At 55.8% G+C, this 228,564-nt stretch carries 221 protein-coding genes, 11 tRNA genes, 4 pseudogenes, 1 riboswitch and 1 other annotated feature (1 of these 238 only partly in view); of the genes and pseudogenes, 128 read left to right on the top strand and 108 right to left on the bottom strand.

Features of this window, described 5'->3' with window-relative positions; genetic code table 11:
* Together OK409_RS09720 and OK409_RS09715 are read right to left on the bottom strand one after the other, a co-directional pair.
* Positions 1-37, bottom strand: partial view of a multidrug efflux RND transporter permease subunit AcrB gene (locus tag OK409_RS09720; protein ID WP_010255902.1) — the 5' portion only. 3,119 nt of this gene lie to the left of the window's left edge; 37 of the gene's 3,156 nt are visible here — the first part of the coding sequence; the start codon lies at positions 35-37; its stop codon lies off the left edge, out of view.
* A gap of 16 nt (positions 38-53) precedes the next feature.
* Entirely contained in the window at positions 54-1,247 is a 1,194-nt protein-coding gene (locus OK409_RS09715) for an efflux RND transporter periplasmic adaptor subunit (RefSeq protein ID WP_010255904.1), read from the bottom strand.
* 142 nt (positions 1,248-1,389) lie between these two features.
* On the opposite strand from OK409_RS09715, the gene acrR reads away from it, so the two are divergent.
* Positions 1,390-2,028, top strand: a complete 639-nt coding sequence (acrR, locus tag OK409_RS09710; RefSeq protein ID WP_010255906.1) for a multidrug efflux transporter transcriptional repressor AcrR — start codon at positions 1,390-1,392, stop codon at positions 2,026-2,028.
* Here acrR and rsmS read toward each other — a convergent pair.
* Genes rsmS through priC form a run of 3 tightly spaced genes read right to left on the bottom strand, consistent with a single transcriptional unit; the run spans position 2,025 to position 3,010 of the window.
* Positions 2,025-2,177, bottom strand: a complete 153-nt coding sequence (gene rsmS / locus OK409_RS09705) for a pleiotropic regulatory protein RsmS (protein ID WP_010255907.1) — start codon at positions 2,175-2,177, stop codon at positions 2,025-2,027. The genes acrR and rsmS overlap by 4 nt on opposite strands.
* 8 nt (positions 2,178-2,185) lie before the next feature.
* A complete protein-coding gene (locus OK409_RS09700; RefSeq protein ID WP_033779646.1) occupies positions 2,186-2,431 on the bottom strand; it encodes a membrane protein in 246 nt (81 codons plus the stop codon).
* Between the two features lie 57 nt (positions 2,432-2,488).
* Positions 2,489-3,010: a primosomal replication protein PriC gene (gene priC / locus OK409_RS09695; protein WP_010671220.1), complete on the bottom strand. Its 522-nt coding sequence runs from the start codon at positions 3,008-3,010 to the stop codon at positions 2,489-2,491.
* A 57-nt stretch (positions 3,011-3,067) separates the two neighbouring features.
* On the opposite strand from priC, the gene OK409_RS09690 reads away from it, so the two are divergent.
* The 6 genes from OK409_RS09690 to htpG all read left to right on the top strand — a co-directional run bounded on the left by OK409_RS09690 (position 3,068) and on the right by htpG (position 9,373).
* On the top strand, positions 3,068-3,457 hold the full coding sequence (locus OK409_RS09690; protein ID WP_010255914.1) for a DUF454 family protein: 390 nt from the start codon (positions 3,068-3,070) through the stop codon (positions 3,455-3,457).
* 144 nt (positions 3,458-3,601) lie between these two features.
* Positions 3,602-4,153: an adenine phosphoribosyltransferase gene (gene apt, locus OK409_RS09685; RefSeq protein WP_010671221.1), complete on the top strand. Its 552-nt coding sequence runs from the start codon at positions 3,602-3,604 to the stop codon at positions 4,151-4,153.
* A gap of 158 nt (positions 4,154-4,311) precedes the next feature.
* Positions 4,312-6,408 carry a DNA polymerase III subunit gamma/tau gene (gene dnaX / locus OK409_RS09680; protein WP_264367011.1) on the top strand — a complete coding sequence of 699 codons (2,097 nt, stop codon included), beginning with the start codon at positions 4,312-4,314 and terminating at the stop codon, positions 6,406-6,408.
* Positions 5,750-5,811 (top strand) — a sequence feature (DnaX frameshifting element). Its footprint overlaps the gene before it by 62 nt.
* Before the next feature lie 55 nt (positions 6,409-6,463).
* Positions 6,464-6,796 carry a YbaB/EbfC family nucleoid-associated protein gene (locus OK409_RS09675; RefSeq protein ID WP_003850423.1) on the top strand — a complete coding sequence of 111 codons (333 nt, stop codon included), beginning with the start codon at positions 6,464-6,466 and terminating at the stop codon, positions 6,794-6,796.
* The gene (gene recR, locus OK409_RS09670) at positions 6,796-7,401 is read left to right on the top strand and encodes a recombination mediator RecR (protein WP_003850420.1); all 606 of its coding nucleotides are present in this window, start codon (positions 6,796-6,798) and stop codon (positions 7,399-7,401) included. The genes OK409_RS09675 and recR overlap by 1 nt, the downstream gene beginning before the upstream one ends.
* A 97-nt stretch (positions 7,402-7,498) precedes the next feature.
* The gene (gene htpG / locus OK409_RS09665; RefSeq protein ID WP_029519428.1) at positions 7,499-9,373 is read left to right on the top strand and encodes a molecular chaperone HtpG; all 1,875 of its coding nucleotides are present in this window, start codon (positions 7,499-7,501) and stop codon (positions 9,371-9,373) included.
* A gap of 82 nt (positions 9,374-9,455) precedes the next feature.
* Here htpG and OK409_RS09660 read toward each other — a convergent pair whose 3' ends face one another.
* Complete coding sequence (locus OK409_RS09660; protein ID WP_264367010.1) at positions 9,456-10,325, bottom strand: LysR substrate-binding domain-containing protein; 870 nt, start codon at positions 10,323-10,325, stop codon at positions 9,456-9,458.
* Positions 10,326-10,511: 186 nt separating this feature from the next.
* On the opposite strand from OK409_RS09660, the gene OK409_RS09655 reads away from it, so the two are divergent.
* The 4 genes from OK409_RS09655 to OK409_RS09640 all read left to right on the top strand — a co-directional run bounded on the left by OK409_RS09655 (position 10,512) and on the right by OK409_RS09640 (position 14,579).
* On the top strand, positions 10,512-11,372 hold the full coding sequence (locus tag OK409_RS09655) for a DUF6024 family protein (RefSeq protein ID WP_010255933.1): 861 nt from the start codon (positions 10,512-10,514) through the stop codon (positions 11,370-11,372).
* Between the two features lie 129 nt (positions 11,373-11,501).
* Positions 11,502-12,146, top strand: a complete 645-nt coding sequence (adk, locus tag OK409_RS09650; RefSeq protein ID WP_010671225.1) for an adenylate kinase — start codon at positions 11,502-11,504, stop codon at positions 12,144-12,146.
* Positions 12,147-12,259: 113 nt separating this feature from the next.
* Entirely contained in the window at positions 12,260-13,219 is a 960-nt protein-coding gene (gene hemH, locus OK409_RS09645) for a ferrochelatase (RefSeq protein WP_022626102.1), read from the top strand.
* A gap of 58 nt (positions 13,220-13,277) precedes the next feature.
* Complete coding sequence (locus OK409_RS09640) at positions 13,278-14,579, top strand: inosine/guanosine kinase (RefSeq protein WP_122459119.1); 1,302 nt, start codon at positions 13,278-13,280, stop codon at positions 14,577-14,579.
* A 305-nt stretch (positions 14,580-14,884) separates the two neighbouring features.
* On the opposite strand, the gene ybaL is transcribed toward OK409_RS09640, so the two are convergent.
* A complete protein-coding gene (gene ybaL / locus OK409_RS09635; protein ID WP_010259074.1) occupies positions 14,885-16,579 on the bottom strand; it encodes a YbaL family putative K(+) efflux transporter in 1,695 nt (564 codons plus the stop codon).
* A 530-nt stretch (positions 16,580-17,109) separates the two neighbouring features.
* Here ybaL and ushA point away from each other — a divergent pair.
* On the top strand, positions 17,110-18,876 hold the full coding sequence (gene ushA, locus OK409_RS09630) for a bifunctional UDP-sugar hydrolase/5'-nucleotidase UshA (protein WP_307380726.1): 1,767 nt from the start codon (positions 17,110-17,112) through the stop codon (positions 18,874-18,876).
* A 34-nt stretch (positions 18,877-18,910) separates the two neighbouring features.
* Here the strand turns inward: ushA and OK409_RS09625 are convergent, their stop codons facing one another.
* Entirely contained in the window at positions 18,911-19,342 is a 432-nt protein-coding gene (locus OK409_RS09625) for a multidrug/biocide efflux PACE transporter (RefSeq protein ID WP_022626100.1), read from the bottom strand.
* Between the two features lie 89 nt (positions 19,343-19,431).
* On the opposite strand from OK409_RS09625, the gene OK409_RS09620 reads away from it, so the two are divergent.
* The gene (locus OK409_RS09620; protein ID WP_182504465.1) at positions 19,432-20,301 is read left to right on the top strand and encodes a LysR family transcriptional regulator; all 870 of its coding nucleotides are present in this window, start codon (positions 19,432-19,434) and stop codon (positions 20,299-20,301) included.
* On the opposite strand, the gene ybaK is transcribed toward OK409_RS09620, so the two are convergent.
* The 3 genes from ybaK to copA all read right to left on the bottom strand — a co-directional run bounded on the left by ybaK (position 20,298) and on the right by copA (position 24,340).
* Entirely contained in the window at positions 20,298-20,777 is a 480-nt protein-coding gene (ybaK, locus tag OK409_RS09615) for a Cys-tRNA(Pro)/Cys-tRNA(Cys) deacylase YbaK (protein ID WP_010259070.1), read from the bottom strand. The two genes, OK409_RS09620 and ybaK, sit on opposite strands and share 4 nt — an antisense overlap.
* Positions 20,778-20,951: 174 nt before the next feature.
* Positions 20,952-21,755, bottom strand: a complete 804-nt coding sequence (locus tag OK409_RS09610) for a TraB/GumN family protein (RefSeq protein WP_010259069.1) — start codon at positions 21,753-21,755, stop codon at positions 20,952-20,954.
* A 71-nt stretch (positions 21,756-21,826) separates the two neighbouring features.
* Positions 21,827-24,340, bottom strand: a complete 2,514-nt coding sequence (gene copA / locus OK409_RS09605; RefSeq protein ID WP_264367009.1) for a copper-exporting P-type ATPase CopA — start codon at positions 24,338-24,340, stop codon at positions 21,827-21,829.
* 97 nt (positions 24,341-24,437) lie between these two features.
* On the opposite strand from copA, the gene cueR reads away from it, so the two are divergent.
* Complete coding sequence (cueR, locus tag OK409_RS09600) at positions 24,438-24,842, top strand: Cu(I)-responsive transcriptional regulator (protein WP_010259067.1); 405 nt, start codon at positions 24,438-24,440, stop codon at positions 24,840-24,842.
* On the opposite strand, the gene OK409_RS09595 is transcribed toward cueR, so the two are convergent.
* The 4 genes from OK409_RS09595 to OK409_RS09580 form a co-directional block, all read right to left on the bottom strand.
* Positions 24,830-25,276 (bottom strand): NfeD family protein, encoded by a 447-nt coding sequence (locus OK409_RS09595; RefSeq protein WP_010671234.1) that lies wholly within the window; start codon positions 25,274-25,276, stop codon positions 24,830-24,832. The genes cueR and OK409_RS09595 overlap by 13 nt on opposite strands.
* Complete coding sequence (locus OK409_RS09590; protein ID WP_010259065.1) at positions 25,276-26,190, bottom strand: SPFH domain-containing protein; 915 nt, start codon at positions 26,188-26,190, stop codon at positions 25,276-25,278. Before OK409_RS09590 ends, OK409_RS09595 begins: the two co-directional genes overlap by 1 nt.
* A 58-nt stretch (positions 26,191-26,248) precedes the next feature.
* A complete protein-coding gene (locus tag OK409_RS09585) occupies positions 26,249-27,106 on the bottom strand; it encodes a thioredoxin family protein (RefSeq protein WP_022626096.1) in 858 nt (285 codons plus the stop codon).
* Positions 27,107-27,185: 79 nt separating this feature from the next.
* The gene (locus OK409_RS09580) at positions 27,186-27,959 is read right to left on the bottom strand and encodes an SDR family oxidoreductase (protein ID WP_179257114.1); all 774 of its coding nucleotides are present in this window, start codon (positions 27,957-27,959) and stop codon (positions 27,186-27,188) included.
* 359 nt (positions 27,960-28,318) lie between these two features.
* Between OK409_RS09580 and OK409_RS09575 the strand changes: the two genes are divergently transcribed.
* Both OK409_RS09575 and OK409_RS09570 read left to right on the top strand, forming a co-directional pair.
* Positions 28,319-28,963 (top strand): hypothetical protein, encoded by a 645-nt coding sequence (locus tag OK409_RS09575; RefSeq protein WP_033779638.1) that lies wholly within the window; start codon positions 28,319-28,321, stop codon positions 28,961-28,963.
* A complete protein-coding gene (locus tag OK409_RS09570) occupies positions 28,926-29,111 on the top strand; it encodes a hypothetical protein (RefSeq protein ID WP_135980156.1) in 186 nt (61 codons plus the stop codon). The genes OK409_RS09575 and OK409_RS09570 overlap by 38 nt, the downstream gene beginning before the upstream one ends.
* A 339-nt stretch (positions 29,112-29,450) precedes the next feature.
* Here OK409_RS09570 and tesA read toward each other — a convergent pair whose 3' ends face one another.
* On the bottom strand, positions 29,451-30,077 hold the full coding sequence (tesA, locus tag OK409_RS09565) for a multifunctional acyl-CoA thioesterase I/protease I/lysophospholipase L1 (protein WP_264367008.1): 627 nt from the start codon (positions 30,075-30,077) through the stop codon (positions 29,451-29,453).
* On the opposite strand from tesA, the gene ybbA reads away from it, so the two are divergent.
* Both ybbA and ybbP read left to right on the top strand, forming a co-directional pair.
* Positions 30,045-30,731 (top strand): putative ABC transporter ATP-binding protein YbbA, encoded by a 687-nt coding sequence (ybbA, locus tag OK409_RS09560; RefSeq protein ID WP_010259059.1) that lies wholly within the window; start codon positions 30,045-30,047, stop codon positions 30,729-30,731. The genes tesA and ybbA overlap by 33 nt on opposite strands.
* Positions 30,728-33,145, top strand: a complete 2,418-nt coding sequence (gene ybbP, locus OK409_RS09555) for a putative ABC transporter permease subunit YbbP (protein WP_167429853.1) — start codon at positions 30,728-30,730, stop codon at positions 33,143-33,145. The genes ybbA and ybbP overlap by 4 nt, the downstream gene beginning before the upstream one ends.
* A gap of 172 nt (positions 33,146-33,317) precedes the next feature.
* Here ybbP and purK read toward each other — a convergent pair whose 3' ends face one another.
* The 4 genes from purK to ppiB form a co-directional block, all read right to left on the bottom strand.
* Positions 33,318-34,382: a 5-(carboxyamino)imidazole ribonucleotide synthase gene (gene purK / locus OK409_RS09550; RefSeq protein WP_163640636.1), complete on the bottom strand. Its 1,065-nt coding sequence runs from the start codon at positions 34,380-34,382 to the stop codon at positions 33,318-33,320.
* On the bottom strand, positions 34,379-34,885 hold the full coding sequence (gene purE, locus OK409_RS09545; RefSeq protein WP_033779634.1) for a 5-(carboxyamino)imidazole ribonucleotide mutase: 507 nt from the start codon (positions 34,883-34,885) through the stop codon (positions 34,379-34,381). The genes purK and purE overlap by 4 nt, the downstream gene beginning before the upstream one ends.
* A 131-nt stretch (positions 34,886-35,016) precedes the next feature.
* Entirely contained in the window at positions 35,017-35,733 is a 717-nt protein-coding gene (lpxH, locus tag OK409_RS09540) for a UDP-2,3-diacylglucosamine diphosphatase (protein ID WP_264367007.1), read from the bottom strand.
* Positions 35,733-36,227 carry a peptidylprolyl isomerase B gene (ppiB, locus tag OK409_RS09535; RefSeq protein WP_010259052.1) on the bottom strand — a complete coding sequence of 165 codons (495 nt, stop codon included), beginning with the start codon at positions 36,225-36,227 and terminating at the stop codon, positions 35,733-35,735. Before ppiB ends, lpxH begins: the two co-directional genes overlap by 1 nt.
* Positions 36,228-36,439: 212 nt before the next feature.
* Between ppiB and cysS the strand changes: the two genes are divergently transcribed.
* Positions 36,440-37,825 (top strand): cysteine--tRNA ligase, encoded by a 1,386-nt coding sequence (cysS, locus tag OK409_RS09530; protein WP_010259051.1) that lies wholly within the window; start codon positions 36,440-36,442, stop codon positions 37,823-37,825.
* Positions 37,826-37,858: 33 nt separating this feature from the next.
* Complete coding sequence (locus OK409_RS09525; RefSeq protein ID WP_010671239.1) at positions 37,859-38,965, top strand: AAA family ATPase; 1,107 nt, start codon at positions 37,859-37,861, stop codon at positions 38,963-38,965.
* 27 nt (positions 38,966-38,992) lie between these two features.
* Here the strand turns inward: OK409_RS09525 and ybcJ are convergent, their stop codons facing one another.
* Together ybcJ and folD are read right to left on the bottom strand one after the other, a co-directional pair.
* Positions 38,993-39,205, bottom strand: coding sequence for a ribosome-associated protein YbcJ (ybcJ, locus tag OK409_RS09520; protein ID WP_003849455.1), 213 nt, complete (start codon positions 39,203-39,205; stop codon positions 38,993-38,995).
* A complete protein-coding gene (gene folD, locus OK409_RS09515) occupies positions 39,206-40,072 on the bottom strand; it encodes a bifunctional methylenetetrahydrofolate dehydrogenase/methenyltetrahydrofolate cyclohydrolase FolD (protein WP_010259049.1) in 867 nt (288 codons plus the stop codon).
* Between the two features lie 173 nt (positions 40,073-40,245).
* Here folD and OK409_RS09510 point away from each other — a divergent pair, with 173 nt between their 5' ends.
* The 3 genes and pseudogenes from OK409_RS09510 to OK409_RS09500 form a co-directional block, all read left to right on the top strand.
* Complete coding sequence (locus tag OK409_RS09510) at positions 40,246-40,749, top strand: DUF1198 family protein (protein ID WP_045140697.1); 504 nt, start codon at positions 40,246-40,248, stop codon at positions 40,747-40,749.
* A 94-nt stretch (positions 40,750-40,843) separates the two neighbouring features.
* Positions 40,844-40,920 (top strand) — tRNA-Arg (locus OK409_RS09505).
* A gap of 163 nt (positions 40,921-41,083) precedes the next feature.
* Positions 41,084-41,236, top strand: a pseudogene (locus OK409_RS09500) (Arm DNA-binding domain-containing protein); the annotation flags it as partial.
* An 11-nt stretch (positions 41,237-41,247) separates the two neighbouring features.
* Here the strand turns inward: OK409_RS09500 and OK409_RS09495 are convergent.
* A pseudogene (locus OK409_RS09495) lies at positions 41,248-41,424 on the bottom strand (integrase); the annotation flags it as partial.
* A gap of 110 nt (positions 41,425-41,534) precedes the next feature.
* On the opposite strand from OK409_RS09495, the gene OK409_RS09490 reads away from it, so the two are divergent.
* On the top strand, positions 41,535-41,657 hold the full coding sequence (locus OK409_RS09490; protein WP_259393618.1) for a hypothetical protein: 123 nt from the start codon (positions 41,535-41,537) through the stop codon (positions 41,655-41,657).
* Positions 41,658-42,009: 352 nt separating this feature from the next.
* Here the strand turns inward: OK409_RS09490 and OK409_RS09485 are convergent, their stop codons facing one another.
* The 5 genes and pseudogenes from OK409_RS09485 to OK409_RS09470 form a co-directional block, all read right to left on the bottom strand.
* Positions 42,010-42,456, bottom strand: coding sequence for a DUF943 family protein (locus OK409_RS09485; protein WP_191924553.1), 447 nt, complete (start codon positions 42,454-42,456; stop codon positions 42,010-42,012).
* A complete protein-coding gene (locus OK409_RS09480; protein WP_182504474.1) occupies positions 42,449-43,252 on the bottom strand; it encodes a DUF3289 family protein in 804 nt (267 codons plus the stop codon). Before OK409_RS09480 ends, OK409_RS09485 begins: the two co-directional genes overlap by 8 nt.
* 199 nt (positions 43,253-43,451) lie before the next feature.
* Positions 43,452-43,601, bottom strand: a pseudogene (locus tag OK409_RS22525) (LexA family protein); the annotation flags it as partial.
* A complete protein-coding gene (locus tag OK409_RS09475) occupies positions 43,576-43,788 on the bottom strand; it encodes a hypothetical protein (protein ID WP_033779622.1) in 213 nt (70 codons plus the stop codon). The gene OK409_RS09475 and the pseudogene OK409_RS22525, both read right to left, overlap by 26 nt.
* 129 nt (positions 43,789-43,917) lie before the next feature.
* The gene (locus OK409_RS09470) at positions 43,918-44,145 is read right to left on the bottom strand and encodes a DUF333 domain-containing protein (protein ID WP_022626078.1); all 228 of its coding nucleotides are present in this window, start codon (positions 44,143-44,145) and stop codon (positions 43,918-43,920) included.
* Positions 44,146-44,642: 497 nt separating this feature from the next.
* On the opposite strand from OK409_RS09470, the gene OK409_RS09465 reads away from it, so the two are divergent.
* Positions 44,643-44,966, top strand: a complete 324-nt coding sequence (locus OK409_RS09465) for a hypothetical protein (RefSeq protein WP_050442314.1) — start codon at positions 44,643-44,645, stop codon at positions 44,964-44,966.
* Here OK409_RS09465 and OK409_RS09460 read toward each other — a convergent pair.
* Positions 44,963-45,781: a DUF4225 domain-containing protein gene (locus tag OK409_RS09460; protein ID WP_264367006.1), complete on the bottom strand. Its 819-nt coding sequence runs from the start codon at positions 45,779-45,781 to the stop codon at positions 44,963-44,965. The genes OK409_RS09465 and OK409_RS09460 overlap by 4 nt on opposite strands.
* A 566-nt stretch (positions 45,782-46,347) precedes the next feature.
* Between OK409_RS09460 and OK409_RS09455 the strand changes: the two genes are divergently transcribed.
* Positions 46,348-46,671, top strand: a complete 324-nt coding sequence (locus tag OK409_RS09455) for a hypothetical protein (protein WP_264367005.1) — start codon at positions 46,348-46,350, stop codon at positions 46,669-46,671.
* 312 nt (positions 46,672-46,983) lie between these two features.
* Here the strand turns inward: OK409_RS09455 and OK409_RS09450 are convergent, their stop codons facing one another.
* Both OK409_RS09450 and OK409_RS09445 read right to left on the bottom strand, forming a co-directional pair.
* Complete coding sequence (locus OK409_RS09450) at positions 46,984-47,316, bottom strand: SymE family type I addiction module toxin (protein ID WP_010671248.1); 333 nt, start codon at positions 47,314-47,316, stop codon at positions 46,984-46,986.
* Positions 47,317-47,618: 302 nt separating this feature from the next.
* Positions 47,619-48,518: a LysR substrate-binding domain-containing protein gene (locus OK409_RS09445; protein WP_022626075.1), complete on the bottom strand. Its 900-nt coding sequence runs from the start codon at positions 48,516-48,518 to the stop codon at positions 47,619-47,621.
* 141 nt (positions 48,519-48,659) lie between these two features.
* On the opposite strand from OK409_RS09445, the gene OK409_RS09440 reads away from it, so the two are divergent.
* From OK409_RS09440 to OK409_RS09425, 4 genes are all read left to right on the top strand, one after another.
* Complete coding sequence (locus OK409_RS09440; protein ID WP_264367004.1) at positions 48,660-48,983, top strand: superoxide dismutase; 324 nt, start codon at positions 48,660-48,662, stop codon at positions 48,981-48,983.
* A 219-nt stretch (positions 48,984-49,202) separates the two neighbouring features.
* The gene (locus OK409_RS09435) at positions 49,203-49,766 is read left to right on the top strand and encodes an NAD(P)H-dependent oxidoreductase (RefSeq protein ID WP_010259033.1); all 564 of its coding nucleotides are present in this window, start codon (positions 49,203-49,205) and stop codon (positions 49,764-49,766) included.
* A gap of 80 nt (positions 49,767-49,846) precedes the next feature.
* Positions 49,847-50,563: a putative quinol monooxygenase gene (locus OK409_RS09430; protein WP_264367003.1), complete on the top strand. Its 717-nt coding sequence runs from the start codon at positions 49,847-49,849 to the stop codon at positions 50,561-50,563.
* A 25-nt stretch (positions 50,564-50,588) separates the two neighbouring features.
* Positions 50,589-51,392 carry a carboxymuconolactone decarboxylase family protein gene (locus OK409_RS09425; RefSeq protein WP_264367002.1) on the top strand — a complete coding sequence of 268 codons (804 nt, stop codon included), beginning with the start codon at positions 50,589-50,591 and terminating at the stop codon, positions 51,390-51,392.
* A 347-nt stretch (positions 51,393-51,739) separates the two neighbouring features.
* On the opposite strand, the gene OK409_RS09420 is transcribed toward OK409_RS09425, so the two are convergent.
* Positions 51,740-51,976: a DUF2171 domain-containing protein gene (locus tag OK409_RS09420; protein WP_003854080.1), complete on the bottom strand. Its 237-nt coding sequence runs from the start codon at positions 51,974-51,976 to the stop codon at positions 51,740-51,742.
* Positions 51,977-52,331: 355 nt separating this feature from the next.
* On the opposite strand from OK409_RS09420, the gene OK409_RS09415 reads away from it, so the two are divergent.
* The 6 genes from OK409_RS09415 (at position 52,332) to OK409_RS09390 (ending at position 56,719) form a co-directional block, all read left to right on the top strand.
* On the top strand, positions 52,332-52,928 hold the full coding sequence (locus tag OK409_RS09415; protein WP_264367001.1) for a DUF1349 domain-containing protein: 597 nt from the start codon (positions 52,332-52,334) through the stop codon (positions 52,926-52,928).
* 104 nt (positions 52,929-53,032) lie between these two features.
* Positions 53,033-54,052, top strand: a complete 1,020-nt coding sequence (locus OK409_RS09410; protein ID WP_010259026.1) for a DUF481 domain-containing protein — start codon at positions 53,033-53,035, stop codon at positions 54,050-54,052.
* Positions 54,053-54,155: 103 nt separating this feature from the next.
* Positions 54,156-55,121, top strand: coding sequence for a magnesium and cobalt transport protein CorA (locus OK409_RS09405; RefSeq protein ID WP_010259025.1), 966 nt, complete (start codon positions 54,156-54,158; stop codon positions 55,119-55,121).
* 131 nt (positions 55,122-55,252) lie between these two features.
* Positions 55,253-55,762: a hypothetical protein gene (locus OK409_RS09400; RefSeq protein WP_223565618.1), complete on the top strand. Its 510-nt coding sequence runs from the start codon at positions 55,253-55,255 to the stop codon at positions 55,760-55,762.
* Between the two features lie 12 nt (positions 55,763-55,774).
* A complete protein-coding gene (locus OK409_RS09395; RefSeq protein ID WP_010671255.1) occupies positions 55,775-56,230 on the top strand; it encodes a DUF421 domain-containing protein in 456 nt (151 codons plus the stop codon).
* Positions 56,231-56,485: 255 nt separating this feature from the next.
* Positions 56,486-56,719, top strand: coding sequence for a hypothetical protein (locus tag OK409_RS09390; RefSeq protein WP_033779612.1), 234 nt, complete (start codon positions 56,486-56,488; stop codon positions 56,717-56,719).
* A gap of 37 nt (positions 56,720-56,756) precedes the next feature.
* Here OK409_RS09390 and OK409_RS09385 read toward each other — a convergent pair whose 3' ends face one another.
* Positions 56,757-57,653: a lipid kinase gene (locus OK409_RS09385; protein WP_154209643.1), complete on the bottom strand. Its 897-nt coding sequence runs from the start codon at positions 57,651-57,653 to the stop codon at positions 56,757-56,759.
* Between the two features lie 171 nt (positions 57,654-57,824).
* Here OK409_RS09385 and OK409_RS09380 point away from each other — a divergent pair, with 171 nt between their 5' ends.
* The 3 genes from OK409_RS09380 (at position 57,825) to OK409_RS09370 (ending at position 58,991) form a co-directional block, all read left to right on the top strand.
* Complete coding sequence (locus tag OK409_RS09380) at positions 57,825-58,097, top strand: cupin domain-containing protein (RefSeq protein ID WP_010259018.1); 273 nt, start codon at positions 57,825-57,827, stop codon at positions 58,095-58,097.
* A 12-nt stretch (positions 58,098-58,109) separates the two neighbouring features.
* Positions 58,110-58,535: a DUF4186 domain-containing protein gene (locus OK409_RS09375; RefSeq protein WP_060679626.1), complete on the top strand. Its 426-nt coding sequence runs from the start codon at positions 58,110-58,112 to the stop codon at positions 58,533-58,535.
* 138 nt (positions 58,536-58,673) lie between these two features.
* Positions 58,674-58,991, top strand: a complete 318-nt coding sequence (locus OK409_RS09370) for a hypothetical protein (RefSeq protein WP_010259015.1) — start codon at positions 58,674-58,676, stop codon at positions 58,989-58,991.
* A gap of 344 nt (positions 58,992-59,335) precedes the next feature.
* On the opposite strand, the gene OK409_RS09365 is transcribed toward OK409_RS09370, so the two are convergent.
* On the bottom strand, positions 59,336-60,559 hold the full coding sequence (locus OK409_RS09365) for an AI-2E family transporter (RefSeq protein ID WP_033756854.1): 1,224 nt from the start codon (positions 60,557-60,559) through the stop codon (positions 59,336-59,338).
* Positions 60,560-60,910: 351 nt separating this feature from the next.
* Between OK409_RS09365 and OK409_RS09360 the strand changes: the two genes are divergently transcribed.
* The gene (locus OK409_RS09360) at positions 60,911-61,240 is read left to right on the top strand and encodes a hypothetical protein (protein ID WP_045140688.1); all 330 of its coding nucleotides are present in this window, start codon (positions 60,911-60,913) and stop codon (positions 61,238-61,240) included.
* A 13-nt stretch (positions 61,241-61,253) separates the two neighbouring features.
* On the opposite strand, the pseudogene OK409_RS09350 reads toward OK409_RS09360, so the two are convergent.
* Positions 61,254-65,017 (bottom strand): annotated as a pseudogene (locus tag OK409_RS09350) (NAD(P)-binding protein).
* A gap of 600 nt (positions 65,018-65,617) precedes the next feature.
* Here OK409_RS09350 and OK409_RS09345 point away from each other — a divergent pair.
* Both OK409_RS09345 and OK409_RS09340 read left to right on the top strand, forming a co-directional pair.
* Positions 65,618-66,310 (top strand): DUF421 domain-containing protein, encoded by a 693-nt coding sequence (locus tag OK409_RS09345; protein WP_052271545.1) that lies wholly within the window; start codon positions 65,618-65,620, stop codon positions 66,308-66,310.
* A 139-nt stretch (positions 66,311-66,449) separates the two neighbouring features.
* The gene (locus tag OK409_RS09340) at positions 66,450-66,656 is read left to right on the top strand and encodes a hypothetical protein (protein WP_010259007.1); all 207 of its coding nucleotides are present in this window, start codon (positions 66,450-66,452) and stop codon (positions 66,654-66,656) included.
* A 65-nt stretch (positions 66,657-66,721) separates the two neighbouring features.
* On the opposite strand, the gene OK409_RS09335 is transcribed toward OK409_RS09340, so the two are convergent.
* Both OK409_RS09335 and OK409_RS09330 read right to left on the bottom strand, forming a co-directional pair.
* On the bottom strand, positions 66,722-67,915 hold the full coding sequence (locus OK409_RS09335) for a zinc-dependent alcohol dehydrogenase (protein WP_010259005.1): 1,194 nt from the start codon (positions 67,913-67,915) through the stop codon (positions 66,722-66,724).
* A gap of 150 nt (positions 67,916-68,065) precedes the next feature.
* Positions 68,066-68,656, bottom strand: coding sequence for a hypothetical protein (locus OK409_RS09330; RefSeq protein ID WP_111533514.1), 591 nt, complete (start codon positions 68,654-68,656; stop codon positions 68,066-68,068).
* 364 nt (positions 68,657-69,020) lie between these two features.
* On the opposite strand from OK409_RS09330, the gene OK409_RS09325 reads away from it, so the two are divergent.
* The 4 genes from OK409_RS09325 (at position 69,021) to OK409_RS09310 (ending at position 73,328) form a co-directional block, all read left to right on the top strand.
* Positions 69,021-70,307 (top strand): HAAAP family serine/threonine permease, encoded by a 1,287-nt coding sequence (locus OK409_RS09325; RefSeq protein WP_010671264.1) that lies wholly within the window; start codon positions 69,021-69,023, stop codon positions 70,305-70,307.
* A 241-nt stretch (positions 70,308-70,548) separates the two neighbouring features.
* Entirely contained in the window at positions 70,549-71,646 is a 1,098-nt protein-coding gene (locus OK409_RS09320; protein ID WP_033779600.1) for an ABC transporter substrate-binding protein, read from the top strand.
* Between the two features lie 278 nt (positions 71,647-71,924).
* Positions 71,925-72,389: an RcnB family protein gene (locus tag OK409_RS09315; protein ID WP_010671265.1), complete on the top strand. Its 465-nt coding sequence runs from the start codon at positions 71,925-71,927 to the stop codon at positions 72,387-72,389.
* A 102-nt stretch (positions 72,390-72,491) separates the two neighbouring features.
* Positions 72,492-73,328: a Cof-type HAD-IIB family hydrolase gene (locus OK409_RS09310; protein ID WP_111533516.1), complete on the top strand. Its 837-nt coding sequence runs from the start codon at positions 72,492-72,494 to the stop codon at positions 73,326-73,328.
* A gap of 166 nt (positions 73,329-73,494) precedes the next feature.
* On the opposite strand, the gene OK409_RS09305 is transcribed toward OK409_RS09310, so the two are convergent.
* A complete protein-coding gene (locus OK409_RS09305) occupies positions 73,495-74,643 on the bottom strand; it encodes an iron-containing alcohol dehydrogenase (protein WP_187512301.1) in 1,149 nt (382 codons plus the stop codon).
* Between the two features lie 291 nt (positions 74,644-74,934).
* On the opposite strand from OK409_RS09305, the gene gntT reads away from it, so the two are divergent.
* The gene (gntT, locus tag OK409_RS09300; RefSeq protein WP_010258995.1) at positions 74,935-76,251 is read left to right on the top strand and encodes a gluconate transporter; all 1,317 of its coding nucleotides are present in this window, start codon (positions 74,935-74,937) and stop codon (positions 76,249-76,251) included.
* 198 nt (positions 76,252-76,449) lie between these two features.
* Here the strand turns inward: gntT and OK409_RS09295 are convergent, their stop codons facing one another.
* On the bottom strand, positions 76,450-76,695 hold the full coding sequence (locus tag OK409_RS09295; protein ID WP_010258994.1) for a hypothetical protein: 246 nt from the start codon (positions 76,693-76,695) through the stop codon (positions 76,450-76,452).
* 1,297 nt (positions 76,696-77,992) lie between these two features.
* Here OK409_RS09295 and cspE point away from each other — a divergent pair.
* Together cspE and OK409_RS09285 are read left to right on the top strand one after the other, a co-directional pair.
* Entirely contained in the window at positions 77,993-78,202 is a 210-nt protein-coding gene (cspE, locus tag OK409_RS09290) for a transcription antiterminator/RNA stability regulator CspE (protein WP_006118399.1), read from the top strand.
* A 226-nt stretch (positions 78,203-78,428) separates the two neighbouring features.
* A complete protein-coding gene (locus OK409_RS09285) occupies positions 78,429-78,860 on the top strand; it encodes a GNAT family N-acetyltransferase (protein WP_010258992.1) in 432 nt (143 codons plus the stop codon).
* On the opposite strand, the gene OK409_RS09280 is transcribed toward OK409_RS09285, so the two are convergent.
* Entirely contained in the window at positions 78,838-80,193 is a 1,356-nt protein-coding gene (locus tag OK409_RS09280; protein ID WP_033756872.1) for a PLP-dependent aminotransferase family protein, read from the bottom strand. The two genes, OK409_RS09285 and OK409_RS09280, sit on opposite strands and share 23 nt — an antisense overlap.
* 120 nt (positions 80,194-80,313) lie before the next feature.
* On the opposite strand from OK409_RS09280, the gene OK409_RS09275 reads away from it, so the two are divergent.
* The 6 genes from OK409_RS09275 to tatE all read left to right on the top strand — a co-directional run bounded on the left by OK409_RS09275 (position 80,314) and on the right by tatE (position 84,984).
* The gene (locus OK409_RS09275) at positions 80,314-81,282 is read left to right on the top strand and encodes an ABC transporter substrate-binding protein (protein ID WP_033756873.1); all 969 of its coding nucleotides are present in this window, start codon (positions 80,314-80,316) and stop codon (positions 81,280-81,282) included.
* Entirely contained in the window at positions 81,282-82,070 is a 789-nt protein-coding gene (locus tag OK409_RS09270) for a deaminated glutathione amidase (RefSeq protein WP_187512307.1), read from the top strand. Before OK409_RS09275 ends, OK409_RS09270 begins: the two co-directional genes overlap by 1 nt.
* A 22-nt stretch (positions 82,071-82,092) precedes the next feature.
* On the top strand, positions 82,093-82,980 hold the full coding sequence (locus OK409_RS09265) for an ABC transporter substrate-binding protein (RefSeq protein ID WP_264366998.1): 888 nt from the start codon (positions 82,093-82,095) through the stop codon (positions 82,978-82,980).
* A complete protein-coding gene (locus tag OK409_RS09260) occupies positions 82,977-83,921 on the top strand; it encodes an amino acid ABC transporter permease (protein ID WP_159227176.1) in 945 nt (314 codons plus the stop codon). Before OK409_RS09265 ends, OK409_RS09260 begins: the two co-directional genes overlap by 4 nt.
* Positions 83,918-84,688, top strand: coding sequence for an amino acid ABC transporter ATP-binding protein (locus OK409_RS09255; protein ID WP_010258981.1), 771 nt, complete (start codon positions 83,918-83,920; stop codon positions 84,686-84,688). The genes OK409_RS09260 and OK409_RS09255 overlap by 4 nt, the downstream gene beginning before the upstream one ends.
* Positions 84,689-84,780: 92 nt before the next feature.
* A complete protein-coding gene (gene tatE, locus OK409_RS09250; RefSeq protein WP_010671272.1) occupies positions 84,781-84,984 on the top strand; it encodes a twin-arginine translocase subunit TatE in 204 nt (67 codons plus the stop codon).
* Between the two features lie 112 nt (positions 84,985-85,096).
* Here the strand turns inward: tatE and lipA are convergent, their stop codons facing one another.
* From lipA to leuS, 13 genes are all read right to left on the bottom strand, one after another.
* Positions 85,097-86,062: a lipoyl synthase gene (gene lipA, locus OK409_RS09245; RefSeq protein ID WP_010258979.1), complete on the bottom strand. Its 966-nt coding sequence runs from the start codon at positions 86,060-86,062 to the stop codon at positions 85,097-85,099.
* 169 nt (positions 86,063-86,231) lie between these two features.
* Positions 86,232-86,891, bottom strand: a complete 660-nt coding sequence (lipB, locus tag OK409_RS09240; protein ID WP_029519432.1) for a lipoyl(octanoyl) transferase LipB — start codon at positions 86,889-86,891, stop codon at positions 86,232-86,234.
* 80 nt (positions 86,892-86,971) lie between these two features.
* Positions 86,972-87,235, bottom strand: a complete 264-nt coding sequence (ybeD, locus tag OK409_RS09235) for a DUF493 family protein YbeD (protein WP_003854030.1) — start codon at positions 87,233-87,235, stop codon at positions 86,972-86,974.
* A 100-nt stretch (positions 87,236-87,335) separates the two neighbouring features.
* Positions 87,336-88,547 carry a D-alanyl-D-alanine carboxypeptidase DacA gene (gene dacA / locus OK409_RS09230; RefSeq protein WP_010258977.1) on the bottom strand — a complete coding sequence of 404 codons (1,212 nt, stop codon included), beginning with the start codon at positions 88,545-88,547 and terminating at the stop codon, positions 87,336-87,338.
* Between the two features lie 131 nt (positions 88,548-88,678).
* Positions 88,679-89,776: an endolytic peptidoglycan transglycosylase RlpA gene (gene rlpA / locus OK409_RS09225; protein WP_010671273.1), complete on the bottom strand. Its 1,098-nt coding sequence runs from the start codon at positions 89,774-89,776 to the stop codon at positions 88,679-88,681.
* Positions 89,777-89,786: 10 nt separating this feature from the next.
* Positions 89,787-90,899 carry a peptidoglycan glycosyltransferase MrdB gene (gene mrdB / locus OK409_RS09220; RefSeq protein WP_010258973.1) on the bottom strand — a complete coding sequence of 371 codons (1,113 nt, stop codon included), beginning with the start codon at positions 90,897-90,899 and terminating at the stop codon, positions 89,787-89,789.
* A gap of 8 nt (positions 90,900-90,907) precedes the next feature.
* Positions 90,908-92,812, bottom strand: coding sequence for a peptidoglycan DD-transpeptidase MrdA (mrdA, locus tag OK409_RS09215; protein ID WP_010258971.1), 1,905 nt, complete (start codon positions 92,810-92,812; stop codon positions 90,908-90,910).
* A gap of 34 nt (positions 92,813-92,846) precedes the next feature.
* Complete coding sequence (gene rlmH / locus OK409_RS09210) at positions 92,847-93,317, bottom strand: 23S rRNA (pseudouridine(1915)-N(3))-methyltransferase RlmH (protein WP_010258969.1); 471 nt, start codon at positions 93,315-93,317, stop codon at positions 92,847-92,849.
* 3 nt (positions 93,318-93,320) lie between these two features.
* Complete coding sequence (gene rsfS / locus OK409_RS09205; RefSeq protein WP_010258968.1) at positions 93,321-93,638, bottom strand: ribosome silencing factor; 318 nt, start codon at positions 93,636-93,638, stop codon at positions 93,321-93,323.
* Between the two features lie 92 nt (positions 93,639-93,730).
* Entirely contained in the window at positions 93,731-94,375 is a 645-nt protein-coding gene (nadD, locus tag OK409_RS09200; protein ID WP_264366997.1) for a nicotinate-nucleotide adenylyltransferase, read from the bottom strand.
* Complete coding sequence (holA, locus tag OK409_RS09195) at positions 94,368-95,399, bottom strand: DNA polymerase III subunit delta (protein WP_010258966.1); 1,032 nt, start codon at positions 95,397-95,399, stop codon at positions 94,368-94,370. Before holA ends, nadD begins: the two co-directional genes overlap by 8 nt.
* On the bottom strand, positions 95,396-95,995 hold the full coding sequence (gene lptE / locus OK409_RS09190) for an LPS assembly lipoprotein LptE (protein ID WP_010258965.1): 600 nt from the start codon (positions 95,993-95,995) through the stop codon (positions 95,396-95,398). The genes holA and lptE overlap by 4 nt, the downstream gene beginning before the upstream one ends.
* Positions 95,996-96,009: 14 nt before the next feature.
* On the bottom strand, positions 96,010-98,592 hold the full coding sequence (leuS, locus tag OK409_RS09185; RefSeq protein WP_010258964.1) for a leucine--tRNA ligase: 2,583 nt from the start codon (positions 98,590-98,592) through the stop codon (positions 96,010-96,012).
* Positions 98,593-98,814: 222 nt separating this feature from the next.
* On the opposite strand from leuS, the gene OK409_RS09180 reads away from it, so the two are divergent.
* The gene (locus tag OK409_RS09180; RefSeq protein ID WP_010258963.1) at positions 98,815-99,297 is read left to right on the top strand and encodes a zinc ribbon-containing protein; all 483 of its coding nucleotides are present in this window, start codon (positions 98,815-98,817) and stop codon (positions 99,295-99,297) included.
* 58 nt (positions 99,298-99,355) lie between these two features.
* Here OK409_RS09180 and OK409_RS09175 read toward each other — a convergent pair whose 3' ends face one another.
* From OK409_RS09175 to miaB, 9 genes are all read right to left on the bottom strand, one after another.
* Positions 99,356-100,081 (bottom strand): amino acid ABC transporter ATP-binding protein, encoded by a 726-nt coding sequence (locus OK409_RS09175; protein ID WP_010258962.1) that lies wholly within the window; start codon positions 100,079-100,081, stop codon positions 99,356-99,358.
* Positions 100,082-100,759: a glutamate/aspartate ABC transporter permease GltK gene (gene gltK / locus OK409_RS09170; protein WP_010258961.1), complete on the bottom strand. Its 678-nt coding sequence runs from the start codon at positions 100,757-100,759 to the stop codon at positions 100,082-100,084.
* Complete coding sequence (locus OK409_RS09165) at positions 100,759-101,499, bottom strand: amino acid ABC transporter permease (RefSeq protein WP_010258960.1); 741 nt, start codon at positions 101,497-101,499, stop codon at positions 100,759-100,761. The genes gltK and OK409_RS09165 overlap by 1 nt, the downstream gene beginning before the upstream one ends.
* Before the next feature lie 280 nt (positions 101,500-101,779).
* Complete coding sequence (locus OK409_RS09160) at positions 101,780-102,676, bottom strand: amino acid ABC transporter substrate-binding protein (protein ID WP_010258958.1); 897 nt, start codon at positions 102,674-102,676, stop codon at positions 101,780-101,782.
* 440 nt (positions 102,677-103,116) lie between these two features.
* Positions 103,117-104,640, bottom strand: a complete 1,524-nt coding sequence (gene lnt, locus OK409_RS09155) for an apolipoprotein N-acyltransferase (protein WP_010258955.1) — start codon at positions 104,638-104,640, stop codon at positions 103,117-103,119.
* A 4-nt stretch (positions 104,641-104,644) separates the two neighbouring features.
* Positions 104,645-105,526 (bottom strand): CNNM family magnesium/cobalt transport protein CorC, encoded by an 882-nt coding sequence (gene corC / locus OK409_RS09150; RefSeq protein WP_008925004.1) that lies wholly within the window; start codon positions 105,524-105,526, stop codon positions 104,645-104,647.
* A gap of 82 nt (positions 105,527-105,608) precedes the next feature.
* Positions 105,609-106,082, bottom strand: coding sequence for an rRNA maturation RNase YbeY (ybeY, locus tag OK409_RS09145; protein WP_022626053.1), 474 nt, complete (start codon positions 106,080-106,082; stop codon positions 105,609-105,611).
* Positions 106,079-107,140, bottom strand: coding sequence for a PhoH family protein (locus OK409_RS09140; RefSeq protein WP_010258952.1), 1,062 nt, complete (start codon positions 107,138-107,140; stop codon positions 106,079-106,081). Before OK409_RS09140 ends, ybeY begins: the two co-directional genes overlap by 4 nt.
* 209 nt (positions 107,141-107,349) lie before the next feature.
* A complete protein-coding gene (gene miaB / locus OK409_RS09135; RefSeq protein WP_010258951.1) occupies positions 107,350-108,774 on the bottom strand; it encodes a tRNA (N6-isopentenyl adenosine(37)-C2)-methylthiotransferase MiaB in 1,425 nt (474 codons plus the stop codon).
* A 172-nt stretch (positions 108,775-108,946) separates the two neighbouring features.
* Here miaB and ubiF point away from each other — a divergent pair, with 172 nt between their 5' ends.
* A complete protein-coding gene (gene ubiF / locus OK409_RS09130) occupies positions 108,947-110,119 on the top strand; it encodes a 3-demethoxyubiquinol 3-hydroxylase (RefSeq protein ID WP_022626049.1) in 1,173 nt (390 codons plus the stop codon).
* A gap of 99 nt (positions 110,120-110,218) precedes the next feature.
* On the opposite strand, the gene OK409_RS09125 is transcribed toward ubiF, so the two are convergent.
* The 12 genes from OK409_RS09125 to nagB all read right to left on the bottom strand — a co-directional run bounded on the left by OK409_RS09125 (position 110,219) and on the right by nagB (position 117,252).
* Positions 110,219-110,293: transfer RNA gene (locus OK409_RS09125), tRNA-Gln, on the bottom strand.
* A 30-nt stretch (positions 110,294-110,323) separates the two neighbouring features.
* Positions 110,324-110,398: transfer RNA gene (locus OK409_RS09120), tRNA-Gln, on the bottom strand.
* Positions 110,399-110,404: 6 nt separating this feature from the next.
* Positions 110,405-110,481, bottom strand: a tRNA-Met gene (locus tag OK409_RS09115).
* Positions 110,482-110,503: 22 nt separating this feature from the next.
* A tRNA-Gln gene (locus OK409_RS09110) sits at positions 110,504-110,578 on the bottom strand.
* A 34-nt stretch (positions 110,579-110,612) separates the two neighbouring features.
* Positions 110,613-110,687, bottom strand: a tRNA-Gln gene (locus tag OK409_RS09105).
* A 22-nt stretch (positions 110,688-110,709) separates the two neighbouring features.
* A tRNA-Leu gene (locus OK409_RS09100) sits at positions 110,710-110,794 on the bottom strand.
* Positions 110,795-110,803: 9 nt separating this feature from the next.
* Positions 110,804-110,880: transfer RNA gene (locus OK409_RS09095), tRNA-Met, on the bottom strand.
* 218 nt (positions 110,881-111,098) lie between these two features.
* Positions 111,099-112,766: an asparagine synthase B gene (asnB, locus tag OK409_RS09090; RefSeq protein WP_264366996.1), complete on the bottom strand. Its 1,668-nt coding sequence runs from the start codon at positions 112,764-112,766 to the stop codon at positions 111,099-111,101.
* A 307-nt stretch (positions 112,767-113,073) separates the two neighbouring features.
* Positions 113,074-113,826 (bottom strand): HAD-IIA family hydrolase, encoded by a 753-nt coding sequence (locus tag OK409_RS09085; RefSeq protein WP_010260664.1) that lies wholly within the window; start codon positions 113,824-113,826, stop codon positions 113,074-113,076.
* A gap of 186 nt (positions 113,827-114,012) precedes the next feature.
* Positions 114,013-115,233 carry a DNA-binding transcriptional regulator NagC gene (gene nagC / locus OK409_RS09080; RefSeq protein WP_022626048.1) on the bottom strand — a complete coding sequence of 407 codons (1,221 nt, stop codon included), beginning with the start codon at positions 115,231-115,233 and terminating at the stop codon, positions 114,013-114,015.
* A 7-nt stretch (positions 115,234-115,240) separates the two neighbouring features.
* Entirely contained in the window at positions 115,241-116,389 is a 1,149-nt protein-coding gene (gene nagA / locus OK409_RS09075) for an N-acetylglucosamine-6-phosphate deacetylase (RefSeq protein ID WP_264366995.1), read from the bottom strand.
* Positions 116,390-116,451: 62 nt separating this feature from the next.
* A complete protein-coding gene (gene nagB, locus OK409_RS09070; protein ID WP_010260676.1) occupies positions 116,452-117,252 on the bottom strand; it encodes a glucosamine-6-phosphate deaminase in 801 nt (266 codons plus the stop codon).
* Between the two features lie 328 nt (positions 117,253-117,580).
* Between nagB and nagE the strand changes: the two genes are divergently transcribed.
* The 3 genes from nagE (at position 117,581) to OK409_RS09055 (ending at position 122,059) form a co-directional block, all read left to right on the top strand.
* Complete coding sequence (nagE, locus tag OK409_RS09065) at positions 117,581-119,608, top strand: N-acetylglucosamine-specific PTS transporter subunit IIBC (protein WP_158149487.1); 2,028 nt, start codon at positions 117,581-117,583, stop codon at positions 119,606-119,608.
* A gap of 152 nt (positions 119,609-119,760) precedes the next feature.
* Positions 119,761-121,428: a glutamine--tRNA ligase gene (gene glnS / locus OK409_RS09060; RefSeq protein ID WP_010671287.1), complete on the top strand. Its 1,668-nt coding sequence runs from the start codon at positions 119,761-119,763 to the stop codon at positions 121,426-121,428.
* A gap of 235 nt (positions 121,429-121,663) precedes the next feature.
* Complete coding sequence (locus OK409_RS09055; RefSeq protein ID WP_010260686.1) at positions 121,664-122,059, top strand: hypothetical protein; 396 nt, start codon at positions 121,664-121,666, stop codon at positions 122,057-122,059.
* A 71-nt stretch (positions 122,060-122,130) separates the two neighbouring features.
* On the opposite strand, the gene fur is transcribed toward OK409_RS09055, so the two are convergent.
* The 4 genes from fur to ybfF form a co-directional block, all read right to left on the bottom strand.
* Positions 122,131-122,574 carry a ferric iron uptake transcriptional regulator gene (gene fur / locus OK409_RS09050; RefSeq protein ID WP_009091454.1) on the bottom strand — a complete coding sequence of 148 codons (444 nt, stop codon included), beginning with the start codon at positions 122,572-122,574 and terminating at the stop codon, positions 122,131-122,133.
* A 348-nt stretch (positions 122,575-122,922) separates the two neighbouring features.
* Positions 122,923-123,453: a flavodoxin FldA gene (gene fldA / locus OK409_RS09045; protein WP_010260687.1), complete on the bottom strand. Its 531-nt coding sequence runs from the start codon at positions 123,451-123,453 to the stop codon at positions 122,923-122,925.
* A 132-nt stretch (positions 123,454-123,585) separates the two neighbouring features.
* The gene (gene ybfE, locus OK409_RS09040) at positions 123,586-123,861 is read right to left on the bottom strand and encodes a LexA regulated protein (RefSeq protein WP_010260688.1); all 276 of its coding nucleotides are present in this window, start codon (positions 123,859-123,861) and stop codon (positions 123,586-123,588) included.
* A gap of 168 nt (positions 123,862-124,029) precedes the next feature.
* Positions 124,030-124,794 (bottom strand): esterase, encoded by a 765-nt coding sequence (gene ybfF, locus OK409_RS09035; RefSeq protein WP_010260689.1) that lies wholly within the window; start codon positions 124,792-124,794, stop codon positions 124,030-124,032.
* Positions 124,795-125,044: 250 nt separating this feature from the next.
* Between ybfF and seqA the strand changes: the two genes are divergently transcribed.
* Both seqA and pgm read left to right on the top strand, forming a co-directional pair.
* Positions 125,045-125,593 (top strand): replication initiation negative regulator SeqA, encoded by a 549-nt coding sequence (gene seqA, locus OK409_RS09030; RefSeq protein ID WP_010260690.1) that lies wholly within the window; start codon positions 125,045-125,047, stop codon positions 125,591-125,593.
* A gap of 26 nt (positions 125,594-125,619) precedes the next feature.
* A complete protein-coding gene (gene pgm / locus OK409_RS09025) occupies positions 125,620-127,260 on the top strand; it encodes a phosphoglucomutase (alpha-D-glucose-1,6-bisphosphate-dependent) (RefSeq protein ID WP_010260692.1) in 1,641 nt (546 codons plus the stop codon).
* Positions 127,261-127,534: 274 nt separating this feature from the next.
* Here pgm and kdpE read toward each other — a convergent pair whose 3' ends face one another.
* Positions 127,535-128,209, bottom strand: coding sequence for a two-component system response regulator KdpE (gene kdpE, locus OK409_RS09020; protein ID WP_010260694.1), 675 nt, complete (start codon positions 128,207-128,209; stop codon positions 127,535-127,537).
* A 257-nt stretch (positions 128,210-128,466) separates the two neighbouring features.
* On the opposite strand from kdpE, the gene OK409_RS09015 reads away from it, so the two are divergent.
* From OK409_RS09015 to nei, 11 genes are all read left to right on the top strand, one after another.
* The gene (locus OK409_RS09015) at positions 128,467-128,667 is read left to right on the top strand and encodes a DUF2517 family protein (protein ID WP_064689947.1); all 201 of its coding nucleotides are present in this window, start codon (positions 128,467-128,469) and stop codon (positions 128,665-128,667) included.
* 154 nt (positions 128,668-128,821) lie between these two features.
* A complete protein-coding gene (locus OK409_RS09010; protein WP_010260698.1) occupies positions 128,822-129,778 on the top strand; it encodes a YbgA family protein in 957 nt (318 codons plus the stop codon).
* Positions 129,779-129,790: 12 nt separating this feature from the next.
* The gene (gene phrB, locus OK409_RS09005; RefSeq protein WP_179257615.1) at positions 129,791-131,215 is read left to right on the top strand and encodes a deoxyribodipyrimidine photo-lyase; all 1,425 of its coding nucleotides are present in this window, start codon (positions 129,791-129,793) and stop codon (positions 131,213-131,215) included.
* An 18-nt stretch (positions 131,216-131,233) separates the two neighbouring features.
* Positions 131,234-131,977, top strand: coding sequence for a type 2 GTP cyclohydrolase I (locus tag OK409_RS09000; RefSeq protein ID WP_010260703.1), 744 nt, complete (start codon positions 131,234-131,236; stop codon positions 131,975-131,977).
* A gap of 159 nt (positions 131,978-132,136) precedes the next feature.
* On the top strand, positions 132,137-132,793 hold the full coding sequence (pxpB, locus tag OK409_RS08995) for a 5-oxoprolinase subunit PxpB (RefSeq protein WP_124889782.1): 657 nt from the start codon (positions 132,137-132,139) through the stop codon (positions 132,791-132,793).
* Positions 132,787-133,716, top strand: coding sequence for a 5-oxoprolinase subunit PxpC (gene pxpC / locus OK409_RS08990; protein WP_264366994.1), 930 nt, complete (start codon positions 132,787-132,789; stop codon positions 133,714-133,716). Before pxpB ends, pxpC begins: the two co-directional genes overlap by 7 nt.
* Positions 133,706-134,443, top strand: coding sequence for a 5-oxoprolinase subunit PxpA (gene pxpA, locus OK409_RS08985; protein ID WP_122889095.1), 738 nt, complete (start codon positions 133,706-133,708; stop codon positions 134,441-134,443). The genes pxpC and pxpA overlap by 11 nt, the downstream gene beginning before the upstream one ends.
* Positions 134,444-134,496: 53 nt before the next feature.
* Positions 134,497-135,225, top strand: a complete 729-nt coding sequence (locus OK409_RS08980) for a DUF969 domain-containing protein (protein ID WP_010671295.1) — start codon at positions 134,497-134,499, stop codon at positions 135,223-135,225.
* On the top strand, positions 135,225-136,241 hold the full coding sequence (locus OK409_RS08975) for a DUF979 domain-containing protein (RefSeq protein WP_031592206.1): 1,017 nt from the start codon (positions 135,225-135,227) through the stop codon (positions 136,239-136,241). The genes OK409_RS08980 and OK409_RS08975 overlap by 1 nt, the downstream gene beginning before the upstream one ends.
* 6 nt (positions 136,242-136,247) lie before the next feature.
* Positions 136,248-136,895, top strand: coding sequence for a pyroglutamyl-peptidase I (pcp, locus tag OK409_RS08970; protein WP_010671296.1), 648 nt, complete (start codon positions 136,248-136,250; stop codon positions 136,893-136,895).
* Between the two features lie 11 nt (positions 136,896-136,906).
* Entirely contained in the window at positions 136,907-137,695 is a 789-nt protein-coding gene (gene nei, locus OK409_RS08965) for an endonuclease VIII (RefSeq protein ID WP_010671297.1), read from the top strand.
* A 286-nt stretch (positions 137,696-137,981) separates the two neighbouring features.
* Here nei and OK409_RS08960 read toward each other — a convergent pair whose 3' ends face one another.
* Positions 137,982-139,265 carry a citrate synthase gene (locus tag OK409_RS08960; protein WP_010260725.1) on the bottom strand — a complete coding sequence of 428 codons (1,284 nt, stop codon included), beginning with the start codon at positions 139,263-139,265 and terminating at the stop codon, positions 137,982-137,984.
* 633 nt (positions 139,266-139,898) lie between these two features.
* Here OK409_RS08960 and sdhC point away from each other — a divergent pair.
* The 22 genes from sdhC to OK409_RS08850 all read left to right on the top strand — a co-directional run bounded on the left by sdhC (position 139,899) and on the right by OK409_RS08850 (position 159,537).
* The gene (gene sdhC, locus OK409_RS08955) at positions 139,899-140,288 is read left to right on the top strand and encodes a succinate dehydrogenase cytochrome b556 subunit (RefSeq protein ID WP_029519433.1); all 390 of its coding nucleotides are present in this window, start codon (positions 139,899-139,901) and stop codon (positions 140,286-140,288) included.
* Positions 140,282-140,629, top strand: a complete 348-nt coding sequence (gene sdhD / locus OK409_RS08950) for a succinate dehydrogenase membrane anchor subunit (protein ID WP_009091417.1) — start codon at positions 140,282-140,284, stop codon at positions 140,627-140,629. Before sdhC ends, sdhD begins: the two co-directional genes overlap by 7 nt.
* Positions 140,630-142,396, top strand: a complete 1,767-nt coding sequence (sdhA, locus tag OK409_RS08945; RefSeq protein WP_022626042.1) for a succinate dehydrogenase flavoprotein subunit — start codon at positions 140,630-140,632, stop codon at positions 142,394-142,396.
* Between the two features lie 14 nt (positions 142,397-142,410).
* A complete protein-coding gene (locus OK409_RS08940) occupies positions 142,411-143,127 on the top strand; it encodes a succinate dehydrogenase iron-sulfur subunit (RefSeq protein WP_010260736.1) in 717 nt (238 codons plus the stop codon).
* 200 nt (positions 143,128-143,327) lie between these two features.
* A complete protein-coding gene (gene sucA, locus OK409_RS08935; protein ID WP_010260738.1) occupies positions 143,328-146,135 on the top strand; it encodes a 2-oxoglutarate dehydrogenase E1 component in 2,808 nt (935 codons plus the stop codon).
* A gap of 15 nt (positions 146,136-146,150) precedes the next feature.
* Positions 146,151-147,374: a 2-oxoglutarate dehydrogenase complex dihydrolipoyllysine-residue succinyltransferase gene (gene odhB, locus OK409_RS08930; RefSeq protein ID WP_010260740.1), complete on the top strand. Its 1,224-nt coding sequence runs from the start codon at positions 146,151-146,153 to the stop codon at positions 147,372-147,374.
* A gap of 70 nt (positions 147,375-147,444) precedes the next feature.
* Positions 147,445-148,611 carry an ADP-forming succinate--CoA ligase subunit beta gene (gene sucC / locus OK409_RS08925; protein WP_003853151.1) on the top strand — a complete coding sequence of 389 codons (1,167 nt, stop codon included), beginning with the start codon at positions 147,445-147,447 and terminating at the stop codon, positions 148,609-148,611.
* On the top strand, positions 148,611-149,486 hold the full coding sequence (gene sucD / locus OK409_RS08920; RefSeq protein WP_010260744.1) for a succinate--CoA ligase subunit alpha: 876 nt from the start codon (positions 148,611-148,613) through the stop codon (positions 149,484-149,486). The genes sucC and sucD overlap by 1 nt, the downstream gene beginning before the upstream one ends.
* Before the next feature lie 574 nt (positions 149,487-150,060).
* Positions 150,061-151,632 carry a cytochrome ubiquinol oxidase subunit I gene (cydA, locus tag OK409_RS08915; RefSeq protein ID WP_192072507.1) on the top strand — a complete coding sequence of 524 codons (1,572 nt, stop codon included), beginning with the start codon at positions 150,061-150,063 and terminating at the stop codon, positions 151,630-151,632.
* 11 nt (positions 151,633-151,643) lie between these two features.
* Entirely contained in the window at positions 151,644-152,783 is a 1,140-nt protein-coding gene (gene cydB, locus OK409_RS08910; protein ID WP_010671299.1) for a cytochrome d ubiquinol oxidase subunit II, read from the top strand.
* 15 nt (positions 152,784-152,798) lie between these two features.
* Positions 152,799-152,903: a cytochrome bd-I oxidase subunit CydX gene (cydX, locus tag OK409_RS08905; RefSeq protein WP_010260755.1), complete on the top strand. Its 105-nt coding sequence runs from the start codon at positions 152,799-152,801 to the stop codon at positions 152,901-152,903.
* Positions 152,903-153,196: a cyd operon protein YbgE gene (gene ybgE / locus OK409_RS08900; protein WP_264366993.1), complete on the top strand. Its 294-nt coding sequence runs from the start codon at positions 152,903-152,905 to the stop codon at positions 153,194-153,196. Before cydX ends, ybgE begins: the two co-directional genes overlap by 1 nt.
* A 178-nt stretch (positions 153,197-153,374) precedes the next feature.
* Positions 153,375-153,779: a tol-pal system-associated acyl-CoA thioesterase gene (gene ybgC / locus OK409_RS08895; protein WP_010260759.1), complete on the top strand. Its 405-nt coding sequence runs from the start codon at positions 153,375-153,377 to the stop codon at positions 153,777-153,779.
* On the top strand, positions 153,776-154,462 hold the full coding sequence (gene tolQ, locus OK409_RS08890; RefSeq protein ID WP_010260762.1) for a Tol-Pal system protein TolQ: 687 nt from the start codon (positions 153,776-153,778) through the stop codon (positions 154,460-154,462). The genes ybgC and tolQ overlap by 4 nt, the downstream gene beginning before the upstream one ends.
* A gap of 13 nt (positions 154,463-154,475) precedes the next feature.
* A complete protein-coding gene (tolR, locus tag OK409_RS08885) occupies positions 154,476-154,904 on the top strand; it encodes a colicin uptake protein TolR (RefSeq protein ID WP_010260764.1) in 429 nt (142 codons plus the stop codon).
* 27 nt (positions 154,905-154,931) lie between these two features.
* Entirely contained in the window at positions 154,932-156,233 is a 1,302-nt protein-coding gene (tolA, locus tag OK409_RS08880; RefSeq protein ID WP_163792456.1) for a cell envelope integrity protein TolA, read from the top strand.
* A gap of 115 nt (positions 156,234-156,348) precedes the next feature.
* Positions 156,349-157,644, top strand: a complete 1,296-nt coding sequence (tolB, locus tag OK409_RS08875; protein ID WP_010260769.1) for a Tol-Pal system beta propeller repeat protein TolB — start codon at positions 156,349-156,351, stop codon at positions 157,642-157,644.
* A 50-nt stretch (positions 157,645-157,694) separates the two neighbouring features.
* Positions 157,695-158,225: a peptidoglycan-associated lipoprotein Pal gene (pal, locus tag OK409_RS08870; protein WP_010260771.1), complete on the top strand. Its 531-nt coding sequence runs from the start codon at positions 157,695-157,697 to the stop codon at positions 158,223-158,225.
* A 9-nt stretch (positions 158,226-158,234) separates the two neighbouring features.
* Positions 158,235-159,029 carry a cell division protein CpoB gene (gene cpoB / locus OK409_RS08865; protein ID WP_010260773.1) on the top strand — a complete coding sequence of 265 codons (795 nt, stop codon included), beginning with the start codon at positions 158,235-158,237 and terminating at the stop codon, positions 159,027-159,029.
* Positions 159,030-159,193: 164 nt separating this feature from the next.
* Positions 159,194-159,269, top strand: a tRNA-Lys gene (locus OK409_RS08860).
* A 70-nt stretch (positions 159,270-159,339) separates the two neighbouring features.
* Positions 159,340-159,415 (top strand) — tRNA-Lys (locus tag OK409_RS08855).
* A gap of 46 nt (positions 159,416-159,461) precedes the next feature.
* A tRNA-Lys gene (locus OK409_RS08850) sits at positions 159,462-159,537 on the top strand.
* Between the two features lie 350 nt (positions 159,538-159,887).
* On the opposite strand, the gene OK409_RS08845 is transcribed toward OK409_RS08850, so the two are convergent.
* On the bottom strand, positions 159,888-161,363 hold the full coding sequence (locus OK409_RS08845) for an AlkA N-terminal domain-containing protein (RefSeq protein WP_264366992.1): 1,476 nt from the start codon (positions 161,361-161,363) through the stop codon (positions 159,888-159,890).
* 158 nt (positions 161,364-161,521) lie between these two features.
* On the opposite strand from OK409_RS08845, the gene OK409_RS08840 reads away from it, so the two are divergent.
* From OK409_RS08840 to pnuC, 3 genes are all read left to right on the top strand, one after another.
* Positions 161,522-162,064, top strand: a complete 543-nt coding sequence (locus OK409_RS08840) for a methylated-DNA--[protein]-cysteine S-methyltransferase (protein ID WP_010260149.1) — start codon at positions 161,522-161,524, stop codon at positions 162,062-162,064.
* Positions 162,065-162,190: 126 nt separating this feature from the next.
* A complete protein-coding gene (gene nadA / locus OK409_RS08835) occupies positions 162,191-163,252 on the top strand; it encodes a quinolinate synthase NadA (RefSeq protein WP_045140626.1) in 1,062 nt (353 codons plus the stop codon).
* Positions 163,253-163,276: 24 nt separating this feature from the next.
* Positions 163,277-163,999, top strand: a complete 723-nt coding sequence (gene pnuC / locus OK409_RS08830; RefSeq protein ID WP_010260155.1) for a nicotinamide riboside transporter PnuC — start codon at positions 163,277-163,279, stop codon at positions 163,997-163,999.
* On the opposite strand, the gene zitB is transcribed toward pnuC, so the two are convergent.
* The 4 genes from zitB to OK409_RS08810 form a co-directional block, all read right to left on the bottom strand.
* Entirely contained in the window at positions 163,993-164,976 is a 984-nt protein-coding gene (gene zitB / locus OK409_RS08825) for a CDF family zinc transporter ZitB (protein ID WP_264366991.1), read from the bottom strand. The two genes, pnuC and zitB, sit on opposite strands and share 7 nt — an antisense overlap.
* Positions 164,954-167,998, bottom strand: coding sequence for an ATP-binding protein (locus tag OK409_RS08820; protein ID WP_264367039.1), 3,045 nt, complete (start codon positions 167,996-167,998; stop codon positions 164,954-164,956). The genes zitB and OK409_RS08820 overlap by 23 nt, the downstream gene beginning before the upstream one ends.
* A gap of 14 nt (positions 167,999-168,012) precedes the next feature.
* Positions 168,013-168,594 (bottom strand): response regulator transcription factor, encoded by a 582-nt coding sequence (locus OK409_RS08815; protein ID WP_033756983.1) that lies wholly within the window; start codon positions 168,592-168,594, stop codon positions 168,013-168,015.
* Positions 168,595-168,692: 98 nt separating this feature from the next.
* Positions 168,693-169,061, bottom strand: coding sequence for a YbgS-like family protein (locus OK409_RS08810; RefSeq protein ID WP_022626030.1), 369 nt, complete (start codon positions 169,059-169,061; stop codon positions 168,693-168,695).
* A 287-nt stretch (positions 169,062-169,348) separates the two neighbouring features.
* On the opposite strand from OK409_RS08810, the gene aroG reads away from it, so the two are divergent.
* Positions 169,349-170,401, top strand: coding sequence for a 3-deoxy-7-phosphoheptulonate synthase AroG (gene aroG / locus OK409_RS08805; protein WP_010669658.1), 1,053 nt, complete (start codon positions 169,349-169,351; stop codon positions 170,399-170,401).
* Positions 170,402-170,603: 202 nt separating this feature from the next.
* Here the strand turns inward: aroG and gpmA are convergent, their stop codons facing one another.
* The 6 genes from gpmA to modE all read right to left on the bottom strand — a co-directional run bounded on the left by gpmA (position 170,604) and on the right by modE (position 177,289).
* Positions 170,604-171,356 (bottom strand): 2,3-diphosphoglycerate-dependent phosphoglycerate mutase, encoded by a 753-nt coding sequence (gpmA, locus tag OK409_RS08800; protein ID WP_003851893.1) that lies wholly within the window; start codon positions 171,354-171,356, stop codon positions 170,604-170,606.
* A 151-nt stretch (positions 171,357-171,507) separates the two neighbouring features.
* The gene (gene galM / locus OK409_RS08795; protein WP_050680600.1) at positions 171,508-172,542 is read right to left on the bottom strand and encodes a galactose-1-epimerase; all 1,035 of its coding nucleotides are present in this window, start codon (positions 172,540-172,542) and stop codon (positions 171,508-171,510) included.
* Positions 172,536-173,684: a galactokinase gene (galK, locus tag OK409_RS08790; protein WP_010669660.1), complete on the bottom strand. Its 1,149-nt coding sequence runs from the start codon at positions 173,682-173,684 to the stop codon at positions 172,536-172,538. Before galK ends, galM begins: the two co-directional genes overlap by 7 nt.
* On the bottom strand, positions 173,681-174,727 hold the full coding sequence (gene galT, locus OK409_RS08785) for a galactose-1-phosphate uridylyltransferase (RefSeq protein ID WP_022626027.1): 1,047 nt from the start codon (positions 174,725-174,727) through the stop codon (positions 173,681-173,683). The genes galK and galT overlap by 4 nt, the downstream gene beginning before the upstream one ends.
* 237 nt (positions 174,728-174,964) lie before the next feature.
* The gene (gene modF / locus OK409_RS08780) at positions 174,965-176,437 is read right to left on the bottom strand and encodes a molybdate ABC transporter ATP-binding protein ModF (protein ID WP_264366990.1); all 1,473 of its coding nucleotides are present in this window, start codon (positions 176,435-176,437) and stop codon (positions 174,965-174,967) included.
* Positions 176,438-176,506: 69 nt separating this feature from the next.
* Positions 176,507-177,289 carry a molybdenum-dependent transcriptional regulator gene (gene modE / locus OK409_RS08775; RefSeq protein WP_022626025.1) on the bottom strand — a complete coding sequence of 261 codons (783 nt, stop codon included), beginning with the start codon at positions 177,287-177,289 and terminating at the stop codon, positions 176,507-176,509.
* Between the two features lie 136 nt (positions 177,290-177,425).
* On the opposite strand from modE, the gene OK409_RS08770 reads away from it, so the two are divergent.
* The 4 genes from OK409_RS08770 (at position 177,426) to modC (ending at position 180,243) form a co-directional block, all read left to right on the top strand.
* Entirely contained in the window at positions 177,426-177,581 is a 156-nt protein-coding gene (locus OK409_RS08770; protein WP_010260183.1) for an AcrZ family multidrug efflux pump-associated protein, read from the top strand.
* Positions 177,582-177,725: 144 nt separating this feature from the next.
* Positions 177,726-178,499, top strand: coding sequence for a molybdate ABC transporter substrate-binding protein (modA, locus tag OK409_RS08765; RefSeq protein WP_031293050.1), 774 nt, complete (start codon positions 177,726-177,728; stop codon positions 178,497-178,499).
* Entirely contained in the window at positions 178,496-179,185 is a 690-nt protein-coding gene (modB, locus tag OK409_RS08760; RefSeq protein ID WP_010669664.1) for a molybdate ABC transporter permease subunit, read from the top strand. The genes modA and modB overlap by 4 nt, the downstream gene beginning before the upstream one ends.
* A complete protein-coding gene (gene modC, locus OK409_RS08755) occupies positions 179,185-180,243 on the top strand; it encodes a molybdenum ABC transporter ATP-binding protein ModC (RefSeq protein ID WP_264366989.1) in 1,059 nt (352 codons plus the stop codon). Before modB ends, modC begins: the two co-directional genes overlap by 1 nt.
* Here the strand turns inward: modC and OK409_RS08750 are convergent, their stop codons facing one another.
* Positions 180,244-181,062, bottom strand: coding sequence for a pyridoxal phosphatase (locus OK409_RS08750; protein ID WP_264366988.1), 819 nt, complete (start codon positions 181,060-181,062; stop codon positions 180,244-180,246).
* Between the two features lie 155 nt (positions 181,063-181,217).
* Here OK409_RS08750 and pgl point away from each other — a divergent pair, with 155 nt between their 5' ends.
* The gene (gene pgl, locus OK409_RS08745) at positions 181,218-182,219 is read left to right on the top strand and encodes a 6-phosphogluconolactonase (RefSeq protein WP_010260201.1); all 1,002 of its coding nucleotides are present in this window, start codon (positions 181,218-181,220) and stop codon (positions 182,217-182,219) included.
* Positions 182,220-182,264: 45 nt separating this feature from the next.
* Here the strand turns inward: pgl and OK409_RS08740 are convergent, their stop codons facing one another.
* Complete coding sequence (locus OK409_RS08740) at positions 182,265-182,741, bottom strand: kinase inhibitor (RefSeq protein ID WP_264366987.1); 477 nt, start codon at positions 182,739-182,741, stop codon at positions 182,265-182,267.
* A 75-nt stretch (positions 182,742-182,816) separates the two neighbouring features.
* Complete coding sequence (gene bioA / locus OK409_RS08735; RefSeq protein WP_264366986.1) at positions 182,817-184,121, bottom strand: adenosylmethionine--8-amino-7-oxononanoate transaminase; 1,305 nt, start codon at positions 184,119-184,121, stop codon at positions 182,817-182,819.
* An 85-nt stretch (positions 184,122-184,206) separates the two neighbouring features.
* Here bioA and bioB point away from each other — a divergent pair, with 85 nt between their 5' ends.
* Genes bioB through bioD form a run of 4 tightly spaced genes read left to right on the top strand, consistent with a single transcriptional unit; the run spans position 184,207 to position 187,796 of the window.
* Positions 184,207-185,238, top strand: coding sequence for a biotin synthase BioB (gene bioB / locus OK409_RS08730; RefSeq protein WP_022626019.1), 1,032 nt, complete (start codon positions 184,207-184,209; stop codon positions 185,236-185,238).
* Positions 185,238-186,389, top strand: a complete 1,152-nt coding sequence (gene bioF / locus OK409_RS08725; protein WP_264366985.1) for an 8-amino-7-oxononanoate synthase — start codon at positions 185,238-185,240, stop codon at positions 186,387-186,389. Before bioB ends, bioF begins: the two co-directional genes overlap by 1 nt.
* Positions 186,373-187,128, top strand: a complete 756-nt coding sequence (gene bioC, locus OK409_RS08720; protein ID WP_264366984.1) for a malonyl-ACP O-methyltransferase BioC — start codon at positions 186,373-186,375, stop codon at positions 187,126-187,128. Before bioF ends, bioC begins: the two co-directional genes overlap by 17 nt.
* Complete coding sequence (gene bioD / locus OK409_RS08715) at positions 187,125-187,796, top strand: dethiobiotin synthase (RefSeq protein ID WP_062758126.1); 672 nt, start codon at positions 187,125-187,127, stop codon at positions 187,794-187,796. The genes bioC and bioD overlap by 4 nt, the downstream gene beginning before the upstream one ends.
* Positions 187,797-187,942: 146 nt before the next feature.
* Here bioD and OK409_RS08710 read toward each other — a convergent pair whose 3' ends face one another.
* Positions 187,943-188,665 (bottom strand): ABC transporter ATP-binding protein, encoded by a 723-nt coding sequence (locus tag OK409_RS08710; protein ID WP_010260222.1) that lies wholly within the window; start codon positions 188,663-188,665, stop codon positions 187,943-187,945.
* Between the two features lie 893 nt (positions 188,666-189,558).
* Here OK409_RS08710 and uvrB point away from each other — a divergent pair.
* The gene (gene uvrB, locus OK409_RS08705) at positions 189,559-191,580 is read left to right on the top strand and encodes an excinuclease ABC subunit UvrB (protein ID WP_010260230.1); all 2,022 of its coding nucleotides are present in this window, start codon (positions 189,559-189,561) and stop codon (positions 191,578-191,580) included.
* Here uvrB and OK409_RS08700 read toward each other — a convergent pair.
* Positions 191,564-192,487: a gluconeogenesis factor YvcK family protein gene (locus OK409_RS08700; protein ID WP_010669674.1), complete on the bottom strand. Its 924-nt coding sequence runs from the start codon at positions 192,485-192,487 to the stop codon at positions 191,564-191,566. The two genes, uvrB and OK409_RS08700, sit on opposite strands and share 17 nt — an antisense overlap.
* 204 nt (positions 192,488-192,691) lie before the next feature.
* Positions 192,692-192,825: riboswitch (molybdenum cofactor riboswitch) on the top strand.
* Here OK409_RS08700 and moaA point away from each other — a divergent pair.
* The 5 genes from moaA to moaE all read left to right on the top strand — a co-directional run bounded on the left by moaA (position 192,815) and on the right by moaE (position 195,511).
* Positions 192,815-193,801 carry a GTP 3',8-cyclase MoaA gene (gene moaA, locus OK409_RS08695; protein WP_022626014.1) on the top strand — a complete coding sequence of 329 codons (987 nt, stop codon included), beginning with the start codon at positions 192,815-192,817 and terminating at the stop codon, positions 193,799-193,801. Its footprint overlaps the riboswitch before it by 11 nt.
* A 14-nt stretch (positions 193,802-193,815) precedes the next feature.
* On the top strand, positions 193,816-194,331 hold the full coding sequence (gene moaB, locus OK409_RS08690; RefSeq protein ID WP_022626013.1) for a molybdenum cofactor biosynthesis protein B: 516 nt from the start codon (positions 193,816-193,818) through the stop codon (positions 194,329-194,331).
* A gap of 2 nt (positions 194,332-194,333) precedes the next feature.
* Positions 194,334-194,819: a cyclic pyranopterin monophosphate synthase MoaC gene (moaC, locus tag OK409_RS08685; RefSeq protein WP_039391212.1), complete on the top strand. Its 486-nt coding sequence runs from the start codon at positions 194,334-194,336 to the stop codon at positions 194,817-194,819.
* Positions 194,812-195,057: a molybdopterin synthase sulfur carrier subunit gene (moaD, locus tag OK409_RS08680; RefSeq protein WP_143789251.1), complete on the top strand. Its 246-nt coding sequence runs from the start codon at positions 194,812-194,814 to the stop codon at positions 195,055-195,057. The genes moaC and moaD overlap by 8 nt, the downstream gene beginning before the upstream one ends.
* A 1-nt stretch (position 195,058) precedes the next feature.
* Positions 195,059-195,511: a molybdopterin synthase catalytic subunit MoaE gene (gene moaE, locus OK409_RS08675; RefSeq protein WP_115758774.1), complete on the top strand. Its 453-nt coding sequence runs from the start codon at positions 195,059-195,061 to the stop codon at positions 195,509-195,511.
* 105 nt (positions 195,512-195,616) lie between these two features.
* Here moaE and OK409_RS08670 read toward each other — a convergent pair whose 3' ends face one another.
* Positions 195,617-196,402 (bottom strand): OBAP family protein, encoded by a 786-nt coding sequence (locus OK409_RS08670; protein ID WP_159227194.1) that lies wholly within the window; start codon positions 196,400-196,402, stop codon positions 195,617-195,619.
* Between the two features lie 106 nt (positions 196,403-196,508).
* Here OK409_RS08670 and OK409_RS08665 point away from each other — a divergent pair, with 106 nt between their 5' ends.
* Positions 196,509-197,603 (top strand): DUF1615 domain-containing protein, encoded by a 1,095-nt coding sequence (locus tag OK409_RS08665; protein WP_010669679.1) that lies wholly within the window; start codon positions 196,509-196,511, stop codon positions 197,601-197,603.
* Between the two features lie 246 nt (positions 197,604-197,849).
* Positions 197,850-198,557 (top strand): Bax inhibitor-1 family protein, encoded by a 708-nt coding sequence (locus tag OK409_RS08660; protein ID WP_010260256.1) that lies wholly within the window; start codon positions 197,850-197,852, stop codon positions 198,555-198,557.
* Positions 198,558-198,607: 50 nt separating this feature from the next.
* On the opposite strand, the gene OK409_RS08655 is transcribed toward OK409_RS08660, so the two are convergent.
* From OK409_RS08655 to OK409_RS08645, 3 genes are read right to left on the bottom strand one after another with little or no spacing between them, the layout of a single operon-like run.
* Positions 198,608-199,573 carry a lysylphosphatidylglycerol synthase domain-containing protein gene (locus OK409_RS08655; protein WP_264366983.1) on the bottom strand — a complete coding sequence of 322 codons (966 nt, stop codon included), beginning with the start codon at positions 199,571-199,573 and terminating at the stop codon, positions 198,608-198,610.
* Positions 199,573-200,817, bottom strand: a complete 1,245-nt coding sequence (clsB, locus tag OK409_RS08650) for a cardiolipin synthase ClsB (protein WP_010260263.1) — start codon at positions 200,815-200,817, stop codon at positions 199,573-199,575. Before clsB ends, OK409_RS08655 begins: the two co-directional genes overlap by 1 nt.
* Positions 200,814-201,575, bottom strand: coding sequence for an endonuclease/exonuclease/phosphatase family protein (locus tag OK409_RS08645; protein WP_031594395.1), 762 nt, complete (start codon positions 201,573-201,575; stop codon positions 200,814-200,816). The genes clsB and OK409_RS08645 overlap by 4 nt, the downstream gene beginning before the upstream one ends.
* A gap of 179 nt (positions 201,576-201,754) precedes the next feature.
* On the opposite strand from OK409_RS08645, the gene OK409_RS08640 reads away from it, so the two are divergent.
* The 4 genes from OK409_RS08640 (at position 201,755) to OK409_RS08625 (ending at position 205,955) form a co-directional block, all read left to right on the top strand.
* Positions 201,755-202,147 (top strand): YbhQ family protein, encoded by a 393-nt coding sequence (locus tag OK409_RS08640; protein WP_031594396.1) that lies wholly within the window; start codon positions 201,755-201,757, stop codon positions 202,145-202,147.
* A 217-nt stretch (positions 202,148-202,364) separates the two neighbouring features.
* A complete protein-coding gene (gene rhlE / locus OK409_RS08635) occupies positions 202,365-203,744 on the top strand; it encodes an ATP-dependent RNA helicase RhlE (protein WP_264366982.1) in 1,380 nt (459 codons plus the stop codon).
* A gap of 2 nt (positions 203,745-203,746) precedes the next feature.
* Positions 203,747-204,697: a tRNA dihydrouridine(16) synthase DusC gene (gene dusC, locus OK409_RS08630; protein ID WP_264366981.1), complete on the top strand. Its 951-nt coding sequence runs from the start codon at positions 203,747-203,749 to the stop codon at positions 204,695-204,697.
* Between the two features lie 70 nt (positions 204,698-204,767).
* Positions 204,768-205,955, top strand: coding sequence for an MFS transporter (locus OK409_RS08625; protein WP_031594398.1), 1,188 nt, complete (start codon positions 204,768-204,770; stop codon positions 205,953-205,955).
* 21 nt (positions 205,956-205,976) lie between these two features.
* On the opposite strand, the gene OK409_RS08620 is transcribed toward OK409_RS08625, so the two are convergent.
* From OK409_RS08620 to OK409_RS08605, 4 genes are all read right to left on the bottom strand, one after another.
* A complete protein-coding gene (locus OK409_RS08620) occupies positions 205,977-207,578 on the bottom strand; it encodes an inorganic phosphate transporter (protein ID WP_060679790.1) in 1,602 nt (533 codons plus the stop codon).
* 187 nt (positions 207,579-207,765) lie between these two features.
* Entirely contained in the window at positions 207,766-208,887 is a 1,122-nt protein-coding gene (locus tag OK409_RS08615; protein WP_060679792.1) for a L,D-transpeptidase family protein, read from the bottom strand.
* Positions 208,888-209,101: 214 nt separating this feature from the next.
* Entirely contained in the window at positions 209,102-210,916 is a 1,815-nt protein-coding gene (locus tag OK409_RS08610) for a glycoside hydrolase family 15 protein (RefSeq protein ID WP_264366980.1), read from the bottom strand.
* A 231-nt stretch (positions 210,917-211,147) separates the two neighbouring features.
* Complete coding sequence (locus OK409_RS08605) at positions 211,148-211,729, bottom strand: DedA family protein (RefSeq protein ID WP_010260294.1); 582 nt, start codon at positions 211,727-211,729, stop codon at positions 211,148-211,150.
* A 205-nt stretch (positions 211,730-211,934) separates the two neighbouring features.
* On the opposite strand from OK409_RS08605, the gene OK409_RS08600 reads away from it, so the two are divergent.
* The 3 genes from OK409_RS08600 (at position 211,935) to OK409_RS08590 (ending at position 216,322) form a co-directional block, all read left to right on the top strand.
* Positions 211,935-212,522 (top strand): Yip1 family protein, encoded by a 588-nt coding sequence (locus OK409_RS08600; RefSeq protein WP_010260296.1) that lies wholly within the window; start codon positions 211,935-211,937, stop codon positions 212,520-212,522.
* A gap of 178 nt (positions 212,523-212,700) precedes the next feature.
* Positions 212,701-213,648, top strand: coding sequence for a D-alanyl-D-alanine endopeptidase (gene pbpG, locus OK409_RS08595; protein ID WP_010669685.1), 948 nt, complete (start codon positions 212,701-212,703; stop codon positions 213,646-213,648).
* 226 nt (positions 213,649-213,874) lie between these two features.
* Positions 213,875-216,322, top strand: coding sequence for a DUF3772 domain-containing protein (locus tag OK409_RS08590; RefSeq protein WP_050680587.1), 2,448 nt, complete (start codon positions 213,875-213,877; stop codon positions 216,320-216,322).
* A gap of 325 nt (positions 216,323-216,647) precedes the next feature.
* Here the strand turns inward: OK409_RS08590 and OK409_RS08585 are convergent, their stop codons facing one another.
* The 3 genes from OK409_RS08585 to dld all read right to left on the bottom strand — a co-directional run bounded on the left by OK409_RS08585 (position 216,648) and on the right by dld (position 222,739).
* Positions 216,648-219,299 carry a beta-N-acetylhexosaminidase gene (locus OK409_RS08585; protein WP_264366979.1) on the bottom strand — a complete coding sequence of 884 codons (2,652 nt, stop codon included), beginning with the start codon at positions 219,297-219,299 and terminating at the stop codon, positions 216,648-216,650.
* A gap of 48 nt (positions 219,300-219,347) precedes the next feature.
* Positions 219,348-220,745, bottom strand: a complete 1,398-nt coding sequence (gene chiP / locus OK409_RS08580) for a chitoporin ChiP (protein ID WP_264366978.1) — start codon at positions 220,743-220,745, stop codon at positions 219,348-219,350.
* Between the two features lie 290 nt (positions 220,746-221,035).
* Complete coding sequence (gene dld / locus OK409_RS08575; protein WP_031591699.1) at positions 221,036-222,739, bottom strand: D-lactate dehydrogenase; 1,704 nt, start codon at positions 222,737-222,739, stop codon at positions 221,036-221,038.
* Between the two features lie 155 nt (positions 222,740-222,894).
* On the opposite strand from dld, the gene bglX reads away from it, so the two are divergent.
* From bglX to OK409_RS08555, 4 genes are all read left to right on the top strand, one after another.
* Positions 222,895-225,192 (top strand): beta-glucosidase BglX, encoded by a 2,298-nt coding sequence (gene bglX, locus OK409_RS08570; protein ID WP_033779533.1) that lies wholly within the window; start codon positions 222,895-222,897, stop codon positions 225,190-225,192.
* Between the two features lie 96 nt (positions 225,193-225,288).
* Entirely contained in the window at positions 225,289-226,161 is an 873-nt protein-coding gene (locus OK409_RS08565; RefSeq protein WP_264366977.1) for an oxygenase MpaB family protein, read from the top strand.
* 298 nt (positions 226,162-226,459) lie between these two features.
* Positions 226,460-227,020: a hypothetical protein gene (locus OK409_RS08560; protein ID WP_010669696.1), complete on the top strand. Its 561-nt coding sequence runs from the start codon at positions 226,460-226,462 to the stop codon at positions 227,018-227,020.
* 39 nt (positions 227,021-227,059) lie between these two features.
* Positions 227,060-227,350 carry a hypothetical protein gene (locus OK409_RS08555; RefSeq protein ID WP_223564350.1) on the top strand — a complete coding sequence of 97 codons (291 nt, stop codon included), beginning with the start codon at positions 227,060-227,062 and terminating at the stop codon, positions 227,348-227,350.
* A 164-nt stretch (positions 227,351-227,514) separates the two neighbouring features.
* On the opposite strand, the gene OK409_RS08550 is transcribed toward OK409_RS08555, so the two are convergent.
* Positions 227,515-228,111, bottom strand: coding sequence for a glutathione S-transferase family protein (locus OK409_RS08550; RefSeq protein WP_179257075.1), 597 nt, complete (start codon positions 228,109-228,111; stop codon positions 227,515-227,517).
* Between the two features lie 162 nt (positions 228,112-228,273).
* Between OK409_RS08550 and OK409_RS08545 the strand changes: the two genes are divergently transcribed.
* Complete coding sequence (locus OK409_RS08545; RefSeq protein WP_157351741.1) at positions 228,274-228,483, top strand: DUF6434 domain-containing protein; 210 nt, start codon at positions 228,274-228,276, stop codon at positions 228,481-228,483.
* Positions 228,484-228,564: the final 81 nt, after the last annotated feature.

Raw genomic sequence — 228,564 nt, 5'->3', positions numbered from 1 at the left:
ACGCAAAGATGGGCCGATCGATAAAGAACTTAGCCATGAATCAACGGCTCCTGTTATGACGATGACTTGTCAGACTGCGGCTTTGAATCGGGTGCCGCTTTCGCATCGTCTGAGACTTCTTGTGGGGTAACCTGTGCGCCCGGCTTGGCTCGCTGCAGACCCGTGCTGATCACACGTTCACCCGCTTTAACACCGTCGGTGACTAACCACTTATCGCCAATCGCCTGAGAGGTGGTGACCTGACGAGCTTCCACTTTGTTATCTGCACCTACCACCATGACCGTTGCCTGACCCGTTGGGGTGCGGGCTACCGCCTGTTGCGGAACCAGCAACGCATTAGGATTGGTACCTTCATCCAGACGAGCGCGAACAAACATGCCCGGTAACAGCGCATGGTTCGGGTTCGGGACAATGGCGCGCAGGGTGATAGAACCCGTGGTTTCATCAACGGTAACGTCAGAGAACTCCAGCGTACCTGTCTGTGGATAGCTGTTGCCGTTCTGCATCAGCAGGGTCACGTTGGCTTTGCCATCGTTCTGCTTCAGCTGACCCGACTCCAGTTCTGAACGTAAGCGCATGAAATCTTCGCTCGACTGGGTGACGTCGACATACATCGGGTCAAGTTGCTGCACAGTGGCCAGAGCGGTGGTTTGCGCGTTTTGTACCAGCGCACCTTCCGTTACTGACGATTTGCCGATGCGGCCACTGATAGGCGAGGTGACTTTGGTATAAGCCAGGTTAATGCGGGCCGTTTCTACATTGGCTTTTGCTACCTGAACCGCAGCATCGTTTTGCGCGGCCGTGGCAACGGCGGTGTCGTAATCCTGCTGACTGATATATTTGGTGCCGAGTAAAGGCTTATAACGTTTGACGGTCAGCTGAGCGATGCGAGCATTGGCCTGCGCCTGAGTTAAATCACCTTTGGCGCTGTCATAGGCGGCCTGATAGGTAGCAGGATCGATCTGATAAAGAGACTGACCCGCTTTGACATCGCTGCCTTCAACAAAGTTACGCTTCAGAATGATACCGGAAACCTGCGGACGGACTTCGGCGACACGATATGCCGAGGTGCGGCCAGGTAATTCAGTCGAGATTTTCAGGGGTTCAGTTTTCAGTGTTACAACCCCCACTGCTGGCGGTTGCTGGGCGGCTTGTTCGGATTTATTGTTGTCACATCCTGTTAACAAAAAGCTGCCTGATAGCATCAGGACGGCCGCCAGAGGCGATAATCCTCTGATTTTATTCATAAATAAACCTCTAGTGTCCGATATCAATTGGTCAATGGATCACAAACTGAAAAACCCATTGCTGTGTCAAGTCGCAGGTCATGCTATGGTACATACATTCGCAAATGTATGTAAACTTACCTGTTTGTAAAAAAAGCCCCTTATGGCACGAAAAACCAAAGCGCAAGCACTTGAAACGCGACATCAAATTCTTGATGCCGCCATTGTTCTGTTTTCGCAGCAGGGCGTTTCAGCCACTTCTCTGGCGGATATTGCAACCGCTGCCAGCGTCACGCGAGGGGCCATCTACTGGCACTTCAAAAATAAAGCCGATGTATTACATGAAATATGGCTTCGTTGTGATGCTGGTCTGGACGATGTGGAACTTGAGTATCAGACAAAATACCCTGGCGATCCACTCTCTGTGTTGCGAGCGATGCTGGTCTATATCTTTGACGCGACAGCAAAGGATCCGCAGCGCCGCGCCTTGATGGAGATCATTTTCCACAAATGTGAATTTGTGGGCGAAATGTCGGCGCTGAAGAATATGCAGCAGAGCTTACTGCTGGAGTGCTACGACAAAATTGAAGATGTCCTGCGCCAGTGTATCGAAGCCGGACAACTTCCTGGCAGTCTCAGCACGCGTCAGGCCGCTCTTATCCTGCGCGGTTACGTCAACGGTATGATGGAAAGCTGGCTGTTTGCGCCGGACAGTTTTGATTTAGCCGGAGACGCGCCGACGCTGGTCAATGCCTTTATCGATATGCTGCGCCTCAGTCCGACGCTGACTGCCCACCACTAAGCCGATGGGCGATCACGCTTGTTTTCGAAATCGCGCTGCACCATGGCCAGCGCTGAGAGCACGGTTTCTACCGGCAGTTGATGCTCTTCCAGTAGCTGAATCAGATCAACTGCCAGTTTGACGTCGTCAGGGGCATTTTCCAGTGACATCTCTTCTCCTAAATACGTAGTCGGGCCGCGACCAGCAGCATCACTAATGCACCGAGAATCGCCATGCCCAGTGCGCCAATATGCAGCGTTGCCAGGGTGCCCAGTTCAAAATAGGTGGCGATATAGCCGCCAATCAGTGCCCCGATCATCGACAGCGTCAGGGTAGCAACCAGGCCGCCCGGTGGTCCCGGCCTCAGCAGACGCTTCAGCAACCCCAGCAGTAAACCGCTTAACAGCCACACAAGTAAAGCCATGGTTCTTCTCCGCGCCGAATCACACCCAGTATAGGAGCGCTTTTGTCACGCTGCGCTTTATTCGCTGCCGCGCAACGAAGAGGCCCATTCGACAGAGCGAATCGCCTGCCGACAGCGTGCCAGTCGCTGCTCTAACGTTTCCAGATCCTGTTTCAGCTGATGCTGTACCGCCAGCGTTTCGGCCAGCGCCAGGCGCTGCTCACGCTGATCGATCATTGCCAGTAAACGCCGTTCAAATTCACGGTACTCCTGATATTTTGCGGCGCGTGGGTTCCTGATGGGCTGTTCGCGTCGGGTACGCAGCTGTTGCGTACTCGCCTCACGTTGCAGGGCGGCAATCTGATCGACCAGGCGTTCAGCCAGCCACGCACTGCGGGCCAGATCGTGGCTGCTGTCGCACAGCCGGGCAAAATTCTGTTCCACTTCCAGCAGGTAATCAGCCAGCCGCGTGCCTTTGGTGCGAAACAGCTGAGTATCAAAACGTGGCAGACGGCAAACCCCATCTGAATGGCAGGCAAGCTCCTGCCGCAAGGCGATAAGGAGCTGTTGCAGGCGCTGTTGTATGGCGATCGCACTCATCGCGTGACGCTCAATTGTGCTAACGTACGCTGATGAGGAAAGAGTTGGGCGGCATTCATGCAACGCATTCTGTTATTAACCCTCGGCTGGCTGGCGATTGTGCTGGGGACGCTGGGCATTGTATTACCTTTATTACCTACCACGCCATTCATGCTGCTGGCGGCCTGGTGTTTTGCCCGTTCATCGCCGCGTTTTCATCACTGGCTGCTGTGGAAATCGCCATTTGGCCGCTATCTGCGTCACTGGCAGCAGCATCGCGCGATGCCGCCAGGGGCTAAAGTACGCGCTATCTGCCTGATCGTCGCCACCTTTAGTCTCTCACTCTTCCTGGTGCATCAGCTCTGGGTACGCATCATGCTGCTGATCATGCTGGCGGCGCTGCTGCTGTTTATGTGGCGTATTCCGGTGGTGGCAGAAGCAGCGGACGCACCGCCGCCGCCGCGATAAAGTTGCATTTAGCCGGTCATTTGCTTAGATTTGGGCGTCTTCGTGCGTGGCTTCCCTTTGTGAATTGACTTCCGCTGAGCCTGTTATCAGGTATTAGCGCTTTTGAAGCTGCGCGAAACAGAATTTTTTACCAGGCGTATCATTATGACCGACACTGCGCAGCAGCTTGAATTCATTAAAAACAGCATTAAAAGCATTCCCGATTATCCTAAGCCAGGCATCCTGTTCCGCGATGTCACCAGCCTGCTGGAAGATCCCAAAGCCTATGCCGCGTCGATTGCGCTGCTGGTTGAGCGTTACCGTAATAAAGGCATCACTAAGGTGGTGGGGACGGAAGCGCGCGGTTTCCTGTTTGGTGCACCGGTGGCGTTAGGCCTCGGCGTCGGTTTTGTTCCGGTGCGTAAGCCCGGCAAACTGCCCCGTGAAGTCTACAGCGAATCCTATGAGCTGGAGTACGGCACCGATAAGCTGGAATTGCACAAAGATGCCATCCAGCCAGGCGATCTGGTGCTGGTGGTTGACGACCTGCTGGCGACCGGCGGGACGATTGAAGCGACTGTTAAACTGATTCGTCGTGCAGGCGGTGAAGTTAAAGACGCGGCCTTCATTATTAACCTGTTCGATCTGACCGGAGAAACGCGTCTTAATGCCATGGGCGTTGAGAGCTACAGCCTGGTTAAATTCCCCGGCCACTAAGCCACTCTTTCGGCCTTGCCATCCGGCGAGGCCGTCACGCCTTCGGCGTCAAGATAACGAGTGCCAGCCAAAAGCGTAGCTGATAGACTACTGCAATCTTATACAGGGGTTGCAGAGCGTCTGCGCTCATCTTTCCATCCAACTTCGTCGAACTCCACATGAGCTATCAGGTACTTGCGCGAAAATGGCGTCCCCAGGCTTTTGCTGATGTTGTCGGTCAGGAACATGTTCTGACGGCGCTGGCGAATGGATTGTCTCTGGGACGCATCCATCATGCTTATCTCTTCTCCGGCACCCGCGGAGTAGGGAAAACCACTATTGCGCGTCTGCTGGCCAAAGGCCTTAACTGCGAAACCGGTATCACTGCCACCCCCTGTGGTCAGTGTGATAACTGCCGTGAAATTGAGCAGGGCCGCTTTGTCGATCTGATTGAGATTGACGCCGCATCGCGTACCAAAGTTGAAGATACCCGCGATCTGCTCGACAACGTGCAGTACGCCCCGGCGCGTGGCCGCTTCAAAGTCTATCTGATCGATGAAGTGCATATGCTGTCGCGTCACAGCTTCAATGCGCTGTTAAAGACGCTGGAAGAGCCCCCTTCACACGTTAAATTCCTGCTGGCAACCACCGATCCGCAGAAACTGCCGGTGACCATTCTCTCACGCTGCCTGCAGTTCCACCTCAAAGCGCTGGATGTGGATCAAATCCGTCAGCAGCTTGAGCATGTTCTGAAGCAGGAACAGATTGAGAGTGAAACCCGGGCGCTGCAGCTGCTGGCGCGGGCTGCCGATGGCAGTATGCGCGATGCGCTGAGCCTTACCGACCAGGCCATTGCCATGGGGCAGGGCGCGGTGACCAGCAGTACGGTCAGCGTCATGCTCGGCACGCTGGACGATGAACAGCCGCTGGGGCTACTGGAAGCACTGGTCGACGGTGACGGTCAGCAGGTGATGAGCCTGTTAAGCCAGGCCGCGTCACGGGGTGTGGAATGGGAAGCGCTGCTGGTAGAAATGCTGCGCCTGCTGCACCAGATTGCGATGGTGCAACTGCTGCCGACCTCGCTTAATGACGATGATGAGAGTAACGCCCTTCGCTTGCGTGAACTGGCGCGGGTGGTGCCGCCCGCCGATCTGCAACTCTATTATCAGACCCTGTTGATGGGCCGCAAGGATCTGCCGATTGCGCCCGATCGTCGCATGGGTGTGGAGATGACGCTGCTGCGTGCACTGGCGTTTCATCCTAAAGCTGCCGTAGCTGAACCCATTGCGCGTCCCGCATTAACTCAGCAGACGGCGCCTGTCGCCCCTGCGCAGACGTCACCGGCAGCATCCGGGCCATCGCCGTTAGCACGGCAACCGGCAGCACAGCCAGCCTCACCGTCACCTGCCGCTGCGCGGGCGTCGCACACCGCGTCGCCCGTCGCGCAGCAGACTCAACAGCAGATGCCGGAGCAGACGCAGCAGCAGGTTGCCGCTCAGCCGCAGATGGCCGCGCCCGCTGCTGCACCGCAGCATTCGCCGTCGCCAGATGCCACACCTGACACCGCACTCTCCAGTTCCACCAGTCAGCTCCTGCAGGCGCGCACTCAGTTGTTGCGTCAGGGAGCGAACAAGCCAAAAAAGCGTGAGCCGGCAGCGCCAGGTGCGCGGCCGGCCAACTCCGCGCTGGAGCGGCTGGCCTCGGTCACCGAGCGCAGTCAGCAGCGTATCCGCGATCGCGAGCCTGCCGCCCCGGTAAAAGAGGAAGCGTACCGCTGGAAAGCGGTTAATCAGCCGGTGGAAGTGGCGGAGCCGGTGGCGACGCCAAAGGCCTTGCGTTCTGCGCTGGAGCATGAGAAAACCCCTGAGCTGGCGGCGCGTCTGGCCGAAGAAGCGCAGCAGCGCGATCCCTGGGCCGCAGAGATTGCGATCCTGCCGCTGCCGAAACTGGTGCAGCAGCTGGCGTTAAATGCCTGGAAAGAGACCACCGAAAGTGGGGTCTGCCTGCATTTGCGTAGCAGCCAGCGTCACCTTAATTCACCGTCGGCGCAGCAGGTATTAAGCGATGCGCTGAGTCAGCATGCCGGGCAGAGAGTTGAACTCTCGGTAGTTGAAGACGATAATTCATCGGTGTTGACGCCACTTGAATGGCGTCAGGCCATTTACGAAGAGAAACTGGCGCAGGCGCGTCAGTCCATCACCTGTGATACCCACATCCAGACGCTGCAGCGCTTTTTTGATGCCGATCTGGATGAGGAGAGTATCCGACCTGTTTGAACACGCTGCTGCTATCTTAACGATAGCGTTGTAGCCTCAGCTGAGAGAGAAAACTATGTTTGGTGGTAAAGGCGGATTGGGCAACCTGATGAAACAGGCCCAGCAGATGCAGGACAAAATGGCCAAGGTTCAGGAAGAGATTGCCGCGATTGAAGTGACCGGTGAGTCTGGTGCTGGCCTGGTAAAAGTCACCATTAACGGCGCGCACAACTGCCGTCGCGTGGAAGTCGATCCCAGCCTGCTGGAAGATGACAAAGATATGCTGGAAGATCTGATTGCAGCCGCGTTCAACGATGCGGCACGTCGCATTGATGAAACCCAGAAAGAGAAGATGGCTTCTGTCTCTTCAGGCATGCAGCTGCCACCAGGCTTTAAGATGCCGTTCTGATGCAAACCAGTCCACTGCTTGAATCTTTGATGGAGTCGCTGCGCTGTCTGCCCGGCGTTGGGCCGAAGTCGGCACAGCGCATGGCGTTCCAGCTGCTGCAGCGCGATCGCAGCGGTGGCATGCGGCTGGCGCAGGCGCTGACCCGGGCGATGTCGGAGATCGGACACTGCGCCGATTGCCGGACATTCACCGAGCAGGAAATTTGCACCATCTGCGCCAATCCACGGCGTCAGCAGAATGGTCAAATCTGCGTGGTGGAAAGCCCGGCGGATATTCACGCCATTGAGCAAACCGGCCAGTTTGGCGGTCGCTACTTTGTGCTGATGGGCCATCTCTCGCCGCTCGACGGCATCGGTCCGGCTGATATTGGCCTGGATCGTCTGGAGCAGCGACTGGAGAGTGAAACCCTGCAGGAAGTGATCCTCGCCACCAACCCGACGGTGGAAGGCGAGGCGACCGCGAACTACATCGCAGAACTCTGTGGTCAGTATGGCGTCGACGCCAGCCGTATCGCGCACGGCGTGCCGGTGGGCGGTGAGCTGGAGATGGTTGATGGCACCACGCTGTCCCATTCACTGGCGGGCCGCCAGAAGTTTAAATTTTAATCACTTGCCGGTGTTGTGACAGACACCGGCTTGAAAATCTCCCTGTCACCCCCACATCAACCTCAACGTTTGTTCAACCTGTTTTGTTGAGGTAGCAATGACCATGAAAGGACAAGAGACCCGTGGCTTTCAGTCGGAAGTAAAACAACTTCTGCACCTGATGATCCATTCTCTCTATTCAAACAAAGAAATTTTCCTGCGTGAGCTGATCTCCAACGCCTCGGATGCGGCAGACAAACTGCGCTTCCGTGCCCTGTCAGATTCCAGCCTGTATGAAGGTGATGGCGAGCTGCACGTTCGTCTCTCTGTTGATAAGGACAACCGTACCATTACGCTCAGCGACAACGGTATCGGTATGCGTCGCGATGAGGTCATTGAGAACCTCGGGACTATCGCCAAATCAGGCACCAAATCCTTCCTTGAATCCCTGGGCTCCGATCAGGCGAAAGATAGCCAGCTGATTGGTCAGTTCGGTGTCGGTTTCTATTCTGCATTCATCGTGGCGGATAAAGTCACTGTGCGTACCCGTGCCGCGGGCGCGTCAGCCGAAGAAGGCGTGTTCTGGGAATCCGCAGGCGAGGGCGAATATACCCTGGCTGAGATTGAGAAAGCCGATCGCGGTACCGAGATCACCCTGCATCTGCGCGAAGGCGAGGATGAGTTCCTGGATGCATGGCGCGTGCGCAACATCATCAGCAAATATTCCGATCACATCGCGCTGCCGGTTGAGATCGAAAGCAAAGATGAAGAAGGCGAAGGGACACACTGGGAGAAGATTAACAAAGCCCAGGCGCTGTGGACCCGCAACAAATCTGAGATCAGCGACGAAGAGTACAACGAGTTCTACAAGCATATCGCCCACGATTACAGCGATCCGGTCGCCTGGAGCCACAATCGGGTGGAAGGTAAGCAGGAATATACCAGCCTGCTCTACATTCCGGCGCGTGCGCCATTCGATATGTGGAACCGCGATCAGAAACATGGCCTGAAACTCTACGTACAGCGCGTCTTTATCATGGATGACGCTGAGCAGTTTATGCCGAACTATCTGCGCTTTGTGCGTGGCCTGATTGACTCCAACGATCTGCCGCTGAACGTCTCCCGTGAGATCCTGCAGGATAGCCGCGTGACCCAGAGTCTGCGCGCCGCGCTGACGAAGCGGACCCTGCAGATGCTGGAAAAACTGGCAAAAGATGACAACGAGAAATATCAGACCTTCTGGAATGAGTTTGGTCTGGTGCTGAAAGAGGGCCCGGCGGAAGATCACGCTAACCAGGAGACGATCGCTAAGCTGCTGCGTTTCGCCACCACTCAGAGCGAAGGTTCGGCACAGACCATTTCGCTGGAAGATTACGTCAGCCGCATGGTGGAAGGTCAGGAGAAGATTTACTACATCACCGCTGACAGCTATGCCGCCGCGAAGAGCAGCCCGCATCTGGAACTGTTCCGCAAAAAAGGCATTGAGGTGCTGCTGCTCTCCGATCGCATCGACGAATGGATGATGAGCTACCTCACTGAGTTCGATGGTAAAACCTTCCAGTCAGTCAGCAAAGCTGATGAATCGCTGAGCAAGCTGGCGGATGAAGAGACCGAAGAGCAGAAAGAGGCGGAAAAAGCGCTGGAGCCTTTTGTTGAGCGGGTGAAAACTCTGCTGGGCGAACGCGTGAAAGAGGTGCGTCTGACGCATCGCCTGACCGATACTCCGGCGATTGTCACCACCGACGCCAACGAGATGACCACGCAGATGGCGAAGCTGTTTGCCGCGGCCGGACAGGAAGTGCCGGAAGTGAAGTACCTGTTCGAAATCAACCCGGATCATCCGCTGGTGAAACGTGTTGCGGATACGCAGGATGAAGCACGCTTCGGTGAGTGGATTGAGCTGCTGCTGGATCAGGCCTTGCTGGCCGAGCGCGGTACGCTGGACGATCCTAACCAGTTTATCCGCCGCATGAACCAGTTGCTGACCGCATAACGGCAACAGGCTGGTGGTTTTTACCGGCCTCAGACGGCTGATAAAGCCACAGCATCAAGCCGGTGACCCTCACCGGCTTTTTTTATGGTTTTGCGGCATCCTGCAGCCAGTCGCGAAACAGGCTGATCTCCGTATCGTGCCGACGGCTCTGTTTTGTCATCATCCATGTGGCCCGCTCGACGCGTACAAAGCCAAGCGGCGCAAGCAGCGTGCCATCCTCCAGCTCTTTGCGTACCAGCAAACGCGGTGCCATCAGGACGCCAAGACCACTTCGTGCAGCCTGAATCCCCAGTGTCAGACTCTCAAAATGCTTTCCGCCGTTAAAGTGGCCGCTGACCCCTGCTTTGTCCGCCCACTCTGACCAGGCGTGCAGCCGGGTATCCGCATGCAGCAGGGGCATCGCGGCCAGATCCTCGCCGACCCGCAGTTGCGAAGCAAAGTGAGGTGCGCAGAGCGGTCCAATCTCATCCTCGCTGACCAGCGTGGCGTCTATGTCAGATTCAGGTGGCTCGCCGTGACTGAGGATCAGCACATCCACATGTTCGCTGCGCAGTTGCGAGATCTGCGTCAGCGGCTGGAAGTGAACTTCAATCTCCGGATAGCGTTGATAAAAGCTGGCGATACGGGGGATCAGCCATTGCGACAAAAAGCTGGGGGCGCAGGAGACCCGAATCTGCTGAAGCAGCCCGGTACGAATGCTTTCGCAGCTGCTGCGCAACTCACTGAACGCCTGCTGACAGCTCAGCAGCAGACGTTCACCGTGTGAGGTCAGTTTCACGCGGCCATGGCTGCGGACAAAAAGTGGTTTGCCCATCCAGCTCTCCAGCTGGCGAATCTGATGGCTGATGGCGCTGTGCGTAACATGCAGATGTTCAGCCGCCACGCTAAAACTGCTGTGTAAGGCTGCCTGGTGAAAATAGTGCAGCGCTCTCAGTGGCGGCAGTCCGTTCATCCTCTTCCCCTGTGCAAAAATCTAACAGGGATTGTCAATTTATATCATTTTAAAGTCCAGCCGCATTGACCTACTCTGTAGGGCAAATTCTGGCGGGTTGACTCAGCCTTATATCTGTGATTTTTCAGGGTATTCCGCCTCGCTTAACCAGCGTTCACGCCGCACACTCCCCGAAGCGAGACAACCATGGCACACCGCTCTTTATCCTCTGAAACTTCAGCAGAGGCGCGCCATCGGTTACGCCTGGCGCTCTCACGTTTTTACCGGCTGGAGCAGTTCGATCTCTTCTTCGCGCCCTCGCTGCATGTGGCGCAGGTCCTTCTTTCTCAGCTCTTTCTGCGGCAGGAGCAGGCGCGCAATCAGCACCGTTACGCCTCGCACTTTCCGGTAACCGAACTCAACATCCTGCCAGCAGTTCCGCTGATCGCAGGCAGCATCATGCTGGTACCGCATGTCGAATTGCCCAATGGCCGCGTGCGTCCGCTGCGGGATTGCCAGAACCAGGGCGTGACGGAGGCGAGCGAGAGTTTTGCCAGCGTGCTGCATCAGAAACTGATCGACGAAGCCCATCTGTTTGTCACCCGACTGGATCGCCACGCCGAGATCTGCAGCGATCTGGTGCTGGTGGCGTTGCGGACACATGACTTCAGTACGCTGGTGCGCAGCGAACTGCGGCTTTTCGAACAGGGGCTGACCCTGACCGCCACGCATGAGGCACTGCGCCGCTTCGACGATCCGCACTGGCGGCCTTACAATGCCGCCACCGTCGATGCGCTCTCCCTGTCAGACCCGCTGCCGCTGAACTCCTGCCATCAGCCCGGTTTGCCGTTTGCCAGCTTTAATGTCCCGGCCTCCGTGATCACATCGCTTTCAGATGCGGAAGATGTGGTGAAATGGCCGCAGCAGGCGCGGCTGCTGCTGAATGCTAACGTGCGCGGCAGCGGCAAAAAAAGCGTGAATATGACCCATCATCTGAGCCGACGACTGCAATTCCTGCTCGGCTCAGGCGGTAAATCTGAAAAAGCGTCCGGCAGGCCAGGCGGGTAGGGGGCAGGGCCAAAAAGCGACTCAGGTCGCCCTGCGCGATCCGCGCCCTTCCTTGTGATGAGCGGGTCATAATGGTATGTTCTTTCGCTTCTAAGATAGATCAATGCGATTCGCAAGGGGATTTACGCAATGCGTATTATTCTGCTCGGAGCTCCGGGCGCAGGTAAGGGGACTCAGGCCCAATTCATCATGGAGAAGTATGGCATTCCGCAAATCTCCACCGGCGACATGTTGCGTGCAGCAGTAAAAGCAGGCAGCGAGCTGGGCAACCAGGCGAAAGCCATCATGGATGCTGGCAAACTGGTGACCGATGAGCTGGTGATTGCGCTGGTCAAAGAGCGTATCACCCAGGAAGACTGCAAAAACGGTTTCCTGCTGGACGGTTTCCCGCGCACCATTCCTCAGGCAGATGCAATGAAAGAGGCCGGGATCACCGTTGATCACGTGCTGGAGTTCGCCGTACCGGATGAACTGATCGTTGAGCGTATCGTGGGCCGTCGCGTTCACACGCCATCAGGCCGCGTTTATCACGTCACTTTTAATCCACCGAAAGTGGAAGGCAAAGATGATGTGACCGGCGAAGAGCTGACCATGCGTAAAGACGATCAGGAAGAGACCGTGCGTAAGCGCCTGGTGGAATATCATCAGATGACCGCGCCGCTGATTGCTTACTACAGCAAAGAAGCGGAAGCGGGCAACACTGCCTATCATAAAATCGACGGCACCCGTAAGGTGACCGAAGTGAGTGCCGAGCTGGCTAAGATCCTGGGCTAAGTTCACAGGGGCCGGTATTACTGGCCCCTTTTGCAGTAATCGCTTTTACCTCCCACTAATTCCGCTACAATTTCCCCGTTTTCACGCATCCCCGTTGTTATCAAGGAACTCAAATGAGGCAAGATAAGGCCGGCGTGTTATTGGTTAATTTAGGTACGCCAGACGCGCCCACCACACCTGCAGTTAAACGCTATCTGAAACAGTTTTTAAGCGATCCGCGCGTGGTCGATGCGCCGCGCTGGCTCTGGTGGCCGGTTCTCAATGCCGTTATTCTGCCGTTTCGCTCGCCGCGCGTCTCTAAGCTCTACTCATCGGTCTGGATGGAAGGCGGTTCACCGCTGCTGGTTTACAGCATGCGTCAGCGCGATGCGCTGGCGGCACGGGTCGATATGCCCGTCGAGGTGGGCATGAGCTACGGTAATCCCAGCCTGAAAAGCGCGGTTGATAAGCTAATGGCGCAGGGCGTGACCCGCCTGATTGTGCTGCCGCTCTATCCGCAATTCTCCTGCTCCACCGTGGCGGCAGTGTGGGATGGCCTGACCGCGGTATTCAAAGATTACCGCTCGCTGCCTGATGTGCAGTTTATCCGCGACTACGCCGAACATCCGGCCTATATCGCCGCGCTGAAAGCGACGGTGGAGCGATCCTTTGAGCGGCACGGTCAGCCCGATCTGCTGGTGTTATCCTTCCACGGCATTCCGCAGCGTTTTGCTAACGAAGGCGATGACTACCCGCAGCGCTGTGCGGATACCACGGCGGCCCTGGTCAAAGCGCTGGGCCTGCGTGACGATCAGTATATGATGACCTTCCAGTCGCGTTTTGGTCGTGAGCCGTGGCTGATGCCCTACACCGACAAAACCATGGAAAGCCTGCCCGCTAAAGGGATCAAACATGTTCAGGTGATGAGCCCGGGCTTCTCGTCAGACTGCCTGGAGACGCTGGAAGAGATCAGTGGTGAAAACTGCGAAATCTTCATGCATGCCGGGGGTGAGAAGTTTGAGTATATCCCTGCGCTGAACGCCGATGAGGCGCATATCGACATGATGGTGCAACTGGTCGACGCACGCCGTTAAAGCGCAGGCGGAGAGTGTGATATCATTCTCTGCCTGTTTTTCCAGACGGCACCTCCCGATGAAATTTCCCGGCAAACGCAAATCCAAACACTACTTTCCTGTCAGCGCACGCGATCCCCTGTTACAGCCCGCCCAGCACGACGTTGATGCAGGCAGCTGGGTGGTGGGTATCGACCAGACGCTGGTGGATATCGAAGCCAAAGTCGATGACGCTTTTCTCGCACGTTATGGCCTGAGTGCCGGGCACTCGCTGGTTATCGATAATGCCGCCGCGGAAGCGTTGTACAACGAGCTGATGCAGGAAGCGCTGATCACCCACCAGTTTGCTGGTGGCACCATCGGTAACACGCTGCATAATTTCTCGGTGCTGGCCGATGACCGCTCCGTGCTGCTGGGCGTCATGTGCAATAACATCCAGATTGGCGGCTACGCCTATCGCTATCTCTGTAACACCTCAAGCCGGGTCGATCTTAACTATCTGCAGGGCGTGGATGGCGCCATTGGACGCTGCTTTACGCTGATTGGCGAACATGGCGAGCGAACCTTTGCTATCAGCCCCGGCCAGATGAACCAGCTGCATCCGGATAACGTACCGGAAGAGGTGATCGCCGGAGCCTCTGCGCTGGTACTGACCTCCTATCTGGTGCGCTGTGCCGAAGGTGAACCGATGCCACAGGCAACGTTACGGGCGATTGAGTATGCCAAACGCCACAACGTGCCGGTGGTGCTGACGCTGGGCACCAAACATGTGATTGGCGACAACCCTCAGTTCTGGCGCGATTTCCTGCGCGAGCATGTCAGCATCGTGGCGATGAATGAAGAGGAAGCGCTGGCGCTGACCGGCGAAAGCGATCCGCTGCTCGCCGCCAATATGGCGCTGGACTGGGTCGATCTGGTGCTGTGTACTGCTGGCCCGATTGGGCTCTATATGGCGGGTTACACCGAAGAAGAGTTCAAACGCAAAACCAACCATCCGCTGCTGCCTGGCGCGATTGCTGAATTCAACCAGTATGAGTTCAGCCGGGTGATGCGGCAGCAGGATTGCCAGCAGCCGCTGCGCATTTTCTCGCACATCGCGCCTTATATGGGCGGACCGGAAAAGATCATGAACACCAACGGCGCCGGAGATGGTGCGCTGGCGGCGTTACTGCATGACATCACCGCCAACAACTATCACAGCCTGAATGTGCCGAACTCCAGCAAACATGCGCGTCCTTATCTGACCTACTCATCGCTGGCGCAGGTATGTAAATATGCTAACCGCGTCAGCTACCAGGTGCTGAATCAGCATTCGCCGCGTCTGACCCGCGGTCTGCCGGAGCGGGAAGACAGTCTGGAAGAGTCTTACTGGGATCGGTAAAGCTGGCAGCTGCCGCGCATAAAAAAGCCCTTCTGAACAGAAGGGCCTTAGATGACTGACAACGTCTGGCTCGGTTAGCGATGAGATCGAGCCTGCTAAGGGAATACGGTCAGATCGGAAAGTCGCTTAAGCCATCCCGGGCCAACGCATTGCGTTGTTCAAAAACGCTCCCGGCGTTTTTGTCCCGGTCGGTGGGACGCTTTCCTCTTCTGCCCGTGTTCCCTGCGTGTTGAGTTTATTCGTTGCGGTAAAGCTCACCCTGATTTTGATAGATCAGTAGCCTGCCAGGTTTTGCTTAACACGAATCAGCGCACAACATCGCAGGGCTGTAAATCTTCGCCCTGGGTCATCTCATCCTGCAGGATTTGCAGCATACTGCTGGCAATCTCACGTTCACCCATCACCACACGGGTGGCACCCCGTTCCATGATGTACTCGACTTCATCGTCATAGTGGGCGCGGGCGATAATCTCAATATTCTGATGTTTTTCACGCGCGGCGGTGACCACTTCACCCGCTTCATAGCCATTCGGAATAGTCAGTAACAGCCAGCGGGCGCAGTCGAGTCGGGCCAGTTCCATGGTGTCAGCGCGGGCAGCATTACCCAGCACCGCCTTGATGCCGCGCTCGCGCAGCGCTTCAACACGCGCGCGGGAGTTTTCAACCACCACCAGCGGAACATTGGCCTCAAGAAGCTTCTGACCAATCAGACTGCCCACCCGGCCGTAACCTACAATTACCGCGTGATTGCAGAAATCCACCGGGATCTGCTTCTCTTCTTCAATCGCCTCTTCCAGCGTCTGCTCTTCCATCGTCTCCGTTTTCGCCAGGAAACGCTCCAGCAGGGTAAACAGGATCGGATTAAGCATAATCGACAGGATGGCGGCGGCCAGCACCAGGTTGCGGCCCTCGTCAGTCAGCAGCCCCAGCGAGATACCCAGACCGGCCAGAATAAAGGCGAATTCACCAATCTGCGCCAGACTGACCGAAATGGTCAACGCCGTACGACGTGAATGGCCGAGCAGCGACACCAGCAGCCAGGCGGCGACCGATTTACCCACCACAATAATCACCAGCGCGCCCAGCACTGCCAGCGGCTGCGTCACCAGAATCGACGGGTCAAACAGCATGCCGACCGAGACAAAGAACAGCACGGCAAAGGCATCACGCAGCGGCAGCGTATCGCGCGCGGCGCGGTGGCTCAGTTCCGACTCGTTCAGCACCATACCGGCAAAGAAAGCGCCCAGCGCAAACGAAACATCAAAGAATTCAACAGCACCAAAGGCGATGCCCAGCGCCAGCGCTAATACCGCCAGAGTAAACAGCTCACGCGAGCCGGTGGCGGCGCTGCGGGCGAGGATCCAGGGGACGGCACGCCGTCCCACCACCATCATCAGCACCATAAAGGCGGCGACTTTGCCGATGGTCCACAGCAGGTCCCAGGCCAGCAGTCCGGCGCTGGCATTGCCCTGTTCCATCATGCCGGCAATCGCAGGCAGCAGCACCAGTGTCAGCACCATCACCAGATCTTCAACAATCAGCCAGCCAATCGCAATCTGCCCGCGCTGGCTATCGATCAGTTGCCGCTCTTCAAGCGCGCGCAGTAACACCACGGTACTGGCGGTAGAGAGGCAGAGACCAAACACCAGGCCGGTCATCCACGACCATCCCAGCGTCCACGACAAGCCCATTCCCAGTAACGTCGCGACCGCGATCTGTGCGATGGCACCGGGAATGGCTATCGACTTTACCGACATGAGATCTTTCATTGAGAAGTGCAGGCCGACACCAAACATCAGCAGAATCACGCCGAGTTCTGCCAGTTCAGGGGCCAGATTGGTATCGGCAACAAAGCCGGGGGTAAAAGGGCCAGCCAGCACGCCAGCCATCAGGTAGCCAACCAGGGGCGAAATACGCAGGCGGTTCGCCAGCATCCCAAGGAGAAATGCCAGAACCAGTGCTCCGACAATGGTAGTGATCAACGGTGTGGTGTGATGCATGCCTGTCTCCTTGTATACAAATGTATCCGCTTGTAACAAATGAGTTTAAAACAAAATCTATTCTTTCGCTGAGCAATTTGCGGGAATACCCTAAAAAAGCAGGAAAAAAAGTCAAATGCACAATCGAAAGGGTGTTTTTGTTCATTATCTATAATATTGGCTGATTTGACGGTTTAAAGCGGTCCGGGTAAATAAAAATTAGCATCCCTAAATGCCGTGGGTATGACACAAATAAGGGTTAAATGCGCGCACAGACAGGGTAAAGCCCGTCAGCGGCACTTTTGCAGGGGTAAACAACTGGTTAACATCAGGCCTGGCTACCCGTTCTGGCTTATCCGGAACAAACCAGTCTGACGCTGGCGCGGCCTTGCGGCTATTGTCATGCTCAGCAAAAGCGGTCCGGAGATAAAAAGAGCGGCATACAGAGACAGGCGAATGTGCGTTGGCCTTGAGTTCGCCGGGGGAATGTGCGACACAGTGGGGCAAACCGGCAGAAAATCGGGCCAGACGGCAAATTAAGGAGAATCACAGTGTTGTTATCTAAATGGACAGGGGCGGGCGTGGCACTACTGGTGGCCCTGATGCCGCTGTTTTCACAGGCCGCCCAGGCCGATCGCACCTATCGTTTCAGCCTGCTGCACACCAACGATGAGCATGGTCATTTCTGGTTTACTGAGCAGGGTGAATATGGTCTGGCGGCGCAGAAAACCTTAATGGATACGATGCGCTACGATGTGCAGTCCAGAGGCGGCGGCGCATTGATTCTCTCTGCCGGTGATGTGAACACGGGCGTACCGGAGTCCGATGAGCTGGACGCTGAACCCGATTTTCGCGCGATGAACCTGATTGGCTATGATGCCATGGCGCTGGGCAACCATGAGTTCGACAAGCCCATCGCGGTCCTGCGCAAGCAGGAGAAGTGGGCGCGATTCCCGCTGCTCGCCGCCAACGTTTATCAGAAAAGTACCGGTCAGCGCCTGTTTAAGCCCTGGGCGGTATTCAATCGCCTCGGGCTGAAAATTGCGGTGGTCGGGCTGATCACCCCGGATACGGCGAAACTGGCCAATCCGGCGGGCCTGACGGATACCGAGTTCCGCGATCCGATTGCGGAGGCGGAGAAGGCGGTGGCCGAACTGCGCGCCACAGAGAAGCCGGACGTGATTGTCGCGCTGACCCACCTTGGTCACTATGACGACGGTAAGCATGGCAGCAATGGCATTGATGACGTCACCCTGGCGCGCAGCCTGCCTGCCGGCACCATCGATCTGATTGTGGGTGGTCATTCGCATGATGCGGTCTGCATGGAAAAAGAGAACGTCAGCGTTAAAAATTATCAGCCGGGCCAGCCCTGCAAACCCGATCAGCAGAACGGGATCTGGATTATGCAGGCGGATAAATGGGGCAAATATGTCGGACGTGGTGACTTCACCTTCCGTAATGGGCAGGTGACGCTGGAGGCTTATCAGCTGGTGCCGGTCAACCTTAAACATCAGATAAAGAACGCGGATGGCAGCGAAACCTGGCTCACCTGGCAGGAAGAGATCCCGAAAAACACCGCCATGATGAAACTGCTGATGCCATTCCAGAAACGGGCTGAGGCGAAGTTAACCGTGAATGTCGGTAGCGCCGACGGCAGCTTCAGCGGTGAAAAAGAGCAGGTTCGCTTTGAGCAGACGAATCTCGGCCAGCTGATTCTGCGCGCCCAGATGGCGCACACCAAAGCCGATTTTGCGGTGATGAGCGGCGGTGGTATTCGCACCTCGCTGAAATCGGGCAAGCTGAGCTGGCGTGACCTGCTGCAGGTCCAGCCGTTTGGCAATCAGGTGGTCTCGGTCAGCCTGACCGGGGCGGAGATCAAAAAATATCTGGATGTGGTCGCTAATATTCAGCCTGACTCAGGCGGCTACGCCCAGTTTGCCGGCATCAGCCTGACCGCAGACGGTAAACATGTCAGCGACGTCAGCATTAACGGTAAACCGCTGCAGGATGCACAGCATTATCGCATGGCAACCAACAGCTTCAATGCGGCTGGCGGCGACGGCTATCCGCGTCTGGATAATCATGCGGGTTATCTCAACAGCGGGGCTGTCGATGCGCAGGTGTTGCGTGACTGGATCAAGACGCACTCGCCGGTCAAAGCCAGCGACTATCAGCCGAAAGGGCAGATTGTGCATCTGACCGATGAGCAGATCCGGGCGCGGGATGAGGCTGCGGAAAAAGCGCGGAAGCGTAACTATCCCAAAATGATCCTGGCGTGGATCTGGCCGTGGGGGAATGAAACAGCCGCCACGCATTGAACTGACCGGGAGGCGCTTGCGCCTCCCGTTTTTTTTACGCCCGGCAGGGGTGACGTCTGATCCAGCGCTCGCGCAGTTTGTCCCACACCCAGTTGTAGGCCATGGTGTAGGGCAGGAAGAAGAGGAAAAAGGCCACTTCGACCAGGAAAGCCTGACCCAGAGAGATATCCAGCATCCAGGCGGCAATGGGCAGACCAATCAGGATAAATCCGCCTTCAAATCCCAGCGCATGTAATACACGCACGCCCGGGCCGCGTTTCTGGCCTGGCGCATAGAGGCGATCAAATCCGCTGTTGTAAATCATGTTCCATAGCATCGCGACCGTAGAGAGCATAATCGCCAGCGATCCCATCTGAAACAGCGGTTTATTCATTGCCCATGCTGCCAGCGGCGATACGGTCAGAATCGCCAGTGTTTCAAAGCAGACAGCATGAAGAATACGTTCTTTAAGTGAGCGGGTACGCATTGTGAGTTCTCCTTCAATAATGCGGCGCATTTTCACACGTCAGAATGCTAAGATAAAATGAACACCTATCGAAAAAAGCGATGGTTCAGATGCGTTACTCCCCGGAATCCCTTGAGGCTTTTATGCAGACTGTGGCGAGCGGTTCTTTCTCTGCCGCTGCGCGCGCGCTGGGTAAAAGTCAGTCCACCATCAGCGCGGCGGTAGCCAGTCTTGAAGACGACCTTGGCTTTGCGCTGTTTGAACGGGCAGGGCGTCAGCCGGTTCTCACCGAGCAGGGACGCCGCGTTATTCCTCAGGTTCAGCAGATCCTGGCGGCCAGCGAGCGGCTGGATGCGCTGGCGATACGTCTGTCGCAGGGCGTTGAACCCCGGCTCAGTTTTGCCATGTCAGACTTCTGGCAAACCGATCATCACGAGCATCTGCTCAGGCAATTTGATGCCCGTTATCCGGAGATTGAACTGGAGGTCATGATTGCCGAGGATGGTGATGTGCTGGATCTGCTGCAGGCCGGGCGGGTACATCTGGGCGTGGTGCGGGCACAGCCCAATCTGCCAGTGGATATCGCCGTGGCGCGACTGCAGGTTGAAGCACAGATGGCGGTCTTTTTACATCGCGATCATCCGCTGGCTCAGCTTAAGGCCCTGAGCGAAAGCGAGCTGGAAGGGGTTCGTCACCTGCGATTAAATACCTGGGTTGAGGCATCTGAACCCGCGCCAATGGGGCGCATCTGGTCGGCACCGACCTATCTGTTGCTGCTGGAGATGGCGGAGCAGGGATTTGGCTGGACGATTCTGCCGCGCTGGCTGGTGAAACAGTTTGGTCATGGCGTTCTGAAAGAGTTGTCGATGCCGGGCTGGCCGCAGCATATCGCCATTGAGGTGGTCTGGTCACGCCGAACGCCACCCGGTCCGGCGGGTCGCTGGATGATCGATCAGCTCTGCGCCCAGCCACGGGTTTAGTCGTGGCGGGCGATATCCGCAAACGGGGCGTCCAGCAGTCGTGAAAGATCCCGGGGAGCCAGTTCGATATCCAGTCCACGCTTGCCGCCTGAGATAAACATGGCGTCAAACGCGCTGGCTGAGTGGTCGATCACCGTAGGCAGCCGTTTTTTCTGGCCCAGCGGACTGATGCCGCCCACCAGATAGCCCGTGACCCTCTGCGCCAGCTGTGGGTCGGCCATATCCGCTTTCTTCGCGCCCAGCGCTTTTGCCACTTTCTTGAGATCCAGTTGCGTAGATACCGGCGTAATCGCCACTGCCAGCTGTTTCGCCTCGCCATTCAGCGCCACCAGCAGCGTCTTATAGACCTGGCGCGCATCCAGATTGAGTTTACGTACCGCTTCGTCACCAAAATGGGTTTCGCTGCTGTCATGCTCATAGGGATGCAGGGTGAAGCTGACTTTTTGTTTTTCCAGCAATTTTACGGCGGGCGTCATACAGGTTCCTTACTAAGAAAAATCTTATTACGCAGAATCGTGGAAAAAGGTGGCGAAACTTTGTTCTTTGAGTGAAAATTAGCCGCGCGCCAGCAATCTGATTGCTGAGCGATAACCAAAATCATAAACAAATTCCTCTTTGACGGGCCGATAATATTATCGGCTCTCTTTTTTTCAGGGCTTCTTCAGCATCTCAGGCAGGTTATCTTCGCCGTAGAGATGCAGAGCACCGACCGCTACCACATAGTTTCCTGCTGATAATCCCTGAAGCCGGTCACACCACTGCGCATTTCGCTGACCGATCAACGTATCATTCAGCGCCTGGCTGAAGGTGGCGGGCAGGGTGATTTCCGGCTGGCGTGGCGGCGTATCGAGCCACCAGCTCACCATCATCTGCAGCAGGCGCGCATTGGTGTGCCAGTGCAGCAGCGTATCCTGCAACAACGCCATGCCGTCATCCGGCAGCGCAGTCAGCAGGGCGATCTGCGCCTCTGCGCCTTCCAGTTCAATCACCGGTTTGTTCAGACCTTTCGCGGCCTGCAACAGCTGATAATCGATGCCGTAGTCAGGTCGCAATCCCAGCCTTTGTGCCTGCTGCGCCTGTAACATCAGCGCCACCTGCCAGGCGGGCAGATTATCAAACAGGCTCAGATTGAGGCTCATCTCCTGACAGAGTGCGGTGAGCGTTTGCATCGCGTGGCTATCCAGCCGGGTGGAAAGCGCGGGACGATCGCCGTGGTGATCAAAGGGTGAACCACCCTGCGTAATATCCGCTTCCACAATCAGTGCATCCGCCTGCTGCAACTGACGCAGCAGACGGGCGGGCAACGGCTGCATGTCGCGCGTTCCCATATGGATGCTGCCGACCAGATGCAGCTGACGATCGCCAAGCCGGACATCCATCGCAGGCCAGCGGTAACTGGCGGGAAAAAGTTGGCTGATAAAGCCGCGCAGTGAGCGCCAGATGTTGCCTGTCATTCCCGGTCCTTTGCGATTCAAAACCCCATGCTAGCGACTTCAGCGCGCGAAAAACAGCGCTGAAACGGCGATTACTCGCGCGGTGGCCGGTAACGCAGCAGGCGGTTAGCATTGCTGACCACGGTAATGGAGGAGAGCGCCATCGCTGCACCCGCCACAATCGGGCTGAGCAGGGTACCGGTCAGCGGATAGAGCACACCCGCCGCCACCGGAATGCCGATGCTGTTATAGATAAATGCCCCAAACAGATTCTGCCGGATATTGCGCAGCGTCGCGGAAGAGAGCGCTAACGCGTCCGCCACGCTGTTCAGGTCGGCACGCATCAACGTGATGCCCGCGGTTTCCACCGCCACATCGCTGCCGCCACCCATGGCAATGCCCACATCGGCCTGCGCCAGTGCGGGCGCGTCATTGATGCCATCGCCTACCATCGCGACGCGACGACCCTGCTGCTGTAAGTGTTCAATTGCAGCCGCTTTGCCTTCCGGCATCACGCCCGCAATCACTTCATCAATACCGACCTCGGCAGCAATGGCGCGCGCGGTATTTTCATGATCGCCGGTCAGCATAATCAGGCGATAACCCTGCTGATGCAGTCGCTTCAGAGCTGCGCCGCTTTCCGGTCGAAGCTGATCGCGCAGCGCGATAAGCCCGGTTAGCTGGCCCTGCTCAGCCAGTAACACCGGCGTTGCACCCTGTTGCGTCAGCCGCGCAATCTCTGCTTCCGCCGCCTGGTAATCGACGCCGTTATCCTGCATCAGCGCGGCATTACCCAGCAGCAGCGTTCTGCCATCCAGACTACCGCTGACCCCTTTGCCGCGTATTGTACGAAATTGCGCTAACAGAGGCGGCTGGGTCAGTTTCGCTTCGGCGACAATCGCTTTTGCCAGCGGATGGCCCGAGGCGAACTCCAGCGCAGCCGCGGTCGCTAACACTGATTCACGGGTGGCATCCCCCCAGACCTGCACGTCACTGACCTGCGGCCTGCCGGCAGTGAGTGTGCCGGTTTTATCAAACACCAGCGTGTCGATTTGGCTGGCGCGCTGCAAGGCATCGGCGTCGCGCACCAGCACCCCCAGCTCGGCGGCGCGGCCAACACCGGCAATAATCGACATCGGCGTCGCCAGGCCCAGCGCACAAGGACAGGCGATAATCAGCACGGTTGTCGCGATCACCAGCATGTAGGCAATTTGTGGCTGCGGTCCGAACAGATACCACACTGCGCCGCTGAGCAGTGCGATCAACACCACCACCGGGACAAAAACGGCGGAGATGCGATCCGCCAGACGGCCCACATCCGGTTTACTGCTCTGCGCCTGACGCACCAGCCGGATAATGCGCGACAGGGTGGTGTGATTACCCGTCGCCCGGGCGATAAATTCTACCGAGCCATCCTGCACCAGGGTGCCGGCAAAGATGGCTGCGCCCGGGGTCTTGCTTTGCGGCACCGCTTCGCCGGTCAGCATCGCTTCATCAAACCAGGCTTCACCGGTAGCTATTTCGCCATCAACCGGCACCCGATCGCCGGTGACCAGGCGCAGCGTCATGCCGGGCTGCACTTCGCTGACCGGAATCAGCCTGTCGCCCTGTTGATCAACCTGCCGCGCCTGGGCTGGCGTCAGATCCAGCAATCTTTCCAGCGCTTTAGAAGATCGCTGACGCGCCCGCTGCTCCAGGGCATGCCCCAGATTGATCAGGCCCAGGATCATGACGCTGGCTTCGAAATAGAGATGGCGCGCCTGTGGCGGGAAAAAGTCGGGCCACAACACCACGCTAAAGGAGTAAATCCAGGCGGCGCCTGTGCCGAGTGCCACCAGCGTATCCATGGTGGCGCTGCCATTGCGTAAACTGCGCCAGGCACTGCGATAAAAATGGCTGCCGGTGACGATCATGATCAGCAGAGTCACGATGCCCAGCGTCAGCCAGACGCCGTGGTTGTGATCGGTGAGCATCATGTTGTCGCCCACCATGCCCCAGATCATCAGCGGCAGGCCAAACGCCAGGGCGACAGCAGCCTGCCAGCTGAAACGCCGCATCGCGCTGCGGGCGCTGAGCTGCTGCTTCTCACGTCGCTCCTGCTCGTCATCCACTACCTGCGCGCCATAACCCGCGGCATCGACGGCCGCTACCAGCTGCTGCGGATCAGCGTCGCCCAGCACCAGCGCACTGCGTTCGCCGAGATTGACGCGCGCCTGGCTGACGCCTGCGACCTGCTGCAGTGCTTTTTCCACCCGGCTCACGCAACTGGCGCAGGTCATGCCCTCAATCAGCAGCATATGGGTGGGGAGGGTTGTTTCTGCCGGACGGGAAGCAGTCTCCGTTGTCAGCGCCTCCGGCGGCGGCTCTGATGCTGTCAACGGTTCAGACTTTGGGGAAGCGTCCGCGGTTTTCAGCGTCGCGTGATAACCCGCCTGCTCCACGGTGGCGATCAGCGCGGCCGCATCTGCGTGACCGGAAACCTGCGCTTCCTGTTGGGTCACGTTGGCCTGGTCAACATCATCACGTTGTTCCAGTGCCTCTTTGACACGTTTGACACAGTGGCCGCAGGACAAGCCGTCCAGTGCCAGAGAAATAGTGTGTGACATAATCAACTCCTTCTGTAATCCCATTTGACCGATTGGTCATTTTCGATTCATGCTTAAGCATAAACCTTCCATCAAGGGGAAGGTCAAGGGGACGAAAATGAACATCAGCGATGTGGCAAAAAAGACCGGACTGACCAGCAAGGCGATACGTTTTTACGAAGAGAAGGGAGTGGTGACACCGCCGTTGCGCAGTGAAAATGGCTACCGCAGCTACAACGGACACCATCTTGAGGAGCTGAACCTGTTACGTCAGGCGCGACAGGTTGGCTTCACGCTGGATGAGTGTCGTGAGCTGGTGGCACTGTTTAACAATCCGTCGCGCCACAGTGCCGATGTAAAAGCCCGTACCCTGCAGAAAGCGGATGAAATTGCGGCGCATATTGAAGAGCTACACGTCATGCGCGCTCGCCTGCTGGCGCTGGCAGAGGCCTGTCCCGGCGATGACGGCGCCGAATGTCCGATTATCAACAATCTGGCTGGATGCTGCGGTCAGCGTGGCTGAATACGCAGCGTAATCCCCTCAATGCCGGTTACGACCACTGCTGTGCCCGCAGGCAGATCCTGCTCCGCCTCGACCCGCCAGCTGCTGTCCCCGATCCGCACATGGCCGGTGCGGTTATGCAGCGCGGTATCCAGCGTCAGCTGCAACCCGATCATCTGACTGCCGCGCTGGTTCAGGGCATTGGGTTTCTGACGCGCTTCACGGTGGCGCATCCAGCGATACCATAAAAAGACGCAGATCAGCGTCAGCACGGCAAACAGAGAGCCCTGCGCCGTCCAGCTTACCGGCACAAACCACTCAATGAGGCCGACGATGACCGCCGCCAGCCCGCTCCAGAGCAGGTAACCGCTGGTGCCCAGCATCTCAGCCGCCAGCAGTAACCCACCCAGCGTCAGCCAGAACCAGTGCGGATGCGCGATAATATCGACCAGCATCAGCGTTTCGACTCAGTGCGTGATTCCTTCAGCAGTTCACCGATGCCCGCAATCGAACCCAGCAGACTGCTCGCCTCCAGCGGCATCATCACCACTTTGCTGTTATTAGCTTCACCGATTTTTTGCAGCGCATCGGTATATTTCTGTGCCACAAAGTAGTTAATGGCCTGAATATCACCTGATGCGATCGCTTCCGAGACCATCTTAGTGGCGTTAGCTTCCGCTTCCGCCTGACGTTCGCGCGCTTCTGCCTGCAGGAACGCCGAGGTCCGTTCACCTTCTGCTTTGAGGATTTGCGACTGCTTATCCCCTTCAGCGCGCAGGATCGCCGCCTGTCGCACCCCTTCGGCGGTCAGAATATCGGCGCGTTTAGTTCGCTCCGCTTTCATCTGCGCATTCATCGCGCCAATCAGCTCCTGCGGCGGACGCACATCGCGGATCTCGATGCGGGTGATCTTGACACCCCACGGATTGGTCGCTTCATCCACGATATGCAGCAGGCGGGTGTTGATGCTGTCGCGCTGTGACAGCATTTCGTCCAGCTCCATGCTGCCAAGCACGGTACGCATATTGGTCATGGTGAGGTTAAGAATCGCCTGCTCAAGATTGCTGACTTCATACGCGGCACGCGCCGGGTCAACGACCTGAATAAAGCAGACTGCATCGATGGTGACGTTGGCATTGTCTTTGGAGATGATCTCCTGCGAGGGAATATCGAGTACCTGTTCCATCATGTTGATCTTACGACCGACACGATCCATGAACGGCACCACCAGGCTTAATCCTGGCTGCAGGGTGCGGGTATAACGGCCAAAGCGCTCAACCGTCCATTGAAAACCTTGTGGCACGATCTTGACGGTGGCCCAGACCGCCACCAGCGCCAGAATAATCAGGGCAGGAATTACAGTTATCATACAACCTCCGCGTTGTCAGATTAACGGGCCGAGTCGCTTCGGCCCGGGGTGCTGCCGCTTAGTAGAGCAGGGAATAGAGCTGACGGCGATAACGCGCGGCAAGTGCATCGCCGGTACCCAGCGCCGCCAGAATCTCCTGCAGCATTTTACGCGCCTGGCCATCAGCGGCATTAAGATCGGATTTCAGGAAGCTGAACAGCAGTTCCAGCGCTTCTTCATTACGACCCACCTGATGCAGCTGTAACGAGAGTTTAGCAGCCAGCCCGGCGTTAGTCGGGTCAGCCTCCAGCTGGGATTGCAGCTGCTGAATCTCCGGCGTATCCGCTGCCTGTTTCAGCAGATCGATCTGCGCCATCAGGCTCTGATAGCGGGTATCCTGATCCTGCAATGGCACCACTTTCAGCACCGCTTCCGCTTCATCGCTGCGGTTCAGGGTAATCAGTACGTCAGCCAGCAGGAAACCGATCTCGCTGGACTGATTGCTCAGCTGCCACGCATCTTTTAACAACGGCAGCGCCTCCAGCGGTTTACCTTCCTGCATCAGCGCCATCGCCTGCTGCGCTTTCAGCTCTTCTTCGCGCGGCAGGACTTTTTCCAGCAGGGCGCGGATCGCTTCTTCCGGCTGCGGTCCCTGGAAGCCATCAACCGGCTGACCATCCTGGAACAGATAGACGGTCGGGATTGAACGCAGACCAAACTGCGACGCCACCCTTTGCTCTTTGTCGCAATCCAGTTTTGCGAGAATAAACTGACCCGCGTACTCCTGCGCCAGGCGCTCCAGCACGGGCGTCAGCTCCTGACAGTGCTGGCTGCGCTCAGACCAGAAGTAGAACAGCACCGGCAGCTGCATCGACTGCTCAAGGGTCTGCTGCAGGTTAGATTCGTTGATGTCGATGATAGAAGCTTGTGGTGACATGGATAAGTCTCTTTGCAAAAAGTGTTCTAAGAATATGGGGCCAACTGGCCCGGCTTCAAGCGCTATTGCGCATGGCTGCTTAATGGCTGCGCAAAATGCGATCCAGCATCCAGCCGGGCAGTAACCGTTTCAGCAGGCTCATTATGTGTGCGACAAGTGTCACCGGATAGCGTAAACGCGGATGTTTACTCTCGAGTGCATGACGAAGTTTAGGCAGAATGGCTTCTGGTGGCAGAGTAAAACGTGCCGCGATGCCGGGGTTACGCACCGGGTTATGCTGTTCGCCCTGCGTCACATTGTCGGTAAAACGGGTCTGAATCGGACCCGGTTCAATCAGGCTGACCCGGATGCCGCGGCTGCGCACTTCAAGCCGCAGCGCATCGCTCCAGGCTTCCAGCGCATATTTACTGGCGGCATAGGCACCCCGGCCTGGCGTGGAGATCAGCCCCAGCACCGAGCTGGTATTAATAATGCGGCCATCGCCGCTGGCCTGCAACGCGGGCAACAGACGCAGTGTCAGCTGATGAACGCCGAAAAAGTTGCTGGAAAACTGCTGTTCCAGCTGCTGGCGGGAGAGGGTGTGCAGCGGGCCGTAGAGACCAAATCCGGCGTTGTTAAACAGCGCCGTCAGACGGTTATCGCAGAGCGCGAGCACTGTGTCGGCGGCCTGATCCACACTTTGCGGATCGTCGAGATCCAGTTGCAGCCCGGTAAAGCCCAGTGTTTCCATGCGGGCGACATCCTCTGCTTTACGGCAGGCGGCGATCACCCGGTAGCCCCGCGCCAGTAAATCGTGAGCGGCAACCAGGCCAATACCGCTGGAACAACCTGTAATCAGAATGTTTTTTTGCACAAATTCATCCCCTTCGAATCTCATGTTTTTTTAATAAGCTGTTATTTCTTCTGCATGTATACCTGATTGCAATGAGTCAGCATTTCACGTTTCTCTTTTATCTTCCTCCTGATTTACCAGGAGTCTGCCGTGAAAAATGAGTGATTACGATAACATCTTAATAATGATCAGACCCAGACCGGGCATAAAGTCTCTGCCATTTTGATGTTACTGGTTTTGCTTACATCATCTGGCGAAATGACAGATCTGGCGTGGCACAGGAGGAAATTCTGGCTGGCGGGTAAACTCAAGAAATCGTCTGGAAGCACTCATGAACTTTAGTTATTATTCGTACAGATTCAGGACCGCAGGGATGATATATGGACATTAAACAGGCTGCACTGGGAATTCTCGATGGGATATCTTCCATACCAAATACAGCTTACATGGGTATGGTCAGAAGTTGGGAGGGGAGCGGACTCGCAGGGCAGAGTGCTAAACAAAGAAATCAGGCTGAGACGGAGCGTTTTTTCTATATGCTCAAAAGCTTGGGTAATGCTGAGTCACCTTTACGCAGACTAATTACTCTTGTTTTCACCTGGTTTTATCAAAAGCTTGATGATGAAGGAAAGGAGGCTGTTAACAATAAATTGGGGTACGGCGCTGGAAGCATTGCAGGACGAACAGCCGGGCAAATTACATTGGCACAGACAACAGCAAGTATGATGTTGCGTCGGTTGGCTATTGACGAGGCATACAGGCATTTCATCCGATTCAGTGCTTCAGCCTCTCTAAACGTGGTGATGTTACAGGGGATAATTGAAGAGTCAGCAAGAGCGTCAAGAAGGATGAAAAACAAATATCCGGCTACGCACGCCAGGGTATCAAAAGAGAATTTAGATATGGTTTATTTCCTCGTTGAACGACAATTAGAGCCTTACCTTGTGTTCATCGAAGGACATCCTATTAATTGTAAAGGAATACAAGATGAAATTTGTAAAATCGTTAATGTCCCACGCAATTGAAGGAACCATTACCTTTTTGTCTGTGATTTTTGCTATGGGTTCTTTTTTCTGGTTTGAAAGCACATGGCTGAAACTTACCGGGTGTATCGGAGCATTAATAGTTGGCTATGTGATTTCATACGGAGCGGCGAAAATCAGAGGTGGCTGAACCTGAATTGCTGCTGTGATTTTGCAGCTATTAATAATTTTGCAGCTACTAATAATTGAGTTGAGTAGTTCTGGCTCAATGTTTTATTTAATGGTGAGATCGTTTTGTACTAACCTGCCACCAGAACGCCACAGACGCCCGCTGCGCCACACAAAAGCGCGGTCATCACACTTGATAACCCTATATAGATCATCCTCACAGCGCGGCAAATGTAAAGCCGCTGTCACCACTTTGCCGCCAATAACAAAAAAACCGATATTAAATTATTGATTTAAATAATTTATTATATGCGGCAAAGTGCTTTTTCATTTCTTTACCCTTTTTGCGCATCCAGGCGCGCTACGGCTGCTTAACTAAGGGGGCCAGGTCTTTTGCCATTAACTTGGCGATAAAAGGCTGGGCATCAGGATTAGGATGAATGCCATCCTGCTGCATCCACTCGGGTTTCAGATAAACCTGTTCCATGAAAAAGGGCACCAGAGGAATGTTATGCTGATGCGCTAATCCGGGATAGATGCCGCTGAACGCTTCGGTGTAGCGGCGGCCATAGTTGGCAGGCAGACGAATCTGCATCAGCAGCGGCTTCGCATTGGCGGCTTTAACATCGTCGATAACTTTACTCAGATTCTGCGCGATAGCGTCGGGCGGGAAACCGCGCAAACCATCGTTACCGCCCAATTCGATTAACACCCATTGCGGCTGATGCTGTTTTAATAGTGCGGGCAGGCGCGCCAACCCCTGTGCAGCCGTATCACCGCTGATACTGGCGTTGATCACTTTAGGTTTTTGCTGCCACTGCTTATCAAGCAGGCTGGGCCAGGCCGCGGTGGCAGACATGCGATAGCCCGCACTCAGGCTGTCGCCCAGCACCATCAGCGTATCTGCAGCAGCAAGACGCGACACCAGCAGAAGAATCAATAACAGGAAGGGATAATGCCAGCGGAAAACATTGTTGAAGTTCATCATCTTACTAAGTCCGTCGGTCAGGGAGAGCATCAGTTAACCATCCTTACCGGAGTTGAGTTGGTTGTCAAACCAGCTGAGACCATTGCGCTGATTGGCGAATCCGGTTCCGGCAAGTCAACCCTGCTCGGAATTCTGGCCGGGCTGGACGATGGCAGCAGCGGCGAAGTCCATCTGCTGGGGCAGCCACTGCACCAGATGAACGAAGAGCAGCGTGCGGCCCTGCGTGCCCGGCAGGTCGGCTTTGTATTCCAGTCGTTTATGCTGGTGCCAACCCTGAATGCCCAGGAGAATGTGCAGCTGCCTTCGCTGCTGCGCGGCGACAGCGACCGTCAGAGCCGTGAACAGGCGAGAGAGCTTCTGACGCTGCTCGGACTGGGTGAACGTCTGCATCATCTGCCCGCCCAGCTTTCAGGCGGCGAGCAGCAGCGCGTGGCGCTGGCCCGCGCCTTCAGTGGCCGTCCTGGTCTGCTGTTTGCCGATGAACCGACCGGCAATCTCGATCGTAAAACCGGTGACCGCATTGCCGATCTGCTGTTTTCCCTTAACCGCGACTTCGCCACCACGCTGATTCTGGTGACGCATGACGAGCAACTGGCGGCGCGCTGCGATCGTCGCCTGCGGCTGCGCGACGGTAAATTGTGGGAGGAGCAATGATCTGGCGCTGGTTCTGGCGCGAGTGGCGTTCGCCCTCGCTGCTGATTGTCTGGCTTGCGCTGACGCTGGCGGTGGCCTGCGTGCTGGCGCTGGGGTCGATCAGCGATCGCATGGAAAAAGGGCTGAATCAGCAGAGCCGTGATTTTATGGCCGGTGACCGTACGCTGCGCAGCAGTGATGCAGCGCCAGAAGCCTGGCTTGCAAAAGCAGCTGAAAGCGGTCTGACGGTGAGCCGTCAGCTGACCTTTATGACCATGACCTTTGCCGATCAGTCACCGCAGCTTGCCTCAGTAAAAGCGGTGGACGATCGCTACCCGATGTTTGGCACGCTGCAGACGCAGCCACCGGGGCTGAGGCCGCAGGCGGGAACTGCGCTGGCAGCACCGCGCCTGATGGCGCTGCTGAACCTGAAAGTGGGCGACACGCTGGAAGTGGGTGACACCCAGCTGCGTATCAGCGGCGAGGTGATCCAGGAGCCGGATGGTGGCTTTAACCCGTTTGAGATGGCGCCGCGTCTGCTGATCAATCTGGCGGATGCCGCCAAAACCGGTGCGATTCAGCCAGGCAGCCGCATCACCTGGCGCTATAAGTTTTCCGGTAATCCCGATCAGCTGGCCAGCTATGACCGCTGGATTGAACCACAGCTGAAAGCGGACCAGCGCTGGATCAGCGTGGAGAACTCGGAAGATGCACTGGGCCGTTCGATGCAGCGGGCACAGCAGTTCCTGCTGCTCTCGGCCTTGCTGACGCTGATGCTGGCGATTGCGGCCGTGGCGGTCGCCATGAGCCACTATTGCCGCAGCCGCTACGATCTGGTGGCGGTGCTGAAAACCCTGGGTGCGACGCACGGCGCGTTGCAGCGGCTGATCATCGGTCAGTGGCTGGCGGTTCTGCTGCTGGCGGCGATTGCCGGTGGTCTGGTGGGGCAGGGCGTTGAAGCGATCCTGATGGCGATGCTGAAACCCGTGCTGCCTGCCAGCTTACCGGCGGCGAGCGTCTGGCCGTGGATCTGGGCGGTGGGATCGCTGTTTGTGATTTCGCTGCTGGTGGGTCTGCGTCCCTATCGTCTGCTGCTGGCGACGCAGCCGCTGCGGGTGTTGCGGCGCGATGCGGTGGCGAACCTCTGGCCGCTGAAGATCTATATTCCGGTGATGATTGCTGTCGTGGTGACGCTGTTAGCGCTGCTGGTTGGCGGCAGTAAAATGCTCTGGGCGCTGCTGGCGGGCGTGGTGGTGCTGGCGGGATTGCTGGCACTACTCGGCTGGGGAACCCTGCTGCTGCTGCGTCGGCTGGTAGTGCGCAACCTGGCGTTACGACTGGCGATCAACCGGCTGCTGCGCCAGCCCGGCATGACGCTGAGCCAGCTTGCGGCCTTTTCGCTGTCGTTCATGCTGCTGGCGCTGCTGCTGGTAATGCGTGGCGATCTGCTGGATCGCTGGCAGCAGCAGTTACCGGCGGATAGCCCGAACTTCTTCCTGCTGAACATGACGGCAGATCAGGTACCGCAGGTGCGTGATTTCCTGCAGTCGCATCAGATCACGCCCGGGACCTTTTACCCGATTGCGCGGGTGCGGCTCAGTGAACTCAACGGCAAACCGGCCGATCCGAAGCTGGATAATGCCCTGAACCGTGAGCTCAACCTGACGGAACTGGCCGATCGTCCGGATCATAATCCGCTGGTGGCAGGCAACTGGCCACCTAAAGCGGGTGAAGTGTCGATGGAAGTGGAGCTGGCCGATCGGCTGGGGCTGAAGCTCGGCGATACCCTGACGTTCGATGGCGATACGCAGACCTTCAGCGCGCGCATTACCAGTTTGCGTAAAGTGGACTGGGAAAGCCTGAAGCCAAACTTCTTCTTTATCTTCCCGCCGGGCGCGCTCGACAGCCAGCCGCAGACCTGGCTCACCAGCTTCCGCATGGAGGCGAATCCTGTTCTGCTGGCGCAGCTTAACCGTGCTTTTCCGGCGCTGAGTCTGCTGGATATCGGCAGCATTATGCGGCAGATCGGCCAGGTGCTGGCGCAGGTCAGCCAGGCGCTGGAGATCATGGTGGTGCTGGTAACCGCCTGCGGCGTGTTGCTGCTGCTGGCGCAGATTCAGGTCGGTATGCGCCAGCGGCGTCAGGAGCTGGTGGTCTATCGCACGCTGGGTGCCGGTAAACGCCTGCTGCGCACGACGCTGTGGTGTGAGTTTGCATTGCTCGGCGTGGTCTCCGGCGTGGCGGCGGCGATGGGGGCAGAAGCGGCACTGTGGGGATTACAGACTAAGATTTTCGACTTCCCGTGGCAGCCTGACTGGACCCTGTGGCTGGCGCTGCCGTTGTGTGGCGCGCTGCTGTTATCGCTCTGCGGTGGCTGGCTGGGGATCCGATTACTGAAAGGGAAGGCGTTGTTCAGGAAGTTTGATGCGGCGTAAGGCAGGGCTGGAATAAGGCGGCACCAGGCCGCCTTTGACCTTGATCCCGATCGCACCCGTTACCGGCGTCTGAATCTGTCTAACCGGTGTCGACCCTGGCTCACCGGCGTATACGTCCATCACATTAACCTTCTGAGCCGCCTGATAAAGGCATTATCAGGCGGTGCGGGGATTACAGTTTTTCAACCGCCCAGGCGATGCCGCTGGCGTACGCTTCCGGTAGCTGCGTCACCAGCGCATTAAGGGCAGCCCTGAGCCGCTCTGTATCACTGTCGGTCAGGTTCAGATGGCCCACTTTACGACCCGGACGCACTTCTTTGTCATACCAGTGCAGATGCACCAGCGGCTGCTGCAGCCAGCTCAGATTCACGTCGGTGCCAATCAGATTGACCATCGCCGACGGCGCAAACACCACCGGCTGTGGTAATGCCAGACCAAGAATGGCGCGCAGATGCAGCTCAAACTGGCTGATCGACGCACCGTTCTGCGTCCAGTGCCCACTGTTATGGACGCGCGGCGCCAGCTCATTGATCAGCAATCCGTCTGGCGTAACGAAACACTCCATCGCCATTACGCCGACGTAGTTCAGTTCCTGCATGATCGCGCTCAGCATCGCTTCGGCCTGCTGCTGCTGTGTCTGATCCGCCTGCGGCAGCGCAACGCTGGTGCGCAGAATGCCATCCTGATGCAGGTTATGCGTCAGCGGATAGAACACCACCTGGCCATCGTGACCGCGCGCCCCCACCAGTGAGACTTCACCGGAAAAGTTGATGCCCTGCTCAACGATGCATTCGCCGTAGCACGCCTCCGGCAGGGTGTGAGTCTCATCGGCACGCAGACGCCACTGACCCCGGCCGTCGTAACCGCCGGTGCGGCTTTTCACAATCGCTAATTCGCCCAGCGAGTCGAACACCGCTGGCCATTCGCTTTTGTCCGCCAGCAACTGCCACGGCGCGGTGGCCAGTCCCAGCTGATCCAGCAGCTGTTTCTGCGTCAGACGATCCGCCAGACGCGGAAAGATATCGCGGTTAACAAAGGCCGGATGGCTGGCCAGCTCACGCGTCAGCGCCGTCTCCGGCCAGCGTTCGATTTCGGCGGTGATCACGCTGTCGGCGATAGGGAGCGCGGTGGGATCGGCGTCTAAGCCTACCGGATACACCGCGATGCCCAGGGGTTCACCCGCCTGACGCAGCATACGACCTAACTGGCCGTTGCCCAGTACGCAAACCGGCTTCATGCATCCACCCGCGGATCGGGATGGTTCAGCACCTCATCGGTCTGGCTCTGACGCCAGGTGGTCAGGCGTAACGCCAGCGCACTGTCATGCAGCGCCAGAATCTGCGCCGCCAGCAGCGCGGCATTGGCTGCGCCTGCCTTGCCAATCGCCAGCGTACCGACCGGAATACCGCGCGGCATCTGCACAATCGAATAGAGGCTATCGACGCCGCTCAGTGCTGCGCTCTGCACCGGCACACCCAGCACCGGCACCAGCGTTTTTGCCGCCAGCATACCCGGCAGATGTGCCGCGCCACCTGCGCCAGCAATAATCACCTGAAGACCCTTGTCGGCTGCCGTTTCGGCGAAGCTGAACAGTTTATCCGGGGTGCGGTGCGCAGAGACCACTTCAACATCAAAAGGGACGTCCAGGCTGGAGAGGATTTCAGCGGCGAACTGCATGGTGGCCCAGTCACTTCTGGAACCCATAACAATGGCGATGCGGGCCGGGGCGTTGGATGGCATGCGGTCAACTCCTGTGAATGAACAAACAGACCTGGCCGAGCGGACAGGTTTTGAAGGGCACCGAGAATAGCATGAGAAGCACGCAAGGAAAACGGTTGCGTCGGGCTTAAGGTCGTGGATTTAACCGCAGATTAAAAGTCGAAATGGATAAGCTGAATGCCACTGGCGTCGAGCTGGATCATGGAACCCCGGCTGTGCCAGGCACCCAGCACCGCGCGTTGCGCCGTTTCACCCTGCGGGCTCAGCGTATGAATCGCCGGGCGATGAGTGTGACCGTGGATTAACAGCGGCACCTGCTGGCGCAGCATAGTGGCGACGACCGCTTCCTGATTCACATCCATGATGGTCTGGGATTTATGCTGGTTGGCCTGTTTACTGTCGGCGCGCATCCGGGCGGCAATACGTTTACGTATCCATAACGGCAACGCGAGAAACAGCCGCTGGATCCAGGGATTATGCACTTTGGCCCGAAAACGCAGGTAACCCGCATCGTCGGTACAGAGCGTATCGCCGTGCATGATCAGCAACCGATGGCCGTAGAGCGTCAGCACCTGCTCTTCCGGCAGCAGCGTCATGCCGCAGGCCTGCGCGAAGCGTCGGCCAATCAGGAAGTCGCGATTGCCATGGATAAAGTAAACCGGAACCGGAAGGGCGCGCAGGGCGCGGGCAACCTGCTGATGCAGTGGATTGGGATCGTCGTCGCCAATCCAGGCTTCAAACAGATCGCCGAGAATATAGAGCGCGTCGCAGTGGGGCGCTTCGCGCTGTAAAAAATGCAGAAAACCGGCGGTAATCGCCGGTTCTTCCTGACACAGATGGAGATCTGCGATAAACAGCGTGCGCGACATTACTCGCTGACGGTCACTTTCTGGATAACGACGTCGTCTTTTGGCACATCCTGGTGCATGCCGCTGCGGCCGGTAGAGACCGCTTTGATCTTCTCGACCACATCCATACCTTCAACCACTTCAGCGAATACGCAGTAGCCCCAGCCCTGAACGCTTTCGTCACGGAAGTTCAGGAAGTCGTTGTCAGCTACGTTGATGAAAAACTGTGCGGTCGCAGAGTGCGGCGCAGAGGTACGTGCCATTGCCAGCGTACCTTTGGTGTTTTTCAGGCCATTACTGGCTTCGTTCTGAATTTCGGCTTTAGTTTCTTTCTGCTTCATGCCCGGCTCGAAGCCGCCGCCCTGAATCATAAAGCCGTTGATTACGCGGTGAAAAATGGTGTTGTCGTAAAAACCTTCACGGCAGTAATCCAGGAAGTTCTGTACGGTTGCCGGCGCTTTATCATCGAAAGTTTTGATTACGATATCGCCATGGTTCGTCTGGAAAGTTACCATTTTTGTCGTCCTGTAAAGGTTGTCATCAGTTGCTGAGGTCGCTCTGTCGATGGGCGTCCCCCTTTTTGTCGACCGTTCTTATATCATAATTTCCAATGACGCGTCAGCAGCGCGGCGCAGTTGGCTTGCTTTGCGTCGCGCGAGCGATAAAAATACGGCACAATGTCTGGATACTTAAAAGTGCCAACCACACGCGAAAACGGAACCGTTCAATGCTTAAGATTTATAACACCCTGAGTCGACAGAAAGAGGAATTCAAACCCATTCATGCCGGTAAAATCGGGATGTATGTTTGCGGCATCACGGTGTATGACCTCTGTCACATTGGTCATGGGCGGACGTTCGTGGCGTTTGACGTGGTGGCGCGCTACCTGCGTTACCTCGGTTATCAGCTTAATTATGTACGTAACATCACCGACATTGATGACAAAATCATCAGGCGCGCCAACGAAAACGGCGAGAGCATCGAAACCCTGACTAACCGCATGATTGGCGAGATGCACAACGACTTCGCCGCGCTGGGGATTCTGCCGCCCGATGAGGAGCCGCGCGCTACCCGTCACATCGCTGAGATTATCGAGCTGGTGGAAACACTTATCGCTCGCGGTCACGCTTATGTGGCGGACAATGGCGACGTGATGTTTGATGTCCTCAGCGACACCGATTACGGCGCGCTGTCGCGTCAGGATCTGGAGCAGTTGCAGGCGGGCGCGCGTGTTGAAGTCGCCGACGTGAAACGCAACCCGATGGACTTCGTGCTGTGGAAAATGTCCAAAGCGGATGAGCCAGCCTGGTCATCGCCGTGGGGCAACGGTCGTCCTGGCTGGCACATTGAGTGCTCGGCAATGAACTGCAAACAGCTGGGCACCCATTTCGATATCCACGGCGGCGGCTCCGATCTGATGTTCCCGCACCATGAAAACGAAATCGCTCAGTCGAGCTGCGCCCATGACGGTCCTTACGTCAACTACTGGATGCACTCCGGCATGGTGATGGTTGACCGCGAGAAGATGTCCAAATCGCTCGGTAACTTCTTCACCGTGCGTGACGTGCTGCAACATTATGATGCGGAGACGGTGCGTTACTTCCTGATGTCCGGTCACTATCGCAGCCAGCTTAACTACGGCGAAGATAACCTGAATCAGGCGCGTGCGGCGCTGGAGCGTCTCTATACGGCACTGCGTCACACCGACAGCAGCGTGCCTGCCCACGGCGGCGAAGCGTTCGAAGCGCGGTTCCGCAGCGCGATGGATGATGATTTCAACACTCCGGAAGCCTATTCGGTGCTGTTCGACATGGCGCGAGAAGTGAACCGCCTGAAAAGTGAAGATGGCGCTTCAGCGCACGGGCTGGCGTCAAAGCTGCGCGAGATGGCCAACGTGCTGGGCATTCTGCAGCAGGACCCTGAGTTGTTCCTGCAAAGCGGCGCGCAGGTCAATGACGAAGAGGTTGCCGAGATTGAGCACTGGGTTAAAGCCCGTGCCGATGCGCGCGCCGCCAAAGCCTGGGCGGAAGCGGACATCGCGCGCGACAAGCTTAACGCGCTGGGTGTCATCGTCGAGGATGGGCCGCAGGGCTCCAGCTGGCGTCGAAAATAAACCGGAGAGGGCGAGCAATCGCCCTTTTTTATTATGGCGATTGAACAGATTCAGATCCGCGGCTTCCGCTCGATACGTAACCTGACGCTGTCGCTGCAGCAGCTGAATGTGGTGAGCGGTCCTAACGGCTGCGGTAAATCCAACCTCTACAAAGCGGTGCGGCTGCTGCATGAGGCTGCCAGCGGTCGCCTGGCACTGGCGCTGGCTGAAGAAGGCGGTATTCAGAAAGCGATGTGGGCGGGCGGCTTACGCCGGGGCGATCGCCGACACGATCCAAAGCGCCTGGAGCTGGCCGTGGTGATGGATGACATGGATTACCAGCTGGAGATTGGCTTTCCCGAGCCGCTGGTGACCAGCCTGTTTAATCTCGATCCGCTGGTGAAGCAGGAGCGACTCTGGCTGAGCGGTCAGCAGCGCCGTCCTTCCGCCTGTATTATGCAGCGCGAAAATCAGACTGCCTTTCTGCACAACGTTGAGGGCGAGCGCGTCGCCTATCCGGCGGTGCTGCATCCCGAAGAGTCGCTGTTTGGTCAGCTTGGCGAACCCCATCGCTATCCGGAGCTTTCGCAGCTGCGCGAACGTCTGCAGCAGTGGCGCTTTTACCATGAGTTTGCGGTCTGGCCTGGCTCACCGATACGGGCACCGCAGATTGGCGTGCGTGCGCCGGTGCTGAGCCATGATGGCAGTAATCTGGCGGCGGCCTGGGCGACCATTGTGGAGCGCGGTCATTCCGAACTCCTGTCTGAGGTGATGGAACAGGCGTTTCCCGACAGCCAGTTTGATGTCGATGTGCAGAATGGCCGTTTCCAGATGCTGATGTCGCGCCAGGGCATTCTGCGTCCGCTGGAGAGCGCGGAGTTTTCTGATGGCACGCTGCGGTTTCTCTGTCTGGTTGTCGCACTGCTCAGCCCGCGTCCGCCTGCCTTTATGGCACTGAATGAGCCGGAAAACAGCCTGCATGAAGATCTGTTGCCTGCGCTGGCGCGCTTAATCGCCGAAGCCAGCGAGTTCAGTCAGCTCTGGATCACCAGCCATTCACCCCGGCTCGCGACGTTGATAGCGCAGCATACGGCGGTGAATCATATTGCACTGGAACAGCGGGAAGGGGAGACGTGCGTGAAGGGGGATGAGCGGGTGTAACAGCGTCCCCGCAGGGACGCCCGTAAATCACTCAACCACAGTAATGCGGAAACCCGCGAATTCTACGGTCTGACCGGCTACGATTTTGCAGCGCTTGCGGGTTTCTACCGCACCGTTGACCTTCACTTCACCCTCGGCAATCACGACTTTCGCCTGTGCGCCGCTCTGAACCCAGCCTTCCAGTTTCAGCAGGTCACACAGATCGACGTGCGGGAATTTACCCAGTGAAAAACTTGTCATTTATACTACCTCTTTATCATGAAACTCTTCGCACGCCTGCAGCGTGTTTTGAATCAGTGTTGCTACTGTCATCGGACCCACACCGCCCGGCACCGGGGTGATGTAGGAGGCGCGCTCGGATGCACTGTCAAAATCAACATCGCCCACCACTTTGCCGCTCTCCAGCCGGTTAATGCCCACATCGATGACGATGGCGCCCGGTTTGATCCAGTCACCCGGAATAAACCCTGGCTTACCCACTGCAACGACCAGCAGATCGGCATGCTCAACGTGATGGCGCAGATCTTTGGTAAAGCGATGAGTGACGGTCGTGGTGCAGCCCGCCAGCAGCAGTTCCATGCTCATCGGACGACCAACAATGTTGGATGCGCCAACCACCACGGCATTCAGGCCGTAGGTGTCAATGTTGTAGCGCTCCAGCAGCGTCACGATACCGCGTGGCGTGCAGGGACGCAGGGTTGGCGCACGCTGACAGAGGCGACCGACGTTATAAGGGTGGAATCCATCGACATCTTTATCAGGCGTGATGCGCTCCAGCACTTTGACATTATCAATGCCGGCTGGCAGTGGCAGCTGCACCAGAATGCCATCGATTTCGTCGTCCTGATTGAGCGCATCAATCAGATCCAGCAGCTCAGCTTCGCGGGTCGTGGCAGGCAGATCGTAGGAGCGGGAGTGGAAACCGACTTCTTCACAGGCGCGGCGTTTGCTGGCCACGTAGATCTGCGATGCCGGGTTTTCACCCACCAGAACCACTGCCAGACCCGGCGCGCGTTTTCCGGCGGCCAGACGCTGCTTCACTTTTTCCGCAACCTCAACGCGCACCTGCTGCGCAATCGTTTTACCGTCAATAATTTTTGCTGCCATCAGAGAGGAAATCCACTGTGTTGTGTTGAATCGGGGAAGGGGGGTATTTTGTCAGAAGCGCGGCGCGCTGTCAGTTACAGTTTCAGCCGCGTATGTGCTTTCCGGCTTTTTCGTCGCGACGAGTGCCAGCCTGCATGCGTATGATATCTGCAGGACAATCCGGGGACGATGTAATGATTTGGATAATGCTTGCTACTCTGGCGGTGGTGTTTGTCGCTGGATTTCAGCTGCTCACCGCTGGCTCACGCCACGCCGCTCAGCGGCTCAGCAAACGGCTGCAGCTGCCACCGGTACAGGTGGAATCAATGATCTCTATGATGGGGAAAGAGGCGGCGAAAGAGTTTACCGACTATCTCAGCAAGGATAATGAAACGCATCTGCATAATGGCGCAGCGGTACTGCTGATCTGGCAGGTGTTCATTGTTGACGGCAGTGAGGAGAATAGCCAGCGCTGGCATGCGATTCTCAGTCGAGCCGGTTTTCCACCGCTTATTAGCCGCCAGCAGCTGCTGCTCGCGCTGGGCTTTCTGCGCCAGCTGGAACCGGACATCCAGGCGCTGCATGCACTTCGTGAGCAATTCAATGCGCGTTTCACAACACAAGGGATTGAGCTGGAAGGAGAATTTACCGACAACGGTAAACTCGTGTCGCTCAGCGAATGGCGCAGGCGTCACTGACGCCAATTGGTCATTACCGCAGCACTTCGCTGCGGAGAAACGGCAAAAACGTTGACGTACCCGCTTCCCGACGTATAATCCGTGCCATCTCCATGCGCCCTTAGCTCAGTTGGATAGAGCACCGGCCTTCTAAGCCGTAGGTCACAGGTTCGAATCCTGTAGGGCGTACCAAATTCTCTTCTGTTAACATCCTTCTGGTCTACTTTTTCCTTTAAAATCAGAAGCTAACAATTCTCTGTGGTCTAGTTTGGTCCAGGGTCACCTATTGCGTTATTATTTCGATTAGGGGCAGGATAGGGGGCATTGCCAGGTTCAATCAACTGGATGCCCCCAAATGAAGCTGACAGCCCGACAAATTGACTCTGCTAAGCCAAAAGAAAAGTCATACAAACTTGCCGATGGTGGTGGGATGTATCTTGAAATATTTCCAAACGGAGCCAAAAGCTGGAGACTCAAATACCGTATAGCTGGTAAAGAGAAGCGGGTGTAGTGGCATAGTAAGCTCCGGCTCGTTCTTAGCAGATCATGAACAGTAAAATATTCAATATCACCCATAACATTGGGCGGTTGCTTCTTCCTGCCAGGCTCAATACCGCAAAGCTTCGCTATGGCCCTGTTAAGAGTGTCTTTTCCCATGTGCTGGGACTTGCTTACACGGCCATTAGTGAAGACATAATTCACTCTGACAATTAGTTCTTCCAAAAATCCCCATTAGGTTTTATGTGAATTATATTGACAAAAATAAATCGGCGTTAAAGGAATTATAAATAAAAACGGAGGGTTTTATGAGTAAAGATAAAGTGAAAGATGAACAAATATTATTTGCTGAGGGAAAAGAATTTCTTAACAAAGTGCATGATGATTTAGTAGATTTACTAGAACAAAATAAAATTACTGAAAGCTATTGAATATATCCTGCTGAAGATATTGTTTATATTATGTTTAGAGAGTATTACGCCTCTCAGGATTGCTTAAAAATCGTGAGCATAGTTGAATGTTTTGAATTAACCTAACTTGTTCAATACAATAGTGTTGACTGGTGGTTTTTTTCAGCCTTAGCATCTGATATTGATACTAATAAGATTATAAACATAATCCAAACAAAAATGGTTGAAGAAGAGAAAAGAAAAATAAATTCTGTTCTTGTTAAAAAAATGATTTGGTTATTGAAAAATAATTTAGTTAAAAAATTTTGAAATACCCTGACTTACCTGGTCAGACTATTTAAATTTTGAAGCGATTTGGTAAAAAATATCTTTTTTATTTTAATGTTATTCTACCATCAGAACTCTGTATATATGTTTTGTCGCCTATATTTATAAATGCTTTTCTATCAAGGCTCCCTCTTATAACTAATGCTATGCTGTTATATACACATTTCTTATGCTCGCCATTAGTATCATCAAAGCAGGTATAGTCATCAATTGAACCATCTCTGGTTCCTGTTGGTAACTTTTCATAACCATCGAAATTCATGATGATAACAGTGAAGTTATCTGGGGTATTGATAATATGATATTTATTCTGAAGTGAATCTTTGTTTTCTAACCACCATTTTAGTTTTCCTTCTGTAGTCATCGGTAAATGTTCTACAAAAACTGCACCATTATCAACTCTGACTATTTTTGCTGGTCTTACAGCAATCCATATGCAATATACTGATATTAACAAAATCAGAACTGCTCCAATCCTTTTGTATTTAAACATTGTTTTCTCCTGTCAATGTTATAGTTGCTCCGAAATTTGTGAAAAATGGCTTTTGAGCTAAATGCTTAGCCCTCTGTAGAACGAACCATATTCTAAAGGAACTAATTGAGTTGAATTTAGCTTTTAAGATATCTTCTTTATCTAAGCCAAAATGGTCTTGTGCTCTGAATTTGATAGTCGCAGTATATTTATTGCCCTGGAAGGTCAGGCTTTCTATAGAAATTTCTGTGCTGTTTATGTCATGGACGGTAATGCCCATTCCATTGACGAAATCTTTCCATCTTGTGTATTTTGGTAAACGACTTTTAGATAACACATTTGAAAAATGTTCTTTCGTCAATTGTGACTTATTAAAATCAAATTGCTCGATAGTGTTTTTAATTATGGATAATGTGCTATCGATAGAGTTGTCACTCAAAATGAGATTTCTGTAGGCATTATCCATAAACGGATGCTGAAAATCATTTCCATTACTACGTTGCATGTGATTGAAAAGATTTATGATCAAGCCCTGGTATGGTCCTCGGAAAGAAAAGGCATAGGACTGAGAGCGTAGCTCATCATATAACAACGCAATGGCTTTTTCTCTACTAACTGGCTGTATAGAATTAGTAGCAGGATGCTGATAGGAGGGACCAAAAGTAGTCCAGTCGATGAAAGTTGATACTTGCCCGAGATGATAATGCTTTTTCAGTATATCAGCATCCATGTCGCCACTTTGCATGTCATCAGCATTTCTGTCATTGAATCTTTTTTTTGTAGTGAAGATGATAAGTTTTTTGTCGATTCCTTTCATTCAAAATCAATCCCTTTCAGTCAAATGATTAAGTATTATACATTTTCTATTTGTGAGGTAAATTAAGAATTTTATTAATATTTACTATGTTCAGAGTCATTTACGCCCACATAATCATGCAGTGATGAACCTTGAATATCAAGGCGTTCAGCCAGGTTAATTTATTCGGATGTCTATTAGCATCTATTGAAAGTCACACTCATCTGGTGTGCAATCCCGTTCTGATCTGCTCCCCTCTAACCGGCACCATAGGCCACCGCGGGTTCAGCCCCTTGAGGTACTTGTGGATACCGTCGATGAACAGCTTCTTGAATGTCGCTTCGTTATCGTTGGTTAGCTTTGCGATATAGCCAGACACCGATAAAGGCCAGCAGAGCAGAAAGCACCGCCTTAAGTGCAATCACTGTGAATTCGAAACTATCCATAGCGCCTTCACCATCACCGCTAATGTGGCCTTCTACCAGGGATCTGATGATGCTTTCAGGTATGAGAAACCAGGTTGCGGAGAAGATTATAATAAATATCAGTATTTTCATCGCACTACACACTTTGTGAAATCAGGAACATCAATGCGGCCGTATGCTGGTAATCCTCCTTTCATAAAGCCACGTCCCATTCTTACGGCTCCTTGATAGCTGCCCTGATATCCCTTCCGACCAACGAGTCTATTGGTTATCCCTTCTGTACAGCGCCCACTCCTCGATGCGCTCTCCGCCTGGCAGAGTACAGTAACCTGATTCACCATCCGGGCCCTTCACTATGTCCAGCTTGCCGCCCATCTTTTCACAATACACAGAGGCTGGGTTAGCCATGCCCACAGCGTGTTGTCTGTCATTATGGGGTACACAGGCTGTGAGTAATAAAATGGTCGCTGCGATTGTAATTGTTTTCATTTTTAACCTTATCTGAAGATATTGATGAGGGTTAATCGTTATATCCACGCTGCTTCATCTCGCGCTGGTTTTTCTGTTTAATTAAACGGCTATTGTGACCCTGTGTAGCCATTGAAATCAGATCATAACCTGGGCTTAATCCCGCCAGTTAGTGTGGATTTATACATACATCGTGTTCATTAGGTGCATCACCTCTATCCCTTACCTTTGGGATCGCATCTCATCAGGTTACAGCCAGAGCTGCGTTGGCCACACCAACCGGCTTTCAGCAGCTGCATTGCTGGCCGCTTATTCGTCAGCTGTAACAGGCGCATTGATAGAGCACTTAAGGAGGGCAGCCATCGCGGGATTAACGGGTTACACCACAGCAATGACAGTAGCCTAGACAATTTCATCGGGCGGTACCGGTGTCGGCTACGTAAAGAGGTGGGTTAGCATGGGCCGGGTTCACTGTGCTATATTTCGCTCGTATCGTAACGTCATTCAGGATGAATCAGATGAACGAATTTGAGAAAGAACTCTTTAATAATGGCTTCTCTGCTAAAGAGATCGGTAAACTCAAAAGTATTATAAAAAAAGACGAGTCAAAAAAAGATACACTTCAGAGCCTCGTGATTGATCTAAGTAAACGCTTCTGGGGCGGAGTTATTGCTCTTATTATTTTGATGCTTATTGGACTGGATGGCATTTTCAATGCAGATGCTTCAAATGCCATTCCATATATTGTTGTTCTGACGTTTGCATTCCTTGTGGTCTATTTTGTTACGCCTATGAGACTGGCATGGAAATCCTACAAATTTGTCAGAAAAACCAGAAGTTAGTTTTGAGAGGAGCTATTTTGCATTTGATAAAGGTTGATACCTATTCCACTCCCCTTATAGGCTGCTCCAGCGCCTTTTAAAGTAAGTGCTGGTTTACTCATAACCTGTACTTTGCGGTAATAGTCAGTTGGCAGATATTTGTATAGCCTCCAGGCCTCTGGCTTCAAAGTCAGCTTGAAAATGCCATAGTATGAAGTGGTCAAATCAACAACCTGATAGGCTAGCAATCCCAGTCTCTTATCAAAGCCAAAGAAATCTGCAACATCTTCATATTTATCTCTTATTGGGTTAGATGGATGAGCCACACCGCTAAGTCTACCTATGCTCTCAATCCCTGATCCCACTCCATTCATCACAAGGGTGGAACCCGCTACAACACCTAAAATATTACCCGTGGTGACAGAACCCACAATCAGACCGACCCCAGCCACGATTTGTAAGCCACTCAACACCACGCCGATGCCATTGATTACATATCCAATGACCTTTTCATGGTCATGGTAAAACTGCACCGAAGACGATACGACAGCTTCACCGGTTCTGAGCATTCGGTCCTGAATCTTAAGATACTGGCTTTCCTGCTTCAGATTCTGGATACACTCCTGACACTGATCATCCGAAGTCGAATTGCGAATCGTATGGAGCTGTAGTCGAGCGAATCCACGCACTTCATCCTGAAATTTCACTCTTAAAAGAGCATCTTTAAGATGAAAGTGAGAGAGAGAGGTTGCTACATTAACTAACTGATTAGCTTCCAAATTTGCCATCGTTAGAAAGTAGTTTGAGAGTCTTTTCGTGTCCCAATAGTTGTCCATAACAATACCTTTATATAAACGTCGTTCTCACCAGACATGGTTAATCAGATCCTAAAATAGCTGGAGTTTTTAGAGATTACAAATTGAAGATTTTAAGGAGTGGTGACAATTTTAGTAAGGGGTGTCTCAGGAGCATGCAACAAATTCAAATAAACAATTTCTTATAGAACAATAGGCTTTCTGACAAGAGTAAATCCTTTAGGGTACCCAATCCTACCTTTTGTTTAGCATCCACATACTCTTTGTTTTCATACTGCCGTCATAATACCTTAATAGTTTGCTTTCGTTCGTACGCACGTATTTAATAGCCGTAATTTGACTATGCGGTGGTTTGGATATGGTTCCAATTTATGGCTTTGTCTGGAGGTTCGTAAAGTCAAAACCTGTTTATCGACAGTTCGAATGTTTGCATTCGCCGATTAATTGCTCACGCTGTAGGATTTTCAGCAAGTTGAAAAAAGGTTCATCCAGGGGTAGAAAAACACTGATGGCGGATCAGATCATATAAAAAGGTTGGTCAGGATGGTATCTTCGTACGCATAGAAACATACTTCAGGAGGAATCTGTTGAACGAATTTGAGCAAAAGCTTTTACAAAATGGTTTCTCAACTAAAGATCTGCGAAAACTAAAAGATATGCTTACCAGAGATGAGAACAAATCATACACCCCGCAGTCTCTCGTCCAGGAACTCAGTAAGCGTTTTTGGGCTGGAATTATTTGCATGGCGACTTTAATTTCTGTTTTCATTTATGGAGTAGCAAAAGGACATCAGCAAAGCCTGATATCATATGCAATCGTCCTGATGGTAGGAGCAGTTATAGTCTATTTAGTGATACCGATGAATCTTGCATGGAAATCATATAAATTAACCAGAGCATGTAAGCGCTAATTTTTACCCAAAGTTAATTATCTGATTCCTGATTTGGCACGCATTTATAGTAGTACGATCCTTACAGGAACATAGTGTGTACATCGATAATCTGTATTTTGCGATAGCAATCTGATAATAACCATTTAATAATTCTCAAGAAATCATTCCAATCTATAGATTATCTATCCTCTCATTATAAAAGGCGATTAAAACAGGGGAGCGCTACGTTGGCGGGGCAAAAGATCCTTTAAATATAGAAACGCGGATAATTATTGCCAGCAATACTGATCTGCCGCTCCCCAGCCAGAAGCGGCATCCCTTCAGCAGAAATTAAACCTGACCCGCAACCACACCCGACAAAGCCAGAACCTGCTTCTGTTTCCTGGCGGGCAGCTTATTCAGCTGCGCTAACGCGTTAACCAGCTGCTCATCGACCGGCTCTGGTGGTTTGACCGTCAGCACAATACGGCCCGCCGTGACTTTTACTTCTACTTCGGTGCCGGTGGTAAATCCGGCGGCAGCCAGCCACTGGCCTTTCATGATAATCGACGGAATACGCGCGTAACTGGGATACCGGCTGGCGTAACTCACCGTTAATTTTCGCTGGGAAACGGAAGGGGCTTCTGAATTTAAACCAACTGCATTACACTCTGACTCAGTCATGATCTCTATTCTCGTTCAATAGTGGTTATGATTAGCGATACCGGGGTGCTCCAACACCTCTGTATCGCGCTAAATACCTGTACATATAATCAACTATTGCAGGAAAAGTCCAGCTAAAAATCGATGTAAATCAGTGAGTTTAATCTTCTGATAAACAGCGAATTTTACGATAACGATCTCAAAAAAATGCAATTAACTGAAAGCAATCGCCGTTCGGAATATACGAAAGAAAACAGGCGAAATCTCGTCATAAATATCTGCCATTAGCCGTATTCAGTAAGCCCGCTATTAGTAACCGGTGCTTAACCCGCAGTGTGCTTAAGCAGAAAGTCGATTAACGTTTTTACTCTTTTCGTTTTACCCGCGCTTTTAGGATAATAGAGATAAACCGGCGGATAAGTTTTCCAGTAACGCTCCATCACCGGAATAAATGCCTCTTTATCCGGCTGTAAATTATGAACCGGTTCAAACAGTCGCCCGATACCCAGCCCGTTGCGAATGCCATCAGCCATCACCTCAATATCATTACTCATCAACTGACCCGGCATCTCAACGGTCAGCTGTTCGCCATGATGATCCAGAATCAGCGGCAGAATACGATTATTGGTGATAAACCGGTAACCGATAAGCCGGTGCTGATGCAAATCAGACGGAGACGCTGGAATACCGAACGCTGCCAGATAGGCAGAAGAGGCATACAAACCTTCGCGAAACGGCTTCATCAGCGGGCGCGCCACCACGCCACCTTCCAGAATGTCGCCAAACCGGATCCCCAGATCAAAACGTTCATCAATGATGTTCACGGTGCCATCGTATACCGAAATTTCCAGCTGAATACCGGGATATTGCTGGCAGAAATCGGCCATCGCAGGTTTCAGCACCAGCAGATAGGCAAAGCGCGAAAGGGTGATTCTGACCAGTCCCGACGGTTCCTGATTCTGGTCACGGATGCTTTCCAGCGATTTTTCCAGCGAGGCTACCGCTGCTGAAGTTTGTTCCAGCAGCTGCTGTCCGGCATCGGTCAGCTCAATCCGGCGCGTGGTTCGCACAAATAGCGGATGACCGATGTGCGCTTCAAGCAGCTTCAGCGCCTTACTGACAGAGGGGGGAGTAATCTCCAGTTTGCGCGCAGCCGATGAAATATTCCCTTCGCGGGCAATGCTCTGGAAGATGCGTATCTGGTTATAGATGGCGTTGTTCACGGGATAATCCTGACACAATCGGGCTGCTTATTATTAGCCACAGGCTAAATATCTTTGAGTCAATAGTGGCCTAATCTTCACTAAATCGCGAGCATATACTCCTTATCAGTCCCCCCTGGCCGTGAATCTCAGGAGATTGCTATGCGAATTTTGTGTCTGGATAAACCCGCCCCCGATGCCACGCTGGAGAAGTATCATCCTCATCTGACTGCCGAAGCTTTCCATGCCTGGAGTCTGTTTAAATCCGGTGCGCTACGCGATATTTACTACCGACAGGATCGACCCGGTGTCGCGATCTTCCTTGAATGCGACTCGGTGGAACAGGCCCAAAGCCTGCTGGCTGACTTTCCGCTGGCAAAAGCCGGTCTGCTGAGTTTTGACTGCATCCCGTTGGGAGCATTCACCAACTGGGAAAGCCTGTTCGCTGCAGAGTATAAGCCTCAGCAAGAGGGCGCGACCCAATGATCAGTCGCAAACCGCCACCGTGTGTTGTCACCAGTCATCCGACAGGTGTCAGGCAGGCGGCGCAGTAAAAACGCCGCGTGAAGCGCTAACGGCAGGAAAGGCGGATGCAGTAGCGATTGGATTTGATTAAACGGTGCCGGACGGCAAAAAGTCCCCAGCGCGTGATGGCATCGCCAACGCCTGGCTATCTGTTAAAAAATAGATGATTAAAAACTGAAAATGAAAAATATATTAATTATTTCCGGTCATCCCGACCTGAGCCATTCGGTCGGTAATGCTACCATTCTCAATGAAGTCGCTTCTGCGCTGCCTGATGCTGAAATCCGTCGTCTGGATGCACTTTATCCGGACAACAACATCAATGTCAGCGCCGAACAGGATGCACTGCTGAAGGCAGATATTATCGTCTGGCAATTTCCCTTCTCCTGGTATTCGCTGCCAGGGCTCATGAAGTTATGGCTGGATGACGTATTTGTTCATGGGTTTGCGCACGGATCAACGGCCAGACTCGGCGGTAAAAAACTGATCCTCTCCTTCACCACTGGCGCACCGCAGGCGTTATACGCGGCAGATGGCGTCTTTGGTCATCAGCTGGAGGATTATCTGATTCAGTTTGAAACCACCGCCCGACTCTGCAATCTGGAGATGCAGAAACCGGTTTATACCTGCGGGATAAGCTATGCCAGTCGTAATGAAACTATTATCACGCAGCAAATTGCTGCAGCAAAGCAACACGCGTCGCGACTCATTGCTCAGCTCAATGCGGAACTCACAACGGCTTAATAGCCAGATGAAACAGAAATCACACCGGTTAATACACCGAATGAATCGCAAATCACCTCATCCGATAATTAAGGCAGACCGTGAACAATATTACCGCTCTGACTCTGCTGATGGCCGGCCCGGCATCGGCAGCCGCTTTAACAGAACCCACAAACCGTGTCATTAATCTGCATGAAATGGAAATTAAGGCCGGGAAAAACGGACAGTACGACGAAGTTGCCAGAGATAATATTACCCGTTCGCTGGCAGAGCAACCAGGTACGCTGGCGATGTATTCACTGAAGCGTAGAGAGAACGCTCATCAGGCTTATATGATTGAAATTTATGCGAGTGAAGAGGCATACCAGCAACATCTCAGTTCAGAGCCGTACCGGTCCTTTATTCAGCACGCACCTGATCTTATCGGCCAGAAAAAGAGCACCATGCTGGTGCCACAGTTTCTGGGTGATAAACCCTTCGTACAGAATAAAGAAACCATTAATAACCTGGTGATTGTTGACGTGAAACCGGCCGATCAGCAGGCATTCCGCGATATTGTGCTGCCTGAAATGGCGGAATCACTGAAGGTGGAACCGGGCGTACTGGCGATGTATGCCGCGACCGATGCGAAAAACAGATATCGCTGGTTCTTCTATGAAATCTACGCCAGTGACGCCGCCTATCAGCAGCACCGCGAAACGCCCCATTTTCGCGACTATATCCGGCTGACAGCTGAGATGACCGACCGCAAAGAGGCGATCCCCGTGGTGCCTGCTCTGCTGAAAAACCACGGCGCTCTCAATTCTTTTGTTAACTGACCTTTACCAGGGAGCTGATCAGAGGATGAAAAAAGTGATTGCCGCCGCCGCGATCTCCATGATGCTGGCCGACCTGGCCGCTGCTGAACCCAAAAGAGGTGAAACTATGTTGAACGTCAATCCATCCAGCCTTTCGGTTGCCGACATTGAGTCCGTCTCTCCCGCACTGGCTCGTTTCGGACGTGAAGCGATAACTGACGATCTCTGGAAACGCGATGCACTTTCGATCCGTGACCGCAGTATCGTCACGCTTGCCATTTTCATCGCCCGCAACCAGCCTGCTGAGTTACAACATTACGCCGGTGTGGCGCTCGATAGTGGCGTGACGCCCGCTGAAATATCGGAAACTATTACTCACCTGGCGTTCTATTCCGGCTGGCCTAATGCGATGTCCGCAATTGCGGTGACCAAAAATGTGTTTCAGGCGCGAGGCATTGGTGCCGATCAACTGGCCGAAGCCTCTCCGGCACTGCTGCCACTGAATCAGGCAGCTGAACAGCAGCGTTCTGCAACGGTGGAGAAAAATGTGGGGCCGATCTCGCCCGGGCTGGTCAGATTCACCGCCGATCCGCTGTTTCTCAATCTGTGGCAGCGGCCAGCGCTACAGCCTCGTGACAGAAGTCTGGTGACGGTCAGCGCGCTGATTGCTTCGGGACAAAGTACGCAAATTAGCTACCATCTCAACCGGGCGATGGACAACGGATTGACGGCTGAAGAAGCGGGCGAGATTATCACTCAGGCCGCGTTCTATGCTGGCTGGCCAAATGCCTTTTCAGCGGTTCCGGTGGTGGGGGAAGTACTGCGGGATCGCGCAGCAAAACAGGAATAATCCGCAGCGGGTGAGGATCTCAGGTTTGACTTCACCCGCCGTTTCTTACGCCCGCCGGATACCGACAGAGATCCGGCAAAGTGCTGCGCCATTCTGGTGGTTTTTTCCCCTCCCGCCGCAATGCCATGATGACCGCTCCAAACCCTCCGCTTACGACCACCCGCCACCGGGCATAAAAACAGGGAGCACCGCGTCATGAAAAGTAAAAATCTGACAGATATTGCTGAAGACGTTTCAGACGGTGTGAAATATAAAGCAGTAATAAAGGAAGAATGGGCAGGGAAGGACGCAGGAGTTATTTAACAGAATAAATGAAATAAGCCGTGGCGGGCGCCACGGCTAATGTTTTATGCAGACTGCCACTCACTTTCAACATCCGCTTTGGCTTTAGAAAGGATGACTTTATTATCATCAACTTCTTTCACCCAGCTGAATGGAATAATATGGTGTTTGCCGCCCGCTTCAGGATCGCTTTTCGCCAGCTTAATTTTGTCGTCGCCTTCGAAGTGGTCGACAATCCCGACATGTTCGCCATTCACATCAACAACCTGCGCGTGATCTAAAATCTCTGATTTATCTACCATGGTGGCTTAATCCTTATATTTAATGAGTTCAGTTGCCCTCAGACAAAACAAGCCTGGTTGTTAAATGCTGTTTTCGCCAGGGGATTAACAAAATGAAATAGTTCAGTGAACTGGACCTGGTCGCAGTTATTTATTTGCGGCAGGAGAATAAAGGGCATATAAGCGAAACCGCAAACAGAGCCGGAGTCTCTGCAGCCACGGGTCTGCTGACCTCACTGCCTGCCACATCGACACCATCAGATTTGCCGCAATCGTCTGCCGCCTGTTCACCAATCAACGCTATGATAATCAGGTCAATCACCACGCCGCAGATCGCCCAGAACGCGGGCGGTTTAACTTACCCAAAGGAGTGCCTATGACAGCAGTCAGTTCAATTACCACTGAAGGTGGCGTCTGGATTAATCAGCCGCCGGTACACAGTCTGGATGGCGATACGCTGAGGTTCGAAACCGCGCTGAACAGCGATTTCTGGCAGCGTACCTGGTATGGCTTCGAACGGCACAGCGGCCACGCTTTTGGCTTCTGGGTGGAAAACGACTTTACCGTTCAGGTGCAGGTGAGGGCGGATTTCAGTCAGCTCTACGATCAGGCCGGGCTGTTTATTCAGGATAACGAAACGCACTGGGTTAAGGCGGGCATTGAGTTTAACGATGACCAGCCCGCAATTGGCAGCGTGGTGACGCGCGAGTTTTCCGACTGGTCTACCGGTGTGTTTCCCGGCGATGCGCGCCAGTTCTGGCTGCGCGCCACGCTGGAAAATGCGGCCTTAAGAATTCAGTACTCTACCGACGGCGTGAGCTGGCCGCTGTTACGGCTCTGCCCGTGGCCCGGTCAGGCGCGGCGGTTTGTCGGAGTGATGGGCTGTTCGCCTGAACGTGAAGGGCTGGCGATGAGTTTTACGGACTTCGCTATTTCTCCACCGCTCGGCAAAGCACTGCACGATCTCTCCTGAGCCAGGCGGCGCATTGCATATCGTCGCAGAATCGGCTTAATTGTCAGGTCAGAATTTGCGGTGACGCGTCGCCCGTGCAAGACGACGCCTTAACAGGGAAAGCTATGCGTTGCGCCACCTCGTTTATCCCGCTGCTGGTCATCAGTTGCTGCGCCGGATGGGCACAGCAGGCCACTGCCGATACCGTCTGGCTGAATAATGGCGATCGGCTGACCGGTACGATTCGTTATCTCAGCGACGGCAAGCTGGGGATAGAGACACACTACGCCGGTACCGTCACGCTGGACTGGAGTGCGGTCAGTACGCTCGCCAGCGAGAATCCGGTGAATGTCGAAAACAAAAAGACCGGCGAACATTATCAGGTGCGGCTCTCCTCATCCGATCCCGGCTATGTCTGGGTGGAACGCAACGAGCAGGAGCAGCAGGTTTCGCTGCGGCGCATTGATGAGTTTATGAAAGCCAAAGTCCGCAGCGATCAGCTCGCCTGGACCGGCAACATCGATGCGGGCGTGAAGGTCAAAAAAGCCTCGACCAAAACTGACGACTACAGCTTCGCGCTCAACACGAAACTGAATCAGGGAAAATGGCGTCACGATATCGGTGCGACCTACAATCGCGAGCAGGAAAACGAGAACATCAATACCGATAACTACAGCCTGCGCTACGCCTTTGATTATCTGGTCAGGGAGCAGTTCTTCTGGCAGACCCGCGCCACCTACAAGCGCGACTGGGTGGAAAATCTGTCACGTCAGGCGCTAATCGGCACCGGTCCGGGTTATCAGTTGTGGGATACCGAACTCAGCGCGTTTTCACTCTCGGTGCTGGGTGGTGCCTTTGAGTATGGCTACAGCGATGACCGGGAAGAGCGGCACTTTGGCGGCTCGCTGCGCTGGAACTATCAGCGCTATCTGCTGGGCAAGTCGGTCACACTTTACAGCAATGGCGATGTCGGCCATTCGCTGGATGATGACGGCGTATTTATGCTGGATGCCGAAGTCGGGCTGCGCTACAGCCTGACTTCGTGGTCAACGCTGCACGTTGGCTATCACCGTAATCTGGTCAGCGGCATACCCGATACCCTGAACGAAGGCATTTTCTCCACCGGATTAGGGCTGAAGTGGTAAGCCGCTGATCGAACAGCGCCGCAGCAAATCCTTACGGTTTTTATCCGGTTACAGGCGCGGGATTGGCTAAGCTGCATGTATTGTCACAACGGGAAAGCAGAAGATGATCGTAAGCAGCAGGGTGTATCGTCCGGGATGCGCGGGCGAAGAGGTTGAAGTCGATGATATCAGTGAAGTGATCAAAGAGCCGGAGGCGTTTATCTGGCTCGGGTTGTGGCAGCCAGACGCTGAGTTTATGGCGAAGATTAAAGAGGAGTTCGGACTTCATGAACTGGCGGTTGAGGATGCACTCAATGCCCATCAGCGACCTAAAATCGAACATTATGGCGAATCGCTGTTTATCGTGGTGAAAACGGTGTGCGCTAAGGATGACAGCTGCGAACTGGGCGAAACGCATCTTTTTGTCGGAAAAAACTTCCTGATCAGCATCCGTCACGGCGCCTCTGAAAGCTACACCCCAGTGCGGCAGCGGGCGGCTGAAAACCCGGCGCTGCTGAAGTTTGGTCCCGCTTATCCGCTCTACTGCCTGCTCGATTTTATTGTTGATCGCTATGCCGAATTGTCCACTTCACTGAATGAACGGGTCGGGCAGATGGAGAACGATCTCTTCACCAGTGAATTTGATCGCAAGTCGGTGCAGTCGGTCTACACCGTGCGGCGTCATCTGCTGAAACTGCGCAATGCGGCGCTGCCCGTGGAGGAGATCTGTAATCAGCTGATCCACCTGCATGAAGATCTGATCCCGCGTCCGCTGCGCGCCTACATCCGCGACGTGCAGGATCACGCCCGGCATGTCGTCACCGACGCGGAAGATATGCGCGAGATGCTGACCAGCGCCATGCAGGTCAATCTGGCGCTGGTGACGGTGCAGCAGAATGAAGTGGTGAAAAAGCTGGCAGGCTGGGGTGCGATCCTGGTGATCCCGACCGTGGTCTTCAGTATGTATGGCATGAACTTCGAGCATATGCCGGAGCTGAAGTCGCTGTATGGCTATCCGCTGGCGGTGGGGCTGACCCTGCTGGCCTGCGGCGGGCTGTGGGCCAAACTGCGTCGCTCCGGCTGGCTGTAAACGGCAGGATGCGTTGCCAGATTGTCCCGCTGAAAAGGTCACGACCCGCCAGATAGTGAACCGATACTGTCTGGCTATGCTTAACGCAGCGTGCAGTTTTTGTTCCTGAGCCAACAGTGTGTGAGGTCACGGTGAAAAAAGAGGATAGCAGCGGTCAGGCAGTACCGATTCAGGAAAACCTCCGCTGGGTACGCCGTGAATGGCTGATTCAGCGTATCGGTGAATACGTCCTGATTGCGCTGGTGATTCTGGGTGCGTGCGGACTCTTTTCCAAAGGCGTGCTGAGTAACGGCAGCGCCCGCTCGCCGGATGGGACCATTCAGGTGGAGTATGAACGGTTTGGCCGGGTTGAGAGCAATATGGATATGCGCATTCGCTACAACGCACCGGTAACCGATCGCTTTACCGTTACGATTGGCGGTGGCGCCCTGGATAACCTGCAAATCCAGACGCTGCAGCCTCAACCGCTGGAGGCGGTGACGATTGGCAGCGATCTGCGGCTGACCTTTTCGGCCCGCAACACCGGACCGGATCACGCGATCTGGCTTGGCCTGCAGCCGCGCAATGCGGGCCGCATTCACGTCACTATTCATGGTGACGGCCATGCTCCGGCCCGTTTTACCCAATGGATTTATCCCTGACAGAGGCGCTTTATGGAAACGGTATTACGTGCCGCAGCGATCTACCTGGTGCTGATGGTCGTGTTTAAAATTGCCGGCAGACGCACTCTGTTGCAGATGACCTCTTTCGATCTGATTCTGCTGTTGATCATCAGTGAAGCAACTCAGCAGGCGCTGCTGGGCGACGATTTTTCGGTGACCGGCGCGGCGCTGACTATTATCACGCTGGTAGCGATTGATATTGTGCTGGGCAAACTGAAAAGTCGCTTTCCGGTGGTGGAGCAGGTGATCGATGGCGGCCCGGTGATCCTGGTCGAGAATGGTAATCTGCTGACTGACCGCATGAAGATGACCGGCATCAGTCCTGATGATGTGCTGGAAGCGGCGCGCTCCGGGCAGGGTCTGGAGCGATTTGATCAGATTAAATATGCGGTGCTGGAGGTTAACGGGCATATCTCGATTATTCCCCGAGCCGATAAAGAGTCCTGAGGGGCGTTCGCCCTGGCCTGACAGGAGAGCGCCCGTGCCGGAGCCGCGCAGGTTACACACGCCTGAGATATCCTCATCCCCTTGCTGCAGCAGGCCCTGAATGCATTACAGATCCTCATTGCGTCACGCTGCGCTTGTTATGCCGCTTCCCTTGTAATCCTGTCGATTTCGTTCAGACTGAGTATTCCACTCATGCTTTATCATCAGAGCTGGCCTGACTATCAATCAGCGTTATGCTTTTACAGTCAGGATTAAATGAATGAATTTACGCGATTTACCTTCTACCCGGTTACCGGCTGGCATATTGGTCCCCTGAATACCCATCAGGCGCTGGTAGTGAAATTCGGTTATATCGATCCCGATGCCCCGCGTGAAAAGGGCCCGCAGGAGACCCTGTTTCTGGGTCTGACCCTCGAAATGGCGAAAAAGCTTGTCGCCAATCTTTCCGAACACATCGACTACGCTGAAAAAAAGAGCACCCAGCACTAGTTTCTCACCGCGATCGGTTACCACGCCCACCGTCGGGCTATTTTGCTGCGCTGTCGCCCGGTGCATAAACCCGCAGTGCACTGGCTATCAGGCGAAAATGCGCGGGTGTCTGACCGATAATCTCACCATCTGCATTGATGTAATGGGGACGGCGCGTCTCAATCGTCAGCTCCGTGGCGCTGAATGCCCGCACGTTACGCCAGCGACCGTGAGTGCCGCGCCGCAGAAAGGGCAGCAGCGCAATGAGCTGCCAGCTATGCTGCAGCTCCAGACTATAGACATCCAGTAACCCATCGTCCGGAGCGGCACGCTGTTCCACTGTCATGCCGCCCCCATAAAACCGTCCATTGCCCACCGACACCTGAACCGTTTTGATCGGCGTCCGATGGCCCTGATGCACCAGCGTAGCGCTGAAGGGACGGCTCTGCCGCAGCACCCGCAAAGCCGCCAGGGCATAACCGCCCACTCCCCAGCGTTTTTTCGATTCCGCCGTGAGGTTGCGCGCCAGTTCCACCGAAAAGCCGATGCTGGAGACGTTCAGAAACAGGTGCTGATTCACTTCACCCAGGTCCACTGCGCGCAGCTGCCCGTCAGCGATAATCTTTATCGCGGACTCCAGGATGGCAGGAATGCCCAGCGTGCGGGCAAAATCGTTGGCGGTGCCCAGTGGTAAAATGCCCAGCGGCAGGCCGGTCTGCATCAGTCCCGGCGCGGCCGCATTAAGCGTGCCGTCGCCACCGCCGACGATCACCGCATCAACGCGATGGGCATACGCCGCGATTAATTCGCTGTAGCTGCGGGTATCATCTCCGGCCGGTTGCAGCAGGGTGAACCCGGCCTGAGCCAGCAGCGACTGTGCGCGGCTGGCCTCGGCGCGTCCTTTGCGCGAGCGCTGATTAATCAGCAGCAGGGCAGTTTTCTCCTGTTGAGACATACTTTTGCGTTATCCCGATGTCAAAATGGCTGTAACGAGACGGCAAGTACAGCACTGGCCTGACCGGTGAACAACCCTGCTTGCGCTACTTTACGTAACCTGTTGAGTGCCATAAGCGGCGATAAAGATCGTCTACACTGCTAAGGGTCAGATCCACACTGAGGAGTTGCGATGACAGAACACGAATTCAGAAAATTGTTAGCCGAACAGGGTTTTGACGAGCCTCTGTTGATTGAGCGTGCAGCCGCCGCCCAGCTTGATAATCACGTACATCCCTTTGAAGCACTGGCACTGATTCTGAGTGGTGACATCACCATCAGTACCGAACAAGGCGATACCACCTATCATCCCGGTGAGACATTTCATCTGCAGCCAAATGAACTCCATCGTGAGGCGTTCGGGTCGCAGGGCGTACGCTATCTGGCGGGACGTAAATATGAGTGACTGGCAATCAGCATGAAGGTTTCTGACGATCTTTTTACCCGGCTGTCACGCTCGCCGTTCCGTCAGCGCTTTCGTCTGGGACGCGCGGAATATGATTATGCGAGCAGCAAAGGCGAGCCGGTATTGCGCCAGCACGCCGCTGAGTTTGTGGCACAGCGGCTGGCGCCTGCGCAGCCTGAAAATGATGGCAAGCAGACGCCGATGCGCGGCCACCCGGTGTTTATCGCTCAGCACGCCACCGCAACCTGCTGTCGTGGCTGTCTGAGTAAGTGGCACAACATCGGACAGCACCAGCCGCTGAGCGCGGAGCAGCAGACCTATATAGTGACGGTGTTACTGCAGTGGATCACTCATCAGATGCAGCAGCCTGCACCGCCTGCTCGCGTCAGCCGAAGCCAGCCGAAACCGGATGAAAATCCGCAACTCGCACTTTGGTAATGGGCGAAAAAGCTACAACCGGCGGCTTTTTCTGGTGAAAACTGGCCCTTTTTCATTCCTGGTTTATTCTTAAATCTTTCCTGGGAACACTATGCCAGGATTAAAACCTACACGGCAACGATTCATACAGAGGGAATTATGAAGAAATCAATTATTGCACTGTCTGCTATTTTGCTGGCCTCGCCGGTATTTGCTGCTACCACCACAGACAACACCGTTGCGGAAGCGCATAAAGGCGCCGATACCGCGAAGGAAAAACTGCATCAGACCCAGAACGAAGGCAAAGAGCTGAAGCTGAAGTCTGAGCACGCCGCTGAAGGCAAAAGCGATACCACCGGCAGTAAAATCACCGAAGGTACGCAGAAAGGCTGGCACAAAACCAAAGAAGGCACTGAGAAAGGCTGGGATAAAACCAAGCAGGGTGCTGAAGATCTGAAAAACAAAGCGACTAACTAATTCGCGGCTGTTCTCAGGTTAAAAAAAGAACCCACCGAAAGGTGGGTTTTTTTATGGGTGATAAAGCCGACGCGTAATGCCCCTGGCAGCAACGCATAAGCTCAACGCGCAGGGAACACGGTCAGAAGAGGAAAGCGTCCCGCGCCTGGGACAAAAACGCCGGGAGCGTTTTTGAACAACGCAAAGCGTTAGCCCGTTTACGGGCGCACCTCAGGGATGAGGTGCGTAATCGCGCGGGCCGAGCATGCCATGGATGGCGGGTTTTGCGCCTTTCCGATCTGACCGTGTTTCCTGAGCAGGCCTCGCTCTCACTGCGATACTAACCTGGGTTTGCCTGACGCGGATTACGCTTTCTTTTCCGCTGTTTCTTTCTCTGAGGCGGCTAACGCAGAGACTTTCCTTTCCGTCTCTGCAGCCGCATCGGCGGAGGCCGCCGCCGCTTCAGCCGCAGCCTCTGCCGCGGTATCGGACTGTTTCTTACCTTCTTCGATAAACTCTTCGTCGATGGCTTCGATGTTTTCGCGGTTATCGCGTCCTGAGAGCAGGTTCCAGCAGGCGATAAACAGAGCGGCAATCACCGGACCGATAACAAAACCGTTGATGCCGTAAATCTCCATGCCGCCCAGCGTGGCGATCAGAATCAGATAGTCAGGCATTTTGGTGTCTTTGCCGACCAGTAGCGGACGCAGGATGTTATCCACCAGTCCGACGATCACTACGAAGAAGCCCACCAGGAACAGCCCTTTCCACAGTGCACCGGTGGCGAAGAAGAAGATCGCCGCAGGCACCCAGATAATGGCGGAACCGACTGCCGGAATAAGGGAGAGGAAGGCCATCAGTGCGCCCCACAGCAGGCTGCCGTCGATGCCGGTAAACCAGAATGCCAGCCCACCGAGAATACCCTGAACAATACCGACCACCACCGTGCCTTTCACCGTCGCGCGCGCCACGGCCGCAAACTTCACCATCAGGTGATGCTTCACGTAGGTTGAGAGCGGCAGCGCTTCCAGGATCAGATGCACCAGATAGGAGCCATCTTTCAGCAGGAAGAACAGCAGATAAAGCATCACGCCAAAGCCGACGGTGAAGCTGAACGTCCCTTTACCGATGATAAAGGCGCTGCCTGCCACATACTGACCGCCCTTAAGGGCAAACGAGGAGAGCTTCTGCTGAATCTGTTCGGCGTTATCCAGGTTGTTTTCAGCCAGATAATGTTTTGCCCAGCGCGGCAGATGCTGCAACAGATCGGCGAAGACCGCCGGGAACTGCGCCGAATTGGTCTGCAGTTTGTGATAGACCGCGTTGGTTTCGACCACCAGCGATGAGGCGATAATAGCCAGCGGCGTGAACACAATCAGACAGATACAGAGCAGGGTAATCAACGCGGCCAGGCCATTGCGTTCGCCCATTCGGACCCGCAGATACGTTTTCAGCGGATGGAAAATCACCGCCAGAATCGCCGCCCATAAAATCGGCGAGAAATAGGGCGAAAGCACCTCGAAAAAACCGAGGGTGGCGATAGCCAGAATCAAAATGAAAAACCCGATGTTCAATCCTTTAAAACGCATGGAAAAACCTCATCTCGAACAACTCTGATAAACCCGACGCGCGAATTTTCTGTGTCTGGCTTTGCTTATGCGGCTGCCTCGTCACTGATTATCGGTCAGGCTTTGCTTTTTAAACGCTGCTGATGACAGCATAATGCTGGCTAACTCTTTGAAATGTCTGGCAGAATTGATGAACGGGCAATGTGCGTTCGCTGCGTGACTTCCTATAGGTAACACGCTGCAACTGACAGCAGCGCGCTGAATCCTACATTAGCGTAGCGGTTTCGACCATTATTGGTAGGTCAGAGACTCATGATCCCGGGGGATGCTGCCGATAACAGTATTAACTGGATAAAAAACAGGCAATGAAAAATGAGTAAACAGAGCGTCTTAATCGTGCTGCTGACGCTGGTATTAACCGGCTGCGCCACCAAGCAGTATCCGCAGGCATCCGCGGTCACCCCGGAAGAGACGGCGATGCTGAATTGCAGCGCGCTGGATCAGGAGCTGGTGAAAGCGCACAGCGTGCAGAGTGATATTGAGCAGACCGGCCAGTTCGATGCACTGACCGTGCTGGGCTTTGTCGGGGATTTCGGGCTGGGCAATGGCATTGCGAAATACAATGCCAGCCAGAAGGCGGAGCGGCGACTGACGCAGTTACAGTCGCTGAAAGCCGCGAAGTGCAGCCAGCGGCTTTCGTAGCGACTGCGCCGGGTCAGCCGAGCGTCCGTTCGCTGACATGTTGCAGCCGGACATTTTCGGCGGCGCGTTTACCGGCAAGGAAGGCGTGATCCGAGTTGTAATATTCCCACTCGCTGTAGCGGCCTGACAGATGAATGTCCTGGGTCAGCAGCCACTGGCGGATCAGCGCCACGTTAGCGCTGCGCGCATGGTCATAGACCACGTAGGCGTAGGGCATATCGACCTCTGAGGCACAGAGTAGCGGATCGTCCGCGGTGATCATGCCAACTCTGATGCAATCCTGACGGCAGCGCTCAATCAGCGCATCCCCCGCCAGCGGCAGCGGATTGGCCGTGTTATAGGTGATTTCGCAGGTTAAGCCGAAACCGCCCGGCGGGTTGCAGTGCGGACTCGCATTGCCCTGCACAAAGATGCGATGAAACAGCGTATCGCCAGGATAGTAAATCCAGTGCTTTTCGGTCAGGTCAGCGCGGCCAATCCCCAGATTAACGCAGCGCACCGAGACAAACTGCAACTGCTGCGCCGCCCGTTGCACACTCTCCGGCACTTCATCGCCCATCAGTTTAATCAGCTCCGGCAGCGGCATGGTGCTGATCAATTGTTCATAACGGTAGTGGCGGCCATCCGCCAGCAGCGCGACGTGCGCCTGCGGGTAGAGGCGGGTCAGGGTGGCGTCCGTTTCCAGCGTACATTTCAGGTGCGGCAAAAAGCCGGACATCAGCGCCTGGAAGCCACCGCGCAGCGGATAGCCGAAATGGGCGTTGGGGCCAACCGGTTTCGCCAGCGGTTGCAGCGCGCCATCAATGATCTGCGCCAGATCGGGCAGCGGTACGCGTCCGCCCAGCCATGAAGTTTCCATGTCGGTCAGCGGCACCTTCCACAGTTTCTGGTTGTAGGGCAGGGCAAAGTGACGCGCGATGCCTTTGCCCCAGGTGCGCATAATGAAGTGCTGGAAATCCTCTTCGCCTTCCACCACGCCTGTGCTGCTGCCTTCATCGGGGATCGCGCCATCTGCGCAGCAGTCCCGCCGTGCCCGCGCCCGATCCAGTGGCACAGCGGCGGCGGCGCCGTTTCGCCATAACGCGCCTCAATAGCGCCCAGCACGCACTCTTTTACCACCTCGACCGGCAAGCCGTGCAGCGCGGACTGGAAGGGATAGCGGGTATAAACGCCGTCGCTGTAGACCCAGGCTTCACGCGCCTGCCAGTGCAGGTTGTCGCCCAGCAACATCTCATACAGCTGCAAGACGTACGGGTCCTGCGAGAACATAATGTGACCGGCATAGTCGAAGGTAAAACCCTGATCGTCAATCGAGCGGCACCAGCCGCCAGGGGTGCTATTTTTCTCCAGCAGCACCGCGCCTTCGCCGTAATGATAACCGGCGCTCAGCCCGGTTGGCCCGGCTCCGATAATCAGGCAGGGAACGGCTTCACTCTCCAGCATCAATGGGGTTAACGGCGTGATATTCGCCTGTGCGCTGCCCTGGCTGACCGAACTTAGTGCGGGCTGACGCTGCGTCAGCGCCTGCTGGATCAGTCCATGAATCTGTTCAGCGGTGCGATCCCATGAGGTGGCATCGACCTTTGCCTGCATCCGTCCCGCCAGCGCCAGCCGTTCTGCGGCACCAATCGCCATCGCCTGTTCACAGGCGGCAATAAATTCAGCGGGGCTCTCTGCCACCGCCACTTCCTCTGCGTAATGCCGCGCAACGTCAATAATCGCGGTACTGACAATCGGCAGCTGCGCCGCCATATACTCCAGCACCTTGGTCGGTGAGATGTAGCGCGTCGAGGCATTGATGGCAAACGGCATCAGACAGACATCCCAGCCTGCCAGAAACTGCGGCAGCGCCTGATAGGGCTGCTGTCCGAGCCAGTGAATATTGTCGCGCTGCGGCAGGCTGGCGGGATCAATTTTTACCACCGGGCCGACCATAATGATCTGCCACTCGGGGTGGCTGTCCGCCAGCGCCGCAATCAGCGGCAGGTCTATGCGCTCATCCAGCACGCCGTAATAGCCAAGACGCTGTGCCGGAATCGCATCCTGCATCGGATGTCGATTGCTGCGATCGCGCGCCTGCTCAAAGTGGATAGCATCAACGCTGCTGGGAAAGCAGTAAACCTGAGGATGTTTGTCACGCTTCGCTTCATAGAGGCTGGTGCCGCCGGTAAAGACCAGATCGGCACGGGTCATCAGCGCGGATTCGCGCTGCTGCAGCTGGCGCGGTGCATTCTGAAAAGCGGAAAGCTCATCCATGCAGTCGTAAATCACCAGTGACGGATTAAAAGGGGTCAGCAACGGCAGCGCCATCGGCGTATAGAACCAGATCAGCGGCTGTTCATCTTCCTCCAGTAGCGGAGTCAGCAACAGCAGCAGCGGGGCGATCTGGCTGTCGTGAAAACCAGGCGCGTCGCTGTCGGTATGCGGCTGGATCACCGTGATGTTAGCGGCAGGCGAGCTCTGATGCAGACCCTGTGGCCCCGCCTGCCAGACCGGCTCTTCGACAAACAGCACGCGATAGTGCTGTGCCAGTCTTGTCAGTAGCTGCTGCGGACGCTGAAAAACAAATCCCCAGCGTAAATGGCTGAAAACAATGAGAACAGGTGGTTTCATAGGGTGCTCCTGACAGGGGTGTTTTGAGGAGTGGATGTGCTGCAAAAAGCGCTGCGCCTGACGTAATGCGCTGGCATAAGGTTGCTGTAGCTGGCGGGCATAGGGATCGGCCCCCAGCAGATCGAGATCCCACAAACCGCTGCGGGTCCAGAAAGTCGTCTCCTCCCATAAGGGACGATCCAGGATCGGATAGAGGCAGATGCCGTGCAGCTCAACGCCTGCCAGTTGCGCCTGCGCAACCTGCGCGGCGATCTCAAGGATCCAGCTTCCGCGTCCGCTGCCGACGTGGCTGGTTTCCGCCAGCAGCAGTGGCCGCTGATAACGCTGCCAGACCTGCTGCAGCATCTGATGCAGCGGCAGGCGTCGGCTGTCGCCCAGATGCCAGTAAAGCCGCCGGTTTGATCCCTGCTCCCACTGGTTGTCGTGGTAGTAATTCACGCCAATCAGATCGAGATAGCGTGGGGCGCCGCCCAGCTCCGGGTTACGTCTGCCGCTCAGCATGTCCCACGCCTGATACTGGGTGTCACACATATCACGTGCCAGCACGTCGCTGGCCGGATCGGCGGGATCGGGCACGATATGGATCAGTGGATCACAGTGCAGCAGACGGGCTCGCGGATCGGCCAGCCAGATGGCATCACAGGCTGCCAGCGTAGCGCGCACCAGCTGCTGCTTGGCGGCATCCGCCCGATCCGCCTCAGCGATCGCCTCACAGGTGAACAGCCCTACCGAGATACCCCAGCTGACAAAGGAGATCTCATTCATCGGAGAGTAGACTGGCGCCTGCTGATACCAGGGGGCCAGGAAGCGGGCCAGTGCGCCACAGAAGGCGGCGAAACGGCTGACAAAGTCGTGGTCAAACAGGCTGACGCCAGCGGGCCAGCCGTAGTGGCAGATTGTCCAGCTCAGCTGAATGCCCTGCTGCTCTGCGGCCTGCATCCGGGCCGCGACCGTCGAGAAGTCATAGCGGCCATCGTGCTCACATAACCGCCAGCCGACGCTTTCGCGCACTGTGCGCATGGAAAAGGGGGCCAGCGCGGCATAATCCTCTGCTGCACGCGCCTGATGCTGGTTAAGATCGTTCATCGACAGCGCAAGGCCGGCAGGATTGATATGATCGGCACCTTCGTAGCCGGCCTGCCAGAAACTGGAAAAGGGCGTCATGGCATCTCCCGAAAAAAAGCAACACGCTTTCCGCTGACGAGCCGTCGTGAAACGGGTCAGGGCGTTAGGGTATGCATTGCAGACTGATCGATCTGACCACTCTGAACGGACGGGCGATCCATGCCATAAGCCACAGACACTGAGTTGCAGGCATCAGGGCCTGTCGCGGTGTGGACGAGTGAGATAGTAGGTATAGGCCAGTGACGCTATCGGCAGAAAAAGGCTGGCTTCTCTGGATGTTGAAAGGATTTACGGAAGCCTTACTGGAAAGTATAGGCAGTAAGGTTTGGTTCGCAATTTATTGAAGTAAAAGAAAAAAGCGCAGCGGTAAAAATTATCCAGCAAGAAACAGGAAGTTTTAGCATGCGGTTTTGCGAACGGCCCGATAAGCGTAGCGTGAATAGTGTCAGTGCCCTTTTCAGCTTTGTTAACCTTTTCCTCAACATGCAGAGAGGTCAGACTCGCCCACTTTCGCGTTACAGCTTCGCTTGCCTTTTGGCGGGCTGGCGACAAGATTTACTTATCACTGGCCTGAATCTGCGGGTCATCAACGGGTGATGCGACGATGCGCGCCCCCTAAAACAGGATGTTTTACAGACTATGTTCTCATTCGACTGGCACCGTTTCTTACTTAACGATCAACCGGCCACCTTTTTGTTTGAGGTGGTGGTACGGGTCATGATCGCCTATCTGGTGGTGTTCACCTTTCTGAAAGTCTCAGGACGACGCGGCGTGCGCCAGCTGTCGCTGTTCGAGCTGGTGGTGATCCTGACGCTGGGTTCCGCGTCCGGTGATGTGACATTTTACGATGATGTGCCGGTACTGCCGGTCATTATGGTGTTTGTAGTCCTGCTGGCGCTCTACCGCTTCACGACCTGGCTGACGGCGCACAGCCCGCGCTTTTCACGGCTTATTCAGGGCGACGTGATTACCCTGATTAAAGAGGGATTGTATGTGCTGGAGAGTCTGGATCGTCTGAATATTTCTGAAGATGAGTTTTATATGGAGTTACGGCAGAGTGGTGTGGAGCATCTGGGGCAGATCCGGCTGGCGCTGGTGGAGGTCGATGGTCAGCTCAGCCTCTATTTCTACGATGACGATGAGATGCGCGCCGGGTTAAGCGTACTGCCTCCTGAGCACCGGCAGGATTACAGCACTGTACCGGTCAGCGCGCTCTATGCCTGCACCCATTGCGGCCAGACGCAGATCGTTGAGGCTGAGCAGCAGGCTGTCTGCCCGCGCTGTCAGCGACAGCGCTGGTCCGCGGCACTGACCGTGCGTCGGCTGCATTAACGAGATCAGCAAATCGGGCTAAACAGCAGTTAAACCGGTTGTGCCTTGTCTCCGCTTACCACATAACTTTGCCTGTTACTGACAGAAAATGAAAACCCTTCGGGCAGCATAGCGGCACCGTTACCAAAGAGGTGTGCGTATGAAAGTGAGGCTGGCCAGTGCATTACTGTTTTTGCTGTTATCGTTTGGCGCGTTTTCACAACAGGTGATCAGCGAAAGTCATCCCCATTCACGCAGTGCGCGATGGCTGGAGCAGGGCAGTCAGGTTGATACGGCGGATTCGCCGGATGAACATCTGCTGGAGAGGCGGGAGTGGCGAAGCAGCCTGCAACGCAAGCCGTTCTGAGATGAGCTCCCCGGCGGAGAATAGCCGGGGAGCCAGGGGTTAAGCGTTTCAGACCCGTTGTGAAATTATATTGTGGCCTGTGTCGCTGCCATGCCAGGCACCAGAATCACCTTGCGGCACTCCTCTTCGCGTTTGGCGAAAATATCGTAGCCACGCGCAGCATCTTCCAGCGGCAGATGGTGGGTCACAATCTCTTCCGGCGTCAGATGGCCCTGTTCGATCAGCTTCAGCAGGTCGGGCAGATAAGCGTGTACGTGGGTCTGTCCCATCTTAAAGGTCAGCCCTTTGTCAAAGGCGTCACCAAACAGGAAGCCGTGAATGAATCCGGCATAGACGCCCGGCACGCTGACGATACCGCCACGCCGCACTGCGGCAATACACTGACGCAACGCTTTACCGCTGCTGCCTTCCAGTTTGAGATTGGTGAGCACGGTTTCGGTCATGCTGCCTTTAGCCTCAAAACCTACTGCATCAATTACCGCATCCACACCGCGATTGCCGGTGCTGTGTTCGATAATCCAGCCGGCCGGGTCATCGATCTCATCGAAGTTAATCGGGATAACACCGTAGCGCTCACGGGCAAAGTTTAAGCGGTAGTTGTTGTGGTCGATCATGTAGATCTGTTCGGCACCCTGCTGTCGGGCGCAGGCGGCACTGAGCAGGCCAACCGGCCCGGCACCGAAAATCGCCAGGCTGGAGCCAGGTTTCACCTCGGCGTTTTTCACCGCCTGCCACGCGGTGGGCAGAATGTCTGACAGGAACAGCACTTTCTCATCCGACAGTACCGACGGCACTTTAAACGGGCCGGTATTGGCTTTTGGCACCCGGACATATTCCGCCTGTCCACCAGGCACACCGCCATAGAGTTTGCTGAAACCAAACAGGGCTGCGGGGGGCGTGATGTTTTTCCGGTTCAGGATGGCACCCCGTCCGCTGTTGGTATTTTCACAGGCAGCATACTGGCTCATCAGGCAGAAAAAACAGTCGCCACAGGCGATAACAAACGGGATCACCACCCGATCGCCTTTGGCCACGGCGGTCACTGCGCTGCCTGCTTCAACCACTTCGCCCATAAACTCATGACCAAAGATATCTCCGTGCCCGGTACCGGGGATTTTGCCGCGGTAAAGGTGCAGGTCTGAACCGCAAATGGCCGTGGCGGTCACACGCAGAATAATGTCATCTGCGGCTTCCAGACCCGGATCGGGCACATTATCGACGCTGACTTTATGGGGGCCGTGATAAGTTAATGCTTTCATCTGTTCATCTCCTGATGATTAGGGGACGGCGGCCAGGCCAGAAGGCGTGGCCACGCACGGGAAAGACTCAGGAAACCTGAAATCGAAACCTGCCTGAAGTGTAGTAATCCTTTAAGGAGTAAGCAGAGCGGTGCAGCAGGCTGGCCAGTTTCAGCCGGGCTGACAGGGCGGCTGCACCTGCGTTGTGACGACCGTTACGGCTCGGGTGTCGGGTTGCCAGAGAGCGAGGTCGGCAAACGCACGACGATAAACCGTGTCGATTTGTGCCGGAACCTGTTCGATGTAGTGCCAGGCATGCTCACGCGTTTCACCGGTGAGTTGCTGCAGATAGTGCCGCGCGTCGTCCAGCGTCGGGATCTGGCCTTCGACACCCGCCATGCGGGCAGGCAGACCGGTCCAGATCAGACCTTCTATGCCTTTGGTCTTAGCCCACTCTGCCAGTGGTCCCGCTGAGGTCGCTGTCACCGTCATCATCCCGATGCCATCGATGCGGCTGTCCGGAATGGCTTCACGGAGGCGCAATGCGCGGCAGGCGCTCTCAAGTGAGGCGGTATTCAGCCAGGCCCAGTACACCGGCACCGGGCTGGCGTTAAGGCAGATCGCGGTCGACAGCTCGCCGCCGTCAGCGATGCGCACAAACTCAATCGGTAGCTCAGGACCATCATGATGCCACTGACTGGCCACCGGCAGTGCGCCAGCTTTCCAGATTAACGATCCCCATCCGAGGCAGGCAATTTTCATTCTCTTCTCCTGTGCACCTGTCGGCGTGATCGCGACAGAATCTGTTTAAGCGTAGCCCGTTGCGCTGAACCGTTACAGGGATCACCTTTTTAGGGGCGGTAAAACTGCCACAAAGATGGCATGATCGCCGCGCAGTCACTTTGCACAACCTGACGGTTTTTTCAGCAATCCATGCGTGTTTATCTGCACGGCTTGAACTTTTATCGTCAGGTAGTGTAAAAAGTGGCGCACGCAATCGATTACCTATGCACGGGCGGGTCAGCATCACGTTGACTGATCCGGTTGCAGCTGAGGCGCAGAGTGGGGCGGACATTTGCCTGCCTGACGGCTCAGGTTACTGGCGGCTTTTAAAACGGAAGATCTGATGAAAACCACGCAAACTGGCACGCTGGGCGCGCTTGAGAGTGACGTCGATACGGGATGGCGTAAAACCGACACCATGTGGATGCTGGGTTTATACGGCACGGCAATTGGGGCGGGTGTACTGTTCCTGCCTATCAATGCTGGCGTCGGCGGGCTGATCCCGCTGATCATCATGGCGATACTGGCGTTTCCGCTGACCTTTTTTGCGCACCGCGCCCTGACCCGATTCGTTCTCTCCGGTAAAAATCCGGCCGGGGATATCACCGAGGTGGTCGAGGAGCATTTTGGCGTTGGTGCGGGCAAGCTGATTACGCTGCTCTATTTCTTCGCTATCTACCCGATTCTGCTGATGTACAGCGTAGCGATCACCAACACGGTTGAGAGCCTGATGGTGAATCAACTCGGCCTGGTGCCGCCACCGCGTGTGCTGCTGTCTCTGCTGCTGATTGTCGGACTGATGACCATTGTGCGTTTCGGCGAGAAGATGATTGTCAAAGCGATGAGCGTGCTGGTTTATCCCTTTGTGGCGGTGCTGATGCTGATGGCCTGCTATCTGATCCCGCACTGGCACGGCGCTGTGCTTTCGACCCTGAACGTTCAGCCCGCGGGCAGCAGCCTGTGGATGACGCTGTGGCTGGCGATTCCGGTGATGGTCTTCTCCTTTAATCACTCGCCGATTATCTCCTCATTCGCGCTGGCAAAGCGGGAAGAGTATGGCGATGCCGCAGAGAAAAAGTGTTCGCGCATTCTGGCCTGCTCGCACCTGATGATGGTGGTGACGGTGATGTTCTTTGTCTTCAGCTGCGTGCTGAGCCTATCGCCTGAAGATTTACACGCCGCCAAGGCGCAGAACATCACCATTCTTTCCTATCTGGCGAACCATTTTAAGGTGCCGATGATCGCCTGGCTGGGACCGCTGATTGCCATTGTGGCGATCACAAAATCGTTTCTCGGTCACTATCTTGGCGCGCGCGAAGGATTTAACGGCATGGTTAATAAGGCGCTGCGCAGTCGCGGCAAAACCATCGCGCCCGCCAGACTGAATCGCCTGACCGGACTCTTTATGCTGCTGACGACCTGGCTGGTGGCAACGCTGGATCCCAATATTCTCGGCATGATTGAGACGCTTGGCGGGCCGGTAATAGCGATGATTCTGTTCCTGATGCCGATGTACGCTATCCAGAAGGTACCCGCGATGCGGAAGTACAGCGGTCACATCAGCAATCTGTTTGTCGTGCTGATCGGACTGATTGCCATCTCCGCAATCTTCTATTCGCTGGTGAAGTAACACTTAGCGCAACAGGCGCATCTCAATCCCCCTGGGATGCGCCTGCCATTCTGCCCGCCCTTCGCCATTCTCTCTATGCACCTCCACGCATTCAGCGATATCGCTCCCTGATTTAAGCCCGCTGCCGCGTTGTTAATGCCGCCTCTCAGACGCATCTGGTTAGTAATAGTTACATTTGGTACTTATCAGCATGGTAGAGTTAACGCGAATAATTATTATTCCCTAAAAGGACAGGAGAAAAATGAAAATCGGGATAGTTGCTGCCACCACATTTTTACTGTCAACCGCCTGTGCGGCTACCACCTATCCGGTCACGGTGACCGATATGGATGGTCAGAAAATTACGCTGCAAAAAGAGCCGCAGCATGTGATTTTACAGGATGGGCGTGACGTGATGGCGCTGGCATTACTGGATCGCCAGAACCCGTTTCAGCGTGTCGTTGCCTGGAACAACCTGCCGAAAAAGCAGGATACCCAGACCTGGGACCTGCTGAAGCAGCGCTGGCCGCAGGCGGCATCGATTGTTGATATGGGCTTTAACGATCAGGGGCAGGTCAATCTGGAGAGCGTGCTGGCGAAGCAGCCCGATCTGATGATTGCGCAGCTGCGCGCCAAACCGGCCCTGACGCAGTCAGGCGTGCTCGCCACCCTGAAAAATCTCCATATCCCGGTGCTGTTCCTTGATGTTGAACTTAATCCGAAAGAGAACACCCTGAAGAGCGTGAAAGTGCTGGGCACCGTTCTGAATCGCGAAGCCGAGGCGAAAGCTTACGCCGATTTTTACCAGCAGCGCTGGCAGATGCTTCAGCAGAAGATTGCGCAGGTGCCCCACAAGCCAACCGTGTTTATTGAACCGATTGCCGGTAACAGCGACAACTGCTGCTTTACCCACGGTCATAACGGCTGGGGCGCGCTGGTGGAAGCGGTCGGTGGCAAGAATATCGGTTCTGCACTGCTGCCCGGCAGCTCAGGATTTGTGTCGCTGGAGAAGATTATCGCCATGAAGCCGGACGTCTATATCATGACCGGCTCTAAACGCCCGAACAGTAACGTGCTGCCGTTTGGTTACGGTGCCAGTCAGACCGACGTGACCGCCACCTTTAACCGCCTGCAGAGCCGCACCGGTCTGGAGCAGATCGAACCGGTGAAACAGAAACGGGTGTATGGCGTTTATCACCATTTTTATAATCACCCTTACAACATTATCGGCATGGAAATTCTGGCAAAAGATCTCTATCCGGAAGTGTTCCGCGATCTGGACCCGACGGCTGATTACCACCACATCGTGACGCACTTTACCGGGTTACCGGATGCGCCAGTGATCCTCAGCACGCCATAACCGCAAAAATGTCAGGGTGCGTTTCAGCATCCTGACTTTTCATCGGCCATCATCCGTCAACCAGAGCGTGATTTTCAGACAGCGCAGGTTGCCCGTTTAACCTCTGGATTGCGTCAGCAACGTTGTCATCGCATGTCCTGTGTTAAGAAAGCGCTAAGCAAGCGTAATAGTGTGTAAGTTACCGGATTTTAAGAGTTTTACAGATGTCTCCCGCCACAATTATTGCCATGATGCCGATCAACGGTGCCTGAACAGCCGTTATTTTCGGAGGCAGTATCATGAAAAAAACAACATTAACGCTTATCGCTTCACTTTTGACATGCAGCACACTCTTTTCTCAGGCCTCACGGGCAGACGATCGTGATGACGCGCACCGCAAGCCTGTGCCGCATCAGAACGGTGACCATCGTGCTGACAATCGCGGTTCTGACCAGAATCAGGAGCGTGGCAACAACCGTCATGACAGCGTCAATCATCGCCCGGATCAGGACAACAACGGTCGGGGCAGAGAGGCACGTAATGACCGCGACCATTTCGCCTGGCAGGGACACGACTTCCGTCGCGGGCATCCTGTCCCGCAGGCGTACCGCGGCGACCATTACCGCGTAGCCGACTGGCATGAACGTGGTCTGCGTGAACCACCGCGCGGTTATCACTGGGCAAACATCGACGGCAACTATGTGTTGATTGCTGCTGCAACCGGGGTAATTACTGCGCTGGTGCTGAACAGCGCCCTGAACTGATCCCCAGGGGATGGCTGCGGCCATCCCACTTTCTTTCCGTTTTGCCGCGCCAGCGGCTATCCTGACACTCCACGCTGAAAATTCCCTGTGTAAGGAGTCATGATGACGACGGTTAAGATGGTTGCGGTAGATATGGATGGCACCTTTCTGGACGATAACAAGCAGTACAATCGATCCCGCTTTCTCGACTGCTATCAGCAACTCACCGCCCGTGACATCAAATTTGTGGTGGCCAGCGGCAATCAGTATTACCAGCTCAAATCCTTCTTCCCGGAGATCGCCAGCGATATCGCCTTTGTAGCCGAAAACGGCGCATGGATTATCGATCGTGATGAGGAACTGTTTTGCGGTGCCTTTGAACGCCGCGATGTTGACGCGGTGATCGATACCCTGCAAAACGGCGACTATCCGGGTCTGCGTTACCTGCTGTGTGGCCGGGAGAGCGCCTGGTACTTCGACGGCATGGAAGAGAACTGGCTGAAGAAGATGCGCCATTACTGTCACCGGCTGAAGCCGATTCATCATCTGGATGAGGTGCAGCATGACCGGCTGTTTAAGTTCGCGCTGAATCTCTCTGATGACTATATCGAGCCACTGATGGCGGATATTGAACGTCTGCATCAGGGGCGAGTGGCAGCGACCTCAAGCGGTCACGGCTCGGTGGATTTGATCGTGCCGGGGAATCATAAAGCGCACGGTCTGGATCTGCTGGCACAACGCTGGGGGATCGCGCACGACCAGGTGCTGGCCTTTGGTGATGGCGGTAACGATCTGGAGATGCTCAGACAGTCTGGCTTCAGTTTTGCCATGGACAACGCGCCACAGCGGGTGAAACAGGCGGCACGCTATGCCGCGCCTTCTAACAACGAGCAGGGCGTGCTGCAGGTGATTGAGCAGATGCTGGCAGGTGAGGGGCCTTTTAGCGCCATGCAGGCTTAGCCGTCTGGCGCTGCGATTAAGCCAGGGCGGTTAGCGCCGTGATTCAGCCAGCCGCCTGGCTCAGAGAGCGGGTGCAAGAGGATAGCGCTGAGGAGCAGCAAAGCCGGGCGAGGCTGGCAGGCCCGGGTTGTGCCTGATCAGCGAATGCGGGCAACGCGGCTCCTGATCACGCCGTGATTGGCCAGGCCTGCGCGATCATCATCTGCATCTGTTCGCGGCTGTAATTCACCAGCGAATTTTTGCTGTTGGCTCGCGCCAGAATCCACTCCACCTCGGCGCGGCTCAGTGAAGGGCCATCCTGCCAGAATGGGGTGATCGCCTGCTGCTGCAGCCACTGTTTAAGAAACTGCGCCGGTGAGTCCGTAGTTTCGCTGAAGAGCTGCGGGTGCAGTTCCGCCATCAGCTTACGCTGCAGTGGCTGTTCGCTGTCGGACAACAGATCCAGGAACGGAAACAGCAGACGTCCGCACACTTCACCGTGATGGAACGGCTTAATTGCGCCCAGTTCCCCTGCAATACCGTGGATCACCCCCAGACCCGCACTGCTGAGACTGACACCGCCCAGCCACGACGCCATCATCATCGCTTCCCGTGCCTCGTCGCCAGCAGCATCCTCACGATTAAGTGCAGGCCAGGCATGAACAAACTGACGCAGGCCGGTCAGCGCCAGCTGTCGGGTAAAGAGGTTGCCTTTGCCGGAGAGATACGCTTCGAACAGGTGGGTAAACGCATCAATACCGCAGGTTGCCAGCACCCGGTCAGGCGCACCTTTCAGCAGATCGGCATCGAGAATTGCCACCTCCGGCACAAAGACCGGGTGGCGCAGTGACGCTTTTATCTGAATGTCACGCTGGTCAGTCACTACCGCATTTTGCGTCACTTCACTGCCGGTACCGGCGGTAGTCGGGATAGCAATCAGCGGCAACGTGATGGGCTGAACCGCGGTGTCACCCACTTTTTCCAGATAGCGGGCGGTTGGCAACGGGTGTTGTACCATCGCGCTAAATGCTTTCGCCGCATCCAGTACGCTCCCGCCGCCAATCGCGACGACCCGATCGACATGACCGCGCCAGCGCGCAACCCAGCCATCAATCTCGGCGGGTGAGGCTTCATGACTGACAATTTCATAGCCAATAATATGATCGTTGAGTCCGGCTTTTAGCCGGGCATATGCGGGGCCTTGCAGAAAAGATTGTCCACAAAACAGCAGAGTAGGCTGTGACCGGGCGGCCAGCAGCGGCACCAGTTTATCCAGGCTGCCCCGGCCAAAGAGGGTTCGTTGATTACTGTACAGCTCACTCAGGTTCTCACTCACCAGCGCATCCTTTTTACATTTCGCTAAAATCTGAGTGTAACGAAAAGCAAGGCGCCGGGACTGGCAAACTTTCTGATAACGCATTGGCAAAAAGTTGATCACCTTCGCAAAACAGAAATTCACCCCCGGCGGGGTGGTGCTTTCCTGCTGATGTTACCCTTAACATGTTATCGGTAACAGCGTTTGTCGGGATGTGTAAACATCTTACAGCGCACTGTTTTGTAGCCCTCAGGGGATCATGATAATAAACCGACACTGAATGATGTTCAGTGCACAAGGTGGAGAAAAGCTATGCCATTACTCTATGTGGCGATTGGCGTCGCGTTACTGCTGCTGCTGATGATTCGCTTTAAGCTTAATGGATTTATCGCGCTGATCCTGGTGGCGCTGGCGGTCGGTGTGATGCAGGGCATGCCGGTTAATAAAGTGATTACCTCAATCAAAGCGGGCGTGGGTGGCACACTGGGCAGCCTGGCGCTGATCATGGGCTTTGGTGCCATGCTCGGTAAATTGCTGGCCGACTGCGGCGGTGCGCAGCGTATTGCCACCACCCTGATTGAAAAATTCGGCACTAAGCATATTCAGTGGGCGCTGGTGCTGACCGGTTTTATCGTCGGATTTGCGCTGTTCTATGAAGTCGGCTTTGTACTGATGCTGCCACTAGTGTTCAGCGTTGCGGCGTCGGCACGTGTGCCGCTGCTCTATGTCGGGGTGCCGATGGCGGCTGCCCTGTCAGTGACGCACGGCTTTCTTCCGCCGCATCCTGGCCCGACTGCAATCGCGACGCTGTTTAACGCTGACATGGGTAAAACGCTGCTGTTTGGTACGCTGCTGGGTATTCCTACGGTGATTCTGGCGGGTCCGGTCTACGCCCGCTTCCTGAAAGGCATCGACAAACCGATTCCTGAGGGTCTCTATAACCCGAAAACCTTTACCGAGGCGGAAATGCCTGGGTTTGGCGTCAGCGTCTGGACGGCACTGGTACCTGTGGTGCTGATGGCGCTGCGTGCGGTGGCAGAGATGCTGCTGCCTAAAGGCCATGTGCTGCTGCCCTATGCGGAGTTCTTTGGCGACCCGGTGATGGCGACACTGATTGCGGTGCTGATTGCAATCTTCACCTTTGGACTGAATCGCGGTCGCACGATGGAACAGGTCATGGATACCCTGACCGACTCGATCAAAATCATCGCCATGATGTTGTTGATCATCGGCGGTGGCGGTGCCTTCAAACAGGTGCTGGTGGACAGCGGCGTGGATAAATACATTGCCAGCATGATGCATTCTACTCAGCTGTCGCCAATCTTTATGGCCTGGTCGATTGCCGCGGTGCTGCGTATTGCTCTGGGTTCTGCCACGGTAGCGGCCATTACCGCCGGGGGAATTGTGGCACCGCTGATTGTTACCAGCGGCGCCAGCCCGGAACTGATGGTCATCGCCGTAGGGTCCGGCAGCGTGATCTTCTCGCACGTTAATGACCCGGGCTTCTGGCTGTTCAAAGAGTATTTCAACCTGACGATTGGCGAAACCATCCGCTCCTGGTCGGCGCTGGAAACCATTATTTCGGTCTGTGGTCTGGTGGGTTGCCTGCTGCTCTCCTGGGCGATTTAACTTCTGGCCGCTGGCAAGCCTGCCAGCGGCTCTCTGCTTTCGCGTCTCTCCCGCTGCCTCTTTGAGCTTTGAACATCCCGTCGCGCTTGCTGCCCCTGTTGCCGGTTAAACCGGAAAGGCGGGATGTGCGGGACAGACAGCATAAAAAAGGCCGCAAGGTGCGGCCTGACAGAGAAGATTCAGTCTGAATCTGCCACGTTAATGAGGCGGTTCAAAACCGGCTTTCACCATCTGTTCCCGCAGCGCGTGTGCAATGTCACGGTTGCCACCGGTAACGGGGTAGATAACGTTATTCACCACATCATCAAGGTAGTGCTCGTCAAACTCCTGCAGAGAGAGCTGCGTGCCGCCTTCATCGTTGATGGCGAAAGTCCCTTTGATGTGGTTACCGCTGTTTTTTGCCTTGAGGCTGTAGCGGCCCATGCTGGTATTAATCGTGCTCATAAGATCTCCTCGCGACTCATTTTCAATCTCATCACTCTTGAGGCCTGCCTTGCCGCCTAAATTTTAGCCAGGAGTGTTCTGTAAAACGAAGAAAGAGAGCCGTTAAAAAGTGGTGTTGCGATCGTTATCTCAGAATTTAAATAAAGCTCAGGGTTGATGAACTTATGACCAGTTGAGCCGTAAGTGAAGCGGCAGGGCGCATTTTCCTGTCTATAATGCTTACAGGAAAAGTGTTTAATTGGTGAGGGGAAAGGAAATGAAAATTATTCTGTGGATTATTGCGATCATTTTTATCGTTGGCTTACTGACCCTGACAGGGGTGTTCAAACTGATTTTCTGATATCTGTTAACGCTTTAGCAACAGCGGGCACCTAATCAGGTGCCCGCAATGTTTTCTGGCTGGCCAACAGAGCGTCTGTAATGGGATCCATCGGCGTATTGGGCAGCAGATCCTGTGAGCCCAGAGGTTTCTTACAGTATGCGCAGCAGGCACCATGAAAGTTTCGCTGGCCCTCGCGGTAATCAGTAAAAACGAATCGGGCGCTTCCACATTGACCGCAACGCATCTTCATCACCATCCTGTGTCTCCCCCTCCTTTTACTCAGCATTAACGGATGCCTGTGCCTGACCGGTTAAGCGGACTTTATCTATTGCGCGGCAATATTATTTCGCACTGCGATAAGAAAAGTAGTTTCTTATGCTTTTGATTGTTTGTTGCCAAATGCGCATTCGGCCACTAAAAAGCATTTCATTGATCCAGATCAGTGTTTATTAGTTGTTGGCTAAAATATCCGCGAATAGCCTGCCATGACTGATGATAATGGCACAGCCGACTCATTTTTTTTGACGAGGGAGCGGGATCTGCGCCAGTGGATTTAAGATTTATCGTACAATAAATAGCCACTGGCAGGACGCAGGCCTGAAAAAGCAGAAAAACGGGTTTAAGGTCATGGGACTTACCGTCTGGATGATAGAAAAAAAATGTCCTTTTAGCGGCGTAAACGTCATTAAGAACAGGAATATATCTTAATCAGATTTTTCTTTTTAACGTCAGTAACGTAACCGCTTAAAATTAAAAAGGGTTTCGTTTCCAGCAGGTTAGCGACCGATACCCGCTCTGCGCCTGATACGCGTTGAGCGATGTTTCGCAAGTCGAAAAGCAGGAAAGTGTGATGGATGTACAGAATGTCGATATTTATCACTTTTTCATCAAATCATGCTGGACAAATCCCTCAGCAATTGCTGTACTAGACCCCGACACAGTTTAGTGTCCATTTTTCATGTAAAGGTAATATAGATGTCTAAGATCAAAGGTAACGTTAAGTGGTTTAATGAATCTAAAGGATTCGGTTTCATTACTCCTGAAGATGGCAGCAAAGATGTATTCGTACATTTCTCTGCAATCCAGAGCAACGGCTTCAAAACTCTGGCTGAAGGTCAGCGCGTAGAGTTTGAAATCACCGACGGCGCTAAAGGCCCATCTGCTGCTAACGTTATCAGTCTGTAAGTTAACAGTCAGAATTCTAAAAACCCGCCTTATGGCGGGTTTTTTTATGGCTGTAATCTGCGCTTCATCCCCCCTGTCGTACTCTCACTCTCGGCGTGTTGCCGCACAAACTGCGCGGCGGTTCACACTAAATAACCGTAACATATTTATAACAACCCGATATGCAGCTTTTTGGCTTGCGACGCTATATAACTGTGCGACAGAACCCGGTGAGTGAGGAGGCAGGATGAACATACGTCAGGCAGAGTTAAAAGACAGTTTTGCGTTGAGTGCATTACTGAGCGAGTTAGGCTACGGCGGCACTGAAAGCTTTATTGAACAGCGCCTGGCGCAGTTATGCAGCGATCCCAGTGAAGCGCTGTTGGTGGCTGAACATGGCAGTCAGGTGCTGGGGTTTCTCTCCTTACATTTTATTCCTCAGCTGGCGCTGGCCGGTGATTTCGCCCGCATCAGCTATTTCTGCATTGCAGAAGGTGAGCGCAGTAAAGGCGTCGGCCAGCAGCTGATTCAGCATGCCGAAATGCTGGCGGCTCGTCGTGGCTGCGATCGCATGGAAGTCCATTGCCATCAGTCACGTCTCAAGGCGAACCAGTTCTACGCCCGCGAAGGCTATGTTGAATCCCCCTGTTATCTCATCAAAGATCTGCAAGCGAGTTAACTTCCCGTCCGCTGGCGATGATCAGCGCCCCGGCAATCATCTCCCGCTGTTCATCCCTGAGGCTGGCGATACTGACGCGAATAAATTGGGTTGGGCCGAGCCGACAGCGCTCGCCTGGTACGACCGCAATACCGCGGGCAGCCAGCGTGATCATGGCAAACTGCTCTGAAGTCACCGGAATATAGAGGCTTAATCCGTCGCGAAGCGGCAGATCAAGCCCACGCTGTGCCAGCGCCGCGAGCAACGCTTCACGCCGTTGCCGGTAGGTCGCGCGTGCGGTGGCGATCTGCCGTTGCGTTTCCTCATCCTCCAGCAGCCACGCCACCGCATCCTGCAGAATGCGGCTGGTCCAGCTGACGCCAAAATTTCGCCATGACTGAATGCGCCTGACCATCTCCGAGGTGGCAGAGAGCACTGCCAGCCGCAGATCCGGTCCATAGGCTTTGGAAAACGAACGGACGTGCAGCGTGCGCTCAGGAAAGATTGAACCCAGGCTCCAGCTCGCCTCCGCGGAGAGATCGCCAATACCATCATCCTCAACGATCAGTGTGTTGCTCTGTTGCAGAACCTGCGCCATTGCCTGACGTCGCGCCGGGCTGATGCTGTTCCCGGTGGCTGAGTGGGTGCGGGGCTGATAGATCAACATTACCGGTGCCTGCTCCAGCAGAAGAGAAAGAACCTCTGGCAGCGGGCCTTGATCATCACACGCCAGCGGCAGAATCTCTGCGCCGACGTTATCCAGTATATCGAGCAGCCGGGTCGCGGTCGGATCTTCAATAATCACGCGGTCTCCCGGCGAGACCAGGGTTTGCACCAGCAGATTCATCGCGTCAAAACCGCCATCTGTCGCCAGAAACGCCTCTGCAGCATAGGGCCAGCGCGGCGCGATCGCCTGAAGCAGCGGCGCGGAAATCGCCTCACGGGTGTAGCTGTTGAGCTGCGGTGAGTGCAGGGCCGCCTGCAGCGCACGCTGCAGGTCAGGCAGCAGGGCGGGGTCGGGCGCGGCGAGGGTCAGATCGGCGCGGATGTTATCACCGTAGTTGCCGATCTTCTCAAAGCGAATCGGACGCGGCATCACCGTATTACTACTGACCCAGACACCACTGCGCCCCTTGCCCGCCAGCACTTTCTGCTTTCTGAGTTGCGCCCAGGCAGCAGAAACGGTTGCCGGGCTGACACCCAGCTGCTCCGCTATCTCCCGCACCGCAGGCATCTGCATACCTGTCGCGATCTGTCCGTCACGAATCAGCGCGGAGGCTGCCTGTGCAATGCCTTTCACTGAAGGCGATTTTATCTGGCTGCAAAACCAGTTGAGGTCGACGCTCTCTGTCATAAGAAAATACTTTGTTCAGTAACAAATTAATGATTGTTCAGGTAAGTATTCCGGATCTAGTATCAAATTCAAGCACTATTTTATGCCCCGTCCCGACGGTGCAGCGTAAACGGAGAGATCATGGCAAGGCTACTCATCAGACTGGCGGTACGCGACTGGGACTACTTTACCCCGCTGGCGCTGGGCGATATCAGACCAGAAGGTTTTGAACTGCAGATCGACCGCGTCGGCACACTTGTGAATGATCTGGCGACCAGCCCCGACTATGACGCGGGCGAAGTCTCCTTCAGCCGCTATGCTCAGGGCCGGGCCAGAGGAGACGAAACACTGCTTGGCCTGCCACACTTCCTGATGCGCGGCTTCCGCCAGCGCTGCATTATCACCACCAGCAGCAGCCCCATCACCACGCCTGCGCAGCTGAAAGGTAAGAGAATCGGCGTCACCGGCTGGCAGGATTCGGGCAATACCTGGACACGCACGGTGCTGCGTGAAGCAGGCGTCGAAATCGATGATGTGTTCTGGTATGCCGGTCGTCTTACTGCCGATCATCCGATTGTCGATCGGCTGGCGGGATTTGGCCGCCCGGGCCGCATTGAACCCGCGCCTGACGAACGACCGCTGATAGAGATGCTGCAGGCGGGTGAGCTGGATGCCATCTTCACGCCATTTATGCCGGAGGGCTTTTTCCTGCCTGGTTCGGGATTACGTCAGCTGCAGACCGATTTTTATCAGGCGGAGCGGGACTACTTTAATCGTGTCGGCTATGTGCCGGGCATCCACATTCTGGCGCTGAAACCGGCACTGGCGGCGGCGCATCCGTGGCTGCCTGCGGCGTTAAGTGAGGTCATCGATCGCTCTTACCGGCTGTGGATGCAGAAAAGAGAGAAATATGCCGACACCACGCCGTGGCTGCTGGACGATTTGCGACGCACTGCGCAGGAATTGCCCGCTGACTGGAATCAGAATGGATTTAGCGTTAACAGAAAGATGATTGCGGACTTTGGTCGCGAGCTCTATGAGCAAGGGCTGACTCACCAGGTACTGACGCCGGAAGCAATGTTTCCGGCCGCTGCGGGAGAAGAGAAATGATGAAAGTAGCACTGGGACAATTTGCGGTGAGCCGCGAATGGCAGGAGAACGCCAGTATCTGTCTGGACTTAATGCAGCGGGCGACAGAAGGTGGCGCCGATCTGCTGGTACTGCCGGAAGGGGTGCTGGCACGTGATATAGCCGACCCCGATTTAGTGCTGAAGGCGGCGCAGCCGCTGGATGGCCCTTTTCTGAGCCAGCTGCTGGCCGCCAGCAAGCAGACTGCGCTGACCACCATGATGAGCATTCACGTTCCCACCGGGGAGCAGAAAGCGCTCAACGTACTGGTAGCGATCCGCAACGGTGAGATCATCGCCGCCTATGAAAAATTGCATCTGTACGATGCCTTTGCGATGCAGGAGTCGCAGCGGGTCAATCCCGGCCACGTCATTCCGCCGCTGATTGAGGTCGCGGGTATGAAAGTCGGATTAATGACCTGCTATGACGTGCGCTTCCCGGAGCTGGCGCGTCGGCTGGTACTGGATGGTGCAGAGGTGCTGGTGCTGCCTGCCGCCTGGGTTAAAGGTCCGCTGAAAGAGATGCACTGGGAACTGCTGACCCGTGCCCGCGCGCTGGAAAATACCTGCTATATGGTGGCGGTGGGGGAGTGCGGCCCGCGCAATATCGGCAACAGCCTGGTGGTCGATCCGCTGGGCGTAGCGGTGGCGAATGCGGCGGAATCGCCGGCGCTGCTGTTTGCCGATCTCGATCCTGAGCGCGTCGCCTATGCCCGCCGGGTGCTGCCGGTACTGGAAAACCGGCGCTTTGCCCGTCCCGAACTCAACTGATCCGCTGAACCAGGAATCCATTATGACGAAGAGAGCAACCGCCTTAATCGTGGCGCTGGGGCTGACTGCATCCCTGGCGCAGGCTGCCGACGCTATTCCGGTGCAAAAAGTTGACCAGGCCCTGCATGACAGGCTGCCGGATAAGATCAAAAAATCGGGCAAAATGATTTCAGTGAATAACGGTTCATTTCCGCCCTATGAAATTGTGAATGGCCCGCACTCAATGGAGGGCGCGTCGGCGGAGTTAACGACTGCGCTGGCACAACTGCTGGGTGTGAAGATCGAGCATGCGACGGTGAGTGGTTTATCAGGCGTACTCACCGGCATCAATGCGGGTCGTTATCAGCTGGCGATTGGGCCGATTGGTGATTATCCGGACCGCCAGCAGAAAGTGGATTTCATCGATTTTGTGCAGGAGTTTGTGGTGTTTGGCGTGCAGAAGGGCAATCCGGCCAGAATCAATCAGCTGGACGACACCTGCGGCAAGCGCATTGCCGTTATGGCCGCTGGCTCTGCGGAACAGGTTATCCGTAAGCAGTCAGACCGGTGTGTGGCCGACGGGAAACCGGCCGTGACGGTGCAGGCCTTTACCGATCAGCCTTCGTCAATTCTGGCGGTGCGCTCTAAACGCTCCGATGCGTTCTTCTCATCACAGGCGCCGCTGACTTACTTTGTTAATCAGGCGAAAGGGCAGCTTGAGCTAGCGGGCAAAGGGCAGAAAAACGGCTTTGGCGATATTTTCCAGGGCACGGTGGTGCCGAAAGGCTCGCCGCTGGGTCAGGTGGTGCTGGATGCCTACAAAGAGCTGTATCAGAACGGGACGTATGCGGCCATCATGAAAAAGTGGCAGCTTGAGGGCAACATGACCACCGCACCCGGACTGAATCTGGCGAAAGAGGCCAGCAAATGAGCCCGCCGCGCCATCTGCACAGCGGTGACAGAGGCGAGGCACAGCTGCGCGACGTGGCGTTCGCTCGCAGCGCGCCCACTTACGGACGCTGGATCAGCTGGATTTTAGTGCTGGTGATCGGCACCAATCTATTGTGGCTGGTGGCGACCAACCCTAATTTTGAATGGCAGGTGGTACTCAAGTGGTTTACCGAAGGATCTGTGCTCAAAGGGTTGCAGGTCACTCTGGGGCTGACAGTGGTGTCGATGGTACTCGGCACGCTGCTCGGTCTGCTGCTGGGCGTCTGGCGGCTCTCTGAGAACCGGTTGCTGCGCGGCGTTGCCGGACTCTATATCTGGTTCTTTCGTGGCACGCCGCTGCTGGTACAGCTGATCTTCTGGTACAACCTTTCTACGCTGTTTCCGGCGCTGTCGCTGACGCTGCCGTGGACCGATATCACGCTGGCCAGCTGGAACACCAACGATCTGATCACCCCACTGACAGCCGCTATTGCCGGGCTGGCGCTGAATGAAGCGGCCTATATGGCGGAAATTATTCGCGCCGGTCTGCTGTCGGTGGATAACGGTCAGGTAGAGACCACCCAGGCCTTTGGCATGAGTCGTTCACGGGCGCTGCGGCGCATTATTATTCCGCAGGCGATGCGGTCGATTATTCCGCCCACCGGCAACCAGCTGATCAGCATGATCAAGGCGACGTCGCTGGTCAGCGTGATCGCAATGGGCGATCTGCTCTATTCGGTGCAGGCGATCTACAACCGTACCTTCGAGATCATCCCGATGCTGATGGTGGCGGTGATCTGGTATCTGCTGATCACCTCGATCCTCAATCTGGGCCAGTCCGCCATCGAGCGTTACTACGCGCGTGGCACTCGTCGGGTGGCCAGCGCCCCCAGACGCGCCGCCGTCGCGGCTAACGTGCAACCCCAGCAGGAGGAACAATGAGTCAGCGTGAACCCCTGGTCTGCGCCCGCAACGTGCAGAAGAATTACGGCGACAATCAGGTTCTGAAAGGGATCGATCTGGATGTCTGGCCCGGTGAAGTAGTGGTGATCCTCGGGCCATCTGGTTCCGGTAAATCCACGTTTCTGCGCTGCATCAATCATCTTGAAGAGATGAACGCCGGATCGATTCGGGTCGGTGATGAGCAGATCGGGTATGTACTTAAAGGGCATGTGCTGCACCGGTTGTCGCCACGCCAGATCGCCCGTCAGCGCCAGAAAATTGGCATGGTGTTTCAGCAGTTCAATCTCTACCCCCATATGACCGTGCTGCAGAACATCACTGAAGCGCCCATCGGCGTGCATAAATTCCCGCGTCAGGAGGCTATGGCCCATGCCCGATCGCTGCTGGCGACGGTGGGGTTAAGCGATAAAGCGGACGCCTGGCCACGTCACCTCTCGGGCGGACAGCAACAGCGTGTGGCGATTGCGCGGGCGCTGGCGATCAAGCCGCAGCTGATGCTGTTTGATGAGCCGACCTCCGCGCTCGATCCGGAACTGGTGGGCGAAGTGCTGGCGACCATGCGTACCCTGGCCGACCAGGGATTAACGATGATCGTGGTGACTCATGAGATTAGCTTTGCGCGGGAAGCCGCCGATCGCGTGGTTTTTATGGATGGGGGGGTGGTGGTGGAGCAGGGCACGCCTGAAGAGGTGATCGCGAATCCACAGCATCCGCGCACCCAGGCGTTCCTTAGTCGCTTCATCTGAGATCTTACTCTGTTACAGATTCCAGTTGTCGCCGCAGGCAAACTGCGCGTAAATATCAGTCACCGTGATTCGATAAAGTTGAAAGGTTAAATATGGAAGGTATCAGTATTGCCAAGCTGCTGATTATCGGTGCGCTTATCGTACTGCTTTTTGGTACCAACAAGTTGCGCTCACTGGGTGGCGATCTGGGCTCCGCAATCAAGGGCTTTAAAAAAGCCATGAAAGATGAAGATACCAGCGCAACCCGAACTGCGGCTGAAGACGTGCCGGCAGAACGCGTCGTTCATAAAGATTAATCGGTTATTTGCTGCAAATAACTGTTACTTTTTATTTCAGGCACAGATAAAAAAACCAGACTGTTTCCAGTCTGGTTTTTTGTTTTTCGGGCTTCCTGAAGCAAAAGCGTGCTTATTTCACTTCTTCGCCTTTGGCCTGCATATCCGCATGATAGGAAGAGCGGACAAACGGACCGCACGCGGCATGGGTAAAGCCCATCGCCATCGCTTCTTCTTTCATCTCATCGAACTCAGCCGGGCTGACGTAGCGCTGAACCGGCAGGTGGTGGCGGCTCGGCTGCAGATACTGGCCCAGCGTCAGCATGGTGACACCATGGCGACGCAGATCGCGCATCACCTCAACGATTTCGGCATTGGTTTCGCCCAGGCCCACCATCAGACCCGATTTTGTCGGGATGTGAGGATGCGCCTCTTTGAAACGTTCAAGTAGCTTCAGTGACCACTCGTAGTTCGCGCCCGGACGCACCTGGCGGTAGACGCGCGGTACGTTTTCCAGATTGTGGTTAAACACATCCGGTGGCGTCGCGGTGAGAATCTCCAGCGCGCGATCCATACGGCCACGGAAGTCCGGCACCAGCGTTTCGATTTTGATCGTCGGATTTTTTTCGCGAATCGCGCTGATGCAGTCGGCAAAGTGCTGTGCGCCACCATCACGCAAATCATCGCGGTCAACCGAGGTGATCACCACGTAGCGCAGGCCCATATCGGCAATCGTCTGCGCCAGTTTAGCGGGTTCGTTAGCGTCAGGGGCATTGGGGCGGCCATGTGCCACATCGCAGAACGGACAACGACGGGTACAGATTGCGCCAAGGATCATAAAGGTGGCGGTGCCGTGGTTGAAGCATTCGGCGAGGTTAGGACAGGATGCCTCTTCACAGACTGAGTGCAGCCCGTTTTTACGCATCGCGGCCTTAATGCCCTGAATACGACTGGAGTCAGCTGGCAGCTTGATTTTCATCCATTCCGGCTTACGCAACATCTCCTGCCGTTCAACAGCCACGGTTTTCACCGGGATCAGCGCCATTTTGTCTGCGTCACGATATTTGACGCCGCGTTCCATCTGAATTGGTTTACTCATAAATCAGCAGGTTCCGGTCGGATTGCGATTTGAAAGCGTTCCCACTCAAACCGGGAAGGCTGCTTTCAACTTTATTTGAAAAAAGTGCAAAAATTATATCATCACATCGCCTGCGAAGCAGCCACAGTCAGCGCGGATAAGTTACATATTTGTAAATTCGCATTCTGCGTTAAGGTTTAACAGGGAGATCCCCTGAAATCCATTCAACATTTTCATAACCTGACAGCCGTGCAAACGCGCTGACCAGCGGAGAGTGTACCTGCTCCGTCGTCACCTCTGGCTGGAAATTTTTCAACTGGGTCATGCTCATGCCGGCGTAACCACAGGGATTAATACGCAGGAAGGGCGACAAATCCATGGCAACATTCAACGCCAGACCGTGAAACGAGCAGCCTTTACGGATGCGTAATCCCAGTGAACAGATCTTCTCTTCCCCGACGTAGACGCCAGGTGCATCAGCACGGGCGCGGGCGCTGACGCCAAACTCTGCAAGGGTGGCGATAACCGTCTCTTCCAGAATGGTCACCAGCTGGCGTACGCCGAGCTTACGGCGTTTTACATCGATCAGGACGTACATCACCTGCTGTCCTGGCCCGTGATAGGTGACCTGACCCCCACGGTCACTCTGCACCACCGGGATCTCGCCTGGCATCAGCAGATGCTCTGCTTTGCCCGCCTGCCCCTGAGTAAAGACCGGAGGATGTTCAACCAGCCAGATTTCATCACGACTCTGGTCGTTGCGCTGGTCGGTATAGTGATGCATGGCGTCGGAGACAGATTGCCAGTCGCGCAGACCTGACTGGCGGACAAGAAGAGTTTCAACTGACAAAACGATAGCCCGCTAAAGGAAATAACGCTGAGGATAACGTCGGCAAACCGTCAGGCAGAGGCGCCTTGCCGACCCGTAAATTACAGTACCATCCGCACAATTTCGATGTTGCCCAGCTCTTCGTACAGGCGTTCTACCTGCTCGATGTGGGTGGCGGTGATAGTGATGTTGACGGAGTGATAGTTGCCTTTGCTGCTCGGCTTAACTTCAGGGCTGTAGTCGCCTGGCGCATGGCGTTGCACCACTTCAACCACTTGATCAACCAGCTCCGGTTGTGCCAGACCCATTACTTTGTAGGTAAATGGGGTAGGAAATTCGAGCAGCTCATTCAGTTTGGTTTTCATATTAACTCCGGTGCATAAAAAACAGGCTCCCGCCTGAGCGGGAGCAACATAATATCGTGTAATGGGGGCGAAGGGGTGATTTTTCAATCACCCGCCACGCTTAACCGAACCAGTGATGGAACATCAGCTTGATGTAATCAACGATACGGCCAAAGAAACCTCCTTCAGAGATCTCGTTCAGTACCACCAGCGGACGCTGTTCGATAGTCTTGCCATCCAGCTGGAAGTTGATGCTGCCGACCACCTGATTTTTCTTCAGTGGTGCATGCAGTTCCGTGTTGGTCAGCACATAGCTGGCTTTCAGATCTTTCATGCGGCCACGTGGGATGGTCAGGTAAGCATCTTTTTCCACGCCAAGCTGCACACGGTCGTTATCGCCGAACCAGACTGGCTCAGAGGCGAACTCTTTGCCCGCTTTCAGTGGCGCCACGGTTTCAAAGAAACGGAAGCCCCAGGTCAGCAGTTTCTTACTCTCAGTTTCACGGCCTTTGTAGGTATGACCGCCCATGACTGCGGAGATCAGGCGCATCTGGCCTTCAGTCGCAGACGCCACCAGGTTATAGCCGGCTGAGTTAGTGTGACCGGTTTTGATGCCGTCCACATTCAGGTTGGTATCCCACAGCAGACCGTTACGGTTCATCTGACGGATATTGTTGAAGGTGAACTCTTTCTCTTTATAGACAGCATACTCTTCCGGCACGTCACGGATCAGCGCCTGACCGATCAACGCCATATCGCGCGCGGAGCTGTACTGACCTTCCGCGTCCAGACCATGAACAGTCTGGAAGTGGGTATTCTGCAGACCAATCGCTTTGACGTAGTTGTTCATCAGATTAACGAACGCATCCTGGCTGCCAGCGACATAGTCAGCCATTGCAACACAGGCGTCGTTACCGGACTGCAGCACAATCCCACGGGTCAGCTGAGAGACCGGCACGCGGTCGCCTGGCTTGAGGAACATCAGCGAGGAGCCTTTGAACACCGGGTTGCCGGTCGCCCAGGCATCCGGGCCGACGGTGACCATATCGTCCTGATGAATTTTACCCGCTTTAACGGCCTGACCAATGACATAGCTGGTCATCATCTTGGTCAGACTGGCAGGATCGCGGCGTGCATCGGCATTTTTCTCTGCCAGCACTTTGCCTGAGTTGTAGTCGATAAGGACGTACGCTTCGGCATCAATGTCCGGCACGCCCGGAATCATGGTCTTGAGATTGACGTCATCAGCAATAGCAGCATGGCTGAGAGAGAAAGCGATCAGTGATCCCACTGTCAGGCGTTTCAGCAAACGAGATGATTTCAGCGTGTTCATGTGTAGGACTACAACATCCGTGAGTTTGAGGTTGAAAATGTCACTCATCATACCCAATGCCAGATTAACTGGCACCGGGCGTGATGATTGGGTTGTTAGCAGACGTAACGTGCAGCTGTCTGATAAACGGTTCAGCGACGCGTGTTAGTAATAAATGAGGCGGCCTGGCCTTCACTGCTCAGGCGCTGTTGCAGCGCAGCCGCTTCGGCGCGGGAGGCGTAACCGCCGAGCTGAACGCGATACACATTGTTGCCCGCGTCTTCTACCTTACCGGGCACGCCATAACGCTGGCTCAGGCTTTTCATCATCTGCTGGGCACGCGCCGGGTCATTCAGCGCACCGACCTGCACTACATATCCATCGGCACCACCACTGCTGGCTGCAGGCGCGGCGCTGGCTGCTGCGGGAGCAGCATTGCTGACTGCCGGTGCGGAACTGGCGGGTGCGGCGGCTGGCGGTTCGTTACCTTCCAGTACGCCGGTCGCTAATGGCTGGGGTGCACCAAGAAAGCCGCTGCTCTGCACCGGCGCGCCCATGTTGTCACCGCTTTGCAGCGTACTGTTGCTGATGGCCTCAACATTTTGCGCAGGCGGCTCTGAGGGGGCTGCGCTGCCGCCGTTCATCACCGCGCCACCACTCAGGTCCGGACGGGCAGGCAGAGAGTAGCTCTGTTTTGCCACGACGGTCCCGATGGTGCCGGGGCCAGAGAGCGAACCATCTGGGGCGACCTTGATGTAATCAACCCGCACGCGCGAATTGTTGGAGATGTTCAGGCGGTCACCGGCAGCCCGCGACAGGTCGATAATGCGTCCTGGCGTGTAAGGGCCCCGATCGTTAACGCGCACCACAATCTGACGGCCATTCGCGATATTGGTCACGCGCACATAGCTCGGCAGCGGCAGAGTAGGGTGGGCCGCGGTCAGTGCATCAGGATCGTAGGCTTCGCCGGTAGCGGTGCGGTTGCCCTGCGCCTCTTCGCCGTACCAGGTGGCGAGGCCGACTTCACTGTAGTTCGACGGATCTTTGATGACGCGATAATTTTTGCCGTTCACGCTGTAATCCTGGCTGGTGCCTGGATTGATCGGCTCATAACGTGGCTCAACGCCTGGAATCTCAACAACCGGTCCATTGTAAGCCGGTTGCGGCGGCGCCGTATTTTGGGGTTCCGGCGTGGTACAGGCCGCCAGAACCAGTGATGCCAGTGCAACGCCAAGCCATTCCTTACGCATCTGCAGCCTCTTAGACACTTTTAGATAACATTTTTCGGTGAGTGTGGATCGACATCACAATGCCAAATCCCGCCATGAGCACGATAAGCGCGGAGCCGCCATAACTGACCAGCGGCAGCGGCACGCCAACTACCGGTAAGATACCACTAACCATGCCAATGTTAACGAAAACATAAACGAATAAAATCAGCATTAAACCGCCCGCCATTACCCGGCCAAAGGTGGTCTGCGCCCGTGCTGCCACCACCAATCCCCGCATGATCAGCAGCAGATAAAGGGCCAGCAGCAGCAGCACGCCAACCAGGCCTAACTCTTCGGCCAGAACCGCAAAGATAAAGTCAGTATGACGTTCCGGCAAAAACTCCAGCTGAGACTGGGTGCCCTGCAGCCAGCCTTTACCGCGCAGACCTCCTGAGCCAATAGCAATTTTCGACTGGATAATGTGATAACCCGCTCCCAGCGGATCTGTTTCCGGGTCGAGCAGCATCATCACGCGGTCACGCTGATAATCGTGCATCAGGAAAAACCACAAAATCGGGATAAAGGCGGCGACCAGCAACACGGCTACGCCAATCAGTTTCCAGCTCATACCCGAGAGGAACAACACAAACAAGCCGGAGGCGGCAATCAGAATCGAGGTGCCGAGATCGGGCTGTGCCGCCACCAGCAGGGTGGGCAGGAAGATCAGAATCAGCGCAATGCCGGTATTTTTCAGCGTTGGCGGACAGACATCGCGGTTAATAAAGCGCGCCACCATCAAAGGCACTGCTATCTTGGCAATCTCAGAGGGCTGAAAACGCACAAAGCCGAGATCGAGCCAGCGTTGAGCGCCTTTACTGATCTGCCCAAAGGCATCCACCGCCACCAGCAGAATGACACAGACAATATAAAGATAGGGCGCCCAGCCTTCATAGACGCGCGGCGGTACCTGCGCCAGCACAATCATGATGACCAGCCCCATCGCAATCTGACCGAGTTTACGCTCCATCATGCCGGGGTCCTGACCACTGGCGCTCCAGATCACCACAGCGCTGTAGGTCAGCAGGCCGAGAATGATCAGCATAAACAGCGGATCGATGTGGATGCGCATCCAGATCGAACGTTTCTGCGGACTATCTTGCATCGACATGTTTATTCACCTTCATAACCGGGCGGCACAGGAGCGGCGTCCGGCAGGACTGTATTGTTATCACCCAACATAATGTGATCCAGAATCTGGCGCATGACGGTGCCGACAGCCGGACCGGCGCCACCATTTTCCAGGATAATGGTCACGGCGACCCGAGGTTTGTCATAAGGGGCAAACGCGGTCATTAATTTATGGTCGCGTAATCGTTCAGCAATTTTATGGGCGTTATAGGTTTCGTTCTCTTTCAGGCCAAAGACCTGAGCCGTACCGGACTTAGCGGCGATTTTATAGGGCGCATCGGCGAAGCTCTTGTGCGCGGTGCCGTTGGGCCGGTTCGCCACGCCATACATGCCATCTTTGGCAATTTCCCAGTAGCCGGAATGGATATCACCAATCGGGGCTTCAGGCGGCTGGCGATAGGGCACCAGGGTGCGGCCTTCGCGGGTGGCGCGCAGCATATGCGGCACCTTGACGACGCCGTCGTTGATCAGAATCATCATCGCTTTGTTCATCTGCAACGGCGTAGCGGTCCAGTAACCCTGTCCGATCCCCACCGGAATAGTATCGCCCTGATACCACGGCTTTTTAAAGCGTCTCTGTTTCCAGTCGCGGGTCGGCATGTTACCGGCGCTCTCCTGCGGTAAATCGATGCCGGTACGGCTGCCGTAACCAAATTTATTCATCCACTCCGACAGACGGTCGATGCCCATGTCATAGGCAACCTGATAGAAGAAGGTATCGGCAGACTCTTCCAGCGCTTTGGTGACGTTCAGACGTCCGTGGCCCCATTTTTTCCAGTCGCGGAAGCGTTTTTCTGAACCGGGAAGCTGCCACCAGCCGGGATCAAACAGGCTGGTATTACGGTTAATCACGCCAGCACTCAGGGCAGAGACCGCCACATAAGGTTTAACCGTCGAAGCCGGTGGATAGGCAGCCTGAATCGCACGGTTATAGAGCGGGCGGTTTTCATCTTCCAGCAGGCCGCGGTAATCCTTACTGGAAATACCGTCGACAAACATGTTGGCGTCATAGCTTGGCGTTGAGACCATGGCGAGGATTTCGCCGGTGCGCGGATCGCTGACCACGACGGCCGCGCGACTGCCCGCCAGCAGGGTCTCGACATATTGCTGCAGTTTGAGATCGATAGTCAGATAGATATCACGGCCTGCCTGAGGGGACTCCTCATGCAGCTGGCGAATGACCCGGCCACGGTTGTTGACCTCAACCTCTTCAAAGCCGGTTTTGCCGTGCAGCAAATTTTCGTAATAGGCTTCAATGCCCAGCTTACCGATGTCGTGCGTCGCGGCGTAGTTAGGCCATATGCCCTCTTTGTCGAGGCGTGCAACGTCACGATCGTTGATTTTTGAGACGTAGCCGACCACATGCGTCAGCGTGGCACCGTAAGGGTAGTAGCGGCGCTGGTAACCTTTAACTTCCACGCCGGGGAAGCGGTACTGATTGACCGCAAAGCGCGCGACCTGCACGTCATTCAGACCAGTTTTAACCGGGATAGAGGTGAACCGACGCGAGCGTTTACGCTCTTTCTGGAAGTTTTCGAGGTCGTCGTCAGTCAGCTCAAGAATCGGGCGTAAGTTTTCCAGGGTCTGTTGCAGATTATCTACTTTTTCCGGAACCAGTTCTGCCTGATAGATGGTGCGGTTCAGCGCCAGCGGCGTGCCGGTACGATCGTAAATTATGCCGCGGCTGGGGGCCACAGGCACCAGTTTGATACGGTTCTGGTTGGAGCGGGTGCTGTAATCATCAAAGCGAAGGATCTGCAGGTGGTAAAGATTAACCACCAGTACTGAAGAGAGCAGTAAGATACCGACGAAGGCGATAAAGGCCCGACGTACAAAGAGTTTCTGTTCGGCGCTGTAATCGCGAAAGGCGTTGCTTTGTAATTTCATCCGCTACTTGTCATGTCTGATGTGGGCTGATCGGTCATTCACGATGATAAGGATGATTTGTCGTTATGCTCCAGGCCCGATACAGACTTTCGGCTACCAGCACGCGCACCAGCGGATGGGGCAACGTCAATGCTGACAGTGACCAGCTCTGCTCTGCCGCCGCTTTACAGGCGGGGGCCAGGCCTTCAGGCCCGCCAATCAGCAGGCTGACATCGCGACCATCCAGCTTCCAGCGTTCAATCTGCTGTGCCAGCTGCGGGGTTTCCCACGGATGACCAGGAATATCCAGCGTAACGATGCGATTGCCTTTGCCGACCGCCGCTAACATCGCTTCACCCTCTTTTTCAAGGATGCGTTTGATATCAGCATTTTTACCGCGTTTACCTGCGGTCACTTCGGTCAGCTCAAGCGGCATATCTTTCGGGAAGCGGCGCAGATATTCCATAAAACCGGTCTGCACCCAGTCAGGCATTTTCGTGCCGACGGCAACAAGTTGCAGTTTCACCGATTAGCCCCAGAGTTTTTCCAGCTCATACAGCTGGCGACTCTCTTCCTGCATCACATGCACGATGACATCACCCAGATCGACCACGACCCAGTCTGCCGCGCTTTTACCTTCAATGCCTAATGGCATCAGGCCTGCTAAACGCGACTCCTGCTCTACGTGTTCTGCGATCGAAGTCACATGACGCGTGGAGGTGCCGGTGCAGATGATCATGAAATCGGTGATGCTGGATTTGCCCTGAACGTCGATGGTGACAATGTCCTGGCCTTTGAGATCATCAATCTTATCAATAACGAACTCTTGGAGTGCTTTACCTTGCAAAAGGTTCCCCTTGGAATCTGGTGGTAACGAGCCGGCTGTAAGCCCGGAGAGTGCAGCCAAAAAATTAAGCGGCGTAGTATAGCATGCCCGGATCAGTCGCGATATAAGCCTTCGCGGTCGATATAATCGATAACCGCAGCGGGCAACAGATCGTCGCAGGGCTGATTCTGGTGGCGACGGCGGCGAATTTCCGTGGCCGAAATGTCATAGAGAGGGGTGTCCGCCAGCCAGATATGGCCTGCGGGCTGCTGATGCAGCTGCCGGATATCCTGAGCGAGGTGTTGCTCAAGCCAGTGCTGCATGTCAGGCGAGTCGAACCGGGTCGGATAGCCGGGTCGCTGGCACACCAGCAGATGGCAGAGTGACAGCAGATCCTGCCAGCGATGCCATTTTGATAAGCTCAGCAATGAATCCTGACCAATAATAAATCCCAGCGGCTGCTCTGCACCGCGTTCGTTGCGCCAGGCTTCCAGAGTGGTCACGGTCCAGGACGGCGTGTCGCGTTCCAGCTCGCGGGTATCGATCTCAAACAGCGGCAGGTCGCGGATAGCGCAGCGCAGCATAGCAACCCGCTGGGCAGCGCTGGCTTCCGGTTGCGGACGATGCGGCGGCACATTGTTGGGCAGCAGCGTCACACGCTGCAGGCCGGTCTGTTGCGCCAGCGCTTCGACCGGGCGCAGATGGCCAAAATGAATCGGATCAAAGGTGCCGCCAAACAGTGCGTGTAACTCAGACATGGGCAAAGCTCGTCGGAAAAGCACGACTGCTGAGCAGCAGCGTCAGGGTCTGTAACTGCGGCCACACCGGCTGTCCATAATCCTGCTTCAGGGTGATCTCAATCTGACTCAGCAGATGAATGGCGCGTTGCAGACGCGTGGCATCCAGTCGTTGCAGCGCGTCGGTAAACAGCGCGCGGCGATTCTGCCAGATGCGCTGCTGATCCATCAGCGTACGCAGCGGCTGCGCTGTCTGGTGGCGTTGCAGATGCAGCAGCGTCAGCAGATCACGCTGCAGCGTACGCAGCAGTATCACCACTTCGCTCTCTTCTTTCTCCAGCTGATGCAGAATATGCAGGGCGCGGCGGCTTTTTCCCGCCAGCAGGGCATCCACCCAGTGGAAAGGAGTAAAATGCGCGGCATCACTGACCGCCTCTTCAACCCGGGGCAGTGTCAGCTTGCCATCGGGCCACTGCAGCGAAAGCCGCTCCAGCGCCTGCGCCAGCGCCAGCAGATTACCTTCATAGCAGTAACACAACAGCTGCACGGCCGCGTCATCCACCGATAATTTCAGCGCCTTAGCGCGATTAACGACCCAGCGTGGCAGTTGCGCCTGTTCAGGCGTCTGACAGGGCACCAGTACCGCAGAGGCGGACAACGCTTTAAACCAGGCGCTGTTTTCCTGCGCTTTGGTCAGCTTCGCCATCCGGCAGATCAGCAGAATATCGGCGTGCAGCAACTGCGACAGCTTAACCAGCTGTTCTGCCATCGCGGCGTTAGGGCCATTATCGGGGAATTGCAGCGTCATGGTCTGACGCTGAGCAAACAGGCTCAGTGACTGGCAACTGACGAACAGGCTCTCCCAGTCAGTCTGTGCATCCAGCGTAAAACTAAAATGTTCTTCGAATCCCTGCGCGGTTGCGGCGACGCGAATCGCATCTGAACTTTCCTGCAACAGCAGCGGTTCGTTACCGGCTAACAAATAACAGGCGCGCAGCCCCTCACGGAGCTGCGCGCTGAGTTGCTCAGGATAAATCCTGATCATTGCAGGCTGGTAGCAGAGGAAGTGGGCGCTTCCTGTGAACCCTGACCCGGCACCGGAATCACTGACGCCGGTAAGGTCTCTTTGCTGTTGATCTGCGCGGCGTGTACCGTCAGCAGTTTACGTACCAGCTGTTCAGCAGCACGCTGACGCATCTCCTGCGTAATCAGATCCTGCTCGGCATCTTTTGCCAGCGCAGCGTTAGGGTTATCGAAGAACGAGCGATAAACCGTGGTGCTGATAGGATAGATACCTTTGCCCGGCAGCAGCACCTGTGCGGTGAGGGTCATCACCAACTGATACTCGGCAGTGGTGCCGCTGATAAAGACCGAAGCCGTGTTACGGCCCGAGGATTCAGGCCCCAGGCGCAGCGTCGGAATATCGGTGCGATTCTGTTTGCTGTCTTCAACAATTTTGACATCGTTGATACGCAGCTGCTGACGCACAGTACGCGCCAGCGGCCCATAAGGATCGCCGGTTGAAACAATCAGGGTTTTCAGTTCGCTGGGCACCTGAGTGGTACCGCGCGGATGAAAACCACAGCCAGCGGTGATCACCACCGCCAGCATGACAAACAGCCTGATAATCGGATGTCGCACAGTTCCTCCTGAACTTAACCTACGACCAGGTTAAGCAGTTTGCCCGGTACATAAATGACTTTACGGATAGTCACGCCGTCCAGATACTTCGCTACCAGATGCTCCTGCGCAGCGCGTGCCTGAACCTGTTCCTGTGTTGCATCGGCTGGCACGGTGATTTTACCGCGCACTTTACCGTTAACCTGAACCACTACCAGCAGCGAATCTTCAACCATAGCGGCTTCATCCGCAACCGGCCAGCTCGCTTCATCGATAGTGCCTTCGCCACCCAGCGTCTGCCACAGAACATAGCAGGCGTGCGGGGTAAACGGATAGAGCAAACGGACGATGGCCAGCAGCGCTTCCTGCATCAGGGCGCGATCCTGCTCGCTTTCCTGCGGGGCGCGTGCCAGTTTGTTCATCAGCTCCATGATCGCCGCAATGGCGGTGTTGAAAGTCTGACGACGGCCAATATCATCTGCCACTTTGGCGATGGTTTTGTGCAGATCGCGACGCAGCGATTTCTGCTCGTCATTCAGGCTCTCCACATCCAGTGCCACGGTCGCACCTTTCTGTGTGTGCTCGAAGACCAGCTTCCAGACACGTTTCAGGAAGCGGTTCGCCCCTTCAACGCCCGACTCCTGCCACTCCAGCGTCATATCCGCCGGTGAAGCAAACATCATAAACAGACGCACGGTATCCGCGCCGTAACGCTCAACCATCAGCTGTGGGTCGATGCCGTTGTTTTTCGACTTCGACATTTTGCTCATGCCCGCGTAGATCACTTCGCGGCCCTGCGTGTCTGTGGCTTTAACAATGCGGCCTTTCTCATCCCGCTCAACCTCAACGTCAACCGGTGAAACCCAGTTACGCTCGCCGTTGGCACCAAGGTAGTAGAAGGCGTCAGCCAGCACCATGCCCTGGCACAGCAGACGTTTGGCTGGCTCATTGGAGTTCACCAGGCCCGCGTCACGCAGCAGCTTGTGGAAGAAGCGGAAATACATCAGGTGCATGATGGCGTGTTCAATACCGCCCACATACTGATCGACCGGCAGCCAGTAGTTTGCCGCTGCCGGATCCAGCATGCCTTCCTTGTAGCTGGCGCAGGTATAACGCGCGTAGTACCAGGAAGACTCCATAAAGGTGTCAAAGGTGTCGGTTTCACGCAGGGCAGGCTGGCCGTTTACCGTGGTTTTAGCCCACTCCGGATCCGCTTTGATTGGGCTGGTAATGCCATCCATCACCACATCTTCCGGCAGGATCACCGGCAGCTGGTCTTCTGGTGCAGGCATGACGGTGCCATCTTCCAGCGTCACCATCGGGATAGGAGCACCCCAGTAGCGCTGACGGGAGACACCCCAGTCGCGCAGGCGGTAGTTCACTTTACGCACGCCCACGCCTTTTGCCGCCAGCGAATCCGCGATGGCGTTAAAACCGGTGGCGTGATCCATGCCGTTAAACTCACCTGAGTTGAACAGCGCACCTTTGTCAGTCATCGCCGCGATGCTGACATCAGGAATGGAACCATCCAGATTCAGGATGACCGGCTTAATCGGCAGATCATATTTAGTGGCAAACTCCCAGTCGCGCTGATCGTGCGCCGGAACCGCCATCACAGCGCCGGTGCCATATTCCATCAGTACGAAGTTGGCAACCCAGACCGGGATAAGCTCGCCGGTCAGCGGATGAACAACAGACAGGCCGGTCGCCATGCCTTTCTTCTCCATGGTCGCCATATCGGCTTCAGCCACTTTGGTATTGCGACATTCAGCGATAAAGTCAGCCAGCGCCGGATTATTGACCGACGCCTGGGTCGCCAGCGGATGGCCTGCGGCAACAGCAACATAGGTTGCGCCGATAAAGGTATCCGGGCGGGTGGTGTAGACGGTGACCTTCTCTTCGCTGTCAGCCACATCGAAGGTGATTTCGACACCTTCAGAGCGGCCAATCCAGTTACGCTGCATGGTTTTGACCTGCTCAGGCCACTCTTCCAGCGTATCCAGATCGTTTAGCAGCTCCTCCGCATAATCGGTGATTTTGATAAACCACTGCGGGATCTCTTTACGCTCAACTTTGGTGTCGCAGCGCCAGCAGCAGCCGTCAATCACCTGCTCGTTCGCCAGCACCGTCTGATCGTTCGGGCACCAGTTCACGGCAGAGGTCTTTTTATAGACCAGGCCTTTTTCATACAGTTTGGTAAAGAACCACTGTTCCCAGCGATAGTACTCTGGCTGGCAGGTTGCCAGTTCACGACTCCAGTCATAGCCAAAGCCCAGCAGTTTGAGCTGGTTTTTCATGTAGGCGATATTGTCGTAAGTCCACGGGGCCGGAGCGGTGTTGTTTTTCACCGCAGCGCCTTCCGCAGGCAGGCCGAAAGCATCCCAGCCAATCGGCTGTAGTACGTTTTTGCCGAGCATACGCTGATAACGCGCGATTACGTCGCCGATGGTGTAGTTACGAACGTGGCCCATGTGCAGGCGGCCAGAAGGATAGGGCAACATGGAGAGGCAATAGTATTTCTCTTTACCTTCCTGCTCAGTCACTTTAAACGTTTCGTTTTCATCCCAGTGCTGCTGCACACGGGATTCAATTTCTTCCGGGCGGTATTGCTCTTGCATGGCTGCCTGTGGTCCTTTATGAAAAACATTTTTCTGGCTCTAAGATCCGCATAGCATACCCATAAGGCCGCGTATCAACAACACTTCCCACTTTTGCCGGCACGATTTCTGCCGAAAGCGTCAGAGCCTTCACCCTTTTGTAATTCACTGTACAGACGACACGGCAAAAGCAACATTACGACTAAACTTAGTTCAGCGAGGGTCTGCATAAAGGAGAACAAAATGAATAAAGTGGCTCAGGAATATCGCGAGTCGTTAGCCGTATTGACCGAACGTCTTCGTCAGGGCGATCGTAACCTTGATGAGCTGATTGCCGGGCGACGAAGCCAGTTGCTGGTGCGCGATGATATGACGGAACAGGAGATTGACCAGGCGCTCAGCTCAGTGCGCCGTGATCTGGGCGAGTTTGCACGCAGCTACACCGATGTGGAAGAACCGCTGGCGGACTCACTGTTTATGCGCATCATCCGTGAGAGCGTCTGGAAAGAGCTGGCGGATATCACCGATAAAAGTCAGCTGGAGTGGCGAGAGGTCTTCCAGGATCTGCATCATCACGGGGTTTATCAGAGCGGGGAAGTGGTGGGGCTGGGCAATCTGGTCTGTGAGAAATGCCAGTTCACCCGGGCAATCTACACGCCTGAAACGCTGTCACGTTGTCCGGAATGCGGCAATGACCAGTTTCAGCGTCAGCCTTTTGAACCCTGATAGTGCGGCGTAGCTAAATGAAGCGGGCCACTCAGAGTGACCCGCCTGTTCGTCAGGTTTAGTGCAGAATTTTTGCGAGGAAATCTTTAGCGCGCTCAGACTGTGGGTTATTAAAGAAGTCATCTTTGTTGGTGTCTTCGATAATTTTCCCTTCATCCATAAAGATCACGCGATTGGCGACTTTACGGGCGAAGCCCATCTCATGGGTCACCACCATCATCGTCATCCCTTCCTGTGCCAGTTCAACCATCACATCCAGCACTTCGTTGATCATTTCCGGATCCAGCGCGGAGGTGGGTTCATCAAACAGCATCGCGATAGGGTCCATGCAGAGCGCTCGCGCAATCGCCACACGCTGCTGCTGACCACCTGAGAGCTGGCCGGGAAACTTCTCAGCATGGGCGGAAAGACCCACACGCTTCAGAAGCTTCAGCCCTTTATCGCGGGCTGCCGCTTTGTCGCGCTTCAGCACTTTCACCTGCGCCAGAACCAGGTTGTTGATAATGCTCAGATGCGGAAACAGCTCGAAGTGCTGGAACACCATCCCGACCTGGCTGCGAAGCTGCGCAAGATTAGTCTTTTTGTTATTCACCTCGGTGCCGTTCACCGCAATCACGCCCTGCTGAATCGGCTCAAGGCCGTTCACCGTTTTGATCAGCGTTGATTTACCGGAGCCGGACGGGCCGCACACCACCACCACTTCACCGGTTTTGACGTCGGTTGAGCAGTCGGTCAGCACCTGAAAGTGACCATACCACTTAGAAACATTTTTCAGGCTAATCATTTAAACCGTCCTTTTTCTTTTTAGATAGCTGACCAACAGCGATGCGCTCAGGCTGATAACGAAGTAGACAAGACCTGCAAACAGAACCATTTCAACCTGGGTGCCATCACGCTCACCAATGGTGGACGCGGTACGGAAGAAGTCCGCCAGGCTTAAGACATAAACCAGCGAGGTATCCTGGAACAGCACGATACCCTGCGTCAGTAACAGCGGAACCATGGCGCGAAACGCCTGTGGCAGGATGATCAGTCGCATTGCCTGCCACTGCGTCATGCCCAGCGCCAGAGCCGCACTGCCCTGTCCACGCGAGATACTGATGATGCCGGCGCGAATAATTTCAGAGTAGTACGCCGCTTCGAACAGCGAAAAGGCGACCATGGCCGAAATCAGTCGGATATCCGTTTTGGGCGACAGCCCCAGCACCTGCTGCAGAAAACTCGGCACGACCAGATAGAACCACAGCAGCACCATAACCAGCGGCACCGAGCGGAACAGGTTGACGTAAATTTTAGCGAACCAGCTGATAGGCTTAAACGTCGACAGGCGCATCACCGCCAGCAGTGTGCCCCACAGAATGCCGAAGACCACGGCGGTAATCGTGATCTTAAAGGTGATCACTAAGCCATTAAGCAGATAGGGCAGGCTGGGTGTAATCGAACTCCAGTCAAACTCGTACATTACTTGCCTCCCGCATTGCCTGGCAGCCGGACTTTGCGCTCGACCAGACTCATCAACAACATAATCACCAGGTTAATCGCAACGTAGGCCAGCGTAATGGCGGTAAAGGATTCATAGGCGTGGGCAGAATAGTCGAGCAGTTTGCCCGCCTGCGCCGCCATATCGACCAGACCAATGGTGGAGGCGATAGCGGAGTTCTTCACCAGGTTCAGCATTTCCGAGGTCATCGGCGGCACAATCACGCGATACGCATTCGGCAGCAGCACATAGCGATAGGTCTGCGGCAGGGTTAATCCCATCGCCAGACCGGCATTCTTCTGTCCGCTCGGCAGTGACTGAATCGCTGCGCGCACCTGCTCGCAGACGCGGGCGGCGGTAAACAGGCCAAGACAGATCATCGAGGAGAGGAAGAACTGAATGTTGGGATCCAGCTCAGACTTAAACCACATGCCGAGTTTTTCGCCCACCAGCTCGGGCGCCACCAGATACCAGAAGAAGAACTGGACGATCAGTGGGATGTTGCGAAACAGTTCGACATAGCAGGTGCCAATGGTCGACAGCAGGCGATTAGGCACGGTGCGCAGAATGCCGAAAAATGAACCCACGCAGAAGGCGATAATCCAGGCGCAGCAGGAGACGGCAATCGTCACCTGAAAACCGGACCACAGCCAGCCGAGGTAGGTCGTGTTACCGAACGGGGCCTGTTCGAGGAATATGCCCCAGTTCCAATCGATACCCATAACGAGCTCCGGAAAAAAAGGGTAGCTAAGCTACCCTGAAGATTGATGAACGGCGTTTTATTTCCTGACTCAGGGGAACGACCCGTGTCAGTCTGTCTGTCCATGCCGCGGTTTCAGCAATCGAGAGGGCAGCCAGGCCGCCCTTGTTATACCCGTCGTCTTTCAGGCTGCATTTTTGTTGGCTACATTCACTCACCCGAATCACTTACCGGAGCAGGCTCATCGGGAGTCATTTTTCTGCTGCCTCAATGCAATCTGAAATCCATTGGGTATTTTGTTGTTAATTCAGTGCTTTATCATTTGGTGTTTTGAACAGCGCTTTCATGTCATCAGAGAGCTCAAAGTTCATGTTCAGGTTCTTTGGTGGAATCGGCTGTTTGAACCAGGTGTCGAACCATTTTTCTGCCTGGCCAGAGGTCTGGGCTTTAGCAATGGTTTCATCCACCAGGGCTTTGAACTGCGGATCATCTTTACGCAGCATGCAGCCATAGGCTTCTTTTGACTGTGGCGTGCCCAGAATTTCCCAGTTGTCCGGCTTTTTGGCTTTGGCGCGTTCGCCTGCCAGCAGGGCATCATCCATCATAAAGGCCACGGCACGACCGGTTTCCAGCGTACGGAAGGAGTCACCGTGATCTTTTGCGCTGATGATGCGCAGATCCAGTTTCTGTTCGTCGTTGAGTTTGTGCAGCAGCACTTCAGAGGTGGTACCTGAGGTCACCACTACGGTTTTGCCTTTCAGGTCAGCGAAATCTTTGATCGGGCCATCTTTCTTAACCAGCAGACGGGTGCCGATAACAAAAATAGTGTCTGAGAAGGCGGCCTGTTTCTGGCGCTCAAGGTTATTGGTGGTCGAGCCACACTCATAATCGTAGGTGCCGTTTTGCAGCAGCGGAATACGGTTTTGTGAGGTGATCGGGATCATTTTGACCTGCAGATCAGGCTTGTTCAGCTTTGCTTTAATCGCTTCAACGATGGCGTTTGAGTAAGCCTGTGAGTAGCCGACGACTTTTTGCTGGTTGTCATAATAAGAAAAGGGAACTGATGATTCGCGATGCCCGACCACAATGACGCCATTGTCATTGATCTTCTTCAGGGTGCCGCTGAGATCTTCCGCCTGGGCCGCTCCCGCCGCTGCGCTGATCAGCAGAAGAGATAATGCCACTTTGCGTAGTTGCATGTTCCAACTCCTTCGTATGAAAAAGGCACAGGATATAACCTGCGCTGATTATGATGTTGTGTCTGTTTTCTGCTGCGTTTCTGCTCATTCTGCGGTTTAAACGGGCGCAGAAGAGTCATTAACATAGCGGATTGTTAACGCAATGAAACAAAAAAGTTTCTTTTTTGCGAGGTGATACGCACCAAAAAAAGGCAAATTTTTCACCCTGCGCGTTAATGGTGCAGCAGCGTCAATTGTTTTGGTGCAACCCGCCCGGCATCAGCGCCTGCAATCAGCCTGTTTGCGAAAAGCAGTGAAACATTTTGCAATCATCGTGCCAGAAAGAGGTTATGGGTTAGAAAGACAGCAGAGTGTGCGGCGTGGGGAGTGAAAAAAACCGGAGAGTCACCATGAAAAAGGCGAAGCACGTGCTTCGCCTTCAGTGAGCACAGGAGGGGAGGTTATCGACGCCGACGCAGGAGTGCTATCACCGCCGCCAGCAGCGTCAGTGACCAAACTGGCCAGATGCCAGCCCGCGCATACGGGGTTTCTCCCTGCGTTGGCGTAACCTTGCTGGTCAGCACATCGCGGGTAAACTGCGGCAGCATGGCTTCCACATCACCACTGGCATTGACCACCGCCGTCACACCATTATTGGTGCTGCGCAACAGCGGACGTCCCAGTTCCAGCGCACGCATCCTCGCCATCTGGAAGTGCTGCCATGGGCCGATAGAGTGACCAAACCAGGCATCGTTCGAAACGGTCAACAGGAAGTTGGTGTCGGGATGGAAGTTGGCCCGCACCTGTTCACCCAGCACGATCTCATAACAGATGGCGCTGGTCAGGTTATAGCCCGCCACGCTGAGTTGCGGCTGGAGGTAGTTGCCACGACTGAATGCCGACATCGGCAGATCGAAGAACGGGGCCAGCGGACGCAGCAGATCGGCCAGCGGCACAAATTCGCCAAACGGCACCAGGTGATTCTTCTGGTAACGATTGCCGCTGAAGTAGTTGTACGGCGCTTTACCGCCCAGCACGATTACGGTGTTGTAATCGTGATATCGGTTCTGCTCCAGCCGGGAGTCCACAATGCCGGTGATCAGCGAACTGCCGCGCTCACGCAGTTCGTCATCCAGCGAACGCAGGAACGGCTGCTGATTACTCTCCAGATCGGTAATTGCCGATTCAGGCCAGATAATAATCGGCGCTTTGCCCATCAGCGGCTGACTAAGACCGTTGTAAATGCGCAGGGTAGTGAGCAGCTGCTGCGGATCCCACTTCATCGATTGCGGGATGTTTCCCTGCACCAGCGCCACCTCGACGGCCCGCTCGGGCATCGGCTGAACCCACTGGATGTAGCGCAACGGCCATGGCAATGCCAGCAGCAGCAGCGCCGCCACCAGACTTCTGACGTTGCGCTGTTGCAGGGCATAAGCCAGCAGGCCAGCAACCACCATCAGCAGGAAGGTCAGCGTCTCTACGCCCGCCAGCGGGGCCAGGCCTTTTAACGGGCCATCGATCTGGCTGTAACCAAACTGCAGCCACGGAAAGCCGGTCAGCACCCAGCCGCGCAGAAACTCGGTGATCTGCCACAATGCCGGTGCCGCCAGCGCCAGTCGCCACAGCGTCGTTCGCGGCCAGATGCGATTCAGTACGCCGGCAAACAGCGCCGGGTAGATCGCCAGATAAGCCGCCAGCAGCGCCACGATAAAGACATTGACCGGGCCAGGCATGCCGCCAAAGGTGGCGACACTGACATAAACCCAGTTGATGCCACTGCCGAACAGACCTAAACCCCAGACAAACCCAATGGCGCTGGCCTGCGGGCTGGAGCGGTTAAGAGTCAGCAGCTGTAAGCCGCACAGCGAGAGTAGTGCGGCGGGCCAGAAATCGTAGGGAGAAAAGGCGAGGGTGCCAAGTGCACCCGTTATTAAAGCCAGCAGCAGGCGAACCCGCTGACGCGGGTAGAGTGAGGCTAAAGCCATAGACTTATTCGTCTTCCAGTTGAGGTTGTGGCGAATTTTCCGGAATAGTCACGTGAACCTGGATGATGCGGCGGCTGTCAGCCATCGCCACCTTGAACTGGTAACCCTCAATCTCGATGCTTTCACCGCGAGCGGGCAGATGACCGAAGCCCTGCATCACCAGACCACCGATGGTGTCGACTTCATCGTCACTGAACTGGGTGCCAAACACCTCGTTGAAATCTTCAATGGCAGTCAGTGCACGCACGGTAAAGGTGTGACGGTTGAGCTGACGGATATCACGATCTTCTTCGTCGTCATACTCATCTTCAATTTCACCGACGATCAGCTCCAGGATGTCTTCAATGGTCACCAGACCGGAGACACCGCCAAACTCATCAATGACGATCGCCATGTGGTAACGCTGGGAGCGGAACTCTTTCAGCATCCGGTCGACACGCTTACTTTCAGGCACAACCACCGCAGGACGCAGCACTTTCTCAATGCTGAAAGGCTCAGATTCGCTGCTCATAAACGGCAGCAGATCTTTCGCCATCAGAATCCCTTCCACATGATCTTTATCTTCGCTGATCACCGGGAAACGAGAATGGGCGGATTCGATAATGACATCCAGACACTCTTCGAGGCTCTGATTACGTTTCAGGGTGATCATTTGCGAGCGCGGGATCATGATGTCACGCACGCGCTGCTCCGCAATATCCAGTACCCCTTCGAGCATGTCGCGGGTGTCCTGGTCAATCAGCTCTTTGTTATTCGAGTCGCGGATCAGCTCCAGTAGCTCATCACGGCTTTTTGGTTCACCGTGAAAGAGTTGGTTGATCAACAGGGAGAAAAATCCCTTTTTACTACTGGGTGCATCGCTGTTTTGAGAATGGTCGTCGCTCATGGCGGTTTTTAAAGATCTCTCTGGTGAGGAATGGGTGCTGTCAGTAACCTGTACTGACAGCAGGATTGACTGAATTCAGGATTCAGGCGTCTTCTTTCTCCGAAATGTACGGATCAGGATACCCAAGAGCAAGCATTATCTCGGTCTCCAGCCCTTCCATCTCGTCCGCTTCGTCGTCTTCAATATGGTCGTAACCCAGCAGATGCAGCGTGCCGTGTACCACCATATGTGCCCAGTGGGCTTCAGCGCTTTTACCCTGTTCAGCGGCTTCCTGCTCAACGACCTGGCGGCAGATGATCAGATCGCCCAGCAGCGGCAGCTCAATGCCCGGCGGTGCTTCAAACGGGAAAGAGAGGACGTTGGTCGGCTTGTCTTTGCCGCGATAAGTCAGATTAAGCTCATGACTCTCCGCTTCATCAACCAGACGCACCGTAACTTCGCTTTCCGGCTGAAAAGGGGTGACAGCCGCTGACAGCCAGCGATGAAACTGGCTTTCATCAGGCAGGTCAGCGGTGTTGTCACAGGCGACCTGCAGGTCGAGAATCACCTCGCTCATTTGCTCTCCTGCGTGGCGCTCTGTGCAGCCAGTGCTTCACGTTTACGCTCTTCGGCCTGCTGGTCACGACGGGTCTGATCGGCCGCTTCCCAGGCTTCATAGGCGGTGACAATGCGGGCAACTACCGGATGGCGCACCACATCTTCGCTGTGGAAGAAGTTGAAGCTGATCTCTTCAACGTCCGCCAGCACCTCAATGGCATGACGCAGGCCTGACTTGACGTGACGCGGCAGGTCAATCTGGGTAACGTCGCCGGTAATCACCGCTTTAGAGTTAAAGCCGATACGCGTCAGGAACATTTTCATCTGCTCGATGGTGGTGTTCTGGCTCTCATCAAGAATGATAAACGCATCGTTCAGGGTACGACCACGCATGTAGGCCAGCGGGGCGACTTCAATGACGTTGCGCTCCATCAGCTTTTCCACCCGCTCGAAGCCGAGCATTTCGAACAGCGCATCGTAGAGCGGACGCAGATAAGGGTCGACTTTCTGGCTCAGATCGCCTGGCAGAAAGCCCAGCTTTTCACCCGCTTCGACGGCAGGGCGGGTCAGCATGATGCGGCGAATCTCCTGACGCTCCAGCGCATCCACTGCCGCGGCTACCGCCAGATAGGTTTTACCGGTACCCGCCGGGCCGACACCAAAGGTGATATCGTGGTCGAGCACATTAGCGATGTACTGGGCCTGGTTTGGAGTGCGCGGCTTGATCACACCGCGTTTGGTCTTGATATTGACCGCTTTACCATACTCCGGCACGCTCTCAGCGGTTTGCTCCAGTACCCGGCTCTCTTTGATCGCCAGGTGAATCTGATCAGGCTCGATATCCGGGATGTCGCCACGCACAGGCGCGGTATCGACATAGAGGGTTTTCAGAATATCTGCTGCGGCATTCACGCAAAGTGGACGTCCTGACAGCTTAAAAACGTTGTCGCGACGATTGATCTCAATGCCCAGACGACGTTCAAGCTGTTTTACATTATCGTCGAAAGGCCCACACAGGCTCATCAGACGACGGTTATCAGCCGGTTCAAGGGCGATTTCACGAGTTTCGATATTCAAACGAATCCTTTGGGTCACTCAGGGCCAGTTATGGGATGTGTCTGACGCACCGTTAAACTTAACCGGATGCACCATAACGAAATTATTTATGCCGTAACGCCTGGGCGCAAGCTTATGGAGAGATATTTGGGCGACACTTTCAGAAAGCAAGTGGTGCAAAGTGAAATTGGCGGCAACGCGATGCGCGCTGCCGCACAGTAAAGCAGGCATCACGGCTGGAACAGACTCACGCCGATTTCATTTTCTTTACGGGTACGGGCGATCACGGACGCTGGGCTTTCCGCCATGCGCAGCCCCATCTCTTCTTCAGTACGCACCAGTTTGCCGCGCAGCGAGTTGGTGTAGACATCGACAATCTCAACATCCACAAAGCGGCCGATCATTTCAGGCGAGCCTTCGAAATTTACTACGCGGTTATTTTCGGTGCGGCCAGAGACTTCCATCACGTTCTTGCGGGAGATGCCTTCCACCAGAATACGCTGCACTGTGCCCACCATGCGGCGACTGATCGCCTGCGCCTGCTGGTTAATGCGGTCCTGCAGGATCCACAGACGCTGCTTTTTCTCCTCTTCGCTGACATCATCCGGCAGGTCAGCGGCGGGCGTGCCGGGACGGGCAGAGTAGATAAAGCTGAAGCTGACGTCGAAATTGATCTCGGCGATAAGCTTCATGGTCTGCTCGAAATCCTGCTGAGTTTCACCGGGGAAACCAATGATAAAGTCAGAGCTGATCTCAATATCCGGGCGCGCCGCGCGCAGCTTGCGGATAATCGACTTATACTCCAGCGCGGTATGAGCACGCTTCATCAGCGTCAGAATACGGTCTGATCCACTCTGAACCGGCAGGTGCAGGAAGCTCACCAGTTCCGGCGTATCGCGGTAGACCTCGATAATGTCATCGGTGAACTCAATCGGGTGGCTGGTGGTGAAGCGAATGCGGTCGATACCGTCGATGGCGGCGACCAGGCGCAGCAGCTCAGCGAAGGTACAGATTTCACCATCAAAGGTGGCACCACGATAGGCGTTAACGTTCTGGCCAAGCAGGTTAACTTCACGCACGCCCTGCGCCGCCAGCTGAGCGATCTCCAGCAGAATGTCATCGCTGGGACGGCTCACTTCCTCGCCACGGGTGTAAGGCACCACGCAGAAAGTACAATATTTGTTGCAGCCTTCCATGATGGAGACAAAGGCCGTCGGGCCGTCTGCGCGCGGTTCCGGCAGGCGATCAAATTTCTCGATTTCCGGGAAGCTGATGTCGACCACCGGGCTTTTGGTGCCGCGCACGGTGTTGATCATCTCCGGCAGGCGGTGCAGTGTCTGCGGACCAAAAACGATATCCACGCAGGGCGCACGCTGGCGGATATGATCCCCTTCCTGCGACGCCACGCAGCCGCCCACGCCGATAATCACATCCGGGTTGCGCTCTTTGAGTTTTCTCCAGCGTCCCAGCAGGTGGAATACCTTCTCCTGCGCTTTCTCACGAATAGAACAGGTGTTAAGCAGCAGAATATCCGCCTCTTCAGGAACCTCGGTCAGCGTATAGCCGTGCGTACTGTTCAGCAGATCAGACATCTTGGATGAATCATACTCATTCATCTGACATCCCCAGGTTTTGATATGCAGTTTTTTTGTCATCGCGCTAACCATTGATTCAGTGCAGTGAAGTGCGGGGCGCGTATTGTAATGCTTTGATGCTGTTGTGACCAGCCTCAGGGCTTTTCTGCCAGCAATCCGGTTTTCCGGTACACTTTGCTTTATTCAGACCCGTGTTGCGCAGGCTGGCGGGAATAAGAGAGGGACATAAGCAATGCAGGATAATCAGTTTGATGTAGTGATTGTTGGCGGTGGCATGGTCGGTGCGGCGCTGGCCTGTGGACTGACGCAGCAACATTTTCGCGTTGCGGTCATTGAGCGTGCCGAACCCGCGCCTTTTGATGCCGACAGCGATCCCGATCTGCGAATTTCGGCGATTGGGTCATCCTCGGTGGGGTTGCTGAAGCAGCTCAACGTCTGGCCACGGGTAGAGGCGATGCGCAGCGCGCCCTATCGCAGGCTGGAAACCTGGGAGTGGCAGACGGCGCAGGTGAGTTTTGATGCGGCCTCGCTGGGGCTGCCCGAGCTGGGCTTTATGGTCGAGAACAGCGTGCTTCAGCGGGCGCTATGGGAGGAGATGCAGTCGCTGGGCGTGACCTGCTATTGCCCGGCCACACTGGAGAACCTGCAGCCAGAAAATGGCGGCTGGCGCATCGACCTCAACGACGGCGTTGCCTTACACGCCCGCCTGGTGGTTGGGGCTGATGGCGCGAACTCTCAGGTGCGACAGATGGCCGGGATCGGTATTCATGGCTGGAGCTATGCGCAATCCTGTTTACTGATCAGCGTGACCTGCGAACATCCGGCAGGCGATGCGACCTGGCAGCACTTTACGCCTCAGGGACCGCGCGCCTTTTTACCGCTGTATGGCAACCGGGCCTCGCTGGTCTGGTATGACGCGCCTGCAAGAGTCCGCCAGCTACAGGCGATGCCGATGGCCCAGCTGGAAAAAGAGATAGCCAGCCACTTCCCGGCGCGGCTGGGACGTTTTAAAGCCCATGCGGCTGGCGGCTTCCCGCTGGTACGGCGTCACGCTTCACGGTATGTCCTGCCAGGACTGGCGCTGGTCGGTGATGCCGCGCATACCATTAATCCGCTGGCCGGGCAGGGCGTGAATCTGGGCTATCGCGATATTGATGCGTTGATTAATGTGCTGGTCAGCGCACGCGGTGCGGCGGAGGATTGGGCATCCGAGCGCGTATTGCAGCGCTATCACCGGCAACGTCGTAAAGACAATATGCTGATGCAGGGCGGTATGGATCTGTTCTATTTTGCCTTCAGCAATCAGCTGGCACCGCTGCGGTTTGCACGTAATCTCGGATTGATTGCCGCCGAACATTCCGGGGTACTGAAGCGGCAGGTATTGCGCTACGCGCTGGGGTTATAGCAGATTGCGCATGTTGGCTCGCCGCACGGCGGGCCTGCAATCAGGAAGGGGAACGACAAAAACAACAAAGCCCGCAAAAGCGGGCCAGGTTGTGCAATTTGGCTGGGGTGCAGGGATTCGAACCCCGGAATGCTGGTATCAGAAACCAGTGCCTTACCGCTTGGCGACACCCCAATAATGGTGTTTTTCAAATTGTCTTTTGTATGGCTGGGGTGCAGGGATTCGAACCCCGGAATGCTGGTATCAGAAACCAGTGCCTTACCGCTTGGCGACACCCCAATTATATGGTGGCTACGACGGGAATCGAACCTGTGACCCCAGCATTATGAGTGCTGTGCTCTAACCAGCTGAGCTACGTAGCCAAATTGTACTGCATTTCAATGATGGCTGGGATACCTGGATTCGAACCAGGGAATGCCGGTATCAAAAACCGGTGCCTTACCGCTTGGCGATATCCCATTCGTCCGTTCTCAGCCTCGAGAATCATCGAAATTGGCTGGGATACCTGGATTCGAACCAGGGAATGCCGGTATCAAAAACCGGTGCCTTACCGCTTGGCGATATCCCATCCACGCTGCCGAATAATGAAATGGTGCGGGAGGCGAGACTTGAACTCGCACACCTTGCGGCGCCAGAACCTAAATCTGGTGCGTCTACCAATTTCGCCACTCCCGCAAAAAAAGATGGTGGCTACGACGGGAATCGAACCTGTGACCCCAGCATTATGAGTGCTGTGCTCTAACCAGCTGAGCTACGTAGCCATCTTTTTTTCGCGTTACCTTCATCGGCGTTGCGGGGCGCATTATGCGGAGTTGACCAGACAGCGTCAACAATTTTTTTACCGTTTTTTGCCAGATAATCGCTGTTTGACTGGCTTATAACCAGCCTGGATGTTTATTCGGCAATTTTTCAGTGAATACAACGCTAATCGTAAAAAAAATGGGCCACAACGTGCCCATTCTGGTTGCTTTCTGCCGGCTTATTTATAGGCTGACTGATGCACACCCACGGCACGACCAGAGGGATCGTCCATGTTTTTAAACGCTTCATCCCATTCAATCGCTTTGGCAGAAGAACAGGCGACCGATGGACCGCCGGGCACACACTCTGCCGCGCTCGCCAGCGGGAACAGCTCTTCAAAGATCTCACGATAGAGATAGGCTTCTTTCGAACCCGGCGTGTTGAACGGGAAGCGGAAGTGAGCGGTAGCCAGCTGCTGATCGCTGATTTGCTTCGCAGCCACTTCTTTCAGTGAGTCGATCCAGCTGTAACCCACGCCATCCGAGAACTGCTCTTTCTGACGCCACGCCACGCTCTCCGGCAGGTAAGAGGAGAAACATTCACGCAGAATGTGCTTCTCCATTTTACCGTTGCTGCCACACATTTTATCGGCCGGGTTAATACGCATCGCCACATCCAGGAATTTTTTATCCAGGAACGGTACGCGGGCTTCAACGCCCCAGGCGGACATCGCTTTGTTGGCACGGGCGCAGTCGAACATATGCAGCGCCTGCAGTTTACGAACGTTTTCTTCGTGGAACTCTTTGGCGTTTGGCGCCTTGTGGAAATAGAGATAGCCGCCGAAGACTTCATCTGCGCCTTCGCCCGACAGCACCATCTTAATGCCCATCGCTTTAATTTTACGCGACATTAAGTACATTGGCGTAGAGGCACGAATGGTGGTGACGTCATAGGTTTCAATGTGATAAATCACATCGCGAATGGCATCCAGACCTTCCTGCACGGTGAAATGAATTTCATGGTGTACGGTGCCCAGATGCTCCGCCACCGATTTCGCCGCTTTTAAGTCGGGTGAACCTTCCAGCCCTACCGCGAAGGAGTGCAGCTGTGGCCACCACGCATCACTTTTATCCTGATCTTCAACCCGCTTCGCCGCGTAACGCTTGGTCACGGCTGAAATGATGGAAGAGTCCAGACCGCCTGACAGCAGCACGCCGTAAGGCACATCTGACATCAGGTGGCTTTTCACGGACTCTTCCAGCGCATGTTTCAGGCCAGCGGCGTCGGTGGTGTTGTGCTCAACGTTTTTATATTCCATCCAGTCGCGCTGATAGTAACGGCGGATCTCGCCATCGGTGCTGGAGAGGTAGCTCCCCGGCGGGAACTCTTTGATTGAACGGCAGGCAGGTACCAGCGCTTTCATTTCTGAAGCAACAAACAGGTTGCCATGCTCATCGTTACCCATATAGAGCGGGATGATGCCGATGTGGTCGCGACCAATCAGGTACGTTTTTTTAACGGTGTCATAGAGGATAAAGGCGAACATGCCTTCCAGCTCATCGAGGAAATCGACACCTTTCTCCTGATAGAGCGCCAGAATCACTTCACAGTCAGAACCGGTCTGAAACGCGTAGCGATCACTGAGTTCAGCGCGCAGTGCCTGGTGGTTATAAATTTCGCCGTTAACTGCCAGTACGTGGGTGTGATCGGCGTTGTATAGCGGCTGTGCGCCATTGTTAACGTCAACAATTGAGAGACGTTCATGCGCCAGAATAGCATGGTCATCGGCGTAGACGCCTGACCAGTCCGGGCCGCGATGACGCATTAAGCGTGAACATTCCAGCGCTTTTTTGCGCAGCTCAACAGGATCGGTTTTCAGATCCAGCACACCAAAAATTGAACACATAACTGACTCCTGAGCTCACCTTACGGCGATGTTATCTTTTGCGTTTGTCCGGCAGCCTGATGCTGCGTGATACATAAGAAAATGCGCTATTTGGTGCATTCAATGCAAGAGGAATCGTGATTTACTGATAAAAAGATTGCTTGCATGGCAATAAAATTGAATAAACGATAATTTTAAAGCCTTTTCTTTGATGGATCGGCAATAAATTAGCTTTTGTGAGCAGAAATCAGGCAGTAAAAGTGGGAGATATAGCGCAAAAAGGGGGGACGCATCACAGATTAGCCGGATGCGTCATAAGAGAAATGAATCAGAACAGGTCGATATCGGCCACAGAAGGGTAGATCCAGTCCGGACGGAACGGCATGGCATCGATATCACTCAGCGTCGAGACGCCGGAGAGCACCAGCACCGTCTCCAGACCCGCCTGAAAACCGGCCAGAATATCGGTTCGCAGATTGTCACCGACAATCACGGTCTCTTCCGAGTGGGCCTGCATTTTGTTCAGCGCGGCGCGCATAATGTAGGGGCTGGGCTTGCCGACAACAAACGGGCGACGGCCTGATATCTTCTCAATACCCGCACAGAGTGCGCCACAGGCAGGAATAAAACCGCGCGCATGAGTATCCGGGTTGGTGGCAATAAAGCGGGCGCCATTAGCCACGAAGAAAGCCGCTTTATGCATCATGTCCCAGTTAAACGAGCGCGTCTCTCCGACAATGACAAAATCGGGATTCACATCGGTAATGGTAAAGCCCGCTTTGTAGAGTTCATGAATCAGTGCGCCCTCACCAATCACATACGCCTTTTTGCCCTCCTGACGGCGCAGGAAGTCGGCGGTTGCCATTGCGGAGGTATAGAAAACGGAGTCGGGCACCTCGACACCGGCCGAGGCAAAGCGGTTTGCCAGATCCTGCTCGGTTTGCGAGGGATAGTTCGTCAGCACCACCAGCGGCATCTCTTTGGCCAGAATGCGCTGTAAAAACTCCTGTGCGCCGGGAACGGCCGTGTTGTCGTGCATCAGCACGCCATCGATATCACAAATTACGCTTTTAATGGTCATAGTCAGATCCGATATGGCCCGCCACAGCAGCGGGTTAGCTTAGAGCCTATCCCATTAGGCTATTTAATTTGTCATTCTGAACCTGGGCAGTGCTCACAATCCTCACGTACTACGTGTACGCTCCGGTTGTTCCGCGCTGTCCGTGTCCAGACTGCCTGCACCAATTACGCCTACTGGGATAGGCTCTTAGTCTTCCAGAAGATGTTGCAGCAGAATGCCGTTAAGCATGGCACGTTTAGCGAGCGCAAAGGCGCCAATAGCGGAACGATGATCCAGGGTGGAACGCACGACCGGCAGATTTTTACGGAAGGCCTCTAATGCCTGAGTATTAATGCAGCCCTCAATCGCGGGCAGCAGCACTTTTTCTGCTTCAGTGATCTCACCCGCCAGCACCACTTTTTGCGGATTAAACAGGTTGATTGCAATCGCGATAGCTTTGCCAAGATAACGGCCAACGTACTCAACCACTTCGCAGGCCAGTGCATCACCCTGATTGGCCGCTTTGCAGATGTGGGATATCTGGCACGCCTCCAGCGTCAGTACGCTGGGATAGCCCTGATTCAGCAGATGCCGTACCCGATTTTCAATGGCGCCGTTGGCGGCAATAGTCTCAAGGCAGCCAAAGTTGCCGCAGTGACAGCGCTCGCCAAGCGGGTCGACCTGAATATGGCCGATCTCGCCAACGTTGCCGTTGCTGCCGAGAAAAATATGGCCGTTGGCAATAATGCCGGCGCCCGTGCCCCGGTGTAAACGCACCAGAATTGAGTCAGCACAGTCGCGGCTTGCACCGAAATAGTGCTCGGCCAGCGCCAGGCTGCGAATATCATGACCCACAAAACTGGTAACGTTAAAACGTTTTTTCAGGCTGGCGACCAGCGGCCAGCGGCTGACAGAGATGTGTGGCATATAGCGGATCACGCCGTTAATCGGATCAACCAGCCCCGGCAGGATCACTGAAATCGCGATCAGCTCGCGAATTTTACGCTGGTGCTGCTCAATGAAGCTGCTGATGGCGTTAAACAGCGCATGTTCCAGCGTCTCCTGGGTGCGTTCCGGCAGCGCATAATCTTCCTGCGCCAGCGATTTACCGCTGAGGTCAAACAGAGTCAGGGTGGCGTCGTTGCGTCCGAGGCGGACGCCGATGGTATGGAAATGGCGGGTTTCAGTGATGATGGAGATGGCGCGGCGACCACCGGTAGACGCCTGCTGGTCTACCTCTTTGATCAGGCCGCGCTCAATCAACTGACGGGTAATTTTGGTGACGCTGGCGGGCGCGAGCTGGCTAAGTTCGGCAATCTGAATGCGCGATATCGGCCCCTGTTGATCAATCAGCCGGTAAACCGCTGCGCTATTGAGTTGCTTAACAAGATCGACATTTCCTATTTGTGACTGGCCGCCAGTGGTCATTCAGTGCTTACTCGCTCAGGACGTCGTCTCCGTTGACAAACGTCTTTATGATTTTAAAGTCGCGCGTAAACACAGTCAGGTTCGCGATTTTTCCTGCTTCGATCGAGCCTGACTGCCTTTCCACGCCCATCGCCCGTGCCGGGTAGAGTGTTGCCATGCGCAACGCTTCGTCCAGTGCGATCCCTGCATGCTCAACGCTGTTTTGTACCGCTTCAATCATCGTCAGGGCAGAACCACTTAATGTGCCGTTTTCGTCGACACAGAGCCCATCGCGATAATAGATTGTTTTGCCTGCAAAAATAAACTCGCTTATGTCCGCGCCAGCCGGTGCAGTGGCATCCGTGACCAGCACCAGTTTGTCGCCTTTGATGCGTTTTGCATTGCGCACGTTAGCGTAATGTACATGTAAACCGTCCGCAATAATGCCGCAGTATACATCAGGCGAATCAAACAGCGCACCGATAAGCCCGGGTTCACGTCCGGCAAAGGTGGGCATGGCGTTGTAGAGGTGCGTCGCGAAACTCACACCAGCAGAAAAGCCCGCTTTAGCCTCTTCATAGGTCGCATTCGAGTGACCGGCTGAGACAATAATCCCGGCATCAGTCAATTGACGAATCACATCGCTACCCGCATTTTCAGGGGCAAGCGTGACTTTGGTGATGACGTCCGCGTTGTCACACAGGTACTGCACCATCGCGGCATCCGGCAGGCGAATCAGCGCCGGATCGTGGGTGCCTTTTTTCGCTTTGCTCAGCCAGGGCCCTTCCAGATGCAGACCCAGCGCCTGATTCTGATGTTTCTGCAGGTAGGCGCGCATGGTTTCAATCGCCCGCTTCATCAGGGCGTCGCTGCTGGTTATCAGCGTCGGCAAAAAGCTGGTGCAGCCAGACTTTTCATTGGCGCGCTGCATCGTTTCCAGCGTTTCAATGCTGAGCGCCTCAAGGCTGTCATTGAATTGCACGCCACCGCAGCCATTGAGCTGGAGATCGATAAAGCCTGGCGCAATATTTGCCCCTGCCATATCCCGCTGCTCCATATCCGCCGGGAGCGCTTCACGCGGACAGACGCGCGCTATACGCCCATCGGCAACCACCACCGCGTAATTATCCAGAACCTCATGGCCACTGTAGATTCGACCGTTAACTAATGCGTACATCTCTCTTCTCCCGTCCTGGCCTGCTGTCACTCAGCGTAACAGCAGGGCATGACAATGTTCTGTTACACGCCTTTCATATTTTCCGCTTCCATTTCGCGGAAATATTTCACGGTTTTCACTTTCAATTCCATGGTGGCCGGCTCATCACACACTACCACCGATTTCGCGTGCAGCTGCAGGCAGCTGATGGTCCACATATGATTAACGTTGCCTTCAACCGCCGCCTGTAATGCCTGCGCTTTAACATGGCCGGTAACCAGAATCATCACTTCCTCTGCATCCAGCAGCGTTCCGACGCCGACCGTCAGCGCATATTTAGGCACCTGATCAACGTCACCGTTAAAGAAGCGGGAGTTCGCCACGCGGGTGTCATGGGTCAGGGTTTTAATGCGGGTACGGGAAGCGAGAGAGGAAGCCGGTTCGTTAAAGGCGATATGACCGTCGTTGCCGACGCCGCCCATGAACAGGTGAATTTTACCCAGCGCGCGAATTTTCTCTTCGTACTGACGACATTCTGCGTCAATATCGGGGGCATTACCATTCAGCAGGTTGATATTTTCCGGTTGAATATCAACGTGATCGAAGAAATTTCGATACATGAAGCTGTGATAGCTCTCAGGATGCTCTTTTGGCAGGCCAACATATTCATCCATATTGAATGTCACGACGTTTTTAAAACTGACCTGGCCCGCTTTGTGCATATCAATCAGGTGTTTGTACGCTTCCAGTGGCGTACCGCCGGTTGGCAGACCCAGGACAAAAGGTTTATCCGCCGTCGGGTTAAACGCATTGATACGATTAACAATATGTCGGGCGGCCCATTTTCCCACCTGGGTTGGTGTCGCTAAAGGAATCAGTCTCATGTTTCACCTCAATTGAAAATAGAAAGGGGATGGCTAAGCCGTTGCGTGAGTCAACAATCTGAACAGATGATTCATTGTCGCCATGGCCAGCGCATAATTCAATATTTCGGATCATAAAATAAGTTTACGGTCATAGCCAGATGTTGCCGTATGAAACGATGTTTTTTAGTGATAAAAATCACATTTACCAGGCTTTTAATTTGCGAGGCGAATTAATTTATCATTACACTTCGCTGCGTGATATGAAGTGTATTAACGATCTTTGCAGCTGACATAACAACATTAAGCAGCGCAAAGCGACAAGTCAGGCTCATAGGGGGAAGGGGATATGTTAGGTTACTTACAAAAGGTGGGGCGCGCACTGATGGTGCCGGTAGCAACCCTGCCAGCAGCAGCGATATTAATGGGCGTGGGCTACTGGATCGATCCAGACAGCTGGGGCGCAGGTAATGCGCTGGCGGCGTTACTGATCAAATCTGGTGCTGCCATCATTGAAAACATGTCAGTGCTGTTTGCGATTGGTGTCGCGTATGGCATGTCGAAAGATAAAGATGGTGCGGCAGCCCTGACCGGCTTTGTCGGATTCCTGGTAGTCACCACGCTCTGCTCACCGGCCGCGGTGGCGATGATACAGAAGATGCCGGTTGACCAGGTGCCTGTGGCGTTTGGTAAAATTAATAACCAGTTTGTCGGTATTCTGGTCGGTATCCTGTCGGCGGAGGTCTATAACCGCTTCAGCCACGTCGAGCTGCCGAAAGCACTCTCCTTCTTCAGCGGACGCCGGCTGGTGCCGATTCTGGTCTCGTTCCTGATGATCCTGGTCGCCTTTATCCTCATGTATATCTGGCCGGTTATCTTTAACGGTCTGGTCGGCTTTGGTGAACATATCCAGAAGCTCGGCTCTGCCGGTGCCGGTATCTACGCCTTCTTTAACCGCCTGCTGATTCCGGTCGGTCTGCATCACGCCCTGAACTCGGTGTTCTGGTTTGATGTTGCGGGCATTAATGACATTCCTAAATTCCTTGGCGGTGCACAGTCACTGGCTGACGGATCGGCAACTGTCGGCATCACCGGTCGTTATCAGGCGGGCTTCTTCCCGATCATGATGTTTGGTCTGCCGGGTGCTGCGCTGGCTATCTACCACTGTGCGCGCCCTGAGAACCGCGTCAAAGTGGGTAGTATCATGCTGGCCGCGGCGTTTGCTGCCTTCTTTACGGGTATTACCGAACCGCTGGAGTTCTCCTTCATGTTCGTGGCACCCGTGCTTTATCTGATCCACGCCGTCCTGACCGGTATTTCTGTCTTCATCGCTGCCAGCATGCACTGGATTGCCGGATTTGGTTTCAGCGCCGGGCTGGTGGATATGGTGCTGTCGACCCGTAATCCGCTGGCGACACACTGGTACATGCTGATCCCGCAGGGTCTGGTCTTCTTCGTTATCTATTATGTGGTGTTCCGCTTTACCATCAAAAAATTCAACCTGATGACGCCGGGCCGCGAGCTGGCGGTTGATGGTGATGAAACTGATGGTTATGACGTTAACGTTGATAAAACGGATAGCGGTGAAAGTGCCACAGAGTCACTGGCGCGCCGCTACATTGGGGCGATTGGTGGTTCAGCTAACTTAACCAGCATCGATGCCTGTATCACCCGTTTGCGTCTTAACGTGAATGACGCGGCGCAGGTGAATGAGGCGGTTGCTAAGCGTCTTGGCGCGTCCGGCGTAATCCGTCTTAACAAACAGAGCGTGCAGATCATCGTGGGTACCCAGGCAGAAAGCATCGCCTCGGCCATGAAAAAAGTGCTGACCAAAGGTCCGGTCGCTGCAGCGGCTACCAGCAGTGCGCCGGCCGAGCCGGACGTTAAACCGCAGGCGGTGCTGAACAGTGAGAAGCAGGTCATCGCCACGCTGCTGGCGCCGGTCAGCGGTGAAGTCGTGGCGCTGGATGATGTGCCGGATGAAGCCTTTGCCAGCAAAGCGGTGGGCGACGGTCTGGCGATCAAGCCCAGCGACAAATGGGTAGTGGCACCGATTGCCGGTACGCTGGTGAAAATCTTTAACACCAATCATGCCTTCTGTCTGGAAACCGACAATGGCGTGGAGATTGTGGTGCACATGGGGCTGGATACCGTGGCGCTGGAAGGTAAAGGCTTTACCCGTCTGGTTGAAGAGGGGGCCAGCGTGGTCGCCGGTCAGCGAGTACTGGAGATGGACCTTGAATTCCTTAACGCCAATGCCCGCTCAATGGTGAGTCCGGTCGTGGTCAGCAACAGCGACGATTTCGCCGGTCTGACTTTACTGGCACAGGGTCAGGTAATAGCAGGGGAAACCCCGCTGTATGAAGTGAAAGGCTAATCCCCGCAACAGAACCCCACAGGCAGGAAGCGATTCCTGCCTTTTTTGTTTTAAAGGCTTAACAAACGGTTGTTTCCCTCAGACGCTTTGTGGATCATACTCCGTTACTTCGTGGTACAAATCACCCGTTATTCGTATTGAGGATTTTTGAGATGAGTGAGGCTGAAGCCCGCCCAACTAACTTTATTCGTCAGATCATTGACGAAGATTTGGCGAGCGGTAAGCACAGCAGCGTGCATACCCGTTTTCCGCCGGAGCCCAATGGCTATCTGCATATTGGTCATGCGAAATCGATCTGTCTGAATTTTGGCATCGCCCAGGACTATCAGGGGCAATGCAACCTGCGTTTCGACGATACCAATCCGGTTAAAGAGGATATGGAATTCGTTGAATCCATCAAGCGTGACGTTCAGTGGCTGGGTTTTGAGTGGAGCGGTGAGGTCTGTTACTCATCAAACTATTTCGATCAGCTCTACAACTATGCCATCGAGCTGATTTCCAAAGGACTGGCCTACGTTGATGAACTGAGTCCGGATGAGATTCGTGAATATCGCGGCACCCTGAAAGAGCCGGGTAAAAACAGCCCTTATCGCGATCGCAGCGTGGAAGAGAATCTGGCGCTGTTTGAGAAGATGCGAAACGGTGAGTTTGCCGAAGGCACCGCCTGTCTGCGCGCCAAAATCGACATGGCCTCTAATTTCATCGTGATGCGCGATCCGGTGCTTTACCGCATCAAGTTCGCGGAACACCACCAGACCGGCAATAAGTGGTGCATCTACCCGATGTATGACTTTACCCACTGCATCTCCGATGCGCTGGAAGGCATTACGCACTCGCTCTGTACGCTGGAGTTTCAGGACAACCGCCGTCTCTATGACTGGGTGCTGGACAACATCACAATTCCGGTTCATCCGCGTCAGTATGAATTCTCGCGCCTGAATCTGGAGTATGCGGTGATGTCGAAACGTAAACTCACTCAGCTGGTGACCGAGAAGCACGTAGAAGGGTGGGACGATCCGCGCATGCTGACCGTTTCAGGTCTGCGTCGTCGTGGTTACACCGCCGCTTCTATCCGTGAGTTCTGCCGTCGTATTGGCGTGACTAAGCAAGATAACATCGTGGAGATGGCTTCGCTGGAGTCCTGTATCCGTGATGATCTTAACGAGAATGCGCCCCGCGCCATGGCGGTTTTAGATCCGCTTAAAGTGGTGATCGAAAACCTGCCAGCAGGCCATAGCGAAATCGTCACCATGCCAAATCATCCGGGTAAACCGGAGATGGGCACGCGTGAAGTGCCGTTCAGCCGCGAGATCTGGATCGATCGCGCGGATTTCCGTGAAGAGGCGAACAAACAATATAAGCGTCTGGTGCTGGGCAAAGAAGTTCGCCTGCGTAACGCCTATGTGATTCGTGCTGAGCGGGTCGCCAAAGATGAAGCGGGCAACATTACCTGCATCTACTGCACCAGCGATGTTGATACGCTGAGCAAAGATCCAGCCGATGGCCGCAAAGTCAAAGGCGTGATTCACTGGGTTTCTGCGGATCACGCGCAGCCAGCTGAGTTCCGTCTGTATGATCGTCTGTTCAGTGTGCCAAATCCGGCTGCTGCAGAGGATTTCCTGGCGGTCATTAATCCTGAGTCACTGACCATCAAAAACGGCTTTGTTGAACCCAGCCTGCGCGATGTGGAACCAACAACACCGTTTCAGTTTGAACGTGAAGGTTATTTCTGCGCCGACAGCGTTTACTCGAAACCGACGCAACTGGTGTTTAACCGCACCGTCGGTCTTCGTGATACCTGGACCAAAACGGGCGAATAAATTTTTTGGGGCTGACCTCATAAAATGACAAAAGGGCGATTTATCGCCCTTTTTTATTGCCCCGATTTTTACCATCGCCGACGTTTATTCTGCACTAACCACAACCGGTTCAATACCGCCTTGTGGGAGTAATCTGAGTTTAAAAAAATTAATCAATTTCAGGATGTGAATTGTCAGCTTTCAGGTAGGCTATCCGCTCTCAGAGGTTGCAAAGCGGGTTACAGAAGGAAAAAAAATGACAGTTCTCGCCCAGGAAGCCAAACACAGTGTCGTCGTTTTACATCAGCTCATTGAACGTATTTTTAATCAGCCAGCCGGATCTGACGACAGTTTCCAGCTGCTGATGTCCTATTTTCATCCTGAATTTCGCATGGTGACCCCAAAGGGCAAAGAGTACAATCTGAACGAGGTCGAGGATCTTTTCCAGCAGTTACAAGGGCAGCGGGAAGGGATGCGCATTGCCACCTGTGAACATGTCATTCTCTCTCATCATGAAAAAGAGATCGTCGTACAGTATCGCGAAATGCAGATGATGAACGGCAATAACCAGAGCCGCATTTCGCTGGCCATTCTGGATTGCAGCAGCTCTATTCCACGCTGGCGCTATCTGCAGGAGACGCTGGTCGCGTGAGGTGAGGGCAGAAAACAGACGAAAAAAAACCGGTGAATTCACCGGTTTTTTTATTTCAGGCCGCGCCAGCGTTACTGGTCGTGCAGCGTTTCGTCTTCACGGCAATCGCCCAGCGTACAGTGTCCATAGAGATAGAGGCTGTGGTTGGTCAGCTTGATGCCATGGCGGGTCGCGATTTCACGCTGACGCGTTTCAATCGATTCGTCGCTGAACTCGATAACCTTGCCGCAATCCAGGCAGATCAGGTGATCGTGGTGATGCTGCTGCGTCAGTTCGAAGACAGACTTGCCGCCTTCAAAGTTGTGACGAGTCACAATACCGGCATCATCAAACTGGTTCAGAACACGGTAAACGGTCGCCAGGCCAATCTCTTCGCCAATGTCGATCAGGCGTTTATACAAATCTTCCGCACTGACGTGATGGCACTCAGGTTCCTGAAGCACTTCCAGAATTTTCAGTCTGGGCAGCGTTACTTTCAGGCCAGCCTTCTTTAATGCGGTGTTGTTGTCAGTCATGCGGATTTTGTCCTGTTACTAATATTCACTTTTGTGGCTTATCGCCTTGAATGTCGATCTGTGCTCATTCTCATTTGCGTCTCATTATAGAACTGAAGCGATGAAATGAAAACCAGAGGGCGTGTCTGAATCATCATGGGCTATTGGGGATTCGTCACCGGGCCGGGGAAGATTCTGACAGAGGTCTGTTAGCACATCACTTAGTCTTGCCGCCTGAGAAAATAAGCGGAAGATCGATGCGGGTATTCTACAGATTAAACGGAGAAAGTTAAAAAAATGTGGCTATTATTTCTATAGGCATTTTCATTGCCTCAATGTGAGCTGGCGCTCACATTGAGTCGGGCAGGATCAGGCTTCGATGATCTCTTTCAGCTGCAGTTCATCAAAAATCTGCTTAACCCATTGGTCAACACGCTGGCTGGTCAGCTCAGGCTGGCGATCTTCGTCAATGGCCAGGCCCAGGAAGTGGGTGTCATCGGCCAGGCCTTTCGAAGCTTCGAAGTGGTAGCCTTCAGTTGGCCAGTGTCCGACAATGACGGCACCGTGCGGTTCGATAATGTCGCGAATCGTGCCCATGGCATCACAGAAATACTCTGCGTAATCTTCCTGGTCGCCACAGCCAAACAGCGCAACCAGCTTGCCGTTAAAATCGATCTCTTCCAGCGTCGGGAAAAAGTCATCCCAGTCGCACTGCGCTTCGCCGTAGTACCAGGTCGGAATACCCAGCAGCAGGATATCAAACGCTTCCAGATCTTCTTTTGTGCTTTTTGCGATGTCATGGACTTCTGCAACATCTGTACCCAGCTGTTTCTGGATCATTTTTGCAATGTTTTCGGTATTGCCAGTATCGCTGCCGAAGAAGATGCCTACGAGTGCCATGAGTAAAATAACCTCTTAAATCCTGATGATGAGATGTGTGCCGCAGCACATTTCAGCGAATAATAGCAGACGAGAGAAAACCGGTGAACGGTTAAAGCCCCGACATTTGCCTCTGCGTGCGATTTGCCCGCATTAATCCAGTTTGAGCTGTGCCAGTAGCATCTGTTCTATCAGTTCGCTACGGCTGAGATTGCGCTGTTCTGCCAGCGTATTGAGTGCATCGACGGCGTCACTGTTCATTTTCAGTTCGACACGACGAAGCCCGCGTCCTTTGTCACGTTTCAGTTGATTGCGCTTGTTAATGCGCAGCTGTTCATCACGCGAAAGCGGACTGGTTTTGGGTCGACCAGGGCGGCGCTCATCAGCAAAGAGATCGAGCGTCGTGCGGTCAGTCTGTTCTTTTGCCATGGCTTAGTAAAACTGAATGGGGGCGGGCGCCAGACACTCACCGCGCAGATTATAAATTATTGGCCATTGCCGCAGCAAAACTGACCCGCGGCAAAATTTTAGCGCGCCATCATACTTCACGCTTACGCCGGACGCCAATCCTAAACCTTTACCGCCATCTATTTGCTTTTAAAGCGCAAAAAAGCGACGGACACTGCGCAAAACGGCATCGGGTTTCTCTGCATGAACCCAGTGTCCTGCGCCACCGATCACATGCGCCTGAGCGGCCGGGAACTGCTGCAGCAACGCATCGCGATAGCTGTTATCCAGGTAGCTGGAGTCGCCGCCGCGAATAAACAGCGCCGGGTGATTCCAGGCGGGAACCGGCTGCCAGCCAGATATCGTGGTGTAGTTATCCCACAGCACCGGGACGTTGAAGCGCCACTCCCCCTCCTGGAAGGATTTCAGCAGGAACTGGATCACCCCTTCTTCCTCTATCAGCGTTCGCATGACCTTCGCCGCCTCGCTGCGGGATGAGACGCCCGCATCGGTGACGGCACGAATGCCGGCAAATATCTGGTCATGACGGCGCGTCTGGTAATCCACCGGGGCGATATCGATCATCACCAGACGCTCAATGCGTTCCGGCACCAGCGCGCTCATGGTCATGGCGATTTTACCGCCCATCGAGTGTCCGATCACCGCGACGCGATCAATGCCATGTGCATCCAGCGTATCGACCATATCCTGCGCCATTACAGCGTAGTTCATCTCGTCAGATCGTGGTGAAAGTCCGTGGTTGCGGACATCTACCTGCAGCAACGGACCGGCATCTTTCAGCCCGCGCGCCAGCACGCCAAGGTTATCGAGACTGCCAAACAGACCGTGAATAAGCAGGATGGGCAGAGAATCAGCAGGGGATTGTTCAGTTTGCAGACGGGCGTTCAAAATCATAGCAAAGTTCTTAAGTTTGAGACCTGAGCTTAGGTTATCATGGTTTCACCTTTTCAGGCGCGCCGGTTCCGGCGGCATTAGGACATATTCTGACTTTTGCCCGTAAACCGTTTGATTGCTAACAACCCGCCTGACTTTAACTTTATAATCCTGATGTTAGAACCCACACACCCTTTGAATTGCCTGACTATACTCAGAGCTTTTCAGGAAACAGGTGGTTCTGTCATGAGAAAGAACCGTACGGAATAAGATGAAAACGATCGAAGTTGACGAAGAGCTCTACCGTTATATTGCCAGCCACACGCAACACATTGGTGAAAGCGCATCCGACATTCTGCGTCGTATGCTGAAGTTCACGGCCGGTCAGACTGCACCCGCTTCGCCTGCACAGCCAGCCTCAAAAGATGCAGCGAAAGAGTCCCAGCCTGCGTCTGTGGGTTCGCGCCCGCAGGATCGTGTCCGCGCGGTGCGCGAGCTGCTGCTTTCTGATGAATATGCGGAGCAGAAGCGGGCGGTGAATCGCTTTATGCTTATCTTGTCAACGCTCTATCGTCTTGATACCGCAGCCTTTGCTGAAGCTACTGCATCTCTGCAGGGCCGCACCCGCGTCTATTTTGCAGGTGATGAGCATACGCTGTTGCAGAATGGCACCCATACTAAGCCGAAGCATGTGCCCGGCACGCCGTACTGGGTGATCACCAACACCAATACTGGTCGTAAATGCAGCATGATCGAACACATCATGCTCTCGATGCAGTTCCCTGCGGAACTGACCGAGAAAGTTTGCGGCACCATTTAAAACTTAAGCGTCAGGGAGCAGCGCCAATGGCCAATCACCCACGTGCCGGGCAACCCGCCCAGCAGAGCGATTTGATTAACGTTGCACAATTAACGTCACAATATTATGTCCTGCAGCCCGATGTGGCGAACCCGGAACATGCGGTGAAATTTGGCACTTCCGGCCATCGCGGCAGTGCAGGGCGTCAAAGCTTCAACGAGATGCACATTCTGGCGATCGCTCAGGCTATTGCCGAAGAGCGTAAAAAGAATGGTATCACCGGGCCTTGCTACGTCGGTAAAGACACCCATGCGCTGTCAGAACCCGCCATCCTGTCTGTTCTGGAAGTGCTGGCGGCGAACGGCGTTGATGTGATTGTGCAGCAGGATAATGGCTATACGCCGACCCCTGCGATCTCGAATGCGATTCTTGAGCACAACAAAGCGGGTGGCGCGCTGGCTGACGGCATCGTGATTACGCCGTCGCATAACCCACCGGAAGATGGCGGCATCAAGTACAACCCACCTAACGGCGGACCTGCTGATACCAACGTCACCAAAGTGGTTGAAGATCGTGCCAATCAGCTGATCAAAGATGGCCTGAAAGAGGTGAAACGTCTGCCGCTGGAGCAGGCGATGGCCAGCGGTCATGTGGTCGAGAAAGATCTGATCCAGCCTTATGTTGAAGGTCTGGCAGAGATTATCGACTTCCCGGCGATTCAGAAAGCGGGCCTGAAGCTGGGTGTGGATCCACTGGGTGGTTCCGGTATTGCTTACTGGCAGCGTATTGCTGAGCACTACAAGCTGGATCTGACGCTGGTGAATGACGCGGTCGATCAGACCTTCCGCTTTATGCATCTGGATAAAGATGGCGTGGTCCGCATGGACTGCTCGTCTGAAAGCGCAATGGCAGGCCTGCTGGCTTACCGTGACAAGTTCGATCTGGCGTTCGGCAACGATCCCGATTATGACCGTCACGGCATTGTGACCCCGGCGGGTCTGATGAATCCAAACCACTATCTGGCGGTGGCGATCAACTATCTGTTCCAGCACCGCCCACAGTGGGGTCAGGATGTGGCCGTGGGTAAAACCCTGGTCTCCAGCGCCATGATTGACCGTGTGGTCAACGACATTGGTCGCAAGCTGGTGGAAGTGCCGGTGGGTTTCAAATGGTTTGTTGATGGTCTGTATGACGGCAGCCTCGGTTTCGGTGGCGAAGAGAGCGCAGGCGCTTCATTCCTGCGTTTCGACGGTACGCCGTGGTCTACGGACAAAGATGGCATCATCATGTGTCTGCTGGCCGCTGAAATTACTGCCGTAACCGGTAAAAATCCGCAGCAGCACTATGACGAACTGGCAGCGCGCTTTGGCGCACCAAGCTACAACCGTCTGCAGGCATCAGCCACCTCAGCGCAGAAAGCCGCGCTGTCGAAGCTGTCACCGGAGATGGTCAGCGCTGATACCCTGGCGGGTGATCCTATCACCGCTCGTCTGACTGCCGCGCCAGGCAATGGTGCATCTATCGGCGGTCTGAAAGTGATGACGGAGAATGGCTGGTTTGCTGCTCGTCCTTCAGGCACCGAAGACGCTTACAAAATCTACTGTGAAAGTTTCCTGGGCGCTGAACACCGCGCGCAGATTGAGAAAGAAGCCGTTGAGATTGTCAGCGAAGTGCTGAAAAACGCCTGATTAGTCGGGCAGATAAAGAGGCGCATCGCGCGCCTCAGACTGCTGGTAAAGCGCGGCCTTCATCGCTGTGAGGCCGTGTAGCTAGCTCAGGAAACGCGGCCAGATCGGAAAGACGCAAAAGCCGTCATCCATGACACGCTCGGCCCACGCCATCCCTGGCGTGGGACGCTTTCCTCTTCTGGCCGTGTTCCCTGCGCTTTGAATTTATTCATTGCGGTGAGATTCACAGGATTTGGCTTTATCAGCACTCTGAAGGCGCCTCTGGCGCCTTTTTTTATGGCATAAAGCGATAGCCGATCCCGGTTTCCGTCAGCAGATGAGCCGGTTGTGTCGGATTGGCTTCCAGCTTCTGGCGCAGATGTCCCATATAGATGCGCAGATAGTGGCTGTGCTCAACCGCATTGGGTCCCCAGACCTGGCTCAGCAACTGCCGCTGCGTCAGCACCTTGCCGGCATTGTTCAGCAGAATACTCAACAGACGAAATTCAATCGGGGTAAGGTGAATCTCGCTGCTGCCGCGCTGTACCCGTCGTGCGGCGAAATCGACGCTGACGTCGGCGAACGTCACCCTGGCATCCGGCTGCTGGCCACTATGACGACGCAGCGCAACCCGGACGCGCGCCAGCAGTTCGCCAATGCCAAAGGGTTTGGTCAGATAGTCATCTGCCCCCGCATCCAGTGCGGCGATCTTATCCTGCTCATCGCTGCGCGCTGACAGCACAATCACCGGTATGGCGCTCCACTGGCGCAGGTCACGAATGAAATCGGTGCCATCTCCATCCGGCAGACCCAGATCCAGGATCACTAAGTCCGGCTTGCGGGTCGCCGCTTCAATCAGTCCGCGTTGCAGTGTATCGGCATCAAACACCTTAAGGGCTTCATTTTCCAGCGCCAGCCGGACAAAGCGGCGGATCTCTTTTTCATCTTCAACGATCAAAACCGTGGTCACGCAATACCTGCCTTAAGTGGGGACCGAAGCGCTACTTTATCAACATTTTATGCTGGCGTCCGCGACCATAATCTGTCGGCCCTTTCAACGCTAACGCAACCAGGCGGTAACCTTTTTGTAACTTAATTACAGGTTAATTCTTAAACAGCAAAAATAGCAGCAAATAAGTGGTCAGATGAGTAGTAAAATTACACAACCTGGCGTAAAGTTGAACACAGATCACATTCACACTTTTTCACTTACCGGGAGGAGAAACCATGTATCGGGCTTATCCACGTTATAAAATTATTGCGCGACGTACGCTGGTGGTTCTTCTCGGCGTACTGGCGCTTCCTGTTATGCTGTTTCGACAGGATCGGGCACGTTTCTACAGCTATCTGCACCGCGTCTGGTGTAAGACCAGCGCCAAGCCGGTCTGGCTGGCGCAGGCTGAAGCGAGTGGTAGCGCGTTCTGGTGATTTCCCCTGCCGCAAAACAGGCCTGGTCAACTGACCGGGCTTTTTTTTGCGTTTTTTCTGAGAATAAGCGATCCGGAATCCCGTTTTAACCCTTTATTCCTGACCATTTTACGCTACACTTAAACCTCTACAAGATTTCGGAGGTTGTACAAGTATGAGCAAAAAAATCCCCGTTGGAATCAGTGCATGCCTGCTCGGCGACCGCGTCAGATTTGATGGTGGGCATAAGCGTCTTACTTTTGCGACCGACGATCTCACCCCATTTGTCCGTTTTGAGCCCATCTGCCCTGAGATGGCGATTGGTCTGCCAACGCCGCGCCCGGCATTGCGTCTGGTGAAGCAAGGCGATGATGAGCTGCATCTCTGCTTCAGCAAAGATGGCGGAGAAGAGGTTACGACGCAGATGCGTGACTGGTCTGCTGAGCGGGTAAAATCGCTGCATCACCTCTGTGGCTATATCCTCTGCGCCAAATCACCCAGTTGTGGCATGGAGCGGGTGCGGGTCTATGAGCCCGATAACAACAATAACCGCAAAGCAGGCACCGGTATTTTTACTGAATTCCTGCAGCGCGAGATGCCCTGGCTGCCGCTGGAAGAAGATGGTCGTCTGCACGATCCCGCCCTGCGTGAGAACTTTATCGGTCGTGTCTGCGCGCTGCATGAATTTAATCAGATGTGGGAAAGCGGTCTGACCCGGCAGGGACTGATCGCCTTCCACAGCCGTTACAAGCTGATGATGCTGGCGCATTCGCAGGAGAAATACCGCGAGCTGGGACCCTTTGTCGCCTCCATGAGCCAGTGGGAGTCGCTGGACGCCTTTGCCTTTGAGTACCGCAATCGCATGATGGAACTGATGTCACGTCCCGCCTCACGTCGCAATCACACCAATGTGCTGATGCATGTGCAGGGCTACTTCCGCACGCACCTGAGTTCACCGCAGCGCCAGGAACTGGCAACGCTGATTGACCGCTATCGTCAGGGCACACAACCGCTGCTGGTGCCGATTACCATTCTCAAACACTACATGGCGGAGTACCCGCACCCGTGGCTGGCCCAGCAACGCTATTTCGATCCCTATCCCGAAGCCTTGTGCTTACGCTACGGACAGTAATACAGGAGGAGTATGACCACCCATCTGGTCTGGCTGCGTAACGATTTACGCGTCAACGACAATCTGGCGCTGCACGCCGCCTGCCGCGACAGCGATGCAAAAGTGATTGCGCTCTACCTTGCCACGCCAGCACAGTGGCAGCAGCATGACATGTCACCGAAGCAGGCGGCGTTTATCCACGCCAGTCTGTTGCAGGTGCAGCGTGCGCTGGCGGAGCGGGGCATTGAACTGCACTATCAGGCGTGTCACGCCTTCAGCGACAGTATTGATGCGCTGCTGCAGTTCTGCGCTAAGCAGCAGGTCGATCAGCTCTTCTATAATTACCAGTATGAAGTTAATGAACGCCAGCGCGATGCGGAGGCTGAAAAGCGTCTCGACGACGCGGGCGTGATTTGCCAGGGCTTTGATGACAGCCTGTTGCTGCCGCCCGGCAGTGTGCAGAGCGGCGATCGCTCGATGTATAAGGTGTTTACCCCGTTCAGCAAAGCCTTTGTCCGCCGCTTGCAGCAGGGGCTGCCTGAGTGCGTGCCTGCGCCGAAAGCGCGCGAAGGCGCACCGCTGAAAGCCTCCCCGATTCCCGCCTTTGACTATCCAACCGAAGCCTTTGATCAGGATCTGTTTCCGCCAGGCGAAGCGGCGGCGCTGAAGCGGTTGCGCCATTTCGCCACGCAACCGGTTATCGACTATCCCGCTAAGCGCGACCTTCCGGCGCTGGACGCCACCAGCCGTCTGTCGGTTTATCTGGCGACCGGCGTACTGTCGCCACGTCAGTGCCTGCATCGCGTGCTGCATGAACATCCCGATGCGCTGGACAACAGCCGCGCGTTCACCTGGCTGAACGAGCTGATCTGGCGTGAATTCTACCGTCATCTGCTGGTTGCCTGGCCGGCGCTGTGCCGACACAAGCCGTTTATCGACTGGACGCGAAACGTTGAATGGCAGCGTAACGACGCACATTTCGACGCCTGGAAAGCGGGTAAAACCGGCTATCCGATTGTCGATGCCGCAATGCGTCAGATGAAGGCGCTGGGCTGGATGCACAACCGCTTACGGATGATCACCGCCAGTTTCCTGGTCAAAGATCTGCTGATCGACTGGCGTGAAGGTGAACGCTATTTCATGCAGCAGCTGATTGATGGTGACCTGGCCGCGAACAACGGCGGCTGGCAGTGGGCGGCCTCGACCGGCACGGACGCGGCGCCCTATTTCCGCATCTTTAACCCGACCACGCAGGGCGAGCGCTTCGATGAGAAGGGGGATTTTATCCGCCACTATCTGCCTGAACTGGCCGGGGTGCCTGACAGCGATATTCACCAGCCCCATGTCTGGGCGGAGAAGCATCATAAGAAACTCGATTATCCGGCACCAATCGTGGATCATAAGGTGGCACGCAAAAAGACATTAGACGCCTTTGAGCGCGCCAAAAGCGCAGCCTGAGGCCTCGAAGGAGCCTGAATGAACCATTACGAATTAGAGACGCTGATCAATCAGCAACTCGACAGCCACAGCTTTAGCGATTACGCCCCCAACGGTTTGCAGGTTGAGGGACGCAGCGAGATCAAAACGATTATCACCGGCGTCACTGCCTGTCAGGCGCTGCTGGATGAGGCGGTGGCGCGTCAGGCCGATGCGATTATTGTCCATCATGGCTATTTCTGGAAAAGTGAACCGGCCGCGATTAAAGGTATGAAGCGCCGTCGTCTGCGGACCCTGCTGGCCAACGATATCAATCTCTATGGCTGGCACCTGCCGCTCGACGCGCATCCTGAATTAGGCAACAACGCCCAGCTGGCGAAACTGCTGGATATCGAAGTGCGCGGCGAAGTGATGCCGCTGGTGTTCTGGGGTGAGCTGGCTGAGCCCCTGTCCGGCGAGCAGCTGGCCCGCCGAATTGGTGAGCGGCTGGGACGTGAACCGCTGCATTGTGGTGACAACGCGCCAGCGCTGATCCGTCGCATTGCCTGGTGCAGCGGGGGCGGGCAGGGCTTTATCGACCAGGCGGCTGCGGCGGGCGTCGATGCCTTTATCACCGGTGAAGTCTCTGAACAGACTATTCACAGCGCGCGTGAGCAGGGGCTGCATTTCTTTGCCGCAGGCCATCACGCCACCGAGCGCGGCGGCGTAAAAGCGCTGGGCGACTGGCTGGCGCAACACCACGATCTTGATGTGACCTTCATCGATATCCCCAATCCTGCCTGACACTCTCCCTTGTCCTGCGCGCCTGCGCAGGACCTAAATCTGTTGACACATCCCTGTCACTTTCGCATAACTGTTTGCTTTACGTAGATAAGCAATGGGCTGCACCGGGCATCCGGTCAGGTCGGCCAGGCGCGATCTCAACTGAGCGGGAGGTAGCTGTTGCAACGAGCACGGTGTTATTTATTGGGTGAACGCGCTGTCGTGCTGGAGCTGGAACCGCCGGTCTCACTGGAGAGCCAGCAACGAATCTGGGGACTGAATCAGCGACTGCACGACTATGCCAGCGTGCTGGAGGTGATCCCCGGCATGAACAACATCACCCTGATCCTGCGTGATCCCCAGCAGAGCGCGCTGGACGCAATAGAGCGGCTTCAGCGCTGGTGGGAAGAGAGTGAAGCGCAGTTGCCGGAGTCGCGTCAGGTGGAGATCCCGGTGATCTATGGCGGCGAGTCTGGCCCCGATCTGACGGTGGTGGCGGAACACGCCGCGCTGACGCCCCGTCAGGTGGTTGAGCTGCACAGCAGCAGCGACTATGTGGTCTTTTTTATCGGCTTTCAGCCCGGTTTTCCCTATCTGGGCGGACTGGATCCGCGCCTGCACATCCCGCGGCGTGCTGAGCCCAGGGTTGCAGTGCCCGCCGGCTCGGTAGGCATCGGCGGCAGCCAGACCGGCGTCTATCCGCTGGCTTCGCCCGGCGGCTGGCAGCTGATTGGCCAGACGCGCACCGCGCTGTTTGATCCCCTGGAGCAACCGCCCACGCTGCTCCGTCCCGGTGACAGGGTTCGCTTTGTGCCGCAACAGGAGGGCGTATGTTAAACATTCTGCGAGCCGGCCTGGCCGCCACTATTCAGGATGCGGGCCGTTACGGCTGGCGTCAGTATGGCATCAGCCCTGGCGGTGTGCTGGATCATCCCGCGATGTTCACCGCCAACCTGCTGGTGGGCAATGACCCCGACAGCGCGGTGCTGGAGATGGTGCTCGGCCAGTTCAAAGCGGAGTTTACCCGCGATGGCTGGTTTGCGCTGACCGGCGCAGGCTGCCATGCGGAGCTTGACGGCAAGCCGGTCTGGACGGGCTGGCGTACCCCGGTGAAACGGGGGCAGCTCCTGTCACTGGCGATGCCGCAGCGCGGCATGCGCAGCTATCTGGCAGTGCAGGGCGGTTTTGATATTCCTGCGATGCTCGGCTCTGCCAGCACCGATCTAAAAGCAAAATTTGGCGGCTTTCAGGGGCGAACCTTGCAGGATGGCGATCAGCTCCCGCTGGGTAAACCGACCCGCACGTTTGACCGTAAAGTCGGGGTGCGGCAACTGCTATGGGGCAACCGCATCCGCGCACTACCTGGCCCGGAGTATCACGAGTTCAGCCGCGAAGCGCAGCAGGCGTTCTGGCGTACCGCATGGAAACTCAGCCCGCAAAGTAACCGGATGGGATACCGGCTTGAGGGACGCAAGCTTGAGCGCGAAAGTCCGCGCGAGCTGCTGTCACACGGCGTGATGCCGGGTGTGATTCAGGTGCCGCCGAACGGACAGCCTATCGTGCTGATGGCGGATGCCCAGACCACCGGCGGCTATCCGCGCATCGCCTCGGTTATCGAAGCCGATCTCTATCACCTGGCGCAAATCCGGCTGGGTGAGCCGATTCACTTTATTCACTGCACCCTGCCAGAAGCGATGCTGGCACGTCAGCATCAGCAACGCGCACTGGACCAGATGAAGTGGGGACTCAATGAAAATTGATTTAAACGCCGACCTGGGCGAGGGCTGCGCCAGCGATCAGGCGCTGCTGAAGCTGGTGAGTTCCGCCAACATCGCCTGTGGCTTTCACGCAGGTGATGCGCAGACCATGCTGCAGTCGGTGCGCTGGGCACAGGCATCCGGCGTCGCAATTGGTGCGCATCCCGCTTTTCCCGATCGGGAGAACTTTGGCCGCAGCGCCATGCAGCTGCCGCCGGAAACGGTCTACGCCCAGATGATCTACCAGATTGGTGCGCTGAAAAGTCTGGCGGAAAGCGAAGGTGCGCGGCTGCTTCATGTTAAACCGCATGGCATGCTCTACAACCAGGCTGCGGCCGATCCGGTGCTGGCGGATGCCATTGCCCGCGCCATCAGGGCGGTCGACAGCCAGCTGATTGTGGTAGGACTGGCTAACAGCGAATCGATACGCGCGGCGGCGCATTACGGCCTACGCACGCGGGAAGAGGTGTTCGCCGACCGTGGCTATCTCAGCAGCGGTGCGCTGGTGCCGCGCAGCGAGCCGGGCGCGCTGATTGAAGATGAACAGCAGGCTATCAGTCAGACGCTGACGATGGTGCAGCAGGGCAAAGTCAAAAGTATCACCGGAGAATGGGTAGCGGTAAATGCACAGACCGTCTGCTTACATGGCGACGGCGCGCACGCCCTGCAATTTGCACAGCGGTTGCGTGATGCGTTTGCCGATCAGCAGATTCGTGTCACCAGCAACTGAATAACCACACTTAGCCCGGCGTATGCCGGGTTTTTCAACTCTGAGGGAAATCCATGGATAGTGCAGTAAATCTCTGGCCATTACTGGGCATCGCCGCCATCGTCGTCGGCTTCCTGTTACGGTTCAATCCGGTGCTGGTGGTGATTGTCGCCGGGTTTGTGACCGGTCTGGCCGCGATGATGCCGCTGGCGGACATTCTGGAAAAGCTCGGGGCAGGTTTTCTTAACACCCGCAACCTGCCGCTGATCCTGCTGCTGCCGCTGGCGGTCATTGGCCTGCTGGAGCGTCACGGACTGAAAGAGCGGGCGCAGGCGTGGATTGCACAGATCAAAACGGCAACCGCCGGACGGCTGCTGATCGTCTACCTGTTTGTGCGCGAAATCACCGCCGCGCTGGGGTTAACCAGTCTCGGCGGACATCCGCAGATGGTGCGTCCGTTGCTGGCACCGATGGCGGAAGGAGCAACTGAAAGCCGCTATGGCGAGATCTCACCTGAGCTGCGCCATCGGCTGCGCGCGATGTCAGCGGCGACCGATAATGTCGGCCTCTTCTTTGGTGAGGATATCTTCGTGGCGTTTGGCGCGATTATCTTTATGCATAACTTTATGCAGGAGTCCGCCGGGATTCAGACCGAACCGCTGCACATCGCCTTATGGGGCATTCCGACTGCCGTCGCCGCGTTCCTGATCCACTCGGCACGTCTGGTACGGCTGGATCGGCAACTGGCGCGAGAGCTGCAGCAGCTGAACCGTCAGGCGCTGAAAGCCAAAGGAGGTGAGTAATGTTCCAGCAACAATATCTGATGTGGCTGGCGGGCATTATCCTGCTGGTGGTGGCGGTGCTTTCCTGGCGTGACAGCGCGAATCCACGTCGCTTTACCACCGGCCTGTTCTGGGCCTTGTATGGCCTGGTTTTTCTGGTCGGTGACTGGACGACGCAACTGATGAGCGCCTGGATGGGGTCAGATGCGGCGGGCACCCGTATGCTGCACATCGGCATCGGTGTCATTGTGGTGGTGATGGCGCTGATTGCCGGGTTTGGCGGTGTCAGGCTGGGTCGCTATCATCAGCGCAGCGATGAAGAGAAACAGGCCAGTGCGCTGCGTCTGCGCAATAAACTGTTTCTGCCTGCACTGTCGATTCCGGTCGTGACCGTGGTCGGTGTGCTGGCGTTTAACCATATTCCCGGTTTGCAGGATGCGGTGTTCGGCCCCGGTAACCACGCTACGCTGGTGACGCTGTTTTCAATGATGGTCGGCTGTGTGATTGGCTGGCTGGTGGCGTTAAAACTGACCCACGAGAAACCGGTGCAGTCGATGCAGGAGACCCGTCGCCTGCTGGATTCGATTGGCTGGGCCTTTATCCTGCCGCAGATCCTCGCCACCCTGGGGCTGCTGTTTACCAGCGCGGGCGTGGGCAGTGCTATTTCGCATCTGACAGAAACCTGGCTGGCGGTGGATAATCGCTTTGTCGCGGTTACCGTCTATGCCGTCGGGATGGCGCTGTTAACCATGATCATGGGTAATGCTTTTGCGGCGTTTCCGATTATCACCGCAGGCGTCGGCATCCCGATTCTGGTGTTGCAGCACGGCGGAAATCCGGCAGTGATGGCGGCAATTGGCATGTTCTCCGGCTACTGCGGCACGCTGATGACGCCGATGGCGGCCAACTTCAATATCGTCCCGGCGGCGCTGCTGGAACTGCCTGATCGTAACGCGGTGATCAAGGCTCAGATTCCGACCGGTGTGCTACTGTTAATCGTTAATATTTTCCTGCTCTATTTCCTGATGTTCCTGTGAGGTTGCATGAAAACTGTCCTGATGACCGCCTTTGAACCTTTTGGCGGTGAAACGATTAACCCTTCATGGGAAGCGGTGCGCGCGCTGGAAGGTAAACAGATTAGCGGGGCGACGATAGTGATCCGCCAGTTGCCGGTGGTATTCAGCGACGTACTCAGGGTGCTGAATCAGGCGCTGGAAGAGGTGAAACCGGATGCGATTCTGTCGGTGGGGCAGGCGGGCGGGCGAAGCGACATTACCGTTGAACGTATTGGTATTAATGTCGATGACGCCCGTATCCCGGACAACGCCGGTCATCAGCCGGTGGATGAGCCCGTCGTAGCAGGTGGCCCGGCAGCCTATTTTTCCCGTCTGCCCATCAAAGCGATTGTGGCGGCGGTGCGGGAAGCGGGGATCCCTGCTTCAGTGTCGCAAACGGCGGGCACCTTTACCTGCAACCGCGTAATGTACGGCCTGCTGCACTGGCTTGAGCAGCATGACAGTCCGGTGCGGGGAGGTTTTATCCATATTCCTTATCTGCCTGAACAGGCGGCGCAGCATCCGGGCGCACCGAGCATGGCGCTGGCGTCCATTATTCAGGCGCTGGAGATTGCGGTAAAGGTCACGCTGGAGACCGGCGAGGATATCAGACAGGCTGGCGGCGCCACCCATTAAGAGGATGAACGATGCCTGAAGGACCGGAAATTCGCCGCGTGGCGGATAAACTTGAAGACGCCATTGTGGGTCAGCCGTTAACGGAAGCGTGGTTCGCGTTTCCTCAGCTCAAAACCTATGAACCGGCATTGATTGGTGAGCAGGTTAATGCGATTGAGACGCGGGGTAAAGCGCTGCTGACTCATTTCAGCAATGGCCTGACGCTCTACAGTCATAACCAGCTTTATGGTGTCTGGCGCATTGTAAAACCTGACACCGAACTGAACTCCACCCGTCAGTTGCGGGTGCGACTGGCGACGGCGGGCAAAGCGATTCTGCTCTACAGCGCCTCTGATATTGAGCTGCTCAACGCGGATACGCTGGCGGCGCATCCGTTTCTTAATCGTATCGGGCCGGATGTGCTGAACAGCGCGCTGACAGTGGAAGAGGTGAAAGAGCGGCTGCTGTCACCCCGCTTCCGGCGGCGGCAGTTCAGTGGTCTGCTGCTGGATCAGGCTTTTCTGGCCGGGCTGGGAAACTATCTGCGTGCCGAGATTCTCTGGCTGGCGCAGCTGCTGCCAAATCATCGGGCGCAGGATCTCAGTAACGATCAGCTGACTGCTTTCAGCGAAGCGCTGCTGTCGGTGCCGCGTCATGCCTATCGGATGCGTGGAACCATGAAGAAATATCATGAGGAAGCGGCGTTTCAGTTTGAGGTGTTTCATCGGCAGGGCAAAAAATGCCGGCGCTGCGGCACGGTGATTGAGAAGGGCACGCTCTCATCACGGCCTTTTTACTGGTGTCCGGGTTGTCAGAGATAGGGGCGACCGCATTGGCGAACAAAACAGGAAAAGGTTCTTACTGCAAACAGCTGACAAACTCGAATCCGGGTGAGTCCAGCCGCTACGAAGAAGTCTGACGCGCAGGGAATACGGTCAGAGGAGGAAAGCGTCCCGCGCCAGGGACGGCGCGGGCCGAGCGGCCATGGATGGTTTAAGCGACTTTCCGATCTGACCATGTTCTCTGCGCAGGCGCGGTATCACAGCCAACCGCCCCCGGCTTTAAAGCAACATCAGGCGGAGATCCCTCTCCGCTATCCACTGAGCCTTACTTTTTCAGCTGTGAGCTGAATTCGCGCTCGGTATAACCGGTGTAGAGCTGACGTGGACGGGCAATCTTCATGCCTTCGTCGTGCATCTCTTTCCAGTGTGCAATCCAGCCAACGGTACGGGCCATCGCGAAGATCACCGTAAACATGGAGGATGGAATACCCATCGCTTTCAGGATAATACCGGAGTAGAAGTCCACGTTTGGATAGAGTTTACGCTCGATGAAGTACGGGTCGTTCAGCGCAATGTGTTCCAGCTCCATCGCCACTTCCAGCAGGTCATCCTTCATACCCAGCTCATTCAGGACTTCATGGCAGGTATCGCGCATCACGGTCGCGCGTGGATCGTAGTTTTTGTAAACGCGGTGACCAAAGCCCATCAGACGGAAGGAGTCATTTTTGTCTTTAGCGCGTTTAACAAATTCCGGAATATGCTCAACGGTGCTGATCTCTTCCAGCATACGCAGGGTCGCTTCGTTGGCACCACCGTGCGCCGGTCCCCACAGGGAGGCGATCCCGGCGGCGATACAGGCAAACGGATTCGCGCCGCTTGAACCGGCGGTACGAACGGTAGAGGTTGAGGCGTTCTGCTCATGGTCAGCATGCAGGATCAGGATGCGGTCCATGGCGCGTTCCAGCACCGGATTCACTTTGTACTCTTCGCACGGCGTGGCAAACATCATGTGCAGGAAGTTACCCGCATAGGAGAGATCGTTGCGCGGATAGACAAACGGCTGGCCGATAGAATATTTGTAACACATCGCTGCCATGGTCGGCATTTTAGAAAGCAGACGGAATGCTGCGATTTCGCGGTGGCGCTCAATGTTTACATCCAGCGAATCGTGGTAAAACGCAGCCAGTGCACCAGTAACACCGCACATCACCGCCATCGGATGCGAATCGCGACGGAAGCCGTGGAACAGGCGGGTAATCTGCTCATGAATCATGGTGTGGCGGGTAACCGTGGTACGGAACTCATCAAACTGTTTCTGGTTTGGTGCTTCGCCGTTCAGCAGGATGTAGCAGACTTCCAGATAGTTAGAGTGGGTCGCCAGCTCAGAAATAGGGAAACCACGGTGCAGCAGGATACCTTCATCCCCATCGATAAAGGTGATTGCAGATTCGCAGGACGCGGTAGACGTAAAACCGGGATCGAAGGTGAACAGGCCACTTGAACCCAGAGTGCGGACATCAACGACATCCTGGCCCAGCGTACCTTTCAGCACGTCCAGTTCAATAGATGTTCCATCTTGCAGGGTTAGCGTTACTTTTTTATCTGTCATTTTCGTCTCCATAGCGCCTTATGTGGGTAAGGATCTTTAGACACCTGAAACGCGTTCATGTTGCGGTTGGCAAAACTACACAGTATCACTCTGCGGGGGTATAACGGGTGCAGGGTACAGAGTGAGCGGCGCGTTCCCAGCGGGAACCGGTGAGCCATGGACATGCTGCATATCGCGGTTGTTAAAGATCCGGTCAGGACATAACTTCTTGGTAACCAATAACCTGATGCTTTTTAATGCTCATTATCGCAATGTTACATAACTTGCGCTTAGGGGAAAGTGTATCCCCATAACTTTTGCGCATCATAGGAATTTACAGGCTTAGTTTGTAACTGAATTGTTGAACTATTGTCAAATCAGATAATTAAAATTGTATCAATTGTGAAAATCGTGAGTAGGATCACTGTTCCACCTAAAATATACCAAAGAGTTTGTAGGGGAATTGTAATCAGAATGTGATCCTCCTATACTCCAGGCAGGTCTCCGGAACACCCTGACACCAGGAGCCACCCAGCGTTTACTACCGCGTCAATTAACACTGGATGTTGCTTTTTTGGTGACGGTTAAAGTCTGCCACGCGTTGTGATTAGACTCCGCCTCAGGTCCGGAGGAAGCAAAATAAAAAAGAGCTGTGTGGGCAAAACCGTGAAAAAACAAAGACCTGTCAACTTGGATCTCTCGACGATCCGGTTTCCCGTTACTGCAATATCGTCCATTCTTCACCGCGTCTCCGGCGTAATCACATTGGTTGCCATTGGCATCCTGCTGTGGCTGCTCGGTCTCTCTCTCTCCTCTCCTGAAGGTTTCCAGCACGCTGCGTCCATCATGGATGGCTTCTTCGCGAAGTTCATTATGTGGGGCATCTTAACGGCGCTGGCCTATCACGCGGTGAGCGGGATTCGTCATATGTTGATGGATTTTGGTTATCTGGCCGAAACGCTGCAGGTTGGTAAGCGTTCCGCTCATATGACTTTTGTGATCACTGTCGTGCTGGCAATTCTGGCGGGAGTCCTCGTATGGTAAGCAATGCATCCGCATTGGGTCGCAACGGCATTCAGGACTGGCTGCTGCTGCGGGCAACTGCAATTCTCATAACGCTCTACATCGTCTATATCCTCGGTTTCGTGGTGATGACAGACACGCTGACTTATGACCTGTGGCGTGGCTTCTTCGCTTCCGCATTCACCAAAGTGTTCACGCTGCTGACGCTGTTCTCCATTCTGATCCACGGCTGGATTGGCATGTGGCAGGTGTTAACAGACTACGTTAAATCACTGCCAACCCGCTTGTTGTTGCAGTTTGTGATTGTCGTGGCGCTGTTGTGGTATGCGATTTATGGATTTGTTGTGGTGTGGGGTGTGTAAATGAGTTTGCCAATCAGAGAGTTCGATGCCGTGGTAATCGGCGCAGGTGGCGCAGGAATGCGAGCCGCACTGCAAATCTCCCAGGGCGGCCAGAGCTGTGCCCTGTTATCTAAAGTTTTCCCGACCCGTTCCCACACCGTATCTGCGCAGGGCGGTATTACCGTTGCGCTGGGTAATACCCATGAAGATAACTGGGAATGGCACATGTACGACACCGTCAAAGGTTCCGACTATATCGGTGACCAGGACGCGATTGAATATATGTGTAAAACCGGCCCGGAAGCGATTCTGGAACTGGAACACATGGGTCTGCCTTTCTCGCGTCTGGAAGATGGTCGAGTCTACCAGCGTCCGTTTGGTGGCCAGTCAAAGAATTTCGGTGGCGAGCAGGCGGCACGTACGGCGGCTGCGGCTGACCGTACCGGTCACGCGTTGCTGCACACCCTTTATCAGCAGAACCTGAAAAACAAAACCACCATCTTCTCTGAGTGGTATGCACTGGATCTGGTGAAAAACGCCGATGGCGCAGTCGTGGGTTGTACCGCTATCTGCATCGAAACCGGCGAAACCGTTTATTTCAAAGCGAAAGCGACCATTCTGGCTACCGGCGGCGCGGGCCGTATCTACCAGTCCACCACCAATGCGCATATCAACACCGGTGACGGCGTAGGTATGGCACTGCGTGCGGGCGTACCGGTGCAGGATATGGAGATGTGGCAGTTCCACCCAACCGGTATCGCCGGTGCGGGCGTGCTGGTCACCGAAGGCTGCCGTGGTGAAGGCGGCTATCTGCTGAACAAACATGGCGAACGCTTCATGGAGCGTTATGCGCCGAACGCCAAAGATCTGGCGGGCCGCGACGTGGTTGCGCGCTCAATGATGATTGAAATCCGTGAAGGTCGCGGCTGTGATGGCCCGTGGGGTCCACATCTCAAACTGAAACTGGATCATCTGGGTAAAGAGGTGCTTGAGTCACGTCTGCCTGGCATCCTTGAGCTGTCACGCACCTTTGCGCACGCCGATCCGATTAAAGAGCCGATTCCGGTCATTCCGACCTGCCACTACATGATGGGCGGTATTCCGACCAAAGTGACCGGCCAGGCACTGCGCGTCAATGAGCAGGGCGAAGATGTAGTGATTCCAGGCCTGTTCGCCGTCGGTGAAATCGCCTGCGTATCGGTGCATGGTGCCAACCGTCTGGGCGGTAACTCACTGCTTGACCTGGTGGTCTTTGGCCGTGCAGCGGGTCTGCATCTGCTGGCGAGTATTCAGGAGCAGGGCGACCTGCGTGATGCCACAGAAGATGAGATCGCCGGGGCGATGGCGCGTTTCAACCGCTGGGAAAATAACACCACGGGTGAAGATCCGGTTGAGATTCGTAAAGCGCTGCAACGCTGCATGCAGAATAACTTCTCGGTATTCCGTGAAGGCGAAGCGATGGCTCAGGGTCTGGAAGAGCTGAAAGAGATTCGTCAGCGCCTGAAGTCAGCGCGTCTGGATGACCGCTCACCGGATTTCAACACCCAGCGTATTGAGTGCCTGGAGCTGGATAACCTGATGGAGACGGCCTTTGCCACGGCGGTAGCGGCTAACTATCGCACCGAAAGCCGCGGTGCGCACAGTCGCTTCGACTTCCCGGATCGTGATGATGAAAACTGGCTGTGCCACAGTCTTTATGTCCCGGAAACCGAAAGCATGACGCGCCGTGAGGTGAACATGCAGCCGAAACTGCGCGCGGCCTTCCCGCCGAAAGTGCGTACCTACTAATTTCGGAGACGATCATGAGACTCGAGTTTTCAATTTATCGCTACAATCCGGATGTCGATGACAAACCGCGCATGCAGGATTACACCCTGGAAGCGGAAGATGGTCGCGACATGATGCTGCTGGACGCGCTGATTCGCCTGAAAGAGAAAGATCCGACCCTGGCGTTTCGTCGCTCCTGTCGTGAAGGCGTCTGCGGTTCCGATGGCCTGAACATGAACGGTAAAAACGGACTGGCCTGCATTACGCCCGTCTCGGCGCTGGGCAACGGCAAACAGAAAATTGTTATCCGTCCGCTGCCAGGTTTACCGGTGGTGCGTGACCTGGTTGTAGACATGAGCCAGTTTTATGCACAGTATGAGAAAATTAAGCCTTTCCTGTTGAATAATGGGGAAAATCCGCCAGCTCGTGAACATCTGCAGTCGCCGGATGAGCGTGAACACCTGGATGGCCTGTACGAATGTATACTCTGTGCCTGCTGCTCAACCTCATGCCCATCATTCTGGTGGAATCCTGAGAAGTTCATCGGTCCTGCTGGCCTGCTGGCCGCTTACCGCTTCCTGATTGACAGCCGCGACACCGAAACCGAGGCGCGTCTCGACAATCTGAATGATGCTTTCAGCGTATTCCGCTGCCATAGCATCATGAACTGTGTGAGCGTATGTCCGAAAGGGCTGAACCCGACGCGCGCCATCGGCCATATCAAGTCGATGCTGCTGCAGCGCGGCGCATAAGCAGTTTCTGCCGGGAACCTCAGGTTCCCGGTGTTTTACGGAAGCCTCTGTAAGCGCGGTGATTACCACGTTTACAAAGGTTCCCTTACGGGCCACGCGCGCTGCGCAAAGTGCTCGTATCGCTGAACTCACTACGGCAAACCGCGAAAGCGGCAACAAATGAAACCTCAAAAAAGCATAGCAATGCTTAAGGGATCACAATGCAGAACAGCGCGATGAAGCCCTGGCTGGACTCTTCCTGGCTGGCCGGCGCGAATCAGTCTTACATAGAGCAGCTCTATGAGGATTTCCTGACCGATCCTGACTCTGTCGATGCAGTGTGGCGCTCGATGTTCCAGCAGTTACCGGGCACCGGAATGAAACCTGAGCAGTTTCACTCCACCACACGTGAGTACTTCCGTCGCCTGGCGAAAGACGCATCTCGTTACACCTCATCTGTCTCCGATCCTGAAACCAACTCCAAGCAAGTAAAAGTGCTGCAGCTGATTAACGCGTTTCGTTTCCGCGGTCATCAGCACGCCAATCTTGACCCGCTTGGTCTGTGGAAACAGGACCGGGTAGCCGATCTCGATCCCGCTTTTCACGATCTGACCGAGGCCGATTTTCAGGAAAGCTTTAACGTCGGCTCTTTTGCCATTGGCAAAGAGACCATGAAGCTGGCCGAACTGTTCGAGGCGCTGACTCAGACTTACTGCGGCTCGATCGGTGCAGAATATATGCACATCAACAACACTGATGAGAAACGCTGGATTCAGCAGCGTCTTGAGTCCGTCGCGGGCCGTGCAGCCTTCAGCAATGAAGAGAAAAAAGGTTTCCTGAAAGAGCTGACCGCGGCCGAAGGGCTGGAAAAATATCTCGGAGCGAAATTCCCGGGTGCCAAACGCTTCTCGCTGGAAGGCGGCGATGCTCTGGTTCCGATGCTGCGCGAAATGATCCGTCATGCCGGTAAGAGCGGAACCCGTGAAGTCGTACTGGGTATGGCGCACCGTGGCCGTCTCAACGTGCTGATCAACGTGCTGGGTAAAAAGCCACAGGATCTGTTCGACGAGTTCGCCGGTAAGCACAAAGAGCATCTGGGCACCGGTGACGTGAAGTACCACATGGGCTTCTCGTCTGACGTGGAAACCGAAGGCGGCCTGGTTCACCTGGCGCTGGCGTTTAACCCGTCGCACCTGGAGATCGTCAGCCCGGTGGTCATGGGTTCAGTGCGTGCGCGTCTGGATCGTCTGGATGAGCCAGCCAGCAATAAAGTTTTACCGATCACCATTCATGGTGATGCGGCCGTGATTGGCCAGGGCGTGGTTCAGGAAACCCTGAACATGTCACAGGCGCGCGGTTATGAAGTGGGCGGTACCGTTCGCATCGTCATCAACAACCAGGTTGGCTTCACCACCTCCAACCCGAAAGATGCGCGTTCGACCCCTTACTGCACCGATATCGGCAAAATGGTGCTGGCACCGATTTTCCACGTCAATGCTGACGATCCGGAAGCGGTCGCGTTTGTGACCCGACTGGCGCTCGACTATCGCAACACCTTTAAGCGTGATGTGTTTATCGATCTGGTCTGCTATCGCCGTCATGGTCACAACGAGGCGGATGAGCCAAGTGCGACCCAGCCGCTGATGTACCAGAAAATCAAAAAACACCCGACGCCGCGTAAAATCTATGCCGACCGTCTGGAAGGTGAGGCCATTGCCACGCAGGAAGATGCGACCGAAATGGTCAATCTCTACCGTGACGCGCTGGATGCGGGTGAGTGTGTGGTGCCGGAATGGCGTCCAATGAGCCTGCACTCCTTTACCTGGTCACCTTACCTGAATCATGAGTGGGATGAACCTTACCCGGCTCAGGTCGACATGAAACGTCTGAAGGAGCTGGCGCTGCGTATCAGCCAGGTGCCTGAAGAGGTGGAAGTGCAGTCACGTGTTGCCAAGATTTACAACGACCGTCGTCTGATGGCTGAAGGCGAGAAAGCCTTTGACTGGGGCGGCGCGGAAAACCTGGCATACGCCACGCTGGTTGATGAAGGCATTCCGGTACGTCTGTCGGGTGAAGATACCGGTCGCGGAACCTTCTTCCATCGTCACGCGGTAGTCCATAACCAGGCGAACGGCTCAACCTATACCCCTCTGCACCACGTGCACAGCGGACAGGGTCAGTTCAAGGTGTGGGACTCCGTGCTGTCAGAAGAGGCGGTACTGGCCTTTGAATATGGTTATGCCACCGCAGAGCCGCGCATCCTGACCATCTGGGAAGCGCAGTTTGGTGACTTCGCCAACGGCGCACAGGTTGTTATCGACCAGTTCATCAGCTCCGGTGAGCAGAAATGGGGCCGGATGTGTGGCCTGGTGATGCTGCTGCCGCACGGTTATGAAGGTCAGGGGCCAGAGCACTCCTCTGCGCGCCTGGAACGTTATCTGCAACTCTGCGCTGAGCAGAACATGCAGGTCTGCGTGCCGTCTACCCCTGCGCAGGTTTACCATATGCTGCGTCGTCAGGCGCTGCGCGGTATGCGCCGTCCGCTGATTGTGATGTCGCCGAAATCACTGCTGCGTCATCCGCTGGCGATCTCCACGCTGGATGAACTGGCTAACGGCAGCTTCCAGCCTGCGATTGGCGAAGTCGATGATCTGGATCCGCAGGGCGTGAAACGCGTCGTGCTGTGCTCCGGTAAAGTCTATTACGACCTGCTGGAGCAGCGTCGTAAAAATGAGCAGACCGATGTGGCTATCGTGCGCATCGAGCAGCTCTATCCGTTCCCGCATCACGCGGTACAGGAAGCATTAAAAGCGTATGCTCACGTGCAGGATTTTGTCTGGTGTCAGGAAGAGCCACTGAATCAGGGCGCCTGGTATTGCAGTCAGCATCATTTCCGTGAAGTTGTGCCGTTTGGTGCCACTTTACGTTATGCAGGCCGCCCGGCATCCGCCTCACCGGCCGTGGGTTACATGTCCGTACACCAACAACAGCAGCAAGACCTGGTTAATGACGCGCTGAACGTTAATTAATTAAAAGGAAAGATAATGAGTAGCGTAGATATTCTCGTTCCCGACCTGCCTGAATCGGTTGCCGATGCCTCTGTGGCAACCTGGCATAAAAAACCAGGCGATGCAGTCACTCGCGATGAAGTGCTGGTCGAAATCGAAACTGACAAAGTTGTACTGGAAGTGCCAGCCTCGGCGGACGGTATCCTGGAAGCCGTTCTGGAAGAAGAGGGCGCCACCGTCACTTCCCGCCAGATCCTGGGTCGTCTGAAAGAGGGCAACAGCGCCGGTAAAGAGAGCAGCGCGAAGTCTGAAAGCAAAGAGTCTACCCCGGCTCAGCGTCAGACTGCGTCACTGGAAGAAGAGAGCAACGATGCGCTCAGCCCGGCTATCCGCCGTCTGATTGCAGAGCACAATCTTGATGCCTCACAGATCAAAGGCAGCGGTGTTGGCGGTCGTCTGACCCGTGAAGATGTTGAAAAACATCTGGCCAACAAACCGCAGGCTGCCAAAGCCGCTGCGCCAGCTGCTGATGCGGCCGCCGCGCAGCAGCCAGTGGCTAACCGCAGCGAAAAACGCGTGCCGATGACCCGTCTGCGTAAGCGTGTTGCCGAGCGTCTGCTGGAAGCGAAGAACAGCACCGCGATGCTGACCACCTTCAACGAAATCAACATGAAGCCCATCATGGATCTGCGTAAGCAGTATGGTGAGGCCTTCGAGAAGCGTCACGGTGTACGTCTGGGCTTTATGTCCTTCTACATCAAAGCGGTTGTTGAAGCGCTGAAACGCTATCCGGAAGTGAATGCTTCTATCGATGGTGAAGATGTGGTTTACCACAACTACTTCGACGTCAGCATTGCGGTCTCTACGCCACGTGGTCTGGTTACACCCGTCCTGCGTGACGTGGATGCGCTGAGCATGGCGGACATCGAGAAGAAAATCAAAGAGCTGGCAGTGAAAGGCCGTGACGGCAAACTGACAGTTGAGGATCTGACCGGCGGTAACTTTACCATCACCAACGGCGGCGTCTTTGGTTCACTGATGTCCACCCCGATCATCAACCCACCGCAGAGCGCCATCCTGGGCATGCACGCCATCAAAGATCGCCCGATGGCGGTCAATGGTCAGGTTGTGGTGCTGCCGATGATGTATCTGGCGCTCTCCTACGACCACCGTCTGATCGATGGCCGTGAATCAGTTGGTTATCTGGTTGCAGTGAAAGAGATGCTGGAAGATCCGGCGCGCCTGCTGCTGGATGTCTGATTTTCACCGGGCGCGCCTTGCCGCGCGCCCAACCTCATTACTCTTTTCAGACCTGAATGGATAGAACATCATGAACTTACACGAATACCAGGCGAAACAACTGTTTGCACGGTATGGTATGCCGGCACCAACGGGTTACGCCTGTACTACACCACGTGAAGCGGAAGAAGCAGCCTCTAAAATTGGCGCAGGCCCGTGGGTAGTTAAATGTCAGGTTCATGCCGGTGGCCGCGGTAAAGCGGGCGGTGTGAAAGTGGTTAACAGCAAAGAAGAGATTCGCGCTTTTGCTGAAAACTGGCTGGGCAAACGCCTGGTTACCTATCAGACAGACGCAAACGGCCAGCCGGTAAACCAGATTCTGGTTGAAGCGGCGACCGATATCGATCAGGAGCTCTATCTGGGCGCTGTGGTCGATCGCGCAACGCGTCGCGTAATTTTCATGGCCTCCACTGAAGGCGGCGTGGAAATTGAAAAAGTGGCGGAAGAGACCCCGCACCTGATCCACAAAATGGCGCTGGATCCACTGACTGGCCCGCAGCCTTATCAGGGCCGTGAGCTGGCGTTCAAACTTGGCCTGACCGGCAAGCTGGTTGGCCAGTTCACCAAGATCTTCATGGGTCTGGCGACACTGTTCCTGGAGCGCGATCTGGCGATGGTTGAGATCAACCCGCTGGTGATCACCAAACAGGGCGACCTGATCTGCCTGGATGGCAAACTGGGTGCCGATGGCAATGCCCTGTTCCGTCAGCCAGAGCTGCGCGAAATGCGCGATCCAAGCCAGGAAGATCCACGTGAAGCCCATGCGACACAGTGGGAACTGAACTATGTTGCGCTGGAAGGCAACATCGGTTGTATGGTTAACGGCGCAGGTCTGGCGATGGGCACCATGGACATCGTTAAACACCACGGCGGTCAACCGGCCAACTTCCTTGATGTCGGCGGCGGCGCAACCAAAGAGCGCGTGACCGAAGCCTTCAAAATCATCCTGTCTGACGATGCGGTTAAAGCCGTATTCGTTAACATCTTCGGCGGTATCGTACGCTGCGACCTGATTGCCGACGGCATCATCGGCGCAGTCGCTGAAGTGGGTGTGAACGTGCCAGTTGTGGTACGTCTGGAAGGTAACAACGCCGAGCTGGGCGCCCAGAAACTGGCGGACAGCGGTCTGAACATCATTGCAGCAACCAGCCTGACAGACGCCGCACAGCGTGTTGTTGCTGCCGCGGAGGGTAAATAATGTCCATTCTGATCGACAAAAACACCAAAGTCATTTGCCAGGGTTTCACCGGTGGCCAGGGGACTTTCCATTCTGAGCAGGCGCTGGCATACGGCACCCAACTGGTTGGCGGCGTGACGCCAGGCAAAGGTGGCACGACCCATCTCGGCCTGCCGGTGTTCAACACCGTTCGCGAAGCGGTAGAAGCAACCGGCGCGACCGCCACTGTGATCTACGTTCCGGCTCCTTTCTGTAAAGATGGCATCCTGGAAGCGATCGACGCGGGCATCAAACTGATCATCACCATTACCGAAGGCATCCCGACCCTGGATATGCTGACCGTGAAAGTGAAGCTGGATGAAGCAGGCGTGCGGATGATCGGTCCAAACTGCCCAGGCGTTATCACCCCAGGCGAATGTAAAATCGGCATCATGCCGGGCCACATTCACCAGCCGGGCCGCGTCGGTATCGTGTCACGTTCAGGCACCCTGACCTATGAAGCGGTTAAGCAGACCACGGATATCGGCTACGGCCAGTCAACCTGCGTTGGCATCGGTGGTGACCCGATCCCAGGCTCTAACTTCATCGACATCCTGAAAATGTTCCAGGATGATCCACAGACTGAAGTTATCGTGATGATTGGTGAGATCGGCGGTAGCGCAGAAGAAGAAGCTGCAGCCTTCATTAAAGAGCACGTGACCAAGCCGGTTGTAGGCTACATTGCTGGCGTCACCGCGCCGAAAGGCAAGCGTATGGGCCATGCTGGCGCCATCATTGCCGGTGGTAAAGGTACAGCAGATGAGAAATTTGCTGCGCTGGAAGCGGCAGGCGTGAAAACCGTCCGCAGCCTGGCAGATATCGGTGACGCAGTTAAAGCCGTATTACCTGCTAAATAAGTCAGCGTCATCTGAGACTAAGCCACCTTCGGGTGGCTTTTTTTATGCCTGTAAATGAGAGCTATAACGCAGGAAGCTAAAGAGAAGAGTGCGCGGTAAAATAGCTGGCCCGCGGCTCATCACGTTAAGAAAAAGTGTCAAAGGTAAATTATTCCTTCGCGCTTTATTTCATTACTGACATCTCATTAACAAGAAACCTACCTGACCCCATTTGGAAACTTATTGCGTTAATCCAGATCAATTAATTGCGACTTATATCCAACTATATCTCTGGCAAAGCGCAACGCTAAGGGCGTAAATTGCGCTGCATCAATCCAGCCTTTTACACAAATTTTCAAACGTCTGCTCAACCCGGGATAACACCCGCTTTCCTCCTGTTAAAGCACGCGTTAACGAAAGCGCTGATTGACAATTTTCTGAGCTGCTTCATTCGCTACTCGCCTGTTCGGGCAGCTCACAGACCTGTTCTGCGGGTAATAAAAAACTGGAATCAATAAACAGTCGTTGCTGACTCTGATTGCGTTCGATCTGTTCGCGCGCGTGACGGAGACAAAGCGAGGAGCAAGGAGTCCTTATGTTAGATATCGTCGAGCTGTCGCGGTTACAGTTTGCCTTAACGGCGATGTACCATTTTCTGTTCGTCCCTTTAACGCTGGGTATGGCGTTCTTGCTGGCGATCATGGAAACGGTATATGTCCTGAGCGGCAAACAAATCTATAAAGATATGACGAAGTTCTGGGGCAAGTTATTTGGTATTAACTTTGCGCTGGGTGTCGCCACCGGCCTGACCATGGAATTTCAGTTCGGGACTAACTGGTCATATTACTCTCACTACGTCGGCGATATCTTCGGCGCGCCGCTCGCCATCGAAGGTCTGATGGCGTTCTTCCTGGAATCCACCTTTGTTGGCCTGTTCTTTTTTGGCTGGGATCGCCTGGGCAAAGTGCAGCACCTCGCCGTCACCTGGCTGGTGGCGCTGGGCTCAAACATGTCGGCGCTGTGGATTCTGGTGGCTAACGGCTGGATGCAGAATCCGATCGCCTCTGAGTTCAACTTCGAAACCATGCGCATGGAGATGGTCAGCTTCTCAGAGCTGGTGCTGAACCCGGTCGCGCAGGTGAAATTCGTGCACACCGTGGCAGCCGGTTACACCACCGGTGCGATGTTTATTATGGGCATCAGCGCCTGGTACATGCTGAAAGGCCGTGACTTCGCCTTTGCTAAACGCTCGTTCGCTATCGCGGCCAGCTTTGGCATGGCGGCGGTGCTGTCAGTCATCGTTCTGGGCGATGAGTCAGGTTACGAAATGGGTGACGTGCAGAAAACCAAACTGGCCGCTATCGAAGCGGAGTGGGAAACCCAGCCGGCACCGGCCTCGTTTACCCTGTTTGGCCTGCCCGATCAGGCAACTCAGGAGAACCGATACGCAGTACAGATCCCCTGGCTGCTGGGCCTGATCGCCACCCGATCTACCGATACGCCGGTAACCGGCCTGAAAGATCTGATGGCACAGCATGAAGTGCGCATCCGCAACGGCATGAAAGCCTATGGCCTGCTGAATGAGCTGCGCGGTGGCAGCCAGGATCCGGCGGTGCGTGACGCGTTCAACAGTCACAAACAGGATCTCGGCTACGGTCTGCTACTGAAGCGTTATACCGACAACGTGGCTGATGCGACCGAAGCGCAGATTAAACAGGCGACGCAGGACTCTATCCCGCGTGTCGCCCCGCTCTATTTTGCCTTCCGCATCATGGTGCTGTGTGGCGTACTGCTGCTGGGCATTATCGCGCTGGCGTTCTGGAGCGTACTGCGTAACCGCATCGGTAAAAATCGCTGGTTACTGAAAGCGGCGCTGTTTGGTATTCCGCTGCCGTGGATCGCTATCGAATCAGGCTGGTTTGTGGCGGAGTATGGTCGTCAGCCCTGGGCTATCGGTGAAGTTCTGCCGACTGCGGTAGCCAACTCCTCCCTGACCGTTGGCGATCTGCTGTTCTCCATGATCCTGATCTGCGGACTCTACACAATGTTCCTGGTGGCTGAGATGTACCTAATGTTCAAATTCGCCCGCCTTGGGCCGAGCAGCCTGAAAACCGGGCGTTATCATCATGAGCAGATCACGGCAATCACCCAGCCGGTACAGGGATAAGGAGAGCGACCATGTTTGATTATGAAGTTCTGCGCTTTGTCTGGTGGCTGTTGATTGGCGTACTGCTGATTGGCTTTGCCGTCGCAGATGGTTTTGATATGGGTGTCGGGATGCTGACGCGCATTCTGGGCCGGAATGATACTGAACGTCGCATCATGATTAACAGTATCGCTCCACACTGGGACGGTAACCAGGTCTGGCTGATCACCGCAGGTGGCGCGCTGTTTGCCGCCTGGCCGATGGTCTACGCGGCAGCCTTCTCTGGCTTCTACGTGGCGATGATTCTGGTGCTCGCGTCGCTGTTCTTCCGTCCGGTTGGCTTCGATTACCGTTCGAAGATTGAAGACAATCGCTGGCGCGGTGCCTGGGACTGGGGGATTTTCATTGGCAGCTTCGTGCCGCCGCTGGTGATTGGCGTAGCGTTTGGCAACCTGTTACAGGGCGTGCCGTTCCATGCCGATGAGTATCTGCGCCTGTTCTATACCGGTAACTTCTTCCAGCTGCTGAATCCGTTTGGGCTGCTGGCGGGTGTGGTCAGTGTGGCGATGATTCTGGTGCAGGGTGCAACCTATCTGCAGATGCGCACTACCGGCGAACTGCATCTGCGTTCACGCACCGCAGCACAACTTGCCGCCCTGGTGATGATGGTCTGCTTTATCCTGGCGGGCGTCTGGGTGAAATATGGTATCGATGGTTATGTGGTGACCAGCACTATGGATCACTTCGCCGCCTCTAACCCACTGGGCAAAACCGTGGTGCGCGAAGCGGGTGCCTGGATGGTCAACTTCCAGAACCACCCTGTGTTGTGGCTGTTCCCGCTGCTGGGCGCTGTGCTGCCGCTGCTGACCATACTCTGCTCGCGGGTTGAGAAGGGCGCCTGGGCGTTCCTGTTCTCCTCACTGACGCTGGCCTGCGTCATCATGACAGCCGGTATTGCAATGTTCCCGTTCATCATGCCATCCAGCACGGTGCCGGGTGTGAGCCTGACCATGTGGGACGCAACGTCCAGCCTGCTGACGCTGCAAACCATGACCGTTGCCGCCGCTATCTTTGTGCCGATCATTCTGGCCTACACCACCTGGTGCTACTGGAAGATGTTTGGTCGTATCACCAAAGAGCATATTGAAAGCAACAGTCACTCACTCTATTAATTAAGGAGACGTCGCATGTGGTATTTTGCCTGGATTCTCGGCACGTTGCTGGCCTGTGCCTTTGGTATCGTGACCGCGCTGGCGATTGAGCACATTGAAGCGCAGGATGAGCCTCACTGATGCGAACGCTAATTCGGATGCTGTATGATCTGATGGATAAGGGCCCGTTACGGGCCCTTTCACTGCTGCTGGCGCTGCTGACCGCAGGCGGCGTGATGTGGGATCCGACACGCTTTGCCAATCAGGCAGGCCATTTACCGGCTCTGCAGGGGCTGGTGCTGATCTGGGCGGTCTGCAGTGGGGTGATCCACGGTGTGGGCTTCCGGCCACAGAAAACCCGATGGCAGGCGCTGTTTGCCCCGTTACCCGCCATGCTGGTGCTATTTATTGCGCTTTACCGTTTTTATCTTTAAGACCCCGCCTCATCGGCGCTGTCAGTGAATTTTTGTCAGCGTCTGGTCAATTAATCTCCCTGAAATCGTTCCGTTTGTTACGGAGCGATAATTATTTTCGCCTGGCTCTGACGAGCCATTCCCAACCCCAATTCTCTTGCGTATAGTAACAACGTTTAAAACGAGGCCGGGATGTAGAGTGAGTACAACGCTGTTTCGCTGGCCGGTTCGGGTCTACTACGAAGATACTGATGCCGGTGGTGTGGTTTATCACGCCAGCTATATCGCTTTTTATGAACGAGCACGTACTGAAATGTTGCGACAGCACCATTTTAATCAGCAGACGCTGTTAGAACAGCAGATCGCTTTTGTGGTACGGCGTATATCGGTGGACTATCTGGCGGCGGCGCGTCTTGATGACCTTCTGGAGATCCAGAGCGAGGTCACATCAATGACACGGGCTACCATGACGTTCACTCAGCGTATCGTGAATACTGAAGGCAAAGTGCTCAATGAGGCAGAAGTCCTGATTGCCTGCATTAACCCACATCTAATGAAGCCGATTGCGCTTCCCAAGTCTATTGTCGCGGAGTTCAAGCAGTGACTGACATGAACATTCTTGATTTGTTCCTGAAGGCGAGCCTTCTGGTCAAACTTATCATGTTGATTTTGATCGGCTTTTCTATTGCCTCCTGGGCCATCATTATTCAGCGCACACGTATTCTGAATGCGGCGGGAAGAGAAGCGGAGGCGTTTGAAGACAAATTCTGGTCCGGCATCGAACTCTCGCGCCTCTATCAGGAGAGCCAGGAGCGCCGGGAAGAACTGGGCGGTTCGGAGCAGATTTTCTATTCCGGCTTTAAAGAGTTCGCCCGCCTGCATCGCGCCAACAGCCATGCGCCGGAAGCGGTCATTGATGGTGCGAGCCGTGCGATGCGTATCTCAATGAACCGTGAGCTTGAAGCGCTGGAAAACCACATTCCATTCCTCGGCACCGTCGGTTCTATCAGCCCTTATATCGGACTGTTCGGCACCGTCTGGGGGATCATGCACGCCTTTATCGCACTGGGTGCCGTGAAGCAGGCAACCCTGCAGATGGTTGCACCGGGTATCGCTGAAGCGTTGATTGCGACCGCTATCGGTCTGTTTGCCGCGATTCCGGCGGTGATGGCGTACAACCGTCTGAACCAGCGCGTGAACAAACTGGAGCAGGGCTACGACAACTTCATGGAAGAGTTCACTGCCATTCTGCATCGCCAGGCTTTCTCCAGCGATAGCGCTAAGTAAATAGAGGTTAATGATGGCCAGAGTACGTGGTCGCAAACGCCGCGACCTGAAGTCGGAAATCAACATCGTTCCGCTACTGGACGTCCTGTTGGTGCTGTTGCTGATCTTCATGGCAACGGCGCCCATTATTACCCAGAGCGTGGAAGTGGATCTGCCTGATGCGACCGATTCGAAAACCGTTGCCAGCGATGATAATCCGCCGGTGATTGTCGAAGTGGCGGGCGTGGGTCAGTACAGCCTGGTCGTGGATCACGATCGTATGGATCAACTTCCGCCAGAGCAGGTAATCAGCGAAGCGCAGCGTCGACTGGAAGCGAATCCTAAGACGGTCTTTTTGATCGGGGGCGCGAAAGAGGTGCCTTACGATGAAATTATTAAAGCGCTCAACCTGCTGCACCAGGCGGGTGTTAAATCTGTCGGTTTGATGACGCAGCCGATTTAAAATCGAACCGTTTTTTGGGAACCGAGTGTGTCGAAGGCAACCGAGCAAAACGAGAAGTTAAAGCGCGCGATAATCATTTCGGTGATTCTGCATATCGTGCTGATCGCGCTGCTGATTTGGAGCTCGTTTAATGAGCACATTGACGCCAGCAGTGCGGGTGGCGGAGGCAGTGATATTGATGCAGTGATGGTCGATCCCGGTGCCGTCGTGAGTCAATACAATCGTCAGCAGAACCAGCAAAGTGACAGCCAGCGGGCTGAGCAGCAGCGTAAAAAGCAGGCGCAGCAGCAGGCTGAAGAGCTGCAACAGAAACAGGCTGCTGAACAGCAGCGTCTGAAAGCGCTGGAAAAAGAGCGTTTAGCCGCGCAGGAAACCGCGAAAGAAGAGGCGAAACAGCAGGCTGAGCAGCAGAAAGCTGCCGAAGACGCTGCTAAGCAGGCGCAGGAGCAGCAAAAAACGGCGGAAGCGGCGGCTGCCAAAGCCAAAGCGGATGCAAAAGCTCAGGCAGATGCGCAGGCAAAAGCCGCGGCTGAGCAGGCGAAACAGGCCGCAGCCGAAGCAAAGAAGCAGGCTGATCAGCAGGCGAAAGCCGCCGCTGCCGCTGCTGCAAAAGAGAAAGCCGTTGCGGAAGCGAAGGCGAAATCTGAAGCAGATGCAAAAGCCGCGGCTGAGGCCAAAGTGAAAGCGGCGGCGGATGCCAAAGCCAAAGCGGCTGAAGAGGCTAAAGAAAAAGCAGCTGAGGCCAAAGAAAAAGCCGCAGAGGCGGCGAAAGAGAAAGCCGCAGAAGCCGCAAAAGAGAAAGCGGAAGCGGCTAAAGAGGCCGCCAAAGAGAAGGCGGAAGCTGCCGCGAAAGCGAAAGCCGATGCCGCGGCGAAAGCCAAAGCCGATGCTGCCGCAAAGGCCAAAGCGGATGCTAAAGCGAAAGCCGCCGCCGATGCTGCCAACGACAGCGATGTCGATGATTTGCTGGGTGGACTCGCTTCCGGTAAAAATGCACCGAAAAGCGGCACCTCTGGCGGCGCAGCAGGGCAGGGAAACCAGAAGAAAGCGGGTGCATCAGGCGCGGAAATCAACTCCTACATGGGTCAGGTTGTGAGTGCGATTCAGAGCCGATTCTATGATGCGGATCTGTATCGCGGAAAAACCTGTGATTTGCGGATTAAACTTGCGCCTGATGGCTTGTTGATTGATGTTAAGTCAGAGGGTGGCGATCCCGCGCTCTGTCAGGCCGCGATTGCTGCCGCAAAACAGGCACGTATTCCGAAGCCGCCTTCGCAGGCGGTCTACGAAGTGTTTAAAAACGCCCCAATGCGTTTTAAACCGCAATAATGCAGTAACGGGCGGCAAGTTGATCTATGTTTAGCGTGCCGTACTTAAGTTGTACTCGTGGTTTCCAGGAACAGTGCCAATTATCGTGGACTGAGGTTCAGATAAGGGAGATAAAATGAAGCAAGCTCTTCGCGTTACGTTAGGCTTTTTTATCCTGCTGTGGGCAGCCATGCTGCATGCAGAAGTTCGAATTGAGATCACCCAGGGTGTCAACACTGCGCGCCCGATTGGCGTGGTGCCGTTTAAATGGGCCGGTGCTGGCGCAGCGCCGGAAGATATCGGCGGCATCGTTGCAGCTGACCTGCGCAACAGTGGCAAATTTAATCCACTGGATCGCTCGCGTCTGCCACAGCAGCCTGCCAGCGCGCAGGAAGTTCAGCCTGCCGCGTGGAGTGCACTCGGCATTGATGCCGTGGTCGTCGGTCAGGTCGCGTCTAACCCGGATGGCAGCTATCAGGTTTCGTACCAGCTGGTCGACACCGGCGGTGCACCAGGTACCGTGCTGGCTCAAAACAGTTATAAAGTGACGAAGCAGTGGCTGCGTTATGCCGCTCACACGGCCAGTGACGAAACGTTCCTGAAGCTGACCGGCATCAAGGGCGCTTTCCGTACCCGTATCGCCTATGTGGTGCAGACCAACGGCGGCCAGTTCCCGTATGAACTGCGCGTTGCTGACTACGATGGTTACAACCAGTTTGTCGTGCATCGTTCACCACAGCCGCTGATGTCGCCAGCCTGGTCTCCGGATGGCAGCAAAGTCGCTTATGTGACCTTTGAAAGCGGCAAATCTGCGCTGGTGGTTCAGACGCTGTCGAACGGCGCTATCCGTCAGATCGCCTCCTATCCACGTCACAACGGTGCCCCAGCGTTCTCGCCGGATGGCTCTAAACTGGCGTTCGCGCTTTCTAAAACCGGCAGCCTGAACCTCTATGTTATGGATCTGGCCTCAGGTCAGACGCGTCAGATTACCGATGGTCGCTATAACAGCACCGAACCGACCTGGTTCCCGGACAGCCAGACGCTGGCTTACACCTCCGATCAGGCTGGTGCTCCACAAATCTACAAAGTCGGACTTAACGGTGGCGCGCCACAACGTATTACCTGGGAAGGCGGTCAGAACCAGGATGCGGATGTCGCAACAGATGGTAAGTCTATGGTGATGATTAGCACCAACGGTGGTGCTCAACACGTCGCCAAACAGGATCTGGAAACGGGAGCCGTTCAAACGTTAACGGACACGTTCCTGGATGAAACGCCGAGCCTGGCACCCAATGGCACAATGGTAATCTACAGCTCTACTCAGGGTATGGGTTCCGTGTTGCAGTTGGTTTCTACCGACGGCCGTTTCAAAGCGCGTCTTCCGGCAACTGATGGACAGGTAAAATTTCCTGCCTGGTCGCCGTATCTGTAATGTCTGACAGTTCAGACATCACAAACAATAAACAATAATGGGATTTTGAAATGCAACTGAACAAAGTGCTGAAGGGTTTGATGCTGGCTCTGCCGGTTCTGGCAGTAGCGGCTTGTAGCTCACACAAGAACAACAACAATGACCAGACTGGCATGGGCGCTGATGGCGGCGCTTACGGTGCAAATTCTGGCATGAACGGCAACGGCGGCAACATGTCTTCTGACGAGCAGGCTCGTCTGCAGATGCAGCAGCTGCAGCAGAACAACATCGTGTACTTCGGCCTGGACAAGTATGACGTTCAGTCTGATTACGCACAGATGCTGGATCAGCATGCAACCTTCCTGCGCAGCAACCCGTCATACAAAGTGACCATCGAAGGTCATGCGGATGAGCGCGGTACGCCGGAATACAACATCGCCCTGGGCGAACGTCGTGCTAACGCGGTTAAAATGTACCTGCAGGGCAAAGGCGTGTCGGCTGATCAGATGTCTATCGTATCTTACGGTAAAGAGAAGCCAGCCGTTCTGGGTCATGACGAAGCAGCGTATTCTAAAAACCGTCGTGCCGTTCTGGTCTACTAAGAGAATCACATGGTTAGTAACTTCAGACATCACCTGTTGAGTCTGTCGTTACTGATTGGCGTAGCGGCCCCCTGGGCCGCTAATGCCCAAGCGTCAATCAGTAGCGTTGGCTCCGGCTCGGTCGAAGACCGTGTCACCACTCTTGAACGAATTTCTAATGCCCAGGCACAGCTGATGCAGCAATTGCAGCAGCAGATGAGCGATAACCAGCGTGATATCGACGCGCTGCGTGGGCAAATCCAGCAAAACACGTATCAGTTGAATCAGGTGGTTGAGCGGCAGAAGCAGCTTTACCAGCAGATTGACAGCCTGAGCAGCGCCAGCACCAGCGGCGGTCAGCAGGCAGCCGGCAGTAATGCCGCAGCGGATACCGGCGCAGCAGCAACCGCAGGCGCGGCAGCATCAACGGATAGCGCACCTGCCCAGACCGGTGACGCTAACAGCGATTACAATGCGGCTGTGGCGCTGATTCTGGAGAAGAAACAGTATGATCAGGCGATCAGCGCGCTCCAGGCGTGGGTAAAACGTTACCCGGATTCGACCTATCAGCCGAACGCCAATTACTGGCTGGGACAGCTGAACTATAACAAAGGCAAAAAGGACGACGCGGCTTACTATTACGCCACGGTAGTGAAAAACTATCCGAAGTCGCCGAAAGCTGCAGAAGCGTTGTTGAAAGTGGGCGTCATCATGCAGGAGAAAAAAGACACAGCGAAAGCTAAAGCGGTCTTCCAGCAGGTGATCAAACTTTATCCAGACACCGAATCTGCTAAGCAGGCGCAAAAACGTCTGACAAGTCTGTAATCTGTACGGTTCAGGCCAGATATCGTGTGATTTCTGGTCTTGCCGTATGAAAGGTAAGCAACTGAAGCATTTAGCAGAAATAAGAGTTGCGCTACCCCGCTAAATCAGTAATATATGCCGCCGTTGCCGGGACACATTGCAAAGTGTCTGGTAAGCCTGAAGATGGGTCGTTAGCTCAGTTGGTAGAGCAGTTGACTTTTAATCAATTGGTCGCAGGTTCGAATCCTGCACGACCCACCATCTTCCTCAGACGCGCTTTTACCGCGCAGTTTTAAGAAGAACACTTCAGCATTGCTTCACAACCTAAGATGGGTCGTTAGCTCAGTTGGTAGAGCAGTTGACTTTTAATCAATTGGTCGCAGGTTCGAATCCTGCACGACCCACCATCTTATCTCAGCCGCCTGGCGTGTTGAACGGTTGTAAGCCCCCAGCGGGTCGTTAGCTCAGTTGGTAGAGCAGTTGACTTTTAATCAATTGGTCGCAGGTTCGAATCCTGCACGACCCACCAATTAAGAAAAAAGCGCCCTCAGGGCGCTTTTTTTGTTTCTGCGGCACTAACTCACTTTGAAGAAGCAAAACACCTCAAGGGCTTGAGGTTGTCGCTGCCCGCTGTTTGATCGAGCCTGCGCAGAGAACAGGGTCAGATCGGAAAGACGCTAAAGCCAATCCATGACCTGCTCAACCCGCGCGATTACGCACCTCATCCCTGAGGTGCGCCCGTAGCCGGGCCAACGCGTTGCGTTGTTCAAAAACGCTCCCGGCGTTTTTGTCCCAGACGCGGGACGCTTTCCTCTTCTGACCCTGTTCCCTGCGCGTTGAGCTTCTGTATTGCTGGCAGATTTGCCTCCACTCTCGCCGTCACGGCTTTTTCTTTGCCTTTGCTACTGCCAGGCTCTCCCAGATATGCATCACTGCATAGCTGCGCCAGGGACGCCACGACTGCGATCGCGCCTCCGCTTCTTTCGATGACATGCCGCCCAGGTTATTCCGGATGGCAATATCCTCTTTGGGAAAGGCATCCGGCCAGCGCAAAGCGCGCATCGCGATATAGTGCGCGGTCCAGGGACCAATACCCGGCAGGCTGATCAGTTTTTTGATGACCTCGTCTGGCGCCTGAGCGGCACTGAGACGAAGATCTCCGCTGGCGCAGGCATTTGCAAAGGCGATGATGGCGCGGGAGCGGGCGGCACTGACAATCCCCATCGGCGCGACATCGTCTACCGTCAGTCCGGCGATGCGTTCAGGATGGGCGGTGTAGCGGGTCAGATCGGCGAACGGCGTCTCACAGGGTTCGCCAAAAGCGGCGGCAAAACGGCTGCTGACCGTGGTGGCCGCTTTGACCGTCACCTGCTGGCCGATAATGGCGCGCACACCCAGCTCAAAGGCGTCGAATGCGCCAGGCACACGCAGACCCGGATGCGAGAGCAGGCTGGGTGCCAGCAGTGGGTCCTGCGCCAGACAGGCGGCGATACGCTGCGGCTGTGCGTCGAGATCGAACAGATCGCGCAGACGGCGCAGCAGCAGAGGCAGAACCGGCGTCAGCGAGGTGGAGAGCGTCACCTGCAACGCATTCTTTTGCGGCAGATGCGAAACAGAAACCCAGCCCCGGCAGCGACCCAGCACCACAGTGCGTCGCCAGCTGCCATCTTCCACCGCCTCGACCTCTTTCATCAGATGCGTCTGCAAAAACCAGAGCATCGCCGCCCAGTCGTAGGGAGGGCGATAGGCCAGCCGCAGCGTCACGCGGTCGCCGGGCTGCGCGCACTGAGTGCCCGTATCGTCCCTGCGCAGCGCGCCTGGCGTCATGCGGTAACGCGCCTGGAAGACATCATTAAAGCGCCGCAGGCTGCCAAAGCCGCTGGCATAGGCAACGTCAATAATCGGCAGCCGGGTTTCGGTCAGCAGCTGTTTAGCCAGCAGCATGCGCCGCGTCTGCTTCAGTTCCAGCGGCGAGACACCCAGCTCCTGCTGCACGATACGGCGCAGCTGACGCAGGCTGATACCGAATTCAGCGGCAATTGCCTCCAGTCCTTCACGTTCCTCCAGCATGCCTTCCTCGATACGCTGAACCAGCCGCTCTGCCACACGGTGCGGCTGATCAACCGGCGCATTACCGGGTGCCAGTTCAGGCCGACAGCGCAGGCAGGGGCGAAAGCGGGCTTTCTCCGCCGCTTCGGCGCTGCTGAAGAAAAGGCAGTTCTTCTGCATCGGCGCTTTGACCGGGCAGACCGGACGACAATAGATACCGGTTGAGGTCACGCCAACAAAGAAAACGCCGTCAAAGCGGGTATCACGAGAGGTCAGCGCCTGATAGGCAATGTCGGGATCGAGCATGGCAGTTCTCCGGTAAATAAGCGCAGCCTACACCGGTGAATCCCGGCAGACTGGCTGTTTTCGGACAGCACAACAGTTTATCGCCATGACCGAAAACAGCCAGTCAGGCTGATGAAAAGTGCGATAATAGGCGACAGAACCGTGACGGGAGAATCACCATGTACTACTTCAAACCGATAGTCACCCCGGTGGGTGAACTGAAACTGGTCGCCAGCGATAGCGGCCTGGCGGGTATTTTGTGGGAAAACGACGATCCCAAACGCACCCGGTTTTTGCCGCAAACGCGCGATGACGATCATCCCATTCTGATCGAAACTGAGCGTCAGCTCAGCGAGTACTTCACCGGTGCTCGTCGCTGCTTTGAGCTGCCGCTCGATTTTGTCGGCACTGAGTTTCAGAAAAAAGTCTGGCAGGCGCTGGTGGCTATCCCGTTTGGTGAGACGCGCAGCTACAGCCAGATTGCGCGGGAGATCGGCCATCCGCTGGCGGTGCGTGCCGTCGGGGCGGCCAATGGGCGTAATCCGCTCTCGATTGTCGCACCGTGCCACCGCGTGATTGGAGCCAACGGCAAGCTGACCGGCTTTGCGGGCGGACTGGATATCAAAGCCTTTCTGCTGGCACTGGAAGCGCCGCAAAAACCGCTGGTACTGGCAGATGAAACGCAGCCCGGCAGGGTCGGCGCTGTGATGCAGACAGAATAAATATCGCACGACACAGGCAGGCTTTTCCGCTATCGTGTTTAGCATATAAAACACGATGGCGGATTCGACGCCATAAGTCGCCGGAACAGGCGATTTTCGTTAATTAGACAAAACGAGAGCTGTGTCATGAGTGTGATGTTCGATCCAGAAAGCGCCGTTTATCCCTTTCCGCCCAAACCCGCCCGTCTGAGTGACGACGAGAAGGCGTTCTACCGTGAGAAAATTAAAGCGCTGCTGAAGGCGCGAAACGCGGTGATGGTGGCGCACTACTACACCGATCCGGAAATTCAGGCGCTGGCAGAAGAGACGGGCGGCTGCGTTTCCGACTCGCTGGAGATGGCACGCTTTGGCAGCAACCATTCGGCGACGACACTGCTGGTGGCCGGCGTGCGCTTTATGGGGGAAACCGCCAAAATCCTCAGCGCGGAGAAAACCGTACTGATGCCGACGCTGCAGGCGGAGTGCTCACTGGATCTCGGCTGCCCGATTGAAGAGTTTAACGCCTTTTGCGACGCCCATCCCGATCGCACCGTGGTGGTCTACGCCAATACTTCGGCGGCGGTAAAAGCGCGGGCCGACTGGGTGGTGACTTCAAGCATTGCGGTCGAGTTGATTGAGCACCTCGACAGTCTGGGCGAAAAAATTATCTGGGCGCCGGATCGCCATCTTGGCCGCTACGTCACCCAAAAATCGGGCGCGGACGTGCTCTGCTGGCAGGGCGCATGCATTGTGCACGACGAGTTCAAAACCCAGGCGCTGCAGCGTATGAAAGCGCTCTATCCCGACGCGGCAGTGCTGGTGCATCCTGAGTCACCGCAGGCGATTGTCGATCTGGCCGATGCGGTCGGCTCGACCAGCCAGCTGATTCAGGCCGCCAAATCCCTGCCGCATCCGCAGATGATTGTGGCGACCGATCGCGGCATTTTCTACAAAATGCAGCAGGCGGTGCCGGATAAAGAGCTGCTTGAAGCGCCCACAGCCGGTGAAGGTGCCACCTGCCGCAGCTGTGCTCACTGTCCCTGGATGGCGATGAACGGCCTTAAAGCCATCGCAGAGGCGCTGGAGTCGGGTGGGGTGGAACATGAGATTCAGGTGGATGAGACGCTGCGTGAGGCGGCGTTACTGCCGCTTAATCGCATGCTATCCTTTGCAGCGGAACTTAAACTCAACGTGAAGGGAAACGCGTAAGCGTTTTCCGGACAGGTGCTCAGCATGGACTTCTTCAGCACACATAATATTCTGGTTCACATTCCTCTGGGTGCCGGAGGCTACGATCTCTCATGGATTGAGGCTATCGGCACGCTGGCAGGCTTACTCTGCATCTGGTTTGCCAGCCTGGAAAAAATCATCAACTATCCCTTTGGCCTGATTAACGTCACGCTGTTTGCGGTGATTTTCTTTCAGATCCAGCTCTACGCCAGCCTGCTGCTGCAGCTCTTCTTTTTTGCCGCCAATATCTACGGCTGGTACGCCTGGAGTCGGCAAACCTCCGATCATCAGGCGGCGCTGAAAATCCGCTGGCTGCCGCTGCCTAAGGCGCTGGCCTGGACGGCGGGCTGTGTGATTGCGATTGCGCTGATGACCCTCTATATCGATCCGGTGTTTGCGCTGTTAACCCGTGCGGCCGTCACGCTGATGAACGGCCTTGGCCTGTCGGTGGCGATGCCCGCGCTGCAGCCGGATGCGTTCCCGTTCTGGGACTCCTGCATGATGGTGTTGTCGATTGCGGCGATGGTGCTGATGACGCGCAAATATGTTGAGAACTGGCTGCTGTGGGTCATCATCAACGTGATTAGCGTGATGATTTTTGCCCGACAGGGCGTCTATGCGATGTCGCTGGAGTATGTGATTCTGACGCTGATTGCGCTGAACGGCTCGCGCATGTGGATCCGCAGCGCGCGGCAACAGGGTTCCCGCGCGCTGTCGGCTCAGTGAGTGTGCGCTTCGCCTTTAGCGTGAGCATGATCATGGTCGTGTGAATGGCTGTGATCATGGCCGGTGGCGGCAGCGCCGCTTAAGCCGAGTTCACACTCGGCACCGGCACAGGGCTGATACTCCATCTGCACGGTCGCATGCGCAATCTGATAGTGCTGGCGCAGATAGTCGTGGATACGATGCAGCAGCGCATCGTGATCGTAAGGCGGGATCACCTGCGCATGCAGCGTCAGCATCGGCTTTTCGCCCACCTGCCACAGATGCACATGGTGAACATTGCGCACCTCTGCGATGTTCAGGGTGAGATCACGTATCAGCCGGTTCACATCCAGCGAACGCGGCGCCCCTTCCAGTAACTCCTGCAGACTCTCACGCAGCAGCGCCCAGGCGCTGCGCAGCACCAGCAGTGACACCAGCAACGACAGAATCGGATCGATTGGGGTCCAGCCGGTCAGCATAATAATCACCGCCGCGACAATCGCACCCACCGAGCCAAGCAGGTCGCCCATCACATGTAGCGCCGCGGCCCGCACATTGAGATTCTTCTCTTCGCTGCCGTGATGCAGCAGCCAGAACGACAGAATATTGGCCAGCAGGCCGCCAATAGCAATCCCCAGCATCAGGCCGCCGGTCACCGGTTGCGGGTCGGCAAAGCGGCGCACCGCCTCCCAGACGATCAGTGCGGTAATGCCCAGCAGCGCAATGGCGTTAACAAATGCGGCCAGCGTGGTCAGACGCAGCAGGCCAAAGGTGTGGCGTGCATTGGGTTTACGGCGCGAGAACTGCACCGCCAGCAGGGCCATCAGCAGCGCGGCGGCATCGGTCAGCATATGCCCGGCGTCCGCCAGCAACGCCAGTGAACCCGAGAGCCAGCCGCCAATCACTTCAGCCACCATAAAGACAACGGTCACCCCGAAGGCGGCCGCCAGACGCGTGCGATTACTATCCTGCCCGCTATGAGTGTGGGTATGTGCCATAAGATTCCAGTTTTTTCAGTAACCTGTTTGCTAATAATATCAGTAATTGCCACGTCTCAGACGTGTCCTGATGCTGTTTTGCCTGCTCCGCCAGTTGCTGGCTGAGCTGTGCGCCGTGATCCAGTCCCACCAGTAACCAGCTTCCTTTCATCCGGTGCGCCGCTTCGGCGAACGGCATCCACGCCTCGCGCTCGCGTGCTTCGCGCATCACGGCCAGATCCTGCGTCACCGTGTTGTGCAGCGTCTGGCTCAGACGGCGGAGGAATTTCTCATTCTGCTGCGCCAGTTGCCACAGATTATCATCCAGCGCCGCCAGCGGATCTTCCTGCCACTCTGCCAGCAGCGCGCTGAGATCGGCTAACTGCACCGGTTTTATTATTACCCGCTCCCGCGCCTCCAGCGGTCGTGACAGCAGCTGGGCATCCGCGGAGCAGAGCACCCGCATCGCCTGACGCTTCCGCTGACGGTCACGCCGCCGCAATATCCGCAGCAGCAGTGTGCCGTCAGGCCGCGGCATCATCTGGTCGATAAACAGCAGGTCATAAGGCTGTTGCGCATCGGCCTGCAGTAGTGCGCGTCCCTGCTCAAAGATGTCAGCCTGAATCGCAAAACGCGACAGCTGCTGCTGCATCACCAGCAGATTGGTCGGATGGTCATCGACAATCGCCACCCGCAGTGGTGGAAGGTCGGGAAGGGCGGTTTCATCCACGTGGTTTGCTGGTGCGCAGACCGCCAGTGGCAGCGTCACGGTGACCTGGGTGCCGTGACCGGGTTCAGAGGCGAGCCGGATGTCGCCGCCCATCCGCTGCACCATTTCCCGGCAGATAAACAGCCCCAGGCCGCTGCCCTGCACTGAAACCGATTTACCGGACGGTGCCTGATACCAGGGATCAAACAGCTTCTGCTGTTCCTCTGGCGGAATACCGCTGCCGCTGTCGCTCACCGTCAGAATCAGCTGTTGTTGCTGTGCGGCCAGCGTCAGGCGAATCGCGCCGTGGCGGGTAAATTTCAGCGCATTGGTCATCAGGTTGTTGACCACCTGCTGCAGGCGATCGGCATCGATCATCACGGCATCAGGCAGCGGCGTCAGCGCCTCGACGATCAGATGCGGGCCGTCTTCGCGCATTAACGGGTGATAAAAGTGCTGCTGCTGATTGAGCCACTGCGCCAGCGCCAGCGGACGGGGCGCCAGGGTAAAACTGTTGCTCTCGATGCGCGCATGATCCTGCAGATCATTCAGCAACGTCAGCAGCGATTGCGCACTGCTGTGCAGCAGCGTCAGGTTCTGGCTGCTGTGCTGCTGCTTCTCCAGCTCCAGCAGTCCGAGGATCGCCTGCATCGGCGTGCGCAGCTCATGGCTGACGGTCGCCAGGAACTGGCTCTTCATCGCATTGGCGTGCTCAGCCTGTTCACGCTGCTGACGCTCCCGGCGCTGTTGCCAGTAGCGGCGCGCCAGCAGCAACAGCAGCAGCGCAATGGCCGCACCTGCCACCGCCAGCACCATCATCGGCAGCGAACGCATCACCATCACGCTGCCGGGCTGTGGCGGGGTTGACCAGCTGTCGCGCATCTGACTCTGTGTGTCAGCCGGGATCTGCTGCAGCGCGCGATCCAGCAGGGTGCGCAGCACCGGCTGGTCAGGTGTCACACCCAGCGCGATCGGCCAGGCGATGTCGCTGGCGGCAAAGGCGAGGTGGATGCGCGCATCATCGCGGCTGGCGATACGCCAGCGGGCGGAGAGTACGTTATCCACCAGCGCATCGATCTGCCCCTTTGCCAGCGCGTCATAGAGGCTATTACGATCGGCAAACTGCAGCGGCTGCAGATCCGCAGGCAGCAGACGCAGCGCCAGATCATCCTGTAACACGCCGACCCGCTTGCCGCGCAGGTCGCGCCAGTGCGCCAGCGTATCGGGCTGCAGGCTGTAAATGCCCCACAGCGCGCGCCACACCGGCAGCGAGGTGCTCTGCATCGCATCGCCGTTCAGCGGCTGCATCAGCTGCAGCATCGCCTGCTGCTGGCCGATCAGCGTGTTCGCCTGACGCGGATTGCTGACCCACACCGGTTCAAACTGCAGGCCGGTGCTCTGAGCTATCGCTTTCAGCAAATCCACGCCATAGCCTCTGGCGGTCCCGCTGGCATCGCGATAACTCCAGGGATAGTTGTCCGGTTCGGCGGTGTAAGTAATACGCGGATGATCGGCAATCCAGGCGCGTTCAGTAGGGCTGAGCATCAGGGTCTGCGTATCCTGATAGCGCGGCAGGGTACTGCTCCAGCGCGCCTGCAGCGTGTTCATCAGTTCTGCTGGCAACTGACGCAGGCTCTGATTAATCCAGCTGATAAGCTCCGGATCGCGGGAGACCGCTCGCAGGTTGAGCTGTCCGGCCTCGATGTGTGAGGCGATCTGATAAATCTGGCCCTGTTGCAGCTGGCTCAGCAGAAATCCGGCGCTGGTCTCATCCGCCACCACATAATCATTCTGCTGATTCAGCAGGGTATAGAGCGCCTGCAGATCACTGCTGTAGCGTCGCCAGCTGTGGCGGGCCGCCAGCGCAGGCGGCAGTTGTGCCAGCGTGCTTTCGCTGATCGCCAGTTGGGCATTCTGGCTGTTAAACATCACGGCACGCTGGTTTTGCTGATTGCGGTAGACCCGCAGCGGGCTGCTGTACCAGTTATCGCTGCTCAGCGCACCGGCTGGCAGGGGAGAAATCCACATGCCAAGCGCAAAATCGATCTGGCCGCTGTTCAGCGCCTGCATCAGATGCGGCTGATCGCTGTAGAGGTTGAGGCTGAACTGCGCGCCAGTCAGCTGGCGCAGTGCGGAAAGATAGTCAGCATTGATGCCATACAGGTCGTTGCCGATGCGCATCGCCCAGGGGGCGTGGTTCTCTTCCAGAAGACCAACGCGCAGGATTTTGCCTTGCATGGTTTCCGCGTGTGTCACCGGCAGCATCATCGGCAGATTGATGCTGCTCACCGGACGCACCTCAGCCAGAACGGAGCCGCACAGCAACAGCAGCATCAGCAGGAGAGTTCTCACTGCTGCGCCTTCCACAGGTCAGCCAGTTCCACCACCGAACGGGCGCCGGTTTTTTCCAGAATGTTCTTTTTATGGGTGCTGACCGTTTTATTACTGATGTGCAACTGGGCGGCGATTTGCAGATTGGACAGGCCGCTGGCCAGCAGCGCCAGAATCTGACGCTCTTTCTGGGTCAGCGGGAGTTCCGGCTCATCATCCATCACCGGAAACGCCGTCTGACCGCCCAGCACCGCCAGGATAGCGCTAAGCAGTTGCGCCATGCGCTGGCTCTTCACCACATAACCGGCGGCACCCAGCGCCTGGGCACGACGCACATAGTGGCGGGTCTGCTGAGCAGAGTAGATCAATACCGGACAGTCGGGGCGATGGATCTTCAGGCGACGCAGGAACTCCAGCCCATCGCTATCCGGCAGGCCAATATCCAGCACGATGATGTCCAGTGGCTGCTGAAGCAGGGGACGGGCGGCTTTTTCACTGCTGGCAGAGAGGAGCTGAACCGGAATAGGCGACTGGCTCAGAGCGGCTTCAAGTGCCACTTCAACCAGCGGATGATCGTCAATCAGAAGCAAAACGGCCATGAAGGATTTCCTGTAAAATTCACAGGATTAGCATAGCGGAAGAGTGGGACAGAGGGGAGAAAAACCAGGAGAGCGTCAGCTCTCCTGGCTAAACAGAATTACTGGGTGGTACCGTCGGTTTTAGTATCTACGTCACCGCCGCCCACTTTAGTCTGAACTTTTTTATTGATGTTCGGACATTTACCATCTTTACACTGGGCGTTCTGGTCCATTTCGTTAGCAGACATATTACCATGGCTGGTGGTGCTGCCGGACGTTGCAGGATTGGTATCGTTGCCAGTGTTATTAATTTTGCTGTTATCGACATTATTTGGCGGCAGATTCTCTTTCGCTCCGCCCGCTGCTGCACCTGCACTGGCTGCCTGATTCGATGTACCGTTATTGCTGCTGCTGTCTGCAGCCAGTACCGCACCGCTGCTCAGTGTCATTGCTGCTGTCAAAAAGAGTAAGGCAAACTTTTTCATCATTATGCTCCCGTTAATAAATGAAGATGCTTTAAGCCCAGAGGTGCAATTTCGGGTAAGAAAATCCCTGACGAAATATAATTCGCCGGTTGGCTTAAACAGGGTGATTTAATTTTGTAAGCGGGACGTTCCTCAGTGCTTACCATTAAAAAGTCTAGTCGCTAACCTGATTAATGCAAATATCACCCGCACATTTAACCCGCAGCGGGAATTTACACCCCAGGCGCTTCGGGCTACATTGGGCAGGTTGTGTCCGGCGGGCGCCGGGCCAGAAATAATATGGAATCAGTATGAATTACCAGAACGATGACTTACGCATCAAAGAGATTAAAGAGCTGTTACCTCCGGTTGCGCTGCTCGAAAAATTCCCGGCGACCGATCGTGCTGCACAGACCGTTTCACAGGCCCGTCAGGCGATTCATCAGATCCTGCAGGGCAAGGACGATCGCCTGCTGGTGGTGATTGGACCCTGCTCAATTCATGACACTGAAGCGGCAAAAGAGTATGCCGACCGCCTGCTGGCGCTGCGTGATGAGCTGAAAGGTGAGCTGGAAGTGGTGATGCGGGTCTATTTTGAAAAGCCGCGCACCACGGTGGGCTGGAAAGGGCTGATCAACGATCCCTACATGGACAACAGCTACCAGCTCAACGACGGTCTGCGTCTGGCGCGTAAACTGCTGCTGGATATTAACGACAGCGGCTTACCGGCGGCGGGCGAGTTTCTGGATATGATTACCCCGCAATATGTGGCTGACCTGATGAGCTGGGGCGCGATTGGCGCGCGCACCACGGAATCTCAGGTACACCGTGAGCTGGCGTCCGGTCTCTCCTGTCCGGTCGGCTTCAAAAACGGCACCGATGGCACCATTAAGGTGGCGATCGATGCCATTAACGCGGCGGGATCGCCGCACTGTTTCCTGTCTGTGACGAAGTATGGTCACTCCGCCATTGTGGAAACCAGCGGCAATGGTGACTGCCATATCATTCTGCGCGGCGGCAAAGAGCCGAACTACAGTGCGCAGCATGTTGCAGAGGTCAAAGAGGGCCTGGCAAAAGCGGGTCTGCCACAGCAGGTGATGATCGATTTCAGCCACGCCAACAGCAGCAAGCAGTTCCAGCGTCAGATGGTTGTGGCAGACGATGTCTCACAGCAGCTGATTAATGGTGAGCAGGCGATTGTCGGTGTGATGATCGAGAGTCATCTGGTGGAAGGCAACCAGAGTCTGGAGAGCGGCGAGCCGCTGGTCTATGGCAAAAGCGTCACCGACGCCTGTATCGGCTGGGAAGATACCGACAAGGTGCTGCGTCAGCTGGCGGCAGCGGTTAAACAGCGCCGCGGCTGAGTGGGATAACTGACAAGGTCTGACCCGGTTCGCGTTGAGGATTGTGCCTCTGACCGTATTCCCTGCGATTTGAGCCAATCAGTTGTTGCCTGGCTCATTGATCTCTTTATTCTGACAACGAACACAGTGCGCAGCGTTCGTGCGCGCAGCCCAATAAAAAAGGCCAGACTTTCGTCTGGCCTTTTTGCATTTCAGCGAGAAATTACTTCGCTTTACCCTGATTCGCAACGGCTGCGGCTTTCGCGGCAATCTCGTCCTGGTCGCCCAGGTAGTAGCGTTTCAACGGTTTGAAGTTTTCATCGAACTCATAAACCAGCGGTACGCCGGTAGGGATGTTCAGTTCGAGGATTTCATCTTCACTCAGGTTATCCAGATATTTCACCAGCGCACGCAGTGAGTTGCCGTGTGCGGCAATGATCACTTTCTCACCGCTTTTGATGCGCGGCAGAATGGTGTCGTTCCAGTAAGGGATAACGCGGTCGATGGTCAGCGCCAGGCTTTCGGTGGTTGGCAGCTGCTCTGGGGTCAGTTTCGCGTAACGCGGATCATGGCCCGGGAAGCGCTCATCTGAACGATCCAGCTCTGGCGGAGTAACGGCAAAGCCGCGACGCCACTGCTTAACCTGCTCATCACCATATTTGGCAGCGGTTTCCGCTTTATCCAGACCCTGCAGCGCACCGTAGTGACGCTCGTTCAGACGCCAGGTTTTCTCAACCGGCAGCCAGGCCTGATCCAGCTCATCCAGCACATTCCACAGCGTGTGAATGGCACGCTTCAGTACTGAGGTGTAAGCGAAATCGAAAACAAAGCCCTCTTTTTTCAGCAGCTGACCTGCTGATTTGGCTTCGCCACGACCTTTCTCAGAAAGGTCAACATCATACCAACCGGTAAAGCGGTTTTCGTTGTTCCACTGGCTTTCGCCGTGTCGCACCAGAACCAGCTTAGTTACAGCCATAGCTTAACTCCTTAATACTGTGATGTTTCTGTGAGATTGGAAACCTGCTGCTGCCCGCCTGACACGCGAGCTGATTGCGCCATACCATAACGGAAAAGCGGGCAGCGCGTAAGCCTGTGTGTGACGCACTGCGCGTTTTTCAGCCGGAGGCTCAGCGTGGCGTGAAGCGATAACGCGTCACGGATTCCCAGCGATCTCCCGGCTGCAGCCAGCAATCAGGCTGAGGCCATTCATCATGATTAGGCGAATCCGGTAAAAATTCGCTCTCCAGCGCAATACCCTGAAATGCAGTATAGCTCGCCTGTTCACGGGCACGGGTGCCTGCCAGGTAGTTGCCGGAGTAGAACTGCAACGCCGGTGCCGAAGTGGTCACGCTGAGCTGCAGTCTGCCATCTTCCGACCAGAGTTCTGCCGCAGGCTGAGTGTCGTCGCCTGCGCTGCTGAGCAGAAACGCATGGTCATAGCCCTTCACCGCTCGCTGGTCGTCGTCTGCCAGAAACTCCTGTGCCACGACTTTGGCCTCGCGGAAATCAAAACTGGTTCCGACAACCTCTTTCAGCGGCGCATTCGGGATGCCTTCGCTGTCGACCGGCAGATAATGGTCGGCGTGCAGTTGTAAGCGATGCTGGCGGGCGTCGCCATGATGCGCATCAAGGTTAAAGTAGGCGTGGTTAGTCAGATTGACCGGGCAGGGCTGATCGCAGCGCGCTTCATAGCTAATGCTCAGGCAGTTCTGGTCATCCAGCTGATAGCGCAGATCGGCAATCAGATTGCCGGGATAGCCCTGATCGCCATCAGGCGAATCAATGCGGTAGTGCACCTCGCTGTCAGACTGGCTGACAATCTGCCAGCGGCGCTTATCAAAGCCTTCCGGTCCGCCATGCAGCTGATGTGCGCCCTGGTTCGGCACCAGCTGGCGGTTCAGTTTATTCAGTTTTGCCCCGGCGATGCGGTTAGCGTAGCGGCCGACCGTCGCGCCCAGATAGGCATCCTGATGGAGATAGTCAGAGGGCGTGGCGCAGCCGAGTAGCGCTTCACGCACCGTGCCATCCTGCATCGGCACGCGGGCGGAGAGCCAGGTTGCGCCCCAGTCCATAAAGGTTGCCAGCATGCCGTTGGCATTGCGCAGCACCGTTATGCGCCACGGCTGACCGTCGGGCGCATGGGAGTTGACGTCGTTCAGCATTGGCCGGCTCCTTCAGAGGCTTTGCAGACGTAGAAGGTCTCTTTGATGCCGGTCGCAGCTTCATACTGCTCCGCTACGGCGGCTTTGACCTGATCGACCAGATCCAGTGGCATCAGCGCGACGATACAGCCACCAAAGCCGCCGCCGGTCATACGCACGCCGCCGCGCTCACCGATCTGCGCTTTCACGATCTCAACCAGGGTATCGATCGGTGGCACGGTGATCTCGAAGTCGTCACGCATCGAGGCGTGAGATTCGGCCATCAACTGGCCCATACGGGTCAGGTCGCCCTGCGTCAGCGCATCGGCTGCTTCCAGGGTGCGGGCGTTCTCGGTCAGGACGTGACGCACGCGTTTTGCCACCTGCGGGTCGAGCTGCGCCTGTGCCGCTTCAAACTCGGCCAGTTCAACGTCACGCAGCGCCTTCTTATTGAAGAAACGCGCGCCTGCTTCACACTGCTCACGACGCGTGTTGTATTCGCTGCCAACCAGGGTACGACGGAAGTTGGAGTTGATGATCACCACCGCGATATCTTCCGGCATCGACACCGGACGCGTGCCCAGCGTGCGGCAGTCGAGCAGCATGGCGTGATCTTTCCGGCCCAGCGCTGAGATCAGCTGGTCCATGATGCCGCAGTTACAGCCGACGAACTGGTTTTCCGCTTCCTGACCATTCACGGCAATGGCGGCGCCATCCAGCGGCAGATTATAGAGCTGCTGCACCACGGTGCCGACCGCCACTTCCAGCGACGCAGATGAGCTGAGGCCCGCGCCCTGAGGCACGTTGCCGCTGATCACCATATCGATACCGCCGAAATCGGCATGACGCTGCTGCAGATGCTTCACCACGCCGCGCACATAGTTGGCCCACATCGGTTCCTGCAGGCTGACGATCTCTTCATCCAGCGAGAATGTGTCCTGCGCATTTTCATAATCCGCAGCGACCACCCGAATCTGACGATCGTCACGGCGGGCACAGGCAATCACCGTCTGGTAATCGATGGCGCACGGCAGCACGAAGCCGTCGTTATAGTCGGTATGCTCGCCAATCAGGTTAACGCGGCCCGGTGCCTGAATGGTATGCGTAGCGGCGTAACCGAAGGTGTCAGAGAAAAGCTGCTGCGTGATGGTTTTTAAGCTCATTGTTGTGCCTCACGGAAGTGAACGTCGCTGACAGAACGCAGACGTTCCGCCGCCTGTTCCGCCGTTAAATCGCGTTGGGTTTCGGCCAGCATTTCATAGCCAACCATAAATTTACGCACCGTTGCTGAGCGCAGCAGCGGCGGATAGAAGTGAGCATGCAACTGCCAGTGATCGTTGGCTTCGCCGTTAAACGGCGCGCCGTGCCAGCCCATGGAGTAGGGGAATGAGCACTGGAACAGGTTGTCGTAGCGGCTGGTCAGCAGCTTAAGCGCCAGCGCCAGGTCGGTACGCTGCGCCTCATTGAGGTCGGTAATTCGTTTGACGTGCGCTTTCGGCAGCAGCAGGGTTTCAAACGGCCAGGCGGCCCACCACGGCACCACCGCCAGCCAGTGATCGGTTTCCACCACGGTGCGGCTGCCATCCTGCTGTTCACGTGCCAGATAGTCGACCAGCATCGGCGAGCCATGTTTAGCGAAATAGTCGCGCTGATGATCATCTTCACGCTGCGCTTCATTCGGCAGGAAGCTGTTGGCCCAGATCTGACCATGGGGATGCGGGTTGGAACAGCCCATCGCCGCACCTTTGTTCTCAAACACCTGCACCCACGGATAGTGCTGACCCAGATCGGCGGTCTCTGCCTGCCAGGTACGCACCACCTCTTCCAGTGCGTTCAGCGACATCTCCGGCAGGGTTTTGCTGTGATCGGGCGAGAAGCAGATGACCCGACTGGTGCCGCGTGCGCTTTCACAACGCATCAGGATATCGTCGCTCTCGGGCGCGTCTGGCGTGTCGGTCATCAGCGCAGCAAAGTCATTGGTAAAGACGTAGGTGCCCGAATAGTCCGGGTTTTTGTCGCCGGTGATGCGGGTGTTTCCGGCACACAGGAAGCAGTCCGGATCGTGCGCCGGTAACGTATTGACCGCCGGGGTTTCCTGCGCGCCTTGCCACGGACGTTTGGCCCGATGAGGTGAAACTAAAATCCATTGATCAATCAGTGGATTGTAACGGCGATGCGGGTGATCGACCGGGTTGAATTTTTCCATGTTAGATCCTGGTAAGCGTCAAAAGCCAAAGAGGCATCGGTAAAAAGTAGCACATCAGCGCGCCCGAAAGCGTGATCAAGTCTGGATAAATGGTATCGTTTACACAAGCTGAATATTCTTATTTCGTGGCAATGTGCGCGGATATATGGCGTGAAAGGTGATGTGGAATGGTAGCGCTTACACAAAAGTGCTTTAAAACGCCGCAGCAGCGGCGTGGGGTGACGCGTTACAAGAGCCCTAGTGCAGGGTTTCCTGCTGATAGTGATAGCCGCCGTCATGGGCGATAAAGCTCAGGCGATGTGTGATGCAGGCGGGCACATCTTCCGCGTGATGCGAAACAAACAGCAGCTGAGTCCGTCCCTCGCCAATCAGCACATCGACAAAGCGCCGCACCAGCTGGCGGTTAATCGGGTCGAGACCCTGTAGTGGCTCATCCAGAATCAGCAGCGTCGGATGCTTAACCAGCGCGCGGGCAATCAGCACCAGCCGCTGCTGTCCCCATGAAAGCGAGTGAAACGGCGCATCCGCCTGTCCGTTATCCATCCCCAGCAGTGCCAGCCACTGCTGCGCCAGCGCTTTTTGCCGGTCAGAAGCCGCCTGATAGAGACCAATGGAGTCGAAGAAGCCCGACAGGATCACCGTGCGCACATTGGTGCTGACGCGGTAATCGAGATGCAGGCTGCTGCTGACATAGCCAATATGCTGCTTGATATCCCAGATGGTTTCACCACTGCCGCGACGGCGGCCAAACAGGGTTAAATCATTGCTGTAGCCCTGAGGATGATCGCCGGTCACCAGGCTGAGCAGGGTCGATTTCCCTGCGCCGTTCGGGCCGGTAATCTGCCAGTGCTCGCCGGCGTTGACCTGCCAGTTCAGCCCCTGAATTACTGGCTGATCGTTGTATGAGACGGTGCCGTTGCGCAGGATAACGCGCGGCGCATCATCCGCCAGCGATGGCAGCTGATCCGGCGCATCCGCCTCAGGTAACGCCATTCCCATCAGCTGTTCACTGTGTGCCAGCTGCGCCACCAGCGCTTCCGTTAAAATGGCCTGGCGTGGCCCGCTGTGGGTGAGGGTGCACTCCGCCAGCACGCCAACCTGCTGAATAAAATCGGGAATATCGTCAAAGCGATTGAGCACCAGCACCAGGGTAAATGTCGGTTGCTGCAGGCCGCGCAGCGTGTCGGTCAGGCTGGCGCGCGACGCCACATCCAGCCCGTCAAACGGTTCATCCAGAATCAGCAAATCTGGCTGGTTCATCAATGCCTGACAGAGCAGGGTTTTGCGGGTTTCGCCGGTAGAGAGATATTTGAAGCGGCGTGAAAGCAGCGCTTTGATGCCGAACTGCTGTGCCAGCTGCTCGCAGCGCTCGGGCTGCTGCACCTCCGCCTGAATCACCTCTGCCACGGTCAGCCCGGTATCCTCTTCACCTTCGCTGAGCATATCGGTGTTATTGCGCTGCCACTCCTGCGCCACCAGGGTTTGTAGCTGCTCCAGCGACAGCCGGACCGGCCGTCTGAAATCGCTGCTGACTGAACCGGCCAGCGGCGGAAGTTCACCAGAGAGTGCGCGCGCCAGTGATGATTTGCCGCTGCCGTTGGCTCCGACAAACGCCCAGCTTTCGCCGCGCTGCAGTGCCACCTGATTCAGGCTCAGTATCCGGGTATCGCTAAGACGAAACGTGCCTTGCGAAATGTGCAATGAAGCCATGATCTGTTCCATTTTTTGCATCGTGTTACTGAGTTGTAACCATTGCCCGTAATGAAGTCAAATCAACCGCTAGAGCAGGGTGGCGACGATGGCGTGTTCCGCATTGAAACTGGCGATCACGGCGTCGCCGGGCTGCAGCCTGAGTTGCTGCAGCTGATCGTTGCTCAGGGTCGCGCACAGGGTTTCGCCGCTGGCGAGCTTCATCAGCACTTCACTCATCTGCTCGCCGGGTTCGATGGCACTGACCGTCGCTGCCAGCTGATTGTCATCCTGTGCGGCGTCACGACTGATGCGGATCCACGGCGCCTTGATCAGCACCAGCACCTCTTTACCTGCGGCCAGTTGCAGGCGATCGGCGCTACGCTGGGTCAGCGCCACATTAAGCTGCGTGACGCCATCGGCCAGTTGAATCAGCAGATGCTGGACCACCTGCTGCGCATCGTTACTGACGACGGTGCCAAACAGCTGGTTACGGGCGCTGGTCTGCAGCGAGAAGCGGGCGATGGCCGCCAGCAGACTGTCGAGCGGTAACGTATCCTGCTGCAGCGCATCAAAGGCTTTCTGCTGGATCTGCTCCATCAGCTGGAACAGCTGAATCAGGCGTTCACCGTAGCGGGTCAGCGTTGCGCCACCGCCGCCTTTACCGCCGGTGGCCCGCTCCACCAGCGTTTCATCCGCCATCTGGTTCATCTCATTAATCGCATCCCAGGCACTTTTGTAGCTGATACCGGCCAGCTTCGCCCCCTGACTGATCGACCCGGTCTGCTGTACGCGTTTCAGCAGCTCAATACGTCGCGGATCGGCAAACAGTTTCTGTTGTAAACGGATATGAAGGGACAGTTCGGCTTCCATGACAGCTCCGGCAAAGGGTTAAGGCGAAGGCCGATGATAGCGGCGTTTTGTGACCAAAGTAAAAGCACGAAAAGGGCTGCGCAAAATTTTGCTGACCCGTTACAATCTCTTTTTTGTTAGCAGAGTGAGACTCTCCATGCTGGAATTACTTAAAAGCCTCGCCGTTGCCATACTGATGGTGCCTGTCGTGATGGCGCTGATGCTGGGCATGATTTATGGCCTGGGTGAAGTGTTTAACGTCATCTCTAAAATTGGTCATCGCGAAAAATCCTCAGCCCGTTCGCACAATTAATTGCTGCTACGCCCGCCATCTGCGCGGGCGTGGTCGTTTTTACCTCTTCTGATTTAACCTTTTGTTGCCCCTGCCGATAATTTACTGAACCTCACTGACATTGCGCTATATTATCCGCTACACAACGAATAGCCGGAGAAAATCATGTCATTTAAACACTATCGCTGGGGCGTCGCGGCCCTGATCACCGTTTCGCTGGCCGGACAGGCTGTGGCCGCCGACAACATTACTGTGTTTGCCGCGGCTTCACTGACCAACGCGATGCAGGATATTGCCAGCCGTTACAAGCAGGAAAAGGGGGTGACGGTGGTCTCTTCGTTTGCCTCCTCATCAACGCTGGCGCGCCAGATTGAGCAGGGGGCTCCTGCCGATCTCTTTATCTCTGCCGATCAGCAGTGGATGGATGATGCGGTGGCGAAAAAAAGTGTGATTACCAGCAGCCGCTATACCCTGCTGGGCAACGATCTGGTATTGATTGCGCCACGCAGTGCCGCCGCGAAAGCGGTGACGCTGGACCCGCAGACTGACTGGAAAACCTTGCTGCACGGTGAGCGTCTGGCAGTCGGCGATCCGGACCACGTTCCTGCGGGCATCTACGCCAAAGAGGCGCTGCAAAAGCTGGGTGCCTGGGAAGGCGTTGCGCCTTCGTTAGCGCCAGCCAATAATGTGCGGGCAGCGCTGGCGCTGGTCGAGCGTAATGAAACGCCCTATGGCATTGTCTACGGGTCTGACGCGGTCGCCAGCGACAAAGTGCAGGTCGTCGGGCATTTTCCGGCAACCAGCCATAAACCCGTAGAATATCCGATGGCGATCGTGAACGATCACGACAACGCTGCCGTTAAAGCGTTTTATGATTATCTGAAAGGGCCTCAGGCCGCGGCTATCTTTAAACATTACGGATTCACACCGACGAAATGATACTCAGCGATCCCGAATGGCAGGCGGTACTGCTTAGCCTTAAAGTCTCTGGCATAGCCGTGATAGGCAGTCTGCCGTTTGGCATCCTGATGGCCTGGATTCTGGTGCGCTGCCGTTTTCCTGGTAAAGCGCTGCTCGACAGCCTGATCCACCTGCCGCTGGTGCTGCCGCCGGTGGTGGTGGGTTATCTGCTGCTGATTAGCCTTGGGCGGCGCGGCATCATAGGCGAAAAGCTTTATGACTGGTTCGGCTTCAGCTTTGCTTTCAGCTGGCGGGGTGCCGCACTGGCCTCTGCCGTGATCGCTTTTCCATTGATGGTGCGCGCCATCCGGCTGGCGCTGGAGGCGGTGGATTGCCGGCTGGAGCAGGCGGCGCGCACGCTGGGCGCCGGACGCTGGCGGGTCTTTTTCACCATTACGCTCCCGCTGACGTTGCCAGGCGTGATCGTTGGAACGGTGCTGGCGTTTGCCCGATCGCTGGGCGAGTTCGGCGCCACCATCACCTTTGTTTCCAATATTCCCGGCGAGACGCGCACGCTGCCGCTGGCGATGTTTACCCTGATAGAGACGCCCGGTGCGGAAGGGGCGGCGGCACGGCTCTGCGTCATCGCGATCGTACTGGCGCTGGCGTCACTGCTGGCGTCGGAATGGCTGGCACGTGCAGGCCGTAAGCGGATGGGAAACTGATGCTATCACTCAACGTTATGCAGCAGCAGGGCGATCACGTGCTGGAGGTCGACCTGCAGATCCCGGCCAAAGGGATCACCGCTATTTTCGGCGTGTCAGGTGCCGGAAAAACCTCCCTGATCAACGCGATCAGCGGGCTGACTCAGCCGCAAAGGGGACGGATCCAGCTGCACGATCGTCTGCTGTTTGATGCAGAGCAGAAGATTGTGCTGCCGCCGGAAAAACGGCGTATCGGTTATGTGTTCCAGGATGCGCGGCTGTTCCCGCACTATCGGGTCCGTGGCAACCTGCAATATGGTATGGCACCTAAGATGAAAGCGCAGTTCGACAGTCTGGTCTCACTGCTGGGTCTGGAGGCGCTGCTGCCGCGCTTTCCGCTGTCGCTGTCGGGCGGGGAAAAGCAGCGGGTCGCGATTGGCCGTGCGCTGCTGACCGCACCGGATATGCTGCTGCTGGATGAGCCGCTGGCGTCTCTGGATCTGCCACGCAAACGTGAACTGATGCCCTATCTGCAAAAGCTGGCGAAGCAGGTTGAGATTCCGATGCTCTACGTTTCGCACAGCCTGGAGGAGATCCTGCAGCTGGCTGATAACGTGCTGGTGCTGGATGCGGGCAAGGTCAAAGCTTTTGGTCCGTTGGAGCGGGTCTGGAGCAGCAGCGCGATGCGGCCCTGGCTGCCGGTGAGTGAACTGACCAGCGTGCTGCGGGTGCAGGTGCTGGAGCAGCATCCCGACTATCCAATGACCGCGCTGTCGCTGGGCGATCAGCACATCTGGGTCAGCCGGGTGAATCAGCCGGTTAAAACCCCGCTGCGTATTCGCATTGCCTCGGCCGATGTCTCGCTGGCGTTGCAACCGCCGCAACACAGCTCCATCCGCAACATTTTACCGGCACAGGTGGTGGAATTGCTGGAGGTCGGGGACCAGGTTGAGGTAAAGCTGCGCATCGGCATCAGCGAACTCTGGGCGCGCATCACGCCGTGGGCGCGGGATGAGCTGGGCATCCGGCCGGATCAGTGGCTTTATGCCCAGATCAAAAGCGTCTCGGTGACGCCCTGATTACAACACGTACTGATAGAGGGTATCGGCAATACCGGTTTCAAGGTTGGTGCCGATCACCATTTTCGCCCGCGCTTTGATCGCCTCATCGGCATTGCCCATCGCCACGCCCAGTCCGGCCGTTTCCAGCATGCTGAGATCGTTATAGTTATCACCGAACGCGATCACATCGGACATACTCAGCCCCAGTGATTCAACCCACTGCGCCAGTCGTTTGCCTTTGCTGTTGCCGCCTTTGGCGATATCGACCTGATCGTGCCACGACCATTCGCAGGCCAGTCCCAGTTCCGCTTCCACTCTGGTAGCGAACTGCTGCAGTTCCGGAATGTTGTTGTGCGACAGGGCAAACTTCCAGATCGAACCGGCGTCGCGTGCCGCCTGGGCCAGGTCGGGCACCTGGCGGAACAGTGGACGCTGGTGGGCAGGCAGCGATTCGGCCCACTTCAGGGTGCGCATCACGTGGCCGGTCGGGGTCTGATAGAGCATCGCATCATCCACGTAGAGCAACCCGTGAATCTGCTGCTGATTCAGCATCTCAATCACCTGCAACGCCAGCTGCGGGTCGAGGGGATCGGACGCCAGCACCTTTTTCGCCTGGTAATCATACAAATAGGTGCCATTACAGCAGATTGCGGGTGTATCCAGCTGTAACGCCTGATAAAAAGGGTGGATAGCGCAGTGATGGCGTCCGGTCACGATAGCGACATGAACGCCCGCCTGGCATGCCTGATTTAGCGCTTCGATTGACTGCGGCAGAATCGTTTTGGCTGGGGTCAGCAGCGTGCCGTCGAGGTCGAGGGCAATTACACGGTAGTTCATTAATCCTCTCGTTTTTCCTGGTTTGCAGGGGCTGAAGTCTACACCTCACCACGGCCCGGAGACAAAAAACAGGGCACAAATGATCCCAGCGCAGGGCAATAAAACAGGCTACAGTGATTCACAGATCATGATCAGGCAGCAAAAAAGGAGAATGCATGAAACAAGTTGTCTACACCGCCAGTCCCGAGAGCCAGCAGATCCATGTCTGGCAGATGAATGATGAGGGCGGGCTGACGTTGCTTCAGGTGACCGATGTCGCCGGCCAGGTTCAGCCGATGGTGGTGAGTCCGAACCGCGATTTTCTCTATGTCGGTGTGCGTCCCAATTTCCGCGTGCTGGCGTTTCGCATTGCCGCCGATGGCACGCTGACCGAAGCGGGTCAGGCGCCATTGCCCGGCAGCCCGACTCACATTTCCACCGATCGCCAGGGCAGGTTCCTGTTCTGCGGCTCCTACAATGATGCCTGCGTCAGCGTCAGCCCGATTGGCGATGACGGCATTCCGCAGGCCCCGCTGCAGGTGATCAGCGGACTGGATGGCTGTCACTCGGCCAACATCGATAATGACAACAAGACGCTCTACGTGCCGGCTCTGAAGCAGGACCGTATCTGTCTGTTTAAGCTGGGCGAAGATGGTCAGCTGACGCCGCGTAAACAGACGCAGGTCACGACGGTAGAAGGCGCTGGCCCGCGTCATATGCAGTTCCATCCGGGCGGCCAGTATGCTTACTGCGTGAACGAGCTCGACAGCACGGTTGAGGTGTGGGCATTAAATACGGGCGAAGGTGAAGCAGAAAGCGTGCAGACGCTGGATATGATGCCGCCTGACTTCAGCGGTACGCGCTGGGCAGCCGATATTCATCTGACGCCGGATGGCCGTTTCCTCTATGCCTGCGATCGCACCAGCAGCACGCTGGCAGTCTTCAGCGTCAGCGACCTGGGCGATGAGCTGACCCTGGAAGGATTCCAGCCGACGGAAACGCAGCCGCGCGGATTTAATATCGATCACAGCGGACGCTATCTGGTGGCGGCGGGACAGAAATCTCATCACATCGAAGTTTATGCGATTACCGAACCGAAAGGGCTGTTAAAGCCGCTGGGACGTTATGCGGTGGGGCAGGGCCCGATGTGGGTTGTGATTCATCAGTTACAGGCGTAACCCGCTACGAAAAACGCCTCTCCTGCTCAGGAGAGGCGTGCTGAATTACTGATAATTCACGGTCAGCGAGGCGCTCGCCAGTGCGTGGAAATGCACATTAAAGCCGACCATTGCGCCACTGGTGCCTTCATCTACTTCAATCGTCTCCACATCCAGCGCATGCACGGTGAAAATGTAGCGATGGGTTTCGCCCTGTGGCGGTGCCGCGCCACCGTAGCCCGCCTGACCGAAATCGGTACGGGTCTGGATTGCGCCTGCTGGCAGTGACGCTTTGCCGGAGCCGGCACCCTGCGGCAGTGACGTCGTGCTGGCCGGAATATTCGCCACCACCCAGTGCCACCAGCCGGAACCGGTCGGGGCATCAGGATCGTAGCAGGTCACCACAAAACTTCTGGTGCCTTCCGGCGCCGCTTCCCAGGCAAGATGGGGAGAGATATTCTCGCCCTGATAACCCATGCCGTTGAAAACATGCTTTTCAGGCATCTTCTCGCCGTCATTAAAATCCTGACTAAAAACGCGCATCACATCTCCTTAATTGTCGATGAATAGCCTGCCATCATAACCAAAAGTGTCGCCAGTGCCAGCGGTCAGCCTGCTTCAGGCGGCAAAATGTTGAGAATGCTCCAGCGCGCCGCCAATCGCCTGCACCAGCCTGCTCAGCGCCTGTGGCGTGATGATGTAGGGTGGCATCAGGTAGATCAGCCGGCCAAAAGGCCGGATCCAGACGCCCTGTTCAACAAAGAACTGCTGCAGCGCCGCCATATTAACCGCCTGATGGGTTTCCACTACGCCAATCGCGCCCAGCACGCGCACATCGGCCACCTGCGGTGAACTGCGCAGCGGCAGCAGCTCAGCCCGTAACTGCTGTTCGATCGCCGCCACCTGGCGCTGCCAGTGACCTTCCGCCAGCATGGTCAGGCTCTCCGCCGCTACCGCACAGGCCAGCGGATTGCCCATAAAGGTCGGGCCATGCATAAAGCAGCCCGCCGCGCTGCGGCTGATGGTGTCCGCGACCTCGCGGGTAGTCAGGGTCGCCGCCAGCGTCATCATGCCACCGGTCAGCGCTTTGCCGACGCAAAGAATATCCGGGGTAATGCCCGCATGCTCGCAGGCAAAAAGTTTGCCGGTACGGCCAAACCCGGTGGCGATCTCATCCGCAATCAACAGCACGCCATAGCGATCACAGGCTTCCCGTACCTGCTGCAGATAGCGCGGATGGTAGAAACGCATGCCGCCCGCACCCTGCACAATCGGCTCCAGAATGACGGCTGCCAGTTGCCGGTGATGCTGTTCTATCAGCCTGGCGAAATCATCGAAATCAGGCTGGTGCCATTCATCATCAAAGCCGCAGGCCGGGGCTGCTGCAAAGTGATGCTCTGGCAGATAGCCGCGCCACAGGCTGTGCATTGAGTTCTCGGGGTCGCACACCGACATCGCTGCAAAGGTATCGCCGTGATAGCCGCGTTTCAGCGTCAGGAACTGCTGGCGCGTCTGGCCACGCCCCAGCCAGTACTGCAGCGCCATCTTCATCGACACTTCCACCGCCACCGAGCCTGAATCGGCCAGGAAGACGCACTCCAGCGCCTCAGGCGTCATCGCCACCAGCTGACGGCAGAGCGCCACCGCCGCCGGATGGGTAATGCCGCCAAACATTACGTGCGACATCTGGGTGACCTGCTCTGTCAGCGCCCGGTTCAGGCGCGGATGGTTGTAACCGTGGATCGCCGCCCACCACGAGGACATCCCATCCACCAGCTCACGGCCATCGGCCAGTTGCAGCTGAAAACCCTGTGCGGCGACCACCGGGTAGCAGGGCAGCGGATCCTGCATAGAGGTGTAGGGATGCCAGATATGCTGGCGGTCAAAGCGGGCATCGTCTGAGGAGAAAACGGGGATAGTCATCGGAGTTGTAAACCAAAATAAAAAAATATAGTTTACAAGTATAACCCTGCTTTTCGTCGGGATGACACCCTTTTTGGAGTAAGTAATGGCTCAACGCTGGACAATTGCACAGGCGCAAGCGCTGTTTGATCAACCGTTTCTTGAACTGATGTTTAAAGCGCAGCAGGTGCATCGGCAGCACTTCGATCCGCGCCAGGTGCAGGTCAGTACCCTGCTGTCGATCAAAACCGGCGCCTGTCCGGAAGATTGTAAATACTGCCCGCAGAGTGCGCGCTACAAGACCGGCCTGGAGTCGGAGCGGCTGATGGAAGTGGAAGAGGTACTGACCTCAGCGCGTCAGGCCAAAGCCGCCGGTTCAACCCGTTTCTGCATGGGTGCCGCGTGGAAAAATCCGCACGAGCGCGATATGCCCTATCTGGAGAAGATGGTGGAAGGCGTGAAGGCGATGGGAATGGAAACCTGCATGACGCTGGGCACGCTCAGCGACCACCAGGCGCAGCGACTGGCGGGCGCGGGTCTCGATTTCTACAACCATAACCTCGACACCTCACCGGAATTCTACGGCTCAATCATCACCACCCGCAGCTATCAGGAACGTCTGGATACGCTGGGCAAAGTGCGCGACGCCGGCATCAAAGTCTGTTCGGGTGGCATTGTCGGCCTGGGCGAAACCGTTAACGACCGCGCCGGTCTGCTGGTGCAGTTAGCCAACCTGCCAACGCCGCCGGAGAGCGTACCGATCAATATGCTGGTGAAGGTCAAAGGCACGCCATTGGCGGATAACGATGATGTGGAACCGTTCGATTTTATCCGCACCATCGCGGTGGCGCGCATCATGATGCCGACCTCGCATGTGCGCCTCTCAGCGGGCCGTGAGCAGATGAGTGAGCAGACCCAGGCGATGTGCTTTATGGCCGGGGCGAACTCGATTTTCTACGGCTGCAAACTGCTGACCACGCCGAATCCGGAAGAGGACAAAGACCGCGTGCTGTTCCGCAAACTGGGTCTTAACCCGGAGCATACTCACACTCAGCACGGCGATCAGCAGCAGGAGCAGCAACTCAGCGAGCAGCTATTCCATGCCGACACTGAACAGTTCTACAACGCGGCGCTGTAATGGGCTGGCAGCAACGTATCCGTCAGGCGCTGACGCAGCGCCGGGCGGCCGATGGCTGGCGGCAGCGACGGGTGATCGATCAGCAATCGACCCGCACGCTGCACAGCGGCGGCCGCAGCTATCTCCACTTTTCCAGCAATGATTATCTCGGCTTAACCCAGCATCCGGCGGTGATTGCGGGCTGGCAACAGGGCGCGGCGCAGGCGGGCGCAGGTGCCGGTGCTTCAGGGCATGTCACGGGTTATCACCGTCAGCACGCCGATCTAGAGGCGCAGCTGGCCGACTGGCTCGGCTACGACCGTGCGCTGCTGTTTATCTCTGGCTTTGCGGCCAATCAGGCGGTCATTCATCTGCTGGGCGAGAAAAACGATCGCATCCTGGCCGATAAACTCAGCCACGCCTCGCTGCTCGACGCCGCCAGCCATAGTCCGGCACAGCTACGACGTTTCCATCACAACGCGCCGGAGAGCCTGGCAGCCCGGCTCGCCTCTCCCTGTGAGGGCGAAACGCTGGTGGTGACGGAAGGTATTTTCAGCATGGATGGCGACAGTGCGCCGCTGGCCGCCCTGGCGCAACAGACGCGCCAGGCAGAGGGCTGGCTGCTGGTGGATGATGCGCACGGCATCGGCGTGGTGGGTGAGCAGGGGCGCGGCAGCTGCTGGCAGCAGGACGTTAAACCGGAACTGCTGGTGGTCACCTTTGGCAAAGCCTTTGGCGTCAGCGGTGCCGCGCTGCTGTGCGACGCAGCCACCGCCGACTATTTCCTGCAGTTCAGCCGACATCTGATCTACTCCACCGCGATGCCCGCGGCGCAGGCGAGCGCGCTGCAGGCGGCGCTGCGTGAAGTTCAGCAGGGCGATGCCCTGCGCCAGCAACTGCAGCAGAACATCGGGCATTTCCGGCGCGGTGCGGCCTCGCTGCCGTGGCAACTGATGAACTCCGGCAGCGCGATTCAGCCGCTGCTGGTGGGCGAAAATGGTGATGCGATGGCGCTCTCCCAGCGGCTGGCTGAGGCGGGCTGCTGGGTCAGCGCGATCCGGCCACCGACCGTGCCGCCGGGGACGGCCCGGCTGCGCATCACCCTGACCGCGGCTCATCGCCCCGAGGATATTGACCGGTTACTGGAGGCGCTGCATGACGCTGCGGGTTGACAAGCAGGCGGTGGCACGCGCCTTTGGCCGGGCGGCCAGCCATTACGATGCCCATGCGGCGCTGCAACGCCTCAGCGGCGATGCCCTGCTGGCACTGACGCCCGCACAGAGTGGTCTGCAGCTGCTGGATGCCGGTTGCGGCACCGGCTGGTACAGCAGGCTGTGGCGCGAACGTGGCAAACAGGTAACGGCACTGGATCTCTCTCCGCAGATGCTGCAACAGGCGCGGGACAATGACGCGGCGCAGCACTATCTGGCCGGTGATATCGACGCGCTGCCGCTGGCGGATAACACGATTGATCTGGTGTGGAGCAACCTGGCGGTGCAGTGGAGCGAGGATCTGCCCGGCGCGCTGAGCCAGTTCCGGCGGGTGCTGCGGCCCGATGGCACGCTGCTGTTTTCCACTCTGGGCGACGGGTCTCTGCAGGAGGTTCATGAAGCCTGGTCCCATCTGGATGCGCTGCCTCACGCCAACCGCTTTCTCAGCGAGCCGCAGATTGCGGCGGCCTGCCACGCAGAGCAGCTGCGCTGTACCTCAGAGGTGGTGACCCTGCATTTTCCCGATGCGCTCAGCGCCATGCGCTCCCTGAAGGGGATTGGCGCGACCCATCTGCACCAGGGGCGTGACGGGCAGGTATTAACCCGACAACGGCTCAACCAGTTAGAGGCGCACTGGCCGCGAGATCGGCACGGCTATCGCCTGAGTTACCATTTAATCTATGGAGTAAGTGCATCATGAAACGCCTGTTTATCACTGGCACCGACACCGAGGTCGGTAAAACCGTGGCCAGCGGCGGGCTGCTGCAGGCGGCAGCCGCAGCGGGCTATCGCTGTGCGGGCTATAAGCCGGTTGCCTCAGGCTGTGAGATGACGCCAGAGGGCATCCGTAACAGCGATGCGCTTGCGCTGCAGCGTTACAGCAGCGTGCCGTTAAGCTATCAGCAGGTCAATCCGCTGGCGTTTCTTGAGCCGACATCGCCGCACATCGTCAGCGCTGAAGAGGGCAGGCCGATTACCCATCTGGCGCTGTCGGCGGGTCTGGCGGCGCTGCAACCGCTGGCAGACTGGATTCTGGTAGAGGGCGCGGGCGGCTGGTACACCCCATTGTCGGAGACGCACACTTATGCGGACTGGGTGGTCAGCGAAAAGCTGCCCGTGATTCTGGTGGTAGGGATTAAGCTCGGCTGCATCAATCACGCCATGCTCACCGCTGACGCAGTGCGGGCAAGCGGCCTGCCGCTGGTGGGCTGGATCGCCAACACCGTCGAACCGCCGGGTAAACGCTATCAGGAGTATCTCACCAGCCTGAAAAACAGGTTACCTGCGCCCTGTCTGGGCACCATCCCGTTTCTCACCGATGCGGCGCAGCAGGCGTCCTGTGGTCACTACCTGACGTTGCCGGAGTAACCGCCTGGCCTGGCTATTTTATTTGTCATGCTGAATCCGGGCAGTGCTCTCCATCCTTGCGCGCTGTGTACACGCTCCGGTGGTTCCGCGCGCTCCGTCTTCAGCCTGCCTGCAACACTTACGCCCGGTGGGGCAGGCGCTGAATGTCAGGCCACCGTCAGCCATTTATCGACGGTGTGGTCATCAAGCTGTTCCATGCTGCCCTGCGCCACATTGCGGCCGCGGTGCAGCAGCAGGAAATAGTCCGCCACGCGACGGATCAGCGACAGGCGCTGCTCCAGCAGCAGGATGGTCAGCCCGTAGTCGAGGTTAAGCCGACGAATCAGATTGCCCATCTCCTCTTCCAGCCACGGCGACATCCCGTCGGTCGGCTCATCCAGAATCAGCAGTTTGGGCTGCAGCACCAGCGCGCGCGCCAGGGCCAGCTGTTGCTGCTGATCGATCGGCAGATCGCCGCTGCGCTGCTGGCGCAGTGAGTAGAGCGCCGGGAAGAGGTCGAACACCATTTCGGGAATGGCGCGATGCCGATCACGCTGGCTGGCACCCGCCAGCAGGGCAATCAGCAGATTATCTTCCACGCTCATCTGGGTAAAAATATGGCGGCCCTGCGGTACATAGCCAATCCCCATCTGCGCCCGTTGTTCAGCCGGTTGCAGCAGCAAATCTTCCGGCGGCGAGCCATCCTCTTTCCAGGAGATAGAGCCGCTGTTAATCGGCAATCTGCCCATGATGCAGTTCACCAGGGTGGTTTTACCCATACCAGGACGGCCCAGAATGCCGGTACAGGTGCCAGGCGACAGATCCAGGTCCACATCCCACAGAATATGGTTTTGACCGTAAAATTGATTTACCGAACGTAAACTCAGCATCTGACACTCTCCTTCCCGATCGTTAGCCTGATTGCTTCCGCGCTCTGTCGTCTGGCAAACAAGTCATCAGCAACGGCAGCCTCGCCATTGCAGCACAGTGCGCGTTTCGCGCGGTGACGCCACTGACTCCTGCAATTCCCAGGCCAGATCTAAAAACGGCCCTGTTTCCTGCCGGAGCGCCTCGTGTCAGGGATGAAAGGTGAGAAAAACTTATCAATTCCCCACGGTGACCACGCGCCTGCACTTTTGCAGTGCCCTGGAGCGCTGTTTCTGGTGCAGACGTACTGTAACGTGGCAGGAATTCCGATTAAGAATCTTAGTATGAGGCGTGCAAATTTGCGTACGGCACCCGGTGACAGATTAAAATTGCAGAATAATCCGTCAGCAGGCGACGCGAAATTTAACGCAAAAAAAATTATTTTCACGGTAGTGAGAAGGCAGGGAAAAATTATACACAGCAGATGGCGTCGGGGCTGCCATCACTTATCCACCATTCCTGTGGATAACCTTGTGCATTAGGTAATGAAAACCAGTTGGAAGCGAGGAAATACGCGGCCTGGTAACATAATGACGAGAATCTGGCCTCATAGCCTTATGTCAGTAAAATCAGTTGCTTATCAAAAAACAAGCCTGAGAATTATCTGTCAGGTAACCGTACTGTAATTTTGTGACACTCTATTGACAAATGTTAAATCAGATCCCTTCCTGGGGATAACATTGCGCAACATGCTGAGCGATAACGCTGCCAGCCTGCAGGGACATCAGGTGCCATCCTGCTGGCGTTAACATTGCACCAATACTGTTTTTATATCCAGTATTATTTTCTGGCAAAATCACCATAGCAGAGTAAAATAAGTGCCTGCCCGCCGACTTCTCCAGCAGGAACTGCATTCATGAGCAAAGCCTTTAAATTGAACTCCGCCTTTAAACCTTCGGGCGACCAGCCTGAGGCGATACGTCGCCTGGAAGAGGGGCTGGAGGATGGACTGGCCCATCAGACCTTATTAGGCGTAACCGGCTCCGGTAAAACGTTTACCGTCGCCAACGTGATTGCCGACCTCAACCGTCCGACCATGGTGCTGGCGCCCAACAAGACGCTGGCCGCCCAGCTCTATGGCGAGATGAAAGAGTTTTTCCCGGATAACGCCGTCGAGTTTTTCGTCTCTTACTACGACTACTACCAGCCTGAAGCCTATGTGCCGAGCTCCGACACCTTTATCGAAAAGGATGCGTCGGTGAACGAACATATCGAACAGATGCGTCTGTCGGCCACCAAGGCGCTGCTGGAACGGCGCGATGTCATTGTGGTGGCGTCGGTTTCGGCTATCTACGGTCTGGGCGATCCCGATCTCTATCTGAAAATGATGCTGCACCTGACCCGCGGCATGATTATCGATCAGCGCAGTATTCTGCGCCGTCTGTCAGAGCTGCAGTACACCCGCAACGACCAGGCGTTCCAGCGCGGCACCTTCCGGGTGCGCGGCGAAGTGATCGATATCTTCCCGGCGGAGTCGGACGATATTGCGCTGCGCGTCGAGCTGTTTGACGAAGAGGTTGAGCGTCTGTCGCTGTTTGACCCGCTGACTGGCCAGATTGATTCGGTCGTGCCGCGCTTTACCATCTACCCCAAGACGCACTACGTCACGCCGCGTGAGCGTATTCTGCAGGCGATGGAAGATATCAAAGTCGAGCTGGCGGACCGCCGCCGGGTGCTGCTGGAGAACAATAAGCTGCTGGAAGAGCAGCGCATTACCCAGCGTACCCAGTTTGACCTGGAGATGATGAGCGAGCTGGGCTACTGCTCCGGCATCGAGAACTACTCACGCTACCTCTCCGCACGCGGACCGGGCGAAGCGCCGCCGACGCTGTTTGACTATCTGCCCGCCGATGGCCTGCTGGTGGTGGATGAGTCGCACGTGACCATTCCGCAGATTGGCGGCATGTATAAAGGCGACCGGGCGCGTAAAGAGACGCTGGTGGAGTATGGCTTCCGCCTGCCGTCGGCGCTGGATAACCGTCCGATGAAGTTTGAAGAGTTTGAGGCGCTGGCCCCGCAGACCATCTATGTTTCGGCGACGCCGGGCAAATATGAGCTGGAAAAGTCGGGCGACGAAGTGATCGATCAGGTGGTGCGTCCTACCGGTCTGCTGGACCCGATTATCGAAGTGCGTCCGGTCGGTACCCAGGTCGACGATCTGCTGTCAGAAATCCGTCAGCGCGTGGCGATCAACGAACGTGTACTGGTGACGGTGCTGACCAAACGCATGGCGGAAGATCTCACCGAATATCTGTCTGAGCATGGTGAGAAGGTGCGTTATCTGCACTCCGATATCGACACGGTAGAGCGTATGGAGATTATCCGCGACTTACGTCTGGGCGAGTTTGATGTGCTGGTGGGCATCAACTTACTGCGTGAGGGGCTGGATATGCCGGAAGTGTCGCTGGTGGCGATTCTCGATGCGGATAAAGAGGGCTTCCTGCGCTCCGAACGCTCGCTGATTCAGACCATTGGCCGTGCGGCGCGTAACATCAACGGTAAGGCGATTCTCTACGGCGATAAAATCACGCCGTCGATGGCGCGCGCCATTGAAGAGACCGAGCGCCGCCGTGAGAAACAGCAGTTGCACAACGAAGAGAATGGCATCGTGCCGCAGGGCCTGAATAAGAAGATCACCGATATTCTGGAACTGGGCAAAAACGTGGTGAAAACCCGCGGCAAAGCGAAACCCGCCCGTCCTGGCGAAGCCCAGGCGCTGGCCGATTTCCAGCTGTTAACGCCGCAGGCTCTGCAGAAGAAAATCCACGAGCTGGAAGGGCAGATGCAGCAGCATGCGCAGAACCTGGAGTTTGAACAGGCGGCCAACGTGCGCGATCAGCTGCATGAACTGCGAACGCTGTTTATTGCGGCCTCGTAGCGCCGTTAAAGCCCTGAATGGCGTGTTCCAGCGCCACCCGTAACAGCTGGCGGTCGTGACGATATTGTATATCGGCGGCCTCCAGCGGTTCACGGACAATCAGCCGGTTTTCAATGCCACGGGTGTCCACCGCCGGGCTGACGACCAGCGCATCAATCACCCGCTTGCCGATATAACGCTCCATCATCTGCAGCTTGTCAGCCACTGAGAGACTGGCGGCGGCAGGACTCAGCTCGCGGCCCAGATTGCCGATAAACACCATCGTGGCAGGTGTGCGACGCAAGGCCTGTGCCATCTCTTCCATCAGCAGAATCGGCATCAGGCTGGTGTAAAAGCTGCCGGGTCCAATCAGGATCAGATCCGCTTCACCAATCGCCTGCAGCGCTTCCCGCGTTGGCTGGACGTTGGGATGCAGCATCAGCTCCTGCGGCGGCTGCTTCATCTCGTCAATTGCGGTTTCGCCATAAACCATGTTGCCTTCAACATCCATCGCCACCAGATCCACCGGCTGCTCTGACATCGGGATTAAAAAGGCGTCGACCTTAAGCAGGTTACGGATGATGTTGATCGCTTCCAGCGGACGAACGCTGAGATGATCCAGCGCCCGCAGCATCAGATTACCCAGGTTGTGTCCGGCCAGTTCGCCGTTACCGGCAAAACGGTACTCAAACATCGCCGAGGCGACGCTGGGTTCTGCAATCAGCTGGTTAAGGCAGTTACGCATATCGCCCCAGGCGATGCCGCCTTCTGAGCGACGAATACGGCCGGTCGATCCGCCGTTGTCGGTGGTGGTGACGATGCCGGTGAGACGCGAGCCCAGCGGGGAAAGGGCAGACATGACGCGGCCTAAACCGTGTCCGCCTCCCAGTGCCACAACGCGATCAAGATCGGCCAGTGTGCGATTCATACTTCTCCTTAATATCCGTTCGCGTGGCGAGGCTCTAATCGCTAAGCCCGCGCGGATGACTTACGTCAAAATCTGGATCGCATTTTAACGTATCCTGTCGCGAAAATGCGGTGAAAATTCGATATGTATAAGAATATATAGCGAAAACAGCAAATGGAAGAGTGACGAAAATCACGCTACCATCATGCTTACCGCGCTGATCAACGGGTCAGCGTACACTCAAGCCTGAATGCCTACGTCTGCGGATAGGGGGTTCAGGCCGTAGCCATCGAGCTGCCAGGGTGCAGGAAGAAATGACTGCATCTCCCAATCTGGAAAGGTGTTCTGGTGTCACAATTTACTGATGCATACGCGCGTAAGTTCTATTACCTGCGCCTGTCGGTCACGGATGTCTGTAATTTCCGCTGTACCTACTGTCTTCCTGACGGCTACAAGCCGCAGGGAATTCGTAACAAAAGCTTTCTCTCGCTGGATGAAATCCGCCGCGTCACGCGGGCCTTTGCCGCTGCCGGAACGGAAAAAGTGCGGCTGACCGGCGGTGAGCCATCGCTGCGCCGCGATTTCACCGACATCATTGCGGCGGTTCGCGAAAACGCCTCCATTCGCCAGATCGCGGTAACCACCAATGGCTACCGGCTGGCACGTGACGTGAAACAGTGGCGTGACGCGGGGTTAACCGCACTCAACGTCAGCGTCGACAGCCTGGATGCCCGTCAGTTTCACGCCATTACCGGTCAGGATAAATTCCATCAGGTCATGAGCGGTATTGATGCTGCCCTCGACGCCGGTTTTCGCCAGGTCAAAGTCAACAGCGTGCTGATGCGCGATCTCAACAGCCGTAATCTGGCTACGTTCCTCGACTGGATCCGCACCCGTCCGATTCAGCTGCGCTTTATCGAACTGATGGAGACCGGCGACGGCGGCACGCTGTTCCGCGATCAGCACGTTTCCGGCATGGTCATCCGCGATCAGCTGATCGCCCAGGGCTGGCAGCGTCGGGAGAGCGGACGCAGCGACGGCCCGGCGCAGGTCTTTTACCATCCCGATTATGTCGGCGAGATTGGTCTGATCATGCCTTATGCCAAAGATTTCTGTGCCAGCTGCAACCGTCTGCGCGTTTCGGCGCACGGTAATCTGCATCTATGCCTGTTTGGTGACGGCGGTGTGCCGCTGCGCGATCTGCTGGCGTCAGACGACCAGCAGGCCGAACTGCAGGCGCGCATCGCCAGCAGCCTGGGGCAGAAAAAGCAGACGCACTTTCTGCATCAGGGCAACACCGGCATCACACAGAATCTCTCTTACATTGGCGGCTAATTTCAGGAGGCAGTATGGGTAAACCAGCCAGCGAATTTCAGGCAGTGCAGATTGCGGTGATGACAGTGTCAGATCGTCGCGATGCCAGTGACGATACCTCCGGCGACTATCTGCGCGAAGCCGCCGCGGAAGCGGGACATGAGGTGGTCGATCACGCGATCGTGCCGGATAATCTCTATCGTATTCGTGCCACCGTGTCGCGCTGGATCGCCAGTGAAGATGTTCAGGTCGTGATTATTAATGGCGGAACCGGCTTTAACCTGAAAAACAGCACGCCGGAAGCGCTGCTGCCGCTGTTCGACCGCGAGATTGATGGATTTGGCGAACTGTTCCGGATGATCTCCTATGAAGAGATTGGCGGTTCGACATTGCAGTCGCGTGCGATTGCCGGTCTGGCTAATCAGACGCTGATCCTGGCCGTGCCGGGCTCCACCAGCGCCTGCCGCACCGCCTGGGAACGCATTATCGCTGACCAGCTTGATGCGCGCACCGCGCCCTGTAATTTTGTCTCACATCTCAAGAAACGGTAAGTATGTCTCAACTCACACACATTAACGCCGCGGGCGAAGCGCACATGGTGGATGTCTCCGCCAAGGCGGAAACCGTGCGCGAAGCGCGGGCAGAAGTGCTGGTGCTGATGCAGCCGGAAACGCTGCAGATGATTATCGAAGGAAGCCACCACAAAGGGGATGTCTTTGCCACCGCGCGCATCGCCGGTATTCAGGCGGCGAAACGCACCTGGGAACTGATTCCGCTCTGTCATCCGCTGATGCTGAGCAAAGTGGAAGTGAACCTGGAGGCTGAACCTGACCATAGCCGGGTTCGCATCACCACGCTCTGTCGCCTGACCGGCAAAACCGGCGTGGAGATGGAAGCGCTGACGGCCGCGTCGGTTGCCGCGCTCACCATCTACGACATGTGCAAAGCGGTGCAGAAAGATATCGTTATCGAACAGCTGCGCTTAATCAGCAAGAGCGGTGGCAAAAGCGGCGATTTCCAGGCGGTCGCGCATGATTAAGGTGCTGTTTTTCGCCCAGGTCCGTGAGCTGACCGGCACCTCATCGCTTGAGGTCGGTGCCGATTATCCGGATGTGGCCGCGCTGCGCAGTGCGCTGGCAGAGCGCGATGACCGCTGGGCGCTGGCGCTGGAGCCAGGCAAGCTGCTGGCGGCGGTTAATCAGACGCTGGTGCCGATGAGTCACCCGCTGCACGCCGGTGATGAAGTGGCCTTTTTCCCGCCCGTGACCGGAGGCTAAGATGGAAACGCAGATTCGCGTCGGTCCCGCGCCCTTTGATATGGCGGAAGCCTATCGCTGGCTGGCAGCCTGTGATGAAGATGGTGCAGTCGTGACCTTTACCGGCAAAGTCCGTAACCACAATCTGGGCAACGACGTCGCGGCACTGACGCTGGAGCACTATCCCGGCATGACCGAAAAAGCGCTGCAGGAGATTGTTGATGCGGCGCGCGAACGCTGGCCGCTGCAGCGCGTCACGGTTATCCATCGCGTGGGCGAACTGTTTCCCGGCGATGAAATCGTGCTGGTGGGCGTGACCAGCGCCCATCGCGGCAGCGCCTTTTCCGCTGCAGAGTTCATCATGGATTACCTGAAAACCCGTGCACCGTTCTGGAAGCGAGAAGCGACAAAGCAGGGCGATCGCTGGGTGGATGCCCGCGACAGCGACCACCAGGCGGCTCAGCGCTGGGAGTAAGCTGCGTTAACGGCTTAGTGGGCAAAGGTGTCTGCGCCCGCTGAGCCGTTAACCGCAGACACGCCGCTGCCCGCATCCCCGGACATCACGACGCCTAGCGCGGGATTAAGGCTGCTTCAACTGCTCAGCCGGGCCAAACCCGGTCTGACCGTGGCTGTGTTCGCCGCCGCCAGCGGTGCGCTTCAGCTGAATGACCTGGCCCTGTTGCCAGGCGTTGGCACCTGCCGCGGCAGGATGCGCCACGATATCCGCACGCTGGGCGCGGATCTTTTTGCTGTCGACGTCAAAACGACGATCGCGGTCCGCCAGCAGCCGCGAGTCCATCTGACCATCCTCCGTAAAGCCCATCATCAGCGCCGGAATGCCGATCGGCAGCGTTTTGTCGCGATCGGTGTGCCAGGTGTGCCAGGTTTTCCCGTAGGTGTTCACAATGCGCTTCATCAGGGCGTGGTCAGCGGCTTCCGGTAAGCCTGGTGCAATCAGCGTGCCCGATTTCACCTCATACTGATGGCTGTGCCAGAGCTTTTTCTCTTCAGGCGGCAGGGTGTTAAACAGCCGTTCGCTGATAATGTACTCCACGCCCATCAGCCGTGCGTCGCGCGTGTTGCCGTCGTAAATCACCGCCTGCATCACATCGTCGTTCAGTACGGTGACATAGTGGTGCGCCTCCATCTGACCGTTCTTATCGCCGTTATAAAAATGGAATCCGTCGAGATAGGTGTTGATGGCGTCGATGGGCGGACGTGACTGCATCACGCTGGCGCCGCTCTCCAGCACTTTAAGCGAGGAGGAGGTGGGGGCGCCCGGCGATTTTACCTGGGCAGGCGTATTATTGGCGCCGCAGCCGGTTAATAACAGGCTGAACGCCGCAACAGGCCAGAGTTTAAACATCGTAAGTTCCTTTAACGGTAAAAAAGATAACCTTAGTTCAGTTCTCGCCTGCCTGTGAAACTCTGGCAATGGTAGAGTAGAGCTTTGGTTCATTCTGAGGACAGGCATGTCATCCACCCCGATTCTGCAACGTCTGACACTGGTCGCCGCACTGGTGCTGGCAGGTTGTAGCAGCAAGAAAACTCCTGAGGCGCCGGTGCGGCAGCCTGAAGATGTCAAAGCGCAGATCCAGCGGCTGTTGCCCTCGCACGTCAGCAATAAAGCGGCATGGAGCGACGATATCTACACCACCTTCCGCACTCAGCAGATCGATCCCAGCGCCAGCAACCTCTGCGCGGTGATCGCCGTGGCGGATCAGGAGAGCAACTTCAGCGCCGAGGCCGCCGTGCCGGGTCTGCCAAAAATCGCCTGGGGCGAGATCAATCGCCGTGCGGCGCAGGTGCACGTTCCGGCATTCCTGGTGCGTACCGCGCTGCAGATCAAATCGCCCACCGGTGAAAGCTACGCCGCCCGGCTGGACAAAGTGCGCAGTGAGAAAGAGCTGAGCGCTATTTTCGATGACCTGATCGATATGGTGCCGATGGGCCAGACGCTGTTTGGTAATCTCAATCCAATCCACACCGGCGGGCCGATGCAGGTCAGCATTGCGTTTGCCGAAGCGCATGCCAAAGGCTACCCGTGGCCGATCGATGGCACCATCCGGCGTGAAGTCTTTACCCGTCATGGCGGGATCTACTTCGGGACGATGCACCTGCTCGGCTATCCGGCTGACTACAGCCAGCCGCTCTACCGCTTTGCCGACTACAATGCGGGCTGGTATGCCAGCCGCAATGCGGCCTTCCAGGCGGCGGTGTCGCGCGCCACCGGCATGAAGCTGGCGCTGGATGGCGATCTGATTCTTTATGGATCGGATGCGGCGGGCGGCACCGAACTGGCGGTGCGCACGCTGTCGAAGCAGATCGATATGAGCAACAGCGACATTCGCCGCGATCTGGAGAAAGGAGAGAAAGCGTCGTTCAGCGACAGCGAACTCTGGAAACAGGTCTTTACCCTGGCGGATAAAATGGCGGGTAGAAAGTTACCGCGTGAAATGCTGCCGGGCATCAAGCTGGAAAGCCCGAAAATTACCCGTAATCTCACCACGGCGTGGTTTGCGCAGCGTGTCGACAGCCGTTATCAGCAGTGCCTGTCGCGACGTTAAGCGGCATGTTGTGGCGCAGTTGAGCTGAGCTGTGCCACACTTAGAGCCAGTTCCGGGCGACTTTTATTGTTATCCTGGCCCTGAACTGTGCGCATCCTCATAAGGCCGTATGGGCCCGTGGCGTTTGTGTCGCGCTGTCGCTGGCCCAACGGGCTGAAACAGAAACAACGTATGCCTGCCAGACCAGGTTATTCATCCGGTTCCCTGTGTGGAGCCGGTCCTAATCCGTTTAACAAGAGGTGCATCATGGACCGATATCCACGAAATGATTCCATCGTTCAATCCGCATCTCGCGGTTTACAAGCCTATATGGCGCAGGTTTATGGCTGGATGACCTGCGGTCTGTTACTGACGGCGTTTGTCTCCTGGTACGCTGCGCGCACGCCAGCGATCATGGAGCTGGTTTTTGCTAACCGCATCACCTTCTTCGGACTGATTATCGTGCAGCTGGGGCTGGTCTTCTTCCTGTCAGGCATGGTGCATCGCCTGAGCGGGGCCGTGGCAACCGGGCTGTTTATGCTCTATTCGGCGCTGACCGGCCTGACCATGGCGAGTATCTTCCTGGTTTACACTAACTCCTCGATCGCCAGCACCTTCTTTATCACGGCGGGTATGTTTGGCGCGATGAGCTTCTACGGCTATACCACCAAACGCGATCTCAGCCGTTTTGGCAGCCTGCTGTTTATGGCGCTGATTGGCATCGTGCTGGCATCGCTGGTGAACTTCTGGCTGAAAAGCCCGGCGCTGATGTGGGCGATTACCTACATCGGGGTGGTGGTATTTGTGGGGTTAACGGCCTATGACACGCAGAAGCTGAAAAATATCGGTGAGCAGATCGATGCCCGCGATACGGAAAACCTGCGTCGCTACTCGATTATGGGCGCACTGACGCTGTATCTCGACTTCATTAACCTGTTCCTGATGCTGCTGCGGATTTTCGGCAACCGCCGTTAAGCCTGAGGGAGTAGCGGGGGAGGCGCACTGTCTGCGCCTCCCCTTTTTTATTACGACTTCTGCAACTTCTGCTCGTTCTTTTGACGCAGATGCTTCGCCCGACTCTCCAGCCCCAGATAGAGCACCAGCGCTAACAGCAGCGGCAGGATAAAGTAGAGCACGCGATAAGCCAGCAGCGCCGCAATGATAGTGCCATGCGAGGCGTGCTGACCGCTGAGTAATGCCAGGAAGACCGCTTCCAGTACGCCAATGCCCGCCGGAATATGAATGATTACCCCGGCAATACTGCTGATCAGCAGCACGCCCAGCACCATCGGATAACCGACGTCTCGGCCCAGCAGCAGCCAGATAATCGCCCCCATCACCATCCAGTTGGCACAGGAAACCGCAAACTGCAGCAGCGCCATGCGCAGCGAGGGCAGTTGCAGCGTCTGGCCTTTTACCGTCCAGCGACGCTGCTTTGAGAAGGCACAGGCCCAGAGGTAGACCACCACCAGCACCAGCAGAGCGCCACCAATCAGCCGCAGGGTGGTTTCACCAATAAACCAGCCGCTGGGGATCGAGACCATGCCCGCACTGAATACCACGCCCGCCAGCAGAATATAACCCAGCCAGTTAGTGGCGATGCTCAGAGAGAAGATGCGGGTAATGGTGCCGCTATCCAGCCCTAACCGTGAATAGAGCCGGTAGCGCATCGCGACGCCACCCACCCAGGTGCTCAGCGTCAGGTTGAAGGCGTAACAGATAAACGACACCAGCATCACCTGCCGCTTCGCCAGCTTATGACCGCAGTAGGCGCGTCCAATCAGGTCATAGCAGCCATACACCAGGTAACTCAGCACCACCAGTCCGGCAGCGGTCAGTACCACAAAGCGGTTGTAGTTAACGATGACGTCATAAACATCTTCCCAGTTCACTTTGCGGGCATAGACCACCAGCAGAACCACCACCGCGATGAAAAAGAGTACGGTGAGGATTTTTTTCGCCAGTTGCCAGCGTGGATGTTTTTTTGCCATCAGGATTTTGCTCCCGGGTTATCAGTTTCAACGCGATCCTGCGTCTCCATTTCAGGCTGTACCGGCTCACCCACCTGGGCCAGCAGCGGCGTATGCGCCGGCAGCCAGCCAGCGATGGCCGGGAAATGGCGCAGGAAGTGGAATACCACCACGCTTTTACTCAGTTGCCACCAGTTGCGCGGCGGTAAGCGATCTTCCTGCACGCGCTGGCAATCGTTGGCCAGCAGCGCTTCCAGGTTATCACGCAGCGTCTGGTTAAACGGTCTGTCGTGGATGATCAGATTGGCTTCAAGGTTAAGTGACAGGCTGAGCGGATCGAGATTGCTGGAGCCGACGGTGGCCCAGTAGTCGTCTTTTACCGCGATCTTGCCGTGCAGCGGGCGACGGATATATTCGTAAACTTCAACGCCGCCATCGACCAGATAGTTGTAGAGCAGCTCCGCGCCCACTTTCACAATCGGCATATCTGGTTCGCCCTGCACAATCAGTCGTACCCGGACGCCACGCTGCGCGGCGTTGCGCATCTCACGCAGCAGCCGGTAGCCGGGGAAGAAGTAGGCATTGGCGATAATCACATCCCGCTTCGCCTCGCGCAGCATCTCCAGGTAGTGGACTTCGATGTCGTCGCGATGCTCGTCGTTATCGCGATAAACATAGAGCACCTGAGCATCGCCGGGCGTGGCGTTGACCGCCGGACGATGAGAGCGCGATCCCCACCAGCGGCGGGTATTCTGTTCGCTGCCAATCGCCTGTTGCAGATAGCGGGCGATGTCACCCACCACCGGGCCTTTGACCTGCACCGCATAATCCTGTTTCGCTTCCGGGCCATAATCGGTGTTGTGCTCGGCCGAGAAGTTAATGCCGCCCACAAAGGCTACCACGTCATCCACCACCACGGTTTTGCGGTGCAGGCGGCGGAAAACGTTGGTGCGCATCCCCATCACCAGCGGACGCGGATCGTAATAGATGAAACGCACGCCAGCGCTGGTCAGGCTGTTAACAAATTTGTCGGAGAGTTCGGCAGAGCCATAACCATCGACCATCACTTCGACCCGCACGCCGCGCTGGGCTGCCGCCAGCAGTTCGCGGTGCAGGGCGTTGCCCACGTCATCCTCAAACAGAATAAAGGTTTCGATTAATACCGTACGTTCCGCCCGCTGGATCGCGCCAAAGACCCGCGGGAAAAACGCTTCGCCATTTTCCAGCAACAGCAGCCGGTTGCCTTCCTGCCAGCTAAAATTCATAGGTGAATCTCCACCGCCAGCGGCGCATGGTCGGAAAGATGGGACCAGGGCTTGCGCGGCAGCGCCCACGGATGACTGACGGTGGCGTTGCGGACATAGATGCGGTCAAGCCGCAGGATCGGGAAGCGCGCCGGGAAGGTGCGCGCCGGGCGTCCGGTTTTCATGCTGAATACCTCTTTCAGGCCTGCGCCATGTTTCAGAATGGAGTTAGCGCGTCGCTGCCAGTCGTTGAAATCGCCCGCCACCACCACCGGCGCGTCGGGCGGCAGTGAGTTAACCATTTCACATATTTTCTTCATCTGCGCGTGACGATGCGCCTCTTTCAGGCCCAGATGAACACAGATGACATGCAGCGTGCCGTGCGGCTCGGGCAGGGCGATCTGGCAGTGCAGCATGCCGCGGTTTTCACTGCCCGCCACCGAGATATCCCGATTCTCATAGTCGGCGATCGGGAAGCGAGACAGCACCGCATTGCCGTGATGCCCCTCCGGATAGACCGCATTACGCCCATAGGCGAAATCGTTCCATATGGTGTCGGCCAGAAACTCATAATGAGGAGACTCGGGCCACTCCTCATGGTTAAGGGAGTGGATGGCATGCGTGCCCATCACCTCCTGCAGAAAGACCACATCCGCCTCCGTTGCGCGAACGGCGTCGCGTAATTCGGGCAGGATGAAGCGGCGATTGAAAGGGGCGAAACCCTTGTGTGTATTGATCGTCAGGACTTTTATTGAAAATCCTTGCTTGTTTTGTGGCATACTCGCGACGCACTCCTTTTCATCATCAATAGAATCAAAGTGTAGTCTTTGTCACAAATGGGTGGTGAAAGAGGACGAAAATTAGGGCGTTATCCGAAAATTGTTTTACATTGAGGAAATCGTTTCCGGCTTGTGCCGGTAGCACTTGGGCGACCTGTTGGGTCTGCCAGGAGAACTGAATGAAATGGTCTAATCGTATTCAAATCATCACGGGTCAGACGTTGTTGCATATTGCTATGCATCTGCTGGTGATCGCTGCACTGATCTGGGGCTGGAAACACAAAGCGCTGGTTGATGTCTGCAGCACGCTGGTGGCGATGTACGCACTGGTTTTTGTTGCCATGCTGGTGACACAGCGCATTGCCCGTTTACGTACTCTCGGCGATTATCTTGAAGAAGCGACCACCACTTACTACTTTGGCGCCGCCATGATGACACTGTTCCTGGTGTCGCGGATTTACCACAACAACCTGCTGCTGGCGTGTCTCGGGGTAGTGATGTTGCTGGGTCCGGCGCTGGTCTCGCTGCTGGCGAAAGAGCCACCGCGACGAATCGAAAACAAACGTAGTTAAGTTGAAGGCCACCGGAAGGTGGCCTTCCTGTTTTCAGGCGGTTAAGTTGTGTCAGGAAATGTGAGCTATCTCGCACACTGCTCTTAAAGCTGTTACACTCGCCCGCTTACGCATCGTAGTTTGCGCCCTTTTCACGCGTCAGCCCTGGCTGGCGTCACTATCCCTCTGAAAACTACACCGTGAATCACGGTCAGAGCGGACCGGAGTAAATCACTTAATGTCTTTTGACTCTCTCGGCCTGAGTGCCGATATTTTGCGCGCGGTCGCCGAACAAGGCTACAGCGAACCCACACCTATCCAGCGCCAGGCGATTCCTGTTGTGCTGGCAGGCCGCGATCTGCTGGCGAGTGCCCAGACCGGCACCGGCAAAACAGCCGGCTTTACCTTACCGATGTTACAAAAACTCTCTGCCACTGCTACGCCCATCCGCGGTCGTCGCCCGGTGCGCGCCCTGATCCTGACCCCAACCCGTGAACTCGCGGCGCAGGTTGGCGAAAACGTCAGCGACTACAGCAAATATCTCTCGCTGCGTTCCATGGTGGTGTTTGGTGGCGTCAGCATCAATCCACAGATGGTAAAACTGCGTGGCGGCGTCGATATCCTGGTGGCAACGCCTGGACGCCTGCTGGATCTGGCACAACAGAATGCGGTTGACCTGTCACAGGTCGAAATTCTGGTGCTGGATGAAGCGGACCGTATGCTGGATATGGGCTTTATCCACGACATCCGTCGCGTACTGGCGCGTCTGCCAGCTAAACGTCAGAACCTGCTGTTCTCTGCCACCTTCTCTGATGAGATCAAAGGCCTGGCTGAAAAGCTGCTGACCAACCCGGAAATGATTGAAGTGGCTCGCCGCAACACCGCCTCCGAGCAGGTCGCGCAGCAGGTGGCTTTCGTTGATAAGAAGCGTAAGCGTGAATTGTTGTCTCAGCTGATTGGCGAAGGCAACTGGCAGCAGGTGCTGGTCTTCACCCGGACCAAACACGGCGCGAACCACCTTGCCGAGCAGCTGGGCAAAGATGGCATCTCCGCCGCCGCGATCCACGGCAACAAAAGCCAGGGAGCACGTACCCGCGCGCTGGCCGACTTCAAATCAGGCGGTATTCGCGTCCTGGTTGCCACCGATATCGCGGCCCGTGGCCTGGATATCGAAGAGCTGCCACACGTCGTGAACTACGAGCTGCCTAACGTCGCCGAAGATTACGTTCACCGTATTGGCCGTACCGGCCGTGCAGCTGCGACCGGTGTCGCACTGTCGCTGGTTTGCGTCGATGAGCATAAACTGCTGCGTGATATCGAACGTCTGCTGAAGCGTGAAATCCCGCGTCTGGCCGTTGAGGGTTATGAACCCGATCCGAGCATCAAAGCGGAGCCGATCATCAACGGTCGTCAGCAGCAGTCTCGCGGCGGTGCAGGTGGCGGTGGCGGCGGCCGTGGTCGCAGCCAGGGCGGACAGGGTGCAGGCGCATCGCGCTCATCTTCATCCGGCGAAAAGCGTCCTCAGGCGCGTCGTCAGAGCCAGGCCGCTCCTCAGGGCGATAGGCCCGCAGCCCGTCCGCGTCGTCCGACAGCAGCGAAGCGTACCGGAAACGTCTGAGTATGAGGGTTTTACTGGCACCGATGGAGGGCGTGCTGGATTCACTGGTGCGCCAGCTGTTATCGGAAGTGAACGACTACGATCTCTGCATTACTGAGTTTTTGCGCGTGGTCGATCAACTGCTGCCGGTAAAATCTTTCTACCGTCTCTGCCCCGAACTGCATAACGCCAGCCGCACGCCTTCCGGCACGCGGGTGCGTATGCAGCTGCTGGGGCAGCATCCCGAATGGTTAGCCGAGAACGCCGCACGTGCGGTGGAACTGGGCTCATGGGGTGTGGATCTCAACTGTGGTTGTCCTTCTAAACTGGTCAACGGCAGCGGAGGCGGCGCAACTCTTCTTAAAGATCCCGATCTGATCTATCGCGGCGCGAAAGCGATGCGTGAAGCGGTGCCTGCAGATTTGCCGGTGACGGTGAAAGTGCGGCTCGGCTGGGACTCCAGCGCCCGCAGTCTGGAGATTGCCGATGCGGTGCAACAGTCCGGTGCCAGCGAACTGGTGGTGCATGGGCGGACCAAAGAAGAGGGCTATCGCGCAGAGGCGATCAACTGGCAGGCGATTGGCGATATTCGTCAGCGGCTGCGCATTCCGGTGATTGCCAATGGCGAAATATGGGACTGGCAAAGCGCGCAACACTGTATGGCGGTAACCGGCTGCGATGCGGTGATGATTGGCCGTGGCGCACTGAACATCCCCAACCTGAGCCGGGTAGTGAAATATAACGAGCCGCCGATGGCCTGGCCTGATGTGGTGCGGTTATTACAGAAATACAGCCGGCTGGAAAAGCAGGGCGATACCGGCCTCTACCACGTGGCGCGTATCAAACAGTGGCTCGGTTATCTGCGCAAAGCCTATGGCGAAGCCGATGGCTTATTCAGCGAAATCCGTGCGTTAAAATCGTCGGGCGACATTGCACAGGCGATCGATCGTCACGCGCATGTTCATGGTTTGTGATAAAAAATCAGGCGACCCCTTAGCGGCCTGACGGTATAGTGGGAAAAATTTCCTGGACCCCTTGCCTGCTATGTCTGACTCCGCTGTGTTGAGCAACAGCCAGCTCAACAAACGAATCCTCTCCGTTATTATCTTCACTTTCTTCTGCTATCTCTCTGTCGGCCTGCCGCTGGCCGTGCTGCCAGGCTTCGTCAAAAATCAACTTGGCTTCAGCTCCTTTATCGCCGGACTGATTATCAGCATTCAATATTTTGCGACGCTGCTCAGCCGTCCGCAGTCGGGCCGTCTGGCCGATCGCCTTGGGCCAAAGCGGGTGGTGATGCTGGGACTGCTCTGCTGCGGCATGAGCGGGGTGCTGACTATCGTAGCCGCACTGCTGAGCGGCTGGCCGTGGCTGAGTCTGGCGCTGCTGGCCATCGGGCGGCTGTTTCTCGGCGTAGGTGAAAGCTTCAGCAGCACCGGCTCTACCCTGTGGGGTATGAACATCGTCGGGCCGATGCAGACCGCGCGCGTGATCTCCTGGAACGGTGTTGCGACCTATCTGGCAATGGCCGTCGGTGCACCGCTGGGTGTGCTGCTGAACAGTGAATTTGGTATGAGTGGATTTGCCGGGCTGATTGCGCTGATGGGCGTGGCGGGCTATCTGATGGCCAGTCGCAAACCGGCGGTGACGGTCAGTGTGGGCGAGCGCATTCCGTTTCACCGCGTCTTTTCGCGCGTCTGGCTTTATGGCCTGGCGCTGGGCTTCGGCACCATCGGTTTTGGCGTTATCGCCACCTTTATCACCCTCTATTTTGCCAGCCGTGACTGGCAGGGCGCGGCCTATGCGCTGACGCTGTTCAGCCTGGGTTTTGTGCTGGTGCGTCTGGGGTTTGGTCGCTTTATTACCCGTTTCGGCGGGCTGCGCGTGTCGCTCTTCTCATTCCTGCTGGAATGTCTGGGACTGCTGATTATCTGGCAGGCGGACAGCGCCTGGCTGGTAGGGGCGGGCGCATTCCTTACCGGCAGCGGATTTTCGCTGGTCTTTCCGGCACTGGGCGTTGAGGCGGTTAAACGGGTTGAGCGCCAGGATCAGGGCTCTGCGCTGGGCACCTATTCCGCTTTTCTCGATCTGGGCCTGGGTTTAACCGGCCCGGTGGCGGGATTGCTTATCGGACACTGGGGGATGCAGTCAGTCTATCTGGCGGCGGCGTTGATGGTGCTGGGAGCGCTGCTGATTACCCTGCGGCTTTACTGGCAGCAGCGGCTTATCGCCTGAATGACGATAAGCCGCAGACCGTTAAAAATGGCTGAACGCCCAGTAGAGCAGGGCAGAGAGCAGAATAGATACCGGCAGCGTTAAAATCCAGGCGACGGCCAGGTTACGCAGCGTCGAGAGCTGCAAGCCGGAACGGTTCGCCGCCATAGTGCCCGCTACGCCGGATGAGAGCACGTGAGTGGTGGAAACCGGTAAACCGAAACCGTCTGCCGCGCCAATGGTCATCATCGCCACCAGTTCGGCGCTGGCGCCCTGAGCATAGCTCAGATGGGTTTTACCGATTCGTTCTCCCACTGTGACCACAATCCGGCGCCAGCCGACCATGGTGCCCAGTCCCAGCGCAATCGCCACCACCACTTTCACCCACATCGGAATAAAACGGGTGGCGCTGTCGAGTTCCGTTTTCACTGCCTTGAGATTGCGTTCCGTCTCCTGCGGCAGTCTGACCTCGGCGCTCTGCAGATGCTTGATCGATTCTGACGCCAGATACATCTGGTTGCGGGTATTGGTCACCGCCTGAGCTGGAATGTTTTCCATTGAACCGTAACGACGAATCTCATCGCCGACTTCGCGCAGCGTCATCGCCAGCGCGGGCAGCACGTCGGGATTCATGCTGTTGCTGCCAACAAAGCCGGTCAGTACCTCACGGGCCGGTGGAGGATTGGCTGACGCGGGTTGCAGTTGCAGTAGCTGATGGGCGGTCACTTCGTTCAGCGCCGCGACGCGCGGGATCTGATCGGGTGGCAGCGATCGATTCAGGGCGTAGGCGATCGGCATGGTGCCCACCAGGATCAGCATAATCAGCCCCATTCCTTTCTGACCATCGTTAGAGCCGTGCGCAAACGACACGCCGGTACAGGTCAGGATCAGCAGGCCGCGGATCCAGACCGGTGGCGGCTGATTGCTTTCTGGCGCCTGATAAAGCTGGCGATTGCGGATAAACAGTTTCATCACCCACAGCAGCAGCCCGGCGCAGACAAAGCCGACCACCGGCGACAGCAGCAGTGCATAGCCGACCTTCAGTGCCTGATCCCAGTCAACCCCGCTCAGACCGCTGCGTCCGTGCAGCATCGCATTGGCAACGCCGACGCCGATGATCGAGCCGATCAGCGTATGGGACGACGACGACGGCAGCCCTAAATACCAGGTGCCCAGGTTCCAGATAATCGCTGAGAAGAGCAGCGCATAGACCATGGCAAACCCGCTGCCGCTGCTGGCCTGCAGGATCAACTCCACCGGCAGCAGTGAGATAATGCCAAACGCCACCACGCCGCTGGAGAGCAGCACACCCAGAAAGTTACAGAAACCGGACCAGACCACCGCGACGCCGGGCGTCAGCGAATGGGTGTAGATCACGGTCGCCACGGCATTGGCGGTATCGTGAAAGCCATTCACGAACTCAAAGCCGAGCGCAATCAGCAGTGCCAGCCCCAGCAGAAAGAACGGCAGATAGCTGGTGACCGGCATATTGGTCTCTTCAACATCGCTGACCAGATTGAGACCGGCGAACGCCAGTCCGGCAACCAGCAGAATAAAGAACAGCGGTTTACTGAAACGGCTATTTTTGCCGTTGAAATCGGGGCGACCTCGGGCTGATGAGGAGGAGAGACTGTTTTCGCTCATGGTGTACCTCTGGTGGCTGATGCCGGATGCTGATTTGCACCGGGTCAACGCAGTGTGATACGCGCTTTATATGACAGATTAATGATCGTCGGACGGGGCATTCTGAGCGGAGTGCGGGGAAAAACGCGGAAACGCAGGCAATAAAAAAGCCAGCGACAGGCGCTGGCTTCTGAAAGCAGGGCGGCAATTACGAGCTGGTATTGGCCGCGGCTGCAGGGGCTGCTGGTGTTACCGGAGCGGCCGGTGCGGCTGGCTCAGTGGCCGGCTGCTGTGGCTGCGCGGCATCACTGTTTGCACCCTGAGGGGTGACTGGCGTCATTGGCTCTTCCTGTGGCACAGCCTGCGGGTTTTCCGGCATCGGAACTGGCGCAGTCTGGATGTTGTTCTCCACGCCGTTCACTTTTACTGGCATACCGGTACGGCCCTGAATCGCGCCATTAACCTGATCCTGATTGACGCTGGCATCAACCAGAACTTTGCTCACCGCCTGATTCAGCGTAATCGGCACCAGCTCACGCGAGTTGAACTGCTCTTCGGTGGTCGACAGCGGGTTATGCACTTCTACATACCGTGAACCGTCTGGCTCCACGGTCGCTTTTACCGGCTGATCAACGAACTGTACGCGCGTACCGACCGGCACGTTCTGATACAGCCATTTGATATCGTCAGCGCGCAGACGCACACAACCATGGCTCACGCGCAGGCCGATACCGAAGTTGGCGTTGGTGCCGTGAATCGCATAGAGGCGACCGATATAGAGCGCATACAGGCCCATCGGGTTATCCGGGCCTGGCGGGAAGACCGCTGGCAGGGTTTCACCGCGCGCCGCGTAATCCGCATGCATGCCTTTGGTTGGCGTCCAGGTCGGGCCATCTTTTTTACGTTCTACCGCTGTGGTCCAGTTAATCGGGGTATCTTTACCCAGCTCACCGATACCAATAGGCAACACCACCACGGTTTTGCTGCCTTTCGGATAGTAGTAAAGACGCATCTCAGCGCTGTTAATCACAATGCCTTCACGCGGTGCGTCCGGCAGGATCAGCTGCTGTGGGATGATCATTTTGCTGCCAGCCTTAGGCAGATAAACGTCAACGCCCGGATTGGCTTCCAGCATATTGCTGAGGCCCATCTGGTACTGCGCCGCAAAAGCTTCCAGCGGCAGTTTGCTGTCTTCAGGGACAGTAATTTCGATATTTTCGCCGATCAGACGGCTGTTGGCCGGCGGTAACGGGTAAACCACAGCAAAGGCTGACTGGCTGAAGGCCGCCAGAGCCAGTGCGATTGAAGCGAAAGCGCGAATGATTTTCATATTTTACAATTCTTTATCGCCATATTTCAGGCTGTTCAGTGTGTCGAATTCATGCTGGCCACTGTGACCTGCTGCGCATTATATGTTCATTAATCTGACGTTGTGAATCGGGATTTTAACCTGCCTGCAATACTTTACGTAAATTCACCGCGGATGTTAGCGCATTTCCGGAAAGCAGGGCGCTAAAAATGGGGCTTTCCGGGGTTATCCCTGACTAAGGTTGCCACTGCGTTTGTTCGCCGCTGAGTTTGCGGTTCAGGAAAAAGGCGGCACTGATTAACGCCAGATGGGTCAGCGCCTGCGGCGTGTTGCCCAGCGCATGGCCGTGGCTGTCAAACTCCTCCGCGTAGAGGCCCAGTGGATTGGCGTAGCTCAGCAACTTTTCAAATTCAAAATGCGCTTCCTGAATCCGGCCCGCGCGCGCCAGACACTCGACATACCAGAAGGAGCAGGCTCCGAACGACCCTTCTGAGCCTTTCAGGCCATCGGCGGGCGTCTCATGCGTATTGTAACGGCGCACCATACCGTCGCTGACCAGGTTGGTTTTGATCGCATCCAGCGTGGCAATCCAGTCCGGGTCGGTGGCTCCCACAAAACGCACCAGCGGCATCAGCAGCATTGAGGCGTCGAGATGTTCGCCATGACGGGTCGAAGAGAAGTGACCCTTCTCACTGTTCCAGAAGTTAGCCCAGATATCTTCGCGGATCTCCCGGCGCGCCCGATCCCAGCGTTCATAAGGCATCGGCAGCGATCGCTTCATGCCCAGACGCAGCGCGCGATCCATCGCCACCCAGCACATCAGACGCGAGTGCAGGAAATGTTCCGGTTCACCGCGCATCTCCCAGATACCGGCATCGGGCTGATCCCAGTTCTCACACAGCCAGTCGATCATTTTGACGACATGTTCCCAGCCGCGCTGGGAGATCGCCTCACCATATTTATTGGCCAGATAGACCGCATCCATCAGCTCGCCATAGATGTCGAGCTGGGTCTGCTGCCAGGCGTCATTGCCGATGCGCACCGGACGGGAGTCGGCATAGCCGGAGAGATTCAGCAGCTCCATCTCGTGCAGTTCGGTGCCGCTGTCCAGCCGGTACATGACCTGCAGGCGCATCTCATCGTGATGGCTGTTTTCAACGCAGCGACCAACCCAGTGGGTAAAGTGTTTGGCTTCATCGATGTAGCCCAGCCGCATCAGGGCATACATGCTGAACGAGGCGTCACGGATCCAGGAGGCGCGATAGTCCCAGTTGCGTTCGCCGCCCAGCTCTTCGGGCAGGCCAAAGGTTGCCGCCGCCGCAATAGAGCCGTGCTGATGTGAGGTCAGCAGTTTGAGGACCAGCGCCGAACGCTGCACCATTTCGCGCCAGCGTCCCTGATAGTTACTGTGGGCGCTCCAGCGTCGCCAGTAGTTCAGCGTCTCTTCAAAGCAGTGTTCGGTGGTCAGCGCTTCGATATGCGCATCATCCACGCTGCCAAATTCAAACTGCGCATGTTCACCGGGTTGTAACGTGAAGAGGGCGGTCGCGCTCTCATCCTCCAGCGTCATCACCACGCTGGCGGCGAGACGCAACGACGGCTGGCCTTCGGCATGAAAATCGATACAGCCGTTGTGCGCCTCTGCGCGGGTCTGCGCCCGGGCGTAGTCGTGACGCGGTGAACAGCGCAGGCTAAAGGTCGCGCTGCCGCGTACCATTTTGACCCGCCGGATCAGACGCGGCAGCTTGTCCTTGTCATCACAAATCGGCATGTAGTCGGTGATCTCCGCTACGCCTTCATCATCCAGCCAGCGGGTCTGCAGGATGTTGGTATCGGGCAGGTAGAGCTGCTGACGTCGCGCATTGGGCCAGTCCGGGGCCAGGGAGAAAAGCCCGGCATCATCGCTGTCGAGCAGGGCGGCAAAGACCGACGGGCTGTCGAGTTCCGGCCAGCAGAGATAATCAATGGTGCCATCATTCGCGACCAGTGCGCAGGTGCGCAAATCTCCGATCACGCCATGGTCTTCAATCTTACGTTTTACCTTACTCATCCTCATCTCCCTGTCAGTGTCCATCCTAACTATAGCTGAGCCATCTGATGCGGCTTCGTTTGGGCACAGATGGTTAACGTACGGTTGAATGAGGCAGGGAAGGGGGGAGGGCGGGTGAGACATGGGAAATCGCCAGCAGGGTCGCCAGGCGCTGCTCAGCTTCGGCGACCTGTGCCACCGGTCAGCTCTCTCTTATAGCCGGTGGCGTCTGCTGGCGAATCCGTGGTTCATTTATTCCTGGTCGGCACGACGGTTGTGCCAGCGGCGGATCACCCAGCGCAGCGCAAAGGCGAATACCACTGCGCCGACCAGCCACAGCAGATGCTTCAGATGCTGGTCGAGTTTATGCAGCCACGGCGCGATGATGCCGCCCGCGAAATAGCCCAGCGTGACAAAGATCAGCGCCCAGATGGCCGCCCCGATGACGTTAAGAATAAAAAACTTCATCGGATTGAGGCGGCTGGCCCCAATGATGATTGGGCCAATCAGTCGAAAGCCATACATAAAGCGCACGCCAATCACAAACAGGCTGGGACGGCGTTTAATCAGGCGGTTCGCCTTGACCACTTTATCCTGATGCTTTTTAAAGCGGCGCAGGATCTGCGTGCCCCAGCGGCGACCGACCCAGTAGAGCAGTTGATCGCCGACAATACCGCCACCCATCGCGGCCAGCACCACTCCCACGTAATGCAGCAGCCCCTCATGCGCGGCGACGCCGCCCAGCAACGTAAATGTTTCCCCCTCGGCGATACAGCCAATAAAAAGTGCCAGATAACCGTACTGCGTAATTAATGCGTTGATATCCAGATGCAAAATGACCCTCCCTGTTCAGTGACTGTTTCTTCCAGTCTATACGCGATTTGGCTTCGCTTCCGCCCGTGCCTCATGGGTCCGTTTATTTATGCTGTTTTTTTGTCCGATCACCACGAAAGTTTCGCTGCCGTTTATACTTGAGAGGACGCTGCCCCCAAAGACGGATGCATCATCGGGCGGCCCACTGCATCAGAGGAGTGAATCTATGAATCATGTCTGGGGTCTGCTGGCGCATCCGAATCAGGAAATGCGTCATATCAAGCAAGAGAATGAGAGCGTATCGCACCATTACACCCACCATGTTCTGCTGATGGCGGCGATTCCGGTGATCTGCGCCTTTATCGGCACAACTCAGCTGGGCTGGAATCTGGGCGAGGGGCAATATGTGCAACTCAACCTGTTGACCGGGATTGGGCTTGGCATTCTGTTCTATCTGATTATTCTGGGTGGCGTCGCGGTAATGGGACGCGTGATTCACTGGATGGCACGTGATTATCCGCAGCGCCCCGGCGTACAGCGCTGTACGGTGTTTGCGGGCTATGTGGCCACGCCGCTGTTTCTCAGCGGGCTGGTGGCACTCTATCCACTGGTCTGGCTCTGCGTGCTGGCGGGCGCCCTGGCGCTACTCTACACCGGCTATCTGCTCTATATCGGTATTCCACTGTTTCTTAATATCGACCGCGAAGAGAGTCTGCGTTTTTCCGGTTCAACGCTGGCCATCGGCGTGCTGGTATTTGAAGTATTACTGGCATTAACCGTGGTGCTGTGGGGATATGGACCGCATCTGTTCTGACCGACCGCTGCCGCCGCTCTGGCGGCAGTTCTCTTTTTACGCCCGGAAACACTCTCACCAGGAAATTTCTTAACCTTACGGGTATGATATCGCCGCCAGCCCGCGCTCCGACCTCACTGAAGCGGGCGGCCTGTGTCGGTCTGACACAGTACATATTCATAACCGGGTTTTTTCTACGATGCCTGCAAAAATTCGTTCCACCCTGCTTTCGCTGGCGCTGCTCGTTTCAGGGCAGATTGTTTCACTTCCGGCGCAGGCGACGACGTCGCTGTCGCAACTGGCGCCTATTGCTCAGCCGCAGATCGCCTCTGGCAGTGCGATGATTGTCGATCTCACGACCAATAAAGTGCTGTTTTCCAGCCACCCTGACCGGGTCAGGCCCATTGCCTCCATCACCAAGCTGATGACTGCTATGGTGGTGCTGGATGCGCATCTGCCGATGAACGAGATGATAACCGTCGATGTCAGCCAGACGCCGGAAATGCGAGGTGTCTTCTCACGCGTTAAGCTCAACAGCCAGATCAGCCGCCGGAATATGCTGCTGCTGGCGCTGATGTCCTCGGAAAACCGCGCCGCCGCCAGCCTGGCTCATGCTTATCCGGGCGGCTATAACGCCTTTATCCGGGCGATGAACGCGAAAGCGCGGTCACTGGGCATGAAACAGACCCGCTACGTGGAGCCAACCGGCCTGTCGACGCAAAACGTCTCCAGCGCCCAGGATCTGGTTAAATTACTCAAAGCAACGCGGGAATATCCGCTGCTTGGCGCGCTCAGCACCACTAAAGAGGAGACGGCAGTGTTTGCCCATCCGAGCTATGCGCTGCCGTTCCGCAACACCAACCATCTGGTCTATAAAGATGACTGGCACATTCAGCTGACCAAAACCGGTTACACCGATGAGGCGGGCCACTGCCTGGTGATGCGCACCATGATTAATAATCGTCCGGTGGCGCTGGTGGTGCTGGATGCCTTTGGCAAATATACCCACTTCGCCGACGCTAACCGTCTGCGCAGCTGGATTGAGACCGGTAAAGCGGCGCCGGTGCCGGCTGCCGCACTGGCATATAAAAAACAGAAATCGGGCCAGGTTGCCAGTAATGGGGCCAGCAGCGCCGACGTTGAGTAGAAAACAGCCAGTGTTACGCGCTGCGGACACTGGCATTATCTGCAGGCTGAGCGGGTATCCGGGATGATGCAGGCAGAGGCGTACAGCGATTTTCACGCCTCTGTCTGCACCGAATTAGCCCGAAAAATGCCCGTTATTCCTATATTGCCATCCCTTGCAAAGCCCTACACTACGCGCGACTGGCGAGGGACGATCGCCTGATTTAAGCTGCCGGAATCTTACTCATATGTTTAAGCTACGATCCTTTTTTGCATTGTTAATGCTGGCGCTGGTGGCGTTTGCCCCGGCGCTGACGCTGGCCGCGGATGATAAGGCCACTGCTGCTCAGGAACAGGATGCGCCGCCGAAGCTGAATGCTGCGGTTGAACTGCCGAAAATGCAGAAGATCCTCGATAAAATCAAAAGTCAGGTCTCCGTTGATGCTGGCGAAAACAAGCTGACTCAGCTGAATGAAATGGCGCTTGAGCTCTCAGGCAGTGCCGACACGCTGGGCCAGGCGCTGCTCCCCGATCGCCAGCAACTGGAAGCCCAGTTGCAGGTTCTGGGGCCGGCACCTAAAGCCGACAGCGGCGTAAAAGAGACGTCGGAAGTGACGCGCAAGCGTAACGCGCTGGAGAGTCAGAAAAGCAAACTCGACGACCAGATCAAACAGGCCGAAGGCATTAAAAATGGCGCGCTGATGCTCTCCTCGCAGATTGTTAACCTGCGCCGCGATCAGCTGAAAAGCCAGCTGGCGCTGAACTCCGGCACCATTCTGGGGCCGCGCTTCTGGTCACCGCTGCTCAATAGTCAGGATCTGGATGGCGAGAAAATCGGTGAATTCCTGCAGGAGTTGCAGGACACCGCGGCACTCTCATGGGAGCCGGGCTGGCGCGTGGGCAGTGTCTTCTGGCTGCTGGCTGCCATGCTGGTGATGACGGCTGGCCGTCGTTACAGCGAAGAGTTTCTGGCCTGGATTAGCATTCACAAACTGCCGGAAGGGAAGCTGCGCCGCAGTTTCCTGGCGGCAGCGATAGCCCTGACCACCCTGGTGGCTGTCGTCCTCACCTTTAACTTTATCGCCCTGGCCTTTACCCGCCGTGATGAAGTTTCTGAAAACGTTCAGGACTTTGTGGATCAACTGGTTCGGCTCAGTGTCTTTTGTGGCCTGATTGCCGGACTGGGACGCGCTTTCCTCTCTACCCGTCGCCCCAGCTGGCGTTTACCGACCATCTCCAATGAAGTGGCGATGGCGTTAAAACCGTTTCCACCGATTACCGCCGTGCTGGTCTTTATCTTCCAGACGGTCGAAGCGTTTAACTACAGCGTCGGCACCAGCCTGAATACCACCATTTTTGCCAACGGGCTGACGGCACTGCTGATTGGTACTACCGCGCTGGCGATCAGCATGCGCACCAACCGGGTTCGTCGCCGTATGACCCAGGCGGGCACACCACCAGAGGCTCGCTCTACGCTGGTCGGACTGATCCAGATGGGCCTGACGCTGACCGGCATCGCCATTCTGGTGTCGCTGCTCATCGGTTACGTCACGCTGGCGCGCTTCCTGAGTTATGAAGTGATCTGGTGCGGCCTGCTGTTTGGTTCGTTCTACTTCCTCAGTCATCTGCTCAACGATGGCTGTGAGAGCCTGTTCTCGACCAGTAACGCAACCGGTCGCCGTATTCAGAGTTCGCTTAACATCAATGAGCGTCATCTGCAGCAAACGGCTACGTTGCTGACGGCCATCGGTAAAACCTTCCTGGTGCTGGTTGTGGCGCTGGCGCTGGTCAACGGGACCTTTGCCTCTTCAACACCGATTGAGCTGCTGCAAAAAGTGATTGAGTTCTGGGGCGGTAAAGGGCTTGAATCCCTGAATATCGTCCCGGCGCATATGGTGAATGCGATTATCTGCCTGATCGTCGGCATCTATGTGCTGCGAACGGTGCGCCGCTGGCTCGACACCGATTTTCTGCCGAAAACCACCATGGATGTGGGCATGCGGGTGTCGCTGGTGACGCTGTTCAGCAACATCGGTTATGTGCTGATTATCCTGCTGACGTTGTCGATCATGGGCCTGCAGTGGAATAAGCTGGCTTGGATCGTCAGTGCCTTGTCGGTAGGTATCGGTTTTGGCTTACAGGAGATTGTGAAGAACTTTATTTCGGGGCTGATTCTGTTGACCGAGCGGCCAGTGAAGGTTGGCGATCTGGTGAGCATCAGCGGTATCGAAGGGGATATCCGCCGGATTAACGTGCGCGCCACCGAGATCCAGCTGGGCGATAAATCCACGGTGATTGTGCCGAACTCGCAGTTTATCTCGCAGAACGTGCGAAATGCCACCATGGGTAATGCGCAGGGGGTGGTCACGATTACGCTGACGTTCCCGCTCGACATCGATCCGGCGAAAGTGCGCGATATCCTGCTGGAGGTCTACAACGAAAATGAACGCATTCTGGAGACGCCAGAGCCATCCGTTTCGTTTAAAGACCTGACTCAGCAGGGAATTATATTGAGCGTCACCGGTAACGTGGCGGGTCAGCGCCAGATCGCAGGGGCGAAGAGCGACCTGCTGTTCGATATTCTGACGCGTCTGCGTAAAGAGGGCATTCTGCTCTCCACACCGCAAACCATGATTATCGAGCGCCGTCAGCAGATGGCGGGTGCGGAGCCGGTCCCCGAAGAGAAGCTGGTTTAAGAGAACCAGGTTTAGGTGTGTAAAGGCCGACTTCTGTCGGCTCTGATGGTAAATACAGTGTGGCCCGGTTAGCTGTGTAATCGAGCTGGCACAGGGAACACGGTCAGATCGGAAAGACGCAAAAGCTGTCATCCATGACATGCTCGGCCCACGCCATCCCTGGCGTGGGACGCTTTCCTCTTCTGACCGTGTTCCCAGCGCATTAAGTTTCTTCATTGCTGCCAGATTCACCCTGCTTCAGGATTGGCAGCAATCAAAGGGCCGACTGCTGTCGGCCTTTTTTATGTTCAAACGCTGGCTTATCAGCCCATTCACACTTCGCTTTCTACAGGGATTCAACGCGGCTGGTGCGCTGCCCGTCGCGGCTCACCGAGCGGATTGCCACCGCACCGCTGACCTGCGGCGGTCTGTTGACATCGTAGCGCTGCCAGTTTGTGCCCTTGTCCAGACTGTACTCCAGCGTCACGCCCGGTAGGGCCACGTTCATCAACAGGATGCCATCAACGATTCTGGCTCCCGGCACCGGCAGGAGATAATCGATGCCCGCCTTATCCAGCTTCGCCAGTTCCCGCTGTCCCAGCAGATTGGCAAATCGCTGCCAGTCATTAAGGCGTGCCTGCTGATCGACGAGATGGGTTTTGCCCCCCGCATACTCCTGACCCGCCTTGTAATCCTGCTCCCAGCTGGCGCGGTGCCAGCTTCGTTCCGCTACTGCAAACAGGCGAGGATAAATCATGTGCTCCATTTGCGCGTCTGTGCGTAACGTTTCGCTCCACAGCTGGGCCGAAATGCCGTAAGCACCGCTCCAGAGCTTCTCTGATTTGGCGCTGAAAAAGTTGCCGTCGCGATCCACCGAAGTTTCAGCATTCTGCGGCAGGTTGTCCGGCGCGAAGCCAAAGATTTTGCGCTCGTCGTTGAAGCGCGTGCCCCAGTAATAGCCGCGTTCCAGCGGGTTAACTTCATACGGAAAATCCAGATAGAGATAGTCGGGGCTGGAGATCACCACGTCGTAACCTTTCTGTGACCAGTCGCTGGCTGTGTCAAAACCGCCCCAGTAGAGGGTGTCCCAGAAGTTGACCGCGACGCGCGGTGTGGCAAAGGCTGCTGAATCTTTGGCATGTTTTAAACCATCCTGCCAGGCCTGCATTTTGCCAATACCGTGTCGGTTAACGATGTCACTGACGGTCAGTGCAAAGTAGCTCGGCAGGTGCGCCAGATCGTCCACTTTGCCGCTCTTCACCAGCGCCTGACAAACCTGCGATTTCGCCCACGGCAGATCTTCTTTACTCCAGTCGCGCAGACCGGTGCCCGGTTTAGGATCGCGCTTATCAGAGTAGCCAGCACCCAGCCGGATATTCTTCGCTTCGTCACCGCCAAAATGCCAGACGCCGAGCGGCTGTCCCGCTTCCCGGTGCATCGCCTGAACTTCACCGATCACTTTATCGACAAACCGCTGCGAACCCGCAATGCAGGGATTGAGATAGCTGGTGCGGTCATAGAGCTGCACCGAGGTGGTATTGGAGTCGTCGGTGGGATCGATCAGGCGATACGCACTGGCCTGTTCAGATTGTCCCTCCTTCATCAGCCGCTGATAGCGTGCTTCCATGGCGATGACGGCGGCACGGGCATGGGCGGGCATATCAATTTCCGGGATCACCTGGATGTGACGGGCCTGCGCATACTTCACAATCTCGATGTAGTCGGCACGGCTGAAGTAGCCGCTGCCGTTGTTATCGCTGAACGGACCAGAACCAAGCTGCGGCAGCAGGCAGCGCTGTTCGCTCAGGTCATGGCAGCGCTTAGCCCCCACGTCAGTCAGTTCCGGTAAGCCGGGAATCTCAATCCGCCAGCCCTCATCGTCACTGAGGTGAAAGTGGAAGCGGTTCATCTTCCAGGCCGCCATCTGATCAAGCAGCCGCATGACCGTCTGTTTACTGTGAAAGTTACGGGCAACGTCGAGAAACGCGCCGCGATAGGCAAAGCGTGGCGCGTCATGGGCTTCCAGCGTGGCAATACGCGGCGCGCCTTCGGTGGGTATCAGCGAGAGAATCGACATCAGACCGTAGAACGCACCGGCAGCATCGTAGCCCACCACAATGGCGCGGCGGGGAGTGATATCCAGATCGTATGCGCCCGGTTTAGCCTTTTTCCCGCTGAAATGATCCGGTTTAATCTGCGTCTTAATAGCAAATCCGGCAGGATCTTCTTTCAGGCCAAGCAGGGCCAGACGCTGCTTCACCGCCTCACCGGTTTCACGGGTCAGCCCGGTCAGAGACAGACTGACGCCACGGCTGAGATCGGCATCCTGCGGACGCAGTTTCACCTCAAGCGGCGTGGGTGTGATTTGACCGCGCAGCGCGGAAGCGGGCAGGGTGGCAACATCGCTGTTTTTATCAAACCGACTGGCGGGTTGCATCAGGATATTCCGGTCATCGGCACTGCGACGCCAGTTATCCCCCAACGGCAACACAAACTGGCTGGGATCTTCATGATCGGTGCTGGCAATAATTTTGGGGGTGGCCTGCCCGGACGTCACATACCAGCGCGGCATCACATCCGTGGCAAACAGCTGCCAGTATTCGTTAACGATCGGAATCTGCACCGATTCGCCCGCGCCAATGCCGGTGAACCTCTCAGTCGGCTCCAGCCGGGTCAGGTCGCCGACCAGATGGGTCATTTTGAACTGTTCGTTATCGACCCGCAGCGTCTGGTGGACGTTGCTCATGTAGATTGCCCAGTGTTTATCGGTCAGGGCTGGGCCGTTATTGGTCAGGGTAATGGTGGCGCGATTGCAGGCGGCATAGTCGGCACCCAGCGCGGCGCAGTCGGTGCCATGCAGGGCGGCCTGATTATCGTTCACCTGATAAGTGACGCCAAACTGGCTGATCTGATTCACCACCTGCTGCGCTGACGAGCTGGCGTGGCCTGTGGCTGCAGCGCCCAGCAGAGTGAGCGCGATAAGGCTTAACTTAAACATATTGATTCATCCTTGCTGCTGAAGAGATATCCGGGAGTTTGCAGGGCGTCAGAACAGCGTAAACGGCACGATAACCATAAATTTGATGTCCTTCTCGTCCTGAAAAATGTTGCCGTAACCGCCGCTGTAACTGGGCAGATTGCTGTGATTGTCGTAGCGGGTGTAATGCAGTTTAAACAGGGTATCTTTGGCGCGGCCCTGCTGGATTTGATAGATCAGATCAAGGTTCCAGGCGGACTCTTTCAGCCGCTGGCTCTGGTCAACGGTGAGCAGCGTGGCGGGTCTGGCATCCCAGCCCCAGACGTACGATGCGCCCACTTTCCATCCCGCCAGCTGCCATGGCGTTAAGTCGAGCATCGCCCCGGCAAAGATCGCTTTTTCGCCATTGGCGTTCCAGTCGGAACGGGCATCCCACCAGATATCCAGTCGTCCATTGGAGCTGGCGTAGCCTGGCGTCATGCGCTGCAGGAAGAAGCCCTGATTCCCCTCTGCTTTGACCCAGCTGCCTTCGAGTCGCAGATCAACCGGGCCGACGGTATAGCCGACCGTGATCGCCTGTAACCAGGCCAGGCCGTCATAGACATCACGGGGATTAGCGGCACCCCCCGCTACTTTGTCGTGGGCCCCGTAAAACTGATAGCTGGTGTAGAGTGCATTGCCGCCAGGTGTGGCTGACCACGAGGCTTTGGCAAAATATTGATCCATATAATCCGCCGCCTGGCCAAATGCGCCCTCAAGCACCAGGTTATTCCTGAAGTCATATTTCATGCCGAACGAATGCAGGTAGCTGACAGATGTTTTGCCATCAGCCTGGCGAAAATTATATAAATCACGATACCAGGGCGCTTTATATTTGTCGCTCCACATCCAGGAGAGCGATAATGCACCGGCCTGCTGGAAATCATACAGCGCACCGACTTCGACGCCGCGATAGGTTCCGGGTAAGAAACTCCAGTGTGGCGCAATAATTGTCTGTCCGGTTGGCTGAATATAACCGGCACGTAACCAGTAATCGTTATATTTTACTTTCAGTGCGGCTTTATAAACAGAAGCACCGCCGCTGTCGCCATTCCACTTTTCATCCCAGCGGGTACGCGCCTTACTGAAGCCAATTTCATTGGGTGCGGCGGGGCCGCTGTTGGAAAGCTCAGCAGCACCGAAAATCGCGAGGTCCAGACCAATCCACTCCCCGGCATAACCTGACTGATAGTCGAGATTACTGTTGAGCGAGGCATGATGTAAATTAGCCCGATACTGTCCCTGATATTCACTGGTGGGATCGGTGTCTCTGCGATCTCGCTGACGCTGCCAGTAAAAAATATTACCTTTCAGCGATGAGTCCTCAATAAATCCGCTGGCGTAAGCCGGTGATGAACTTATTGCAGTTAACGCTATTAATGCGGTGGCTATTTCAATTAACGCTAACGCGTAATTAATTTTTCGCATGATCACTCCTCCCTGAATGCAATCCGGATAACTAAGCAGAATATTATTGTGGCAGTAATCTATTTTTCGCGACGCGAATTATCAATTAGTAGCGTGGTGATTTGTGAACTATTGCGCAGAACCCGATGAGATAAAATAAAGCAGGTGCAATATGGGAGGGGAGATTAATATTTTGATGAAGATGTTAGCTATTGGCAGGACTGTTGCAATGGGAAGCTGGTGGTGCGAACGGGCCTCCCGGTTGTATGACAATCAGCCTGCTCAGATAAGCAGGCTGATCCATAAGGCGATTAAAACTGCTTCACCGCCCATCCCTTTTGCTTACTGGTTTTGCCAATCCCAGGATTGAAGCTGTTGGTGGGATCGAGCTGGCGATAGAACGCCGCCAGCTGCGGTTTGGCCTGATAGAGATGTCCGACGTTATGTTCAGCGGGATATTCCGCGCCCCGCGCCTGAAGGATCTCCAGCATCTGCGCTTTGAGCGCATGCACATCGACGCCTTTTCTGACGATGTAATCCTGATGAAACACATGACAGAAGAAGTGGCCATAGTAGAGACGATGGCTCAGCGAGGCGCGGATCTCATCGGGCAGGGTTTCGAACCAGTCCGCATCATTACGACGCAGGGCGATATCCAGCGCCAGAATGTCCTCGACCTCATCAGAATGCACCGCGTGGTAGCGCACTGCCGCACCCGCCGCTGCAAAGCGATGCAGAAAGGCGTGCGCACCTTCTTTGCCTTCACACTCGAAGAATTCGCCACCGCCTTCGCGGAAGTAGTCGCGCAGATAGTTACGCGCTTCCGCCACGCCGTCGCCAGACATCTTCAGCATCAGATGGTGTTCATATTTATCGCGATACTGCTTCATGCGTTTCGGCAGATGTGCCGGAAACAGTTTACTCAGGCGCTGCAACAGGCGATCGCTGAAGTGCGGTTTAACGAAGGAGAGTTTGCTCAGCCAGGCATCAACCCGCCCCTTCAGCGTGAAAAACAGCGGCATCTTGTCGGTGCCCAGCTTGTCGATCATCAGGAAGGTATCTTTGCCGTAGACTTCCGCAATGTCATAGATGTCGCGGTGCATATATTCGCCCGCCACCGGCAGATGGGTGAAATGCGCCAGCATGTGACGGCGGATATCGCTGAGAACGCCGGGCTCGTTGGTGCCGATGTAAAACACCTGCTGCTGCGGTTCGCTGGCAAAGGTATCGAGTCGTACCGCGAAGACCGCCAGCTTCCCGGCACAACCGGAGGCTTCAAACAGGCGACGCGCATCGGCGTTATAACGGGCGGGCGTATCCGCATCTACTTCACGAACCCGGTCGGCATATTCATGATCGGAGGCGTGACGGCCATCGTGCTGCACATCTTTGGGCTGCCAGCGGTCATCATCCAGCCGCCCCAGAATCTCTTCCGGCGACGTCCCAAGATCGATACCGAGATGGTTCACCAGCTTCAGTTTTCCCTGCGCATCAATCTGGGCAAACAGCGCCATTTCACTGTAGGCCGGTCCGCGTTTGATCAGCGATCCGCCGGAGTTATTACAGATGCCGCCCAGCACCGAGGCACCAATACAGGAGGAGCCAATCACCGAGTGGGGTTCACGCCCCAGCGGCTTCAGCGCTTTTTCCAGCTGGTAGAGTGTGCTGCCGGGGAACGCCAGCACCTGCTGGCCTTCGTCGATCAGCTGAAGCTTGTCCAGTCGCAGGGTGCTGACAATCACCAGCGGACGATCGTAATCGTCGCCATGCGGCGTTGAGCCTTCGGTCAGGCCGGTATTCGCCGCCTGCATCAGGATAATGACATCGGCATTCACCAGCGTTTGCAGTACCCGCCAGAGCTCCAGCAGCGTACCGGGAAACGCCACCGCCAGCGCCTCGCCTTCGCCGGAGCGAAAGCCTTTGCGATAGCGCGCGGTCTGTTCAGGTTCAGTCAGCAGATGGGTAGGGCCGACCAGGCGGCGCAGGTCAGAAAGCAGGGCAGAGGTTTGTATCATGAGCAATTCCCTTGTCTTATCAGTGCGTCCTAACTGTAGCACGTCAACTCACCTCAACGCAGTGTGACAGCGGCAGCTACCTGCTATTCTCATCTTGTGGCACACTGCCGCCTGTTTATTCGATATTGCGCAGTTACTTAAGAGAACCCAACCTGATGAAATGGATTTACTCTGTTAGTCTCGCTGTCTCCCTCGCGATGCAACCGGCATTGGCTGAGACAGTGCCAGGTAACCACCCGATGACCGAACAGGCGCGGGATGCCTTCGTCAACCAACTGCTTAAAAAAATGACGCTGGACGAGAAGATCGGCCAGCTGCGTTTAATCAGCGTCGGACCTGATAATCCGAAAGAAGTGATTCGCGACATGATTCAGAAGAGTCAGGTTGGCGCGATTTTTAATACCGTAACCCGTCAGGATATCCGCGCGATGCAGGATCAGGCGATGCAGCTCAGCCGCCTGAAGATCCCGCTGTTTTTCGCCTACGACGTTATTCATGGTCAGCGCACCATTTTCCCGATTCCTTTGGCGCTGGCGTCAAGCTGGGATCTGGATGCGGTGAAAGAGGTGGGGCGCGTCTCTGCCTATGAAGCGGCCGACGATGGCCTGAACATGACCTGGGCGCCGATGGTGGATGTCAGCCGTGAACCGCGCTGGGGCCGTGGCTCTGAAGGTTTCGGTGAGGATACGTATCTCACCAGCGAAATGGGTCGCAGCATGGTGCAGTCGATGCAGGGCAAAAGTGCTGCCGATCGCTACAGCGTGATGACCAGCGTGAAGCACTTCGCGCTCTACGGCGCAGTGGAAGGCGGACGCGATTACAACACCGTGGACATGAGCCCGCAGCGCATGTTTCAGGACTATCTGCCGCCCTATAAAGCCTCACTGGATGCAGGCAGCGGCGGCGTGATGGTGGCGCTGAACTCGATCAATGGCGTACCCGCCACGGCGGACAGCTGGCTGCTGAAAGATCTGCTGCGCGATAAGTGGAAGTTCAAAGGCATCACCATCAGCGACCACGGCGCAATCAAAGAGCTGATCAAGCATGGCGTCGCCAGCGATCCGCAGGAAGCGGTACGCATCGCCCTGAAGTCGGGCGTCGATATGAGCATGAGCGACGAATATTACAGCAAGTATCTGCCCGCTCTGGTGAAGAGCGGCGCCGTCACCATGGCGGAGATTGATGATGCGGCGCGCCATGTGCTCAACGTCAAATATGACATGGGCCTGTTTAACGATCCCTACAGCCATTTAGGTCCGAAAGAGAGCGATCCGCAGGACACCAATGCGGAAAGCCGTCTGCACCGGGCTGAAGCGCGCGACGTCGCGCGTAAAAGCATCGTGTTGCTGAAAAACCGCCTGGAAACGCTGCCGCTGAAAAAATCGGGCACTATTGCCCTGATTGGTCCGCTGGCAGACAGTCAGCGCGACATTATGGGCAGCTGGTCCGCCGCTGGCGTGGCGAAGCAATCTGTTTCGCTGCTGCAGGGCATGCGCAATGCCACCGAAGGCAAGGCTACGCTGCTCTATGAGAAGGGCGCCAACGTCACCGACAACAAAGGGATTCAGGACTTCCTGAACCTCTATGAGCAGGCGGTTTCCGTGGATACGCGTTCACCGCAGCAGTTGATTGATGACGCGGTCGCCAAAGCGAAGCAGGCCGATGTGGTGGTTGCCGCCGTGGGCGAAGCGCAGGGTATGGCGCACGAAGCCTCCAGCCGCAGCGACCTGGTGATCCCGCCGAGCCAGCAGAAGCTGTTAGCAGCACTTAAAGCCACCGGTAAGCCGCTGGTGATTGTGCTGATGAACGGACGCCCGCTGTCAGTGGTGAATGAAGATCGGATGGCCGATGCGATGCTGGAAACCTGGTTCAGCGGCACCGAAGGTGGCAACGCCATCGCCGATGTGCTGTTCGGCGACTACAACCCGTCGGGCAAGCTGCCGGTTTCCTTCCCGCGTTCAGTGGGTCAGATTCCGATCTATTACAACCATCTGCCAACCGGTCGTCCTTACAACTTTGCTAAGCCGAACAAATACACGTCGCACTACTACGACGCGGCTAACGGTCCGCTCTATCCGTTTGGTTACGGCCTGAGCTACACCACTTTCACCGTGTCGCCGGTAAAAATGTCCTCACCGACTATGCCGCGTAACGGCAGCATTGAAGCCAGCGTGACCGTGACCAACAGCGGTAAACGCGATGGCGCGACGGTGGTGCAGATGTACCTCAACGATCCGGTCGCTTCCATCAGCCGTCCGGTGCAGGAGCTGCGTGGCTTTAAGCGCATCATGCTGAAAGCGGGTGAGTCGCAAACCGTGACCTTCAAAATCGACGTGGATGCACTGAAGTTCTGGAACCAGCAGATGCAGCATGTTGCAGAGCCCGGCAAATTCAACGTGATGATTGGACTCGATTCCGTTCGTACCGAGGATGGGCAGTTCAACTATTTATAACCGTCAGCCTTTCCCCTGACGTCAGGGGAAGGTGATGCGGCGCGTCGTTAGCGTCCTGCTACGGCGCGCCGCGTCATATCCACTATCAGAGCCATCATGATTAATCTGCGTGACCGCATTCAGCAGCAGGTATTCCGCCTTAACGGCCTGTCGATGAATGAATTTGACCTCTCTCAACCGCCTGGCGATCCCGGCCTGTTTGGCCCGGACAGCGTGATCTGGCGCGTTCACGGTGACTTCACCTCCATGATGTGCGGCGGGATCAGCGCGCTGCTGTTGCAGATGCTGCATCCGGCGGCGCTGGCGGGCGTCTGGGATCACTCCAATTTCCGCGAAGATATGATGGGCCGCCTGCGGCGCACCAGTCAGTTTATCGCCGTGACCACCTACGGTAATTCGCAGGATGCACAGACGCTAATTGACCGGGTGAAACGCATTCACCTGAAAGTCAGCGGCGTTGACAGCGAAGGCAAACCCTATGCCGCCAGCGATCCGCATCTGCTGACATGGGTGCATGTGGCGGAGACCAGCCGTTTTCTGGCCGCCCATCTGCGCTATAAAAATCCACACCTCAGCCGCGCCGGGCAGGATCAGTACTATCAGGAAGCGGCGCAGATTGCCGAAGCGCTGGGGGCTGAGAAGGTACCGAAAAGCGTCGTCGATGTTGCGGATTATCTGCAACAGATGCGTTCAGAGCTGCGCTTTGATCATCGCACTGCCGAAGTGACGCGATTGCTGATGAATGCCCCCGCACCCAGCTGGCAGGCAAAACCGGTGATGAAAATCATGCTGAAGTCGGGATTCGGGCTGATGCCAGCCTGGGCGCAGGCAATGTCCGGTACTGAGATCGGCCGCTTTCAGCAGGCGATCATTGACCGGAAGATCAATGCGATTGCGATGGGATTAAGGTGGTCGATTCAGCGTGGTGCCTGGTATCGGGCAATGGTGCGGATGGGAAGGGTGGGGTGAGGTGTTTAGTTGTAAAAGGATAGATTGATGTAGCCCATAAAAGATTACGCAACTGGAGTAGTTGATATCTGCACCTGGATAAGTGCTTTGTTAAGGCAGCCAATTTGTCGGAGTTAGGTACAATAGGCTGATTGAAGTAGATACCAACGTCCGCTTTGTGCCAATAGCGGACGTAGCTTACATCGGAATGTACTAATCTGCGGGGGCTGGTCAGTGCAATATGGCAACATACGGTGCTGTCGTGACATTAGCTTGTAAAGTAGTATGAGTTCTTCTCCTGTCACCCTTTGGATGCTCAATGACATTACAAGCGACCTATGTTGAACAAAATATGTCCGGTGATGAAACGGAAGTTGTATCGATCATCGACGTCAATCCTTTTGGCACTAATGGAGAAATGGATCGGCGACTGCTAATCAGTAAGGACGCTGAGCCCATTCTGATTTTACAATTGTATGTACGTGTAGATGAGGACGGTTGGCTGATTTCCAGCGCCTTTTCTGAGTTTCTTCTGAATGAATCCCACGTGGCGATCATTTGTGGCGATCATTTATATGTTTTTGACATGGCCACACACTCGTTCAGAAGCCATCGACTAGGTGATTACGTCGCCCATATTTATTCAGTCCCTGACATCCACTCTGACAGGTTACAGGGCCGGATTCTGGTTACCACTTACGCCCATGTTTTTCTGATTGATATACTAGTGGGCATTCTCTGGAAATCGATTCGGTGCGCCATTGATGGCGTGATCATTACATCTATAGAGAATGAGACGGTGCTTGGCCTGGGAGAGTGGGATCCGCCAGGAGGCTGGGAACCCTTTAAGCTCGATCTCAAAACGGGTATCCCGATTTGAAAAAGGGTCTACCCTCACAGTCATTGCTAGGAGGGGATATTGCTAACATTGGAATATCTTAAATTATGGGGAGCAGTTCATGGAAGCAATATTATGAAGCATGAGCTATGGACAAACGAAGGTGGTTTGGATTTGTTTTGTCTTGCTGGTCCACGGGGAGACTCTGCTCGTAAAATGCTGGAGCCGGACTACAGATTAGTGTGGATATGTGACGCAGATTCCCACTTTGAAGCGATGAAAGAATATTACGCGTTCCGTAACTGGGGAGAATATCAAACTGATTTTCCTGCACAGGATAGTAAGACTTACAAAGAATTGGGATGGGAGTAAAAAGCACAACATTTATATAATCGTCGCTCGGTATTCTAATAGCTCCGTGACGTCCGCTTTTCGCTCATAGCGGTCATTGCCTGATCCAGATGTCCGCTTTGTCCAAGAAGCGGACGTTGCGCTTTTTACTGCCGTGAATGTATCTCAATGATATTACAAACTCGTTAGAGATTATTCATTTCCTGAGCTTTCACGAATGCTGGTCGGCTCATGGCTCTGGCTATGTAGCTGTCCGTTTCTTTGTCAATTTCTAATCCGCATAGTTTTGCCCATAGCAACGAATGAGAGAGGAAAATGTCGGCCAGAGTAAAATTGTCCCCGGCGATCCACGTATGGGACGGATTGAAGCGGATCCGGGAGATGACCTCGGTTGCTTCGTCTCTAAGGGAATTCATTAAGTCAGTGGATCGTTGGTTTTCTGGAATGAATACATTTTGTTTCAGTAAACTCCAGACCGGCGCTTCTAAGTCAGTGAGACTAAAGCTCAACCACGCATTAACGGAGGCTTTTTCTTCTGGATTTGCGGGGTAAAGAGTACAATTTTGATGTTTTTCACACAGGTAAATACATATAGCTAAGGTTTCACTGATTGATATTTTTCCGTCAACCAAAAAAGGGATTTTTCCAAAAGGATGGGGGGATTTCACGTCAGAAGTTGGATTAAAAAGCTCTACTCTGATGTTATCGTAAGTTGCCCCAATTTCTTCAAGCGCCCAAAGCACCCTAAGGGATCTGCTTTTTGGGTAGGTATAGATTTTCAACTCAAAACTCCTTTTTTATGAGCAGTCTTTATAGAATAAGTGTTGAGTTAATGTCAAAAAGTCCGCTTTGTGCCAGAAGCGGACCTTGAGAAATTTCAGCTTCTCTGACTAAAGTGGAGTACTAATTTTTATTTAAAACCACTCATTACGGGAGCTGGAAAGATGGAAACTGATTGGCATAGCTCCTCACTAACACGTTCTACCATCATTGATAAAAATTACAAAAACACACAAAACGTTCGCCGTTTTATGGTGGATGAGTGCGGTCCAGATTTCCGATTTGATCGCGAGTTTATGGCCTGGTTACGAAATGACATACCAAAAAATTTAGGTGATGTGGTTGATGAATGGAAGCGCAGACATTCACTCTAAAGCAGGAACATCCGCTCCTCGCTCATACGGGACACTCATAATCACATCTCCTAACCCAATGGAGATTGAACATGACAACAC

It is taken from the genome of Pantoea sp. RG18 (assembly GCF_025910075.1).
Lineage (GTDB): Bacteria > Pseudomonadota > Gammaproteobacteria > Enterobacterales > Enterobacteriaceae > Pantoea > Pantoea agglomerans.
The sequence above is the reverse complement of the archived record's forward strand: the minus strand, read 5'-3'. Positions and strand labels throughout refer to the sequence as shown.

Bases quoted from the DNA above. Each gene is read 5' to 3' on its own strand.
- bioC (WP_264366984.1), top strand. From the start codon at position 186,373: ATGACGCTGCGGGTTGACAAGCAGGCGGTGGCACGCGCCTTTGGCCGG.
- OK409_RS08655 (WP_264366983.1), bottom strand. From the start codon at position 199,573: ATGGCAAAAAAACATCCACGCTGGCAACTGGCGAAAAAAATCCTCACC.
- cueR (WP_010259067.1), top strand. From the start codon at position 24,438: ATGAACATCAGCGATGTGGCAAAAAAGACCGGACTGACCAGCAAGGCG.
- OK409_RS09085 (WP_010260664.1), bottom strand. From the start codon at position 113,826: ATGACCATTAAAAGCGTAATTTGTGATATCGATGGCGTGCTGATGCAC.
- ybfE (WP_010260688.1), bottom strand. From the start codon at position 123,861: ATGGCAAAAGAACAGACTGACCGCACGACGCTCGATCTCTTTGCTGAT.
- cysS (WP_010259051.1), top strand. From the start codon at position 36,440: ATGCTTAAGATTTATAACACCCTGAGTCGACAGAAAGAGGAATTCAAA.
- gntT (WP_010258995.1), top strand. From the start codon at position 74,935: ATGCCATTACTCTATGTGGCGATTGGCGTCGCGTTACTGCTGCTGCTG.
- lipA (WP_010258979.1), bottom strand. From the start codon at position 86,062: ATGAGTAAACCAATTCAGATGGAACGCGGCGTCAAATATCGTGACGCA.
- ybaL (WP_010259074.1), bottom strand. From the start codon at position 16,579: ATGCATCACACCACACCGTTGATCACTACCATTGTCGGAGCACTGGTT.
- zitB (WP_264366991.1), bottom strand. From the start codon at position 164,976: ATGGCACATACCCACACTCATAGCGGGCAGGATAGTAATCGCACGCGT.
- OK409_RS09385 (WP_154209643.1), bottom strand. From the start codon at position 57,653: ATGTCTCAACAGGAGAAAACTGCCCTGCTGCTGATTAATCAGCGCTCG.
- hemH (WP_022626102.1), top strand. From the start codon at position 12,260: ATGAGGCAAGATAAGGCCGGCGTGTTATTGGTTAATTTAGGTACGCCA.
- OK409_RS08610 (WP_264366980.1), bottom strand. From the start codon at position 210,916: ATGAGTAAGGTAAAACGTAAGATTGAAGACCATGGCGTGATCGGAGAT.
- glnS (WP_010671287.1), top strand. From the start codon at position 119,761: ATGAGTGAGGCTGAAGCCCGCCCAACTAACTTTATTCGTCAGATCATT.
- pbpG (WP_010669685.1), top strand. From the start codon at position 212,701: ATGCCTGCAAAAATTCGTTCCACCCTGCTTTCGCTGGCGCTGCTCGTT.
- OK409_RS09415 (WP_264367001.1), top strand. From the start codon at position 52,332: ATGACAGCAGTCAGTTCAATTACCACTGAAGGTGGCGTCTGGATTAAT.
- OK409_RS09365 (WP_033756854.1), bottom strand. From the start codon at position 60,559: ATGCGTTTTAAAGGATTGAACATCGGGTTTTTCATTTTGATTCTGGCT.
- OK409_RS09425 (WP_264367002.1), top strand. From the start codon at position 50,589: ATGAAAAAAGTGATTGCCGCCGCCGCGATCTCCATGATGCTGGCCGAC.
- lnt (WP_010258955.1), bottom strand. From the start codon at position 104,640: ATGGCTTTAGCCTCACTCTACCCGCGTCAGCGGGTTCGCCTGCTGCTG.
- OK409_RS08820 (WP_264367039.1), bottom strand. From the start codon at position 167,998: ATGCTGCTGTTGCTGTGCGGCTCCGTTCTGGCTGAGGTGCGTCCGGTG.
- modC (WP_264366989.1), top strand. From the start codon at position 179,185: ATGCTATCACTCAACGTTATGCAGCAGCAGGGCGATCACGTGCTGGAG.
- OK409_RS09420 (WP_003854080.1), bottom strand. From the start codon at position 51,976: ATGGTAGATAAATCAGAGATTTTAGATCACGCGCAGGTTGTTGATGTG.
- nadD (WP_264366997.1), bottom strand. From the start codon at position 94,375: ATGTCTGAGTTACACGCACTGTTTGGCGGCACCTTTGATCCGATTCAT.
- mrdA (WP_010258971.1), bottom strand. From the start codon at position 92,812: ATGAAATTACAAAGCAACGCCTTTCGCGATTACAGCGCCGAACAGAAA.
- OK409_RS09475 (WP_033779622.1), bottom strand. From the start codon at position 43,788: ATGAAAATACTGATATTTATTATAATCTTCTCCGCAACCTGGTTTCTC.
- dusC (WP_264366981.1), top strand. From the start codon at position 203,747: ATGAGGGTTTTACTGGCACCGATGGAGGGCGTGCTGGATTCACTGGTG.
- galK (WP_010669660.1), bottom strand. From the start codon at position 173,684: ATGAGCTTAAAAACCATCACGCAGCAGCTTTTCTCTGACACCTTCGGT.
- aroG (WP_010669658.1), top strand. From the start codon at position 169,349: ATGAATTACCAGAACGATGACTTACGCATCAAAGAGATTAAAGAGCTG.
- corC (WP_008925004.1), bottom strand. From the start codon at position 105,526: ATGAGCGACGACCATTCTCAAAACAGCGATGCACCCAGTAGTAAAAAG.
- purK (WP_163640636.1), bottom strand. From the start codon at position 34,382: ATGAAGCCGGTTTGCGTACTGGGCAACGGCCAGTTAGGTCGTATGCTG.
- ybeY (WP_022626053.1), bottom strand. From the start codon at position 106,082: ATGAGCGAGGTGATTCTCGACCTGCAGGTCGCCTGTGACAACACCGCT.
- OK409_RS08840 (WP_010260149.1), top strand. From the start codon at position 161,522: ATGTACTACTTCAAACCGATAGTCACCCCGGTGGGTGAACTGAAACTG.
- OK409_RS08665 (WP_010669679.1), top strand. From the start codon at position 196,509: ATGTCATCCACCCCGATTCTGCAACGTCTGACACTGGTCGCCGCACTG.
- OK409_RS09180 (WP_010258963.1), top strand. From the start codon at position 98,815: ATGAATAAAGTGGCTCAGGAATATCGCGAGTCGTTAGCCGTATTGACC.
- nagB (WP_010260676.1), bottom strand. From the start codon at position 117,252: ATGAGACTGATTCCTTTAGCGACACCAACCCAGGTGGGAAAATGGGCC.
- sdhD (WP_009091417.1), top strand. From the start codon at position 140,282: ATGGTAAGCAATGCATCCGCATTGGGTCGCAACGGCATTCAGGACTGG.
- mrdB (WP_010258973.1), bottom strand. From the start codon at position 90,899: ATGCAAGATAGTCCGCAGAAACGTTCGATCTGGATGCGCATCCACATC.
- moaC (WP_039391212.1), top strand. From the start codon at position 194,334: ATGTCTCAACTCACACACATTAACGCCGCGGGCGAAGCGCACATGGTG.
- pgm (WP_010260692.1), top strand. From the start codon at position 125,620: ATGGCCAATCACCCACGTGCCGGGCAACCCGCCCAGCAGAGCGATTTG.
- clsB (WP_010260263.1), bottom strand. From the start codon at position 200,817: ATGAATTTTAGCTGGCAGGAAGGCAACCGGCTGCTGTTGCTGGAAAAT.
- miaB (WP_010258951.1), bottom strand. From the start codon at position 108,774: ATGACAAAAAAACTGCATATCAAAACCTGGGGATGTCAGATGAATGAG.
- htpG (WP_029519428.1), top strand. From the start codon at position 7,499: ATGACCATGAAAGGACAAGAGACCCGTGGCTTTCAGTCGGAAGTAAAA.
- ppiB (WP_010259052.1), bottom strand. From the start codon at position 36,227: ATGGTAACTTTCCAGACGAACCATGGCGATATCGTAATCAAAACTTTC.
- cydB (WP_010671299.1), top strand. From the start codon at position 151,644: ATGTTTGATTATGAAGTTCTGCGCTTTGTCTGGTGGCTGTTGATTGGC.
- nagE (WP_158149487.1), top strand. From the start codon at position 117,581: ATGTTAGGTTACTTACAAAAGGTGGGGCGCGCACTGATGGTGCCGGTA.
- OK409_RS08545 (WP_157351741.1), top strand. From the start codon at position 228,274: ATGGAAACTGATTGGCATAGCTCCTCACTAACACGTTCTACCATCATT.
- apt (WP_010671221.1), top strand. From the start codon at position 3,602: ATGACCGACACTGCGCAGCAGCTTGAATTCATTAAAAACAGCATTAAA.
- chiP (WP_264366978.1), bottom strand. From the start codon at position 220,745: ATGCGAAAAATTAATTACGCGTTAGCGTTAATTGAAATAGCCACCGCA.
- OK409_RS09395 (WP_010671255.1), top strand. From the start codon at position 55,775: ATGGAAACGGTATTACGTGCCGCAGCGATCTACCTGGTGCTGATGGTC.
- OK409_RS08845 (WP_264366992.1), bottom strand. From the start codon at position 161,363: ATGCTCGATCCCGACATTGCCTATCAGGCGCTGACCTCTCGTGATACC.
- OK409_RS09055 (WP_010260686.1), top strand. From the start codon at position 121,664: ATGACAGTTCTCGCCCAGGAAGCCAAACACAGTGTCGTCGTTTTACAT.
- phrB (WP_179257615.1), top strand. From the start codon at position 129,791: ATGACCACCCATCTGGTCTGGCTGCGTAACGATTTACGCGTCAACGAC.
- modA (WP_031293050.1), top strand. From the start codon at position 177,726: ATGTCATTTAAACACTATCGCTGGGGCGTCGCGGCCCTGATCACCGTT.
- OK409_RS09345 (WP_052271545.1), top strand. From the start codon at position 65,618: ATGTTCTCATTCGACTGGCACCGTTTCTTACTTAACGATCAACCGGCC.
- OK409_RS08615 (WP_060679792.1), bottom strand. From the start codon at position 208,887: ATGAAAATCATTCGCGCTTTCGCTTCAATCGCACTGGCTCTGGCGGCC.
- OK409_RS08740 (WP_264366987.1), bottom strand. From the start codon at position 182,741: ATGCGCGTTTTTAGTCAGGATTTTAATGACGGCGAGAAGATGCCTGAA.
- OK409_RS08750 (WP_264366988.1), bottom strand. From the start codon at position 181,062: ATGAACTACCGTGTAATTGCCCTCGACCTCGACGGCACGCTGCTGACC.
- OK409_RS09405 (WP_010259025.1), top strand. From the start codon at position 54,156: ATGATCGTAAGCAGCAGGGTGTATCGTCCGGGATGCGCGGGCGAAGAG.
- bioF (WP_264366985.1), top strand. From the start codon at position 185,238: ATGGGCTGGCAGCAACGTATCCGTCAGGCGCTGACGCAGCGCCGGGCG.
- dnaX (WP_264367011.1), top strand. From the start codon at position 4,312: ATGAGCTATCAGGTACTTGCGCGAAAATGGCGTCCCCAGGCTTTTGCT.
- OK409_RS09570 (WP_135980156.1), top strand. From the start codon at position 28,926: ATGAAATTTGTAAAATCGTTAATGTCCCACGCAATTGAAGGAACCATT.
- OK409_RS09410 (WP_010259026.1), top strand. From the start codon at position 53,033: ATGCGTTGCGCCACCTCGTTTATCCCGCTGCTGGTCATCAGTTGCTGC.
- bglX (WP_033779533.1), top strand. From the start codon at position 222,895: ATGAAATGGATTTACTCTGTTAGTCTCGCTGTCTCCCTCGCGATGCAA.
- OK409_RS08975 (WP_031592206.1), top strand. From the start codon at position 135,225: ATGTTCCAGCAACAATATCTGATGTGGCTGGCGGGCATTATCCTGCTG.
- modE (WP_022626025.1), bottom strand. From the start codon at position 177,289: ATGGAAGCCGAACTGTCCCTTCATATCCGTTTACAACAGAAACTGTTT.
- gltK (WP_010258961.1), bottom strand. From the start codon at position 100,759: ATGTACGAGTTTGACTGGAGTTCGATTACACCCAGCCTGCCCTATCTG.
- asnB (WP_264366996.1), bottom strand. From the start codon at position 112,766: ATGTGTTCAATTTTTGGTGTGCTGGATCTGAAAACCGATCCTGTTGAG.
- OK409_RS09285 (WP_010258992.1), top strand. From the start codon at position 78,429: ATGAACATACGTCAGGCAGAGTTAAAAGACAGTTTTGCGTTGAGTGCA.
- odhB (WP_010260740.1), top strand. From the start codon at position 146,151: ATGAGTAGCGTAGATATTCTCGTTCCCGACCTGCCTGAATCGGTTGCC.
- cpoB (WP_010260773.1), top strand. From the start codon at position 158,235: ATGGTTAGTAACTTCAGACATCACCTGTTGAGTCTGTCGTTACTGATT.
- pcp (WP_010671296.1), top strand. From the start codon at position 136,248: ATGAAAACTGTCCTGATGACCGCCTTTGAACCTTTTGGCGGTGAAACG.
- OK409_RS09465 (WP_050442314.1), top strand. From the start codon at position 44,643: ATGAACGAATTTGAGAAAGAACTCTTTAATAATGGCTTCTCTGCTAAA.
- OK409_RS09690 (WP_010255914.1), top strand. From the start codon at position 3,068: ATGCAACGCATTCTGTTATTAACCCTCGGCTGGCTGGCGATTGTGCTG.
- OK409_RS09625 (WP_022626100.1), bottom strand. From the start codon at position 19,342: ATGCGTACCCGCTCACTTAAAGAACGTATTCTTCATGCTGTCTGCTTT.
- nagA (WP_264366995.1), bottom strand. From the start codon at position 116,389: ATGTACGCATTAGTTAACGGTCGAATCTACAGTGGCCATGAGGTTCTG.
- OK409_RS09275 (WP_033756873.1), top strand. From the start codon at position 80,314: ATGGCAAGGCTACTCATCAGACTGGCGGTACGCGACTGGGACTACTTT.
- OK409_RS09595 (WP_010671234.1), bottom strand. From the start codon at position 25,276: ATGCTGGTCGATATTATCGCGCATCCGCACTGGTTCTGGCTGACGCTG.
- OK409_RS09460 (WP_264367006.1), bottom strand. From the start codon at position 45,781: ATGGACAACTATTGGGACACGAAAAGACTCTCAAACTACTTTCTAACG.
- moaB (WP_022626013.1), top strand. From the start codon at position 193,816: ATGGGTAAACCAGCCAGCGAATTTCAGGCAGTGCAGATTGCGGTGATG.
- OK409_RS09340 (WP_010259007.1), top strand. From the start codon at position 66,450: ATGAAAGTGAGGCTGGCCAGTGCATTACTGTTTTTGCTGTTATCGTTT.
- sucC (WP_003853151.1), top strand. From the start codon at position 147,445: ATGAACTTACACGAATACCAGGCGAAACAACTGTTTGCACGGTATGGT.
- nadA (WP_045140626.1), top strand. From the start codon at position 162,191: ATGAGTGTGATGTTCGATCCAGAAAGCGCCGTTTATCCCTTTCCGCCC.
- adk (WP_010671225.1), top strand. From the start codon at position 11,502: ATGCGTATTATTCTGCTCGGAGCTCCGGGCGCAGGTAAGGGGACTCAG.
- fldA (WP_010260687.1), bottom strand. From the start codon at position 123,453: ATGGCACTCGTAGGCATCTTCTTCGGCAGCGATACTGGCAATACCGAA.
- OK409_RS09335 (WP_010259005.1), bottom strand. From the start codon at position 67,915: ATGAAAGCATTAACTTATCACGGCCCCCATAAAGTCAGCGTCGATAAT.
- OK409_RS09280 (WP_033756872.1), bottom strand. From the start codon at position 80,193: ATGACAGAGAGCGTCGACCTCAACTGGTTTTGCAGCCAGATAAAATCG.
- OK409_RS08640 (WP_031594396.1), top strand. From the start codon at position 201,755: ATGAAATGGTCTAATCGTATTCAAATCATCACGGGTCAGACGTTGTTG.
- tesA (WP_264367008.1), bottom strand. From the start codon at position 30,077: ATGATGAACTTCAACAATGTTTTCCGCTGGCATTATCCCTTCCTGTTA.
- OK409_RS08770 (WP_010260183.1), top strand. From the start codon at position 177,426: ATGCTGGAATTACTTAAAAGCCTCGCCGTTGCCATACTGATGGTGCCT.
- OK409_RS08700 (WP_010669674.1), bottom strand. From the start codon at position 192,487: ATGAATCGCACACTGGCCGATCTTGATCGCGTTGTGGCACTGGGAGGC.
- gpmA (WP_003851893.1), bottom strand. From the start codon at position 171,356: ATGGCTGTAACTAAGCTGGTTCTGGTGCGACACGGCGAAAGCCAGTGG.
- ybeD (WP_003854030.1), bottom strand. From the start codon at position 87,235: ATGAAAACCAAACTGAATGAGCTGCTCGAATTTCCTACCCCATTTACC.
- priC (WP_010671220.1), bottom strand. From the start codon at position 3,010: ATGAGTGCGATCGCCATACAACAGCGCCTGCAACAGCTCCTTATCGCC.
- modB (WP_010669664.1), top strand. From the start codon at position 178,496: ATGATACTCAGCGATCCCGAATGGCAGGCGGTACTGCTTAGCCTTAAA.
- OK409_RS09715 (WP_010255904.1), bottom strand. From the start codon at position 1,247: ATGAATAAAATCAGAGGATTATCGCCTCTGGCGGCCGTCCTGATGCTA.
- OK409_RS08670 (WP_159227194.1), bottom strand. From the start codon at position 196,402: ATGTTTAAACTCTGGCCTGTTGCGGCGTTCAGCCTGTTATTAACCGGC.
- OK409_RS09440 (WP_264367004.1), top strand. From the start codon at position 48,660: ATGCGAATTTTGTGTCTGGATAAACCCGCCCCCGATGCCACGCTGGAG.
- recR (WP_003850420.1), top strand. From the start codon at position 6,796: ATGCAAACCAGTCCACTGCTTGAATCTTTGATGGAGTCGCTGCGCTGT.
- OK409_RS09620 (WP_182504465.1), top strand. From the start codon at position 19,432: ATGCGTTACTCCCCGGAATCCCTTGAGGCTTTTATGCAGACTGTGGCG.
- OK409_RS09380 (WP_010259018.1), top strand. From the start codon at position 57,825: ATGACAGAACACGAATTCAGAAAATTGTTAGCCGAACAGGGTTTTGAC.
- dld (WP_031591699.1), bottom strand. From the start codon at position 222,739: ATGATACAAACCTCTGCCCTGCTTTCTGACCTGCGCCGCCTGGTCGGC.
- OK409_RS09700 (WP_033779646.1), bottom strand. From the start codon at position 2,431: ATGGCTTTACTTGTGTGGCTGTTAAGCGGTTTACTGCTGGGGTTGCTG.
- OK409_RS09575 (WP_033779638.1), top strand. From the start codon at position 28,319: ATGGACATTAAACAGGCTGCACTGGGAATTCTCGATGGGATATCTTCC.
- OK409_RS08660 (WP_010260256.1), top strand. From the start codon at position 197,850: ATGGACCGATATCCACGAAATGATTCCATCGTTCAATCCGCATCTCGC.
- bioD (WP_062758126.1), top strand. From the start codon at position 187,125: ATGAAACGCCTGTTTATCACTGGCACCGACACCGAGGTCGGTAAAACC.
- OK409_RS08810 (WP_022626030.1), bottom strand. From the start codon at position 169,061: ATGATGAAAAAGTTTGCCTTACTCTTTTTGACAGCAGCAATGACACTG.
- OK409_RS08590 (WP_050680587.1), top strand. From the start codon at position 213,875: ATGTTTAAGCTACGATCCTTTTTTGCATTGTTAATGCTGGCGCTGGTG.
- ybbA (WP_010259059.1), top strand. From the start codon at position 30,045: ATGCCAGCGGAAAACATTGTTGAAGTTCATCATCTTACTAAGTCCGTC.
- pxpC (WP_264366994.1), top strand. From the start codon at position 132,787: ATGTTAAACATTCTGCGAGCCGGCCTGGCCGCCACTATTCAGGATGCG.
- OK409_RS09000 (WP_010260703.1), top strand. From the start codon at position 131,234: ATGAACCATTACGAATTAGAGACGCTGATCAATCAGCAACTCGACAGC.
- moaD (WP_143789251.1), top strand. From the start codon at position 194,812: ATGATTAAGGTGCTGTTTTTCGCCCAGGTCCGTGAGCTGACCGGCACC.
- OK409_RS09660 (WP_264367010.1), bottom strand. From the start codon at position 10,325: ATGAACGGACTGCCGCCACTGAGAGCGCTGCACTATTTTCACCAGGCA.
- tatE (WP_010671272.1), top strand. From the start codon at position 84,781: ATGGAAGGTATCAGTATTGCCAAGCTGCTGATTATCGGTGCGCTTATC.
- rsmS (WP_010255907.1), bottom strand. From the start codon at position 2,177: ATGTCACTGGAAAATGCCCCTGACGACGTCAAACTGGCAGTTGATCTG.
- OK409_RS09435 (WP_010259033.1), top strand. From the start codon at position 49,203: ATGAAAAATATATTAATTATTTCCGGTCATCCCGACCTGAGCCATTCG.
- purE (WP_033779634.1), bottom strand. From the start codon at position 34,885: ATGCCATCCAACGCCCCGGCCCGCATCGCCATTGTTATGGGTTCCAGA.
- OK409_RS09315 (WP_010671265.1), top strand. From the start codon at position 71,925: ATGAAAAAAACAACATTAACGCTTATCGCTTCACTTTTGACATGCAGC.
- OK409_RS09470 (WP_022626078.1), bottom strand. From the start codon at position 44,145: ATGAAAACAATTACAATCGCAGCGACCATTTTATTACTCACAGCCTGT.
- OK409_RS08600 (WP_010260296.1), top strand. From the start codon at position 211,935: ATGAATCATGTCTGGGGTCTGCTGGCGCATCCGAATCAGGAAATGCGT.
- moaE (WP_115758774.1), top strand. From the start codon at position 195,059: ATGGAAACGCAGATTCGCGTCGGTCCCGCGCCCTTTGATATGGCGGAA.
- OK409_RS09175 (WP_010258962.1), bottom strand. From the start codon at position 100,081: ATGATTAGCCTGAAAAATGTTTCTAAGTGGTATGGTCACTTTCAGGTG.
- OK409_RS09360 (WP_045140688.1), top strand. From the start codon at position 60,911: ATGAGTAAACAGAGCGTCTTAATCGTGCTGCTGACGCTGGTATTAACC.
- OK409_RS09485 (WP_191924553.1), bottom strand. From the start codon at position 42,456: ATGTTTAAATACAAAAGGATTGGAGCAGTTCTGATTTTGTTAATATCA.
- OK409_RS09610 (WP_010259069.1), bottom strand. From the start codon at position 21,755: ATGACAGGCAACATCTGGCGCTCACTGCGCGGCTTTATCAGCCAACTT.
- OK409_RS08625 (WP_031594398.1), top strand. From the start codon at position 204,768: ATGTCTGACTCCGCTGTGTTGAGCAACAGCCAGCTCAACAAACGAATC.
- sucA (WP_010260738.1), top strand. From the start codon at position 143,328: ATGCAGAACAGCGCGATGAAGCCCTGGCTGGACTCTTCCTGGCTGGCC.
- OK409_RS09640 (WP_122459119.1), top strand. From the start codon at position 13,278: ATGAAATTTCCCGGCAAACGCAAATCCAAACACTACTTTCCTGTCAGC.
- OK409_RS08620 (WP_060679790.1), bottom strand. From the start codon at position 207,578: ATGAGCGAAAACAGTCTCTCCTCCTCATCAGCCCGAGGTCGCCCCGAT.
- OK409_RS09675 (WP_003850423.1), top strand. From the start codon at position 6,464: ATGTTTGGTGGTAAAGGCGGATTGGGCAACCTGATGAAACAGGCCCAG.
- pnuC (WP_010260155.1), top strand. From the start codon at position 163,277: ATGGACTTCTTCAGCACACATAATATTCTGGTTCACATTCCTCTGGGT.
- OK409_RS09295 (WP_010258994.1), bottom strand. From the start codon at position 76,695: ATGAGCACGATTAATACCAGCATGGGCCGCTACAGCCTCAAGGCAAAA.
- OK409_RS09310 (WP_111533516.1), top strand. From the start codon at position 72,492: ATGACGACGGTTAAGATGGTTGCGGTAGATATGGATGGCACCTTTCTG.
- OK409_RS09525 (WP_010671239.1), top strand. From the start codon at position 37,859: ATGGCGATTGAACAGATTCAGATCCGCGGCTTCCGCTCGATACGTAAC.
- OK409_RS09375 (WP_060679626.1), top strand. From the start codon at position 58,110: ATGAAGGTTTCTGACGATCTTTTTACCCGGCTGTCACGCTCGCCGTTC.
- modF (WP_264366990.1), bottom strand. From the start codon at position 176,437: ATGGCTTCATTGCACATTTCGCAAGGCACGTTTCGTCTTAGCGATACC.
- rhlE (WP_264366982.1), top strand. From the start codon at position 202,365: ATGTCTTTTGACTCTCTCGGCCTGAGTGCCGATATTTTGCGCGCGGTC.
- nei (WP_010671297.1), top strand. From the start codon at position 136,907: ATGCCTGAAGGACCGGAAATTCGCCGCGTGGCGGATAAACTTGAAGAC.
- OK409_RS09480 (WP_182504474.1), bottom strand. From the start codon at position 43,252: ATGAAAGGAATCGACAAAAAACTTATCATCTTCACTACAAAAAAAAGA.
- OK409_RS08980 (WP_010671295.1), top strand. From the start codon at position 134,497: ATGGATAGTGCAGTAAATCTCTGGCCATTACTGGGCATCGCCGCCATC.
- nagC (WP_022626048.1), bottom strand. From the start codon at position 115,233: ATGACCACTGGCGGCCAGTCACAAATAGGAAATGTCGATCTTGTTAAG.
- ybaK (WP_010259070.1), bottom strand. From the start codon at position 20,777: ATGACGCCCGCCGTAAAATTGCTGGAAAAACAAAAAGTCAGCTTCACC.
- uvrB (WP_010260230.1), top strand. From the start codon at position 189,559: ATGAGCAAAGCCTTTAAATTGAACTCCGCCTTTAAACCTTCGGGCGAC.
- lpxH (WP_264367007.1), bottom strand. From the start codon at position 35,733: ATGTCGCGCACGCTGTTTATCGCAGATCTCCATCTGTGTCAGGAAGAA.
- OK409_RS09585 (WP_022626096.1), bottom strand. From the start codon at position 27,106: ATGTCACCACAAGCTTCTATCATCGACATCAACGAATCTAACCTGCAG.
- pal (WP_010260771.1), top strand. From the start codon at position 157,695: ATGCAACTGAACAAAGTGCTGAAGGGTTTGATGCTGGCTCTGCCGGTT.
- cspE (WP_006118399.1), top strand. From the start codon at position 77,993: ATGTCTAAGATCAAAGGTAACGTTAAGTGGTTTAATGAATCTAAAGGA.
- fur (WP_009091454.1), bottom strand. From the start codon at position 122,574: ATGACTGACAACAACACCGCATTAAAGAAGGCTGGCCTGAAAGTAACG.
- ybcJ (WP_003849455.1), bottom strand. From the start codon at position 39,205: ATGACAAGTTTTTCACTGGGTAAATTCCCGCACGTCGATCTGTGTGAC.
- ybfF (WP_010260689.1), bottom strand. From the start codon at position 124,794: ATGATTTTGAACGCCCGTCTGCAAACTGAACAATCCCCTGCTGATTCT.
- cydX (WP_010260755.1), top strand. From the start codon at position 152,799: ATGTGGTATTTTGCCTGGATTCTCGGCACGTTGCTGGCCTGTGCCTTT.
- holA (WP_010258966.1), bottom strand. From the start codon at position 95,399: ATGATCAGGATTTATCCTGAGCAACTCAGCGCGCAGCTCCGTGAGGGG.
- OK409_RS09015 (WP_064689947.1), top strand. From the start codon at position 128,467: ATGTATCGGGCTTATCCACGTTATAAAATTATTGCGCGACGTACGCTG.
- pxpA (WP_122889095.1), top strand. From the start codon at position 133,706: ATGAAAATTGATTTAAACGCCGACCTGGGCGAGGGCTGCGCCAGCGAT.
- rlpA (WP_010671273.1), bottom strand. From the start codon at position 89,776: ATGCGTAAGGAATGGCTTGGCGTTGCACTGGCATCACTGGTTCTGGCG.
- OK409_RS09330 (WP_111533514.1), bottom strand. From the start codon at position 68,656: ATGAAAATTGCCTGCCTCGGATGGGGATCGTTAATCTGGAAAGCTGGC.
- tolB (WP_010260769.1), top strand. From the start codon at position 156,349: ATGAAGCAAGCTCTTCGCGTTACGTTAGGCTTTTTTATCCTGCTGTGG.
- OK409_RS09265 (WP_264366998.1), top strand. From the start codon at position 82,093: ATGACGAAGAGAGCAACCGCCTTAATCGTGGCGCTGGGGCTGACTGCA.
- ybbP (WP_167429853.1), top strand. From the start codon at position 30,728: ATGATCTGGCGCTGGTTCTGGCGCGAGTGGCGTTCGCCCTCGCTGCTG.
- OK409_RS09325 (WP_010671264.1), top strand. From the start codon at position 69,021: ATGAAAACCACGCAAACTGGCACGCTGGGCGCGCTTGAGAGTGACGTC.
- ybgE (WP_264366993.1), top strand. From the start codon at position 152,903: ATGCGAACGCTAATTCGGATGCTGTATGATCTGATGGATAAGGGCCCG.
- OK409_RS08645 (WP_031594395.1), bottom strand. From the start codon at position 201,575: ATGCCACAAAACAAGCAAGGATTTTCAATAAAAGTCCTGACGATCAAT.
- OK409_RS09010 (WP_010260698.1), top strand. From the start codon at position 128,822: ATGAGCAAAAAAATCCCCGTTGGAATCAGTGCATGCCTGCTCGGCGAC.
- copA (WP_264367009.1), bottom strand. From the start codon at position 24,340: ATGTCACACACTATTTCTCTGGCACTGGACGGCTTGTCCTGCGGCCAC.
- dacA (WP_010258977.1), bottom strand. From the start codon at position 88,547: ATGAACACGCTGAAATCATCTCGTTTGCTGAAACGCCTGACAGTGGGA.
- OK409_RS08815 (WP_033756983.1), bottom strand. From the start codon at position 168,594: ATGGCCGTTTTGCTTCTGATTGACGATCATCCGCTGGTTGAAGTGGCA.
- OK409_RS09655 (WP_010255933.1), top strand. From the start codon at position 10,512: ATGGCACACCGCTCTTTATCCTCTGAAACTTCAGCAGAGGCGCGCCAT.
- galM (WP_050680600.1), bottom strand. From the start codon at position 172,542: ATGCTGAACGACGTCAACTCCCATGCGCCCGACGGTCAGCCGTGGCGC.
- OK409_RS09320 (WP_033779600.1), top strand. From the start codon at position 70,549: ATGAAAATCGGGATAGTTGCTGCCACCACATTTTTACTGTCAACCGCC.
- pgl (WP_010260201.1), top strand. From the start codon at position 181,218: ATGAAACAAGTTGTCTACACCGCCAGTCCCGAGAGCCAGCAGATCCAT.
- tolR (WP_010260764.1), top strand. From the start codon at position 154,476: ATGGCCAGAGTACGTGGTCGCAAACGCCGCGACCTGAAGTCGGAAATC.
- OK409_RS08940 (WP_010260736.1), top strand. From the start codon at position 142,411: ATGAGACTCGAGTTTTCAATTTATCGCTACAATCCGGATGTCGATGAC.
- bioB (WP_022626019.1), top strand. From the start codon at position 184,207: ATGGCTCAACGCTGGACAATTGCACAGGCGCAAGCGCTGTTTGATCAA.
- OK409_RS09255 (WP_010258981.1), top strand. From the start codon at position 83,918: ATGAGTCAGCGTGAACCCCTGGTCTGCGCCCGCAACGTGCAGAAGAAT.
- OK409_RS08960 (WP_010260725.1), bottom strand. From the start codon at position 139,265: ATGACAGATAAAAAAGTAACGCTAACCCTGCAAGATGGAACATCTATT.
- sucD (WP_010260744.1), top strand. From the start codon at position 148,611: ATGTCCATTCTGATCGACAAAAACACCAAAGTCATTTGCCAGGGTTTC.
- OK409_RS09260 (WP_159227176.1), top strand. From the start codon at position 82,977: ATGAGCCCGCCGCGCCATCTGCACAGCGGTGACAGAGGCGAGGCACAG.
- OK409_RS08585 (WP_264366979.1), bottom strand. From the start codon at position 219,299: ATGTTTAAGTTAAGCCTTATCGCGCTCACTCTGCTGGGCGCTGCAGCC.
- OK409_RS09510 (WP_045140697.1), top strand. From the start codon at position 40,246: ATGATTTGGATAATGCTTGCTACTCTGGCGGTGGTGTTTGTCGCTGGA.
- OK409_RS09160 (WP_010258958.1), bottom strand. From the start codon at position 102,676: ATGCAACTACGCAAAGTGGCATTATCTCTTCTGCTGATCAGCGCAGCG.
- sdhA (WP_022626042.1), top strand. From the start codon at position 140,630: ATGAGTTTGCCAATCAGAGAGTTCGATGCCGTGGTAATCGGCGCAGGT.
- OK409_RS08565 (WP_264366977.1), top strand. From the start codon at position 225,289: ATGATTAATCTGCGTGACCGCATTCAGCAGCAGGTATTCCGCCTTAAC.
- leuS (WP_010258964.1), bottom strand. From the start codon at position 98,592: ATGCAAGAGCAATACCGCCCGGAAGAAATTGAATCCCGTGTGCAGCAG.
- OK409_RS09490 (WP_259393618.1), top strand. From the start codon at position 41,535: ATGAGTAAAGATAAAGTGAAAGATGAACAAATATTATTTGCTGAGGGA.
- OK409_RS09450 (WP_010671248.1), bottom strand. From the start codon at position 47,316: ATGACTGAGTCAGAGTGTAATGCAGTTGGTTTAAATTCAGAAGCCCCT.
- bioA (WP_264366986.1), bottom strand. From the start codon at position 184,121: ATGACTATCCCCGTTTTCTCCTCAGACGATGCCCGCTTTGACCGCCAG.
- ubiF (WP_022626049.1), top strand. From the start codon at position 108,947: ATGCAGGATAATCAGTTTGATGTAGTGATTGTTGGCGGTGGCATGGTC.
- OK409_RS09270 (WP_187512307.1), top strand. From the start codon at position 81,282: ATGAAAGTAGCACTGGGACAATTTGCGGTGAGCCGCGAATGGCAGGAG.
- OK409_RS09165 (WP_010258960.1), bottom strand. From the start codon at position 101,499: ATGGGTATCGATTGGAACTGGGGCATATTCCTCGAACAGGCCCCGTTC.
- cydA (WP_192072507.1), top strand. From the start codon at position 150,061: ATGTTAGATATCGTCGAGCTGTCGCGGTTACAGTTTGCCTTAACGGCG.
- OK409_RS09370 (WP_010259015.1), top strand. From the start codon at position 58,674: ATGAAGAAATCAATTATTGCACTGTCTGCTATTTTGCTGGCCTCGCCG.
- OK409_RS09390 (WP_033779612.1), top strand. From the start codon at position 56,486: ATGAATGAATTTACGCGATTTACCTTCTACCCGGTTACCGGCTGGCAT.
- galT (WP_022626027.1), bottom strand. From the start codon at position 174,727: ATGGAAAAATTCAACCCGGTCGATCACCCGCATCGCCGTTACAATCCA.
- acrR (WP_010255906.1), top strand. From the start codon at position 1,390: ATGGCACGAAAAACCAAAGCGCAAGCACTTGAAACGCGACATCAAATT.
- OK409_RS08710 (WP_010260222.1), bottom strand. From the start codon at position 188,665: ATGCTGAGTTTACGTTCGGTAAATCAATTTTACGGTCAAAACCATATT.
- seqA (WP_010260690.1), top strand. From the start codon at position 125,045: ATGAAAACGATCGAAGTTGACGAAGAGCTCTACCGTTATATTGCCAGC.
- OK409_RS09590 (WP_010259065.1), bottom strand. From the start codon at position 26,190: ATGATAACTGTAATTCCTGCCCTGATTATTCTGGCGCTGGTGGCGGTC.
- OK409_RS08560 (WP_010669696.1), top strand. From the start codon at position 226,460: ATGACATTACAAGCGACCTATGTTGAACAAAATATGTCCGGTGATGAA.
- folD (WP_010259049.1), bottom strand. From the start codon at position 40,072: ATGGCAGCAAAAATTATTGACGGTAAAACGATTGCGCAGCAGGTGCGC.